The 165,029-nt window shown below is 72.2% G+C and carries 122 protein-coding genes, 1 other RNA gene, 1 pseudogene and 1 riboswitch (1 of these 125 running past the window's edge); of the genes and pseudogenes, 64 read left to right on the top strand and 60 right to left on the bottom strand.

Going from position 1 to position 165,029, the window contains the following annotated elements; all coding sequences use genetic code 11:
• The 9 genes and pseudogenes from ACEZDG_RS27990 to ACEZDG_RS27950 all read right to left on the bottom strand — a co-directional run.
• Positions 1-336: pseudogene (locus tag ACEZDG_RS27990) on the bottom strand (hypothetical protein); the annotation flags it as partial.
• 348 nt (positions 337-684) lie between these two features.
• A complete protein-coding gene (locus tag ACEZDG_RS27985) occupies positions 685-1,368 on the bottom strand; it encodes a hypothetical protein (RefSeq protein WP_380514432.1) in 684 nt (227 codons plus the stop codon).
• Positions 1,361-2,176, bottom strand: coding sequence for an alpha/beta fold hydrolase (locus ACEZDG_RS27980; RefSeq protein WP_380514430.1), 816 nt, complete (start codon positions 2,174-2,176; stop codon positions 1,361-1,363). The genes ACEZDG_RS27985 and ACEZDG_RS27980 overlap by 8 nt, the downstream gene beginning before the upstream one ends.
• Before the next feature lie 554 nt (positions 2,177-2,730).
• Entirely contained in the window at positions 2,731-3,600 is an 870-nt protein-coding gene (locus ACEZDG_RS27975) for an ECF transporter S component (protein WP_380514428.1), read from the bottom strand.
• Complete coding sequence (locus ACEZDG_RS27970; RefSeq protein WP_380514426.1) at positions 3,597-5,369, bottom strand: ABC transporter ATP-binding protein; 1,773 nt, start codon at positions 5,367-5,369, stop codon at positions 3,597-3,599. The genes ACEZDG_RS27975 and ACEZDG_RS27970 overlap by 4 nt, the downstream gene beginning before the upstream one ends.
• Positions 5,366-6,496, bottom strand: coding sequence for an energy-coupling factor transporter transmembrane component T (locus tag ACEZDG_RS27965; protein WP_380514424.1), 1,131 nt, complete (start codon positions 6,494-6,496; stop codon positions 5,366-5,368). The genes ACEZDG_RS27970 and ACEZDG_RS27965 overlap by 4 nt, the downstream gene beginning before the upstream one ends.
• A gap of 40 nt (positions 6,497-6,536) precedes the next feature.
• Positions 6,537-7,235 (bottom strand): SCO2322 family protein, encoded by a 699-nt coding sequence (locus ACEZDG_RS27960; protein WP_380514422.1) that lies wholly within the window; start codon positions 7,233-7,235, stop codon positions 6,537-6,539.
• Positions 7,236-7,237: 2 nt separating this feature from the next.
• Positions 7,238-8,533: a prenyltransferase/squalene oxidase repeat-containing protein gene (locus ACEZDG_RS27955; RefSeq protein ID WP_380514420.1), complete on the bottom strand. Its 1,296-nt coding sequence runs from the start codon at positions 8,531-8,533 to the stop codon at positions 7,238-7,240.
• A gap of 60 nt (positions 8,534-8,593) precedes the next feature.
• Positions 8,594-8,664, bottom strand: a riboswitch (adenosylcobalamin-variant (AdoCbl-variant) riboswitch).
• A 94-nt stretch (positions 8,665-8,758) separates the two neighbouring features.
• Positions 8,759-9,808, bottom strand: coding sequence for an MBL fold metallo-hydrolase (locus tag ACEZDG_RS27950; protein ID WP_380514418.1), 1,050 nt, complete (start codon positions 9,806-9,808; stop codon positions 8,759-8,761).
• Between the two features lie 163 nt (positions 9,809-9,971).
• Here ACEZDG_RS27950 and ACEZDG_RS27945 point away from each other — a divergent pair, with 163 nt between their 5' ends.
• Positions 9,972-11,444 carry an aldehyde dehydrogenase gene (locus tag ACEZDG_RS27945; RefSeq protein WP_380514416.1) on the top strand — a complete coding sequence of 491 codons (1,473 nt, stop codon included), beginning with the start codon at positions 9,972-9,974 and terminating at the stop codon, positions 11,442-11,444.
• Positions 11,444-11,674, top strand: coding sequence for a ferredoxin (locus ACEZDG_RS27940; protein WP_380514414.1), 231 nt, complete (start codon positions 11,444-11,446; stop codon positions 11,672-11,674). Before ACEZDG_RS27945 ends, ACEZDG_RS27940 begins: the two co-directional genes overlap by 1 nt.
• Positions 11,675-11,702: 28 nt before the next feature.
• Here ACEZDG_RS27940 and ACEZDG_RS27935 read toward each other — a convergent pair whose 3' ends face one another.
• Complete coding sequence (locus tag ACEZDG_RS27935; RefSeq protein WP_380514412.1) at positions 11,703-12,347, bottom strand: TetR family transcriptional regulator; 645 nt, start codon at positions 12,345-12,347, stop codon at positions 11,703-11,705.
• 191 nt (positions 12,348-12,538) lie between these two features.
• Between ACEZDG_RS27935 and ACEZDG_RS27930 the strand changes: the two genes are divergently transcribed.
• From ACEZDG_RS27930 to ACEZDG_RS27920, 3 genes are all read left to right on the top strand, one after another.
• Positions 12,539-13,876, top strand: coding sequence for a glycosyltransferase family 4 protein (locus ACEZDG_RS27930; protein WP_380514410.1), 1,338 nt, complete (start codon positions 12,539-12,541; stop codon positions 13,874-13,876).
• 75 nt (positions 13,877-13,951) lie between these two features.
• The gene (locus ACEZDG_RS27925; protein ID WP_380514408.1) at positions 13,952-14,737 is read left to right on the top strand and encodes a class I SAM-dependent methyltransferase; all 786 of its coding nucleotides are present in this window, start codon (positions 13,952-13,954) and stop codon (positions 14,735-14,737) included.
• The gene (locus ACEZDG_RS27920; RefSeq protein WP_380514406.1) at positions 14,734-15,825 is read left to right on the top strand and encodes a prenyltransferase/squalene oxidase repeat-containing protein; all 1,092 of its coding nucleotides are present in this window, start codon (positions 14,734-14,736) and stop codon (positions 15,823-15,825) included. The genes ACEZDG_RS27925 and ACEZDG_RS27920 overlap by 4 nt, the downstream gene beginning before the upstream one ends.
• A gap of 41 nt (positions 15,826-15,866) precedes the next feature.
• On the opposite strand, the gene ACEZDG_RS27915 is transcribed toward ACEZDG_RS27920, so the two are convergent.
• Positions 15,867-16,139, bottom strand: a complete 273-nt coding sequence (locus tag ACEZDG_RS27915) for a hypothetical protein (protein WP_380514404.1) — start codon at positions 16,137-16,139, stop codon at positions 15,867-15,869.
• A gap of 91 nt (positions 16,140-16,230) precedes the next feature.
• On the opposite strand from ACEZDG_RS27915, the gene ACEZDG_RS27910 reads away from it, so the two are divergent.
• Positions 16,231-17,016, top strand: coding sequence for a maleylpyruvate isomerase family mycothiol-dependent enzyme (locus tag ACEZDG_RS27910; RefSeq protein WP_380514402.1), 786 nt, complete (start codon positions 16,231-16,233; stop codon positions 17,014-17,016).
• A gap of 28 nt (positions 17,017-17,044) precedes the next feature.
• Here ACEZDG_RS27910 and ACEZDG_RS27905 read toward each other — a convergent pair whose 3' ends face one another.
• The 6 genes from ACEZDG_RS27905 to ACEZDG_RS27880 form a co-directional block, all read right to left on the bottom strand.
• Complete coding sequence (locus ACEZDG_RS27905) at positions 17,045-18,061, bottom strand: LLM class F420-dependent oxidoreductase (protein ID WP_380514400.1); 1,017 nt, start codon at positions 18,059-18,061, stop codon at positions 17,045-17,047.
• Positions 18,062-18,206: 145 nt separating this feature from the next.
• Positions 18,207-19,310 carry a hypothetical protein gene (locus tag ACEZDG_RS27900; RefSeq protein WP_380514398.1) on the bottom strand — a complete coding sequence of 368 codons (1,104 nt, stop codon included), beginning with the start codon at positions 19,308-19,310 and terminating at the stop codon, positions 18,207-18,209.
• Between the two features lie 106 nt (positions 19,311-19,416).
• Positions 19,417-20,442 (bottom strand): N-acetylmuramoyl-L-alanine amidase, encoded by a 1,026-nt coding sequence (locus ACEZDG_RS27895; protein ID WP_380514396.1) that lies wholly within the window; start codon positions 20,440-20,442, stop codon positions 19,417-19,419.
• Positions 20,432-21,901: a hypothetical protein gene (locus ACEZDG_RS27890; protein WP_380514394.1), complete on the bottom strand. Its 1,470-nt coding sequence runs from the start codon at positions 21,899-21,901 to the stop codon at positions 20,432-20,434. The genes ACEZDG_RS27895 and ACEZDG_RS27890 overlap by 11 nt, the downstream gene beginning before the upstream one ends.
• Before the next feature lie 169 nt (positions 21,902-22,070).
• Positions 22,071-22,736, bottom strand: a complete 666-nt coding sequence (locus ACEZDG_RS27885; protein ID WP_380514392.1) for a class I SAM-dependent methyltransferase — start codon at positions 22,734-22,736, stop codon at positions 22,071-22,073.
• 100 nt (positions 22,737-22,836) lie between these two features.
• Positions 22,837-24,168: a M48 family metallopeptidase gene (locus tag ACEZDG_RS27880; protein ID WP_380514390.1), complete on the bottom strand. Its 1,332-nt coding sequence runs from the start codon at positions 24,166-24,168 to the stop codon at positions 22,837-22,839.
• 118 nt (positions 24,169-24,286) lie between these two features.
• Here ACEZDG_RS27880 and ACEZDG_RS27875 point away from each other — a divergent pair, with 118 nt between their 5' ends.
• The 5 genes from ACEZDG_RS27875 (at position 24,287) to ACEZDG_RS27855 (ending at position 30,829) form a co-directional block, all read left to right on the top strand.
• Positions 24,287-26,431, top strand: a complete 2,145-nt coding sequence (locus ACEZDG_RS27875) for an acyl-CoA dehydrogenase (protein WP_380514389.1) — start codon at positions 24,287-24,289, stop codon at positions 26,429-26,431.
• 15 nt (positions 26,432-26,446) lie between these two features.
• Entirely contained in the window at positions 26,447-27,643 is a 1,197-nt protein-coding gene (locus ACEZDG_RS27870; RefSeq protein WP_380514387.1) for a lipid-transfer protein, read from the top strand.
• 204 nt (positions 27,644-27,847) lie between these two features.
• Entirely contained in the window at positions 27,848-28,711 is an 864-nt protein-coding gene (locus tag ACEZDG_RS27865) for a MaoC/PaaZ C-terminal domain-containing protein (protein WP_380514386.1), read from the top strand.
• Between the two features lie 56 nt (positions 28,712-28,767).
• Positions 28,768-29,844: a Zn-dependent alcohol dehydrogenase gene (locus ACEZDG_RS27860; protein ID WP_380514384.1), complete on the top strand. Its 1,077-nt coding sequence runs from the start codon at positions 28,768-28,770 to the stop codon at positions 29,842-29,844.
• 40 nt (positions 29,845-29,884) lie between these two features.
• Positions 29,885-30,829, top strand: a complete 945-nt coding sequence (locus tag ACEZDG_RS27855; protein ID WP_380514382.1) for a 3-oxoacyl-ACP reductase — start codon at positions 29,885-29,887, stop codon at positions 30,827-30,829.
• Between the two features lie 23 nt (positions 30,830-30,852).
• Here ACEZDG_RS27855 and ACEZDG_RS27850 read toward each other — a convergent pair whose 3' ends face one another.
• Positions 30,853-31,032: a hypothetical protein gene (locus ACEZDG_RS27850; RefSeq protein WP_380514380.1), complete on the bottom strand. Its 180-nt coding sequence runs from the start codon at positions 31,030-31,032 to the stop codon at positions 30,853-30,855.
• A 146-nt stretch (positions 31,033-31,178) separates the two neighbouring features.
• On the bottom strand, positions 31,179-33,368 hold the full coding sequence (locus ACEZDG_RS27845) for an alpha/beta hydrolase family protein (protein ID WP_380514378.1): 2,190 nt from the start codon (positions 33,366-33,368) through the stop codon (positions 31,179-31,181).
• A 231-nt stretch (positions 33,369-33,599) separates the two neighbouring features.
• Here ACEZDG_RS27845 and ACEZDG_RS27840 point away from each other — a divergent pair, with 231 nt between their 5' ends.
• Genes ACEZDG_RS27840 through ACEZDG_RS27830 form a run of 3 tightly spaced genes read left to right on the top strand, consistent with a single transcriptional unit; the run spans position 33,600 to position 36,390 of the window.
• Positions 33,600-34,427, top strand: a complete 828-nt coding sequence (locus tag ACEZDG_RS27840) for a Nif3-like dinuclear metal center hexameric protein (protein ID WP_380514376.1) — start codon at positions 33,600-33,602, stop codon at positions 34,425-34,427.
• 48 nt (positions 34,428-34,475) lie between these two features.
• The gene (locus ACEZDG_RS27835) at positions 34,476-35,216 is read left to right on the top strand and encodes a zinc ribbon domain-containing protein (RefSeq protein WP_380514446.1); all 741 of its coding nucleotides are present in this window, start codon (positions 34,476-34,478) and stop codon (positions 35,214-35,216) included.
• A 10-nt stretch (positions 35,217-35,226) separates the two neighbouring features.
• The gene (locus ACEZDG_RS27830) at positions 35,227-36,390 is read left to right on the top strand and encodes a bifunctional RNase H/acid phosphatase (protein ID WP_380514374.1); all 1,164 of its coding nucleotides are present in this window, start codon (positions 35,227-35,229) and stop codon (positions 36,388-36,390) included.
• Here ACEZDG_RS27830 and yaaA read toward each other — a convergent pair.
• Positions 36,387-37,181, bottom strand: a complete 795-nt coding sequence (gene yaaA / locus ACEZDG_RS27825) for a peroxide stress protein YaaA (protein ID WP_380514372.1) — start codon at positions 37,179-37,181, stop codon at positions 36,387-36,389. The two genes, ACEZDG_RS27830 and yaaA, sit on opposite strands and share 4 nt — an antisense overlap.
• 119 nt (positions 37,182-37,300) lie before the next feature.
• Between yaaA and ACEZDG_RS27820 the strand changes: the two genes are divergently transcribed.
• The 12 genes from ACEZDG_RS27820 (at position 37,301) to ACEZDG_RS27765 (ending at position 54,636) form a co-directional block, all read left to right on the top strand.
• A complete protein-coding gene (locus ACEZDG_RS27820; protein ID WP_380514371.1) occupies positions 37,301-38,746 on the top strand; it encodes an RNB domain-containing ribonuclease in 1,446 nt (481 codons plus the stop codon).
• Between the two features lie 74 nt (positions 38,747-38,820).
• Positions 38,821-39,221, top strand: an RNA gene (rnpB, locus tag ACEZDG_RS27815) — RNase P RNA component class A.
• A 45-nt stretch (positions 39,222-39,266) separates the two neighbouring features.
• The gene (locus ACEZDG_RS27810) at positions 39,267-39,599 is read left to right on the top strand and encodes a hypothetical protein (RefSeq protein WP_380514369.1); all 333 of its coding nucleotides are present in this window, start codon (positions 39,267-39,269) and stop codon (positions 39,597-39,599) included.
• Between the two features lie 7 nt (positions 39,600-39,606).
• Positions 39,607-40,350 carry a VOC family protein gene (locus ACEZDG_RS27805; RefSeq protein WP_380514367.1) on the top strand — a complete coding sequence of 248 codons (744 nt, stop codon included), beginning with the start codon at positions 39,607-39,609 and terminating at the stop codon, positions 40,348-40,350.
• A complete protein-coding gene (locus ACEZDG_RS27800) occupies positions 40,335-41,090 on the top strand; it encodes a type 1 glutamine amidotransferase domain-containing protein (protein ID WP_380514365.1) in 756 nt (251 codons plus the stop codon). Before ACEZDG_RS27805 ends, ACEZDG_RS27800 begins: the two co-directional genes overlap by 16 nt.
• Before the next feature lie 160 nt (positions 41,091-41,250).
• Complete coding sequence (locus ACEZDG_RS27795; protein ID WP_380514363.1) at positions 41,251-43,302, top strand: phosphocholine-specific phospholipase C; 2,052 nt, start codon at positions 41,251-41,253, stop codon at positions 43,300-43,302.
• Between the two features lie 122 nt (positions 43,303-43,424).
• Entirely contained in the window at positions 43,425-47,555 is a 4,131-nt protein-coding gene (locus ACEZDG_RS27790; RefSeq protein WP_380514361.1) for a Pls/PosA family non-ribosomal peptide synthetase, read from the top strand.
• Between the two features lie 251 nt (positions 47,556-47,806).
• Positions 47,807-49,081: an MFS transporter gene (locus ACEZDG_RS27785; RefSeq protein ID WP_380514359.1), complete on the top strand. Its 1,275-nt coding sequence runs from the start codon at positions 47,807-47,809 to the stop codon at positions 49,079-49,081.
• A gap of 80 nt (positions 49,082-49,161) precedes the next feature.
• Positions 49,162-49,497, top strand: coding sequence for a hypothetical protein (locus tag ACEZDG_RS27780; protein WP_380514357.1), 336 nt, complete (start codon positions 49,162-49,164; stop codon positions 49,495-49,497).
• A 35-nt stretch (positions 49,498-49,532) separates the two neighbouring features.
• The gene (locus ACEZDG_RS27775; RefSeq protein WP_380514355.1) at positions 49,533-50,534 is read left to right on the top strand and encodes a Gfo/Idh/MocA family protein; all 1,002 of its coding nucleotides are present in this window, start codon (positions 49,533-49,535) and stop codon (positions 50,532-50,534) included.
• Between the two features lie 379 nt (positions 50,535-50,913).
• Positions 50,914-53,499, top strand: coding sequence for a galactose-binding domain-containing protein (locus ACEZDG_RS27770; RefSeq protein ID WP_380514444.1), 2,586 nt, complete (start codon positions 50,914-50,916; stop codon positions 53,497-53,499).
• Between the two features lie 87 nt (positions 53,500-53,586).
• Positions 53,587-54,636, top strand: a complete 1,050-nt coding sequence (locus ACEZDG_RS27765) for a LacI family DNA-binding transcriptional regulator (RefSeq protein WP_380514353.1) — start codon at positions 53,587-53,589, stop codon at positions 54,634-54,636.
• Positions 54,637-54,652: 16 nt separating this feature from the next.
• Here ACEZDG_RS27765 and ACEZDG_RS27760 read toward each other — a convergent pair whose 3' ends face one another.
• The 3 genes from ACEZDG_RS27760 to ACEZDG_RS27750 all read right to left on the bottom strand — a co-directional run bounded on the left by ACEZDG_RS27760 (position 54,653) and on the right by ACEZDG_RS27750 (position 58,944).
• Complete coding sequence (locus ACEZDG_RS27760) at positions 54,653-56,266, bottom strand: peptide chain release factor 3 (RefSeq protein ID WP_380514351.1); 1,614 nt, start codon at positions 56,264-56,266, stop codon at positions 54,653-54,655.
• A gap of 98 nt (positions 56,267-56,364) precedes the next feature.
• Positions 56,365-57,444 (bottom strand): Zn-dependent alcohol dehydrogenase, encoded by a 1,080-nt coding sequence (locus tag ACEZDG_RS27755; RefSeq protein WP_380514350.1) that lies wholly within the window; start codon positions 57,442-57,444, stop codon positions 56,365-56,367.
• An 81-nt stretch (positions 57,445-57,525) separates the two neighbouring features.
• A complete protein-coding gene (locus ACEZDG_RS27750; RefSeq protein WP_380514348.1) occupies positions 57,526-58,944 on the bottom strand; it encodes an aldehyde dehydrogenase family protein in 1,419 nt (472 codons plus the stop codon).
• Positions 58,945-59,176: 232 nt separating this feature from the next.
• On the opposite strand from ACEZDG_RS27750, the gene ACEZDG_RS27745 reads away from it, so the two are divergent.
• On the top strand, positions 59,177-59,917 hold the full coding sequence (locus tag ACEZDG_RS27745; RefSeq protein ID WP_380514346.1) for a TetR/AcrR family transcriptional regulator: 741 nt from the start codon (positions 59,177-59,179) through the stop codon (positions 59,915-59,917).
• Between the two features lie 18 nt (positions 59,918-59,935).
• On the opposite strand, the gene ACEZDG_RS27740 is transcribed toward ACEZDG_RS27745, so the two are convergent.
• Positions 59,936-61,528 (bottom strand): phytoene desaturase family protein, encoded by a 1,593-nt coding sequence (locus tag ACEZDG_RS27740; protein WP_380514344.1) that lies wholly within the window; start codon positions 61,526-61,528, stop codon positions 59,936-59,938.
• 198 nt (positions 61,529-61,726) lie between these two features.
• Between ACEZDG_RS27740 and ACEZDG_RS27735 the strand changes: the two genes are divergently transcribed.
• Positions 61,727-62,296, top strand: coding sequence for a hypothetical protein (locus ACEZDG_RS27735; protein ID WP_380514342.1), 570 nt, complete (start codon positions 61,727-61,729; stop codon positions 62,294-62,296).
• A 131-nt stretch (positions 62,297-62,427) separates the two neighbouring features.
• On the top strand, positions 62,428-63,141 hold the full coding sequence (locus ACEZDG_RS27730; protein WP_380514341.1) for a bifunctional DNA primase/polymerase: 714 nt from the start codon (positions 62,428-62,430) through the stop codon (positions 63,139-63,141).
• Positions 63,142-63,162: 21 nt separating this feature from the next.
• Here the strand turns inward: ACEZDG_RS27730 and map are convergent, their stop codons facing one another.
• Positions 63,163-64,011 (bottom strand): type I methionyl aminopeptidase, encoded by an 849-nt coding sequence (gene map / locus ACEZDG_RS27725; protein ID WP_380514339.1) that lies wholly within the window; start codon positions 64,009-64,011, stop codon positions 63,163-63,165.
• A 161-nt stretch (positions 64,012-64,172) separates the two neighbouring features.
• Here map and ACEZDG_RS27720 point away from each other — a divergent pair, with 161 nt between their 5' ends.
• From ACEZDG_RS27720 to ACEZDG_RS27695, 6 genes are all read left to right on the top strand, one after another.
• Positions 64,173-64,361, top strand: coding sequence for a hypothetical protein (locus ACEZDG_RS27720; RefSeq protein WP_380514338.1), 189 nt, complete (start codon positions 64,173-64,175; stop codon positions 64,359-64,361).
• A 182-nt stretch (positions 64,362-64,543) separates the two neighbouring features.
• Positions 64,544-65,584, top strand: a complete 1,041-nt coding sequence (locus ACEZDG_RS27715; protein WP_380514336.1) for a DUF4129 domain-containing protein — start codon at positions 64,544-64,546, stop codon at positions 65,582-65,584.
• On the top strand, positions 65,581-66,120 hold the full coding sequence (locus ACEZDG_RS27710) for a hypothetical protein (RefSeq protein ID WP_380514334.1): 540 nt from the start codon (positions 65,581-65,583) through the stop codon (positions 66,118-66,120). The genes ACEZDG_RS27715 and ACEZDG_RS27710 overlap by 4 nt, the downstream gene beginning before the upstream one ends.
• Positions 66,121-66,183: 63 nt before the next feature.
• Complete coding sequence (locus ACEZDG_RS27705) at positions 66,184-67,215, top strand: AAA family ATPase (protein ID WP_380514332.1); 1,032 nt, start codon at positions 66,184-66,186, stop codon at positions 67,213-67,215.
• Positions 67,212-68,747, top strand: a complete 1,536-nt coding sequence (locus tag ACEZDG_RS27700; RefSeq protein WP_380514330.1) for a DUF58 domain-containing protein — start codon at positions 67,212-67,214, stop codon at positions 68,745-68,747. The genes ACEZDG_RS27705 and ACEZDG_RS27700 overlap by 4 nt, the downstream gene beginning before the upstream one ends.
• Positions 68,744-69,286: a hypothetical protein gene (locus ACEZDG_RS27695; RefSeq protein ID WP_380514328.1), complete on the top strand. Its 543-nt coding sequence runs from the start codon at positions 68,744-68,746 to the stop codon at positions 69,284-69,286. Before ACEZDG_RS27700 ends, ACEZDG_RS27695 begins: the two co-directional genes overlap by 4 nt.
• Before the next feature lie 159 nt (positions 69,287-69,445).
• Here ACEZDG_RS27695 and ACEZDG_RS27690 read toward each other — a convergent pair whose 3' ends face one another.
• On the bottom strand, positions 69,446-70,795 hold the full coding sequence (locus ACEZDG_RS27690; RefSeq protein ID WP_380514326.1) for an MFS transporter: 1,350 nt from the start codon (positions 70,793-70,795) through the stop codon (positions 69,446-69,448).
• Between the two features lie 76 nt (positions 70,796-70,871).
• Complete coding sequence (locus ACEZDG_RS27685) at positions 70,872-71,489, bottom strand: hypothetical protein (protein WP_380514324.1); 618 nt, start codon at positions 71,487-71,489, stop codon at positions 70,872-70,874.
• Between the two features lie 47 nt (positions 71,490-71,536).
• Here ACEZDG_RS27685 and npdG point away from each other — a divergent pair, with 47 nt between their 5' ends.
• Both npdG and ACEZDG_RS27675 read left to right on the top strand, forming a co-directional pair.
• Complete coding sequence (gene npdG, locus ACEZDG_RS27680; protein ID WP_380514322.1) at positions 71,537-72,247, top strand: NADPH-dependent F420 reductase; 711 nt, start codon at positions 71,537-71,539, stop codon at positions 72,245-72,247.
• A gap of 113 nt (positions 72,248-72,360) precedes the next feature.
• The gene (locus tag ACEZDG_RS27675; protein WP_380514320.1) at positions 72,361-72,531 is read left to right on the top strand and encodes a hypothetical protein; all 171 of its coding nucleotides are present in this window, start codon (positions 72,361-72,363) and stop codon (positions 72,529-72,531) included.
• A gap of 13 nt (positions 72,532-72,544) precedes the next feature.
• Here ACEZDG_RS27675 and ACEZDG_RS27670 read toward each other — a convergent pair whose 3' ends face one another.
• Entirely contained in the window at positions 72,545-73,345 is an 801-nt protein-coding gene (locus ACEZDG_RS27670; protein ID WP_380514319.1) for a site-2 protease family protein, read from the bottom strand.
• A gap of 122 nt (positions 73,346-73,467) precedes the next feature.
• On the opposite strand from ACEZDG_RS27670, the gene ACEZDG_RS27665 reads away from it, so the two are divergent.
• Entirely contained in the window at positions 73,468-76,857 is a 3,390-nt protein-coding gene (locus ACEZDG_RS27665; RefSeq protein ID WP_380514317.1) for an ATP-binding protein, read from the top strand.
• Positions 76,858-76,864: 7 nt separating this feature from the next.
• On the opposite strand, the gene ACEZDG_RS27660 is transcribed toward ACEZDG_RS27665, so the two are convergent.
• The 3 genes from ACEZDG_RS27660 to panB form a co-directional block, all read right to left on the bottom strand.
• The gene (locus ACEZDG_RS27660) at positions 76,865-77,686 is read right to left on the bottom strand and encodes an ABC transporter permease (protein WP_380514315.1); all 822 of its coding nucleotides are present in this window, start codon (positions 77,684-77,686) and stop codon (positions 76,865-76,867) included.
• Positions 77,683-78,687 (bottom strand): ATP-binding cassette domain-containing protein, encoded by a 1,005-nt coding sequence (locus tag ACEZDG_RS27655; RefSeq protein WP_380514313.1) that lies wholly within the window; start codon positions 78,685-78,687, stop codon positions 77,683-77,685. Before ACEZDG_RS27655 ends, ACEZDG_RS27660 begins: the two co-directional genes overlap by 4 nt.
• 89 nt (positions 78,688-78,776) lie before the next feature.
• Positions 78,777-79,670: a 3-methyl-2-oxobutanoate hydroxymethyltransferase gene (gene panB / locus ACEZDG_RS27650; protein ID WP_380514311.1), complete on the bottom strand. Its 894-nt coding sequence runs from the start codon at positions 79,668-79,670 to the stop codon at positions 78,777-78,779.
• A gap of 158 nt (positions 79,671-79,828) precedes the next feature.
• On the opposite strand from panB, the gene ACEZDG_RS27645 reads away from it, so the two are divergent.
• From ACEZDG_RS27645 to ACEZDG_RS27635, 3 genes are all read left to right on the top strand, one after another.
• Positions 79,829-81,397 carry an MFS transporter gene (locus tag ACEZDG_RS27645; protein WP_380514309.1) on the top strand — a complete coding sequence of 523 codons (1,569 nt, stop codon included), beginning with the start codon at positions 79,829-79,831 and terminating at the stop codon, positions 81,395-81,397.
• 4 nt (positions 81,398-81,401) lie between these two features.
• Positions 81,402-82,100, top strand: coding sequence for a TetR/AcrR family transcriptional regulator (locus tag ACEZDG_RS27640; RefSeq protein ID WP_380514307.1), 699 nt, complete (start codon positions 81,402-81,404; stop codon positions 82,098-82,100).
• A 100-nt stretch (positions 82,101-82,200) separates the two neighbouring features.
• Positions 82,201-83,220 (top strand): endonuclease/exonuclease/phosphatase family protein, encoded by a 1,020-nt coding sequence (locus ACEZDG_RS27635; protein ID WP_380514305.1) that lies wholly within the window; start codon positions 82,201-82,203, stop codon positions 83,218-83,220.
• Between the two features lie 15 nt (positions 83,221-83,235).
• Here ACEZDG_RS27635 and ACEZDG_RS27630 read toward each other — a convergent pair whose 3' ends face one another.
• Complete coding sequence (locus tag ACEZDG_RS27630; RefSeq protein WP_380514303.1) at positions 83,236-84,990, bottom strand: NAD+ synthase; 1,755 nt, start codon at positions 84,988-84,990, stop codon at positions 83,236-83,238.
• Positions 84,991-85,143: 153 nt separating this feature from the next.
• Between ACEZDG_RS27630 and ACEZDG_RS27625 the strand changes: the two genes are divergently transcribed.
• The 3 genes from ACEZDG_RS27625 to ACEZDG_RS27615 all read left to right on the top strand — a co-directional run bounded on the left by ACEZDG_RS27625 (position 85,144) and on the right by ACEZDG_RS27615 (position 88,911).
• Positions 85,144-86,262, top strand: coding sequence for an SPFH domain-containing protein (locus ACEZDG_RS27625; protein WP_380514301.1), 1,119 nt, complete (start codon positions 85,144-85,146; stop codon positions 86,260-86,262).
• Between the two features lie 100 nt (positions 86,263-86,362).
• A complete protein-coding gene (locus tag ACEZDG_RS27620) occupies positions 86,363-87,370 on the top strand; it encodes a C40 family peptidase (protein ID WP_380514299.1) in 1,008 nt (335 codons plus the stop codon).
• A gap of 179 nt (positions 87,371-87,549) precedes the next feature.
• Positions 87,550-88,911, top strand: a complete 1,362-nt coding sequence (locus ACEZDG_RS27615) for a glutamine synthetase family protein (protein ID WP_380514297.1) — start codon at positions 87,550-87,552, stop codon at positions 88,909-88,911.
• A gap of 319 nt (positions 88,912-89,230) precedes the next feature.
• Here ACEZDG_RS27615 and ACEZDG_RS27610 read toward each other — a convergent pair whose 3' ends face one another.
• Both ACEZDG_RS27610 and ACEZDG_RS27605 read right to left on the bottom strand, forming a co-directional pair.
• Positions 89,231-89,764 carry a hypothetical protein gene (locus ACEZDG_RS27610; RefSeq protein ID WP_380514295.1) on the bottom strand — a complete coding sequence of 178 codons (534 nt, stop codon included), beginning with the start codon at positions 89,762-89,764 and terminating at the stop codon, positions 89,231-89,233.
• Between the two features lie 24 nt (positions 89,765-89,788).
• Complete coding sequence (locus ACEZDG_RS27605) at positions 89,789-91,075, bottom strand: S8 family serine peptidase (RefSeq protein WP_380514293.1); 1,287 nt, start codon at positions 91,073-91,075, stop codon at positions 89,789-89,791.
• A 307-nt stretch (positions 91,076-91,382) separates the two neighbouring features.
• On the opposite strand from ACEZDG_RS27605, the gene ACEZDG_RS27600 reads away from it, so the two are divergent.
• Together ACEZDG_RS27600 and ACEZDG_RS27595 are read left to right on the top strand one after the other, a co-directional pair.
• Positions 91,383-103,868 (top strand): LamG-like jellyroll fold domain-containing protein, encoded by a 12,486-nt coding sequence (locus ACEZDG_RS27600; RefSeq protein WP_380514291.1) that lies wholly within the window; start codon positions 91,383-91,385, stop codon positions 103,866-103,868.
• Positions 103,869-104,085: 217 nt separating this feature from the next.
• On the top strand, positions 104,086-104,625 hold the full coding sequence (locus ACEZDG_RS27595; protein WP_380514289.1) for a hypothetical protein: 540 nt from the start codon (positions 104,086-104,088) through the stop codon (positions 104,623-104,625).
• Between the two features lie 724 nt (positions 104,626-105,349).
• Here the strand turns inward: ACEZDG_RS27595 and ACEZDG_RS27590 are convergent.
• Positions 105,350-106,648 (bottom strand): acyltransferase family protein, encoded by a 1,299-nt coding sequence (locus ACEZDG_RS27590; RefSeq protein WP_380514287.1) that lies wholly within the window; start codon positions 106,646-106,648, stop codon positions 105,350-105,352.
• 157 nt (positions 106,649-106,805) lie between these two features.
• Here ACEZDG_RS27590 and ACEZDG_RS27585 point away from each other — a divergent pair, with 157 nt between their 5' ends.
• Positions 106,806-109,895 carry a bifunctional [glutamine synthetase] adenylyltransferase/[glutamine synthetase]-adenylyl-L-tyrosine phosphorylase gene (locus ACEZDG_RS27585; RefSeq protein WP_380514442.1) on the top strand — a complete coding sequence of 1,030 codons (3,090 nt, stop codon included), beginning with the start codon at positions 106,806-106,808 and terminating at the stop codon, positions 109,893-109,895.
• Positions 109,896-110,090: 195 nt separating this feature from the next.
• On the opposite strand, the gene ACEZDG_RS27580 is transcribed toward ACEZDG_RS27585, so the two are convergent.
• On the bottom strand, positions 110,091-111,206 hold the full coding sequence (locus ACEZDG_RS27580; RefSeq protein ID WP_380514285.1) for a phosphatase PAP2 family protein: 1,116 nt from the start codon (positions 111,204-111,206) through the stop codon (positions 110,091-110,093).
• Positions 111,207-111,550: 344 nt separating this feature from the next.
• On the opposite strand from ACEZDG_RS27580, the gene pulA reads away from it, so the two are divergent.
• The gene (pulA, locus tag ACEZDG_RS27575) at positions 111,551-117,058 is read left to right on the top strand and encodes a pullulanase-type alpha-1,6-glucosidase (RefSeq protein ID WP_380514283.1); all 5,508 of its coding nucleotides are present in this window, start codon (positions 111,551-111,553) and stop codon (positions 117,056-117,058) included.
• A gap of 65 nt (positions 117,059-117,123) precedes the next feature.
• On the opposite strand, the gene ACEZDG_RS27570 is transcribed toward pulA, so the two are convergent.
• The 4 genes from ACEZDG_RS27570 to ACEZDG_RS27555 form a co-directional block, all read right to left on the bottom strand.
• On the bottom strand, positions 117,124-118,932 hold the full coding sequence (locus ACEZDG_RS27570) for an alkyl/aryl-sulfatase (RefSeq protein ID WP_380514281.1): 1,809 nt from the start codon (positions 118,930-118,932) through the stop codon (positions 117,124-117,126).
• A gap of 93 nt (positions 118,933-119,025) precedes the next feature.
• Complete coding sequence (locus ACEZDG_RS27565) at positions 119,026-120,717, bottom strand: MFS transporter (protein ID WP_380514279.1); 1,692 nt, start codon at positions 120,715-120,717, stop codon at positions 119,026-119,028.
• A 168-nt stretch (positions 120,718-120,885) separates the two neighbouring features.
• The gene (locus ACEZDG_RS27560; protein ID WP_380514277.1) at positions 120,886-121,494 is read right to left on the bottom strand and encodes an acetate uptake transporter; all 609 of its coding nucleotides are present in this window, start codon (positions 121,492-121,494) and stop codon (positions 120,886-120,888) included.
• A 100-nt stretch (positions 121,495-121,594) separates the two neighbouring features.
• On the bottom strand, positions 121,595-121,966 hold the full coding sequence (locus tag ACEZDG_RS27555) for an arsenate reductase family protein (RefSeq protein WP_380514275.1): 372 nt from the start codon (positions 121,964-121,966) through the stop codon (positions 121,595-121,597).
• A gap of 101 nt (positions 121,967-122,067) precedes the next feature.
• Here ACEZDG_RS27555 and pnuC point away from each other — a divergent pair, with 101 nt between their 5' ends.
• From pnuC to ACEZDG_RS27540, 3 genes are all read left to right on the top strand, one after another.
• On the top strand, positions 122,068-122,748 hold the full coding sequence (pnuC, locus tag ACEZDG_RS27550) for a nicotinamide riboside transporter PnuC (protein WP_380514273.1): 681 nt from the start codon (positions 122,068-122,070) through the stop codon (positions 122,746-122,748).
• Positions 122,745-123,860: an AAA family ATPase gene (locus ACEZDG_RS27545; protein WP_380514271.1), complete on the top strand. Its 1,116-nt coding sequence runs from the start codon at positions 122,745-122,747 to the stop codon at positions 123,858-123,860. Before pnuC ends, ACEZDG_RS27545 begins: the two co-directional genes overlap by 4 nt.
• Before the next feature lie 88 nt (positions 123,861-123,948).
• The gene (locus ACEZDG_RS27540) at positions 123,949-124,941 is read left to right on the top strand and encodes an NADPH:quinone reductase (protein WP_380514269.1); all 993 of its coding nucleotides are present in this window, start codon (positions 123,949-123,951) and stop codon (positions 124,939-124,941) included.
• 21 nt (positions 124,942-124,962) lie between these two features.
• On the opposite strand, the gene ACEZDG_RS27535 is transcribed toward ACEZDG_RS27540, so the two are convergent.
• Positions 124,963-125,772, bottom strand: coding sequence for an MBL fold metallo-hydrolase (locus tag ACEZDG_RS27535; RefSeq protein WP_380514267.1), 810 nt, complete (start codon positions 125,770-125,772; stop codon positions 124,963-124,965).
• 106 nt (positions 125,773-125,878) lie between these two features.
• On the opposite strand from ACEZDG_RS27535, the gene ACEZDG_RS27530 reads away from it, so the two are divergent.
• Complete coding sequence (locus ACEZDG_RS27530; RefSeq protein ID WP_380514266.1) at positions 125,879-126,994, top strand: tetratricopeptide repeat protein; 1,116 nt, start codon at positions 125,879-125,881, stop codon at positions 126,992-126,994.
• 73 nt (positions 126,995-127,067) lie between these two features.
• Here the strand turns inward: ACEZDG_RS27530 and ACEZDG_RS27525 are convergent, their stop codons facing one another.
• Positions 127,068-127,421, bottom strand: coding sequence for a hypothetical protein (locus ACEZDG_RS27525; protein ID WP_380514264.1), 354 nt, complete (start codon positions 127,419-127,421; stop codon positions 127,068-127,070).
• 162 nt (positions 127,422-127,583) lie between these two features.
• On the opposite strand from ACEZDG_RS27525, the gene ACEZDG_RS27520 reads away from it, so the two are divergent.
• From ACEZDG_RS27520 to ACEZDG_RS27510, 3 genes are all read left to right on the top strand, one after another.
• A complete protein-coding gene (locus ACEZDG_RS27520; protein ID WP_380514262.1) occupies positions 127,584-131,423 on the top strand; it encodes a glycosyl hydrolase 2 galactose-binding domain-containing protein in 3,840 nt (1,279 codons plus the stop codon).
• A gap of 77 nt (positions 131,424-131,500) precedes the next feature.
• Positions 131,501-133,099, top strand: coding sequence for a family 20 glycosylhydrolase (locus ACEZDG_RS27515; protein ID WP_380514260.1), 1,599 nt, complete (start codon positions 131,501-131,503; stop codon positions 133,097-133,099).
• A gap of 80 nt (positions 133,100-133,179) precedes the next feature.
• Positions 133,180-134,361, top strand: coding sequence for a methyltransferase (locus ACEZDG_RS27510; protein WP_380514258.1), 1,182 nt, complete (start codon positions 133,180-133,182; stop codon positions 134,359-134,361).
• Positions 134,362-134,364: 3 nt separating this feature from the next.
• On the opposite strand, the gene ACEZDG_RS27505 is transcribed toward ACEZDG_RS27510, so the two are convergent.
• Positions 134,365-135,195, bottom strand: a complete 831-nt coding sequence (locus tag ACEZDG_RS27505) for a class I SAM-dependent methyltransferase (protein WP_380514256.1) — start codon at positions 135,193-135,195, stop codon at positions 134,365-134,367.
• A gap of 231 nt (positions 135,196-135,426) precedes the next feature.
• Here ACEZDG_RS27505 and ACEZDG_RS27500 point away from each other — a divergent pair, with 231 nt between their 5' ends.
• Together ACEZDG_RS27500 and ACEZDG_RS27495 are read left to right on the top strand one after the other, a co-directional pair.
• Entirely contained in the window at positions 135,427-138,036 is a 2,610-nt protein-coding gene (locus ACEZDG_RS27500) for a discoidin domain-containing protein (RefSeq protein ID WP_380514254.1), read from the top strand.
• 141 nt (positions 138,037-138,177) lie between these two features.
• Entirely contained in the window at positions 138,178-138,633 is a 456-nt protein-coding gene (locus tag ACEZDG_RS27495) for a carboxymuconolactone decarboxylase family protein (protein ID WP_380514252.1), read from the top strand.
• 30 nt (positions 138,634-138,663) lie between these two features.
• Here the strand turns inward: ACEZDG_RS27495 and ACEZDG_RS27490 are convergent, their stop codons facing one another.
• The 3 genes from ACEZDG_RS27490 to ACEZDG_RS27480 form a co-directional block, all read right to left on the bottom strand.
• Positions 138,664-138,936: a DUF3099 domain-containing protein gene (locus ACEZDG_RS27490; RefSeq protein ID WP_380514250.1), complete on the bottom strand. Its 273-nt coding sequence runs from the start codon at positions 138,934-138,936 to the stop codon at positions 138,664-138,666.
• Positions 138,937-138,978: 42 nt separating this feature from the next.
• Positions 138,979-139,428 (bottom strand): luciferase domain-containing protein, encoded by a 450-nt coding sequence (locus ACEZDG_RS27485; protein WP_380514248.1) that lies wholly within the window; start codon positions 139,426-139,428, stop codon positions 138,979-138,981.
• Positions 139,429-139,499: 71 nt separating this feature from the next.
• Entirely contained in the window at positions 139,500-140,093 is a 594-nt protein-coding gene (locus tag ACEZDG_RS27480) for a transglycosylase SLT domain-containing protein (protein ID WP_380514246.1), read from the bottom strand.
• 422 nt (positions 140,094-140,515) lie between these two features.
• Between ACEZDG_RS27480 and ACEZDG_RS27475 the strand changes: the two genes are divergently transcribed.
• Positions 140,516-140,785: a hypothetical protein gene (locus tag ACEZDG_RS27475; RefSeq protein WP_380514244.1), complete on the top strand. Its 270-nt coding sequence runs from the start codon at positions 140,516-140,518 to the stop codon at positions 140,783-140,785.
• A 188-nt stretch (positions 140,786-140,973) separates the two neighbouring features.
• Positions 140,974-142,875 carry a carbohydrate binding domain-containing protein gene (locus ACEZDG_RS27470; RefSeq protein ID WP_380514242.1) on the top strand — a complete coding sequence of 634 codons (1,902 nt, stop codon included), beginning with the start codon at positions 140,974-140,976 and terminating at the stop codon, positions 142,873-142,875.
• Between the two features lie 13 nt (positions 142,876-142,888).
• Here ACEZDG_RS27470 and ACEZDG_RS27465 read toward each other — a convergent pair whose 3' ends face one another.
• Positions 142,889-143,563, bottom strand: a complete 675-nt coding sequence (locus tag ACEZDG_RS27465) for an alpha-ketoglutarate-dependent dioxygenase AlkB family protein (protein WP_380514440.1) — start codon at positions 143,561-143,563, stop codon at positions 142,889-142,891.
• 135 nt (positions 143,564-143,698) lie between these two features.
• Here ACEZDG_RS27465 and ACEZDG_RS27460 point away from each other — a divergent pair, with 135 nt between their 5' ends.
• On the top strand, positions 143,699-145,147 hold the full coding sequence (locus tag ACEZDG_RS27460; RefSeq protein WP_380514240.1) for a glycoside hydrolase family 76 protein: 1,449 nt from the start codon (positions 143,699-143,701) through the stop codon (positions 145,145-145,147).
• Positions 145,148-145,158: 11 nt separating this feature from the next.
• On the opposite strand, the gene fxsT is transcribed toward ACEZDG_RS27460, so the two are convergent.
• Positions 145,159-147,444: an FxSxx-COOH system tetratricopeptide repeat protein gene (gene fxsT, locus ACEZDG_RS27455; RefSeq protein ID WP_380514238.1), complete on the bottom strand. Its 2,286-nt coding sequence runs from the start codon at positions 147,442-147,444 to the stop codon at positions 145,159-145,161.
• Between the two features lie 52 nt (positions 147,445-147,496).
• On the opposite strand from fxsT, the gene ACEZDG_RS27450 reads away from it, so the two are divergent.
• Positions 147,497-147,946: a toll/interleukin-1 receptor domain-containing protein gene (locus ACEZDG_RS27450; protein WP_380514236.1), complete on the top strand. Its 450-nt coding sequence runs from the start codon at positions 147,497-147,499 to the stop codon at positions 147,944-147,946.
• A 13-nt stretch (positions 147,947-147,959) separates the two neighbouring features.
• Here ACEZDG_RS27450 and ACEZDG_RS27445 read toward each other — a convergent pair whose 3' ends face one another.
• The 6 genes from ACEZDG_RS27445 to ACEZDG_RS27420 all read right to left on the bottom strand — a co-directional run bounded on the left by ACEZDG_RS27445 (position 147,960) and on the right by ACEZDG_RS27420 (position 154,169).
• Positions 147,960-149,525 carry an oleate hydratase gene (locus tag ACEZDG_RS27445; RefSeq protein ID WP_380514234.1) on the bottom strand — a complete coding sequence of 522 codons (1,566 nt, stop codon included), beginning with the start codon at positions 149,523-149,525 and terminating at the stop codon, positions 147,960-147,962.
• A gap of 116 nt (positions 149,526-149,641) precedes the next feature.
• Entirely contained in the window at positions 149,642-150,796 is a 1,155-nt protein-coding gene (locus ACEZDG_RS27440) for an alpha/beta hydrolase (protein WP_380514232.1), read from the bottom strand.
• Positions 150,797-150,811: 15 nt separating this feature from the next.
• Complete coding sequence (locus ACEZDG_RS27435) at positions 150,812-151,915, bottom strand: alpha/beta hydrolase (protein ID WP_380514230.1); 1,104 nt, start codon at positions 151,913-151,915, stop codon at positions 150,812-150,814.
• Between the two features lie 99 nt (positions 151,916-152,014).
• Positions 152,015-152,221 (bottom strand): hypothetical protein, encoded by a 207-nt coding sequence (locus ACEZDG_RS27430; RefSeq protein ID WP_380514229.1) that lies wholly within the window; start codon positions 152,219-152,221, stop codon positions 152,015-152,017.
• A gap of 92 nt (positions 152,222-152,313) precedes the next feature.
• The gene (locus tag ACEZDG_RS27425; protein WP_380514227.1) at positions 152,314-153,465 is read right to left on the bottom strand and encodes an FAD-dependent oxidoreductase; all 1,152 of its coding nucleotides are present in this window, start codon (positions 153,463-153,465) and stop codon (positions 152,314-152,316) included.
• A complete protein-coding gene (locus ACEZDG_RS27420) occupies positions 153,462-154,169 on the bottom strand; it encodes a TetR/AcrR family transcriptional regulator (RefSeq protein WP_380514224.1) in 708 nt (235 codons plus the stop codon). The genes ACEZDG_RS27425 and ACEZDG_RS27420 overlap by 4 nt, the downstream gene beginning before the upstream one ends.
• Positions 154,170-154,237: 68 nt before the next feature.
• Between ACEZDG_RS27420 and ACEZDG_RS27415 the strand changes: the two genes are divergently transcribed.
• Positions 154,238-155,338, top strand: a complete 1,101-nt coding sequence (locus ACEZDG_RS27415; protein WP_380514222.1) for a M20/M25/M40 family metallo-hydrolase — start codon at positions 154,238-154,240, stop codon at positions 155,336-155,338.
• Positions 155,339-155,383: 45 nt separating this feature from the next.
• Here the strand turns inward: ACEZDG_RS27415 and ACEZDG_RS27410 are convergent, their stop codons facing one another.
• The 3 genes from ACEZDG_RS27410 to ACEZDG_RS27400 form a co-directional block, all read right to left on the bottom strand.
• Positions 155,384-157,204: an adenylyl cyclase gene (locus ACEZDG_RS27410; RefSeq protein WP_380514221.1), complete on the bottom strand. Its 1,821-nt coding sequence runs from the start codon at positions 157,202-157,204 to the stop codon at positions 155,384-155,386.
• A gap of 84 nt (positions 157,205-157,288) precedes the next feature.
• Entirely contained in the window at positions 157,289-158,839 is a 1,551-nt protein-coding gene (locus tag ACEZDG_RS27405; RefSeq protein ID WP_380514219.1) for a DHA2 family efflux MFS transporter permease subunit, read from the bottom strand.
• A gap of 91 nt (positions 158,840-158,930) precedes the next feature.
• Entirely contained in the window at positions 158,931-159,941 is a 1,011-nt protein-coding gene (locus ACEZDG_RS27400) for an NAD(P)/FAD-dependent oxidoreductase (RefSeq protein WP_380514217.1), read from the bottom strand.
• Between the two features lie 75 nt (positions 159,942-160,016).
• On the opposite strand from ACEZDG_RS27400, the gene ACEZDG_RS27395 reads away from it, so the two are divergent.
• Positions 160,017-160,607, top strand: a complete 591-nt coding sequence (locus tag ACEZDG_RS27395; RefSeq protein WP_380514215.1) for a helix-turn-helix domain-containing protein — start codon at positions 160,017-160,019, stop codon at positions 160,605-160,607.
• Between the two features lie 54 nt (positions 160,608-160,661).
• Complete coding sequence (locus ACEZDG_RS27390) at positions 160,662-161,735, top strand: ATP-dependent DNA ligase (RefSeq protein ID WP_380514213.1); 1,074 nt, start codon at positions 160,662-160,664, stop codon at positions 161,733-161,735.
• Here ACEZDG_RS27390 and ligD read toward each other — a convergent pair.
• The 3 genes from ligD to ACEZDG_RS27375 form a co-directional block, all read right to left on the bottom strand.
• A complete protein-coding gene (ligD, locus tag ACEZDG_RS27385; RefSeq protein WP_380514211.1) occupies positions 161,732-162,793 on the bottom strand; it encodes a non-homologous end-joining DNA ligase in 1,062 nt (353 codons plus the stop codon). The two genes, ACEZDG_RS27390 and ligD, sit on opposite strands and share 4 nt — an antisense overlap.
• 79 nt (positions 162,794-162,872) lie before the next feature.
• Positions 162,873-164,102 carry a low temperature requirement protein A gene (locus ACEZDG_RS27380; RefSeq protein ID WP_380514209.1) on the bottom strand — a complete coding sequence of 410 codons (1,230 nt, stop codon included), beginning with the start codon at positions 164,100-164,102 and terminating at the stop codon, positions 162,873-162,875.
• A 20-nt stretch (positions 164,103-164,122) separates the two neighbouring features.
• Positions 164,123-165,029: the 3' portion of an SDR family NAD(P)-dependent oxidoreductase gene (locus tag ACEZDG_RS27375; protein WP_380514207.1), read on the bottom strand. 50 nt of this gene lie beyond the right edge of the window; only the last 907 of its 957 coding nucleotides appear in the window; its start codon lies beyond the right edge, outside the window — the gene reads right to left on this strand; the stop codon is at positions 164,123-164,125.

Raw genomic sequence — 165,029 nt, 5'->3', positions numbered from 1 at the left:
GGAGCGGAGAAGTGGTACGGGCGGGGGTGCGGGCGGCTGCGCCGGTGGCGGGGCGGGAGGGCGGGGCGGGCCGCGGGGCGTGGCGTGGCGGGGCGCGGAGCTGAGGGCGCGGGGTGGTGCGGGGTGGCGCGGGCCGGGCGGGGGCGCGGTGTGTGCGCGCCCCGCGCCCGGGCCTGCACCACCGGCCGGACCGGCCCGCACCACCCCGCCCGGCCGGGGCCGCACCACCGCCGGGTCGGTCCGCACCAGCACCGGACCGGGGCGCACCACCACCCGGCGGGGGCCCGCGCCACTGCCCGGCCGGGGCCGCACCAGCACCGGACCGGGCCGCGCCATCGCCCGGCAGGGCCCGCGCCACTGCCGGGTCGGGCGCACCAGCGCTGGACCGGGCCGCGCCACCGCCCGGCAGGGCCCGCACCACCGCCCGGCAGGGCCCGCACAACTGCCCGGCCGGGGCCGCACCACCGCCGGACCGAGCCGCACCACCGCTCGGCCAGGGCCGCGCCACTGCCCGGCAGGGGCCGCACCATCGCGGGGCTGGCACCGCCGCGCGCCCTGGCCTGTACCCCACCGCGTGGCCGCAGCACCGCCCGACCCGGCGGCCCATCGTCGGGTCGGGGCCGCACCACCCACTGCCCGGCCTGGCCGGCACCACCACCCGGCGGGGGCCACGTTGCGCCTTGGTCAGGGGCGTTGGGGGCGGATGAGGACCTCGCTGCCGATGGGGACGAAGGCGGTCGCCAGGAACGCGCGCAGCGAGCGGGCATTGCCCGGGGCGACGGCGGCGAACACCGGCTCGCCCGCCGGGACCAGCGTCAGCGCGTCCGCCAGTAGCGACCGTCCCCACCCCCGGCCGTGTCCCTCCGGTGCGGCCTCGATGCTCAGCTCGCGCCGTCCGGCCACGCCGGAGGCGAGGATGACCAGCCCCCGCTTGTCCCCGTGGACCCGCACGTCGTCGCGCACCTCGCGGGCGTAACGCACCCGGTGCACGTCCGCGAGATCGCTTCGCTGGTCGAGCAGCGGCAATTGCGGTGACCCACCTGTGCCTCTGGCGACCAGGACGTTGTCGATCGAGCCCACCCAGCCGCGCGGTCCGGCGATCCAGCGGAGGAAGTCCGGCGCCATCGACCCGCCGAACCCGTCCGGGCCCTGCGCCTGGACCTCGGCATCGGGCAGGCCGGTGGCGATCACGGCATGGCCGGTGAACGCCGTGGCGACCTCCAGGCCGCGGCCCAGCGCGGGGACGACGGCCACGGTGCCGTCCACGGGCGGGAAGTGGCCGTCGGCGGCGTCGAGGAGCAGGCGGAGCAGCGGGTGCGGGGGATGCGGGTGCGCGAGATGCGGGGCGTTGCGGGGTGCGTCAGGCATCGGGGAGGGTTTCCAGGAAGGCCAGCAGGGCGGCGTTGAACTCGTCGGGGTATTCCAGGTTCGGCATGTGGCCGGCCCCGGCGACGACGGTGAGCGTGGAGTCGGAGAGCTGCCGGTGCATGTACTCAGCGTCGCTGACCGGCGTGTAGACGTCGTCCTCGCCGACCACGACCCAGGCGGGGCAGGTCAGTTGGGTCAGCAGCTTGCAGTAGTCCGGACGCTCGGCCCGACCGCGCAGGGCCGCTGCCGCGCCCTCCGGCGAGGTCGAGCGCATCATCCGCAGGACGTGTGCGGCGACCTCCGGTTTGGCGGCGATGGTCGCCGGGGCGACCATCTTGTCGATCACCTCGTCGGCGTACCCGCCCAGCCCCTCGGCGAGCAGCCGGTCGGCGACGCCGTTGCGGAAGACCTTGCCCTCGGGGGTCTCCGCGCGGGGGAAGGTGTCGGCGAGGACGATCGCGCCGACACGCTCCGGGAAGAGTCGACAGAACTCCATGACGATCTGGCCACCCATCGACAATCCGCCGATCACGACCTGAGGGATGTCCAGCCGGTCCAGCAGCGCGGCGAGGTCTTCGGCGAAGACATCCAGCGTGGTGATCCCCGGGGCCACCTCGCTGTCCCCGTACCCGCGCAGGTCGGGTGTGACGACCCGGTAGCCGGCGGCGGTCAGGGCCGTGACCTGCGGCGCCCACATCGAGCGGTCGAAGGGGTGCCCGTGGACGAGGAGCACGGTGGGGCGGCGTCGGGGAGAGCGGGCAGGGCTGCGGTCGTCGTGGGCCAGGTCTATGGGTGCCGAGGTGGTCATATGGATCAGCTTAGGTAGGTGGCGGGGGCGGCGGCGAAGTGGTTTTGATGCGGGTCAAGGCTGCGCTGCGCGAGTGGGGTCGGCCTTCGCCGTACAGGCGGTGGCCACCCCGTCTCGCGGCTCCGCCGCAAAGCAGCCAACTGCCCGAAGGGGGTGCGGGGCGCGGCGCCGTTGCCGAGTGACGGGCGCCGCCCGGGGCCTTTGTCTGGAAGGTCGATTTCGCCGGCGCCGCCGGGTAGGGACGAGCCCTGCCCGCGCCGGGCTTCCGCGCAGTTGGCTGCTTTGTGCCGGAGGCGCGAGACGGCGTGGTCACCGCTGCAACGGCGAAGGCCGACCCCACTGGCGCAGCGCACCTCGCCGAGCCGTCAGGAGCCTGCCTTAGCTGGACAGGTCTGGAAGGGTGCTCTCGCGGCGCCGCCGGGTAGGGACGAGCCTTGCCCGTGCCGGGCTTCCGCGCAGTTGGCTGCTTTGTGCCGGAGGCGCGAGACGGTGTGGTCACCGCTGCAACGGCGAAGGCCGACCCCACTGGCGCAGCGCAGCGCACCTCGCCGGGGCTAGTTGGATGCGTCCGGCGGCGGCTCGAAGGCTACGGGGGCGTCGAAGGCCGCGCGGCGGGAGGCGCGGCGGAGGGCGGCGAGGAGGGGGTGGCCGAGGGTGAGGCAGAGCACGGCGGTGAGGACGCTGCGGGGGATGTCCCAGCCCAGGGCGGTGGTGAAGTGGTACGTCAGGAACCGGGCCAGGTTGGCGCCCAGCGGGTCACCCGGGACGAAGGAGACGGTGCTGCCCATTCCGGCGATGTAGGGCCAGCCCTGGAGGTCCATCACCAGCCCGTACAGCTCCGCCGACACCGCTCCGTACGCTGCCAGCATCCACAGTTCGCGTCGGCCGCGCAGCGTGGCGGGGCCGGGGAGCAGGCCGGCGCCGAGGCAGACCCAGCCCATGGAGAGCATCTGGAACGGCAGCCAGGGGCCGACGCCCCCGGTGAGCAGCGCGGATGCGAAGAGCGAGACATTGCCGAGGACGAAGCCGAAGCCGGGCCCGAGCACCCGTCCGGACAGCACCATCAGGAAGAAGGTCGGTTCAAGACCGGCCGTGCCCGCGCCGAGCGGGCGGAGCGCAGCGCCTGCCGCGGCCAGGACGCCGAGCAGGGCGATGGACTTGGCCTCCAGGCCCGCCTGTCCGCCGGTGGACAGCCGTCCTTCGGCGATCTGGGCGACCACGACCGCGAGCAGCAGCGGAAGCAGCGCGGCGAACAGCCAGGGGGCGTCGCCGGAGTGGGCCAGGCCGGAGGCGGGGGAGGCGAGCAGCGGCCAGCCGAAGGCGACCACGCCGACAGCGGAGATGAGCAGCAGCATCGTGATCGAGCGGCGGCCGAGCGGGACGGGCCGGGCCAGTGAGGCGGTGTCAGTGGTCGGCAGGATCATGCTGTGTCCCTGATGGCTTCCGTGACTTGACGTACCGTCAGCCATGGCTCCGGGTTGAGGATCTTGGCGACCTGGGGAGCGAACGCGGGGGAGGAGACCACGATCTCCGGGGTCGGGCCGTCCGCGACCACCTCGCCCTCGGCGATGATCACCGTGCGGTGGGCCAGTTCGGCGGCGAGTTCCACGTCGTGGGTCGCCAGCAGGACGGCGTGGCCCTGGGCGGCGAGGTCGCGCAGGATGTCGACAAGTCGGGCTTTCGCGGCGTAGTCGAGACCGCGGGTGGGCTCGTCCAGCAGGATCAGCGCGGGTCGGGCGGTGAGGATGACGGCGAGGGCGAGGGTGAGCCGCTGGCCCTCGGAGAGGTCGCGCGGGTGACGGGTGTCCGGGATGCCTGGGATCAGGCGCTCCACGAGGTCACGGCAGGTGCCGGGGGCTGAGTGGGTGTCACTGTCGGCGGCGGCGCACTCGGCGCTGACGCTGTCGCAGTAGAGCAGGTCGCGGGGCTCCTGCGGGACGAGGCCGACGTGGGCGAGCAGGGTGACCAGCTTGGCCCGGTGCGGGGTGTGGCCGCCGACGTCGATCCGCCCCTTGGCGGGGGAGTGGAGGCCGACGAGGGAGCCGAGCAGCGTGGACTTCCCCGAGCCGTTGCGCCCCATCAGGGCGGTGATCTCACCGGGGCGGAGGGTCAGGTCGATCCGACGCAACGCCTCGACGCTGCCCCGGCGGACAGCGAGGCCGCTGACGGTGGCGACCGGGGCGGACGGCGCGCTGGCCGGGGCGGACGGCGTGCCGACCGGGGCGGACGTGCCGGGCGCGGTGAACGTGCTGACCGGGGTGGACACCCCGGCCCCGGGCCGGGCGGTCCCGTCGCCCCCCGCGCCGGGCGCTGCCGCAACCCCCGCGCCGGGCGTCGCCGCAGGCGGGAGGGCCGCCAGGTCCGGCAGAGCCGGGAGCGCGGCGAGGCGGGTGCGGAGGGGGCCGGCCCGGCGGCGGGCGTCGCGGACGGAGAGGGGGAGCGGGGACCAGCCCATGGCCCGGCCCAGGGCCACGACCGGCGGGTGGACCGGGGAGACGGCCATGATCTCCGCCGTGTCGCCCATCCGGGGCGGCGTCCCGTCCCCCTCCAGCAGGATGACCTGGTCGGCGTACTGGACCACTCGTTCCAGCCGGTGTTCGGCCAGCAGGACGGTTGTGCCCAGGTCGTGGACCAGCCGCTGCAGTACGGCGAGTACCTCCTCCGCCGCGCCGGGGTCCAGCGCCGAGGTGGGCTCGTCCAGGACCAGCACCTTCGGATGTACCGTCAGCACCGAGCCGATGGCGACCCGCTGCTGCTGGCCTCCGGAGAGCGTGGCCAGCGGACGGGCGCGGAGTTCGGCCAGCCCGAGCAGGTCGAGGGTCTCCTCGACCCGGCGCCGCATCACCTCCGGGGCAAGGCCCAGCGACTCCATGCCGTAGGCGAGTTCGTCCTCGACGGTGTCGGTGACGAAGTGTGCCATCGGGTCCTGGCCGACCGTTCCGACGATGTCGGCGAGGTCGCGCGGACGGTGGGTGCGGGTGTCCCGTCCGTCGACGGTGACCTTGCCCTGCAGCACGCCGCCGGTGAAGTGCGGGACCAGGCCGCTGACAGCGCCGAGCAGGGTGGACTTCCCGGACCCGGACGGCCCGACCAGCAGCACGAGTTCGCCTTCGGGGACCGTCAGATCGGCGTGTGTCAGTGCCGGGTGAGAAGCTCCGGGATAGGTGACGGAGACCTGTTCGAAGGTGATCATCGGATGTCCTTCGGACGAGCCGGACGGGGAGGACGCGCCGGACGAGCCGGACGGGGAGGGACGGGCGCGGCGAGCGCGGGCAGCAGGCCGAGCAGGATCGCGGCGGCGGGGAGCAGCGGGAGCACGGGCGCGGTGAGCGGGATGGCCGGCGGGTTCAGCGCGTCGGCGTAGCCGGGGCCGAGGCTCAGCATCATGGCGGCGACGGCGAAGCCCGAGCCTGCCACCAGCCATTCCCGGAGCGCCCACGGGTCGGGCCGGTAGCGGGTCCGCACCGCCCGTCTGCCGCCGAGCACCAGCCCGGTGACGGCGGCGAGGACGCCCAGGACGAGCACCGGCAGCGCCCAGCCGCTGCCGTCCGCGCCGAGCAGGCCGTAGGCGGCGACGCAGATGCCGAGCAGGCCGGTGAGGGTGAGTACGGCCGTCGTACGGCGGACATGGACCGGGACGTCGGCGGTGCGGCCGAAGCCCCGGGTGTCCATCGCGGCGGCCAGGCTGACGGAGCGTTCGAGCGCGCTTTCGAGGATCGGGACGCCGATGGTGAGCAGCGCCTTGGCGCCGCGTTCGGTACGTCCGCGCAGGCGGCGCGCGGCGCGCAGGCGCTGGACGTCGGTGACCAGATTGGGGGCGAAGGTCAGGGCGACGACCACGGCGACACCGGCCTCGTAGAGCGCGCCGGGGAGGGAGCGGAGCAGCCGGGCCGGATTGGCGAGGGCGTTCGCCGCGCCGACGCAGGTGAGCAGCACGGCGAGCCGCATCGCGTCGTAGAGGGCCGAGACCAGGCCCTCCAGGCTTACCGGGCCGCCGAGTTGGACCCCCTTGGCCCAGGAGGGCAGCGGGATCTCGGGGAGGGTGAAGAGGATATGCACGCCGGGGATCGCCGAACCGAGGAGCGTGACGAACAGCATCCGGATGGCCAGCACCAGCAGTCCGAGCTTGAGGAAGACGGAGTACGAGTGGGCCCAGGGCGCGTCGGTCCTGCGCACCGCGACGACATAACCGGCGACGGCGGTGATCAACAGCAGGAGCAGGGGGTTGGTGGTACGGGAGGCGGCAGTGGCGAGACCGAGCGCCCAGAGCCACCAGGCACCGGGGTGCAGGTGGCGCTGTGGTGTGGGCGGAAGCGGCATCGTTGGCCTTCGGCGAAGGGGAAATGGGGCAAGTACGGGCTCAGCGGCGGCGGCGGGTCTGCCAGAACGCGCCTCCGGCCAGGGCCAGCACCAGCACCACGCCGACCAACCACCCGACCGTCCGGCCGGGGGAGGCGGGACCGGAGGTCGGGGCGGCGGACGCGGCAGGTGTGGACGGGGCAGCTGTGGACGCGGCGGGTGTGGACGTCGCCGTGGCACCGTTCGTGCCGCTCACCACGTCGCCGCAGCCGGTGCTGGGATACCCGGAGATGGCGCAGAGGATCCCGTCGCTGTTGTAGCGCAGCGGCGGGGCGACCTGGGCCAGCAGCTGCGCCGAGGTCGCGTCCGGTGCGAGCACACCGCACTTGGTGACCAGGACGGGTGGCGTGGAACCTGACGGGGCGTCGGCCGGCGTCCCGTAGTCGATCACGACCGCGACCCGCTTCCTGCCGCTGACCGCCGGGGTTCCGGCGCAGGCGGTGGCGAAGTCGGGCACGCGGCCCGGCTTCACGCCGTCCGCGCTGTCGGCGCTGACGCCGAAGCGCCAGCCGTCGACGGAACCGTCCGCCGGACGGTAGGTGTTGGGCCCGGCGGACTGGTAGGTCCAGCCGCTGCCGGTTCCCTCCCAGAACGACCAGTACCGGTAGCTGGACGCCGAAGCAGGCGCCAGCGACATCAGCCCGGCGGCGACGGCCAGGACCGCCACCACCGCAGCGCGCCACACAGCTCTGACATGCATGGTCACGGCCGCGGGCGGGTGCGGGTCTTGCGGCTGTAGCTGATGTAGATCCCGATGCCGGCGCCTGCGGCCAGACCGACCAGGATGAGCCACCAGGCGGAGAAGCTGGCATTGCTGGACTTGTCGGACTTCTCGGAGGCGCTCGCGCTCGCGCTGGAGGACGGTGCGGGGGTCGCGGCCGGGGCCGGGCCGGTCGCCTCCAGTTGGGCGACCAGGTCGGCAGTGCCGAAGCGCTGCGGGTCGATCCCGGTCGCCCTGGCGTCCAGGATCATCAGCGCGAGGGCCGTCGCCTGCGGGGTGCCGTTGCCCTGGGCCCAGGACGCGCCGTTCTGGCGCAGCCACTCGACGGCCTGCTTGGCGTCGTCGGACCGGCCGTTGTTGGCGAGCGCGAGCGCGGCCCAGGCGGTGCCGGCGTAGTCGGGCGCGGGCTTGGCACCGGCCAGCTGGGTGGTCAGGTGCCCGCTGCCGGAGCTGAGCTGCCGCGCCAGGTACTGGGACGCGGCGCCCTTGGAGTCCGAGCAGTTGGCCGCGGGCGCCGACGACGGGGCCGACGAAGAGGCCGACGACGGGGCGGAGGCGGACGAGGAGGCGGACGAGGAGGCCGGCGCGGCCACCGGGAGGGAGCCGGAACCGGCGGCCAGCGCCGCCTGCGCGCTGGCGAAGTCATTGGCGACCAGCTTGCCCGCCTTGTCCGGCTGGTACGCGAAGGCGCCCTGGACGGCCGTGGCCGCCGTGCAGCCGAGCTGGAAGCCGTGCAGGCCGTCCAGTGCGGACTTGCCGTCCTTGGTCACCGTCGCCGGGTCGGTCTTCGCCGCGTACAGGGCGCTGACGACCAGTCCGGTCGAGTTGCCGTCGCTCGGGGTGCCGGGGTTGTAGGACCAGCCGCCGTCCTTGTTCTGCACGGTCCTGAACCAGGCCACGGCCTTGGTCACGGCGTCGTCGTGGCCGCCGAGGGCGACCAGGGCCTGCACCGCCGACGAGGTCGCGTTGCTGTCCTCGGTCGTCGCCGTGCACGCCTTGGTCGGGTCCGCGTTGTAGGACGGCCAGCCGCCGTCCGCGCACTGCTGGCCGGTCAGCCAGCTGATCGCCGAGTCGGCCGGGGTGACCCCCTGGGTGTGCAGGGCGAGCAGGCTGAGGCCCTGCCGCCACACGCCGTCGTAGGTCGGGTCGCTCTTGCCGTAGAGCCCGGCGGGAACGGGGACCGGGCTGGCGGTGGCGGCGAGCGCGGGCGCTGCCGAACCGGCCAGCACGGCGGCGGCGGTCAGCGCGACGGCGCCCAGACGGGCGGCGGTGAACATGATGTGGTGGTGCCTTTCGAAGAGCGGGGGGCGACCGTAGACCTCGACGGGGCCGCTCGCTTCCTGACGGGTGTTCCGGCTGAACGGTTGCGGGTCAGCGCCGGAATCGCACCGGCTTCCCCCGTCAGGAGGCGGATCAAGCAGATCAAGTTGTGCGGCCACTGTATCCGGCCGCCTCCGCCCCGCCCCGACGCGCCCCGGCCGCGGGCAACCCACCGGTCCCGCTCAGGTCGCGCGGTAGAGCAGCGGCTCGGCGCCCTGCAGTTCCTCGGCCAGGCCGGTCTTGACCAGGCGGCGGACGTGGGCGGCGGCCTCGGACAGGGCCAGGTGGCGGGAGACGAAGCCGAGCTCCGACCACGGCCGGTTCCAGTGCATCCCCATCGCGCACTGCCACAGCGTCAGCGGCTCCCGCTGGAGCTGGACGTGCAGCTCCGCGAGCCGCAGGGCGTGGTGCTCCAGCAGTTCGCCGACCCGGCCGGCCGCGTCCGCGAAGCGGTACTGGTGCGCGGGCAGCACCTCCTGCGGCGCCAGCAGGGCGATCCGTTCCAGTGAGTCGAGGAAGTCGCCGAGGGGGTCGGCCGGCTCGTCCCCTTGGTTCTCCGGGTAGAGGCTGACCACCGGGCTGATCGTCGGCAGCAGGTGGTCGCCGGAGAGCAGCCGGGTGGGCCGTCCCGGCTCGTCCAGGTAGAGGCAGACGTGGCCGGGGGTGTGCCCGGGGGTCCAGAGCACCCGCAGGTCGCGGCCGGGCACTCCGGCCGACTCGCCGTGCACCAGCTCACGGTCCGGGAGGGTGGTGGCCAGCGGGGCCTTGCCGCTGCCGAAGCTGCTGAGCGCGGCCAGGTGCTCATCGGGGACGCCGGAGTCGCGCATCAGCTCGGCCATCCGGCCGAGCCAGTGGGTGGGGCTGCTCTCGTGCAGGGCGCGGACCACGGCGGCCTCGGCGGCGTGCATCGCGATCCAGGCACCGGACTGCTCCTGGACGTGGGCGGAGAGCCCGTGGTGGTCCGGGTGGTGGTGGGTGACGATCACGCCGTGCACGTCGGCGAGGGCGAAGCCGGCCGCGGCGAGGCCCTCGGCGAGGGCGGTGCGGCCGGTGGGGTCGTCCCAGCCGGTGTCCACCAGGACCGGGCCGCGGTCGCTCTCCAGCAGGTAGACCAGGGTGTAGCGGAGCGGGTTGTCCGGGATCGGGACGGTGATGCTCCAGACTCCTCCGCCGATGTCCTGGGTGGCGGGTGCCGGGGCGGGGACCCTTGCGGGGGTCTCGTGGGCGGGCATGCTGCCGTCCTCTCCGAGCGCACAGAATCTAGAACATGTTACTTGTTTGGCACAACTAGTCGGGGAGCCTACTGCACGACCGTTGCCCTCAATAAGTAGAACTGATATCAGTTCTATCAACCGCCAAGTGACGGTTCGTCAGATGTCGATCCGGAGGACCGCCATGACCGAGCTAGTGGAGTACGGCGAACTGTTCATCGGCGGGGAGATGGTGGCCCCGGCCGGGCAGGACGTCATCGAGGTGGTCTCGCCGCACACCGAGGAGGTCATCGGCCGGGTCCCGCACGCCTCCCGGGCCGACGTCGACCGCGCCGTCGCCGTCGCCAGGAAGTCCTTCGACCAGGGCCCGTGGTCGCGGCTGCCGCTGGAGGAGCGGCTCGCGGTGGCGGAGCGGATCAGGGACGGGATCGCCGCCCGGGCCGACGAGATCGCCCGGGTGATCAGCGCGGAGAACGGCTCCCCCTACTCCTGGAGCATCCTGGCCCAGGCCTACGGGCCGATGATGATCTGGGACTCGGCCATCGCCACCGCCCGCGCGTTCGCCTTCGAGGAGCACCGGGCCGGCGCCCTCGGGCCGATCCTGGTCCGCCGGGAGCCGGTCGGCGTGGTGGCCGCGGTGGTGCCCTGGAACGTGCCGCAGTTCGTGGCGGCGGCCAAGCTCGCCCCGGCGCTGATCGCCGGCTGCTCGGTGATCCTCAAGCCCTCGCCGGAGACCCCGCTGGACTCCTACCTGCTGGCCGAGATCGTCGGCGCGGCCGGGCTGCCCGAGGGCGTGCTCAGCATCCTGCCCGCCGACCGCGAGGTCAGCGAGTACCTGGTCGGGCACGAGGGGGTCGACAAGGTCTCCTTCACCGGATCGGTCCCGGCCGGGAAGCGGATCATGGAGGTGGCCTCGCGCCACCTCACCCGGGTGACCCTGGAGCTGGGCGGCAAGTCGGCGGCGATCCTGCTGCCGGACGCGGACCTGGACCAGGCCGTCGCCAATCTGATGAGCTCGGCCTACATGAACAACGGCCAGGCCTGTGTGGCGCAGACCAGGATCCTGGCCCCGCGGTCCCGCTACGACGAGATCGCCGAGCGGCTGGTCGCCGCGGTGGGCGCGCTGGTCGTCGGCGACCCGCTGGCCGAGGCCACCCAGGTCGGCCCGCTGGTGACCCGCCGTCAGCAGCAGCGGAACCTGGACTACATCAGGATCGGCCAGGAGGAGGGCGCCAAGGTCCTCACCGGCGGCGGGGTCCCGGCCGCCGAGGCGCACGGCTGGTACGTGGAGCCCACGCTGCTCGGCGGGGTCGACAACCGGATGCGGGTGGCCCGTGAGGAGATCTTCGGCCCGGTGGTCTGCCTGATCCCCTACGAGGACGAGGCCGACGCGCTGCGGATCGCCAACGACTCCGACTACGGCCTCTCCGGCAGCGTCTGGTGCGGGGACGTGGAGCACGGCATCGAGGTGGCCCGGCAGGTGCGGACCGGGACGTACTCGGTGAACACCTTCAGCCTGGACTTCAAGGGCCCCTTCGGCGGCTACAAGCAGTCCGGGATCGGCCGCGAGTTCGGCCCGGAGGGGCTCGACTCGTACCTGGAGTCCAAGACCATCCACCTGCCCCAGGGCTACACCGCACCCGTTCAGGAGGGCTGATGGGCGACCGCTGGCGGGTCGAGGTGGACCGCTCCGTCTGCATCGGCTCGGGGCTGTGCGCGGCCTCGGCGCCGGACGGCTTCCGGCTGGACTCGGTGCGGCAGTCGCACCCGGTCCAGGACGAGGCCGACGCCTCGGAGGCGCTGCTGGCGGCGGCGGAGAGCTGTCCGGTGGAGGCGATCGCGCTGCACCTGGCGGGGAGCAGCGAGCCGGTGTTCCCGCCGGACTGAACCCGTCGCCTTCACCCCGTGCGCGCCGTCAGAGCAGCTTGCAGGCGGTCTCCAGGTCGATCCTGACCTGGGCGATGGAGGCCCGGCCGGAGAGCCAGGTGACCAGCGCGGAGTGCCAGGTGTGCTCGATCACCCGGACGGCGGCGAGCTGGTCCCGGGTCGGCGGGTGGTCCAGGCCCATCGCCTCGGTGATCAGCACCGCGGTGAGCCGGCTCACCTGGTCCACCTCGGCGCTGACCGAGCGGTCGGCGAAGGTCAGCGCCCTGACCATGGCCTCGGCCAGCTGCGGTTCGCGCTGCAGCCCGCGGAAGGTCCCCATCAGCGTCTCGGTCACCCGGGCCGCGGGGGTCTCCCCGGACGGCGGGTGCTTGCGCACCGCGACCTGCATCAGCTGCAGCTGGTCCTGCATGGTGGCGACCAGCAGGTGCACCTTGGAGGGGAAGTAGCGGTAGAGCGTGCCCAGCGCCACCCCCGAGCTCTCGGCGACCTCGCGCATCTGCACCGCGTCGAAGCCGCCGCGGGAGGCGAGCTGGGCGGCCGTGTGCAGGATCCGGCGGCGGCGCGCCTCCTGCCGCTCGGTCAGCGGCGGCACGGCGACGGTCCGGGGGCCCGGGTTCGGGCCGGGGCTCTGGCGCGGGCTGGGGTCCGGGCTGGGGCTGGGGCTGATCGTCATCGGGCGCTCCCCCCGTCAGGTGGTGCTGGTTGCCCCGAATGATGGCGCAGAGTCCGGTGGTGGCGCGAATCACCTGCCTCGGGCCGAGAAGAACCCTACGGACCGGTAATCTCTAGGTCTCCATGCTCCGCATCATTGGAACGTGTTCTAGATTACCCTGAGCCGGGGACGACAGAGGAGAAGAATCCAAGGTGACCAGTGCTGTGCGGGACGCTGTACCCGCTGACCGGCCGCTGCGGATCGCGCTGCTGTCCTACAAGGGCAACCCCTTCTGCGGCGGCCAGGGCGTCTACGTCCGCCATCTCTCCCGCGAGCTGGCCCGGCTCGGGCACGACGTCGAGGTGCTGGGCGGGCAGCCGTACCCGGTGCTGGACCCGGTCGAGGGCGCGGGCGTCGGCCGGCTCGGGTTCACCGAGATCGCCAGCCTGGACCTCTACCGGCAGCCCGACCCGTTCCGGAACCCCCGTCCCGGCGAGTACCGCAGCCTCGCCGACGTGGTCGAGTACGCCACCATGCGCAGCGGCGGCTTCCCCGAGCCGCTGACCTTCAGCATGCGGGCCCGGCGCCACCTGGCCCTGCACCGGGGCCGCTACGACGTGGTGCACGACAACCAGACCCTCGGCTACGGCCTGCTCGGGCTGGACCGGATCGGCTTCCCGCTGGTCACCACGATCCACCACCCGATCACCGTGGACCGCGAGCTCGACCTCGCCGCCGCCGACAGCCTGAAGCGGCGGCTCTCGGTGCGCCGCTGGTACGGCTTCACCCGGATGCAGCGGCGGGTCGCCCAGCGGCTCGACTCCGTGCTCACCGTCTCGCAGAGCTCGAGCCGGGAGATCACCGAGCACCTCGGCGTCCGTCCGGAGCGGGTGCATGTGGTGCCTATCGGTGCGGATGTGCGGATGTGGTCGCCGGACCCCTCGGTGCCGGTCGTGCCCGGACGGATCGTCACCACCTCCAGCGCGGACGTGCCGCTCAAGGGCCTGATCCACCTGGTCGAGGCGCTGGCCAAGGTCCGCACCGAGCGGGACGCGCACCTGGTCGTGGTCGGCCGGCGGCGTGACGACGGCCCGGTCGCCGAAGCGATTCGTCGACTCGGCCTGGAGCGGGTCGTCGAGTTCCGCGGCGGAATAGACGACGCGGCGTTCGTCGACCTGGTCCGCAGCGCCGAGGTGGCCTGCGTCCCCTCGCTCTACGAGGGCTTCTCGCTGCCCGCCGCCGAGGCCATGGCCACCGGCACCCCGCTGGTCGCCACCACCGGCGGCGCCATCCCCGAGGTGGCCGGGACCGACGGCGAGACCTGTCTCGCCGTCCCGCCGGGCGACCCCGGCGCGCTCGCCGCCGCCCTGGGCCGTCTGCTGGACGACCCCGCGCTGCGCCTTCGAATCGGCGCGGCCGGACGCGAACGTGTGCTCACCCGGTTCACCTGGGAGCGCGCCGCGGAACTCACCGCCGAGCGCTACCGCGCGGCCATCGCCACCGGCGCCGGGCAGCACGCCCGGGCCGGCGACGGCTGGCGCTACGTCTGACCGACTGCCACCGCGGTACCCCCCCCAACTTCCCCTCCCTGTGTGCGCGAACGACGTGAATGGAGCCCAGCGACCGTGCTGACCGTCGACTTCTCCCGATTCCCGATCGCCCCCGGCGACCGGGTGCTCGACCTCGGCTGCGGCGGCGGCCGGCACGCCTTCGAGGTCTACCGGCGCGGCGGGCGCGTCATCGCCCTGGATCGGAACGCGGAGGAGATCCGCGAGGTCAAGCGCTGGTTCACGGCGATGGCGGAGGCCGGCGAGGCCCCGGCCGGCGCCTCCGCCACCGCGATGGAGGGGGACGCGCTGGCGCTGCCCTTTCCCGACGACAGCTTCGACAAGGTCATCATCTCCGAGGTGATGGAGCACATCCCGGACGACAAGGGCGTGCTGGCCGAGATGGTCCGGGTGCTCAAGCCCGGCGGCTCGCTCGCCGTCACCGTGCCGCGCTGGCTGCCGGAGAAGATCTGCTGGGCCCTGTCCGACGCCTACCACGAGGTGGAGGGCGGCCACATCCGGATCTACCGGGGCGACGAACTGGTCGGCAAGCTGCGCGAGGCCGGGCTCAGGCCGTACGGGCAGCACCACGCCCACGCGCTGCACGCACCGTACTGGTGGATCAAGTGCGCGGTCGGCGTGGACAACGACAAGGCGCTGCCGGTCCGGGCCTACCACCAGCTGCTGGTCTGGGACATCGTCGGCAAACCGGTGGTCAGCACGCTGACCCGGGCGGCGGAGAGCGCGCTCAACCCGCTGATCGGCAAGAGCTTCGTCGCCTACGCGACCAAGCCGCGCAACGACCAGACCCTCGGCGACCAGACCCTCGATGACCGGCTCGGCGACCGGCGGGTGGACGGGTGACGGCCGGTACCGGCCCGCTCGCGGTGCCCGAGGTGCTGGTCCTGCCCGGCGTGCTCGACGCCGACCAGGCCGCCGCCACCGTGCGCAGCATCCTCGCCGACCAGCGCGAGGACGGCGGCATCCCCTGGTTCGCCGGCGGCCACCTCGACCCCTGGGACCACACCGAGGCCGCGATGGCCCTGGACGTCGCGGGCGAGCACGCCGCCGCCGAGGCCGCCTACCGCTGGCTGATGCGGCATCAGAACCCGGACGGCTCCTGGTACTCGGCCTACACCGACGGGGTGGTGACGGACCGCAACCGGGAGTCCAACTTCTGCGCCTACATCGCCGTGGGCGTCTGGCACCACCATCTGACCACCGGCGACGACACCTTCCTCGAAGAGGTCTGGCCCACCGTCAGCCGCGCCGTGGAGTTCGTGCTGGAACTGCAGCGCGCCGACGGCACCGTCGCCTGGCGCCGGGACGAGGACGGCAACGCGCCGGACGAGGCGCTGCTCACCGGCTGCTCCAGCGTCCACCATGCGCTGCGCTGCGCCCTCGCCATCGCCGACTGCCTCGAAGAGCCGCAGCCCGACTGGGAGTTGGCGGCCGGACGGCTCGGCCACGCGGTGGCCGAACACCCGGCGGCGTTCCTGGACAAGGACCGCTACTCCATGGACTGGTACTACCCGGTGCTGGGGACGGCGCTGCGCGGCACCGCCGCCAAGGAGCGGATCGAGCGCGACTGGGACCGCTTCGTGGTGCCCGGCCTCGGCGTCCGCTGCGTCGCCGACCGGCCCTGGGTGACCGGCGGGGAGAGCGCGGAACTGGCGCTGGCGCTGTGGGCGATCGGCGAGTCCGACCGCGCGGTGGAGATACTGCGCTCGATCCAGCACCTGCGGCACCAGGACGGCGGCTACTGGACCGGGTACGTCTTCGAGGACGACGCGGTCTGGCCGGAGGAGCGCACCACCTGGACCGCCGGGTCGCTGCTGCTCGCGGTGGCGGCGCTGGGCGGGGACGAGGCCACCACCACCGTGTTCGGCGGCGCGCAGCTGCCCGCCGGACTGGCCGACGAGTGCTGCGCGCCGAGGCGGGCCCAGGGCTGACCGGCCGTGTGGGGGCCGGCGGACCCTGGGCTGACGATTCGTCAGTCCCGGACGCTGGTGCGGCCGAGGGCGTTGCCGATCGCGCCGTAGACCACGGCGGGCAGGCCGTAGACCAGCAGCGCGTGCAACTTGCTGTTGTGGACGTCGCCGAAGAGCCCGCGGGACCAGCCCGACAGCCAGTTGGCCGCCTGGTGGAACCAGTTGACGACGTTGTTGCCGGTATTGGCGTCGAAGAGATACAGCACGAACCAGATCACGAGGATCAACGCGCATATGTACAGCGCGAGCCCGATCAAGCGTACGAGTCCACTCATGCCTTGGTCCCTTGCCGCGATTCGGCCACACAAACCGCCTGGCGGCGGCGGATGCTAGCGTGCGGCTTCCGGACGGGAAGGGGACGTGGCAGTGGCTGGGGCGGTAGTGGGGCGGTTCGGGCACGAGCGGTATCTGGCGGCGGTGCAGGCTGAAAGCGAGCGCTTCGCCGAGGCGGTGGCGCAGGGGGATCCCGAGGCCCGGGTGCCGAGCTGTCCGGACTGGAGCCTGGCCGAACTGTGCCGGCACCAGGGGCTGGTGCACCGCTGGGCGACCCAGGTGGTGCGGACCCGGGCCCAGCGGCGGCTGGGCTTCGACGGGCTGCCGGACCAGGTGCCTCCCGCCGACCCGGCCGGACAGGCCGAGTGGCTGCTGCGGGGCGCGGCGGACCTGGTCGGGCTGCTGCGCGAGAGCGGCACCGACACCCGGGTGTGGGGCTGGGCCGACGAGCAGCACACCGGCTGGTGGGGCCGCCGGATGGCGCACGAGACCCTGGTGCACCGGATCGACGCCGAGTTGACGTTGGATCAGATCGGGCCGGTGGAAGCCGAGTTGGCGGCTGACGGGATCGACGAACTGCTGCACAACGCGCTCGCCCCGGCCGCCCTCGCCTACCCGAACCGGGGGAAGCTGCGCGGCGAGGGCGGCACCCTGCACCTGCACTGCACCGACGTCCACGGCGAGTGGCTGCTCCGGCGCACCCCGGACGGATTCGCCTATGAGCAGGGCCACCACAAGGCGGACGCGGCGGTCCGGGGCCCGGCGGCCGAACTGATGCTGCTGCTCACCAAGCGCCTGCCGGACGGCCGCAACGACCTCCAGGTGTTCGGGGACCACAGCCTGGTCGCCTTCTGGCTGGACGGGCTGACCCTCGACTGAGCGGTGGCCCGGTGCTCCGCGGCGGAGGTCAGAGCACCAGCTCGGCCAGGGTGCGCAGGGTCAGCGGGTCACGGGCCGTCAGCAGCAGGTCGGTGACCGGGCTGGCGTGCCAGGCCGCGAGCCGGTCGGCGATCCGCTCGCGCGGTCCGACCAGCGAGATCTCGTCGGCGAAGGCGGCCGGGACGGTGGCCACCGCCTCGGCCTGACGGCCGTCCAGGAACAGTTCCTGGATCCGGCGGGCCTCGGCCTCGTAGCCCATCCGCGCCATCAGGTCGGCGTGGAAGTTGCGGCCTCGGGCGCCCATGCCGCCGATGTAGAAGCCCAGCATGGCCTGGATCGGGGCCAGGCCCTCGGCCACGTCCTCGCAGACCCGGGCCTGGACCAGCGGGGCGACGGTGAAGCCGGGGCGGGCGGCGGCCAGCGGTTCGGCGTAGAGGCCGGAGCCGTCGGCGGTGGGGGAGAAGTAGAGCGGGAGCCAGCCGTCCGCGATCCGCACGGTCTGGGCGATGTTCTTCGGGCCCTCCGCGCCGAGCAGGACCGGCAGGTCGGGCCGCAGCGGGTGCAGGATCGGCTTCAGCGGCTTGCCCAGGCCGGTGCCGTCGGCGCCGGGGTAGGGGAGCGGGTGGTACGCGCCGTCCAGGGTGACCGGCTTCTCGCGGCGGAACACCTGGCGCACCACGTCCACGTACTCGCGCACGGCGGTCAGCGGGGAGCGCGGGAAGGGGCGGCCGTACCAGCCCTCGACCACCTGGGGGCCGGAGAGGCCGAGACCGAGCAGCATCCGGCCGCCGGAGAGGTGGTCCAGGGTCATCGCGTGCATGGCGGTGGCGGTCGGGGTGCGGGCTGCCATCTGGGCGATGCCGGTGCCCAGCTTGATCCTGCTGGTGCGGGCGGCGATCCAGGTCAGCGGGGTGAAGGCGTCGGAGCCCCAGGCCTCGGCGGTCCAGACCGAGTCGTAGCCGAGGCGTTCGGCCTCGACGGCGAGGTCGAGGAAGTGCGGGGAGGGCGCGGCGCCCCAGTAGCCGAGCGCGAGTCCGAGGCGCATGGTGGAGGACCCCCAGGATCTGATGGACCGTCAGGTTCGGTAGGGGGATCGTAGGTTGCCGGAGGTCAAGCCACAACACGCAGGGCGGGCCGGGACAGTCAGCACTGCGACTGTCCCGGCCCGCCCTGCGTGTTCTGCAGTTCCGCTATCCGCGCTGGATGCCGGAGGTGTCGGCGAGCAGGCCGCGCCTGCCCTCCTGGGTCTGGGTCAGCAGCGCGTCCCCGTGCTGGGCGATCGCCAGGTACCAGGTGCCGGGCACCAGTTCGCCGACGGACGGGCCACTGGCGTCGTCCTCGGGGGCGAGCGGACGCGCGGCCGGGACGGCGAACCAGAACGGGGCGAACGCGGGTCCGGCAGCGGCCTCGGCGGCCGGTGCGGCCGGGGTCGCCTCCGGCTGCGGGGCCTCGGGCCGGCGCTTCGCGGCCGGGGTCAGCATCGCGGTGGCGTGGTCCTGGTGGTCGTCCTGGTCCTGGTACTGCGCCGGCGGAGCGTCCTGCGGAGTGGCGGCCGGAGCGGGAGTCGCGGCGGGCGCGGGGGCGGCAGCCGCCGGAGCGGGGGCCTGGGCCTGCGGCGCGCCGAACTGGCCGCCGAAGGACGGGCTCTGCTGCGGGTAGCCGTATCCGGCGCCCGGCTGCGGCGCGGCCGGTGCCTGCGGCCCGGTGAACGGCTGGCCCGGCTGGGCCTGCTGCACCGGCTCGCCGTGCTGGAACTGCTGCTGCGGGTACGGGTACTGGCCGGACTGCTGGCCGGGCTGCTGCCCGTACGCGGGGTAGCCGCCGGGGCCGACCTGCGGCCCGGTGGGAGCGTTCGGCAGCAGCGGCGCCTTGAGCGCCGGGACCAGCGGGGTGGCGATGACCGCGCCCGCCAGCACCAGGGCGAACAGGAAGGCGAGGTACGCGCCGAAGCCGTGCCCGGTGCCCGCCCCGCCGCCGAACAGCGACCAGAGCGCGCCCCAGAACGCGGCGACGGCCAGCACCGTTCCCCAGTGCTCCAGGGTGATGCCGGCCGGCTTCGGCGCCTGCGGCAGCAGCCGGCTGACCAGGATCAGCGCGGCGGCGATGACGCCGAGGAAGAACACCGAGGGCAGCAGCGGGAAGAAGGCAGAGTGCCAGGCGTTGGCGCTGAACGTTCTGGTCCCGAATCCGTACGATTCGCTGGTGCTGTAGAAGGGCAGGAACGAGGAGATCAACAGCAGGAGGGCGGCGCCCGCGACTGCTGCGTCCCCCCTGGTGACGGTTCGGAGGTTCACCGTGAACGAGCCCTCTCGTGAGTGGTGGTGCGTGCGGGACGAAAGTACGGAAGGCCCTTAGCGTACGGTGTCCGCGCCGCTATGGGCATGTCTGGATCAGTTCAACTCAACGCGCCTTCTCGGTAAAGGCGGTGAGCCCGGCGGCGATGCCCTTCGCGGCGAGCTGGCGCCAGGAGGCGCTGGTCATCCTGGCCGCGTCGGTGGCGTTGCGCATGTTGCCGCACTCGATGAAGACCTTGGGGACCTTCGACATGTTCAGACCGCCGAGGTCGCTCCGGGTGTCCAGGCCGGTGCCGCCGTTGATGTAGTTGGCGAAGGGCTCGGCGGTGGCGCCGTGGAACGCGGAGCGCACGTCCAGGCCCAGGGTCCGGGACGGTGCGACGATCGCCAGGTTGTCCGCCGCGCCCTGGTCCACACCGGCCGGGAGGATCACATGGAAGCCGTGGTCGCTCGCACCGGCGCCGTCGCCGTGGATGGAGATCGCGGCATCGGCGTGCGCGGCGTTGCCGATCGCCGCACGCTCGGTGACGCAGGGCCCCCAGGCGCGGTCGCCGTCCTGGGTGAACACCACCTTGGCGCCCTCGGCCTGGAGGATGGTCCGCACCCGGCGGGCCACGTCCAGGGTGAAGTTCGCCTCCGAGTACCCGGCGTTGGTCGAGGTGCCGGTGGTGTCGCAGTCGGTGCTGCCGTTGCCGATGTTAACCCGGGCGTTGATCTTGCTGGTGTAGTGGACGTTGCCCGGGTTGTGGCCGGGGTCGATCACGATGGTCTTCCCGGCCAGCACCTTGCCCGCGCCCGGCGTCGGGGCCAGCGGCTTCGCCTTCTGGGTCGGCGAGGGCAGCGGGGTCGGGGTGAGGCTGGTCGCACCGCCGGTCGCGGCGCCCGCCGAACCGCCCGCCGCAGCGGGTGCGCTGCTCTGGCCGCCGAGGGCCGGGGCCCCGGTCGGCGCCCCGGCCGCGTCCGCGGTGCTGTGCTTCCCGCCCCCGTCGCCCGCGACCGCCTGCCAGCCCAGCCACCCGGCGAAGCTCAACGGCACCATCGCCGCCAGCACCACGGCGACGGTCGCCGTCCGCATGCCCCTGCGGCCGGGCTGGGGGGCGTCGTACTTGTCCAGCGGGTGTTCAGATGGCACCGGCTGACCTCTCATTCAGACCGTAGGTGGTCGCAATCGGGTTCCAGGCCGCGACGAAGGAGTTCTTGTCGTTGGTGGCGCTGTTGTTCGCCGCGGTCGTCCTGTTGTAGGTCGCCGTGTGCGGGGCGTTGCCGGGGGTGCAACCGCCGCCGCTCATCTCCTGGGCCCACTGAGCGTAGTCGTTGTCCGCCTCGGCCGACTCCGACCAGGCCCGGCTGAGGGTCTTCATCGCGTCGGCGGCCCCGTCCAGCTTGGACACGTCCAGCGCCGCGGCCTTCTGGGACAGGCTCTGCCGGGTCTGCGCCGCCTTGGTCAGCTGGGTGGCGGCGTCGGCCACCGACTGCTCGCTGCTGCAGCTCTCGACCGTGGCGACGGCGCTGCCCACCTGCGAGCGGGCCTGCGCGGACTGGTCCAGCAGCTGGTCCACCGCCGTGGCCTGGGCCTGGGCGTCCCCGTCGGCCGAGGCCGAGGCGGACGCGCTGGCGCTCGCGGAGGCGCTGTCGCTGGGCGGCGCGCTGCCGGTGGGCGAGGTGCCGGCGGGTCCGGTGGCGGAGGCCGGGGGCTTGGTGCCGGGCGTCTTGGACTTGCCCAGGCCGATCCCGTACACCACGCCCACGCCCAGCAGCGCGGCGACCACGACCACCAGTACGCCCAGCAGCAGCGGGTTCATCCGCCGACCGCCGCCCGCGCCGGGGTCGCCGGTGCCGTCCGGGCCGCCGGGACCGCCGCCCTGCGGGTACTGCCGGTCGTAGGAGTACGGCGGCGGGACGGTGGGCGGCGCGCCCTGCGGCTGGTAGGGCTGTCCTTGGTACGGCTGACCCAGGTACGGCTGGTCCTGGTAGGGCTGCCGCTGGGGCGCGGGGCCGGTCGGGCCGGTCGGGGCCTGGCCGCCGGGCGGGGGGCCGTAGCCGTCGGGCCGGTACATCGGGGTGGCGGACTGCGTCGGCGGCTGCGGCGCGGCCTGCGGCGGCTGGTACGGGGCCGCGCCGTACGGGTTCTGGGCCGGGGCGGCGCCGAAGGCCCCGGCGGGGGCGGCGGGGGGCTGCTGGCCGGGCGCCTGCAGGGGGGAGATCTGGGTGGGCGGCGGGGTCACCTGCGGGAGGTCCCTGGCGGTGGGCAGGTAGGGGCGGCCCATCGGGGGGTTCAGCTGGGTGGGCGGCGGCCCGGCCGGGGTGGGCGGCAGCACCGAGGTCGGCTCGTCCCCGCTGGGGGCTTCGGGCCGGCCGGCAGCCGCGGGCCGGCCGGCGGCCTCGGTGACCGCGTCCGGGCCCGCGCTGCCGGGGGCGGCGTCGCGGTCGGCGGGGTCGTCACCGTCCTGGGCGGCGTCCGGGGCCGGCTGCTCGGGTGACCTTGCCCACATCGCCGCTGTTTTGGGGTCGCGGCGGCGGACCCACCCGCCGGCGCCGTCCCTGGCCGTGGGGTCCCACACCGCCGGTGCGCTTTCCTCCGCATCGGCCACAGCCGATCCCTCCCCACATTGCTTCGTTCGCCTGCGCTGCCACCTGCTCTGCTGCGGCCACCGTACCGAAGGCCGACCGGGAGCGAAGGCGTTGTCCGAGTTCAGGGCCCGCGCGGGCCGGGTGTCTGGCAGGGTGCGGGCGGGGCACGGTCGGCCTGCGGGCGGGGCCTCAGCTCCGGCGCAGCACCCGCAGCGAGCCGGTCGCCGAGACCTCCTGGAAGCCCTCGTCCAGCGCCCGCAGATAGATCCGGTACGGGGCCTGGCCGCCGTCCGCCGGGTCCGGGAAGACGTCGTGGACCACCAGCAGGCCGTCCGCCGCGAGATGCGGGACCCAGCCCCGGTAGTCGGCGGTGGCGTGCTCGTCGGTGTGGCCGCCGTCGATGAACACCAGCCCGACCGGGCTGCCCCATACCGCCGCCACCTGCGGAGACCGTCCGACCAGGGCGATCACATGGTCCTCCAGGCCGGCCGCGCGCAGGGTCCGGCGGAACCGGGGCAGGGTGTCCATCAGGCCGACCTCGGGGTCGACCAGCGAGGTGTCGTGGTACTCCCAGCCGGGCTGCTGCTCCTCCGAGCCCCGGTGGTGGTCCACGGTCAGCGCGACCGTCCCGGCCCGCCGGGCGGCGTCGGCCAGCAGGATGGTGGAGCGCCCGCAGTAGCTGCCGACCTCCAGCAGCGGCAGCCCGGTCCGTCCGGCGGCGTCAGCGGCGGCCGCGTACAGCGCCAGCCCCTCGTCCACCGGCATGAAGCCGGTCGCTGCCTCGAAGGCCGCCAGTGTTCCGGCCGAGGGCGCCTCCGCCGGGGCCGCGTCCGCCGCCTGTGCCGTGTCCGTCATCCGCTGTGTCTCCTGTGCTGTGCCGACGGGGCCCGTCCCGTCCGTTCGGACCCTACTGGACGCCGCGAGCGCGGGTCAGGGCCCGACCGCGGGTCGGGGCTCAGTCGAGCAGTTCGGTCATGGCGACGCGGGCCGGGGCCAGCTCCCGGTCGATCGCCGCGGACTGCTCGGGGGTGACCCGGACCGCCGCGTCGGTGACCGGCCGGCTCCGGGTGAAGGCGAGGCGCAGGTGGACCGGCGGATGCGCCTGGTCGGTCGCCCGGTCGGTCAGCTCGGCGGCGATCACCCGCCGGTCGCGCTCGGTCCGCGGGAGCGAGGCGAAGTACCCGCGGAGCTCGTCCCAGAAGTCGGCCATCGGCTCGGGCAGGGTTCCGCCCCTGGTCACGCGCTGTGCGGCGCGGTGCCGCAGCAGCGCCTGACGGTGTTCCAGATGGGCCTGGAAGGCGGACTGCAGCGGCAGCGTCTCCAGCAGTCCGGTCGCGCCCGCGGTGCCGCCGAGCCGGACCGCGAAGGCGTCCGCGAGGTACTCGGCCCGGCGCTGGGAGTGCCGGGTCAGCCATCCCAGCAGCCGGTACAGCAGCTCGACCACGCCGTTGAGCCCGGCCATCAGGAACCGGGTCGCCACCGCGGCGATGGCGACCAGGCCCTGCGGGTCGGACACCCGTTCCGGGACGGTGAGGTCGTGCACCGAGCGGAGGATCTGCAGGGCTCCGCCGACCCACAGGCCGCGGCGGACGTCACCGTTCGCCCCGTGCCCGAACTCGTGGCCGAGCAGCGCGGTGCGCTCGGCCGGGTCGAGGATCTCCCACAGCGGCAGGCCGAGGGTGAGCACCGCCCGGCGCCGCACCCCCACCCGCTGGTAGGAGGCGTTGAACCGGGGGTCGATGACGATCAGTTCGGCCCGGTGGGTGTGCAGGGCGTCCGCGGTCCGGTCGGCGAGGGCGTAGAGCTTGGGCGCCGTCGCGCGGTCCAGCGCGAAGCCCTGCTTGCGGGCCGACCGCAGGGTGCCGAGCCGCGGGCGCAGCAGGATCGCCGCCGAGACGAACACCAGCAGCCCGAACAGCTGGATCGGCCAGCCGTGCTGCAGCACCATCCAGCCGCCGGCGACCAGCAGCGCCAGGGTGGACAGGTGCACCAGGCCGGCCAGCGCGAACGCGGCGGCCCCTTTGCCGTCCAGGCCGGGGCGCTCCACCGGGCCGGTGCTGAGCTGCTGGAACAGCTGCTGCTCGGCGGCCTGGTTCAGCCGCAGCGAGAAGCCCTTCCGGGCCCGCCCCTCGGTCTCGGGGAGCGGGGCTGCGGCGCCGGGGACGACGTTCCATCGGCAGGCCGTGCACCAGCGGGTGAAGCGGGGGCTGGTGGTCAGGGCGGAGCCGCACTCGGGACAGGTCGCGGTCTCGGTGGCCGGGGCGGTGCTGATGGGAGGGGTGATCACGGACGGATGATGTCGCATCGCCGGGTTCCGGCCAAAGGATTTTCGGGGCGGGGGTTCCTGAAATGTGGAACACGTTCTAATCTGACGGTGCGTCAGCCACGGGACCGAAGGGAAACGCATGGCCATCGGGATCACAGAGGACCACCGGGTGCTGGGGGCGGCCGTCCGGAAGCAGCTGGAGCGGGAGGTCCCGGGGGCGGTGGTGCGGGCGTGGTCCGACGGGGCGCGTGTGGGGCGCGCACCGTGGTGGGACGGGCTCGCCGGGCAGGGGCTGCTGGGCCTGCACCTGTCCGGCGAGCACGGCGGCGGCGACGGCGGGCTGCTCGACCTCGCCGTGGTGCTGGAGGAGGCCGGGCGGGCGGTCCTGCCGGACGCCTATCTGCCGACCGTGCTGGCCTCGGCGCTGCTCGCCGCGACCGGGGCGGGGCCGCTGGCGAAGCGGTTGCTGCCGGCCCTCGCCGACGGCGGTCGCACCGCCGCCGTGGCGCTGGAGCCGGGCGGGCTGAGCGCCGCCGCCGAACCGGGCGGCTGGCGGCTGACCGGACGCACCGGCCCGGTGCTCGGCGGCGACCGGGCCGAACTGCTGCTGCTGGCCGCCGCGACCGAGGAGGGTCCGGCCTGGTTCGCGGTCGACCGGGAGCAGGTGACGGTCCGTCAACTGCGGGCGCTCGACCTGACCCGGGGGCTCGCCGCGATCGAGGCGGACGGGCCGGTGCTCGCCGAGGAACAGCGGCTCGTGGTCGCCCCGGAGACGGTGCGCCGGCTCGCCGGGGTGCTGTTCGCCGCCGAGGCCTGCGGCATCGCCGGCTGGGCGCTGGACACCGCCGTCGCCCACGCCCGGGTGCGGGAGCAGTTCGGCCGTCCGATCGGGCGGTTCCAGGCGGTCAAGCACCTCTGCGCACAGATGCTGGTACGGGTCGAGCGGGCCCGCGCCGCGGTCTGGCAGGCGGCCCGCGACCCGGCGCCGACGGACGGTGGGATCGCCGCCGCGACGGGGGTGGAGGCCGCGTTCGAGAACGCCAAGGACTGCGTCCAGATCCTCGGCGGCATCGGCTTCACCTGGGAGCACGACGCGCACCTGCGGCTGCGCCGGGCAGTGACGCTGCGTCAACTACTGGGTTCGGAACAGGTCTTGTATCGGGAAGTGGCGCAACTGGCCGCCGCTGCCGGGTTCCACCGGCCGGGTCTGGAACTGCCGCCCGAGGCCGAGGAGTTGCGGGCCGGACCGCGCGCCGCGGCGGAGTCGGTACGCGGGCTCGACCCGGCCGAGCAGCGGCGCAGGCTGGCCCCCGACGGCTGGGCCGCGCCGCACCTCCCGGCCCCGTACGGGCGGGGCGCGGACGCGCTGCGGCAGTTGGTGGCGGACGAGGAGTTCCGTGCGGCGGGGGTGCGGCTGCCGGATCTGACCATCGGCAACTGGGTGGTCCCCTCGCTGGTCGCCCACGGCACACCGGAGCAGCAGCGGCGGCTGCTGATGCCCACCCTGCGCGGGGAGCTGACCTGGTGCCAGCTTTTCTCCGAGCCGGAGGCGGGCTCCGATCTGGCCTCGCTGCGCACCCGCGCGGTGCGGCTGCCGGACGGCCGCTGGCGGGTGGACGGGCAGAAGGTGTGGACCTCCAGCGCCGCCACCGCCGACTACGGCATCCTGCTGGCGCGGACCGCACCGGAGAAGCCCAAGCACCAGGGGTTGACCTATTTCCTTGTCGATATGCGTACGACGGCAGGAATCGACATTCGACCGCTGCGCGAGCTGACCGGCGACGCGGTGTTCAACGAGGTCTTCCTGGACGGGGTGGAGCTGCCCGCCGACGCGGTGGTCGGCGAGGTCGACGGCGGCTGGCGGGTGGCCCGGCACACCCTGGGCAATGAGCGGGTCCACATGTCCGACTCCAGCCCGACCGCCGAGGCGGTCGTCCGCCTGCTCACCGCCGGCGGCGACCCTTACCAGGAGCGGCTGGGACGCCTGGTCGCGGACGAGCAGATCCTGGCCTGCATCGATCTGCGCAGCGCGCTGAGCAGCCTGGACGGGCTGGATCCCGGCGCGGGCGGCAGCGTGCGCAAGCTGGTCTCCGCCCCGCACTCGCAGCGGGTCGCCGAACTGGCACTGGAACTCTGCGGCCCGGCGGGCGCGGTGTACGAGGGGCTGGGGGAGCAGGTCGGCCACGCCTTTCTGATGTCGCGCTGCCTGACCATCGCCGGCGGGACCACCCAGGTGCAGTTGAACGTCGTGGCCGAGCGGATCCTCGGCCTTCCGCGGGACTGAGAAGAGGGACCGTCCATGCCTGAGAAGACCTATCTCGTCGGTGTCGGAATGACGAACTTCGAGAAGCCCGAGACCCGGGACTGGCAGTACTGGGACATGGCCCGCGAGGCCGGCACGGCCGCCCTCGCCGATGCCGGGATCGACTACGGGCTGGTCGAGCAGGCCCCGGTGGGCTTCTGCTACCAGCAGTCGACGGCCGGTCAGCGCGCCGTCTACGAGCTGGGCCTGTCCGGGATCCCGGTCTACAACGTCAACAACAACTGCGCCACCGGCTCCTCCGCGCTGATGATGGCCCGGCAGTTCGTGGCCGGCGGGATCAACGACTGCGTGCTGGCGCTGGGCTTCGAGAAGATGAGCCGGGGCGCGCTGGGGGCGGGCGCCGGCGCGGGGGACTTCGCGGCCAGCCCGCTGGCCCGGCACTACGGGGTGATGGCGGCCGGGCACGGCTTCGAGCGCACCCCGCCGACCGCGCAGATCTTCGGCAACGCCGCCCGTGAGCACATGGAGCGCCACGGCACCACCGCCGAGCAGCTCGCCCTGGTCGGAGTGAAGAACCACCGCCACTCCGCCGCCAACCCCCGGGCCCAGTTCCGCGACGTCTACACCCTGGACGAGGTGCTGGCGTCCAAGCCGATCCACGACCCGCTGACCAAGCTGCAGTGCTCGCCCACCTCCGACGGGGCCGCGGCGGCGGTCGTCGCGAGTGAGCGCTTCGTCCGGGAGCACGGGCTGCGGGACCGGGCGGTGGAGATCCTGGGCCAGGCGATGACCACCGACAGCGAGGAGAGCTTCGCCTCCGGCTCCTGCATCGACGTGGTCGGCACCCCGATGAGCCGGGCCGCGGCCCGCGCGGTGTTCGAGCAGTCCGGGCTCGGCATCGAGGACGTGGACGTGGTGGAGCTGCACGACTGCTTCTCCATCAATGAGCTGCTCACCTACGAGGCGCTGGGCATGTGCGCGGAGGGCGGGAGCGGCAAGCTGGTCGCCGAGGGCGCCACCGGCTACGGCGGGCGCTGGGTGGTGAACCCGTCCGGGGGCCTGATCTCCAAGGGGCATCCGCTGGGCGCGACCGGCCTGGCCCAGTGCGCCGAACTGGTGTGGCAGCTGCGCGGCGAGGCGGGGGAGCGGCAGGTCACCGGAGCCCGGGTGGGGCTCGCCCACAACATCGGCCTCGGCGGCGCGGCCGTGGTGACCATGCTGCGGCGCGGATAGCCGTCCGGGGCATGGGCAAGGGAGGCTTGATGCGTTATACCTGACGCATAGTCAGATATAACACGTTCTACAAATAGACTCACGGAAGCGGCCGGGCGACTGAGCCGCCGTCCGTGCAGAGCGGCCCCGGCGCGTCCGACGGTGCGGACGGTCGCGTCGGGGTCCACCAACCGTTCGCCGAACCTGCAGAGCTGGAGAGTACAGATGCCCATCGACGCTGCCACGGCCCTCGCGGCACCGCCGCGTACCAACGACATCGCCTGGGACAGCAAGGACGTCCTGCTCTACCACCTGGGCGTCGGCGCGGGCGCGCACCGTCCGGCCACCGATCCGGACGAGCTGCGGTACACCTATGAGAAGGACCTCCAGGTCCTCCCCAGCTTCGTCACCGTCGCCGGCGGCGGCCTGGCCAAGGCCGGGGTGTTCACCCTGCCCGGGCTGCGGATCGACCTGTCCCAGGTGCTGCACGGCGGCCAGCGGATCGAACTGCACCGGCCGGTCCCGGTGGCCGGCAGCGGGGTGCTGACCAGCAGGCTCGCCGCCGTGTACGACAAGGGCAAGGCCGCCGTGCTGGTGATGCGCAGCGAGGCCGCCGACGACCAGGGGCCGCTGTGGACCTGCGACACCGAGGTCTTCGTCCGCGGCGAGGGCGGCTTCGGCGGTGAGCGCGGCAGCAGCACCAGGACCCCGCCGCCCGAGCGCGTCCCCGAGTGGGAGCAGGAGGTCCCGGTCCGGCACGACCAGGCGCTGCTCTACCGGCTCTCCGGCGACTGGAACCCGCTGCACGCCGACCCCGACTTCGCCAAGCTGGCCGGCTTCGACCGCCCGATCCTGCACGGGCTCTGCTCGTACGGGACCACCCTGAAGACCGTGGTGGACACCGCCCTCGGCGGCGACGCGAGCCGCGTCCTCTCCTACAGCACCCGCTTCGCCGGGATCTTCTTCCCCGGCGAGACGCTCCGGGTCCGGATCTGGGACCTGGGCGGCGGGCGGCTGTCCGTCACCGCCACCGCGGTGGAGCGGGCCGACGCGCCCGTCCTCGCCGACACCGTCCTCACCCACCAGTAGTCCCGCCCACACGATCCACACGATCCAGACCTTCCAGACCTTCCAGGGGAGCAGCCATGCGCGCAGCAGTCCTGCACGAGACCGGCCAGGAGAAGCTCGAGGTCCATGAGGGAGTCACCCTCCCCGTCACCGGCCCGGGGAAGGTCAGGGTCCGGATGCGGGCCGCGAGCCTGTGCCACTCCGACCTGTCCGCGATGAGCGGCGTGCTGCCGCAGCCCGCCCCGTTCGTGCCCGGGCACGAGGGCTCGGGCGAGATCACCGAGGTGGGTGAGGGTGTCGAGGGCCTGGCCGTCGGCGACCACGTGGTGGTCTGCTGGATGCCGCCCTGCGGCGCCTGTCCCAGCTGCAAGCGCGGCGAGGGCAACCTCTGCCTGGCCGGGTTCGCCAATATGGGCACCCCCAACTACCACCACGACGGCACCGACATCTTCGGCTTCTCCGGCACTGGCACCTTCGCCGAGGAGAGCGTGGTCGCGGCCGGCTGCGCGGTGAAGCTCCCGGACGACGTCCCGTTCGAGATAGCCGCGCTGATCGGCTGCGGGGTCACCACCGGTGTCGGCGCGGCGATCCACACCGCGAAGGTCGAACCCGGCTCCTCGGTGGTGGTGATCGGCTGCGGCGGTGTCGGCATCGCCGCGATCCAGGGCGCACGGGTCGCCGGCGCGGCCCAGATCGTCGCCGTCGACCCGGTCGCCTCCCGCCGGGAGTGGGCGCTGCGCTTCGGCGCGACCGAGGCGGTCGCCCCGGACGGGCTGGCCGAGGCGGTGCAGCGGCTGACCGGCGGCGAGGGCTTCGACTACGCCTTCGAGGTGGTCGGCAAGTCCGCCACGGTGCGCACCGCGTACGACGCGATCCGGCGCGGTGGCGCGCTGGTCGTGGTGGGCGCGGGGGCGATGGACGACATGGCGCAGTTCAACATGTTCGAGCTGTTCTTCAACGAGAAGCGGATCCTGCCGTCCCTGTACGGCGGGTCGGACGTGCTGCGGGGCTACCAGACGGTGATCGACCTCTGGCGGGCCGGACGGCTGGACCTGGAGGGCATGATCACCCATCACGTCCAGCTGGAGGCGGTCAACGACGCCGTCCAGCAGATGCGCAGCGGCGAAGCGCTCCGCACCGTCATCAACCTCTGACCCCACCTTTCAACAGCCTTTGAACAGGAGTCAACCGGCGATGAGCACCTCCCTCTCGGGCAAGACCGCCGTGGTCACCGGCGCGGGGCGCGGCCTCGGCCGGGCCGAGGCGCTGGAGTTGGCCCGCCTCGGCGCCAGCGTCGTGGTCAACGACTTCGGCGCGCCGGGGCGCGACGGCAGCGGCGCGGCCTCGCCCGCCCCGGCGGACGAGACCGTCGCGGCGATCCTCGCCGAGGGCGGCCAGGCGGTGGCCCACTACGGCGACGTGGCCGACCTGGACGCCGCCCGGGCCCTGGTCGAGCTGGCCGTGTCGACCTATGGACAGCTCGACATCCTGGTCAACAACGCGGGCATCCTGCGCGACCGGATGGTCTTCTCGATGTCCGAGGAGGAGTGGGACTCGGTGATCAAGGTCCACCTCAAGGGCCACTTCGCCACCACCCGCTTCGCCGCCGCGCACTGGCGCGACCGCTCCAAGGCGGCGGGCGCCCCGGTCTACGGACGGATCGTCAACACCTCGTCCGAGGCCTTTGTGGCCGGCTCGGCCGGCCAGCCCAACTACGCCGCGGCCAAGGGCGGCATCGTCGGCCTGACCAGCAGCTGCGCGGCGGCGCTGGCCCGCTACGGGGTGACCTCCAACGTCATCTGCCCGCGGGCGCGGACCCGGATGACCGAGGATGTCTTCACGGGCGGGATGGGGGCACCGGACCAGGGGCTCGACCCGCTCGCACCCGAGCATGTCTCACCCCTGGTCGGCTACCTGGCCTCCCCGGCGGCGCAGCGCGTCAACGGGCAGGTCTTCGTGGTCCACGGCGGGATGGTGGCGGTGCTGGGACAGCCCCCGGTGCTGGCGAAGTTCGACACCGCCAAGGACCTGTTCACCCCGGCCGAGCTGGACGACCTGCTCACCCCGTTCTACGCGGGGCGGACGCCGGGCGACGGCTTCGCCAACCTCGCGGTGCTCGGCCTGCGGCACGGGGCCTGACCGGCGCCTCCCAGTCGTTGGCGTCAGTCGTTCGCGGCGGCGACCCGGCGGTGGCGACCGTGCCCCGCCGGCTCGCGCCGTCCCTCCCGGTCGTCCTCGGCCACCGTGCCGCGGTGCTTGCCCGCCGTGTCCTCGTTGTTGTTGTGGTGCCCCGGAGCTGCGTTCAGCCGGTTCTCACTGATGTCGGTGAAGGCATCTGCCATGAGAGTCGTCTTTTCCCGTCGGTGTCGTCTTTTGTGCGGTCGTACGAACCTGATCACCCTATGCAACCCGCCGTCGCGGTCACACGTCGGGTGCGTAACAAAACGTCCACGGTCCATACCCGTCGGTAGCTGGAGATGATGCCCCGTCAGGCCGGGCGTCCGGTACGGAGGAAGCCGGCCAGCAGCTCGTGCAGCACCGGGGCGCCGTCCTCGGCCAGCACCTCGTGGCCCGCGCCGGCCGCCTCCACGTAGCGGAAGTCGGCGCCCTCGGAGCGGCCCATCCGCAGCAGTTCCTGACGCAGCGTGCGGGACTGGCTCACCGGCACCACCGCGTCCTGGTCGCCGTGGACCACCAGCAGCGGGGCGGTCAGCCGGTGGCAGACCCGCAGCACGTCGCGCGCGCCGGGACCGTCCGGGCCCTGGTCCGCGCCGCCGTCCGGCTGGGCGCCGCCCAGACGCAGGGTCAGCGCCCGCACCGCCGGCCCGGCCTCGGCCAGCAGCCGCGGCCCGGACAGGAACGGCGCCACCACCGCGCAGCGGGCCACCTGTTCGGGTGCGGACGAGGCCGCGAGCAGCGCCAGGAACGCCCCGTAACTCACTCCGAAGAGTGACGGCTGCTCAAGCCCGAGCGCGGACCGCTGGCTGCTGACGGACTCCAGCAGGGCCAGCACGTCCTCCAGGTCCGGGCCGCCCCAGGCGTTCTGCAGGGCCTGCGCGTACTCCACGCCGTAGCCGGTGCTGCCGCGCTGGTTGACCGCGACCACGGCCAGGCCCTCGGCGGCCATCCGCTGCAGGGCCGGGTCGAACTCGAGCCGCCAGGCGTCGGCAGGTCCGCCGTGCAGGGCGACCACCAGGTGCTGGGCCGTCAGCCAGGCGTCGCCGCCGTAGACCACGGCCTCCATCGGGCCGGCCGCGCCGGGCAGTTCCACGGTCCGGGCGCCGTGCCAGCGCCCGCCGTCGCTCGGCGGCGCGCTGCCGTCGAGCCGCCAGCCGGAGGAGCCGCCGCGGCTGCCGCGCGGGGCGGAACCGTGCAGGCCCTGGGCGTTGCCCGGCGCCGGGTGTATCCGTATCACGCTGCCCATGCCGGCCGCGCCGCCCTGCAGCGGCGCCAGCCGCAGCGGCATCGTCGGCACCGGATCGGGGCTCTCCGGCGGCCCCTCGCGCAGCCGGTCCACGTCGATGGTGGCGACCCCGGCCGGGTGGTCCGGCGCCGAGTACGGCATCCGCAGCCCGGCGGCGGACCAGTGGCCGACCCCGCCGAGCCGGCCCGGCGGCACCGGCACCGGGTCGAGCTGCCCGGACGAGGGCTGCCACAGCGCCAGCGAGGAACCCGCGCCCCAGTCGCCCTGCAGCGCCACCCTCAGGTCGGCCGGGGCCGTCCCCGGCTCGCGGGCCGGCTCGATCGCCACCGGGCGCAGGAACTCCCGGGTCCGGTGCAGGCAGTCGGGGAAGCGCAGCGGCTCGGCGCCGCCGAGGACGCCCCAGCCGATCCGGTCCTCGCCCGGCGCGTCGCTGCGGACCAGGATCAGCCCGCTGCCCGGGTCGGCGGCGATCAGCCGGTCATTGCTGTGCGGAGCCAGTTCCAGGAACGGGCTGACCGTGCCGGTGGCCAGGTCGAGCACCACGGTCTTGACCATCGGGCCACTGGTCCCGAAGCCCTCGGTGCGGGCCGGCAGCAGGTGGTCGAGCGCCAGCAGCCGTCCGCCCCGGTCCAGCCACACCCCGCCGCCGGAGACCCCGGCGAACTCCGCGACCTGCTGCGGCTGCGTCGCGCCGTCCGCGCTGACCAGCCAGACCGCGCTGACCTGCCGGCCGTCCATCCCCAGCGCCACCGCGACCGGGCCGCCCGGCTCCGGCGCGGGCATCGCCATCAGTCGCAGGGTGGGCACGCGGAGCGTCCCGGCCGAGGACTCCCGCACCGACGCCGGGGTGCGGACCACCAGCTCATGGCGGTCGGCGGCGGCCTGGCGGCAGATCAGCACCCGCCCGTCCGACAGCGAGACCAGCTGCGACCGCAGGCTCTCCGGCAGCCCGCCCGCCGCCTGCGGCAGCGGCACCGGCATGGCCACGACGTCCATCCCGCCCGCCGGGACGAGCGCGCCGGCGCCGCCGAGACCGCCGACGATCAGCCCGCCGACCAGCTGTTCGCCGCCCCGGGCAGCGGCTTCGCTGCCGCCCAGGCGCCAGCTCTCCGGGTACCAGCCGCCGTCCCCCGAGGTGGCCAGGCAGGCCGCGTAGGCGCCGTTGGCGGAGAAGGTGAAGCCGAGCCGCCGCAGCGCGGGCGCCGCCCTGGTGTGCGGAAAAGCGCCGACGAGAGTGAGAGGTGACGCAGTCATGAGGAGTCCACCACCGGATTCAAGGAGGTCGGACCGGGCAGCACACAGCCACCGGTCCGCAGCCGGGGAACGCTCGGGTACAAGGAACTCGCCGACACCCCCGCCGCACCACTGACGCTACTTACGCCACTCGCACCACCCGAACGGATCGATGCCCCTTCACTCATAAGGGTGAGCAGTGGGGAGGAGCCGACGTACGGATCGGTCCGGAATCTTCTGTAATCTCGACGGGTGCCGATCCTTTCCGACGTCCTCCGTGTGTTCGACGAGCTCTACCCGCCCGGGCGGGCCGAGTCCTGGGATGCCGTCGGCCTGGTCTGCGGTGATCCGGAGGCCCCGGTGCGGCGGGTGCTGTTCGCCGTCGACCCGGTGCGGCAGGTCGTCGACGAGGCCGTGGGCTGGGGCGCGGACCTGCTGGTCACCCACCATCCGCTGTATCTGCGCGGGGTGGTCTCGGTCGCCGCGACCGGCTTCAAGGGCCGGGTGGTGCACACCCTGATCAAGCACGACATCGGCCTGCTCACCGCCCACACCAACGCCGACTCCGCCGACCCCGGCGTCTCCGACGCCCTCGCCGAGGCGGTCGGCCTGCGGGTGACCGGTCCGCTCGTCCCCGATCCGACCGACCCGGCCGGACGCCGGGGCAGCGGACGGATCGGCGTGCTGCCCGCGCCCGAGCCCCTGTCCGCCTTCGCCGCCCGCGTCGCCGCCGGACTCCCCGCCACCGCGCAGGGCGTCCGCACGGCGGGCGACCCGGAGCAGCCGGTCCACCGGGTCGCGGTCTGCGGCGGCTCCGGGGACTCCTTCCTCGACGCCGTCCGCGCCGCCGGCGTGGACGCCTATGTCACCGCGGACCTGCGCCACCACCCGGTCTCCGAGGCCCGCGAGACCAGCGGCCCGGCCCTGGTCGACGCCGCCCACTGGGCCACCGAGTGGCCCTGGCTGCGGCTCGCCGAGCGCGAGCTGCTGGCCGCCGCCGAGAAGCACGGCTGGACGCTGGAGACCCGGGTGTCGCAGCAGGTCACCGACCCGTGGACACTGCACACGCCGCAGACGTAGCCACAGACCTTTCCTGACCGACCGACGCACCACCCCGAGGAGCACCCCCTGAACGCCGCGCCCGCCGACCAGATCCGCCTGCTGGACCTCCAGGCCCTCGACTCCCGCCTGGACCTGCTCGCGCACCGCTCCAACACCCTCCCCGAGCACGACGAGATCCAGCAGCGCGGCAACGACCTCACCGAGCTGCGCTCGCTCACCGTCGCCGCCGAGACCCAGCTCAGCGACACCAAGCGCGAGCTGGTCAAGGCCGAACAGGACGTCGACCAGGTCACCACCCGGGCCGCCCGCAACCAGCAGCGGATGGACTCGGGCTCGGTCGGCGCCAAGGACCTCGCCAACCTCCAGCACGAGGTCGGCGCCCTCGCCAAGCGGCAGAGCGACCTCGAGGACGTCGTCCTGGAGATCATGGAGCGGCTGGAGTCCGCCCAGACCCGGGTCAGCGAGATGACCGCCCGCCGTGACGACGCCCAGCACAGCCTGGCCGAGGCCGAGGTCCGCCGGGACGCCGCCCAGGCCGAGATCGACGTCGAGGTCGAGAAGATCACCCGGGAGCGGGCGACCGTCGCCGCCGTCATCCCGGCCGACCTGATGAAGCTCTACACCCGGCTGCGGCAGACCCAGGGCGGGACCGGGGCGGCCCGGCTGTTCCAGCGCCGCTGCGAGGGCTGCCGGGTCGAGTTCGCCACCGCCGACCTCCGCACCATCCGGGCCGCCGCGCCGGACGAGGTCGTCCGCTGCGAGAACTGCAGCCGCATCCTGGTCCGCACCTCCGACTCCGGCCTCTAGGAACCCCGCGATGGCGTCCAGCCGACGGTTCATCATCGAGGCCGACGGCGGCTCCCGGGGCAACCCGGGGCCCGCCGGGTACGGCGCGGCCGTACGTGACGGCGACACCGGCGAGCTGCTGGCGGAGGCGGCCGAGTACATCGGCCACGCCACCAACAACGTCGCCGAGTACCGGGGACTGATCGCAGGGCTGCGGGCCGCCCACGCGATCGACCCGGAGGCGAAGGTGGACGTCCGGATGGACTCCAAGCTGGTGGTCGAGCAGATGTCGGGCCGCTGGAAGATCAAGCACCCGGACATGCGGCCGCTGGCGGCCGAGGCCGGAGCGGTCTTCCCGCGCGAGCAGGTCAGCTACCAGTGGATGCCGCGGGCCCGGAACAAGCACGCGGACCGGCTCGCCAACGAGGCCATGGACGCGGGCAAGGCGGGCAGGCAGTGGGTCGCCAAGCCGCTGCCCGCCGGCGCCGCCGGTTCGGGCACGGTCGCGGTCGAGGAACTGCCGCCGGCCGCGCCCGCCGCCCCGGCCGGCTGGGCCGCCCCCGCGGACCTCGGCACGCCCACCACCCTGGTGCTGCTGCGCCACGGCGAGACCGCGCTCACCCCGGAGAAGCGGTTCTCCGGCAGCGGCCGGGGCGTCGACCCCGAGCTGTCCGAGCGCGGCCTGGCCCAGGCCGACCGCGCCGCCGCCGCGTTCGCCGCGCGCGGCACCGTCCAAGTGATCGTCAGCTCCCCGCTGCTGCGCTGCCGTCAGACCGCGGCGGCGGTGGCGACCCGGCTCGGCCTGGAGGTGCGGATCGAGGAGGGGCTGCGGGAGGCGGACTTCGGCGTGTTCGAGGGCCTGACCTTCGCCGAGGTCAAGGAGCGCTACCCGGTCGAGCTGGACGCCTGGCTGGGCTCGGCCAGGAACGCCCCGCCGGAGGGCGAGAGCTTCGTGGCGGTCTCCCGCCGGGTCGCCGTCGCCAGGGACAAGCTGCTGGCCCGCTACCCGGGTCGGACGGTGCTGGTGGTCTCCCATGTGACCCCGGTGAAGACCCTGGTCAGGCAGGCACTGGGGGCGCCGCAGGAGTCGCTGTACCGGATGGAGCTGTCGCCCGCGGCGATCTCCTCGATCCAGTACTACGCGGACGGCAACGCCTCGCTACGGCTCTTCAACGACACCTCGCACCTGCGTTAGAGCTCGCTGACGACCACGTCCAGCGCCCACGGCTTCCCCGCCGCGGGCGCTGTCGCCTCCACCGTGTGCTTCAGGTCCCGCAGGGCCGTCACCAGCTCCGCCGGGGACTCCGGCTCGGCCCCGGCCTCCAGCAGGTTGCGGACGATCCGGCCCTTGGTCGCCTTGTTGAAGTGGCTCACCACGGTCCGCTTCACCACGCCTGCGACCTCGCGCTCGTGCAGCACCCGGACCGTCGCGGTCCGCCCGGCCACCGGGCCGGACGGACGCCACAGCGCCGCGTACGCCGATGACCGTAGGTCGAGCACCAAGCCCTCGCCCGCGACCGCCGGCAGCACCGCGGCCGTCTGGGCCCGCCAGAACGTCCCCAGCGGGCCCAGCGGCGGCAGCTTCACACCGCCCGAGCAGCGGTACGGGGGGATCCGGTCGGTGATCCGGACCGCGCCCCAGAGCCCGGAGAACACCAGCAGCGAGCGGGTGGCCCTGGCACGGGCGTCCGGTCCCAGCGTGGACAGTTCCAGCGCGTCGTAGAGCACCCCGGTGTAGAGCTCGCCGGCCGGGAGCGCCCCCGCGGTCCGCAGCGCCGTGTTGCGGGCCAGCTCGCCGCGCAGCCCGGGGCTCAGCCCCAGCACCTCGGCGGCGCGGTCCTGGTCGCCGCCGCTGAGCTGCACCAGCGCGTCCAGGACCCGGGCCCGGGCCGGGTTCAGCTCCGGCAGCGACAGGGACGCCGGATCCAGCGGCGCTCCCGCCCCCGCGGCGGCCTTCCCCTCAGACGGCGGCAACAGCACCAGCACAGCGCGACTCCTCGTTGTGAACCGTTGTGAACCGTTGTGGACGATTGCGGACGACACGCCACAGCCTATTGACTCGGCCGACCCCCATCGACCACCCCGCCCGGCTCTACGCTTCGACCATGCCTCGTCGCCACCTCAGCGTCCGAACCGCCGGGACCGCCCGGATCGACAGCGAGCTGGCCGGACTGCGGGCCCGGATGGAGCTTCCGGAGAGCTGGCTGGCCGAGGTCCTCGCCGAGGTCGAGCAGACCGCCCGGGAGCCCCGGCTCCCGTCCTACGACGCCACCGCGCTGCCGCTGTTCACCATCGACCCGCCCGACTCGATGGACCTGGACCAGGCGATGCACCTGGAACGGCGCGGCAGCGGCTACCGGGTCCACTACGCCATCGCCGACGTGGACGCCTTCGTCCGTCCCGGCGGGGCGATCGACGCCGAGGCCAGGCGGCGGGTCGAGACCCTCTACTTCCCCGACCTGCGGGTCCCGCTGCACCCGCCGCAGCTCTCCGAGGGCGCGGCCAGCCTGCTCCCCGGCCAGGACGTGCCGGCCCTGCTCTGGCAGCTCGACCTGGACGCCGACGGGGCGCTGGTCCGCACCGACCTGCGCCGGGCCCTGGTCCGCAGCCGCCGCAGGCTGGAGTACGCGGGGGTGCAGGCGGCCATCGACGAGGGCACCGCCGACGAGGCCCTCGCCCTGCTCGGCACCGTCGGACCGCTCCGGGAGGAGCGCGAGGCGGACCGGGGCGGCGTCAGCCTGCCGATCCCCGAGCAGGAGATCGAGCTGGCCGAGGGCGGATACACCCTCAGCTACCGGGCGCCCCGTCCGGCCGACGGCTGGAACGCGCAGATCTCGCTGCTGACCGGGATGGCCGCGGCCGCGATGATGCTGGACGCCGGCATCGGCCTGCTGCGGACCCTCCCCGCCGCGCCGGAGTCCGCGTACGCCCGGCTCCGCCGCACGGCCGGGGCCCTCGGCGTCGACTGGCCGGCGGAGCTCCCGTACCCGCAGTTGATCCGCTCGCTGAACCCCAACCGCCCGGCCCACGCCGCGTTCCTGAACGAGTGCACCGGGCTGCTCCGCGGCGCCGCCTACACCGCCTTCGACGGCGCCGCGCCCGCGGATCCGCGCCACTCCGCCGTGGCCGCCCCGTACGCGCACTGCACCGCGCCGCTGCGGCGGCTGGCCGACCGCTTCGCGGGGGAGGTCTGTGCCGCCGTCGCCGCAGGCGACCCGGTGCCGGACTGGGTGCGGCGGGCCCTGCCGGAGATCCCCAAGCTGATGGAGACCGGCGACCGCCGGGCCCACGAGGTGGAACGCGCCTGCGTGGACCTGGTCGAGGCCGAGCTGCTGCGCGGACGCGAGGGCGAGGTCTTCGACGGGGTGGTCGTGGACGTGGACGAGAAGAAGCCGCAGTCCGGCACGGTCCAGCTGCACGCCCCGGCGGTCCGGGCCAAGCTCAGCGACGACCGCCCCGGCGCCACCCCGCTCCCGCTGGGCACCCGGCTGCGGGTCCGCCTCACCGCCGCGGACCCGAGCAAGCCGGTGATCCGCTTCGCCCCGGCCTGAGGGGCGGCCCAGGCTCCCCGTCCGGCCCGGTCATGAGCGCCTGCCACGGTCGACTACGATGAGGGCACGGCAGACGAGCCGAGCGGACGGCCGCGTTGGGACCTTACGGTCCCGCCGAGGAACGTCCGGACTCCACAGGGCAGGGTGGTGGCTAACGCCCACCCGGGGCGACCCGCGGGACAGTGCCACAGAAAACAAACCGCCGGGGGCTCAGGCCTCCGGTAAGGGTGAAACGGTGGTGTAAGAGACCACCAGTGCCCAGGGTGACCTGGGCAGCTAGGTAAACCCCACCCGGAGCAAGGTCAAGAGGGGGCAGCGCAAGCTGCCCTGCGCTGACGTTCGAGGGCTGTCCGCCCGAGTCAGCGGGTAGACCGCTTGAGGCCGGCGGCAACGCCGGTCCTAGATAGATGGCCGTCTCCCGGCCGACCGCGAGGTCGACCGGCGACAAAATCCGGCGTACAGCTCGACTCGTCTGCCGCCCACCGGCCGGTGCGGTGATTCTCTGCAAGGGCGCACGTTGATGGACAGAAGTGACATCACGGAGGACGACTTCCAGGCCCGGCAGCGCTGGGGCGCGCTGGGACGGAAGCAGCGTCGCCGGATCGTCAGGAACGCGAAGAAGGGCATTGCCTGCGACGACCCGGTCACCGCGGCGATCGCGCTGGGCTGGGCCTGGGCGGTGCTCGGGGCGCCGGAGCGGCGGCGCCGGTTCGACTGGCTCGACTTTCTGACGCCGGGGCCCAACCCCGCCTTCGTGGACGTCTATGACGGCAGCCGGATGTTCGACACCTACCGCTACGTCCGCCGCGCGGCCAAGAACATCGACGCGGTCCACACCCCGCTGCTGCCATGATGGCCGCATGGCAGAGGCACTGAGTCGGCAGGGGGTCTCCGACGCGGTCGGCGGCCTGGGGTGGCGGTATCTGCTGGGGACGCTGCGCACCTCGGTGCTGGTCGGGTCGCTGGCCCGGGCGGCCGAGGTGGCGGCGCGGGCGGTCGCGGCGTGCGGGGCGGACGCCGACCGGCATCTGCGGGTCGACCTGCGTCCCGACCGGGTGGTGCTCACCCTGCAGTCCTTGGACCAGGCGGCGCTGACGGCCCGTGACATCGAGCTCGCCCGGCTGCTCTCCGCCGCCGTGGGCGAGGCGGGGCTGCGGACCGAGCCCGAGGTCGGTACCGGGGCGGCCCGGTCGGTGCAGTTCCTGGAGATCGGCATCGACGCGCTCGACATCGCCGCGATCCGCCCGTTCTGGAAGGCGGTGCTGGGCTACGACGACGAGCCGGGCGCCGACGGTCCCGAGGATCCGCTGGTCGACCCGGTCGGGCAGGGCCCCGCGGTCTGGTTCCAGCAGATGGACCGGCCGCGTCCGCAGCGCAACCGGATCCACTTCGACGTGTCCGTCCCGCACGACGAGGCGCCCGGTCGGATCGAGGCCGCGCTGGCGGCCGGCGGCCGGCTGCTGTCCGCGGCGCGGGCCCCTTCGTTCTGGGTGCTGGCCGACAGCGAGGGCAATGAGGCCTGCGTGACCACCTGGCAGGGCCGGGACGGCGCGCAGCCGCAGGCGTCCGCGGAGAACGGAGCCGCGCCGTGGCCCGCGTCCTGATCCCGCTGCCGGACCGGGACTTCGACGTCACCGAGGTCGCGGTGCCCTGGCGGCTGCTGAGCGACGCCGGGCACGAGGTGGTCTTCGCGACCGAGCGCGCCGGGACGGTGCCCTCGGCGGATCCGCTGCTGCTGACCGGTGTGGTCTTCGGCAAGCTGGGGGCCGAGCCTGAGCCCAAGCGGTTCTACGCGGAGCTGGTCGAGTCCCCGGCCTTTCGGCGGACGCTCGCCTGGGCGGACCTGGACCCCGGGGACTACGACGCCCTGCTGCTGCCCGGCGGCCACGCGCCGGCGATGCGCCAGTACCTGGGCTCGACGGTGCTGCAGGCGAAGACGGCGGCCTTCTGGGCCACCCGCCGCCCGGTCGCGGCGATCTGCCACGGCGTGCTGGTGCTGGCCCGCACCCAGGACCCGGCGACCGGCCGCAGCGTCCTGCACGGACGGCGGACCACCTGCCTGCCCGGCTACCTGGAGCGCTCCGCCTTCCTCGCCACGGCCTGGCGCCGGGGGCGCTACTACCGCACCTACCGCGCCTATGTGGAGCAGGAGGTACGGGCGGCGCTGGCGGCGCCCGCCGACTTCGAGCGCGGCCCGCGCACCCTGTCCCGGCGCGGGACGGCCACCGACGACTCGGCGGCCTTCACCGTCCTCGACGGCCGCTACCTGTCGGCCCGCTGGCCGGGCGACTCCTATCTGTTCGCCCGTCAGCTCATCCAACTCCTGGCCCTGCCGCTGTCCTGAGGTTTGATTACTTTGCGGTAACGAGTCCAGTCCAGTTGTGGGCTTTGCTTCATGTCCCTGCCACCTTGGGCGGGGGTCGGCGACACCTGGTTACTGCAGAGTCAGTTCCCGAATCGCGCGCGATCCAGCGATCAAGCCGTCCAGCGATCCGGAGGACTCCGTGGCGCCCGTCACCCGTCGTACTTTCCTCGGTTCTGCCGCCGCCCTCGGTGCGGCGATCGGACTGGAGGCCATTCCCGGCTCCGCTCCGAGCGCCGTCGCCGCCACGGCCCCGACCGGCACCATCACCGATGTGAAGCACGTGGTCGTGCTGATGCAGGAGAACCGCAGCTTCGACCACTACTTCGGCTCGCTCAAGGGCGTCCGGGGGTTCGCCGACCGCAGCGGCATCACCCTGCCGGGCGGGTACTCCGTCTTCAACCAGCCCAGCGGCAGCGGCCGGCAGTACCCCTGGCAGCTCAGCGCCACCGGCACCTGGTACTTCGGCGCGAGCGGCGAGACCCTCGCGCAGTGCGACGGCTCGCTGGACCACGGCTGGTCCACCCAGCACGGCGCCTGGAACAACGGCCTGATGAACAACTGGGTCTCGGCCAAGGGCTCCAGCCGGACCATGGGCTTCCTCAACCGCTCGGACATCCCGTTCCACTACGCGCTGGCGGACGCCTACACCATCTGCGACGCCTACCACTGCTCGATCCTGAGCGCGACCGGCCCCAACCGCACCTATCTGTGGGGCGGTTCGATCGACCCGGCCGGGACGGCGGGCGGGCCGGCCTACGACGGCGGCGACGAGTCCGGGCTGAGCTGGCAGACCTACGCCGAGTCGCTGCAGAACGCCGGGGTCAGCTGGAAGGTCTACCAGAACGCGAGCGACAACTACGGCGACAACGCCCTGGCCTACTTCAAGCAGTTCGCCAACGCCGCCTCCGGCAGCGCGCTCTACCAGCGCGGGATGTCCTCGGTCCCGTCCACCGGCTCCACCCCCGACGACATCGCCGCGGCGATCAAGGCGGACGCGCTGGCCGGCACCCTGCCGCAGGTCTCCTGGGTGGTCGCCAACCAGGCCTTCTCCGAACACCCGGACGCGCCGCCGAACGACGGGGCGCACTTCGTCAACCTGGTCATCCAGGCGCTGGCCGCCAACAGCAGCGTCTTCGACTCGACCGTGCTGTTCCTCAACTACGACGAGAACGACGGGTTCTTCGACCACGTCCCGCCGCCGGTCGCCCCGGCCGGCACGGCCGACGAGTCGTACAGCGGGCTGCCGATCGGGCTCGGCTTCCGGGTGCCGATGGTCGTGGTCTCGCCGTGGACCCGCGGCGGCTGGGTGGACTCCCAGGTCTTCGACCACACCTCGGTGATCCGCTTCCTGGAGACCTGGACCGCCGCCCTCGGCACCCCGGCCACCTGTTCCGCCATCAGCGCCTGGCGGCGCAAGGTCTGCGGCGATCTGACCAGCGCCTTCGACTTCGCCAACCCGGTGCACGGCCTGCCGGCGCTGCCGTCCACCAGTACCACCATCGGCCAGGCGTACTGCAATGTCATGGTGAACCCGGCGCCCGGCACCAACTCCCTTCCGGCGCAGGAGACCGGCAGCCGTCCGGCCCGCGCGCTGCCCTACCAGCCCAACGGCTTCGTGGACCACCTGGAGTTCGACTCCGGCGGCAAGACCCTGGTCTGGATCAAGATGGCCAACCAGGGGGCCCAGGCCACCGCCGCCGCCCACTTCTCCATCTACGCCAACGCCGACCGCACCGGCGGCCCCTGGCAGTACACCGTGGACCCGGGCGGCACCGTCACCGACTTCTTCAACGTCGGTAGCGGCTACGGCGACGGCAAGTACGACCTGACCTGCGTCGGCCCCAACCGCTTCCTGCGCCGCTTCGCCGGCGACACCACCGCGGCGGGCCGCACCGCCGAGGTCAGCTCCTCCTACGCGCCCGCCCCGGACACCGGCAAGCAGGCGATCTGGTTCGCCCTGGCCAACACCGGGACGGCGGCGGCGACCTTCACCATCACCTCCACCCAGTACCGCTCCGACGGCCCGTGGACGTACCAGGTCCCGGCCGGGGGCAGCACCTCGGACTACTTCAACGCCATCGCCTACACCAACGGGTGGTACGACTTCACGGTCACCGTCAGCACCGATCGGTCCTGGAGCCGCCGCTTCACCGGGCACATCGAGACCGGGGCCGCCAGCGTCAGCGGCTGAGCGCCGCCGATGGAATGACGTCTTGTCAGGGTTTTACCAACTTTATGCGCTTTTCACAGTTACCCGCGATGCCGCGCGCTCGTCAGTCACGGTGATCCCTGCACCCGACGAGAGCGCGGCACGTGGAATCCGAAAACCTTCTCGCGGCGGCGCTGCCGCTTCCGCAGGCCGACTGGCCCGCGGCCCCGGCGGCGCCGGCCCGCACCCTGGTGGACATCCTGGACGCCTCGGTCCGGCGCACCCCCGACGCCCCGGCGCTGGACGTGGACGGCGCGGTGCTCGACTACCGGGGCCTGCGCCAGGCCGCGAGCGCCCTCGCGGCGCGGCTCGGCGCCCGTGGGATCGGCCCGGGCGACCGGGTCGGCGTCCGGATCCCCTCAGGGACGGCCGAGCTCTACACCTCGATCCTCGGCGTGCTGCTGGCCGGCGCCGCGTACGTCCCGGTCGACGTGGACGACCCGGACGAGCGGGCCGAGCTGATCTGGCAGGACGCCGGGGTCCGCGCGGTGCTCGGCGCGGACGGCAGCCTGCGGCCGGGGCCCGTTGCGGGGACGGGGACGGGGACGGGGACAGGGACGGCGCCGGCGGGCGGCGCGCGGGCCCCTGAGCCTGGGGACGACGCCTGGATCATCTTCACCTCCGGCACCACCGGCCGTCCCAAGGGTGTTGCGGTGAGCCATCGTTCCGCCGCCGCCTTCGTCGACGCCGAGGCCGGACTGTTCCTGCGGCAGGCGCCGCTCGGGCCCGGTGACCGGGTGCTGGCCGGGCTCTCGGTGGCCTTCGACGCGTCCTGCGAGGAGATGTGGCTGGCCTGGCGGCACGGGGCCTGCCTGGTCCCGGCACCGCGTGCGCTGGTCAGGGCGGGCGCCGAGCTCGGCCCCTGGCTGGTGCGCCGCGGCGTCACCGCCCTCTCCACGGTGCCGACCCTGGCGGCGCTGTGGCCGGTGGAGTCGCTGGACGCGGTCCGGCTGGTCATCGTCGGCGGCGAGGCCTGCCCGGCCGAACTGGTGGCCCGACTCGACCGTCCCGGGCGGGAGTTCTGGAACACCTACGGACCGACCGAGACCACCGTGGTCGCCTGCGCCGCGCGGCTGCGGGCCGGGCAGCCGGTGCGGATCGGCACGCCCCTGGACGGCTGGCGGCTCGCGGTGGTCGACCCGGACGGCGCCCCGGTCGGCTGGGGCGGGACCGGGGAACTGCTGATCGGCGGGGTCGGCGCGGCCCGCTACCTCGACCCGCTGAAGGACGCGGAGCGCTTCGGCCCGCATCCGGCGCTGCCTGGCACCCGGGTCTACCGCAGCGGCGACCTGGTCCGCGCCGAGCCGCAGGGTCTGGTCTTCGTCGGCCGCGCCGACGAGCAGGTCAAGCTGGGTGGGCGGCGGATCGAGCTGGGCGAGGTGGACGCCGCGCTCGCCGCGCTGCCGGGGGTGCGGGCGGCCGCTGCGGCGGTCCAGGAGACCCCGCTCGGCGGGCAGGTGCTGGTCGGCTACCTGGTGGCCGAGCCGGGGGCCGGCACCGACCTGGCGGAACTGCGGCAGCGGCTGCTGCGGGTGCTTCCCGCCGCGCTGGTGCCGGTGCTGGCACTGCTGGCCGAACTGCCGACCCGTACCTCGGGCAAGGTGGACCGGGCCGCGCTGCCCTGGCCGCCGCCGAGCGGACTGCCTCCGCAGGGCGGCAGCGCCGGGCCGGGCGGCCGGAGCGAGCCGCGGGGCACCGCGGCCCGGCTCGCCGAGCAGTGGCGCGACCTGCTCGGCGTGAGCACCGACACCGACGGGGACTTCTTCGCCCTGGGCGGGACCAGCCTGGCCGCCGCCCAGCTGGTCTCCCAGCTGCGGGTACGGCACCCGGGGCTCTCGGTCGCCGACCTCTACCACCGGCCGCGGCTCGGCGACCTCGCCGCCCACCTCGACCTGATCGCCGTTCCCCACCGCACACCTGACGACCGCACAGCTGACGACCGCACAGCTGACGACCAGCACACCGCCCACCGGCTGCCGCGCCCGGCGGCCCCGGCGGACCCGCCCGGCCAGCGGAAACGTTCGATCACCCGCACGCCCCGGCGGACCGGCCTCTACCAGGCCGCGGTGCTGATGCTGCTGCACACCCTCGGCGGCGCCCGCTGGGTCCTCGGGCTCGCGGCCCTCGACAACCTGCTCCGCAACAGCCTCCTGCGCGACCTGCTGGGCGGGGGAGCGCTCGGCGCCGCCGCGGACCCACTGGCCTGGACCCGGCCCACCTCCTGGTGGATCATCGGCGCGGGCTGGCTGCTGTTCAGCAGCGCGCCGGGCCGCACCCTGCTCGGCGCGGCCGGCGCGCGGCTGCTCACCCGCCGGCTCCGGCCCGGCACGTACCCCAGGGGCGGCCGGGTCCATCTGCGGCTGTGGACCGCGGAGCGGCTGGTCGCCACCTTCAACGTGGCCGCGGTGGTGGGGACCCCGCTGGCCCGGCGCTATGCGCGGCTGCTGGGCTGCGAGGTCGGCCCCGAGGCCGATCTGCACACCATGCCCCCGGTGACCGGATTGGCCCGGTTCGGCGCCGGCTGCACGCTGGAGCCCGAGGTCGACGCGGCCGGCTGGTGGCTGGAGGGTGACCTGCTGCGGCTGGGCGCGATCACGGTGGGCCCCGGGGCCAGGATCGGCTCCAGGGCGATGCTGATGCCGGGCGCGGACGTCGGCGCGGGCGCCGAGGTCGCCCCGGGCAGTTGCGTCCTCGGCCGGGTCCCGGACCGCACCCGGGTCCACGGCTCCCCGTCCCGCCCCGCCCCGCAGAGCCCCGCCGCCGCGCCGCAGGACGCCGCGCCCTGGCCGGAGGGGCGTCCGCCGCGCTCCCCGGTGCGCGACCGGCTCTGGGACGCCGTCTACGCGCTCACCCTCCCCGCGCTGCAACTGCTCCCGCTGGCCGCGGCGGCCCCGTCCCTGCTGACGCTCTGTCTGCTGCTCGCCCACCAGCCGTCCCCCGGCGGAGCCCTCACCCGGCTGCTGCTCGCCTCGGTGCCGCTGGCCCTGCTGGGCCGGGTGCTCCACGCCCTGCTGCTGGCCGGGCTGGTGCGGCTGCTCTCACGGGCCGTCAGGCCCGGCCTGCACCCTGCCCACGGACGGACCGGCTGGTCCGTCTGGCTGGTGCACCAGCTGACCGGATCCGCCCGCTCCCAGCTCTACCCCCTCTACGCCTCGCTGGCCACCCCGCACTGGCTGCGGCTGCTCGGGGCGCGGATCGGCCGCCGGGTCGAGGCGTCGACCGTGCTGCTGCTCCCGGGGCTGACCACGGTCCAGGACTTCGCCTTCCTGGCCGACGACACCCTGCTCGCGCCGTTCGAGATCGCCAACGGCTGGCTCCGGCTCGGCCGGGTGTCGGTCGGCAGGCGCTCGTTCGTGGGCAACTCGGGGATCGTCGGCCCCGGGCGCAGCCTGCCCGAGGACTCCCTGGTCGGCGTGCTCTCGGACGCCCCGGACCGGGCCGAACCGGGGAGTTCCTGGCTCGGACGCCCCGGCTTCCCGATGCAGCGGACCGTGGAGACCGGCGACACCGCCCGTACCTATGACCCGCCCCGGCGGCTGGTCCTGGCCCGGGCCGCGGTGGAGCTGTGCCGGGTCGCCCCGACGGTCCTCTCGGTGCTGCTCGGCGCCCTGTCCGCGGCCGGACTGCAGGCGCTGCTCGACCGGTACGGGTTGACCGCGTCGCTGCTGTCGGCCGGACTGCCGCTGGTGCTCTGCGGCCTGGTCGCGTGTGCGCTCACCACCGCCGCCAAGCGGCTGCTGATGGGCAGGTTCAGGGCCGGGGTGCAGCCGCTGTGGAGCTCCTTCGTCTGGCGCAACGAGCTGTTCGACACCTTTGTCGAGGAGCTGGGGATGCCCTGGCTGGGCAGTACGCTGGTCGGCACGCCCTTCCTCAACGCCTGGCTGCGCAGCCTGGGGGCGCGGATCGGACCGGGGGTGTGGTGCGAGACCCACTGGCTGCCGGAGACCGACCTGGTGGAGCTGGGCGAGGGCTGCACCCTGAACCGGGGCGTGGTGGTGCAGACCCATCTGTTCCACGACCGGCTGATGCGGATGGACGGCATCCGGATCGGCGCGGGGGCCACCGTCGGGCCGCACTCCATCGTGCTGCTGGGCGCCGTGGTCGGGGAGGCCGCCGTGGTCGGACCGTCCTCGCTGGTGATGCGCGGCGAGGCGATTCCCGCGCGAACCCGCTGGTTGGGCAACCCGGTTGCGGACTGGAGCGGCTTGATTACGCCTTTCGTGACCCGCTCTTGAAGATCGGCCCGCCAGCCGTCGAACTAGTCCGCGCAGGAACCATGTCGGCCGTGCCGCGGGTGCTCGGGGCGAGACCTCCGGCACCGCTCTGACCTGCGAAGGAAGCGGCCGGGGCGCTGGCGGAGGTTTCGTCACCGCTTTCGCGGGGGCTGTCGCCGACAGGTGACACCACGCTCAGTTGTGAAGGTTCTTCAAGTGTGGTTGGGTCAGGCGCTCCAGCGGTGTAGGCATAGGGGGTGCCTGAACAGACCATGCCAACAATATCGGAGTCCCCTCCGCCGACCCCTTCCCTTTGGAGGCATCGGGATTTTCTGCTCCTCTGGTCCGGAGGAGCCGTCAGTGACCTGGGCTCGGCCGTCTCCACCCTGGTCCTGCCCCTCGTCGCGGTCACCGCGCTGGACGCCTCGACCTTCCAGGTGGCGCTGCTCGGGGTGATGGCCCGGCTGCCGTTCCTGGTGCTGACCCTGCCCGCCGGGGTGATCGTGGACCGGGTCGACCGGCGCACCCTGATGCTGTGGTGCGACCTGGGGCGGATGCTCGCCATCGGGTCGGTCCCGCTGGTCTCCGCGTTCGACCGGGTCACCATGTGGCAACTGGTGCTGGCGGCACTGGCACTCGGCACCTTCCGGGTCTTCTTCGACGTGGCCGACCAGAGCTATCTGCCGACCCTGCTGCCCCGGGAGCAACTGGTCGACGGCAACGGCAAGCTGCGCGCCACCGAGACCTTCGCGGACTCGCTGGGCCCCTCCCTGGGCGCCGCGCTGACCGGGCTGGTCGGCGCCGTCCGGACCCTCACCGCCGACTCCGTCTCCTACGCGGTCAGCGCGCTCTCACTGCTGCTGATCCGCACCCGGGAGCCGGCGCGGGACCCCGCGGCCGGCGCGCCCCGGGTCACCTTCCGGGCGGCGATGGGGGAGGGGCTGCGCTTTGTGCTCGGGGACGCGATCCTGCGCCGGATCGCCGCCTGCACCGCGACCGCGAACCTGGCCATCAGCCTGGTCACCTCCATCGAGGTGGTCTTCCTGCTCCGCGCGGTGCACTCCACGCCCACCCAGGTCGGCATCGTGCTGGGGCTCGGCACGCTCGGCGGGTTCGCCGGCAGCCTGATGGCCCGTCGGCTCGCCCTGGCCATCGGCACCGCGCGGGTCATGTGGGTCGCCCTGGTGGTGCCCGCGCCGCTGGCCTTCCTCATGCCGCTGGCCTGGTCCGGCTGGGGCGCGCTGGTCTACGGGGTCGGCTGGGCGGCCTTCAACGCGTCAGGGGCGGTCTACAACACCGCGCAGATCTCCTACCGCCAGTCGGTGTGCCCGCCGGAGCTGCTCGGCCGGATGAACGCGTCGATCCGCTGGCTGATCTGGGCGACGGTGCCGGTGGGCGCGCTGCTGGGCGGGCTGCTCGGCACCTGGCTCGGGCTGCGTCCGACGCTGTGGGTCGGGGCCACCATCATGGCGCTCACCGGCGCCTGGCTGGTGTTCTCGCCGATCCGGCGGATGCGCGACATCCCGCTGCCCGCCGTCGCGGCCTGATCCGGGCCCGACCCGGGATCCTCAGGAGACGTTCATGTGCCTCAGAGCCACTTGTCAGTGGCCGCTGCAAGAATATCGGCATGTCATCAGGCAGTCGCTTCCCGCGCGAGCTCGTGCGTGCCCAGCAGCAGGTCTGGGCCTGCGAGGCGGCGACGCGCGCGTTCGTACTGGACGGCCCCAGCAGCCCGGTGGTGGCCTGGCCGCTGCCCCGGCAGGCGGAGTACCAGCGGCTGCGCGGCGAGCGTGAGGCCGCGCAGCAGGTGGTGCGGGAGCACCCGGTGATGGCCGCGGCCATCGCGGACCACCACTGGACCGCGACGCTCCGGGCGCTCTGGCAGGCCGCCCGCGAGCAGGTCGAGGAGGACGGCGCCGGCCGGGCGGCGGCCCGGGGCTGGCGGCCCAGGACGGCGGCCTAGGGCTGGCGGCCCAGGACACCCCTAGGCTGGCCGGTATGACGCAGCTTCGTTTCGGTGTGCTCGGCGCCGCCAGGATCGCCCCCTCCGCCCTGGTCCGGCCGGCCGGCAAGGTGCCCGGGGCGGTGGTGGCCGCGGTGGCCGCACGGGATCCGGAGCGGGCCCGCCGGTTCGCCGCCAAGCACCGGATCCCCACCGTCCACGCGGGCTACCGGGAGCTGTTGGACGACCCGGAGATCGACGCGGTCTACAACCCGCTGCCCAACGCCCTGCACGCCGAGTGGACCCTGAAGGCGCTGGCGGCCGGAAAGCACGTCCTCTGCGAGAAGCCGTTCACCTCCAACGCCGCCGAGGCCCGCGCGGTCGCCGACGCCGCCGGGGCGTCCGGTCTCGTGGTCATGGAGGCGTTCCACTACCGCTACCACCCGATGGCGGCGCGGATGCGGGAGATCGTGGACAGCGGCGAACTGGGTACGATCCGCTCGGTGCGGACCGCGATGTGCTTCCCGCTGCCGAAGTTCGACGACATCCGCTACAGCTACCCGCTGGGCGGCGGGGCGCTGATGGACGCCGGCTGCTACGCCCTGCACCTGCTGCGGCTGCTCGGCGGTGAGGCCCAGGGCACGCCGGAGGTGGTCGGCGCCGAGGCCAGGCTGCGCGGTGCGGACGTGGACCGGGCGATGACCGCCGAACTGCGCTTCCCCGGTGGGGCGACCGGGCGGATCACCGCCTCGATGTGGTCCCGGCGGCTGCTGGACTTCACCGCTTCGGTGCGCGGCGACGCGGGGGAGCTGAGGATCGTCAACTACCTGGCCCCGCACGCCTACAACCGGCTGACGGTGCGGACGGCGGCGGGCACCCGCCGGGAGCGGGTGGCGGGCGGGCACACCTACACGTACCAGCTGCGGGCCTTCACCGAGGCGGTGCTGAACGGCGGCCCGGTGCTGACCCCGGCCGAGGACGCCGTGGTCACCATGGGCCTGATCGACGACATCTACCGCGCCGCGGGGATGCGCCCGCGCGGAGCGGACGCGCCGTGAGTGCCTGAGGTGACCCGAAGTCACCTCAGGTGACCGGCCGACAGCGGTCGGACATCCTTTGGTTCCGGCATGCTCATGGTCTTGACGTGACGGTGCGGGGGCATGAAACTCGCAGCGAGAGAGCGCTCTCCCACCCCTCAAGTGCGCCTCCTTCCCTAGTCAGGACCATGGCTGACGCTCCGTCCGGTCCGGACGGAGCGTCGATCCGCCATGCCGTTTTTCCTCCCCCACCCTCTGTCTCATCGCGCAGGAGATGCCCATGAGATCGGCTCATACCCGGGCGCAGTTCCACCCCCGGAGTCCCCTCCAAGCCCAGGCCGGGCGTCCACTTGCCCTCTGGTCGGTGCTGCTGGTGCTCGCCGCCGTGCTGGCCGTCTTCATGTCCCCGGCGAGTCCGGCGCACGCCGCCGACACCCTGCTCTCGCAGGGCAAGACCGCCACCGCCTCCTCCACCGAGAACGCGGCTGCCAACGCGGCCTCCGCGGCGGTCGACGGCGACACCGGCACCCGCTGGTCCAGCGCCTTCAGCGACCCGCAGTGGCTCGAGGTCGACCTCGGGGCCAGCGCCTCCATCGACAAGGTCGTCCTCAACTGGGAAGCCGCGTACGGCAAGGCGTACCAGATCCAGACCTCGGCCGACGGCACCAACTGGACCTCGGTCTACAGCACCACCACCGGTGCCGGCGGGGTCGAGACGCTGAACGTCAGCGGCACCGGCCGCTACGTCCGGATGTACGGGACGGCCCGGGCCACCGGCTACGGCTACTCGCTGTGGGAGTTCCAGGTCTACGGCACCGTCGGCGGCGCGACCAGCCCGCCCACCACCACGCCGCCCACCACCACGCCGCCGACCACGCCTCCGCCCACCACCTGCGGCACCGCCAATGCGGCCCAGGGCAAGACCGCCACCGCCTCCTCCACCGAGAACGGCGGCACCCCCGCCTCCGCGGCCGTGGACGGCGACACCGGCACCCGCTGGTCCAGCGCCGCCAGCGACCCGCAGTGGCTGCAGGTCGACCTCGGCTCCTCGCAGAGCATCTGCAAGGTGGTCCTCAACTGGGAGACGGCGTACGGCAAGGCGTACCAGATCCAGACCTCCGCCGACGGCGCCAACTGGACCACCATCTACTCCACCACCACCAGCCCCGGCGGCGTCGAGACGCTGAACGTCACCGGCACCGGCCGCTACGTCCGGGTCTACGGGACCGTCCGGGCCACCGGCTACGGCTACTCCCTCTGGGAGTTCGGCGTCTACACCGGCGGCAGCGGCGGCACCACCACCACGCCCCCGCCGGTCACCGGACCGCCGACCACCGACACCCCGGACTTCGGTCCCAACGTCACGGTCTTCGACCCGACCATGTCCACCACCAGCATCCAGAGCAAGCTTGACTCGGTCTTCAGCCAGCAGGAGACCAACCAGTTCGGCACCCAGCGCAACGCGCTGCTGTTCAAGCCGGGCAACTACAGCGTCAGCGCCAACGTCGGCTTCAACACCCAGGTCTCCGGCCTCGGCCTGTCGCCCGACGACGTCAACATCAACGGGTACGTCACCGTCGACGCCGGCTGGTTCAACGGCAACGCCACCCAGAACTTCTGGCGCGAGGCCAGCAACCTGTCGATCACCCCGCCCAGCGGCACCGACACCTGGGCCACCGCCCAGGGCACCTCGCTGCGCCGGGTGGACGTGCACGGCAACCTCAAGCTCGACCCGACCGGCGACTACTGGGCCAGCGGCGGCTTCCTGGCCGACTCCCGGATCAGCGGCTCGGTGAACTCCGGCTCGCAGCAGCAGTGGCTGACCCGCAACAGCACCATGGGCAGCTGGAACGGCTCGGTCTGGAACATGGTCTTCGTCGGCGACACCGGCGCGCCCGCGCAGAACTTCCCCAACCCCTCGCACACCGTGGTCAACCAGACCCCGACCTCGGCCGAGGTCCCCTACCTCTACTTCGACACCGGCAGCAACACCTACAAGGTGTTCGTGCCCGGGGACCGGACCAACTCGGCCGGTGCCAGCTGGATCAACGGCACCCCGGCCGGCACCTCGCTGGCCATGCACACCTTCTACGTCACCAAGCCCAACGACACCGCCGAGACCATGAACGCGGCGCTGGCGGCCGGTGACAACCTGCTGGTCACCCCCGGCGTCTACCACCTCGACCAGACCCTCCAGGTCAACCGCGCCGACACCGTGGTGCTCAGCCTGGGCATGGCCACCCTGGTCCCGGACAACGGCGTCACCGCGATCCAGACCGCCGACGTCAACGGCATCCGCATCGGCGGCTTCCTGATCGACGCCGGCACCACCAACTCCAACACCCTGGTCCAGGTCGGTCCGGCCGGCGCGAGCGCCGACCACTCCGCCGACCCGACGGTCCTGTCCGACATCTTCGTCCGCATCGGCGGCACCGGGGTCGTCGGCAAGGCCACCACCAGCCTGGTCATCAACAGCAGGAACACCGTCGGTGACAACTTCTGGCTCTGGCGCGCCGACCACGGCGACAACACCGGGTGGACGGTCAACACCGCCGACACCGGACTGGTCGTCAACGGCGACAACGTCACCCTCTACGGGCTGGCCGTCGAGCACTTCCAGAAGACCGAGGTGCTCTGGAACGGCAACGGCGGGCGCACCTACTTCTTCCAGAACGAGATGCCTTACGACCCGCCGAACCAGGCGGCCTGGATGAACGGCAGCTCCAACGGCTACCCCGCCTACAAGGTCGCCGACAACGTCACCAGCCACGAGGCCTGGGGCGTCGGCAGCTACTGCTACTTCAACGTCAACCCCGCGGTGGTCTCGGCCAACGCCTTCCAGGCGCCGGTCACGGCCAACGTGAAGTTCCACGACCTGCTCACGGTGTCGCTGGGCGGGACCGGGACCATCACCCATGTCATCAACAGCACCGGTGACACGGCCAACTCCACCACCAACAACGTCTACCTGCCGAGCTTCCCGTAGCGGGCGGACCCGGCTGAGTAGGCATCGGTAAACCCCCGACCCAGGACGGCGGCTCCTCCCATTCGTGACACCAGGTATAACTACGTCATGAAGAGGAAGCCGCCGTCGCTGGGATCGGTCACGCTCGAAGACGTGGCACGGGTCGCAGGCGTGTCCCGTGCCACCGTCTCCCGCGTCATCAACGGCAGTACCACGGTCGACCCGGCCATGCGCCTCCTGGTCGAGAACGCGGTCGCCGCCACCAACTACGTCCCCAACCGGGCGGCCCGCTCACTGGTCACCCGGCGCACCGACTCGATCGCGCTGGTCGTCTCCGAGGCCGAGTCCCGCCATGTCGCGGACCCCTTCCTCGGCCGGATGTTCACCGACCCGTTCTTCGGACGGGTGGTGACCGGTGTGATGGAGGTGATCCGCCCGCGCGGCGTGCAGATGGTGCTGATGCTGGTGGACGACGCGGACTCGCGCGCCCACCTGGTCAGCTACCTGCGCCAGGGCCACGTCGACGGCGTGGTGCTGATCTGCGGCCATGTCGCGGACCCGCTGCCGGGTCTGCTGGCCGAGGCCGGGGTCCCCGCGGTGCTCTCCGGCCGTCCCGGGCAGACCACCCCGATCAGCTTCGTCGAGGCCGACCAGCGGGCCGGCGCGGTGCTCGCGGTGGACCACCTGGTGAGCACCGGACGCCGCCGCATCGCGCACCTGGCCGGCCCCCAGGACATGCCCTCGGCGCAGGAGCGGCTCACCGGCTTCCGCCAGGCCGTCGCCGCGCACGGACTGCAGGAGGCGGGCGTGGGCGAGGGCGACTTCACCCAGGCCGGCGGCGCCGCCGCGATGCGCGAGCTGCTGGCGAAGGCGCCCGACCTGGACGCGGTCTTCGTCGCCTCCGACCTGATGGCGCTCGGCGCGATCCCGGTGCTGAACCGGGCCGGCCGCCGGGTCCCCGAGGACATCGCCCTGGTCGGCTTCGACGACAGCAGCGCCGCGCTGGCCTGCGACCCGCCGCTGACCACGGTGCGGCAGCCGCTGGAGGAGATGGCCGCCAGGATGGCCCAGCTGCTGCTGGCCCAGATCGTCGAGCCCTCCGAGGCGCTGCAGTCCGCGGTCTTCCACCCCACCCTGGTCCTCCGCGGCTCCGCCTGAGCGGCCGGCCGGAGCGTCAGTCCGCGGTGGCGATCAGGGTCTCCAGCTTCACGTCCGGGTTGCTCCGGACGAAGCTGTTCATCTGCCACTTGTCGCCGAACAGCGCCAGCAGCACGTCGTCGCTGCGCCGGGTGAGGGTCTCGCCGGTGACCAGGCGGGCCCGGTTGAGCACGGCGGCGCCCTCCGGGTCGGTGACCCGGGCGATGTTGTAGGGCAGGTGGTCCAGGGTGATCGGGGACGAGAACTCGTGCTCCATCCGGTGCAGCACCACGTCGAACTGCATCGGGCCGACCGCCGCCAGCACCGGGGCCTGGTCGCCGCGCCGGTCGGAGACCAGCACCTGCACCACGCCCTCCTCGTCCAGCTGCGAGATGCCCTTGCGGAACTGCTTGGAGCGGCTGATGTCCTTCGGCCGGGCCACCGCGAAGTGCTCGGGGGCGAACGCCGGCAGCGGCGGGAACTCGGCCTTCTTGCCCGCGTAGAGGGTGTCGCCGACCCGCAGCGCGGTCGCGTTGATCAGGCCGACCACGTCGCCGGGGTAGGAGGTGTCGACGACGGTGCGCTCCGCGCCGAAGACGGTGTGCGCGTACTTGGTGGCGAAGGACCGGCCGCTGGCCGCCCTGGTCACGTTCATCCCGCGCTCGAAGACGCCGGAGCAGACCCGGACGAAGGCGATCCGGTCGCGGTGCGCCGGGTCCATGTTCGCCTGGATCTTGAAGACCAGACCGGAGAAGTCGTTCTCCACCGGGCGGGTGTCGCCCTTGGCCAGCGGACGCGGTCCGGGCGCCGGGGCCAGGTCGACCACCGCGTCCAGCAGCAGGCCGACGCCGATGTTGGTCAGGGCCGCGCCGAAGAACACCGGGGAGATCTTTCCGGCCCGGAACGCCTCCTCGTCCCAGCCGGGGCCGGAGGAGAGCACCAGCTCCATCTCCTCCAGGGCGGTCTCCCAGAGCTCGCCCTCCTGCTCGGTCGCCTGCGCGGCCGTCAGCTTCTCCTCGACGGCCTTGTGGGTGCCGCCGGGGACCCGGGTGAAGCGGCGCATCTGCTCGGTGTTCGACGCCTCGACCAGCCCGCGCAGATTGCCGGCGTTGCCGACCGGCCAGACCACCGGGACCGGGGTGATGCCGAGCACGTTCTCGATGTCGTCCAGCAGTTCGAGCGCCTCGCGGCCCCGGCGGTCCCACTTGTTGATGAAGGTGATCACCGGGACGCCGCGGTGGCGGCAGACCGAGAACAGCTTGCGGGTCTGCTCCTCCAGGCCCTTGGCCGCGTCCACCAGCATGATCGCGCAGTCGACGGCGGCCAGGACCCGGTAGGTGTCCTCGGAGAAGTCGGCGTGGCCGGGGGTGTCCACCAGGTTCATCACATGGCCGCGGTGGCCGAACTGGAGCGCGGCGGAGGTGACCGAGATACCGCGCTCCTTCTCCAGCTCCATCCAGTCGGAGGTGACGCCCTTCCGCCCGCTCTTGCCGTGCACGGCACCGGCCGAGGTGATCGCCTGGGCGTGCAGCGCCAGCGCCTCGGTGAGCGTCGACTTGCCGGCGTCCGGGTGGCTGATCACCGCGAAGGTGCGACGCCGCGAGGCCTCTTCGAGGACCTGGGACGCGCTGGCGGGGTGGTCGGAACTCACGTGAAATCCTCGGTCCTCGGGCGGGCGTAACAAACCACCCTAACGTTCCGTCCGCCCGTCAGTCGAACCATCGCCACCCGCTCGGGCGGGGCCCGCGGCTAGAAGACGACCAGCGAGCGGCCTCCCTGGCCCCGGGCCATCCGCTCGAACGCGGCCGGGATCTCGTCCAGCGTGATCCGGTCGGTGATCAGCGACTCCAGGTCCAGTGCGCCCGAGCGGACGTGCCCGGCCAGCACCGGGACGTCCTTGACCGGGTCGCTGTTGCCGTAGACGCAGGCGGTGAGGGTCCTGGCGAAGTGGAACAGCTCCAGCGCGGAGAAGGTGACCGGGTCGTCCTTGCCGCCGATGCCGACCACCGTCGTCCTCCCGCCGCGCCGGGTCGCGGACCAGGCGGCGCGGATGGTGCTGCCGCGCCCCACGCACTCGAAGGCGTGGTCCGCGCCGTGCCCGCCGGTGAGCGCGCGGACGGCCTTGGCGGTGTGCTCGTCGGAGACCAGGAAGTCGGTCGCGCCGTGGCGGCGGGCCAGCTCCTCCTTCTCGGGCGTGACGTCCACCGCGACGATCGGGGACGCGCCCGCGATCCGCGCGGCCTGCAGCACGGCCAGGCCGACCCCGCCGAGGCCGTAGACGACCACGGACTCGCCGGCCCGCACCCGGGCCGCGTTGTGGACCGCGCCGTAGCCGGTGAGCACGGCGCAGCCGAGCAGCGCCGCCGAGGTCAGCGGCACGCCCTCGGGCAGCGGGATCAGCGCGTTCTCGCCGACCACCGTCTCCTCGGCGAAGGCGGCGACGCCGAGGCCGGGGTAGAGGCCGGTGCCGTCCTTCAGCGCGGCGTAGGTCTCGACCGAGGCGGCGTAGGAGTTCTCGCACAGCCACGGCTCGCCGAGCGCGCAGAGGTGGCAGTGCCCGCAGGCGGGCGCCCAGTTGAGGACCACCGGGTCGCCGGGACGGACCGAGCTGACGCCCTCGCCGACCGAGACCACCGTGCCCGCGCCCTCGTGGCCGAGCACGACCGGGGTCTTCGCCCGCAGCAGACCGGTCGACAGGGACAGGTCGGAGTGGCAGACGCCGGCCGCGGCCAGCTTCACCCGGACCCTGCCGGGGCCGGGCTCGGGCAGCTCGATCTCGGTCAGTTCGAGCGGTGCGCCCACGGCGGTGAGCAGGGCGGCGCGGACCATGGCGGCCTCTTTCGTTGGCTGGGTTCCGTTGCTGCGGGCGGACGGTGAGGGAGCGTCAGTACGGTTCAGGGCTGCGACGGTTCAGAACTGCAGCGACTTGGTCTGCAAGAACTCCTCCAGGCCGTGCCGGCCCAGCTCGCGGCCGACGCCGGAGCGCTTGTAGCCGCCGAAGGGGGCGACCGGGTTGAACCGTCCGCCGTTGATGTCGACCTGCCCGGTGTCCATGCCCCGGGCGAACGCCGCCGCGGTCTCGTTGTCGGCCGCCCAGACCCCGCCGGCCAGGCCGTAGGAGGTGCCGTTGGCGATCTCCAGGGCATGCGCCTCGTCCCGGTAGGACAGGATCGACAGCACCGGGCCGAAGATCTCCTCCTGCGCCACGGTGGCGTCCGGGGTGACGTCGGCCAGCACGGTCGGGCGGACGTAGAAGCCGGTCTCCAGGCCCTCGGGGGCCTCCGGGCCGCCCGCGACCACCCGGGCGCCCTCGGCGACCGCGGTCTCGATGTAGCCGCGGACCCGGTCCCGCTGCTTGGCGTTGACCACCGGGCCGAGCCGGGTGGCCGGGTCGGTCGGATCGCCGGGCACGTACTTGGCGGCGGCCTTGGCGGCGATGGCGACCGCCTCCTCGTACTGGTCCTGGTGCACCAGCAGCCGGGTCCAGGCGGTGCAGGTCTGGCCGGAGTTGGCGAAGACATTGCCGACGTTGACGTTCACCGCGCGGGCCAGGTCGGCGCCGGGCAGCACCACATTGGCGGACTTGCCGCCGAGCTCCAGGGCGACCCGCTTGATGCCGGCGCCGGCCGTCTCGGCGATCTTCGCGCCGACCGCGCTGGAGCCGGTGAAGGAGACCAGGTCGACCTCGGGGTGCGCGGCCAGGGCCGCGCCGGCGACCGCGCCGACGCCGGTGACCAGGTTGAACACCCCGGCCGGGAAGCCGGCCTGGTGCACCAGCCGGGCGAAGAGCCGGGCCACCAGCGGGGTGTCCTCGGCCGGCTTGAGCACCACGGTGCAGCCCGCGGCCAGCGCCGGGACCACCTTGGCGACCACCTGGTGCAGCGGGTAGTTCCACGGGGTGATCGCGGCGACCACCCCGGCCGGCTCGGCGTGGACGATCGAGTTGCCGACCTGCTCGGTGAACTCGTACCCGGCCAGGATCTCCAGGTAGGAGTTGGCCACCCCGAGCGGCAGCCCGGCCTGCACCGGGGTGGCGAAGCCGATCGGCGCGCCCAGTTCGGCGACCACGGTCTCGGCGATCTCCTGCTGGTGCGCGGCCAGGCCGTCCCGCAGCCGGGTCAGGTGGTCGAGCCGCTCCTCGCGGGTGGTCGCGCCCCAGGCCCGGGCGGCGGCGCGGGCGGCCCGCACGGCGGCGTCCACGTCCTCGCCGGTCCCGGCCGGGACGGTGGCGATGACCTGCTCGGTCGCCGGGTTCAGTACCGGGATGCTGTCCGTTCCCAGGGATGCGACCCATGCGCCGCCGATGTACTGATCTCCATGCTGCTGCACCAGATGATCCTTCCGTCGCGGCCCTGGGGCCTCGCTGCCGGCGCCGGCCGACGCATTAACTAGCGTCGCTAGTTAATGTCGCGGAGCGCACCCGGCGCAAGTGCCGCGGACGTGCCGCGCGTCACCCGGGAGGGCGCTGCAGGTGATCCGGTCAGCAGCTTGGCGCAAAGCGCACCGTTCCACGCCTGAAGACGGTTGAATCCGCGCCTTCTTCTGGCCCTAGACTCGCCCAATGCGATCGGATGCACGCCCCGCGGCCAAGAGTGCCACCGGCACCGGCCCCGCTGCGCCCAAGGCGAAGCGGGTTCCGCGCGCCCAGCGGGAGCAGCAGATGCTCGACGCGGCGGTGGGCGTCTTCTCCCGCTGCGGCTACCACGCCGCCTCCATGGACGAGATCGCCGAGGCGTCCGACGTCTCCAAGCCGATGCTGTACCTCTACCTGGGCTCCAAGGAGGAGCTGTTCGCCGCCTGCATCCGGCGCGAGGCGGACCGGCTGATCCAGGCCGTCGGCCAGGCCGCCGAACCGGGCCTTGAGACCGGGGAGCAGCTGCGCCGCGGCCTCACCGCGTTCTTCGCCTTCGTGGCCGAGCACCGGGAGAGCTGGATCGTGCTCTACCAGCAGGCCAGGGCCCAGGGCGAACCGGTGGTCGAGGAGGTCGCCGCGGCCCGGCGCCAGGTGGTGGACGCGGTGACCGCGCTGGTCCGCCGGGCGGCGCTGGACTCCGCGCCGCCGCCGCGCAAGGGCGAGCGCCCGGACCGGGGTGAGGCCGCGGCCGTCGCCCAGGCCATCGTGGGTGCGGCCGACGCGCTGGCGGGCTGGGTGCTGGACACCGGGCCCGAGCCGCCGGAGGAGACGGCCCGGCGGCTGATGTCGGTGATCTGGATCGGCCTGGAACCCCGCCTGCACGGCGCCCGCTACGCCGCCGAGCCCCAACCCCGGCCCGCGCACGACCCGGGCACCTCGCAGGGCTGACCTCCGCCGGTTCCGGGGCTACTTGCCCAGGGCGGCCATCGCCGCGTTGTGGCCGGGGATGCCGCTGACCCCGCCGCCGCGCACCGCGCCCGCCCCGCAGAGCAGCACATTGGCGTGCGCGGTGCCGACGCCCCAGCGGCCCGCGACAGTGTCCTCGGGATCGCCGTCCTCGGCGAAGGGGAAGGCCAGGTCGCGGTGGAAGATGTTGCCGCCGGGCAGCCCCAGGTCCCGTTCCAGGTCCAGCGGGGTGCGCGCCTCCACGCAGGGCCGCCCGTCGCCGTCCAGGGCCAGGCAGTCGGTCAGCGGCTCGTCCAGCACCCCGTCCAACTGCCGCAGCACGGCGGCCAGCGCGGCCTCCCTGCGTTCCTCGTTGTTGCCCTCGTCGAACAGCCGCGCGGGCAGGTGCAGGCCGAACAGGGTCAGCGTCTGGTAGCCCTGCTCGCGCAGTTCGGGGCCGAGGATCGACGGGTCGGTCAGCGAGTGGCAGTAGATCTCGGACGGCGCGACGCCCGGCACCGCCCCGCCCTCGGCCTCCCGGTAGGCGGTCTCCAGCTCGGTGTAGGACTCCGCGATGTGGAAGGTCCCGGCGAAGGCCGCCCGCGGGTCGACCGAGCGGTCGCGCAACCGGGGGAGCCGGCGCAGCAGCATGTTCACCTTCAGCTGCGACCCCTCCGGGCCCGGCCCGGAGACGTCCCCGCCGAGCAGTCGCTCCAGCTCGCGCGGCGCGGCATTGCACAGCACCTGCGGCGCGCCCACCCGGTGCTCCTCGCCGCCGCTGCGGAACACCACCTCGGCGTCGGTCCCGTCGGTCTCGACCGAGGTCACCTCGCACCCCGTCAGCAGCTCGGCCCCGGCCGCCCGCGCGGCGTCCGCCAGCGCGTCGGTCACCGCGCCCATGCCGCCGACCGGGACGTCCCAGTCGCCGGTGCCGTTGCCGATCACGTGGTAGAGGAAGCAGCGGTTCTGCCGCAGCGAGGGGTCGTGGGCGTGGGTGAAGGTCCCGATCAGGGCGTCCGTCAGCACGATCCCGCGGATCAGGTCGTCGGCGAAGGTCTGCTCCACGGCCTCCCCGAGCGGCCGTTCGACCAGCGACTGCCACAGCCGGTCGTCGCCGACCCGCTGACGCAGTTCCTCCCGCCGGGGCAGCGGGCGGGTCAGCGTCGGGAACACCGCCTCGGCGACCCGCCGGGTCCGCGCGTAGAACTCCTGCCAGGCGGCGTACTCCCGGCCGGAGCCGGTCAGCCGCTCGAACGCCTCGGCCGTGCCGACCGCGTCCTCATTGTCGACAAGCAGACCTGTCGCCTGCCCGCCATACGACACCGGCGTGTACGAGGACACCCTGCGCCGTCGCAGTTCCACCGCGAGCCCCAGGTCCGCCATGATCTGCCGCGGCAGCAGGCTCACCAGGTACGAGTACCGCGACAGCCGTGCGTCGACCCCGGCGAAGGCCCGGGTCGACACCGCCGCGCCCCCGGTGTGCCCCAGCCGCTCCAGCACCAGCACCCGCCGCCCGGCCCGCCCCAGATAGGCCGCGGCCACCAGCCCGTTGTGGCCGCCCCCGACCACCACCACGTCGTACCGCGAACGCCCGGGACCCACCGCTTCACTCATGCCCCCCGTCCTACCAGTCGCAGTCGACTCCGGCCAAGTAACCGCCCGCCGCCGACCAGGCGCGGTCTGGCGGCGGTGCCGCGCCTGCTCACCCGTTCGGCCCGTAGGGGGTCGCCGCCGGGTGGAGGGCGTGTGAGCGTGAGTCGCAGAGCCCGCGCAGAACCGCGTCGCGGCGCACAGACTCCCCGGAGGACCGTCGTGTCGACAGCCCGTTTCCGCACCGCCCTCGCCGCAGGCACCATGGCCGCGTCCCTGCTGGTGCTGCCCGCCTGCAGCAGCAGTGGCAAGAGCAGCAGCTCGGCCACCCCGCTGGCGGGGAGCGTCGCCTCGCCGACGACCAGCGCCGAGCGGGTCAAGCTCGCCAAGACCAAGTTCGTGGCGAACGCCAGCCTCGCCGCGGGGGCCGCGTACCAGTGGCTGTACAAGCCGTACAAGGCCGGGACCTTCAAGAAGGGCGCCAAGGGCAGGACCTTCGCGGTGGTGAAGGCGGGCCTGGCGGGTGCCTTCACCTACAACCGGCTGAAGGCGGCCCTCAACGACGCCAAGGGCGACCCGACCCTGTCCAAGGCCACGACCGCGTTGCAGTCCGGTATCGACAAGATCAAGGACCTGCCCTCCAAGATCAAGGGCGGCACCGCGACCGACGCCGACTTCAACCAGGTCCAGGGTGTCATCGACGGGGTGAAGAGCGCCGGTAGCCAGAGCGGCCTCAATGTCACCGACCAGATCCCCTCGGCGAGCCAGCTGACCCAGATGGTCAACAGCTGACCCTCCCGCCCGAGCAGCTACATCCGGCCACACTTCCCGCCGGTGGCGCTCAGCACCTCACCCGCACCCGTATCCTGCTCTGTACACATTCCGGCAACCCTGGAGATGTGTACGGAGGCGAGAGGGGCTCGATGGAATCCGCGAGCAGGCGAAGCAGTTGGTGGCGCAGGCGGCCGGGTTCCGGCGCCCGGACGGTCGCCCCGCTCGGCGCGACCGAGAGCGCTTCCCGACTGGAACAGCTGCTGCGCGCGGTCCGCGCGGGCTTCCCGGTCGCCCCCGCCGCGCACGCGGTCGACTACCGGTGCTCCTGCGACCGGGTCGGCTGTCCGGCCCCGGCGCAGCACCCGCTCTCCTTCGCCTGGCAGTCGCAGGCGTCCGCGGACGTGGAACAGATCACCCGCTGGCTGGCGCGCGACCCCGAGGCCAACGCGGTCACCGCGACCGGCCGCGACCACGACGTCCTGGACGTCCCGGCCGAGGCCGGCCGGCTCGCGCTGGAGCGGATGGACGAGCTCGGCGTCGCGGTCGGCCCGGTCGCCGCCGTGGGCGACGACCGCTACCTCTTCTTCACCACCAGCCGCGCCGCCCTGGACGAGGACGAGTGGTGGACCTCGGAGCTGGACACCAGCCCGGAGAACGTCACCGAGCACCCCGGCCTGCGCTGGCACACCCGCGGCAGCTACGTCCTGCTGCCCCCGTCCCGGCTGGTGGACGGCTCCACGGTCAGCTGGGTGCGCGAGCCTGACCGGCAACTCCCGGACCCGCTGCGGGTGCTGGACGTGCTCACCGACGCCTGCACCGCGGTCGGCGCGGTCGCGGTCGGCGAGCACTGGCTGATCGGCTAGGCGCAGACCACTGCACCGCCACTACGGCAGGGTCAGCACCTCGGCGCCGTCCTCGGTGACCACCATGGTGTGCTCGAACTGAGCGGTGCGCTTCCGGTCCTTGGTGACCACGGTCCAGCCGTCGGCCCACATGTCGTGCTGGTAGGTGCCCAGCGTCAGCATCGGCTCGATGGTGAAGGTCATCCCCGGCTGCATCACCGTGGTCGCGTACGGGCTGTCGTAGTGCGGCACGATCAGGCCGGAGTGGAACGACGTGTTGATCCCGTGCCCGGTGAAGTCGCGCACCACGCCGTAGTCGAAGCGCTTGGCGTAGGACTCGATCACCCGGCCGATGACGTTGATCTGCCGCCCCGGCTTCACCGCCGCGATCCCGCGCCTGGTGGCCTCCCTGGTCCGCTCGACCAGCAGCTTCGACTCCTCGTCCACGTCGCCGACCAGGTAGGTGGCATTGAGGTCGCCGTGCACCCCGTGGATGAACACGGTGACGTCCAGGTTCACGATGTCGCCGTCCTGGAGCACGGTCGAGTCCGGGATGCCGTGGCAGATCACCTCGTTGACCGAGGTGCAGATCGACTTGGGGAAGCCCCGGTAGCCGAGGTCGGACGGGTAGGCGTCGTGGTCGCACATGTACGCGTGCGCGATCCGGTCGAGCTCGTCGGTGGTCACCCCGGGCGCGATCGCGGCGGCTGCGGCGTCCATGGCCCGGGCGGCGATCCGGCCGGCGATCCGCATCTTCTCGATCGTCTCCGCCGACTGCACCTCGGGCCCCTCGTACGGCGCCGGGCCCTTGCGGCCGACGTACTCGGGACGGGGGATGTGCGCCGGGACGCTGCGGGTCGGCGAGAGGGTGCCGGGAACGAGGGGAGACATGCGGGCAATCCTAACGATCTGCGACGGGCGCCGGACCGGGGCGTGCGGGGCCCGTTCCGGGGCAGCATGCTGGTGCCGGGACGCCACAGAACATGTGACGCCAGTGACAGCGAAGACGCCAGTGACAGCGAAGACAGTGACAGTGAAGGAGACGACGGGTCATGGCCGATGGAGTCGACAAGGCCGAGGGCTGGTTCTACTGCCTCAAGCACAAGACCGTCGAAGAGGGGATGGTCTGTCCGGCCCGCAACCGGCTCGGCCCGTACGCGACCGAGGCGGAGGCGGCCAGGGCGATCGAGCGCACCAAGGAGCGCAACGAGGAGTGGGACAACGACCCCCGCTGGAAGTAGCCCCACCTGGCCGGACGTGACCGGCCCGCCCGCGCCGGGGGACGAGCCGGACATCACGGACATCCCTTGGCGCAGGGCCGCCCGGCATGCCAGGGTGGCCGTCGAGACTGGCTCGCGTACGCACATGGTGGTGCTCCGCACGGGCCGGTGACGTACGGCAAGGGCGCGGGGGCATCAGGGGCGTGGCGGACGACACGGGTGCGGCGCGGCGGTCCGGGATCCGGAACGGGCCGGGCCGGCCCGGCGGCCCCCGGGCGCTGCTGCTGCTCGCCATGGTCGTCGGCCTCGCCGTCACCGCGCTGTCCCTGAACGCCGCGGACAACAGCAGCGGCGGCGACGGTAGCGGAGTGCTGGACGGCGTCGGGCCGCTGCACGGCGAGTGGCTGCTGGTCCTGCTGGCGGTGGCCGCGGGCGGCTGGTACCTGGTCGCCAAGTACTACGCCCGGCAGAACGAGCGCCCGATGGGCACCGCCAGGGAGGGCCGCCTGGTCACCCTGACCGTCACCGCCGTGGTGCTGACCGTGCTCGGCACCGCCGTCGCCCTGGTGCTGGTCGGCATGGCGAAGACCGACCCGGCGCCGCCGCCCCCGGCGGCCCCACCGGCGCCGATGCCCACCATGAAGGCCCGGCCGGTCACCGAGACCGGCTCGGGCAACGGTTCGAACTTCCACATGCCGCACCCGATCTCGCTGCCGTACCTGCTGCTCGGGCTGCTGGTGCTGGCGTCGGCGGCGCTGCTGGTGCTCGTGGTGGTGCTGGCCCGCCGCTACCTCGGCCGGGGCCCGGGGGTCCCGTCCGAACTGGTCGGCACGCTCGAACCCGCTCCCGAGGAGCAGGCGCTCTCGGCCGCGGTCAGCGCAGGCCGGCTCGCGCTGCAGGGGGAGGACGTCCGGGCCGCGGTGATCGCCTGCTACGCCGCGATGGAGGACTCGCTGGCCGAGAGCGGCCTCGGCCGCCGGGCCTCGGACAGCCCCGCCGACCTGCTGCGGCGGGCCGCCGAGGCGGGCCTGCTGGTCGGCCCGGCGCCGCAGCAGCTGGCCGACCTGTTCCGGGTGGCCCGCTACTCCAGCCATCCGATGAGCCGGGCCGAGCTGGACCGGGCCAGAAGCGCGCTCGACGCCATCGGGACGCTGCTGGCCGGGCGCAGGGCGGCGCTGGCCGCCGAACGCGAGGCCGCCGCAGCCGCCGAGGGTTCCGAAGCCAGTGAGGTGTCGGCCCGATGAGCTCACGTCCCGCCCCGCGGATCGCGGTCCTGCCCGAGGCCCTGGCCGTGCTCGGCATCGCCGCGGTCGGCTGCGAGACCGCCCTCGCCCTGGTCGGCGGCCTGGCTGTGGCCGGTGTCGGCGCGGCCGTGCTGGTCGCCGCCGCGCTGCTGGCGGCCCGCTATGTGCACGGCGCCGAGGCCATGGACAGCGACTACCGCCGCAAGGTGCGCCTGGTCAGCAGCCGCGAGCCGACCCTGCGCTACTGGGACGCCGCCATCGACGACGCCCGCGAGTCGCTGGCCGGGTACGAGCTGCATCTGCGCCCGCTGCTGCAGCGGCTCTACGCGGTCCGGCTGGCCGAGCGGCACGGCGTCTCCCTGTACACCGAGCCGGGCCGGGCCGCGGCGCTGCTCGGCCCCGAACTCTGGCCCTGGATCGACCCGGCCAAGCCCCGGCTGAGCAAGGACGCCCCGAAGGTCGACCCCAGACTCGCCCCCGGGCCGATCCCCGACCGGACCCTGGCCGCGCTGGTCGAGCGCCTGGAAACGCTATGACGCACCCTCAGCAGTTCCTCAGCAGTCCTTCCGCATGCACCACACGCACGACATAGGAGCACCGTGTCCAACCTGAGCCCGCAGGATGCCGTCCCCGTCCTGACGCCCCAGCAGGCGGGCGAGCGCGCCCATGCCGTCCTCGCCGAGGTCGAGCGCGCCGTCGTCGGCAAGCGGGCCGCGCTGGAGCTGGTGATGCTCGGCGTGCTCGCCGGAGGGCACGTGCTGATCGAGGACCTGCCGGGCCTCGGCAAGACCCTGCTCGCCCGCTCCTTCGCCTCGGTCCTCGGCCTGGACTTCAGCCGGATCCAGTTCACCCCCGACCTGCTGCCCTCGGACGTGTCCGGCGCCCCGTTCTACGACCAGCGCACCGGCGAGATGGTGTTCCGGCCCGGCCCGGTGTTCACCCACCTGCTGCTCGCCGACGAGATCAACCGGACGCCCCCGAAGACCCAGGCCGCGCTGCTCGAGGCCATGGCCGAGGCCCAGGTCTCGGTGGACGGGGTGACCCGTCCGCTGCCCGCGCCGTTCGTGGTCATCGCCACCGACAACCCCATTGAGTACGAGGGCACGTACACGCTGCCCGAGGCCCAGCTCGACCGCTTCCTGCTCCGGGTCAGGATGGGCTACCTGCCGGTCGCCGACGAGGCCGCGATGCTGAGGGCGCGGCTGGACCGCGCCGCCCCCGAGGCCGTGCTGAAGCCGCTGTCGGACCCGGCCGAGGTGCTGGCGATGCGGGACAGCCTTGAGCGGGTCGAGATCGACGACGACCTGGTCGACTACATCGTGGCGCTGATCGACGCGACCCGTCGGCACGCCCAGATCCAGGTCGGCGCGTCGCCGCGCGGCGGCCTCGCCCTGGTCCAACTCGCCAGGGCCCGGGCGGTGATGTCCGGACGGGACTTCGTCACCCCGGAGGACGTCAAGTCCATCGCGGTGCCCGCGCTGGCCCACCGGATCAGCCTGCGACCGGAGTTGTGGGTGCGCCGGATCAGCGCCGACGACGTCATCGCCGGGCTGGTCGAGTCCGTCCCGACGCCGCGCACCACCCCGCGGACGGCCGCGCCGGCGGTTCCGGCGCAGCCGCAGCAGACATGACGACCCGTCAGCCGGTGCCGCCCTCGCCCGAGCCCCGGCCGAAGCCGGAGCGCCGGTCCGCGCGCCGGGCCGCGGAGCGGCGGGCGACCTTCGAGCCGGTCCCGGCCGCCCCGCGGAGCCCAACTCCGACCGTCCCGACCCCGACCGTCCAGGCGCCGGCAGGTCAGGCGTCGGCCCAGGCACCCGCCGTGCCGCCGCCGGGCGCACCGGTGTCCGCGGCGGTCCGCCGCGCGCTCGGGCGGGACGGGGAGGCCAGGGCCGACTCCGAGCCGCCCTCGGTCCGGCCCGAGGGCTGGCGCCCGGCCGAGCGGGCGCTGCGGCTCATCACCGTCGCGGTGGTCGCGGTCGCGGCGGCGGTGCTCACCGGCCAACCCTGGCTGCTGGCCCTGGCGGCCGGCCCGGCCGCCCTGCTGCTGCTCTCAGGCTCGGCCGGCAGCCGTCCGTCCAGGTCCGAGGTCGAGGCCGACGTGCCCAGCCGCCGCTGCTTCGAGGGCGAGCCGCTCACCGCGGTGGTCACCGTCGCCTTCGACGGCCTGGTCGGCTGGATCGACCCGGGAGTCTCCCCAGGACCCGGCGCCGAGCTGGTGTCGGTGCAGGTCAGCGGCCCGGTGGTGACCCTCGGCTTCGCCGCCCGGCGCTGGGGGCGCTGGTCCCTCGGCGTGGTCGACCTCGACCTGTACGACGCCGGCGGCCTCGCCCGGAGCACGGTCAGGGTCGACCTGGGCGAGGTCGAGGTCTTCCCGCTGCCGGCCGACGGCAGTTTCACGCCGATCCCGGTCCGGCTGCCGGACCGGCTCGGCGAGCACACCGCCCGGCAGACCGGCGAGGGCATCGAGGTGATCGGGGTCCGCCCGCACGTCTGGGGCGAGCGGCAGCGGCGGATCCACTGGCCGTCCACCACCCGGCGCGGCAGCATCCAGATCAACCAGTTCGCCGCCGAACGCGCCGCCGACGCGGTGATCCTGCTGGACGCCTTCGCCGACGTCGCGGACCCGGTCACCGGACGCTCCAGCCTGGACGAGTCGCTGCGGGTCGCCGCGGGTCTGGTCCGCACCTATCTGCGCAGCCACGACCGGGTCGGCATCGTCTCGGTCGGCGGCAAGCTGTACTGGCTGCAGCCGGGCATGGGCGACGCCTACTTCTACCGGATCGTGCAGACCGTCCTGGACGTCCGCCGCGACCTGGCCTTCAACACCCCCGACCTGAACCGGCTGCCCCCGCCCGCGCTGCCGCACGGCGCGCTGGTGTACGCGGTCACACCGCTGGCCGACAACCGGATCATGGAGGTGCTCGGCGGTCTGGCCGAGCGTGGCAACCCGATCGTGGTGGTGGAGGTCCCGATCGGCGACCCCCGGGTCTCCGCCAGCGACGCGGTGGAGCAACTCGCGCTGCGGCTCTGGCGGTTGGACCGCGAGGCGGTCCGCTACAGCCTGGTCGAGAAGGGCATCCCGGTGGTCCCCTGGCTCGGCGAGACCCTGGACCTGTCGCTGGCCCCGCTGCTGCGCAGCCGCCTCCAAGGGAGAGTCAGTTGACCACCACTACCGCCCCTTCGGGGGTGGACCAACTCGCGCGCTACCTCGGCTGCCTGGTCGCCCTGCTGGTCACCGACCCGACCGCGTGGGCCGGGCGTCCGACGGTCGACCTGGTGCTGCCGCTGGCCGCGGGGCTCGCCGCGTGGTTCGCGGCCACGCCGCTGACGGCCCGTCCGGTCGCGCTCGGCTTCCGCTGGCGCAACCGGCTGTCCCGGCACCGCAATACCGCTTTCGCGGTGATGTGCGTGGTCCTCGCGGCCTTCAACCCGCCGCCGGGGTGGCTGGCCGCCTGCGACACGGCGCTGCTGCTGACCTATCTGCTCTGCGTGGACGCGCTGGCGGCGGGCCCGCCCGCGGCCCGGCTGCTGCGCCGCCCGCTGGTCCTGCTCTGCGCCTACGGCGCGAGCGCGGTGGCCCTGACCGCGGCGCTGCTCCCGGTAGCCCCCACCGGCCCCTGGGCCCGGCTCCTCGCCGCCCTCGCCCTGGCAGGCGCGGCAGCAGCCGTCATCGCCGCCCTCACTCCTCGCCGCCGACCGTAGACACATGTCGGCTCCGCCGCATGGGGGTGCTTCGCACGCTGAGGCACGGCAAGGCGCGCGGCTCCGCCGCGTTGGCGCCGGCCGCGCCCCGGCCTCGGGCCGGCGGAACCCACACGGCGGGGCCGCACCCTCGCCTTCGCGAAGCCCGGCCGGGCAGGCCTAGCCGAGTGCCGGGGCGGCCACCTCCGTTGCTTCCGCCGAGAATTCGGCCTCGCGGTGGGCGCGGAGCGCGAGGGCGTGGGGGTTGGTGCGGGCGTCGTAGCGGAGCAGCGCGGGGAGGGAGACGGCCAGCGCGCCGACGGCGACCACGCAGGCCGCGCCGCCGACCCAGATCGAGGCGCGGACGCCGACCACCGCGGCCATCCCGCCCGCGCGGACCTGTCCCAGCTGCGGCCCCACCGAGTAGCTCAGCAGTTCGACCCCGGCCAGCCGTCCGCGGTACTCGTCCGGGATGGTTCCGTTCCACATGGTGGAGCGGAACAGTCCGCTGACCATGTCCGCGCCGCCCGCCGCGACCAGGCAGAGCAGCACCAGCCACACCTCGCCGCTGAGGCCCGCGCCGGCGATCGCCGCGCCCCAGGCCATCGCGGCCCAGACCACCATCCGTCCGTGCCGGTGCACCTGGCCGGCCCAGCGGCTGGTCAGCGTGACCAGCAGCGAGCCGACCGCGAAGGACGCGTACATCAACCCCAGGGACCAGCTGGCGTGCAGCCGGTCCGCGAGGAAGGGGAAGACCGCGGTCGGCATCGCGAACAGCATCGCCGCCAGGTCGACCGCGTAGGTGCCGAGCAGTTCGGGCCGGCTGCGGGCGTAGCGGAGGCCGTCCACGATCGCGCCGACGGACGGCTTCTCCGCCGAGGGCGACGGCGGGACCGGGCGCAGCCGGTACATCAGCAGCACCGAGACCGCGAACGTGCCCAGGTCGATCGCGTACGCCACCGGGACGCCGGCCGTGGTGGCGACGACGCCGGCCAGCGCGGGCCCGGCGATCGCGCCGACGTTCCAGCGCAGCGAGGTGAGCGAGGCCGCGGCGGTGAGCTGGTCGTGGGCGACGATCTGCGGGGTGAGCGCGTCCAGCGAGGGCCGCTGGAGCGAGCCGAAGGCCGAGGCAAGCCCGGCCACCACGTACAGCGGCCAGACCGCGGGGTGCGGGAGCAGCGCGTTCAGCAGCAGCGCCGCCGCGCAGACCCCCTGCGCCAACTCGCTGCGGACGACCAGCTTCCGCCGGTCCATGGCGTCCGCGAGGACCCCGCCCCACAGCCCGCAGAGCACCAGCGGGACCAGTTCCACCGCGCCGATCAGCCCGACCGCGAGCGAGGACCCGGTCAGCTGCTTGAGCTGCAGCGGCACCGCGACCAGGGTCAGGAAGCTGCCGAAGACGGTGATCGCGCCCGCGCTCCACAGCAGCCGGAAGTCCCGTGAGCTGTGCCAGGGGGCGAGGTCCACGCTGAACTGGGAGAGCAGGCGGCGCAGCCGCCGTCCTTCGGGAGGGGCGTCGTTCGAGGTCACAAGGGGTGATCCTGACCCGGACGGCGGTATCGGGGCAAATGGTTATTGACGGCTCACCAGGACATCACCCCGCGCATCACCAGCGCATCGGCGGTGCGGGCGCGGTGAGCCGGGCGATGATCCCGGCCAGCGCCCGCCGGGTGCGCCGCCGTCCCGCGCCGGGGTCGGTCCCGGCGGCGCTGCTGACCAGGTGCTGCACCGCGTCGAAACCCACCGCGCTCAGCGTGTCCTCCTCGGCCGGGACGGTCAGCGCCTCGTGGGCGAGTCCGCGCAGCTCCCGGTCGCCGTTCTCCAGCGCCAGCACCGTGGCCCCGGCCCGCCGCGCGTCGTGCACCCGTTCCAGCAGGCCGCCGTCCGCGCTCTCCGGGGCGACCACGAACACCGTCTCACCGCGCCGGGCCTGTTCCAGCCGCTGCATCGGTACCGAAAGGTGCGGCGGCGCGCCCGGCGGGACCAGCCGCCGGACCAGGGTGGGGGAGAGCTGGGGCAGCCCGGACCAGGCGGCCTCGTCGTCCAGGTGCGCGGCGAGGTGCCACGGTTCCGCGCCGCGGGTGCCGACCAGCAGCAGCCCGTCCGGCGCGGCCGAGGCGCGGGAGACCGAGCCGCGCAGCGCTCCCGCGAAGTCGTACGTCCGCTCCAGCCACGCCGTCCCGGCGAGGAGTTCCCGCAGCACTGTGACCCTGGCCGCATCCATGGTCCCCATGCTGCCGCAGTCGGCCGCGGTGATGGGAGGATTCGGGAATGAGTACACCTGAAGCCCCAGCTCCCGCCCCCGCTCCCGCCCGCAGCCCGCACGACCTGCCGGACGTCTCCGGTCTCGTGGTCGGAGTCCTCGGCGGCACCGGGCCGCAGGGCCGCGGCCTGGCCTACCGGCTGGCCAGGGCGGGCCAGCAGGTGGTGATCGGCTCGCGCAGCGCCGAGCGCGCCCAGGAGAAGGCCGACGAGCTGGGCCACGGCGTGCGCGGCGCGGACAACGCGACCACCGCCGCGACCAGCGACATCGTCATCGTCGCCGTGCCCTGGGAGGGCCACGCCGAGCTGCTGGCCGCGCTGCGGTCGGAGCTGGCCGGGAAGATCGTGGTGGACTGCGTCAACCCGCTCGGCTTCGACAAGCAGGGCGCCTACGCGCTGAAGCCGGAGGAGGGGAGCGCGGCCCAGCAGGCCGCCGCGCTGCTGCCCGACTCCCGGGTGACGGCGGCGTTCCACCACCTCTCGGCAGTGCTGCTGCTGGACCCGTCGGTGGACCGGGTCGAGATCGACGTGCTGGTGCTCGGCGAGGAGCGGGCGGCCACGGACGCGGTGCAGGCCCTGGCCGAGCGGATGCCCGGGATGCGCGGAGTGTTCGCCGGACGGCTGCGCAACGCGCACCAGGTGGAGTCGCTGGTGGCCAACCTGATCTCGGTGAACCGCCGCTACAAGGCCCACGCGGGCCTGCGGATCACCGACGTCTGACCCCGCCGGGGGCGACCCCGCTGCACGGCGCGACCCTCCTGCACGGGGGGCGGGCCGGGCGGGGGACAATGGTCCCTGCCCGGCCCGCCCTTACCCCTCCGCGGAGTTCCCAGATGTCCCGTTTGGCCCTGCTCGCCTTCGTCCTCGCCGCGCTGTGCCTGATCGCCGCCGTCGTCTCGGTGCTCGCCGGCTTCTGGCTCGGGCTGGTCTCGGTGCTGCTGGCCGGGATCGCCAGCAACATCGGCTGGGTGCAGTGGCGCCGCGACCGGGTGCAGCAGCCGTAGCCGCTGGGCGCCGTCAGTTGCCGAAGATGCCGCCGAGGTGGAAGTTCAGGATCTGGAACGAGCCCATCCCGTAGTAGGCGAAGGTCGAGCTGTCGCCGAAGTGGCCCAGGATGCCGAAGATCACGGTGTTGAAGAACCAGTTGTTGATCGTCGGGTTCCACAGCAGCAGGAAGAGGATCATCATCCCGTACGGGGCGATGTTCGCGAAGGCGCGGCGGTTGGCGTAGGACAGCCAGGGCTCGATGATGCCGTAGCCGTCCATGCCGGGCATCGGCACCAGGTTCAGGATCCCGGCCATCACCTGCAGCAGGGCCAGGTAGCCGAGGCCCTCGAAGAAGGCCACGTGGGTGGTGTCCAGGCCCACCTGACCGAGCAGCAGCAGCAGGACCAGCGCGAAGGCCAGGTTCACCGCCGGGCCCGCCGCCGAGACCGCGCTGTGCTTCCACTTCCCCTGGATCCGCCCGCGCTCGATGTAGACCGCGCCGCCGGGCATCGCGATGCCGCCCAGGATCAGGAACACCACCGGCAGGACGAAGCTGTAGATCGGGTGGGTGTACTTCAGCGGGTTGAGGGTCAGGTATCCCTTGCTCCCCACCGAGATGTCGCCGCCGTGCAGCGCGGTCCGCGCGTGGGCGTACTCGTGCAGGCACAGCGAGACCAGCCAGCCGGCGATGACGAAGAGGAAGATGCCGAACCTGGCATTGCCCCAGCCGGTCCACAGCGCCCAGCCGGAGGTGGCCAGAACGGCGAGCAGCACCCAGAAGATCACGCTGATCTTCCGGTCGGACCGGGGGCGGACGTCGGTGAAGGTCATACGGATTCTCAGGCTCCGATAACTGGGAAGGGAGTGCCGATCATTCCGGCTTACCGACTCCGGGACAAGCGACAACCTGCTGAACGTCGACAATCGGCGCTCCGTTCCGTCGGAGCCGCCGGATGAACGAGAATGATCGGATGCGGTACGGGATCCTCGGCACGACGCAGGCGCTCCGTGACGACGGCACCCCGGTGCCGCTCGGGGGGCCGCGGCTGCGCGCGCTGCTCGCCGCGCTGGTGCTGCGCGGGGGACGGGCGGTCCCGTCCTGGGCGCTGATCGAGGAGATCTGGGCGGACGGGCCCCCGGCCGATCCGCAGGACGCGCTGCAGACCCTGGTCGCCCGACTGCGCCGGGCCCTCGGCCCGGGCCGGATCAGCTCCACCGCGGACGGCTACCGGCTCGCCGTCGACGGCTCCGACCTGCAGCGGTTCGAGGCCCTGGCCGGCTCCGCCGAGGTGGAGCAGCTGCGCGCGGCGCTGGCGCTGTGGCGCGGCCCCGCGCTGGCCGACCTGCCCAGCCGGGCGGACGCGGCGGCCCGCTACGAGGCGCAGCGGGACGCGGTGCTGCGCCGGCTGCTCGCCGCCGAACTTGCGCTGGGCCGGACCGAGCCGGTGCTGGAGCAGGTGGCCGGCCTGATCGAGCGCCGGCCCCTGGACGAGTCGCTGCGGGTGCTGCGGATCCGCGCCCTGCGCGACAGCGGTCGCACCCCGGAGGCCCTGCTCGCGTACGAGGACTTCCGCCGCACCCTGGCGGCTGAGCTGGGCACCGACCCGGGCGCCGAGCTGCGGGCCCTGCACGGTCAGCTGCTGAACCCGCGCCCCGCACCCGCCGCCGCGCCGTCCGGGACCGCCGCCCCGGCCGCCGCCGCGCCGGTCCGTGCTTCGGCCGCCGCGGGCAATCTGCGACCGCGGCTGACCAGCTTCGTCGGCCGGGACGCCGACCTCGCCGCGCTCCGGGCCGAGCTCCCGGCCCGGCGGCTGCTGACGCTGACCGGCCCCGGCGGCAGCGGCAAGACCCGGCTGGCCCAGCAGGCCGGTGAGGCGCTTGCGGCCGAGTACCCGGACGGCGTGTGGATGGTGGAGCTGGCGCCGCTGAGCGACCCGCAGGCCGTCCCCGGCGCGGTACTGAGCGCGCTCGGGCTGCGCGGGACCCAGCTGCACATGGGCGGCAAGGCCGAGGCGCTGGCCGCCGAGGCGCTGGCCTCGGCGGAGACGGAGACCCCGCTGCGGCAGCTGATCGACCACTGCGCCCCGCGCCGGCTGCTGCTGGTGCTGGACAACTGCGAGCACCTGGTCCAGGCCGCCGCCGAGCTGGCCGAGCCGCTCACCGCGGGCTGCCCCGGGGTGACCGTGCTCGCCACCAGCCGCGAACCTCTGGGCGTCCCCGGCGAGGTGGTGCGTCCGGTCGACCCGCTGCCGGACCCGGCCGCGCTGCGGCTGCTCGCCGAGCGCGGCGCCGCCGCCCGTCCCGGCTTCGACCCGGCCGACCCGGCCCAGGACCCGGACGCCTGCGCCGAGATCTGCCGCCGCCTGGACGGACTGCCGCTGGCCATCGAGCTGGCCGCGGCCCGGCTCCGGGCGCTGACGCCACGTCAGCTCGCCGACCGCCTGGACGGCAGGTTCCAGCTGCTCAGCGCGGGCAGCAGGACCGGGCTGCCGCGCCAGCAGACCCTGCGCGCGGTGGTCGACTGGAGCTGGGACCTGCTGGACAAGCCCGAACGCGCGCTGCTGGCCCGGCTGTCGGTCTTCGCCGGCGGCTGCACCCTGGAGGCGGTCGAGGAGATCTGCGCCGACCCGGTGGAACCGGGGGACCCCGGCGGCCACGGGGACCACGACGGGCTCGGCCGGGGCAGGATCGCCTCGCTGCTGGCCTCACTGGTCGACAAGTCGCTGGTCCAGGCGTCCCTGCACGGCCTCGGCAGCGCGGGCGGCCCGCGCTACCGGATGCTGGAGACCATCCACGAGTACGCGCGCGAGCGCCTCGCCGAGCGTCCCGACGCCGAGGCGGTGACGCTCCGTCACAGCGTCCATTTCCGTGAGCTGGCCCGGACCACCGACCCGCTGCTGCGCGAGGCGCGGCAGATCGAAGCGCTGGCCCTGCTGGAGGCCGAGCACGACAACCTCCGCGCCGCCCTGCGCCGCGCCGTCGCCGCCCGGGACCAGCAGGAGGCGCTGAGCCTGGTGCTCTCCCTGGCCTGGTTCTGGAACCTGCGCGACTTCACCGACGAGTCCCGGGCCTGGGTGGCCGCCGTCGCCGAGTTCTGCCCGACCGAGTTCCCGCCGGGTCCGCCGGTCCCGCTGCCGCTGGGGCCGATGGACCTGGCGCCGCCCTGGGCGCCCGAGGTGCTGGACGAGGCCGTGCGCGGCCTGCTGATCTTCCGCTGCGCCACCTCGGTCGGCGACTTCACCCGCACGCCCAGCGAGGAGTTCACCCGGCTCGCGGTCGACGCCCTCGAGGCCTACCCGCCGGAACTGCCGCAGTCCGCCCGGATCCCGGGCATCCACCGTGCCTTCGTGACCATGGTCGCGGCCCGGGTGGAGCACATGCATTCCACCGTGGACGGGATGATCGAGGGCTGCCGCCGCTTCGACCGCCCCTGGGAGCTGGCCTTCGCGCTCCAACTGAGCTGCAAGATGCACAACGACCAGGCCGGCAAGTACGAACTGTCGCTGGACGAGGCGGCCGAGAGCCTGGAGCTGTTCAGCCGGCTCGGCGACCGGTGGGGGATGGCGGAGGCGCTGGCCGGGCAGTCGGAGGCGGCCTCCTTCTCCGGCGACTACGCGACCGCGGCCGACTGCGCCCGCCGGGCCATCGTCCTCGCCGAGAGCATCGGCGCGGACCAGGGCGTCGCCATCCTCCAGGTCCGGCTGGGCGACGCGCTGCTCGGCTCCGGCGACCTGGAGGGCGGCGAGCGGCACCTGCTGCTCGGTGTCGACAACTCCCGGGTCCACACCAGCTTCGGCCAGGGCGCCGGCTTCTTCGGCACGGTGCTGCTGGCGGCCCTGCGCTCACGCCAGGAGCGCTTCGCCGAGGCCAGGGCCCTGCTGGAACCGATGCTCGGGGAGTTCCGGGCAGGCAGCATGGCCTCCATGCTGAGCGGGATGCTGGAGGGGATGCTGGGCTGGCTCGACGCCAGGGAGGGCCGTCCGGTCGAGGGGATGCGGCGGCTCAGGGCCGGGGTGGGCAGCATCGCGGACCACCCCATGGTCAGCTTCGTCAACGATGTGCTCGGGCTGATGCTGATCCCCTCCGCCGCGGACATCCTGCTGCGCTGCGCCCGGGACGGCGTGCCGATGGGCGGCGAGCCGGAACAGCTCGCCGCCCGGCTCCTCGGCGCCTACCAGCACCTGCAGCTGCGCGACCGGGGTCACCACCTGGAACGCCAGCTGATGGAGGAGACCGTCGCGGGGCTGCGGGAACTGATGGGCGATCAGGCCTACCAGCAGGCCTGGGCCGAGGGCGCCGCCCTGAGTTCGGCCGAGGCGATCGCGCTGCTGCGCGGGGAGTGAGGCATCGTCAGGTGCGCTTCTTGAACTTCATCACGGCCAGCGGTCCGAACACCGCGGTCAGCCCGACCGACCAGCCCAGCACCTCCAGCGCCGGATGCAGCACCGCACCGCCGTTGATCAGCGCCCGGCTGGAGTCGGCCAGCGCGGACAGCGGGTTGACCTTGGTGAACGCCTGCAGCCAGCCCGGCATGGTCTTGGTCGGCGCGAAGGTCGAACTGCCGAACTGCAGCGGCATCACGATCAGCAGGCCCACTCCCTGCACCGCCTGAGGGTTCTTCAGCGCCATCCCGAGCAGCATCGACACCCAGACCATGCCCGCCCCGAAGGCCATCGCCAGCGCCAGCGCGGCCAGCAGCTGCAGCGGGCCGGTATGGATCCGCAGGCCCAGGATCATCGCGAAGGCCATCAGGATCACCAGCGAGACCAGCGAACGCAGGCTCTCCGCAAGGAGTTTGGCGATCAGCACCGACGCCCGCCCGATCGGCATGGTGCGGAACCGGTCCATCACCCCGGTGCTGAAGTCGGAGTTCAGCCCGGTGCCGACGGCCATCGCCAGCGAGATCCCGATCTGCCCGAGCATCCCGGGCACCATGTACTGGATGTAGTTGGTCTGGTTGCCGGACACCGCGCCGCCGAAGACGTAGACGAACAGCGTGGTGAACAGGATCGGCATCAGCAGGACGTCGAGCATCGACTCCGGGTCGGCCTTGATCCGCATCAGATTGCGGCGGGTCAGCGCGCCGATGTGGTGCAGCGAGGCCCGCACGCTGATCCGCTGGTCCTCCAGCGGCGGCAGCGTCCGGACCGGGGCGACTGCGGCGGTGGTCATCGGGCACTCTCCATCTGCTTCTGCGGCTGGGGTTGATTCGGTGACTGGGCCGGCAGGTCCTTGGCGGCCCCGGTGCCGGTGATGCTCAGGAACACCTCTTCCAGGCTGGGCAGCCGGGTCTCGATCCCGGCGATGCCGAAGCCGCCCCGGGCCAGTTCCGCGATCACCGCGGTCAGCTGCTCCTCGCCGCCGACCGGCAGTTCGAGCCGGTCCTCGGCGTCGCTCGCGCCAAACGCGGCCAGGCAGCGCACCATCTGCTCCAGCTGCCCCGGGTCGGCCGGACGGACCGTCAGGGTCTGCCCGCCGACCTCGCGCTTCAGCGCCTCGACGCTGCCCTCGGCGATCACCCGGCCCTTGTCGATCACGGTCAGGTCGTGCGCGAGCTGCTCCGCCTCCTCCATGTACTGCGTGGTCAGCAGCACGGTGGAGCCCTCGCCCACCATCCGCTGGACCTCCTGCCAGACCTCGTTGCGGGTCCGCGGGTCCAGGCCGGTGGTGGGCTCGTCCAGGAAGAGCACCCGGGGCTGCCCGATCATCGAGGCCGCCAGGTCCAGCCGCCGCCGCATCCCGCCGGAGTAGGTCTTGGCAGGCCGCTTGGCCGCGTCGGTGAGCGAGAACCGCTCCAGCAGCTCGGTGGCCCTGGCCCTGGCGCCCTTGGCGGACAGGTCCAGCAGCCGCCCGATCAGATAGAGGTTCTCGAAGCCGGACAGCAGCTCGTCCACCGAGGCGTACTGCCCGGTCAGGCCGATCGCCCGGCGCAGCTGCCGGGGCTGCCGCAGCACGTCGTAGCCGGCCACCACGGCGCTGCCGGCGTCCGGCTTCACCAGCGTGGACAGGATCCGCACCAGCGTGGTCTTGCCGGCCCCGTTCGGGCCCAGCACCCCCCGTACCGTGCCCTCCTGGACGTCGAGGTCGACACCGTCCAGCGCCTTGGTCTCTCCGTAGTACTTCGCCATCCCCCGTACCGCGACGGCCGGGGCCTTCCCTGGGCTCCATGTCATAGCCAGGACTCTGGCAGCGGGCACCGTCAGCACGCCGTCGGGCCTCCGTCAGCCCGGCTGACGGAGGCCCGACGGGGACGGACCGGCGGTCAGTGGAAGGTGTGCTCCTCGGCCGGGAAGGTCGCGGCGATGACGTCGGCGGAGAAGGCCCGGGCGGCGTCGCCGAGGGTGGCCCGCAGGTCGGCGTACTGCTTGACGAACTTGGGCACCCGGCCGCCGGTGAGGCCGACCATGTCGGTCCAGACCAGGACCTGGGCGTCGCAGCCGACGCCCGCCCCGATGCCCACGGTGGGGATGTGCAGCGAGGCGGTGACCTCGGCGGCCAGCTCGGCCGGGACGGCCTCCAGGACCAGGGCGAAGGCGCCGACGCTCTCGGCGGTCTTGGCGTCCCGCAGCAGCTGGTGCGCCGCCTCGTCGCCGCGCCCCTGGACCGGGTAGCCGCCGAGGGCGTGCACCGACTGCGGGGTGAGGCCGAGGTGCGCCATCACCGGCACGCCCGCCTGGACCAGCAGCTCGGTCGCGGCGGCGGAGCGCTCGCCGCCCTCCAGCTTGACCGCGCCGACCCCGGCCTCCTTCATCAGCCGGACCGCGTTGTGCAGGGCCTGCGCCGGGGACTCCTGGTAGGAGCCGAAGGGGAGGTCGGCGACGACCAGCGCGCGCTTGGTGCCGCGCACCACCGAGGCCGACATCATCACCATCTGGTCCATGGTCACCGGCACGGTGTTCTCGTAGCCGAGGTGGACGTTGCCGGCGGAGTCGCCGACGAGCAGGACCGGGATCCCGGCCTCGTCGAAGATCCCGGCGGTGGGGGCGTCGTAGGCGGTGAGCATGGGCCACCGCTCCCCGCGCTGCTTGGCGGCGGCGAGGTCGCGCACCGTCACCCGGCGGGAGGTGACACCGCCGTAGAGGGACTGCTGGGCCTTCGGCGCGGGCGCGTTCGCGGAGGAAGGCGCGGGGGCAGGCGGAAGCGAACCGTGCTGCATGGCTGGTCTCCTGTTGGGTCGTCTCGTGGCGCCGCGGTGGGCGTCCCCGGATTCCCCTCCATGCTGGCACGTGTCGGGCCGTGCGCAAAGGGGCGCGCAGCGCGGGTATTTTCGATACGAGACGGTACCGTATCGAAAATAGGGGTAGCGTGTCCTCCATGACCACCACATCCCCCGCCGCCACTGCCGCGCGCCGGGTCCCCGAGGCGGTGCACCGCCGCCGCTGGGGGATCCTCACCGTCCTGATCTTCAGCCTGCTCGTCGTCGTGCTCGACAGCTCGATCCTCAATGTGGCGATGAAGACCATCGCCAGCCCCGAGCCCACCGGCCTCGGCGCGACCCAGAGCCAGCTCGAATGGGCCATCAACTCCTACACCCTGGTCTTCGCCGGGCTGCTGTTCACCGCCGGGCTGCTCGGTGACCGGCTCGGACGCAAGAAGACCCTGCTCTTCGGCATGGTGGTGTTCGGCCTCGGCTCGCTGCTCTGCTCGATGGCGACCTCGCCGGCCGAGCTGATCGGCTACCGGGCCGCGATGGGCGTCGGCGGCGCGTTCGTGCTGCCGGCCACGCTGGCCATCATCATGAACGTCTTCGAGCGGGAGGAGCAGCCCCGGGCCATCGGCATCTGGTCCGGCGCGGTCGGCCTCGCCATCGCCATCGGCCCGATCGCGGGCGGCCTGCTGCTGGCCCACTTCTGGTGGGGCTCGGTGTTCCTGGTGAACGTGCCGATCGTGGTGCTGGCCCTGATCGGCATGGTCTGGCTGGTCCCGGACTCGCGCGACCCCAAACCGGGGAAGCTCGACCCGCTGGGCGTGCTGCTCTCCGTGGTCGGCCTGGTCTCGCTGATCTACGGCATCATCAAGGGCGGCCAGGTCGCCGACTTCACCGTCACCGAGTCCTGGCTGCCGATCCTGGTCGGACTGCTGGTGCTGGCCGGCTTCGTGCTCTACCAGCTGCGCACCCGGCACCCGGTGCTGGACATGGGCTGGTTCCGCAACAAGCACTTCTCCGCGTCCGTGGTCGCGGTCGGGCTGACCTTCTTCGCGCTGATGGGGGTGACCTTCTTCTCGGTCTTCTACCTGCAGAGCGTCCGCGGCTACTCGGCGCTGCAGGCCGGACTGCTGCTGCTGCCGCTGGCCGTGGCCCAGCTGCTGGTCTCGCCCCGGGCCCGGCTGGTGGTGGACCGGTTCGGGGTCAAGGCGACCTGCGCCTCGGGGCTGCTGATGATCGCCGCCACCTTCGCCGGCTTCCTGCTGCTCGGACGGGACACCGGGATCTGGGTGCTGGAGGTGCTGGCCTTCTTCCAGGGCGCCGGGATGGCCCTGGTGATGCCGCCGGCCACGGTCACCATCATGTCCACGCTGCCCCGGGAGAAGGCGGGTTCCGGCTCCGCGGTGAACAACACCTTCCGGCAGGTCGGCGGCTCGCTCGGGGTGGCCATCCTGGGCGCGCTGCTGTCCACCACCTACCGCAGCGGCATCCAGGACAAGCTCGGCGTGCTGCCGGTGCCGCTGCGCGCCCCGGCGGGGGAGTCCATCGAGGGCACCCTCGGCATCGTGCAGAAGATCGGGCCGAGGGCCGCGGGGCTGGTGGACCCGGCGAAGGACGCCTTCGTCCATGCCATGCACATCACCGCGCTGGCCTCCTCCGGGGTCGCGCTGATCGGGGCGGTGGTCGCGCTGGCCTTCCTGCCCGGCCGGGTGAAGCCGGAGGAGCAGGCAGGATAGACGGGTGACCAGGACGGGCGAAGAAGCAGTGGCGGGCGTGGCGGCAGGCGTCCCGGCGGGTGTGCCCGCGGGTGTGCCGGACGCGGCGGCGGCCGCGCCGCGCCGGGGGCGGCCCCGGAGCGAGGCGGCCGAGCAGGCGATCGTCGGGGCGGTGCTGCGGCTGCTGGAACAGGGCTATCCGCTGGCGCTGCTCTCCATCGAGGGCATCGCCGGGGAGGCCGGGGTCGGCAAGGCCACCATCTACCGGCGCTGGCCCAACAAGGAGGAGCTGCTGCTCGACGTCCTGCAGCGGCTGGACGAGCCGGAGCCGGACCCGGCCCTGCTGTCCGCCAGCGTGCGGGACGCGCTGGTCGCGGCGCTGGAGTTCCTGCGCCGCGCCGCGCTGGCCCGGCGTTCGCACTCCTCGCTCGCGCTGATCTCCAACGAGCTGCGCTCCATGCCCGAGCTCTACCGGCGCTACCACGAGAAGGTCATCGAACCCCGGCGGGAGCGGATGCGGCAGCTGCTCGCCCGGGGCGTCGCACAGGGCGAGATCCGGGGCGACATCGACCTCGACCTGCTCGGTGAGCTGGTCATCGGCCCGATGCTGTCGCGGACGCTGCTGCGCCCCGGAGCCCCGCTGGAGGACCCGACCCTGTCCGCGACCATCGTGGACACCCTGCTCCAGGGCCTGGCCCCGCAACCGTCGGCGGATCCTGTGTAGATCGGACTTTCCTGCGCAAGTCGGAACCTGTTCGAGCGGGTCGCACGTCCTCCTCCCCATAGGGTGAGATCAGGGACGAAACGGCACGTTGGGTAGGCAGATGGTTTACGCACAGACACATCCGGACACGGACGGAGGGGCGCCGCGCTCGCGGATCCCCGGGCTGGGCGGCTGGGGACGGGACGCCAGAGGGCGTTCCACCTGGCGGCGCGGCCGGATCCTGGCCGGGCTGGCTGTGCTGCTCACCCTGCTGCTGCTGTTCCACGCCGAGGTGCCCAACCGGGTCGGCAACCTGGGCAGCCTGCTGGAGACCTTCCTGCCCTGGCTCGGGCTTGCGATCCCGGTGCTGCTGGTACTGGGCCTGATCCGCAGGTCGGCGACGGCGCTGGTGGTCCTGCTGGTGCCGGTGCTGGCCTGGGTCAACCTTTTCGGAGCACTGCTCACAGACAAGAGCGGTGGTTCCTACGACTTCACCGTGGTCCAGCACAACGTCAACGCCGGCAACAGCGACATCCCCGGCACGGTCGCGGTCCTGGAGGCCGCCAAACCGGACGTCATCGCGCTGGAGGAGCTGTCGGCGGGCGCCGAGCTGGACGCCTTCCGGCAGGACCTGGCCGCCGAGTACCCGTACCACGTGGTCGAGGGCACGGTCGGGCTGTGGTCCAAGTACAAGCTGTCGGACAGCGGTCCCGTGGACATCAGGATCGGCTGGACCAGGGCGCTGCGCACCACCGTCGCCACCCCGCACGGCGACGTCGCGGTCTATGTGGCGCACATGCCGTCGGTGCGGGTGAACCTGGACGCCGGGTTCACCGCCAACCAGCGCGACAACAGCGCCCAGGCGCTGGGGCAGGCGCTGGCCGCCGAGAAGCTGTCCAGGGTGGTGCTGCTCGGGGACCTCAACGGCACCATGAACGACCGCAGCCTGGCCCCGGTCACCTCGCAGATGCGCTCGGCCCAGGGCTCCGCCGGATCGGGCTTCGGCTTCAGCTGGCCGGCCGCGCTGCCGATGGCCAGGATCGACCAGATCATGACCAGGGGAGTGACCCCGACCGACGCCTGGACCCTGCCCAGGACCGGCAGCGACCACCTGCCGGTCGGCGCCCACATCGAGCTGTGAGCCCCGCTGTGCGTGCTATGCCTCCCGCCAGCGGTTGGTGATCGGCTGGCGGCGGTCGCGTCCGAAGTTCTTGGACGAGATCTTGGTGCCCGGCGGGTACTGCCGCCGCTTGTACTCGGCCGTGTCCACCAGCCGCACCACCCGGTCCACCACGGCCGGGTCGTAGCCCTCGGCGAGGATCCCGGTCCGGCCGAGGTCCCGTTCGACGTAGGCGGTGAGCACCGCGTCCAGCAGGTCGTAGTCCGGCAGCGAGTCGGTGTCCACCTGCCCCGGGCGCAGCTCCGCGCTCGGCGGCTTGGTGAGGGTGTTCTCCGGGATCGGCGGGGTCTCGCCGCGCTCGGCCGCCGCCTGGTTGCGCCACCGCGCCAGCCGGAAGACCAGGGTCTTGTAGACGTCCTTGATCGGCCCGTACGCGCCCACCGAGTCGCCGTAGAGGGTGGAGTAGCCGACGGCCAGCTCGCTCTTGTTGCCGGGGGCCAGCACCAGGTGGTTCTCCTGGTTGGAGATCGCCATCAGGGTGGTGCCGCGCAGCCGGGACTGCAGGTTCTCCTCGGCCAGGCCGGTCAGCCCCAGCGCGCCCATGTAGGCGTCGAACATCGGCGCGATCGACACCGTGCGGAAGTGCAGCCCGGTGCGCCGGGCCAGCTCGGCGGCGTCGTCCCTGGAGTGCTGCGAGGAGTAGGCGCTCGGCATCGACACGCAGTGCACGTTCTCGGCGCCGATGGCGTCCACCGCCAGCACCGCCACCAGCGCGGAGTCGATGCCGCCGGACAGGCCGACCAGCGCCGACTTGAAGCCGTTCTTCTGGATGTAGGCGCGCAGCCCGGTGACCAGGGCGCCGTAGATCTCCTCCTCCTCGCCGAGGCGCGGCGCCTGACCCGGCGTCACCCGTTCGGCGGGCTGGGGCAGGGATTCCTCGGAGAGCACCGTGCGGACGATCTCCAGGCCGTCCGCGACGAAGCGGCTGCCCTCGGCCGGCTCGGTGGCCCGCGGCAGGTCCAGGTCGACCAGGACGCAGCCCTCCTCGAACTGCGGCGCCCGGGCCAGCACCTCGCCGGAGGCGGTGACCACGGCCGAGTCGCCGTCGAAGACCAGCTCGTCCTGGCCGCCGACCTGGTTGACGTAGGCCAGGGTGCAGCCGGCCTCGGCGGCCCGGCGCCGGATCAGCTCCAGCCTGGTGTCGTCCTTGTCCGCCTCGTAGGGGGAGGCGTTGACCACCAGCAGCAGCCCGGCCCCGGCCTGCTGCGCGGCCTGCACCCGGCCGCCGTCCTGCCAGATGTCCTCGCAGATGGCGAGGGCCACGTCCACGCCGTGCAGCCGGACCACCGGCAGCGTGTCGCCCGGGACGAAGTAGCGGAACTCGTCGAACACCCCGTAGTTGGGCAGGTGGTGCTTGGCCATCCGGGTCACCACCCGGCCGCCGTGCAGCAGCGCCGCACAGTTCTGCGGCGAGCCGACCGGCAGGCCCAGCTTCGGCGACGAGGTGGTGGACCGGCCCAGGTAGCCGACCACCACGGCGGTGGAGCCGAGGCCCTCGGCGTCCAGCCGCTCGGCCAGCGCGAGCAGCGCGGCGCGGGAGGCGTCCACGAAGGAGGGCCGCAGCGCCAGGTCCTCGACCGGGTAGCCGGTCAGCGCCATTTCGGGGAAGGCGACCAGGTGGGCGCCCCTGTCGGCGGCGTGCCTGGTCCAGCGGACGACGAGCTCGGCGTTGCCGGCGATGTCGCCGACGGTGGTGTCGATCTGGTTCAGCGCGAGGCGTAGGTAGGACACGGCTCCAGCCTAATCGTCTAATCGACGCTATGGGGGTTCGGGGCGGGGCGAAGGAGGGGACACCCCTAATAGACGGCAATCTCCTGCTTTTGACTATTTGTCGGATATAAAGATACGTTCAGTCAGGAACGCGCCCCAGAGGGAGACATCCACGTGGATCAGCGCAGCAAGCCCGCCGGAGCCAGCCCCGTCCCCCGCCGTCCCGCCGTCGGCTCAGCCGGGGGTGCCGCCGACAGTGCCTTTGCCGGCGTGGCGCACGGCACCGCCGTCCGCCGTCCGCCGCGTGCCGACGCCGAACTGAGGGAGCGTCCGGCCCGCCTCGTCCTCCCCGGCTGGACCGGGCTGCTCACCCTCGCCGCCGCCGTCGCCGGGGCCGTGCTGGTGCAGCTCCGGCGCGGGACGCTGCCGCACGCCTGGCCGCTGCTGGGCGGCTGCGCGGTGGTCGGGATCGCCGCGCTGCTCGGCCTGATGGCCAACCCGGTCGGCACCGCGCGGGTGCTCAGCCGCTGGGGCGGATACCGCGGCACGGTCCGGCGGACCGGCCTGGTGTGGGTGAACCCGCTGCTCAAGCGGCACGCGGTGGACGTCCGGGTACGCCACTGGCGCAGCGAGCCGATCCGCGCCACCGACCGCGAGGGCTCCCCGATCCAGGCCGAGGTACTGCTGGTCTGGGCGGTCCGGGACACCGCCAGGGCCCGCTTCGCGGTGCAGGACCACCGCGGCTACCTCGCCGCGGCGACCGAGGCCGCGCTGCGCCGGGTCACCTCGACCCTGCCCTGCGACAGCTTCGCCAGCCCGGGCCCCTGCCTGCGCGACGGACAGTGGCTGGACGGGGAGCTCACCCGGCTGCTGATCGCCGAGACCGCGCCGGTCGGCATCGCCGTCTACTCCGCGCAGGCCGTCGCCCTCGACTACACCGGCGAGTTCGGCCGGGCGCTGCGCCGCCGCCGACTGGCCGAGCTGGACGCGGGCACCCGCGAGGTCATCGTCGGCGACGCGCTGGAGACCGCGGCCCAGGCCGTGTCCCGGCTGGAACGCACCCACGGCGCGGCCTTCGACGGCGAGGCCCGGGCCGGCCTGGTCCGCGACCTGGTCACCGCGTTCCTCACCCTCCCCGCCGTCACCACCCCCGCCGAGGTCCCACCCCCGCAGGGCGTGCCGCAGCCGCAGAGCGGATCGCAACCGCAGGGCGGATCGCACCCGCAGACCCAGACCGTCCCCGCCGCCAAGACCCCCGCCACCGCAACGCTGAACGGAGCCCGAGAGGTATGACCACCTTCATGCTGCGACTCTCCGGGGGCGACCCCCGGACCCCGCGTGACCCCCGGGTGGCCGCCGTCGCCCGGAATCGCCCCGCATCGGGAGGGCTCTCATGACCGCCTTCATAGAACTCGACGCCGTTGCGGTCGGCACGGCATCCTGCGGATGCATCCACTGCGCCGCAGCCGCCGCGTCCCGCGCCACCGCCTCCGCCGCGGCCACCGCGGCCCAGCGGCACGCGCACCCGCACGGACGACGCCCGCTGGTCCGCGCCGCCGCGACCTCCGCGCTGGTCGTGGTCGGCGGCACGGTCGGCGGGACGGGCATGAGCCTGGCCGCCGCCTCCACCGCCAGCGCCCTCCCGGCCCCCACCCACCCCGGTTGGGACGGCCACCGCTACTGGTTCCGCTCCCACGGCGAATGGCGCTGGACCAGCCACTACGCCATCTACCAGCAGCATCTGACGCCGACCGGCTCGACCACCGCCCCGGCCCCGCCCAAGACGCCCCCGGCCACGACCCCTCCGCTCAAGGCCCCGCTGCGACAGGGCTGGGACGGCCAGCGCTACTGGTTCCAGCGGGCCAGTGACCACGCCTGGCGCTGGACCAGCCACTACGACGTCTACCTGCGCTACACCAAGGGCACCGCCCAACCCCCCACCCCGACACCCCCCGACCCTCCCGCGCCCGTCCCCACGCCGGTGCCCAAGCCTGTGCCCGCGCCCACGAGCCCGCCGAAGGCCACGCCCCCCGGCGCCGTCGAGTCCGCGCTCGCCTACGCCTCGGCCCAGTTGGGCAAGCCCTACGTCTGGGGCGGCAACGGTCCGAACGGCTACGACTGCTCGGGCCTGGTCCAGCAGTCGTTCCTGCGGGCGGGGATACAGCTGCCCCGGGTGGCCGCCGACCAGTTCACCGCCACCCGTCCGATCACCGCGAGTGACCTGCGCCGGGGCGACCTGCTGTTCTGGTCCACCAGCAGCCGGGCGTCCGGGATCCACCATGTCGCGATCTACCTCGGCGACAACCGCTACATCGAGGCCCCGCGCCCCGGCATCGACGTCCGGATCTCGGTCCTGTCCACCGGCTACTGGCCCACCCACTTCGGCCGTGTCCTGAGCTGACACGGGTTGACACGGGCTGACAGCCGGGTGCGGACCCGCACACGGGTCCGTATGCGGACTTTCCCTACGCGCCGAATCTGCGATGATGCGACCAGCGGACAAGTCAGCGCCCGGAGTACTGCCCCTGGTGGCCGCTTTCACGTAACGTAATCGTAAAGAGCAGAGGTGAGACTGTCGCCATGGGCAAGCAGCAGGAGTTTGTTCTCCGCACACTCGAAGAGCGTGACATCCGGTTCGTCCGACTGTGGTTCACGGACGTCCTCGGGTTTCTGAAGTCGGTCGCCGTGGCCCCCGCCGAGCTCGACCAGGCCTTCGAGGAGGGCATCGGCTTCGACGGCTCCGCGATCGAGGGCTTCGCCCGGGTCTACGAGTCGGACATGCTGGCGAAGCCGGACCCGGCGACGTTCCAGATACTCCCCTGGCGCTCCGAGTCGCCGGGCACGGCGCGGATGTTCTGCGACATCCTGATGCCGGACGGCTCCCCGTCCTACGCGGACCCGCGCTACGTCCTGAAGCGGACGCTGGAGAAGTGCGCCGCGCTGGGCTTCACCTTCTACACCCACCCCGAGATCGAGTTCTTCCTGCTGAAGGACCTCCCGGGCGATGGCACCGTGCCGACCCCGGCGGACCAGTCCGGCTACTTCGACCACACCCCGCGCGGTGTCGGCCACGACTTCCGCCGCCAGGCGATCACCATGCTGGAGTCGATGGGCATCTCGGTGGAGTTCAGCCACCACGAGGGCGCCCCGGGCCAGCAGGAGATCGACCTCCGCTACGCGGACGCGCTGTCCACCGCCGACAACATCATGACCTTCCGCTCGGTCATGAAGGAGGTCGCGCTGGAGCAGGGCGTGCACGCCAGCTTCATGCCCAAGCCGTTCTCGCAGTACCCGGGCTCGGGCATGCACACCCACCTCTCCCTCTTCGAGGGCGACCGCAACGCCTTCCACGAGGCGGGCGCCGAGTTCCAACTGTCCAAGGTCGGCCGCTCCTTCATCGCCGGACTGCTCGCGCACTCCGCCGAGATCGCCGCGATCACCAACCAGTGGGTGAACTCCTACAAGCGGATCTGGGGCGGCTCGCAGCGCTCGGCCGGCGCCGGCGGCGAGGCCCCCTCGTACATCTGCTGGGGCCACAACAACCGCTCCGCGCTGGTCCGGGTGCCGATGTACAAGCCCAGCAAGCAGGGTTCGACCCGGGTCGAGATCCGCTCGCTGGACACCGGCTGCAACCCCTACCTGGCCTACGCCGTCATCCTGGCGGCCGGCCTCAAGGGCATCGCCGACAACCTCGAACTCCCCCCGGGCGCCGACGACGACGTCTGGGCGCTCAGCAGCATGGAGCGCCGCGCCATGGGCATCGAGCCGCTCCCGCAGAACCTGGGCGAGGCCATCGACCTGATGCAGAACAGCGACCTGGTCCGCGAAACCCTCGGCGAACACGTCTTCGACTTCTTCCTGCGCAACAAGCGCCAGGAGTGGGAGGAGTACCGCTCCGAGGTAACCCCCTTCGAACTCCGCAAGAGCCTGCCGGTGCTGTAGCCACGTTTGTGTGCGGTTCGGGAGAGCCGAGCGGACGGCCGCAACCGTGGTCGTCCGCTCGGGCCCGAGCGTTCCGTTCCGGGGGTTGGTCAGGCTGCCAGGGTGGCGACAGAGGATCCCTGGGGTCGGCCCGCGGGTGTGCCCTGGTCGAGTCAGGTCAGCAGACTATCCAGGCCGCAGGATGGCCACGCTGTCGGGTCCGCGGTCGGTGACCGTGAAGACTCAGGTGGCGTGCGTGTTGTCGTGGTGGAATTCCGCCGCCGGGACAGCGGTGCCGTCGTGTGGCCCAGCACATGGCGGATGCCTTTGCCGGGTGTGGTCAGCTGTGCTGGGTGGCCAGTGCGGCGACGGCTGCCTGCACGGTGGCGGCTGCTGAGGGTCCGTCGATCGTCGTGAGTGCGCTGGCTGCGGGGAGTGTTCCGGCGTCGATGGCGAGGAACCGGGTGGTGGGGGCCAGGTGGGCGGACGTGGGGATGGCGTGGCCGAAGGGGGAGCCGATGGTGACGACGAGGTCGCAGTGCTGGGCGAGGAGCCCGGCGAGGTAGGGCTTGGCCTGGGTACTGGTGGCGGGCAGGACGAGCTGCTGGATGTTGATCTTCCGGTTCTGGGCGCCGTGCTGCATCGCTGCCCATGTCAGCTTGGTGTCCGGGTTCTTGCTCGCGGTGGCCTGGTCGGCGGCCATACAGGCGGTCGGGCGTCCCGAAAGGTCGGCGGCGACGACCGGGGGCGGTGCGCTGCTGCCACCGGTGAGGCCCCATACGAGTGCCCCGGCGGCTAGCACCAGGAGGCCGGTCAGCAGTGCCGTCGTCCAACGGCGTCCGGGGGCGAGCAGGGTGCGCAACAGGGGCTGCATGGCGATTCCGGTTCGGTCGGTTGGTCAGCGGCGGCGGGCAGAGGACGTGGAGCGGGCGCGCGGGGCGGTCGCCGACGCGTTTGACGTCGGGCGGCCTTTCTTCTTCGCGCCGTTCCTTGGCCGTTCGCCCGCTGCCGGTCTGGGAGCGGCTGCGCCGGGAGTCGGTCGGCGGGGCCGAGTGCGTCGCCACCACAGCCAGACCCCGCCTGCGGCGAGCAGGACGACAGCACTCACGCCGAGCCCTGCCCACAGAGTCGGCGATGCGGTGGGGGCGGTGGGACGCGGCGCCAGCAGCGGGTTCGTGGTCGAAGCGGCGGGCGGGGCGGTCAGGGCGGCGAGGGGGTCGATTTCGCCGTAGCCGAGTTGGTCGTCGGGCACCGCGTGGTGGTCGCGGGTGGTGGAGATGAGGGCGGCGATGGCCTGACCGGCGGTCAGGTGGGGGTTGTGGGAGCGGATCAGGGCCAGGGCGGCGGAGACGTAGCCTGCGGCGTAGCTGGTGCCGTCCGCTTGGACGTACTGGCCGTTGTCGCCGGCTGATGCGATCTGGGCCGCTGGGGCGGCGACGGTGATGTCGGGGCCGGACGCGCTGGTGGGCCAGAAGGCGTGGTTCTGGTCGGTGCCGGAGACGGCGACGACGCCGGGGAAGCCGGCGGGGTACTGCATTTCGTTGCCGGTCTGGCCGTTGTTGCCGGCGGAGGCGACTACGACCGCGTCCTTGCGGCCGGCGTAGGCGACGGCCTGCTTGAGCAGGGGGTCCGGTGTGGGGCTGCCGATGGAGACGTTGATGATCTGGGCGCCGTGGTCGGCGGCCCAGATGATGCCCTGGGCGAGCAGTGGCGCCGTGACCTGGCTGCCGCTGGTGACCCGGACGGGCAGGATCTTGGCGTCGGGTGCCAGGCCGATGATGCCTTTGCCGTGGGCGGAGGCGCCGGTGCCGGCGATGAGGGCGGCGATCGCGGTGCCGTGGGATTCGCTGGAGGTGTCGGTGCGTCCGTCGTCACCGTCGCCGAGCAGGCTGGTACCGGGCAGGACCTGGCCGGTCAGGTCGGGGTGGTTCGCGGCGACCCCCGAGTCGACGACTGCGACGGTGATGCCCTGGCCGCGGGTGAGTGCCCAGATCTTCTGAGCGTCGAAGTGTGCGCTTTGCAGCGGCCACTCGCCCGTGATGTCGCCCTCAGGCGACTGGGAAGGGCCGGGGGACGGGCTTGCTGCTGGGCTGACGCCGGTGGCACCGAGCAGGACGGCGGGGACGAGTGCGAGCGCCGCGAGCACCCGCCGTGGCGACGGCAGGCGCTTGATTGGGTCGTGCACGGCTGCTCCGGAGTGCTCGGCGGGGGTCGGGGCAGTGATGCTACGCGGCCTACGAGCCGTCACGAACACTGGGCTGACCAGCAGTTACGCAAAATCTGACGAATGCGGACAGGTCAGCGCGAACGGACTCCCCCCGGTGGGTAAGAGTCGCACAAGAGATCACGGAACGCATGGGCCACTATGCGATCAAAACGGCCGATCATCACCTTAGCGATCAGTCGACATTGCCTGTGGGGCTGCTGTACGAATGCCGACAGAATGATCGTGCGGGGCCTCCGCATGCCCGCACCACCGTGGAGGTTCCGGCGTGAGCCGCTCCTTGTCGTCCCAGGTCAGCACCGGTCTTCGGCGCGCGCTTCGCGGCGCGAGCGAGGTCGGCGCGTTCACCCGGGCACCGCTGGACGCGAAGGTGATGCGGCCTCGCCGCTGGGCCTCGCTCATGGCGGCGGTCGCTGTGGTGGTGACGCTGGGGACGCAGCCGGCCCAGGCGTTCACTGCCGCCCACGCCGGCAGCGCGGGAAGCCCGGTGACGCCGCAGCAGCTGAGCAGGGCGCTGTCGAACCTCAAGCACCAGGTGGGTGCCTCGGCCACCGAGACAGGTGGTGCGGGCACCGGCAAGAAGCACCAGCCAGGCAAGGGCGAACTGCCCGCAGCTCCGGGACCGGCAGGACATGGACCCTCACGCGAGTCGGGTCCGGGACTGGCGGCGCAGACCGGCGCGCACACGCAGCCGCCGGGGGACCTGCGGGACCGGCAACTCGCCGCCGCTGCCAAGCCCCAGGGCGCGAGTGCGAAGGCCGCCCCCGACGCCACCGGGAGCGCGGGCATACCCGGCGCGGCGCCCGCGGGGTCGGAGCTCCCCTCGCTGCGCACCGCGACGACGTCGGTGTTCCAGAATGCGGACGGCACGCGGACCATGCGCGTGTACTCACGCCCGGTCCACTTCCGCAAGAGCGACGGCAGTTGGGGGAACATCGACACCCGCCTGGTCCAGGACGCGGCGGGCCGCTGGACGGCCCGTGCGGACGACCAGGGCAGCAGCTTCGCCAATACGGCCGCCGACCCGGCCGTGGTGTCCTGGTCCCTGGACGCCGGCCACCAGGTCTCCTACTCGCTGCAGGGGGCTTCGGCGGTCGCGCCGAAGGTCAGTGGCAACACCGTCACTTACCTCGGCGCGCGGCAGTCCGCCGATGTGGTCTACGACGCATTGGCCACCTCCATCAAGGAGACCCTGGTCCTGCACGACGCCACCGCGCCCACCGTGTGGACGTTCCCGCTGCAGACTGTCGGCCTCACGGCCGCGCCCGACAAGGGCGGGGACGTGGTGTTCACCGACTCCGCAGGGAAGGTGGATCTGGTCATCCCACGCGGCTTCATGCGCGACGCCGGCCACCACGGCGACGGCGCGGTCTCCGGTGGCGTCACCTACCGGCTCACGACCACCGCTGGTGGGCAGCAGGCGCTGCAGGTGAGCCTGGACGCGTCCTGGCTGCACGACCCCAAGCGTGTCTTCCCGGTCCGGGTGGATCCCACGACCACGGGAACCACACAGGGGCAGACCACGACGTCCACCTATGTGGAGACCCCGTACAACCAGAACTTCTCCAGCGACGTCAGCATCAAGGTCGGCACCTACGACTCCGGGACCCACCAGGCCACCGGCTACCTCAAGTTCCCCTCGATCGGCTCGTCCTCGCTGCAGAACCAGTACATCGAGAAGGTCACCCTCAACGTCGACGCTGTCGACGGCTCGCAGTGCTCCACCGCGACCGAAGTGAACGTCCGGGAGATCACCGAGTCCTGGAACCCGTCCACGGTCACGCTGGCCTCCCAGGTGGCGCTCGGGGCCAACCTCGGCAACGACACGTTCAAGGAGAGCAACCAGAACGGCTGCACCAGCGGCGCGGTGTGGATCCCGTTCGACCTGGGCGACAACGCCTCCGCGGCCGGCACCAAGCTGGTCGAGAACTGGGTGCACGGCGGCTCGAACTACGGTGTCGCCCTGACCGCGAGCCTGTCCGACACCAACGCCTGGAAGGTCTTCAACAGCGCTTCCTCGTCCTACCCGCCCTATCTGTCGGTGACCTACAGCGCCTACGGGGCGGACTACTCCACCCCGACCAGCTACATCCCGCCCACCTCCAGCAGCACCGGGTCGCAGAGCGTCACGCTGACCAACCGCGGGACGTCGTCGTGGACCAGCACGAACATGAAACTGAAGGCCCGGCTGTACGACGCGAGCTGGAACGAGATCTCCACCTCGGCCCCGCTGACCGCGGTCCCCAGCACCGTGGCACCCAACGGCTCGGTCACCATGACCGGCACCATCCCGGCGATCGCACCCGGTAAGTCGTACCAGCTGTGCTGGGACCTGTACGTGAACGGCACCACCTCGCTGCAGACCAGTTACGGGGTGCCGTTCCAGAACTGCACCTGGGTGGCGTCGGCGAACATTCCGCCGCAGATCGACGCCATGCAGCCGCTGTCGAACACCACCGTCGGCTCGCTGATGCCCGAACTCCACGCGGATGCCCATGACCCGGACAACTACCCGGGCACCGGCCTGACCTACGACTTCCAGCTGCTCGGCCCGACCGGCTCGGTGACGGCCTCCTCCGGCTGGGTCTCAACCACCTCCTGGGTGGTGCCGCGCGGGACACTGGCCTGGAACGCCACCTACAGCTGGGACGTGGCGGTCTCCGACAGCAAGAACGCGAGCGCCTGGTCGAACCCGGCCTCGCTCACCACCCAGGTGCAGCAGCCGCTCCTCACCTCGCAGCTGGCGCAGGGCTCAGGGTCCGGGCGTCCCTTCGATCCGCAGGTGGGCAACTACACCACGGCGGCAACCGACGCGAACGTCAAGGTCACCGGCCCCAGCCTCGCGGTGACACGCTCCTACAACTCGCTCGACCCGCGCACCACGGGCCTGTTCGGCGCTGGCTGGTCCTCCTCGTACGACATGCAGTTGCAACTGGACGGCGACAGCTCGGGCGGCGTGCAGGTCACCGGCCAGGACGGCCGGGTGCAGCGGTTCGGCCGCAACGACTACGCGCTCGCGAACGTCGCCGGCGTCGGAGACCTGTCGGGCGGCACCTCGGACGACATCGTGGCCGTCGACGACGCGGCCGGGGACCTGTACGCCTACAGCGGCCCTTCGTTCTCCGCGGCAACCCGGGTGGGCCTGTCCCACGGCTGGAGCGGCGGACCCAACGGCAACTGGGCGAGTCTGACCTGGCTCACCGGTTTCAAGTTCCCCACCAATCCGACCGGGAATCTCATCGGCTCCGAGATGGGCGACCTGGTCGGCGTGGACCCGAGCACGGGCAAGCTGTGGGAGTGGGGCAACACCTGCCCTCAAGTTGTCCGCTCGACCTACGGTGTGGGCACCAGTTTCGGGGCGGGCCTGCCGTTCCAGTGCGATCCGACGGATGTCACCGACGGTACCGACTGGCGTACCATGTCGCAGCTGACGATCACGCCGCCGCTGTCCGGTGACGGCAAGCTGGACTTGGTCGCCGTGCAGACCTCCACCGGTTACCTGTTCGCGTATCCGATCAACACCGACGGCACGCTGGGCACCCGGGTGCAGATCGGCAGCGGTTGGACCGGCGGATACACGCAGCTGACCGGCGGCAACTTCACCGGCAGCACCGCCGGCACCGGATCACTGATCGCGATCAGCCCGAGCGGCGGCCTCTACCTCTATCCCGGCACCGGCACCGGCTCGCTCGGCACCAGCGTCCTCGGTGCCAACCGGCTGCTGTCCACCGGCTGGAGCCAGGCGTACGGACTCTCCCGTGTCAACGGCATCCCCGGCGACAGCTCCAGTGACTTCATCGCCACCGACGGTGCCACCGGCGCGCAGTACCTCTACCACTCGGCCACCAGCTACACCGTCGCGAGCCGCACGGTGACGGGCATGAACCTGTACACCTCGCCGTCGGGGGAGTCGGAGCAGCTGTTCCGTCAGAGCGACGGCAGCTGGGTCCTGCGCGAGCGCGGCGGGACGGTGTACACATTCGCGCAGCAGGCCTCCGGATCCTCCACCTGGCAGCTGTCGAAGATCACGGACAAGCACGGGCGCACGCAGACGCTGGCCTACAACATCGACGGCACCCTGGCCACGGTCACCGACACCGCCAGCAGCCGCGCCCTGCACTTCGCCTGGAACAGCACCAAGACCCATGTGACGCAGGTGACCACCGACCCGGTCACGGCCGGGAACACCAGCACCGCCCTGACGTGGACCTACACCTACAACACGAGTGCCCCGGACGAGCTGGACACGGTGTGCGCTCCGCCCACCGGCACCAACACCCAGAACGCGTGCACGACCTACAACTACACCTCCGGCAGCTCGTCCGGTTCGCACTTCACCAGCACGGTCCAGGATTCCGCGCCGGTGCAGTACTGGAGCCTGAACGATGTGGTCTCGGACAAGCTTGTTGACGAGTCCATGCTGCACAGCGGTATGGACTGGGCCGGGGTCCGCGGCGTCACGGGGGAGACCCCATCACCGTCGCTGCTGCCGGGCTCGCCCACGAAGGTGGCCGGCTTCTCCGGCGTCAGCTCCGAGATAACCCTGCCTGACCAGGTTGCCAAGAACAGCTACGTGTCCGTCGCGATGTGGTTCAAGACGTCCACCCCGGACGGGGTGCTGTTCTCGTACCAGGCTGACGACACTGTCACTGCCGGCACCACCAGCCACCCCTACACCCCTGCTCTCTACGTCGGTCACGACGGTAAGCTGCAGGGGCTGTTCTCCGGTACGGCCTCGACGGCGCCGATGCCCATGAGCTCCAGCGCCGCCGTGACGGACAACAAGTGGCACTACGTCGTGCTCACCGCGGCCGGCAACGCGCAGCAGCTGTGGCTGGACGGCTCCCTGGCCGGATCAACGACGTGGCAGGTCCAGCCGATCGCGGAGCCGCACACCGACATCGGTGCGGGCTTCATCGGGGGTGTGTGGCCCGACGAGGTGGACCAGGGCAAGAGCGGCAACACCGGCTACGTCATGAGGTTCACCGGTGACATCGCCCAGGTGTCCCTCTACCAGCGTGCGTTGGGTGCTGCCGCGATCGCACAGCAGTGGCAGGCGAGCCAGCACGCGGCGACCGAGTTGACCTCGATCGTGCTGCCGTCCGGGAAGACAAAGTTCTCCGCGACCTACGACGCGGTCCACGACCGGGCCTCACAGATCACCGACGCCAACGGCGGTACCTGGAAGCTCAATCCCACCAGCATCTCCGGTTCCACCGACAACTACCGGGGCGCGGTCCTGGGTTCGAACCCCTCCGGCTACTGGCGCCTGTCCGACAGCAGCGGCATCCAGGCCGACAACCAGATCTACGCCAACCGCACGACCCCCGACAACGGCACCTACTCCAACGTCTCCCTCGCCGCGCCCGGCCCCTTCAACTACGTCGACGGGCAGGGCACCACGCGTTCCGCGCCGGCCGCCGGCTTCGACGGCGCGACATCGTGGACGGAGCTGCCCGCCGCGAACGTGCCCACCCAGGGACCCGGCACGATCGGGCTGTGGTTCAAGACCACCAGCGCCGGTGTCCTCTACTCCTACCAGTCCTTCGCCGTGGGGCAGGCGCACACCGCCGGTACCGACCACTGGAACCCCGCCCTCTACGTGGGCACCGACGGCAAGCTCCACGGGATGCTCTACATCCCCGGACAGGCCACCACTCTGACCTCCACGGCCACGGTGACCGACGGCAACTGGCACTACGCCGCCCTGGCCGCCACCTCGACCAACTCCCAGACCCTCTACCTGGACGGAACATCCCAGGGCACGCTGGCGGGCACCATCACGCCCAACGGCACGGCACACGTCTACGTCGGCGCCGGCACCGCGGACGGTTGGCAGGCGGCCCCCAGCGACCCCGACGGTCACTTCAACGGCACCATCGCCGACGTCGCGGTCTACCCGCAGGGTCTGACCGCCAGCCAGATCACCACCCTCGCAGCCAAGCCGACCAACACCTCCACCCCGCAGAACCTCTACGACACCGCGGTCCTCAACTACCACCCGCAGGCCTACTGGCGGCTCAACGACACCAGCGGCAACACCGCCGGCGAACTGGTCTCCTCCACCCTGGCCCAGCAGAACCACGGCACCTACACCAACACCACCTGCTGCGCCACCGGGCCATGGGCCTCCGGCACCAGCACCGCCACCGGCTTCAACGGCACCAGCTCCTCCGTCCAACTGCCCGGAACCGTTCAGCCCACCGCAGCGCCCTACAGCGTCGAGCTGTGGTTCAAGACCAGCAGTCCTGGAGTGATCTACTCCTACCAGTCCTTCCCCCTCGGTGCCGCGCACACCTCCGGCACCAACCAGTGGGACCCCGCGCTGTACGTCGGCTCCGACAACAAGCTCCACGGCGAGTTCTTCAACGGTGCACTTGCCCCCGCGGTCTCGGCCACGACGGTCACTGACGGTGCGTGGCACCAGGCCGCGCTCGTCGCCTCCGGGACCAGCCAGCAGCTCTACCTCGACGGCCGGCCCAGCGGCAGCCCCATCACCGGCACCGTCCAGTACAACGGCCAGGGCGACGTCTACCTCGGCGCCGGCACCGTTGACGGCAGCTGGCCCAACCCGCCGACGGACACCAGTGGCCACCTGAACGGGTCCATCGCCGACTTCGCCAGCTACAGCTACGCCGTTGACGCGTCCACCATCGCGGCTGACTACCAGAGCGCTACCACGGCCACCGGCGGCACCGGAATGACCGCCGACGAGGCCTACCGCACCCGCATCGTCCAGGACGGCGCGACCGACTACTGGCGTCTCAACGATCCGTCCGGCTCCTCGTACGCGCAGGACGAGCTCGGCACCTCCCTGCCCGACCCCTATGCGGGTACCTACAGCAACACCACCCTCAACACCGCAGGCCCCTCCGGCAACCCCGACGAAGCCGCTGCCACGTTCAACGGCACCAGCTCCAGCCTGCAACTTCCCTCCACCGCGGCACCCACGACCGGCCCCGCCAGCATCGAGCTGTGGTTCAAAACCAGCACGGCCGGCGTCCTGTACTCCTACCAGTCCAACCCGCTCGGCAGCGCCACGACCAACTGGAACCCGGCGCTCTACGTCGGCACCGACGGCAAGCTCCACGGCCTGTTCGGCGACGGCAATGGCTCCGCCGACCAGCTCACCTCCAGCAGCACCGTCACCGACGGCAAGTGGCACCAGGCCGTCCTGGCCGCCACCACCAGCAGCCAGACCCTCTACCTCGACGGCGCCCAGGCCGCGACCGAGTCCAAGGGGACTCTCCAGTACAACGGCTACCCCTACGTCTACCTGGGCGCCGGCACCAGTAACCCCAGCTTCTGGCCAGCCGCCCCCACCGCGGACGGGACCTCCACCAACTACTTCAACGGCTCCATCGCCGAAGCCGCCTACTATCCCGCCACCCTCAGCGCGACCACCGTCCAGGCCCACTACACGGCCATGGGCAACTCCGCCAACCCCACCCCGGTCACCACCGCCACCGTCACCGACCCCGGCGGCAACACCCTCACCTACCGCTACGACTCCAACAACGGCGGCCGCGCCCTCTCCACCACCAATGCCTACGGCGACACCACCAGCTACGGCTACGACACCAACGGCAACCTGTACACCGTCACCGACGCGGACGGCCACACCACCACCTACGGCCACGACGCGGACGGCAACACCGTCTCCACCACCACCTGCCGCACCGCCGGCAACTGCCAGACCAGCTATGCCACGTACTTCATCAACAGCGTCAACGCCCTCGACCCGCGCAACGACCAGATCGTCAGCTCCTCCGACGCCCGCTCCGCCGACGCGACCGACTCCACCTACGAGACCAGCTACCGGTACGACACGATCGGCGACCTGGTCAACACCAATCTCCCCAGCATGACCGGCTCCTTCAACACCACCAACACCTACACCGCAGGCACCGAAACAGCGGTCGGCGGCGGAACCGAGCCCCCCGGCCTGCCCGCCACCACCAGCGACTACGACAACAACAAGACCTCGTACGCCTACAAGAGCAACGGGGACCTGGACCACACGGTCAGCCCCTCGGGCTTGACCACCAGCTACACCTACGACAACCTCGGCCGCATCGCCAGCCAGACCGTCACCTGCACCGACTGCTCGACCGGCGCGCAGACCACGACCACGTCCTACACCCTCGACGGCCACGGCAACCTGCTCACCGAGACCGACCCCACCACCACGGACGCCGTCAACGGCGCCATCACCCACACCCGGGTGACCACCAACACCTACGACAACGACGGCAACCACACCGGACAGACCGTCAGCGACGCCACCGGCGACGACAAGGCCCGCACCACCACCTGGGTCTACGCCAACCCCACCAACGACCTGGTCACCTCCACCACCGACCCGGCCGGCCACACCACCAGCTACGGCTACGACGGCTACGGCAACCGCACCAGCATGACCGACCCGGCGGGCACCAACTACAGCTACAGCTACTCCCCGATGGGCCAGCTCCAGCAGACCGCCATCACGAACTACACGGGCAACCCCGACAGTCCGGTCTCCGCACGCCTGCAGATCATCGACTCCCGCGCCTACGACCCCGCCGGGCGTCTGGCCACCGACACCGACGCGATGGGCCGCACGACCCATACGTACTACTTCAACGACAACAAGGTCTCCGAAGTCGACCTCGACGCGTTCCACGACTTCAGCCCGCAGACCAAGACCTTCACCGGCACCACGCGCACCGTCGTCGAGGAGTCCGACACCTACGATGCGGCCGGCAACCAGATCCAGCAGACCACCGGCGGCGGCAAAACCACCGTCACCAGCACTTACGACGATGGCTCCCGCCTCACCAGCAGCACTCTCGACCCCGCCGGTCTGGACCGCACCACCAGCTACACCTACGACAACGACAACCACGTCCTGTCCACCAAGACCACCGGCGGTGGCCAGACCCGCGAGACCGACAACACCTACGACGCGCTCGGCGACACCCTCAAGACCACCGTCGTCAACACCCCCGCCAACTCCGTCACCACCTCCAGCTACGACCAGGCCGGCCAGGTGGTCAGCAGTGTCAGCCCCAACGGCAACGCAAGCGGCGCCACCCCCGCCGACTTCACCACCAGCTACACCTACGACGCCGCAGGGCGGCCCACTCAGGTCATCGCCCCACCGGTGAGCACCACCACCTTCAACACCAGCACCGGGCAGCCCACCACGGCCAGCACGAGCGCCATCACCGCCACCGGCTACGACACCTTCGGCGAGACCGCCGAAACCAAGGACGCCGACGGCAACATCACCACCTACACCCACACCATCGACAGCACAGGGATGCACCTGTCCGTCGCCGCCAACAGCTACACCGCACCCGGCGCCAGCACCGCGGTCACCCCCGTCGTCCAGACCGACTACGACGCCCTTGGCCACCCGCTGCGCACGACCCTGGACCCCACCGGACTGGACCGCGTCAGCACATCCACGTACGACCAGCTCGGCAACAACGTCGAGACCGACGAGCCCGCCGTCAACGGCACCGCACCGGTCACACGCAACACCTACGACCTGGACGGAGAGATCCTCTCCACCACCGACCCGACCGGCGCCGTCGCCCAGTCCACCTACGACGACCTCGGCCGCCGGATCACCGCCACCCAGCTGATCCGCCAGACCAGCCACACCTCGACCGGCGGTGCCGCCAGCGTCCACACCTCGGCGTACGGCTACGACGACGCGGGCGACCGCACCACCACAGTCGCCCCCAACGGGGAGACCGGGACCACGACCTTCGACGCCGCCCAGGAGGTCGTCAGCGCCACCGACCCGCTGCAGCGCACCAGCACCTTCGGGTACGACCTGGTCGGCGACCAGGTCAAGGCGACCGAGCCCGGCACGGACAGCAGCCACACAGGCTCCTCCACCGTCACGACGTTCGACCAGGCGGGCAATACCGCCACCGCCGCCGTCACCGACCCCACCGGGAAGACCGTCTCCAGCGTCGCCACGGGCTACGACGCCGACGGCAACCCGACCTCGGTCGCCACCACCGCGGACGACGGAACCACCAGCGCCACCACAGCCAGCTACAACGCGGCTGACCAGATCGTCCAACAGGTCCAGCCGACGACTGCCAGCCACAGCATCACCACGCGCTACACCTACGACCCCGACGGCAACGCCACCGCCTACACCGACGGAAACCTCAACACGACCTACACCACCTACAACACCCTGGGTCTGCCGGAGTCCGTCATCGACCCCGCCACCACCGCCTACCCGAGCCTCGCCGACCGCACCTACACCACCGCCTACGACACCGCCGGCGAGACGACCGCCATCGACGAGCCGGGTGGCGTGACCCAGACCGCGACCTACGACGCCGACGGCAACCTCCTCACACAGGCAGGCACAGGAGCAGAATCCGCGACCGCGGCCCGCAGCTACGGCTACGACCAGGACGGCCGCGTCACCAACCTGTCCACCCCCACCGGCAACGAGACCTACGCCTACGACGACAGCGGCCAACTGTGGGCCTCCAGCGGCCCCGCCGGCAACGCCACCTACCTCTACGACACCAACGGCCAAGTCAGCTCACGCACCGACAAGACCGGCACCACCAACTTCACCTACGACAACGCCGGCCAACTTGCCACCCTCGCCGACCCCGTAACCGGTACCACCCTCACGTACGGCTACTACGGCAACGGCGACCTGAAAAGCACCACCTACGGCACCGGCGGCCCCACCCAGAACTACACCTACAACGCCCTGCACCAGGTCACCCAGAACACCCTCGCCACCGGCAGCGGCACCACCATCGCCTCCCAGGCCTACGGCTACTACCCCTCCGGCCGGGTCAAGTCCCAGACCACCACCGGACTTGCCGGACCAAGCAGCAACACCTACACCTACGACCAGGGCGGACGCCTCAACAGCTGGAACAACGGCACCACCACCGCCAACTACGCCTACGACGACAACGGCAACCTGACCCAGCGCGGCAGCACCACCGCCACCTACAACCAGCGCAACCAACTCCAGAGTGCCGGCAGCACCAGCTACAACTACACAGCCCGCGGCACACTGGCCAGCACCACGGTCGGCGGCACCGCCACCATGACCTCCAGCTACAACGCCTTCGACCAACTCACCAACCAGGGCGCACAGAACTACACCTACGACGCGGCAGGCCGCCTGCTCACCGCCGGCACCGACAGCCTGACCTACGACGACACCAGCGACGCGGTCAGCTCCGACGGCACTGAGGACTACACCCGCAGCAGCACCGACCAACTCACCTCGATCGGCAACGGCACCAGCGCGGCCTTCGCCTACAACGACCCGCACGGCGACCTCCTCGGCACCTTCACCGGTACTGGCACCGCCCTGGCGGGCTCCGCCAGCTACGACCCCTGGGGACAGCCCACCGCCACCGCCGGCACCGGTCACGACCTCGGCTACCAGGGCGGCTGGACCGACCCCAGCACCGGCCAGGTCAACACCGCCAGCCGCTGGTACAACCCCGCCACAGCCGACTTCACCAGCCGCGACGCCGCACCCCTCAACCCCACCACCAGCGCCAACGGCAACCTCTACGCCTACGCCGACGACAACCCCGTCAGCAACGCCGACCCCAGCGGCAACAGCCCCTGCGCAAACGGATCATCCCCTGGCTACGGCCCCGGAGGCAGCGGATCACCGTCCGGAGCAATGCACTACCCGTCCTACGACTACGACCACAACTACGCCTGGAACGGAAACGATTCCTCGACCAGTTGGATGTACAACACCGATTACAACTACAACTCATGGATGTACAGCGGATACCAGTATGGTTCATCGTCGTACGGGTTTGATTTTGGCTTCGACTTTTACGGCGACTTCACTGAGGGTCTCGAAGGGTTTGGCGACTTTTTCGGGGAGGCAGCAGTAGGGGCACTGCAAAGTGATTTCGGGTTGACTGCTTCTGCGAGCAGCTGCAGGACGAGGACGATTCTTCCGCCACCGCCAATCGACTGGCACAAGCAGAAGCCGCGGGTATGTGCTTCATCCGCTGACCATTGTGTGACGACCCTCCAGAACGGTGACGGGAACGGCCCCGAGGCGAGCCGTACGCACAACGCCCAGGCGGGTGTAAATGGGTCGACTCAGCAGGATCCATTTGCAGTTTCTGCCATTGACCCAACAACGGGATTGCCTACAGGGATCAGTGACCCAGAGTCTTCGTGCCTCACCGGCTCGCCGACCGGTCCAAATATTATTGACTATTGGGCAACCGATCCTCAAAGGGGGAATCGAGCGACCGGGGCAGATGCTTGCCTTACGCGCATAGCATCAGGAACAACTGCGCAGACAAGTATCCCTGGCTATCAATGGGCTAAAAATTATGTGACCAATGACCTGGGTGTTAACTCGTCGAAGAATATTAATGCCTGCCACTTGATTCCACAGCAAGTGGGAGGACGAGGCGTCAAGGCAAATCTGGCCACGTGTGGCCGTGCGACGAACGCGGCGCAGGCAATCGCAACGTGGAGCCCGATGACTGTTGCGGAGGAAAAACTCGTTGCCGCGTTGGGTATATCAGGCGGCCAGGTGGTCTACTATCAAGCCATTCCTCTCTATCGAGGATCTCGAACGGTACCCACGGGTTTCATGCTATATGGGTTTGGATCAGTGAGTGGAGTCATCGTGGATGAGACGGTTGGCAATTCCGTCTATGACAGCGCAGGTTACCCACACAATATTGGCGCGTCTACTGCAAGTAATGGCTCTATACCGCAATAGTCATTGATCCCCGTGAGGCGAGTGTAAATCCAAGTTTGCCTGAATAATCGCTCTGGAGAAATAGACTTAGGGCGGACCCGTCGTGAGGCTCTCTGTGCGCACTTTCAATTGCTAGCGCACGCCTACTTCCTCGGTGCTTGCCAGGGAGAAGCTTGGTGATATAGTCCTCTATGGAACGTGTTCAAGTGTACTGGAATTCCAGGGGTGGAGAGCTGAAATGCATGAAAGCGTGCTGCGTCTGATCGATATCCTTCCGCCGGATGAGGCAGTTCGAGATGAAATCAACTGGAGTGCCGTTGCGCGGCGGTTCGGCCATGGCTTCCCGGATGACTACATGGATTTCATGGGCGCCTATGGGCCAGGGGCTATCAATGATTCATTTTCCATCGGCTCCCCCGTGTTGATTGAAGATTCTTCTTGGCCTCCCAGGTTCATTGGCGATATTACGTCAGACGGTCTTCATCTTCTGGATGGTGTGGGGCCCGGCGTCGCGTGGGGAGAAGACTGTGCGGCGGCATATGTTTTTTGGAACGCAGAAGGGAGAGATCCAAACGAGTGGACAGTTTCTGTGGTAGGAAGAACTGGAAGCCGTACGGATTTCAGCTTTGGCATGGCTGACTTCCTTCTATATTTGCTGCGAAGTCGTACGGAAGATATTCCAGTGGCGCTTTTCTCGCCGGAGTCACCCAGGTTCATGCACTGGAGAGAGGAGGGGCGCCTAAGAAGCGAGTGGCTCAATCCCTGGCCTGAGCTCTGAATGCGTTCTGTGACTGCTGAGGTTGAAAGGGTGATGGCCGGTTCGGGGGGGCTGACGTTCCTTGATCCCTGCGGTACGCCGGTTGCATGGGATATGCGCAGGGTGGTGGCCTGTCGCGGAAGGGGTAGGTGCAGCGGGAATGGGTGCGGCTGGAGGCGGCTGGGCGCTTCGTGGCCGGGGAGTCGACGGCGGTGGTCGCGGCCGGGCTGCGGGTGGGTGGGCGGCAGGTGCGCAAAATGCCCACTCTCGCGCTACCAATCCCGGCCCGTCGACCCCCGCCCCGAGACCAGCCAGAAGATCACCGCTGTCACGATCACCGTGCACGAGTCGAACGACATACCGCCCCTGATCGCCACCCAGCCAACCCACTCATGGGGCGCCCAAGCCCGCCGGTTCCAGCCTGACCCCGAGACGCCACCCGGACTCCGCCGCCCGCACCAGCACCCGAGAACGCGTACTCACGCTCCTGCGAACAGACCCCCAGCGAGACTGGCGCACCCGCGACAGCGCCCAGACAGTCGAGATCGGGGCGACAGGGTTCGACGCCTTCCGGAAACAGATGCTCCGCTGGAGCAAACAGGCCATGCTACGCAAAACCGGCCCGGGGGCCTACAAGCTCGCCGAACCAACCAGCAGCCCTTGACACCGCCACAAACCGCTTAACTTCGCGGCCTTGCTACGAAAATGGTCGGGGTCTAACCGAGGCTGGTGGCGGGCGGGGGGACTACAACCGTGGGCGGGGGCCTGGGGCTGTGCTGAGGGCGCTGGGGGCGCCCGCGTGGTCGGGGGCGCCCGCGTGGTCCGGGGCCGTCCGGGCGCCGGGGAGCAGGGGGTGCGACCGCGGGTGCGGTAGCGGCGGGGCTGTCGCCGCCTGCGGGGTGTGGGCGCCTGGGCCGCGGGTGCGGAGGTGGGCCTCGACGGGGTGTTCCACCCAGGTGTGGAGGGCTGCGGCGAGGACCAGGCTCAGGGCGAGGACCAGGAGCCAGCCGCCCAGGGTCTGCCAGGGGCCGTGCGGGGGGCCGAAGGCGGCGAGGGCCAGGCGCAGGCAGGTCTGGTGCACCAGGTACCAGGCGAAGGACCAGTGGCCGAGGCGGCGCATCCAGGGGCTGCCGAGGCGTCCGGTCCTGCCGTCGGCGTCCCGGCCGGCCGCGGTCGCGATCAGCAGCGCGAACAGCGGGGCGACCAGCAACTGCGAGGCGCTGTACGGGCCGTACCAGCGGCCGTCGGGGACCGCGTGGTGCCAGCGGACCAGCGCCAGGTGCCACAGCAGCAGCCCCGCCACGGCCGCGCCCACCGGCACCCGCGCCGGGCGGCCGTGCACTCGCGCCGGCATCCACGCCCGAGCCGGGACCGGCACCCGCACCCGTGCCCCCCTCCGTACCGCCAGGCCGGTGACGGCGCCGAGGAGGAACTGCGGGGTGCGGGAGAGCGGGAAGTAGTCGAGCAGCCAGCCGCGCAGCGCGGGGGGCGCGACCGGGCCGAGGCCCAGCCAGAGCAGCAGGCCGCAGCCGGAGGCGACGAGGCCGAGGGCGGCCAGGGTGCGGGTGCGGCGCCGCAGCAGGAACGGCAGCAGCAGCGGGAGCAGCAGGTAGAACCAGGCCTCGGCGCTGAGCGACCAGGCGGCCGGGTTGCCCGCCGTCGAGGTGCCGCGGGTCCAGGCCTGCAGCAGCGGCAGCGACAGCAGCACGCCGCGCGGCGCCACCGCCGCGCCCAGCGCCAGCGACACGGCCACGGCGAAGCCGGTCGCCAGCAGGTGCAGCGGGCCGATCCGGACCAGCCGGCGCCAGTAGAACACCGTCGCCGGGACGCCCCGGCCCGCGTAGGACCAGGCCAGTACGAAGCCGGAGAGGACGAAGAAGAAGGTCACCCCGTCCCTGCCGTACCAGACCAGCGGGCTGATCCAGGGCAGCGGCCGGTACTCGCGGCTGAGGTGGTAGAGCACCACCAGCAGGGCCGCCCAGAACCGCAGCCCGGTGAGCGAGGGCAGCCGGTCGCGTTGCGGGGCGGTGCGGGGGGTGTCCACGCCGTGGACAACGTCGGAGCCGCCGGAGGAGTCACGGGGGTTCAGAGGGGAAGAACGGTCCCGTGGCACGTAGTCTCGGATCTTGTTCGAGCATCCGAACCGGCGTCTGAGGGGAACCGCCTTGTCCAGTGCGGACGGCAACAGCAGCGCGACCGATCTGACGGCCCGGCACGCCCGGCGCAGCAACCCGGCCGCACGGCTGGTCCGCCGCGGGTTCACCGACCCGGACGCCGCCGTGCGCCGCCTGGCCGAGCCCGCGCTCGCGCCGCATGCCTCCGACACGGTGCTGCTGGACGCCCTCGCCGCGACCGCCGACCCCGATCTGGCGCTGCTGGGCCTGGCCCGGCTGGCCGAGGCCTGCGCCCCGGCCGACCGGCGCACGCTGCTGGACACCGTCACTACCGCCAAGCCGCTGCGGGACCGGCTGCTCGGCGTGCTCGGCGCGAGCGCCGCCCTCGGCGACCACCTGGCCCGGCACCCGCACGACTGGCACGCCCTGGTCACCTTCGAGCTCAGCGACATCCACCCGGGCCCGGAGGAGTTCCTGCGCACCCTCTACGCCCACATCTGGGAGCAGCACGCGGACGAGCCCCGCGCCGACGCCCTGCGCACCGGCTACCGTCGCTGCCTGCTCGGCATCGCCGCCCGCGACCTCACCGGCACCACCCAGATCGGCCAGACCGCGGCGGAACTCGCCGACCTCGCCGGGGCCACCCTGCAGGCCGCCCTGGACATCGCCGCCGAGGAGGACCCGGCCTCGGCCGCGGCCTGCCGGCTCGCCGTGGTCGCGATGGGGAAGTGCGGCGGCCATGAGCTCAACTACGTCTCCGACGTGGACGTGGTCTTCGTCGCCGAGCCCCGCCCGCAGGAGCCCCGCCCGCAGCAGGAGGGGCAGGGGGCGGACGGGCCGGCCGGCGGCGAGCCGGACCGGGCCGGTGACGCCCTCGCCGTCCAGGCCGCGACCAGGCTCGCGGCCAGGCTGATGCGGCTCTGCTCGGACACCACCCGGGAGGGCGTGATCTGGCCGGTCGACGCCAACCTCCGCCCCGAGGGCAAGAACGGACCCCTGGTCAGGACCCTGGGCAGCCACCTCGCCTACTACCAGCGCTGGGCCAAGACCTGGGAGTTCCAGGCCCTGCTGAAGGCCCGCCCGGTGGCCGGGGACGCCGAGCTCGGCCGCGCCTACGTGGACGCGGTCAGCCCCATGGTCTGGCATGCCGCCGACCGCGAGAACTTCGTCCCCGACGTGCAGCAGATGCGCCGCCGGGTGATCGACGCCATCCCCGCCGCCGAGGTCAAGCGCGAGCTCAAGCTCGGCCCCGGCGGACTGCGCGACGTCGAGTTCTCGGTGCAGCTGCTGCAGTTGGTGCACGGCCGCGCGGACGAGACACTGCGCAGCTCCACCACCCTGGACGCGCTAGCGGCGCTCTCGGCGGGGGGATATGTGGGTCGCTCCGACGCCGCCGCGCTGGACTCCGCGTACCGGTTCCTGCGGGCCATGGAGCACCGGATCCAGCTCTACCAGCTGCGCCGGACCCATCTGGTGCCGACCGGTGAGGACGACCTGCGCCGGCTGGGCCGCTCGCTGGGGCTGCGCGCCGACCCGGTCGAGGAACTGCGGCAGGAGTGGCGCCGGCACGCCCGCGAGGTGCGCCGGCTGCACGAGAAGCTGTTCTACCGGCCGCTGTTGGACGCGGTGGCCCGGCTCGGCGCCGAGGAGGCCGGGCTGACCAGCGGGATCGAACTCAACGGACTCTCCGCCGCCGCGGCCAGGACCAGGCTCGCCGCCCTCGGCTACCGCGCCCCCGCCGACGCCCTGCGCCATCTGCGCTCGCTGGCCACCGGGGTCAGCCGCCGTGCGGCGCTGCAGCGCACCCTGCTGCCGGTGATGCTCGGCTGGTTCGCCGACTCGGCCGACCCGGACGCGGGCCTGCTCAATTTCCGCAAGGTCTCCGACAGCCTCGGTTCCACCCCCTGGTACCTGCGGCTGCTCCGGGACGAGGGCGCCACCGCGCAGAACCTGGCCCGGATCCTCTCCTCCGGACGGCTCGCCCCCGAGCTGCTGCTGCGCGCCCCCGAGGCGGTCGCCCTGCTCGGCGACCGGGACGGGCTGCAGCCGCGCACCCGGCAGGCGCTGGAGCGGGAGATCGAGTCGGCGGTGGGCCGCGCCGCGGACGCGCCGTCCGCGGTGGCCGCGGCCCGCTCGGTCCGCCGCCGGGAACTGTTCCGGACGACCGCGGCCGACGTACTGGGCCGTTTGGGTGACACCCCGGCCGCGGCGACCGAGGCGTCCGGCACCGCGCTGACCGACCTGACCACCGCCACCCTGGGCGGCGCGCTCGGCGCCTGCATCGCGGCCTGGGAGGCCGGGGCGGGGGAGCCGATCCCCACCAGGATCGCGATCATCGGCATGGGCCGGTACGGCGGCGGGGAGCTGGGCTACGGCAGCGACGCGGACGTGATGGTGGTGCACGACCCGGTCCCCGGCGCGGACGAGACCAAGGCGGGGAACGCCGCCCGCGCGGTGTTCGAGGAGGTCCGCAGGCTGCTCCAGCTGCCCTCGACCGAGCCCCCGCTGCTGATCGACGCCGACCTCCGGCCCGAGGGCCGGCAGGGTCCGCTGGTGCGCACCCTGGCCTCGTACGCGGCGTACTACCGGCGCTGGTCCCGGACCTGGGAGAGCCAGGCGCTGCTGCGGGCCGCGCCGGTGGCCGGGGACGCCGCCCTGGGGGCGGCCTTCGTCGAACTGATAGACCCGCTGCGCTACCCCGCGCAGGGGGTGAGCGACGCCGAGCTGCTGGAGATCCGGCGGATCAAGGCCAGGGTGGAGCGGGAGCGGCTGCCGCGCGGGGCCGACCCCACCACCCACACCAAGCTCGGCCCGGGCGGGCTGGCCGACGTGGAGTGGACCGTGCAGCTGCTGCAGCTGCAGCACGGGCACCGGGTGCCGGGGCTGCGGACGACCAGGACCGGGGCCGCGCTGACGGCGGCGGTCGAGGCGGGGCTGCTGGAACCGGAGCAGGCCGAGGTGCTGCGGGCGGCCTGGGTACGGGCCTCGCTGGTGCGCAACGCGGTGATGCTGGTCCGCGGCCGGGCCGGGGACAGCTTCCCTGGCGACCCGCAGGAGCTGGCCGGGGTCGCCCGCTACCTCGGCTACCCGGCCGGGCACGCGGGCGAGATGGTCGACGACTACCGCCGCGGGGCGCGCGACGCGCGCACCGTGGTGGAAGCCTTGTTCTACGGGTGACATCCGCCTTGTCAGGGCGGCGCTCTACGGCTGAGAGCGGTGCTCCTGGTGAAGAGCACCGCTCTCAGCCGTTCGCGAGCACCGCCCTCAACGGAGAGCGCCGCTCTCGGTTGAGGGCGAGCACCGCTCTCGCTGCCGAGCACTGCTCCGAACCCCGAACCCCGAGCACCGCTCCCAGCGGCGAGCGCCCAGCGCCTAGCGGCCTGCGGCGACCGGCTCGCGGGTCGGGGTGGTGTCGTCGTCCGCGCTGCTGGGACGGGACGAGGGCGCAGCATCACGCGGGAAGGCGAACACCCAGCGGCCGTAGACCAGCCGGGAGGCCAGCAGGCCCACGCCGGTGCAGCAGGCGCCCAGCACCGCGTCCATGAAGAAGTGGTTGGCGCTGGCCACGATCACCACCAGCGTGGCCAGCGGGTACATCAGCCCCAGCACCCGGACCCAGCGCCGTCGTGCCAGGAAGGCGATGGTCAGGCCGCACCACAGCGACCAGCCGATGTGCATGGACGGCATCGCGGCGAACTGGTTGGACACGCTCGCCATGTCGCCGGAGGCCATCGAGCCCCAGGTGTGGTGCTTGGCGACGGTGTCGATGAAGTCGCCGCCGTCCATCAGCCGGGGTGGGGCCAGCGGGTAGAAGTAGTAGCCGAACAGGGCGATCGCCGTGGTGACGAAGAGCGAGAGCCGCGCCGCCGCGTACCGTCCGGGCTGGCGTCGGAACAGCCAGACCAGGACGCCGATGGTCATGATGAAGTGCAGCGTCGCGTAGTAGTAGTTCATCCCGGTGATCAGCCAGGTGACCGAGTCGACCGAGTGGTTGATCGACCGCTCCCAGGCGAAGCCGAGGGTCTGCTCGAAATGCCAGACGTTGTGGGCGTTCCGCTCGGCCTCGTTCTGCATCTCCGGGACGGCGTTGCGGACCAGGGAGTAGAGCCAGTAGCTGACGGCGATCAGCAGCAGCTCGAACCACAGCCGGGGACGCCCGGGGGAGCGGAAGTGTCCGCGCAGCGAGTTCCAGCTGCGCTGCCACCAAGGACTCCGCCATTCGGGTGACGCCTGCGCGGGGTCGGGCACGGGGGTGATCGCCGGGCCGGAGGCTGCGCCGGCCACTGTCCCGGCCGCTGCACCGGCCGCGGAGCCGACAACCGAGCCGACGCCCGAACCGCCCGTCCGGCCGCCCGTCGAGCCGCCCACCGGGCCGCCCTCCGGACCGGTGCCGGTACCTGCCGTGGTCCCGTCGGGGGCGATGTCGTCGGACGGACGCACCGCGGCTGCGGTGGTGACGCCCTTGTGGTCCCGCTTCGGTTCCCCCATGGGGCAGTAGTCTGCCATGCGGCCTCCCGGGAGCTGATCACCCTGTGGTTGGGGATTTCGCTGCTCGATATCCCTCTGAAGTCCTACGGCACCGCGGCTGGGCCCGCGCTCGGAGCGGCCTCTTGCCGCGCATATGGCGTGCAGGCAGGAAGGAGCCGTTGCCCGGTGCGGGCAGCGGCTCCGAACGTGTTGGCGATCCTACTGCCAGCGGCGCGACCGGGCAGCGCCGGGTTCATTTGTTGAAAACACTTCCATACTCTTGCTGAAACATCTTGCGGACACTACGTTCCTCGGCGAGCCACCCCTGTTCCGCACCGCTGACGCCGCCTCAAGGGAGAGCCCGCGTGGCCCCACGATCCAGACTCGGCAGCTTCATCGCCACGGCCGCCCTACTCGCGCCCGCGTTCGCCGCAGCCGCGCCCGCCGCCGCAGCCGCCACCACCGTCACGACCACCGCCGCCACCGCCAAGACAACCGCCGCCCCCGCCAAGCCGCTCCCCGCCGCGCCCTCGGACCGGGCCCTCGCGGCCACCCCGGACCGGCACGACCTCACCCGGGAGCAGTACTACTTCGTCCTGCCGGACCGCTTCGCCAACGGCGACACCGCCAATGACACCGGGGGCATCACCGGCAGCCGGATGGACAACGGCCTCGACCCCACCGACAAGGGCTTCTACCACGGGGGCGACCTCAAGGGCCTGATCGGCAAGCTGGACTACATCAAGAAGCTGGGCACCACCGCGATCTGGATGGCGCCGATCTTCAAGAACAAGCCGGTGCAGGGGACCGGGGCGGACGCCTCGGCCGGCTACCACGGCTACTGGATCACCGACTTCACCCAGGTGGATCCGCACTTCGGCACCAACGCCCAGCTCAAGCAGCTGATCGACAAGGCCCATGCGATGGGCATGAAGGTCTTCTTCGACGTCATCACCAACCACACCGCCGATGTCATCGACTACACCCAGCAGACCTACGACTACCGCTCCACCGGGGCCTATCCGACCCTGGACGAGAACGGCCGCCCGGTCGACCTCACCGCGATAGCCGACGCCAACGCGCTGCACGGCACGTCCAGCTATCCCACGCTGACCACCGGCTCGTTCCCGTACACACCGGTGTACAACGCGGCGGCGGACAGGACCGCGCGGACGCCGTCCTGGCTCAACGATCCGACGCTGTACCACAACCGGGGGAACTCGACCTTCACCGGCGAGTCCGGGACCGAGGGCGACTTCTCCGGTCTGGACGATCTCGACACCCAGGACCCGCGGGTGGTCAAGGGGTTCGAGAAGGTCTACGAGGACTGGGTGAAGCAGACCGGGGTCGACGGCTTCCGGATCGACACCGTGAAGAACGTCAATATGGCGTTCTGGCAGCAGTGGGCCCCGGCCCTGAAGTCGTACGCCGCCGCCCAGGGCAACAAGAAGTTCTTCATGTTCGGCGAGGTCTACGACAGCGACACCTCCACCACGTCCTCCTACGTCACCCAGGGCAAGCTGCAGGCGACGCTGGACTTCCCGTTCCAGGCGGCGGCGCAGAGCTACGCGGCCTCGGGCGGTTCGGCCAAGGCGCTGTCCTCGCTCTACGCCAACGACTACAAGTACACGACCGCCGACACCAACGCCTATGAGCTGCCGACCTTCCTGGGCAACCACGACATGGGCCGGATCGGCTACTTCCTGCAGTCGGCCAACCCCGGCGACAGCAATGCCCAGCTGCTGAAGAAGGACCAACTTGCCCAGCAGCTGCAGTTCCTGACCCGTGGTCAGCCCGTGGTCTACTACGGCGACGAGCAGGGGTTCACCGGTCTCGGCGGCGACAAGTCGGCGCGGCAGGACATGTTCGCCTCCAAGACCGACGAGTACAACACCGACACCGTCATCGGCGGCAGCAGCGGCTCCGCCGACCGCTACGGCACCAGCACCCCGCTGTATGCGACCATCTCCACGCTGGCCGCGCTGCGCAAGGCCAACCCGGCGCTGGAGGACGGCGCCCAGGTCGAGCGCTACGCCGCCGACGGGCCGGGGGTCTACGCCTTCTCCCGGATCGACGCCACCCAGCAGGTCGAGTACCTGGTCGCGGTGAACAACGCGACCACCGCGCAGAGTGTCAGCGTGCCGACCTACTCCGCCGGGATGGGCTTCACCCCGATCTACGGCGGTGCCCTCGACGCGGCGCGGACCGGGGCCGACAGCAAGCTGGCGATCACCGTGCCGGCCCAGTCCGCGGTCGTCTACCGGGCCGACGCCAAGCTGGCCAAGCCCGCTGACGGTCCGTCAGTGAGCCTGACCGCCCCCGCCGCGGGCGCCACCGGGACGGCGACGGTCGCCGCGACCGTGCCCGGCGGCGGGTTCGACCGGGTCACCTTCGCCGCCGCCGTCGGCAGCGGGAAGTGGCAGACCCTCGGCACCGCGGACCACCCGCCGTACCAGGTCACCCAGAACCTGGCGAACATCACTCCCGGCACCGCCGTCCGCTACAAGGCCGTGGTGCAGGACAGCGCCGGACGGCTGGCCGACGCCACCGCCGCGACCACGGTCGGCACCCCCGCGCCGGTCAGCAAGCCCACCGCCGCCTCCCGCAGCTACGCGGTGGTGCACTACCACCGGGCGGACGGCGACTACAGCGGCTGGAACCTCTACGCCTGGGGCGACATCGCCGACGGCGAGGGGACGACCTGGCCGGCCGGCCACCCGTTCATCGGCCGCGACGCCTACGGGGCCTTCGCCTACGTCAAGTTGAAGCCGGGCGCGTCCAGCGTGGGCTTCATCGTCGAGAACAACGGCACCAAGGACGGCGACGCGGACCGCTCCATCGACCTGTCGCAGACCGGTGAGGTCTGGGTCGAGTCCGGCAGCGCCACCACCGCCACCAGCAACCCGGGGACGCCGGTGCAGCCGCCGGCGAACACCGTCGTGATCCACTACCACCGCACCGACGGCGACTACACCGGCTGGGGGCTGCACGACTGGACCGGCGCGGCCACGCCCACCGACTGGGGCAGCCCGCTCAAGCCCTCGGGCACCGACGCCTTCGGCGACGTCTTCACCGTGCCGCTCGCGGACGGGGCCACCGTGCTCGACTACATCATCCACAACGGCGACACCAAGGACCTGCCGGACAACCAGGAGCTGAACTTCGCGGTCGACGGACGCGAGGTCTGGATCACCGACGGCACCCCCGGCTACATCCTGCCGCAGTCCAATGCCTCGGCCGCCGACCTCGACCTGAGCCAGTCCAAGGCACAGTGGATCGACCGGACCACCGTCGCGGTCCCGGCGAGCTGGGGCTTCGGCCAGAACCTGGCGGCCGGCTCCTCGGCCGAGCTGGTCTACTCGCCGACCGGTGCGCTGGCGGTCAAGGACGGGGACCTCACCGACCCCGGCTACTGGCTCCGGCTGCTGCCGGTGGCCACCGGTCTGACCGCCGCCCAACTCGCGGCCCACCCGGAGCTCAAGGGCTACGCGGCCTTCACCGTCGACCCACGCGACACCGGGCGGATCACCACCGCGCTGCGCGGCCAGGTGATCATGACGGAGCGTGAGGCCAACGGCGCGCTGCTGGCCGCCAGCGGTGTGCAGACACCCGGCGTGCTGGACGCGGTGTACGGGGCGAAGGCGGCCAGGGCACAGCTCGGCCCGGTCGTCTCCGGCCACACGGTCAAGCTCGCGGTCTGGGCCCCGACCGCCTCCACGGTCGGCCTGGAGCTCTACGACAGCGCCACCGCGACCACCCCGCACCTGGTCGCCATGCACCGGGACGCCGGCACCGGAGTGTGGTCGGTCAGCGGGCCCGCCTCCTGGAAGGGGAAGTACTACCTCTACGCCGTCACGGTGTGGGCGCCGACCGTGCAGAAGGTGGTGGTCAACCAGGTCACCGACCCCTACTCGCTGGCCCTGTCCGCCGATTCCGAGCGCAGCGAGATCGTCGACCTGGACGACCCCTCCACCCAGCCGGCCAGGTGGCTTGACGACTCCTCACCCAAGCCGCTCGGCTCCGGGCAGCAGGAGATCCAGGAACTGCACGTCAGCGACTTCTCCTCGGCCGACAGCACCGTTCCGGCCGCCGACCGGGGCACCTACCTGGCCTTCAACGACCTGAACTCGGACGGGATGAAGCACCTCGCCGCCCTGGCCGAGGCCGGCGTCACCACGGTCCACCTGCTGCCGACCTTCGACTTCTCCTCGGTGCCGGAGACCAAGGCCGAGCAGACCGCCCCGGCCTGCGACCTCGCGGCCTCCGCCCCCGACTCCGCCGACCAGCAGGCCTGCATCGCCAGGACCCAGGCCACCGACGACTACAACTGGGGCTACGACCCCTACCACTTCACCGTCCCCGAGGGCTCCTACTCCACCGACCCCACCGGCACCGCGCGGACCGTGCAGTTCCGGCAGATGGTGGCCGCGCTGCACCGGATCGGGCTGCGGGTGGTGATGGACGTGGTCTACAACCACACCTCGGCCTCCGGCGAGGCGGCCACCTCGGTCCTGGACCGGATCGTCCCCGGCTACTACCAGCGGCTCGACGCCAACGGCAAGGTGACCACCGACAGCTGCTGCGCCGACACCGCGCCCGAGCACACCATGATGGACAAGCTGGTGGTGGACTCCACCAGGACCTGGGCCACCGAGTACCACGTGGACGGGTTCCGCTTCGACCTGATGGGTCTCGACCCCAAGCAGACCATGCTCGACGTGCAGTCCTCGCTGAAGCGGACCGGCCGCAGCGAGTTCCTCTACGGCGAGGGCTGGAACTTCGGCGTCGTCGCCAATGACGCCCGCTTCGTCCAGGCCACCCAGGCCAATATGGCCGGAACCGGCATCGCCACCTTCAACGACCGGCAGCGGGACGCGGTCAGGGGCGGGGGACCGTTCGACACCGATCCGCGGATCCAGGGCTTCGGCTCCGGCCTCTCCACCGACCCCAACGGGGCCGCGGCGAACGGGACCGCGGACCAGCAGAAGGCGGCGCTGCTCCATGCGACGGACCAGGTCGAGGTCGGGCTGACCGGCAACCTGGCCGGCTTCAGCTTCACCGACAGCGCCGGAAAGACCGTCAAGGGCTCGGAGGTGGACTACAACGGCGCCCCGACCGGCTACACCGCCGCCCCCGGGGAGGCGATCACCTATGTGGACGCCCATGACAACCTGGACCTCTACGACGCCCTGGCCTACAAGCTGCCGACCGGCACCTCGGCCGCCGACCGGGCCAGGATGCAGGCGCTGTCGCTGGCCACCACCGCCCTGTCGCAGGGGCCGGGCTTCGCCGTCGCGGGCAGCGACCTGCTGCGCAGCAAGTCGCTGGACGCCAACTCCTTCGACAGCGGCGACTGGTTCAACGCGATCCAGTGGAACTGCGCGGCCGGCAACGGCTTCGGGAAGGGGCTGCCGCTCGCGGCGTCCAACCAGGCGTCCTGGGTGTTCGCCCAGCCGCTGCTGGCTGATCCGGCGCTGGTCCCCGGCTGTGCGGCGGAGACCTCGACCTCGGCCCAGTACCAGGAGTTCCTGCGGGTCAAGCGGTCCACGCCGCTCTTCTCGCTGCCCACGGCGGCGGCGGTGCAGCAGCGCCTGAGCTTCCCGCTCTCCGGCACCGCCGGTGCCACCCCGGGTGTCATCACCCTGCACCTGGACGGTGCGGGACTGCACACCTACCGCTCCGTCACCGTGGTCTTCAACGCCACCCCGACCGCGCAGCAGCAGACCCTCCCGGGGCTGGCCGGGACGGCCGAACAGCTGCACCCGGCCCAGTCGGGCGGCGCCGACCCGGTCGTCAAGCAGTCCGCCTTCGACCCGGCCACCGGCAGCTTCACCGTGCCGGCCCGGACCGTGGCGGTCTTCGTCCAGCGCTAGAAACCGGTGCAAGCACTGTGCGCCGTCCGGGGAACCGGGCGGCGCACAGCCGTGTGCAGGGCGGGTCAGGGGGTGACGATGGCGAAGTTCGGCTCGGGGGAGTCGAGGAAGCCCACCAGCTTGGCCAGCACCGAGGCGTCGCCCTCCACGGTGACCCCGTCCAGGCCCTGGCCGGCCAGCAGGGCCAGCAGTTGGGGCTTGGTGAGGGTGAGTGAGAGGTCGGCGGGCTCGGCGGCGGGCGCGGCGCGGTAGGTGAGGGCGCCGTTGGAGAGGGTGATCCGGCGGCTCTGCTTCTCGTCGCTGAGGTTCCAGTCCATGGTCAGCGTGGTGTCCCAGGCGCGCGGGCCGTCCACCCTGATGGCCAGTGAGTCGATCAGCTGGTCCACGCTCAGGGCCATCGCCATCTCGGGGTTGGTGGTGTCCAGCTCGGTCTTGGAGATGCCGTTGCGCAGCTCCTGGGCGCCCGTCAGGTAGAAGTTGCGCCAGGTGCCGTTCTCGGAGCCGTAGCCGAGCGTGTCGTACACCGCCGCCAGGGCGTTCTTCGCGCCCTTGTGGTCGGGGGCAGCGAAGACGGCGTGGTTGAGTAGGGTGGCGGCGAACCGCAGGTCGCCGGAGGCGGCGTACTCGTTGCCCCGGACCACGGTGGCGTCCACCCCGCCCAGGCAGTCGACGTAGCGCTTGGCGGTCTCCACCGGCGGGTGCTCCCAGAGGTGGGCCGGGTTGCCGTCGAACCAGCCCAGGTAGCGCTGGTAGATCGCCTTGACGTTGTGGCTGAGCGAGCCGTAGTAGCCGCGGGCGTTCCAGGAGCCTTCCAGTCCCGGCGGCAGCACCAGCTGCTCGGCGATTTCGGGGCCGGTGAAGCCCCGGTTGAGCAGCCGCAGGGTCTGGTCGTGCATATAGGCGTAGAGGTCGCGCTGCTCGGTCAGGAAGGCGACGATCTCGTCCCGGCCCCAGGTGGGCCAGTGGTGCGAGGCGAAGGCCACGTCGGCCTGGTCCGCGAACAGGGTGGCGGCCTCGTCCAGGTAGTGCGACCAGATCCGGGAGTCGCGGACCACCGCGCCGCGCAGGGTCAGGATGTTGTGCATGTTGTGGGTGGCGTTCTCGGCCAGGCACAGCGCCCGGCGGTCCGGGAAGAGGAAGTTCATCTCGGCGGGGGCCTCGGTGCCCGGCGTCAGCTGGAACACGATGCGGACGCCGTCCACCGTCTCCTCCTGCCCGGTGCGGGTGATGTCCACCGTCGGCGCGATCAGGGTGATCGTGCCGAGCGAGGTGGTCATGCCCAGGCCGCAGCCGAGCTGCCCGGCCGCGGACTTCGGCAGGGTCGCCCCGTACATGTAGGCGGCGCGGCGGGTCATCGCCGTTCCGGCGTAGACGTTCTCGCTGACCGCGTGCTCCATGAAGCCCTCGGGGGCGATCACCGGGACCGGCGCGTGGCCGTGCGGGACCACGCCGCGGGCGCCGCCGAAGTGGTCGCCGTGCGAGTGGGTGTAGACCAGGCCGGTGACCGGGCGTTCGCCGCGGTGCTCGCGGTAGAGGGCGAGGGCGGCGGCGGCGGTCTCGGCGGAGATCAGCGGGTCGATCACAATGACCCCGGTGTCACCCTCCACCAGGGTCATGTTCGACAGGTCCAGGCCCCTGACCTGGTAGATCCCCTCGGTGACCTGGTACAGCCCCTGCCTGGCGCAGAGCTGGCCCTGGCGCCAGAGGCTGGGGTTCACGGTGCTGGGGCAGTCGCCCTCGAGGAACTCGTAGGCGTCGTTGTCCCAGACCGTCCGACCCTTCGCGTCGTGGACGACGGCGGGCTTCAGGGCCGCGACGAAACCGCGGTCGGCGTTGGCGAAGTCGGTGGTGTCCGCGAAGGAGGGTGCAGTCATATTGTCCACAATTGCACCCTCGCGCCCGTTTGTCCGGCTGGTAGGGGCGGGTGTCACCCGTTCCCACCAGCCGGACGGACGGTCAGGCCGCGGTCAGGCCGGGTCTGCGGCCATCGCCGCCATCTCCAGGTCCACCAGCCTGGCGTGCTCGTCCGCGTCCTCACGGGCCTTCTTCGGGCTCCAGCGCCCGGCCATGATGAACAGGAACGGCAGGAACAGCACCTGACCGGCCAGGCAGACGAACCACCAGGTGCGCCAGTTGCCGGGGTTGTCCTTGGCCGCCTGCTGCACCTGGGTGCCGTACTTCTGCAGGATCGCCAGCTGCGGCTGCGCCTTCTGCACGGTCGTCAGATCGGCGATGCCGACCTCCTGCACCGCCTGGCCCTGCAGCGCCGCCGGGATCGCCGTCGGCGGGTACTTCGCCAGCTCGGCGAACAGCTGCGGGTGCGCGTTGACGATGGCCAGCGCCGGGCCCGCCTGCGTCTGCGCCGCCTGCACCTGGGCGCCGTGCTCCACCAGCGGCGTCGCCGAGGTGACCACCACCGGGACGAAGGCGGCCGAGACCGCCACCACGATCCGGATGATCCAGCCCCAGACGGCCAGGCCGGTCGCGGTCGCGGCCGGGTTGTGCTTCTCCACGGTCTCGGTGAAGCTCGCCATCCACGGCGCGTAGGTGAGGCCGCTGAAGACGCCGATACCGATGAACAGCCAGGCGAAGGTGTAGTAGCCGGTCTTGGCGTGGGTCGCGCTGAGCGCGAACAGCAGCGTCACCACGATCGTGCCGACGGCTCCGGCCAGCATGAACGGCTTGCGCACCTTCAGCCGGTCGGAGATCAGCCCGGCCACCACCAGGGCCACCGCGTTGGCCGCCCAGTACCAGTTGGCCAGGGCGTTCACCCGCTGCTCGGAGTAGCCGAAGACGGTGGAGAAGTAGACCACGAAGTTGCCGACGGCGGCGAAGTAGAGCAGCAGGAAGATGCTGATGGCGAAGGCCGAGCCGACCACGTCCAGCCGCATCATCTGCTTCCAGTGGCTGCCCGCCTGGACCGCCTCCACGTCCATGCCCTTGGCCCGGGCCTCGACCAGGGCCCGGTCGCGCAGGCTGACCATGATCTGGTCGCGCAGCCGCGGCGACAGCTCGCGCAGCGCCGCCAGGGCGATCACAAAGACGATCAGCGCCGAGATGCCCGCGTAGCGCAGTTCGTCCTGCCAGGTGGAGGAGTCCAGGGTGCTGCTGGTGACCGTGGTGACCACCAGGCTGCCGAGCACCGGGCCCATGGTCCAGTAGCCCATGGCCGTGGCCCGGCCCAACTGCGGGGAGAAGTCCCTGATCAGGGCGGGTGTGGCGACCAGGACGATGCCCTCGACGAAGCCCACCACGCCGAACAGGATCAGATAGGAGAGCTCTCCTGAGGCGTTCGGCAGGCCGAACAGCACCAGCAGGCCGGTCACCGCCAGCCCGTAGACCACCATGTTGGCGCGGCCCCAGCGGTCGGCCAGGCCGGCTATCAGCGAGGCGAAGGCGCCGACCGCGTTGCCGATCACCGAGACCCAGATGAAGTACCGGTAGGTCATGTGGAAGTGCTGGATGATCGAGGTCGCGACGGCGTACTGGATGTACAGGGCGTAGTACAGAACGATCGTGGTCAGCACCACGATCGCCAGGTAGGCGTAGCGACGGCCGGTGTCCGGGTAGTGGTCCAGGTCGCGCTGCCACAGCCGGCCGAGCGGGTTGGGCGCCGATCTGGAGACGGGCGCGTCAGCGGTGGAGGGGGTGGTCGTCATCCTGCTGCTCCTCGGGGCACCTGTTGTAGGGAGTCCCCGGAGGGTAGTACCGACCAGTCGGTATGCACTAGACATCTGCAGCGGATACTTCCAGGTGAATCCACTGCACAGCGCGGCGGCGGCCCCGGATGCTCTCCGGGGCCGCCGCCACGGGCCCTGCCGAGGGTCCTACCGGACCGGGCCGCCGGGCATCGTCGGCACCACGTCGCGGCCGAAGGTCGAGCTGACGACCCCGGCGAACGAGGCGTACCAGGCGAACGCCGCGGTCAGCAGCCCCAGCCAGCCGCCGATCTTGGTGGCGGTGTCGCTGGTGGCGAACTCGCCGATGGACAGCAGCACGAAGGTCAGCGTCAGCGCCGTGAAGACGGCGAGCACCGCGCCGCTGACCCGGACCGAGGCCACCGTCATATAGGCCGTGAAGATCGCCCAGACCAGCAGGAACAGCCCGACCGCCTTGTGTGCGTCGGCCGCGGTGGCCAGGGTCGGGGCGACGTCCTTGGCCAGCAGGTAGTAGGCCAGCCAGAAGGCGCCGAAGGAGCTGAACGCGGTGGCGCCGAAGGTGTTGCGCCGGCGGAACTCCCACATCCCGGCCAGCAGTTGGGTGAGCCCCCCGTAGAACAGGGCGAGCGGGAGCACGACGGCCTCGGTGGCCGGGCCGAGGAACCCGGTGTTGTAGCAGCTGAGGACGACGGTGGTCATGGCGAACGCGGCCAGCCCCAGGGGGGCCGGGTCGGCGACGCTCTGGAAGGTGGACGACTGCGGCTCGACTTGCGACACGGTGGATACATCCCTTCGGGTAAGGAACTACACCGACTAGTGGACTGCATCCAGTATCTGACGGGTCATCGACACGAGCGCCGGTCGCGGTCGGAATTTGTCAGCGCACCGGCAAAATAGCCTGGAGCGCCTCCGGGGTGCGGGCGATCACCGCGCGCCCGTCGTCGGTGCTGACGATGGGGCGCTGGATCAGGATCGGGTGCTCGGCGAGGGCCGCGATCCAGCGGTCCCGGCTCGCGGCGTCCCGCGGCCAGGCCTGCGGGTCCCGCAGCCCCAGCTCCCCGGCGACCGGCTCGTCGGTCCTGGTGATCTCCCAGGGCTCCAGTCCGAGCCGGGCCAGCACCGCGAGCAACTCCTCCGGGCTGGGCGGCTGTTCCAGATAGCGGCGGACGGTGTAGCTCGCGCCGGCCTCCCGCAGGGCGTTGACGGCGGCCCTGGACTTGCCGCAGCGGGGATTGATCCACAGTTCCATGGGGCCAGACTACGCAGGTAAACCCCCTTGTCCCCGCACCCCCGGGCAGTTATCGTCAGTCTGACGCAAATTGATTCGGGGACCCGGAGGGGGATACCGCCGTGGATGTCAGCCATGCCCTGGGCGAGCTGGTCGCTCCGCTCAACACCGTCCTGTTCCACTTCGGCCAGGACGCCGTCAGCTGGGCCGAGCTGCTGGGCTTCGCCACCGGCGCGGCCGGCGTCTGGCTCACCGTCAGGGCGAAGGTGTGGAACTTCCCGGTCGGGATCGCCAACAACCTGTTCTGGCTGGTGCTGTTCTGGAGCGCCAGGCTCTACGCCGACGCCCTGCTGCAGGTGGTCTACCTCGGGCTGGCCGTCCTCGGCTGGTGGGTCTGGCTGCGCGGCGGCGAGCACCGCACCCACCGGCTGATGGGCCGGGCCGACCGCCGGACGCTGCTGGTGCTGCTCGTCCTGCTGGCCCCGGCGACCTGGGGGCTGACCGTGGTGCTGACCCGGGCCCACGACATCGCGCCGTTCTGGGACGCGCTCACCACCGCGCTGTCGCTGGCCGCGCAGTGGCTGCTCAACGCCAAGCAGGTGGAGAACTGGTACTTCTGGATCGTCGCCGACCTGGTCTACGTCCCGCTCTACTTCGCCAAGGCGCTGAACCTCACCGGCATCGTCTACGTCCTCTTCCTCAGCATGTGCCTGCTCGGCCTGCGGGCCTGGCGCCGTGAACTGGCCGCGCCCGCCGACGCCACGGCCACCGCCGTCCTCCCGGACCCGGCGGTGACGGTATGAGCGCCCGGTTCGCGCACGGCCTGGTGATCGGGAAGTTCTACCCGCCGCACCCGGGCCACCACTTCCTGATCCGCACCGCCGCCGCCCACTGCGAGCGGCTGACCGTGGTGGCGATGGCCGCCGACGTGGAGTCGATCCCGCTGGCGGCCCGGGTCGGCTGGCTCCGCGAGGCGTTCGCCGGCCACCCCGGCCTGGCGGTGACCGGGGTGGTCGACAACCTGCCGGTGGACCTGGAGAGCGACGACATCTGGGCCGGACATGTCGCGCTGATGCGCGAGGGCGTCGCGCTGGGCCCGCACGCCGGCCGTCCGGTGGACGCGGTGTTCAGCTCCGAGTCCTACGGGACCGAGCTGGCCCGCCGCTTCGGTGCGGTGCCGGTGCTGCTGGACCCGCCGAGGGAGACCTTCGCGGTCTCCGCCACCAAGGTCAGGGCCGATCCGGTCGGCCACTGGCACGAGCTGGAGCCGCCGGTCCGGGCCTGGTTCGCCCGCCGCGTGGTGGTCCTCGGCGCCGAGTCCACCGGCACCACCACGCTCTCCCGCGACCTCGCCGCCGCGCTGCGGGCCAGGGGCGGCCCGCACGCCAGGACCGGCTGGGTGCCGGAGTACGGACGCGAGCTGACGGTGGTGAAGCTGGCGCTGGCCCGCGCCCTCGCCGACCCGGCCGGGCCGCCGCCCAGCGTCTTCGACCTGGAGTGGGACGACGCGGACTTCGAGACCGTGGTCCGCCGGCAGACCGCCGACGAGGAGCGGGCCGCCCGGGACGGCGGCCCGGTCCTGGTCTGCGACACCGACGCGCTGGCCACCACGGTCTGGCAGGAGCGCTACCGGGGCCGCGGCACCGACCGGGTCCGCGCGCTGGCCGCCGCGATCCCGCCCCGCGCGCTCTACCTGCTCACGGCGGACCAGGGGGTGCCGTTCCACGACGACGGCCTGCGGGACGGCGAGCAGCTGCGGCCCTGGATGACCCGGCGCTTCCGCGAGGTGCTGACGGCGCAGCAGGTGCCCTGGGTCGAGCTGCACGGCGACCGGGAGGCCCGGCTGGCCGCGGCGCTGCGCCAGGTGGACCTGCTGCTCGCGCGGGGCTGGGACCTCGCCGACCCGCTGGGCTGACCGGAGCGGCTGGGCGAAGCGGAGCGACCAGAGCGCCTGCGGAACATTCGGCGCCGCGGTGGTCTTCTCTATCCCTATGAAGGCAATCGTGTACACAACGAGCGGTGCGTCCGACGTCCTCACCCTCACCGAGCGCCCCGTCCCCGAGCCGGGGCCGGGCGAGGTCCGGGTCGCGGTGCGGGTCTCCGGGGTCAACCCGACCGACTGGAAGGCCAGGGCCGGGACCTCCCCGGCCCGGGAGCAGGTGCCCAACCAGGACGGTTCCGGCGTGGTCGACGCGGTCGGGGCGGGCGTCCCGGCGGCGCGGGTCGGCGAGCGGGTGTGGCTCTGGGAGGCCGCCTGGCAGCGGTCCGAGGGCACCGCGCAGGAGTACCTGGTGCTGCCCGAGCAGCAGGCGGTGCCGCTGCCCGACCGCGCCTCCTTCGAGCTGGGCGCGAGCATCGGCATCCCGGCGATGACCGCCCACCGCGCGCTGACGCTGGGCGCGGACGGCCCGAAGCGGCTGGCGCCGGGCGCGCTGGCGGGCCGTACCGTGCTGGTGGCCGGCGGCGCGGGCGCGGTCGGCAACGCGGCGATCCAGCTGGCCCGCTGGGCCGGGGCCACGGTGCTCACCACCGTCAGCGGCCCGGCCAAGGCCGCGCTGGCGACGGCCGCGGGCGCGCAGCACACGGTGGACTACCGCGCCGGGGACGCTGCCAAGGCGATCCGCGAGCTCGCCCCGGACGGGGTGGACCTGGTGGTCGAGGTCGCCCCCGGCAGCAACGCCGCACTGGACCTGGCGGTGCTGCGGACCGGCGGCGCCGTCGCCTTCTACGCCGATGGCAGCGGCCCTGAGGTCACCCTTCCGGTGCGGGAGCTGATGGTGCGGAACCTGCGCTGGCACGGCATCCTCGTCTACACCATGCCGGCCGAGGCCAAGCTCGCCGCCGTGACCGCGATCAGCGCCGCGCTGGCCGACGGCGCCCTGCGCGCGGGCGAGGAGGCGGGCGTCCCCTGGCACGTCTACCCGCTGGAGCGCACCGCCGAGGCGCATGACGCGGTGCAGGGCGGTGTGGTCGGCAAGGTGCTGATCACGCTCTGACCCGCTCTGGCTGACGCTGCGTCAGCGCAGCGTGCCGTCGAGCTGGGCGTAGGCCCGCAGCGCGGCGTCGCGCAGGCCCTCGGCGGGGTAGGGCCACTGGCCCGCCGCCGGGGCCGAGGCGGCCGGGACCCCGCTCGCGTGCAGCTCGGTGAGCCGCGCGGCGACCGCCGCCACCGTGTCGCGCTGGGCGCGGACGAACCCGGGGTCCACGGGGGTCCCGTGGCCGGGGACGACCACGGTGCCCGGACCGGTCAGGGCCAGCAGCGCGTCCAGGGTCGGCGACCAGTCGAGCGGGTAGGAGTCGCTGCCGTAGGCGGGCGGCCCGGACTGCTCCACCAGGTCGCCGGCCAGCAGGGCGTCCGCGTCCGGGAGGTGCAGCACCAGGTCGCCGCCGGTGTGGCCGCGGCCGAGGTACCGCAGCTGGACCGCGCGGTCGCCCAGGTCCAGGGTGTGGGCGCGGTCCACCAGCCGGTCCGGGACCGCGGTGCCGGTCAGCTCGCCCGTCTCCGTCATCCCGGTCATCTCCGCCGCCGCGGCGCGGTGCCCCCACAGCTCGGCGCCCGGGACCTGACGCGGCGGCAGGAACTCGGTGTTGCCGCCCACGTGGTCGAAGTGCGCATGGGTGTTGACCACCCAGCGCACCGGGGCCGGGGACAGCTGCCGCAGGTGCTCCCGCAGCTCCCGCGCCTCGGCCGGGCTGCACCGGGTGTCGACCACGGCGAGGCCGTCCGCGCCGACCACCGCGACCACGGTCACGTCCCAGGGGTCGTAGCGGCGCTGGAACACCCGGTCCGCGACTTCCCGCCAGTCGCGGGTCCGATCGGTCGACATGGCGCGATCCTTTCATACGATCGTTGCCGCAGGTCGGGGCCGGTGCGCGCACAGCGGGCCCGGGCGACGATACTTGTGTTCGTCTGATCCGAGGAAGGAAACCACCATGCCCGAGCAGGTTCTTGTGCAGCGCGCCGACGAGGAGGCGGCCGAGGGCCGCCACGCGGAAGCCCTGGAGTTGTACGCGCGGGCGTGGGAGAGCAGGCACGACGAGGTCGCCGAGAAGCTGCTCGACCTGGTCGAGGCCTGGGGCGACGTCGACGCCGCGCTGGAGGTGCTGCAGCGGACGGCGGACCAGGGCGTCTCCGGCGCGTACGAGGCACTGGCCGCGCTGCTGGTCGAGATCGAGGAGCCGGAGGAGGCGATCAAGAACCTCCAGGAGGCGCACGAACGCGGCCGTGAGGTCACCCTGTGGACGGCGGCGGTGCTCTCCGACGAGCTGGACGACCGCGAGCAGGCCGAGGTCTGGTACCGGCGGGCCATCGACGCGGGCGCGGCCGGGGCGCTCAACGACTTCGGCGTCTTCCTCAGCGACGACCCGGAGCGGCTGGTCGAGGCCGAGGAGGTGCTGACCCTGGCGGTCGAGCGGGGCGACCCGATGGCGCTGGGCAACCTCGGCCGGATGCACCTGGAGGCGGAGCAGCCCGAGGAGGCGCTGCGCTGGCTGCGGCGCGGTCTTGACGCGGGCGTGCGCTCGGTGCTGGTGCCGATGGCCGAGGCCGAGCAGCAGCTCGGCGACTTCAGCCAGGCCAGGGCGCACCTCACCGAGGCGCTGGACGACGAGATCGAGGGCGCGCAGCTGGCCTGGGCCAACTTCTGTGCCGAGCACGGCACTCCGGACGAGCAGTCGGCCGCGGAGGGCGAGTTCCTGACCGCGATCGAGGCCGAGGAGGTCGGCGCGCACTTCGACTACGCCGTGTTCCTGGCCGACCGCGAGCGCTTCGACGAGGCGATCCAGCACTACACCGCCGCCGCGGAGGAGGGCGAGGCCAACGCCTGGCTGAACCTGGCCCTGATCTACGAGGACCAGAAGGACCGCCGCACCGCCGAGGACTGCTACCGCAGCGGCATCGAGGCGGGCGACCTGCACGCGCTGCTCGCCTACGCCGAGTTCCTGCGGCAGTGGGGCCGCCCCAAGGACATCCCCGCGCTCTTTCCGCAGGCCGAAGCGCTCGGCGCCGACGCCGCGGAGCTGGCCCAACTCCGTTCCATGGCCGGGTAGCAGCCCCCGCCGTTCAGCACAGCGGTCCCGGCGCGGTGGTACCCGCGCCGGGACCGCTGTGCGTGCCGCACCCTCAGACCTGGGCGTCGGCGACCGGCGCCGCCTGCTGGGCCTGGGCCTGCTGTGCCTGGTACCGCGCCTGGGCGGCAGCCGCATTGCGGCGGCCGGTGTAGGACTTGACGGTGTTGACGAGCAGCGCCACCGGCGCGATGAACGCCTTGAAGAAGATGATGTAGCTGGTGCCCTCGAAGATGAAGCCGAGGTAGATGCCGTAGCAGAGGAAGCCTGTGCCCACCAGCGCGTTGAAGACCCGCATGCCGGTGCTGCCCATCGGGGCGATGCCGATGCCGATGAGCAGCAGGCCGCTCAGCAGGAGCAGGACGACGTACCACGAGAAGAGAGCGTCGTTGCTGAAGTCGATGTTCACGGGACCCCCGAGTTAAAGATCAGATAAGAAGCTCGGTGAATGTAGCGGATCACCGCTTCTTCCGTCATCCCGGTTTGCCTTGTTGACCGCGCGTCAAGGCGGGCGTACCTTCCACATTGTCAAGTTAGTTAACTTAACTAGATCGTGTTGCGAGGAGGGCCCGTGAACGTCAGAACGGCGCAGAATCGGTTGGTCCTACTGCTCTTGCTGGTACTCGCACTGATCGGCGCCGCCGTGTTCGCCGGCCGGGGCTACGGTGCGACCGCGCCCCTCGGGAACGCCGGCACCGCCGTCAACGCCGGCAGCGTCGTCAACACCGCTGCCACGGCGACGACCGCGCCCGCGGTCACCCTCGGCAGCGCCGGATGGAAGGTGCTGACCAGCGCCACCGCCACGCAGACCGGCGCGCAGATCTCCACCCCCGGCTTCTCCACCGCGAGTTGGCTCCCGGTCGCGGCGGACGACGGCGGCGGCCCCGGCACCGAGATCGAGGCGCTGCTGCAGAACGGCGCCTGTCCCAACGTCTTCTACTCGACCAACATGAAGACCTGCTTCGGTTCGATGACCAAGGTCGGCGCCGAGTCCGTGGCCCAGTTCAAGGTGCCGTGGTGGTACCGCACCGACTTCAACGCCACGCTGCAGTCCGGCCAGTACGCCAGCCTGATCGTCAACGGGATCGTCGGCCAGGCCGACGTGTGGGTGAACGGACATGAGGTCGCCACCCAGTCCACCGTCCAGGGCGCGTACACCCGCTACACCTTCGACGTCACCGGGATCCTCGCCTCGGGCTCCAACTCCCTTGCGCTGGAGGTCTATCCGAACGACCCGAGCAAGATGCTCACGCTGGACGACGTCGACTGGAACCAGATCCCGCCGGACAACAACACCGGTATCCAGTTCCCGGTGCAGCTCCAGGTCACCAATGCGCTGAGCATCGCCAACGCGCATGTGGTGGAGAGCAACAACGCCGGTCTGACCAGCTCCGCGCTGACCGTCAAGGCCAGTGTCAGCAACCACAGTTCGGCCTCGCAGACCGGCACCGTCGCGGCGGTGGTCACCGCGCCCGCCGGCGGTGCCGCGCCGATCACCGTGCAGCAGAACGTCACCGTCCCGGCCAACAGCACCCAGACGGTGACCTTCGCGCCGTCCGGCTACCCGGGTCTGACGATCAGTCAGCCGCAGGTGTGGTGGCCGTACCAGATGGGCGCGCAGCCGCTGTACACGCTGAGTGCCTCGGTCGCGCAGGGGGGCACCGTCTCCAACTCGACCAGCGGCACCTTCGGGATCCGCAGCACCAGCTCCGCGATCATCGGCAAGTCCACCCTCGCCCCGGACGGGGCACGGCAGTTCTCCGTCAACGGGGTGCCCTTCGTGGCCCGCGGCGGCGGCTTCGCCGAGGACCTGTTCCTGCACTACGACGCGGCTGACATCGCCAAGCAGGTGGCGATCCTGAAGAACCTGGGCGTCAACATGCTGCGGCTCGAGGGCCACTTCATGCCGGATGACTTCTACCAGCAGATGGACGCCGCCGGGATCATGATCTACTCCGGCTACCAGTGCTGCGACGCCTGGGAGGGTTCGATCAGCGGCCAGACGCTGACCGTCGCCACCAACTCGGCGCTCACCGTGGCCCAGAACGAGGTGGACCACCCCAGTGTGGTCGCCTTCAGCTGGAGCGACAACGCCCCCGGCTCGGCCGACGAGAGCGCCACCCTGGCGCAGTTCAAGGCGGCCGACTTCAACGTCCCGGTGGTCTCCTCCGCCGAGGAGAACCCAGGGCCGACCCTGGGCGCGTCCGGGCAGAAGGAGGGCCCGTACGACTACGTCCCGCCGAACTACTGGTACGACACCACCCACGGCGACGCGGGCGACAGCCAGACCAACGCGGGCGGCTCCTGGGGCTTCGACACCGAGGAGAGCGCCGGCGACACCATCCCGACCCAGGACTCGATGAACCGCTTCCTCTCCCCGGCGGACCAGAACGCGCTGTGGCAGAGCCCGGGCACCAACCAGTACCACGCCAACTACGAGACCGGCACCGGCGACTACAAGTTCGGCACGGTCACCCTCTTCGACAAGGCGCTCAGCGCCCGCTACGGCGCGCCGACCAGCCTGGCCAACTACGTCGAGGAGGCCCAGGTCCAGAACTACGAGAACACCAGGGCCCAGTTCGAGGCGTTCATGGCGCACTCGACCAACACCCCGACCCCGTCCACCGGCACCATCTACTGGCAGCTCAACAAGGGCTGGCCGAGCGTGCTCTGGGACCTCTACAACGAGGACGGCGACCAGGCCGGCAGCTTCTACGGCGCCAAGAAGGCGAATGAGCCGCTGCACGCCCTCTACACCCAGGACAACGGCACCGTGGTCCTGGACAACATCGGCTCCGCGACCCAGAGCGGGGTGTCGGTGGAGGCCAAGGTCTACAGCCTGGCCGGGGCGGTGCTGGACGACCAGACCGCGAGCGGGATCAGCCTGGCCGGCCAGCAGGTGCGCACCGCGGTGCTCACCCCCAAGGTCCCGAACGGCTCCACGGCGCAGACCTACTTCGTCGAACTGACGCTGCGCCAGGGATCGACCGTGGTCGACCGCAACGTGTACTGGCAGTCGACCCAGAAGGACGCGGTCAACTGGTCCTCCACCATCGACCACCCGGCCGCCGTGCTGACCACCTACGCCAATCTGCAGGGCCTCAACTCCCTTGCGGCGAGCACGATCAGGGCCACCGCCGTCTCCCAGGCCCAGGCCGGCCCGAACGGCGCCGACACGGTCACCAACGTGACCCTGACCAACACCTCGACCACCCCCACCGTCGGCTTCTTCCTGCGGACCGACGTCCGCCGGGGCACCGCGTCCGGGGCCGAGGCGTCCGGCGACAATCAGCTGCCCTCGGCGCTGTGGAGCGACAACGACATCACCCTGTGGCCGGGCGAGTCGCAGACCGTGAGCGTCAGCTACAAGTCCTCCGACCTGGCCGGGGCCACCCCGGTGATCAGCGTCTCCGGCTGGAACGCGGCCAAGCAGGACGTCGCCGCGCCCCTCGGCGGCGGTGGCGGCGGCGACACCCAGGCCCCGTCCGTGCCGGCGAACCTGCGGACCACCTCGGTGGCCTCCGGGAGCGTGGCGCTGGCCTGGGACGCCAGCACCGACAACACCGGGGTGACCGGGTACGACGTCTACCGGGACGGTGCGCTGCTGACCACGGTCACCGGCACCACCGCGACCGACAGCACCGTCGCGGCCTCGACCGGCTACAGCTACACCGTCAAGGCCCATGACGCCGCAGGCAACGCCTCTGCGGCGAGCACCGCCCTGGCGGTGACCACCCCGGCCGGCGGAGGTGGGGGCGACACCCAGCCGCCCACCGTGCCGGCGAACCTGCGGACCACCTCGGTGGCCTCCGGGAGCGTGGCGCTGGCCTGGGACGCCAGCACCGACAACACCGGGGTGACCGGGTACGACGTCTACCGGGACGGTGCGCTGCTGACCACGGTCACCGGCACCACCGCGACCGACAGCACCGTCGCTCCGTCCACCTCGTACCTGTACGCGGTGCGGGCGCACGACGCGGCCGGCAACTCCTCGGCCTCCGGGACCGCGCTGTCGGTCACCACACCGGCGGCCCCGGGCGGCAACAAGTCGTACGAGGCCGAGGCGGCGACGCTGGCCGGCGGCACCACCATCACCAGCTGCGCCCACTGCAGCGGCGGCAAGAAGCTCAGCTACCTGGGCAACGGCGGCACCGCCACCTTCACCGGCATCACCGAACCCGCCGCGGGCAGTTACACCATGACGGTCTACTTCATGAGCGTCGGCCAGGCCCGGTCGGCGGTGGTCACCGTCAACGGCACCTCACAGACCGTCAACTTCCCGGAGACGCCCGACTACAACACCGTCGTCATCAAGACCGTCACCGTCCAGCTCAAGGCCGGCAGCGGCAACACCATCGAGTTCTCCAACCCCTCGGCGGGCGCGCCCAACCTGGACCGCATCGTCGTCTGACCGCACGGGGGGCCGGGGACGCGCCCGTGCGTGTCCCCGGCCCCGGCCCGGCCGACCCACTCCCTTCGGAGGCCCCCATGGCCCACGCATTACGCCCCCGCCGACTCACGGCCGCGCTCGCGGCCGTCACCGCCACCGTGCTGCTCACCCTCGGCGCCACCGCCCCGACCGCCACGACGAGCACCGCCGCGAAGCCCGCAACCGCGGTGGCGAGCTTCGCCGACATCGTCCCGGCCCCGGTCAGCGCGGTTCCGGCGACCGGGGTCAGCTACGCCCTCCCCTCCTCCGCCAGCGTCTCCAGCGACGTCGCCGCTGTCGGCGGCTACCTCGCGGCGATCCTGCGGAAGTCCACGGGTTATGCCGTCCCGGTCAGCACCGCCCCCGGCACGATCCAGCTGCTGCTGTCCGGGGCGCCCGCCGCGGTCGGCGCCCAGGGCTACCAACTGGACGTCACCGCAAGCGGGGTGACGGTCCGGGCGCAGGCCGCGGCCGGGCTGTTCGCCGGGGTGCAGACGCTGCTGGAGATCCTCCCGCCCGGCGTGGAGAGCAGCACGGTCCAGCCCGGACCGTGGACGCTGCCGGGCGGACGGGTGGTCGACTACCCGCGCTACGCCTACCGCGGCGCGATGCTGGACGTGGCCCGGCACTTCTTCACCGTGGCGCAGGTCGAGCGCTACATCGACCAGATCGCCCGCTACAAGATCGACTACCTGCATCTGCACCTGTCCGACGACCAGGGCTGGCGGATCGCCATCAACGGCTGGCCGCAGCTCACCGCGCACGGCGGCAGCACCGAGGTCGGCGGCGGCCCCGGCGGCTACTACACCCAGGCGGACTACGCGGCGATCACGGCCTACGCGCAGCAGCACTACATCACCGTCGTCCCCGAGATCGACATGCCGGGCCACAGCAACGCGGCCCAGTCCTCCTACGCCCAGCTGAACTGCGACGGGGTCGCACCCCCGCTCTACACCGGCACCGACGTCGGCTTCAGCTCGTTCTGCGTCGGCAGTCCGACCACCTACACCTTCCTGGACGATGTGATCGGGCAGCTGGCCGCGCTCACCCCCGGCCCCTACCTGCACATCGGCGGGGACGAGGCGCAGTCCACCAGCGCCGCCGACTACGCGACCTTCGTGAACAAGGTCCAGGCGATCACCGCGGCCCACGGCAAGACCGCGATCGGCTGGCACGACATCGCCAACGCCACCCTGCTGCCGTCCACCATCGCCCAGTTCTGGGACACCAGCACCAGCAACAAGGCGCTGACGGCGGCGGCCAAGAAGGGGACAAAGATCATCATGTCCCCGGCGAACCACGCCTACCTCGACATGAAGTACACCTCGAGCACCCCGCTCGGGCAGGACTGGGCCGGGCTCACCGACGTCAAGAAGGCCTACGACTGGGATCCGGGCGCCTACCTCTCCGGCGTCCCGGCCTCGGCGGTGGTCGGCGTCGAGGCGCCGCTGTGGACCGAGACCATCGTCACCAGCGCGGACATCGAGTACATGGCCTTCCCCCGGCTCGCCGCCCTGGCCGAGCTGGGCTGGTCCCCGGAGAGCACCCACACCTGGACCGCCTTCCGCACCCGCCTCGCCGCCCAGGGCCCGCGCTGGAAGGCGGCCGGCATCACCTACTACCACTCCACCCAGATCGCCTGGCCCACCGGATCCTGACCCCGCGGCGGGGCGGCCCGGCGCCGAGCGGTGCGGCCGGGCCGTCCCGCTGCGGATACATTGGTCGGACAATGAACCAGTTGACGACTGCACACGCTGAGTACTCCCTCGCCCGCTTCCCCGAGGACCCCCGCGACACCCTCCGCGCCTGGGACGCCTCCGACGAGTACCTGCTGCGGCAGCTCGACGGCACCGCCGCGCTGGACGGCACGACCGCCCCGCCGGTGGAGCTGTCCGGCACGGTCGTCGTCCTCGGCGACCGCTGGGGAGCGCTGTCCACCGCGGTGGCGGCCTCCCCGGCTCCGCACACCACGGTGCAGATCACCGACTCCTACCTGACCCAGCAGGCCACCCTGGCCAATCTGGAGCGCAACGGCCTGGCCGCGGACGCGGTGACGCTGCTCTCCAGCCAGGACGCGCCCCCGGTCCGGGTGGACGTGCTGCTGGTCCGGGTGCCGAAGAGCCTCGCCCTGCTGGAGGACCAGCTGCTGCGCCTCGCGCCGGCCGTCCACGAGGGCACCGTGGTGATCGGGACCGGCATGGTCACCGAGATCCACACCTCGACCCTGAAGCTGTTCGAGCGGATCCTCGGCCCGACCCGCACCTCGCTCGCGGTGAAGAAGGCCCGGCTGATCCTCTGCACCCCGGATCCCGCGCTCTCCCCGCCGCCGAGCGCCTGGCCGGTCGGCTACACCCTGCCGGCCGAGGACGCCACCCTCGGCGCGGCGGCCGGACTGACCGTCACCAACCACGCCGGCATCTTCTCCGCCGAGCGCCTGGACATCGGCACCCGCTTCCTGCTCCAGCACCTGCCCACCCGCCAGGGGCCTGAACAGGTGGTGGACCTGGGCAGCGGCAACGGCATCGTCGGCACCGCCGCCGCCCGCGGCAACCCGGAGGCGGAGGTCGTCTTCGTGGACGAGTCGCACCAGGCGCTGGCGTCCTCCCGGGCCACCTTCCAGGCGGCCGGGCTGCCCAACAAGGCCCGGTTCCTGCTCGGCGACGGCCTCACCGACCTGCCGCCCGGCTCGGTGGACCTGGTGCTCAACAACCCCCCGTTCCATTCGCACCAGGCCACCACCGACGCCGCCGCCCGGCGGATGTTCGCCGACTCGCGCACCGCGCTGCGCCCCGGCGGACAGCTGTGGGTCGTCGGCAACCGGCACCTCAACTACCACGTGACGCTGCGTCGGCTGTTCGGCAACTGCGTGACGATCGGGTCGAGCCCCAAGTTCGTGGTGCTGCGGGCCACCAAGCGCTGAGGTCTACGTCGTCCGGGTGGTGGCGATGCTGATGCGCATGCCGCAGGCGAGGCGTCCCTCGGGGGAGAGCAGCGGGCGCGCCTCGGCCAGGAACGCCGCGCGGAGCTCCGCGAGCTGGTCCCGGTCCAGCTCATCGGCGTCGTAGAAGGTCCAGACGGTGGACTTCCAGACGTCCTCGGGCGTGCCGCCCATGTCGATGGTGACGGAGTCCCAGCTGACCGGCGCGAACCCGGCCGGGGCCAGGATCTCGTCCAGCCCCTCCCGGGTCCGGGTGCGGCGGTCGCCGAGGCGCGGGGTGCGGCGCTCGGCCGGGGTGGCCCTGAAGTAGGGCCGGGCCAGGGTGAGGAACAGGTCCAGGCCCTCCCCCTCGACCGGACCGCCGCCGACGGCCACCGCCAGCGTCCCGCCCGGCTCCAGCACCCGGGCCGCCTCGGCGGCGACCTGCTCCACCTCGGCCATCAGCATCAGTGCCATGTGGGACACCACGGCGTCGAACGAGCGGTCGGGGAACGGCAGTTGCTGCGCCCGGCCCTGGCGCAGCTCGGCGTCGGCGAGGGCCGGGCGGCTGCGGGCCAGCGCGAGCTCGGCCTCGGAGAGGTCGACCCCGGCCAGCACCCGGGCGCCCTGGTCGGCGAGCAGCGCCAGCAGCGCCCCGTCCGCGCAGCCCAGGTCCAGGACGCGGCCGGCCCCCGCGACCCGCGCGGCCAGGACCTGGTAGCTGGTGCGCCCGTCGGGCGTCAGCGCGGCCTCGGCGCCGACCGACTGCTGTCCGGGGGTGCGGTCGTGGAAGGTGCGGATGAACTCTTCGGCGCGGCGGGCGGTGTCTGTGGTCATCCGGGGACCCTACCCCTGTCGACCTGTTCACTTCTTGCTGCACTGCTGTCGGCAGATGTGCGGATTCGTGTGCGTACGAGTTCCGGCATTCCTGGGTCAAGTTCATCTTTTGCTTTGCTGTGCGCCAAAGCCGTCATTTGATGTTGTGTTATTGCTTATTTCGATCGAAATATTGTGGGAGCAGTGATGCGTCTGTACGTTGAGCGCCACCCGATTCCAAGGAGTCACCGCGTGTTCCTCCCATCCCTCCGCACCGCGCTGGCGGCGGCGCTGCTGCTGGCAGCCCCCGCCCTGGCGGCGGTGCCGACGACCGCCGCCGCTGCCGGCCCGGCCCCCGCGCGGGTCGGCGCCGCCGTTCCGTTCACCGAGTACAACGCCGCCACCAGCCCCGGCACCCGTACCAACGGCACCGTCCTCGGTCCTGACTTCCACTACGGGAGCCTCGCCGCGGAGGCGACGGGGCGTCAGGCCGTCCAGCTGACCGGGCCCGGGCAGTACGTCAGCTTCCGGCTGACCAGGGCCGCCAACGCCGTGGACTTCCACTATGCGATACCCGACTCGCTGCACGGCGGCGGCATCACCGCGCCGCTGCACCTCTACGTCAACGGCACGGCGCGCACCGCACTGTCGCTGACCTCGGAGTTCAGCTGGCTGTACGGGACCTACCCGTTCAGCAACAACCCCAGCGTCGGCAAGCCGGACGGGCAGGTGCCGCACGACTTCTACAACGACGTCAGGTACCGCTTCGGCAGCACGCTGCCGGCCGGGACCGTGGTGAAGCTGCAGGTGGACCCGGGGGACAACGCGCCCTGGTACGTGGTCAACACCGCGGACTTCGAGCAGGTCGCCGCGCCGCTGCAGCAGCCGGCCGGCTCGGTCGACGTGACCCGGGCCCCGTACGGCGTGGACAGCACCGGCGCGAGCGATGTCACCACCGCGCTGCAGACGGCGATCAACGACGCCTCGGCGGCCGGAAGGGCGGTGTACCTGCCGGCCGGGACCTACACCGTCAGCCGGCCGCTGGACGTGGACCATGTCGCCATCAGCGGCGCCGGCGAGTGGTACACCGTGCTGACCGGCAAGAACGTGGAGTTCAACGGCAAGCAGAACCCGCCCAGCAGCCAGGTGGACATCTCCGACCTGGCACTCTTCGGCAACGTCGGCGTCCGCGACGACAGCAACACCCAGGACACCGGTTTCAACGGCGGGTTCAGCGATTCCGTGATCTCCAGGATCTGGGTGCAGAACGAGAAGGTCGGCGCCTGGGTGGTCGGCCCGAGCAGCCATCTGACCTTTGACAGCCTGCGGATCCAGGACACCACCGCGGACGGCGTCAACCTCAACGCGGCCAACGGCCCGGTCACCCACGCGGTGATCAGGAACAGCTTCCTGCGCAACACCCAGGACGACGGCCTGGCGCTGTGGTCCGAGAACTACGGCGACACCGACGACACGATCACCCACAACACCGTGGACTCACCCGGGCTGGCGAACAACATCGGCGTCTACGGCTCCGGCGCGGGCGATGTGATCAGCCACAACCTGCTGCAGGACACGGTCACCCGGGGCGGCGGCATCCATGTCGGGCAGCGCTTCGACTCGGTGCCGATGTCAGGGCCGCTCAGCATCAGCGACAACACCCTGGTCCGCACCGGGCAGTGGGATCCCGGTTGGGACTACGGGGTCGGCGCGATCTGGTTCGACCCGCAGCAGGGGGACATGACGGCCCCGGTCGACATCACCGGCAACACCATCCTCGACAGCCCCTACTCGGCGTTCATGTTCCAGAACTCCCACGCCTACACCGGCGCGGCCGTCAGCACCCCGCCCGGCGCGGGCTTCGCGGTGAGCGGGGTGCGCATCAGCGACACCCTGGTGCGCAACGTCGGCACCTTCGTCTTCCAGGACCAGGCACCCGGTTCGATCGCGGTGTCCCGGACGGTCGCCACCGGCGTCCGCGGGGCCGGGGTGTTCAGCTGCGGCGCGGGCTTCAGCATCGCCCGCGGTCCGGGCGACTTCGGCTGGTCGTCCAGCAGTTGCGCGATGCCGGCGAGGAGCGGGCTGTGGACCTACCCCGGTGTCACCACCTTCGAGAACGCGGGGGTCGGTGCGGCCACCCCGGTCCAGAAGGTCGTCATCATGAACACCGCGACCAGTGCGGCCACCCTGGACCCGGTCACCGCCAGCGCCGGCTTCACCGTCTCGGCGGATCCGTTGCACCCGTGCGGCAGCGGACTTGACGCCACGTCACCGACGGATGCCGCCGCCTGGTGCGTGGTCGACGTCAGCGCCACCGTCCCGGCGGCCGGGATCACCCGGGGGACGCTGACCGTGCCGAGCAGCCTCGGCCGGGGCCATCGCGCCGCCACCGTGCAGCTCGTCGCCAGCACCGACAGCATCGGCGGCAACGGGGGAGTGGCCCCGCCCAGCAACCTGGCGCTGGACGCGACCATGACCGCGAGCAGCGCGCTGACCTACTTCCCCGGCAGCAACGCCAACGACGGCAACGACGGCTCGTACTGGGAGAGCCAGGACGGCGACGCCTACCCGCAGACCCTGACCGCGGACCTGGGCTCGGACCAGCCGCTGAGCAAGGTCGTACTCACCCTGCCGGCCGGCTGGGGCACCCGTACCGAGACCCTCTCGGTGCTGGGCTCGGCCGACGGCAGCACCTTCAGCACGCTGGTGCCCTCCGCCGACTACACCTTCGACCCGGCGACGGACAACACCGTCACCATCACCCTGCCGGCCGGGACCGGCGCCCAGGCGCTGCGGCTCTCGGTGACCGGCAACACCGGGTGGGTCGCGGCCCAGCTCTCGGAGTTCGAGATCTTCGGCTGAGGCCGGGAACGTCGGGGGACTTCCGAGAACTTTCGGGAACCGGTCACATTCACCGGTCCCGCCGGGTCATAGCAGTGACAGGCCGGACGCTCCGCCCGGAGCGTCCGGCGACACTGCCTCGACCCCTTGAGGAGAACCATCATGCAGGCACGTATGGGCAACCCCGCCCTGATCGTTCCCGGTGCCATGGAGGCCCTGCAGGCGCTGAGCGCCACGGCGGGCAGGGCCGGCATCCCGGCGGCGCTGCTCGAGCTGATCAACCTGCGGGTGAGCCAGATCAACGGCTGCGCGGTCTGCGCGCACATGCACGCCCGCGACCTGCGGAAGGCAGGCGAGAGCAACGAGCGGATCGACACCGTGGCGGCCTTCCGCGACACCCCCTGGTTCAGCGACGCCGAGCGCTCCGCGCTCGCCCTGGCCGAGGCCGCGACCCGGGTCAGCGACCGCCCGGACGCGGTGCCGGACCAGGTGTGGGACGAGGCCGCCAAGCACTGGAACGAGCAGCAGCTGGGCGCGCTGATGATCTCCATCGCCTCGATCAACGTCTGGAACCGCCTCAACCTCGCCACCCGCCAAGAGGCCGGCGCCGCGTGGTGAGCGCGGGGTAGCGCTCCGGGCGGACAGACCCTAACGGTGCTCGTCGTGGTCGGGACGGTCCCGGTCGTGGCCGGGCTGGTCCCAGTCCGGGTTCTCCCAGCGGGGGTCGTCCCACCAGTCGTCGTCACGGTCCCTGGCGTTGGCGAAGATGGCCGCGATCGGGGGGATGACCATCGCGACGACGCAGAGGGCGACCGCCGCGAGCACCGAGTAGAAGCGCACCACTCCCCACGCCAGGACGAACATCCCTACGCAGACGCTCATCATGACGAAATACCTGGCATGGCGCCGGTGTGCCTGCACCTTTCCAGGCTACGGCAGCTGCGGCCCGGACGGCCGGTCCGGCTAGACGGTTCGGGGGCCGTGCAGCCTTCGGCCGAGCCGGGGGAGGTGGGCCCGCCGGGGCGCCGGTTCGGACGGCCCCGCGCTCGGCAGGATGGTGATGTGTCCGCGGTTGCACGGACTGTCCGAGGACTCCGGCCGCGGCCGGGCATGCGCCTGGAGGGCGACGCTGACCAGGGACACCATCAGTTCGGCGTCCCGGTCGCAGTCCAGGTGCAGGGTGATCCAGTCGGTGCCGGGGTGCAGCCGCACCGCGGTGGACTGCTCCAGTTCGGCCTGCAGCCGCTCGATGGCCTCATGGGTCAGGTGCAGGTCGGCGTCATGGTCGTTGTGGAGGTGGACGATCTCACTGGCCCCGGTGACCAGCGCCCGGCCCTGGCCGCAGCTGGCCGGGGCGTTGGTGAGGTCGGACCAGGATTCCAGTTGTTCCCAGGCACGACATGCAGCCTTCATGGGCTCATCATGACGTGGTCCCCAGGGGTACGGCTACCCCGCGACCGACCCGGCTTTCACAGGGCGAGGGGTCAGTAACCCTGCTTGGTGTAGGCGACGTTCTCGAAGGATCCGTAGCGGTCGTTGGCGTAGCGGACGCCGGCGATGATGGAGTCGACCGGGTCGACGATGTCCTTGTGCCCGGGCAGGCTCCACTCGGCGAAGGTGGGCTTGATCGTCTGGAGCAGGCCGTAGGTGCCGCCGTAGAGCGACTCGTTCTCGTCCCAGTGGTTCTCGGCGTGCGGGTTGCCGGAGGACTCGGTCATGGCCCGTGCCTTGATCGCGGAGGCGCTGGGGACCTTGTCGCCGTGCTGCGCCAGGATGTGGCGGGCCTCGGCGATCCAGCCGTCCAGGTTGTTCGGGTAGCTGACCGCCGCGGCCTTCTTGGCGGCCTTCTTGGCGGGCTGCTTCGCGGCGGCCTTGGCGGGCGCCTTGGCCGCCGCCTTCACGACGGCGGGGGCCTTGGCGGGCGCCTTGGCGGGGGTGTGCGCGGCGACGGTGGCGGTGTGGGCGGGGGCGGCATCGGGCTGGCTGCTGCCGGCCGCGAAGGCCGTACCGGTCGCCAGGGTGGACGCGAGCACGATGTACGCGGCGAAACCTGCGGACGTGCGGGCGTTGACGTGCATGACACTCCAAGGTGCAAGGGCCGGCAGGCGGCATGGGATCGCGGTCTCGCGGCCGGACGGCCGGGGACTCGGGGATCCGCGATGCAGCGACGGCGTGGGCGTGGGCCGCTCGGCGGTGATTCGACGACAGGTCGCATCGAGCGGGGGAGGCGGGCAGCGGCGTGGGACGGACCCGGACAGGGGGTCGGTCGTTTCGCTGCGCTGTGCGCTCAACAGGTTGTTGATCCGCCTGTTCCTCAACCGTCACACGCGGCACCGCCGTGCGCCAAGGAACCTTGGCCAAAAGTGCGGGACGCCACAGTGGGGCTGTGGAGAGCCCAGTAATCACAAGGCGTGAGCGAGGACACAGACGTGTGCTAGGTCACTAGAATGGTGATGAATCGCCCAAAGCGACCGTGCGGGGGGATGAAGGGAGGACCAGGATGACCAGGCAACCGTCCCGAAAGCATTGGTATGAGGCCGAGGACTTCCTGCACAACAGGGGGCTGACGCTTTCGTCCGTCTCCGCGTCGCCGATCGTGACCCAGGGTGACGCTCCGTCCCCCGGCCCGGCCTCGGGTCCGGCCGGGCCCGGGTTCGCGCACCGGGCGAGGGGGTGGGCCGCCGGGCCGGCCTCCGTCCCGTCCGCCGCGCTGCACAGCGAGCAGCCGGGACACCGGCACCGCGGCGCCGAGCGGCACTCCGCGCACTGAGGTCTACCGGCCCCCGTCCACCGCAGGTGGGCGGGGGCCTTTGCTGCGCCGACTTTTGACTGAGCATCAAGGGAGTCCTAGTGGCTCCTCATGTTGTGGTCTAGACCCTTGACGCCCTGGCGGGCGCTGCGCCACTGTTCGGGAAAGCCCCTTTTTGTCAGGTACATCCCCCGCCAGGAGGCAGCACTGTGCACCGACGCAAGAGAAACCGAGCGGTCGCCGCTCTGACCGCCGCCGGCCTGGTCCTGCTCGGCATCACCGTGCTGGACCGGACCGCCAGCGCGGCGAGTACCAATCTGCTCGCCAATCCTGGCTTCGAGACCGGCACCCTGTCCGGTTGGACCTGCGACGCCGGTACCGGGTCGGTGGTGACCACCCCGGTCCACGCCGGCACGCACGCGCTCTCCGGCGTACCGACCGCGTCCTCCGACGCACAGTGCACGCAGACCGTCGCGGTGCTGCCCAATGCGACCTACACGTTGTCGGCGTATGTCGAGGGCCCCTATGTCTATCTGGGCGCCGACACCGGCAACTCCACCTGGACCCCGTCCGCGACCAGCTGGCAGCAGCTCACCACCTCGTTCACCACCGGCGCCTCGACCACGTCGATCACCGTCTACCTGCACGGCTGGTACGGACAGGGGCCCTACAAGGCCGACGACGTGGTGCTGACCGGCCCCGGCGGCACGACGACCCCGCCGCCCAGCCAGACCCCCACGCCGACGCCCACCCCTACTCCTACGCCGACCCCCACGCCCACTCCGACGCCGACCCCCACGCCGACCGGCACCGGGGGCACCGGCGGGGCGGCCTGGCACCCCAGCTACTTCTCGATCGGCTCCGTCTACACCCCGGGCAGCACCGTCGACGCGTTCTTCACCACGCTCAAGTCGCACGGCAAGCTGCCGGACTACGGCTACGAGTACCTGATCGGCGGCGACTTCGCGAACTGGGCCACCACCACGACCACCATGGTCACCCACTCCGAGCAGTTCGGGATGACACCGGTGCTGGTCGACTACGGCATGAACGGCAATGTCGACGGGACCAGCGTCGACTACACCAACATGCAGAGCGCCAGTTGGCTGACCACCTACTTCCAGGCCCTCAAGTCCGCCGCCCAGGCCGCGCAGACGGCGGCGCCGGGCAAGCCGGTCGGCTGGGTGATCGAGCCGGACATGCTCGGCTACCTGGAGCAGAACTACGCGGCCCAGTACGGCAATGACGCGAGCAGGTTCCCGGCCGCCACCAGCGCGGCGTACTCCTCGGGCGTGCTGTCGAGCGGGAGCGACCCGGCCTTCGGCAACAACCTGAAGGGCCTGGTGCAGGCGATCGACTACGCCGTCAAGAAGTACGACCCGACGGCCTTCGTCGGCTGGCAGGTCAACACCTGGGGAGTCCGCGACGCGCTGAAGGACACCGACACCATGGGCTGGACGGCGGGCCAGCAGTCGGTGGCCAACGTGGCCACCCAGGTTGCGAACTTCGCCAAGACGGCCGGCATCGGCTACGACGCCGACTTCGTCGCCTTCGACCAGTGGGGGCAGGACTTCGGCGTCCTGAACGACCCGAACCCGGCCGGGGACATCCGCTACCTCAATGACGCGCACTGGAGCAACTACCTGCTCTATGTGAAGACCATCCGCCAGTCCATCGGGCTGCCGGCCGTCCTCTGGCAGCTGCCGACCGGGCACCTCAACTCCACCCTCACCCCCAGCCCGACCTACTGGAACGCCTCCGGGAAGTTCCCCGCCCTGAACGACGTCTCGGCCAATCAGGACGAGGACTCGGCGGCCACCTTCTTCTACGGCGACTCGTTCACCAGCAGCGGCAACAACCTGGCCTTCTACAGCAGCAACCCGGGCGCCGACCCCAAGGTGACCGTCAGCGGAAGCACCGTCAGCTGGGGCTCGCACATCCCGGAGGCGGCGGCGGACGGCGTGGTGGCGATCCTGTTCGGCGCCGGCACGGGCTCCGGGACCTACGGGGTGCCGGAGATGGTGGGCAGCTACCAGAGCACGCCCAGCGACTCGGACTACTGGGTCACCCGCACCCAGTCCTACCTGGCCAAGCCGACGCCGCTGCCCTGACGGCACACTCGGGTCAGTCCGCCAGGCCGGTGCGGCGCAGGGTGATGTTGATCCGGCCGGCCTGGTGGCCCGAATCGTCGGGCGCGGTGCCCGGGATCGTCTTCGGCACGCCGTGGTAGCAGAAGCGGGAGGGGCCTCCGAAGACGAAGACGTCCCCGGAGGCCAGCTCCACGTCGGTGTAGGGCCTGTTCCGGGTGTCCGGGTTGCCGAAGCGGAACAGGCAGGAGTCGCCGATGCTGAAGGAGACCACCGGCTGGTCGCTGCGCTCGTCCTTGTCCTGGTGCATGCCCATCCGGGCGCTGCCCTGGTAGAAGTTGATCAGCGCGGTGTCGGGCCGGTAGTCGCGGGCCGCCGCGTGGTCCTGCCAGGCGTCGGCGAGGGCGGCGCGGCCCAGGTCGGCCAGCCAGTCCGGCAGTTCGGCGACCCGGCCGCCGCCGGCGTCGTCCGCGGTGCGGCTGTAGCGGTAGGGCTGCCAGTGCCATCCCAGGCACACGGTGCGCACCGACATCCGGGCCCCGCCGGGCAGCACCGCGGCCCGTGCCGGGACCGGGCCCAGGGCCCAGTCCCGGCAGGCGGCGGCCAGCTGCCGCTGCCGCGGCGGGTCGAGCCACCCGGGCACGTGGACCGCGCCGGGGGCGAGCTGCCGGCGAGGCGGGGCGGGCAGCGGGAACAGTCCGTCGGCGGCCATGGTCTTCTCCTCGGGCGGGGGCGGGACCAGGGTAGCGGTGGCCCGGGACTGGGCCCTGGCGCGCTCGCGCATCCGCTGCACCGGGGTGCGCCCAGGTCATTGACGTGTTCGCGGCAGATGGCTAGTTTGCCCCCCATGAAGGCTTCGAGGTCGGTCCTGGCCGTAGTGCTGGCTCTCTTGATAACGTTGTCGTTCGCGGTCGCTGAGGGAACGTCGGCCGCGGCGGCGTCGATCTGCAACAAGTACTGCGACGGGCGGGATCCGGCCCTGAGCCCGGGGGACCGGGTGCCGGTCAGCACCGTGCTGTTCTCCCGCTCGATCACCCTGCACCTGGACGACGCCGACGCGATGGGCTGGGGATCCATCACCAACGGCAGCCCCGGTGACGAGGTCTGGCTCGACCGGTCCTTCGACGGCGGTCGCAGCTGGGCCTCCGGCAGCAAGCTCGGCGACACCGTGATCCCGGCGGGCAGCGCGGGCTGGCGTACCGGCATGTACAACGTCGACGACTGGAACAACAACGGCGTCGGCGCGCTGCGGGCCTGCGGGAAGGCCGGCGACCGTCCCGACATCGCCTGCACGGCCTGGGCCCGCTCCACCTGGAACGCGGGCGACCGGCGCACCGCGGCGGCCACCGCCGAGATGGAGTTCTACGACTACGGCACCGGCCTGTTCGACACGACCGGTTGGTGGAACTCCGCGAACGCGCTCCACGCGGTCATCGACAACATCCAGGTGACCGGGATGGGCAGCTACAGCTACGCCATCGCGCGCACCTACGACCTCAACGTCAACGCCGGCGCCGGGCAGTTCCGCAACAACTACGTGGACGACACCGGGTGGTGGGGCCTGACCTGGGTGGCCGCGTACGACCGGACCGGCGACTCGCGCTACCTGAACACCGCCCGCGCCGACGCCGACTACATGGCCACGCTGTGGGACGGCACCTGCGGGGGCGGGGTGTGGTGGAGCACGGCGAAGACCACGAAGAACGCCATCCCCAACTCGCTCTACATCGAGCTCAACGCGGCCCTGCACAACCGGATCCCGGGCGACACCGCGTACCTGCAGCGCGCGCAGGCGGACTGGAGCTGGTTCCAGGCGGTCGGGCTGGTCAACAGCTCGCACCTGGTCAACGACGGGACCAGCCTGTCGACCTGCCGCAACGACGGCAGCACGGTGTGGTCCTACAACCAGGGCGCGCTGCTCGGCGGCCTCACCGAGCTCTACCGCGCCACGAACAACGCCGCGCTGCTGACGACGGCCCGTCAGATCGCCGACGCCTCCACCACCTCCGCCCTGCTCAACACCAGCGACGGCATCCTCCGCGACCCCTGCGAGAGCGGCGACTGCGGGGCCGACGGGCCGTCCTTCAAGGGCGCGGACGTACGCGGACTCGGCAAGCTCAACACGGTGCTGGCCGACCACCCGTACAGCGCCTACCTGGACCGCCAGGCGGCTCGCGCCTACGCCGCCGACCGCAACGCCCTGGACCAGTACGGCCTGCACTGGTCCGGCCCGTTGGACGCCACGGACGCGGCCCGGCAGCAGAGCGCGCTCGACCTGATGAACGCGGCCCCCTGAGGGGGGTCGCCCTACGGGCCAGGTGTGTGGCTCGTCAGGGTGGCGAGGACGCGGGCGGTGGAGAGGGTGCTGGGGTGGTCGTCGCCCAGGACGCGGCGGCGGCGTTCCAAGGTGTCCTCGGCCAGGTCGCGGGCGGCCTCGGTCTCTCCCAGCGCGGCCAGGGCGATGGCGAGGTTGTGGGCGCTGAAGAGGGTGGCGGGGTGGTCGTCGCCCAGGACGCGGCGGCCACGTTGCAGGGTGTCCTGGGCCAGGTCGCGGGCGGCCTCGGTCTCTCCCAGCGTGATCAGGTCGCCGGCGAGGTTGCTGGCGCTGGAGAGGGTGTCGGGGATGTCCTCGCCCAGGATTCGGCGGCGGCGCTCCAAGGTGTCCTGCCCCAGGTCGCGGGCAGCCTCGACCTCTCCGAGCGAGGCCAGCCGGATGGCGAGGTTGTGGGCACTGGCCAAGGTGTCAGGATGGTCGTCGCCGAACTCATGACGACGGCGCCTGAGGATGTCCTGGTCCAGGTCGCGAGCCCCGGCGTGATCGCCGGTGTCGTCATAGGCGCGGGCCAGGTAGGTGGCGGTCCACAAGGTCGCCTCGTGGTCGGGGCCGTACTGCTGCGCCCACACGTGGTACAGGTGCTCGAGGCGGGGCAGAGCGGTGGCGGTGTTGGCCCGGTCCAGCAGGTACCAGCATGCATCGCGTGCTGCGCCCTGTCCTGACTCGGTGGTCAGTGCGGCCGGGTCGACGGCCAACAGGTGGGGGATCAGGGCAGCCCAGGCGGGCCAGGTTGCCGGATCATCGGTGCCGGTGGGGGCGGCAGCGTCCAGGAGGGTTTCGGCAGCGTGCTGGGCGCGGGTGCGCTGCTCGTCGGTGAGCTGGTCGCGGAGTACGGCCTGGGTGAGGCGGTGCAGTTGCACGGTCCCGTCCTGGGCCCGGGCCAGGCCCAGGCGGGCGAGTACGCGGAGCGCTTTGCGGGCGGCCAGGGGGTGGCCCAGCAGGTCGGCGAGTTCGGGGGGCGGGTCGGCCACCGGTTGGGTGCAGCTGTGCAGCGGGAAGGGTTCGGGGGCCAGCAGCGCGCAGGCCTGCAACAGCAGCCAGGCCCCGGGGTGGCTGGTGGCCAGGCGGTTGCTGCTGAGGCGGATCTGGGCGGCCAGGGAGACCGGGTAGTCCTCGGGCTGCCCCTCGTCCATGATCTGAGCGGTGTGGCTGGTGAACAGGTCGCGGTACTGGGCCAGGGTCATGCCGTCGGCCAGGACGGCTGCGGCCTGGGCCAGGGCGAGGGGGAGATCGTCCAACTCCTGGGCGAGTCGGTCCGCGTCGGGTCGGTTCAGGGTGGGGACGCGGGTGTGGAGCAGGGCAGTGGATTCGTCGCGGGCGAAGACGTCCACGTCGAGGGGCTTGGCGTAGGTGAGCCAGCGCGGGTTGCGGGAGGTGATCAGAACATGGCCCGGCCCGCCGGGCAGGTGCGGGGCCAGGGCGGCGGGCTCCTCGGCGTTGTCGAAGACCAGCAGCCATCTGGCCCGGGTGCGCAGTTCCTCCGTCAGCGCTTGGCAGGCTTCGGTGGGTGGGGTGTCGGGCTGGGCCGCGCCGGTTTTGACGGCGAGGGCGGCGAGTTGGTCGGGGACCAGGGCGGGGTCCTCGGCGTTGATCCACCAGGCGAGTTCGTACTCGCCGGAGAAGCGGTGCGCGTACTCGATCGCCAGTTGCGTCTTGCCGAGACCGCCGCGCCCGTTCAGGGCGTGCACCGTCACCGGACGCCCGCCGGCTGCGGTGAGGGCCTCGCGCAGGCGGACCAGCATGCCGTCGCGGCCCATGAACCCGGGGTTGCGCAGCGGGATGTTCCACACCGGGGGGAGACTGCCCGGCAACCGCGGCCCCGACGTGCGCAACCGGCCGGCGTTGGTGGGGAACGGCGGTCTGCTGCCGGGGCGGCCGGGCGCGCCCGCCACCGCACGCAGCAACACCGTCCGGGCCTCGGCCTCGGGCAGGCCGTACAGGGCGGGCGCCAGCAGGGCGCGGAACAGGGGGAGGGGCGCGGTGGCGTCGATCCGCAGCGGGACCAGCTGCTCCTTCGCCGCCAGTACCGCCGTCCACTCCTCGGTGGTGAAGCGGCTGGGCTCGAAATAGGCCTCCGACAGCAGCGCCACCATCCGGGCACCGCCGGCCAGGGCATCGTTCATCTTCGCGATGAAGTTGTCGCCCGCCGCCCAGTGCCAAGCGTCGAGTTCGACGGTGTGGCCCGCGTCGGTCAGTTCCCAGGCCACCCACTCCGCCCAGGCCCGGTCCGCCCCCGCATGACTGACAAACAGTTCCACCGAACCCCCAAAGCCAGACGGAGTATATTGCGTCGAATACCTAGGGGGCGGAATGTCGGGGAGTTCGGATCGGATCTTCGTCAGTTATGCGGGCCCAGACCGGAAGTGGGCCGAGTGGGTCGGCTGGAATCTGCAACAGGCAGGTTTTGAGGTGGAGTTGGCCGCCTGGCACTGGGGTCCGGGGGACGACTTCATCGAGCGGATGAGCCAGGCGCTGGCGAACTCGTCCGCGGTCATCGCCCTGTTCTCGCCCGCGTACTTCGCCGCGGGGCGGTTCACCAAGGAGGAGTGGACGGCTGTGCTGGCCCTCAGGGGCCGTCTCGTCCCCGTGCTGATCGAGCCCCTGAAGGCCGGCGACCTGCCGCCGATCCTGGCGCCGCGGATCTGGCGGGAGCTGTACGGACTGGAGGAGTCCGAGGCCGCCGCCACGCTGGTGGAGGCCGTCCGCGGCCCCAGGCCCCCCACCAGCGCTCCCGCCTTCCCCGGCGGCCCGAAGAGCTAGAAGGCCGGGCGGATCAGCGTCGGTGCAGGGTCTGCAGGGCCTCGACCAGGATCTTGGGGTCGTGGCCGCCCTTGTAGAGCGGCGGGGGCTGCCGGTCGAGCTCGAGGAGGGTGGCCACGGCGGTCCAGGCGGTGCGGACGGAGTACTCGACGGTGAAGACGACGTCGTCGGGAACCTCGGCGTACTGGCCGATGAAGGCCAGGTTCGTGGAGCCCTTCGGCACCACCTGGGGGCGGTCGCCCGCCTTGCGGACCAGGAACTGGCTGGTGATGTAGGGCATCAGCGCGGGCAGCACGATCGAGCCCTCGAGGATCTGCTCGCGCTCGGCGAAGCGCAGGTGCCGCAGCACCTCGTCGAGGATCTCGCGGCCGGTGCACCGCGCCATCGGCTTCTTGACGAAGTCGCCCTCCTTGTCCGGGAAGAGGGCGTAGCCCCACCACACGAAGGTGTCCTCGGGCTGCTCGCGGAAGTGCGGCTGGTGGTTGAGCACGATCGTCAGCAGCCAGTTGGAGTCCTTGAAGGTGATCAGCCCGCCCTTGCCGGCCTCGCTGCCGCTGAACTGCTCCATCAGCTTGAAGAAGACCGGGTCCTTGGTGGTGACCGTGAAGGACTCCCAGGTGGAGTCCTTCACCGAGGAGTTGAAGACGCTCGGGTCGCCCAGGCCGGGGCGCTTGGCGGCCAAGGTCTCCCACAGCGCCCAGGCGCCGCTGGACGAGGAGGTGTCCAGCGCCGGGACGGTGTCGGTGGAGCCCAGGGTGGAATTGGCGGTCATCGACCCGTTGGTCACCAGCACCAGGTCGTCCGCCGCCAGCTCCACCTCCTCGCTCTCCCCGCCGCGTTCCCAGGTGATCGCCCGCACCGTCAGCGCGTCGCCGGGAGCCAGGCGCAGGTCGGTGACGCGGGTGCCGAGCTGCAGGGTGACGCCCTGCTCGGTGAGCCAGGCCAGCAGCGGCCGGACGATGGAGTCGAACTGGTTGAACTTGGTGCGGTAGATCCCGGACATGGTGTCGAAGGTCTTGAACAGGTGCACGAAGCGGTTGAGGTAGCGGCGGAACTCGATCGCGCTGTGCCAGGGCTCGAAGGCGAAGGTGGTGCACCACATCGCCCAGAAGTTGGTGTTGAAGAACTCGGGGTGGAACAGGTCGGCGATGCGCTTGCCGTTCAGCAGCTTCTCCGGGGTGGCCACGCAGGTGACCAGCTCCAGCCGGTCGCGCTCGGTGAAGGTCATCGAGTGCGCGTCGATGACCTTGCCGGCGGCGTCCACCAGGCGGGCGTGGTCGTCCCAGGCGAAGTCGTCGTGGAAGGCGAAGGTGTCCTCGGTGACCGACTTCGACGGGTCGTCCAGGGAGGGGATCGAGGAGAGCAGGTCGTAGGTGCAGTCGAAGTGCACCTCGAACATCCGCCCGCCGCGCATGGTGTACCCGGTCTCCGGGGAGCCGGCCGCGTCCAGGCTGCCGCCCTCGCGGTCCTGCTCCTCCAGGATGACGATGTCGCGTCCCTCGAACCGGCCTTCGCGGATCAGGAACGCCGCCGCCGAGAGCGACGCGATCCCACTGCCCACCAGATATGCCTTCGCCACGGTCATGCTCCATTCGCAGGTGGTGTTTGTTGTCCCCGGTCCGGCCGAACCCGGCCGGGCAGGTCATGCGGGCAGGTCATGGGTGAGGGAAAACGGGCAAGCCGCTTGACCGTTCCTCAGTCGGGGGCCAGCAGTCTGCCGACCAGCCAGGGCAGGGCGGTGGGGGTCTCCCGGTTCCAGGTGTCGAAGTTGTGGCCGCCGCTGGGCAGGATGAGCGAGGCCACCTCCATCGGCGGTCGCACCGCCGCGACGAACGCCAGGGTGGCCTTGTAGTCGGCCTCGCCCTCGCGGCTGCTGGCGACGAGTACCGACACATCCGGTGCGGGCAGGTTCTTCAGACGCCACATCAGATCGCTCTCGTCGCGCCGCCGGCCGTTGCCGCCGAACAGGTCGCCGGTGGTGCTGTCCACCGCGGCCCTGTAGTAGCCGGACAGCGAGGCCGCCGCGGTGAACGCCGAGGGGTTGCGCATGGCCAGCTTCAGCGAGCAGTAGCCGCCGGTGGAGTCGCCCAGTACTCCCCAGCCGCGACCGCCGGTGCCGACCCGGTAGTGCGCGGCCATGGCCTGGTGCAGGTCCACGGTGAAGAAGGTCTCCGCCTGCGGGCCGTCGGGCACGTCCTCGCACTCGGTGTCCCTGGGCACCGCCACCGAGGGGCGCATCAGCACCAGCACCGTCGGCTGCATGGTGCCCTGGTGGATGGCCTGGGCCGCGATCGTCGGGTACTTCATCCGGGTGATCAGGTTCTCCGGGGTGCCCGGGTAGCCGGTGAACACCACCACGACCGGGAACCTCCGCCTGGCGTAAGGCGCTTGGAAGTACTGCGGCGGCAGGTAGACGTAACCACGCTCGGACAGCCCGGTCCCGTTGCCGTGGAAGGCCACCTGCTGCACCACCCCGCCCGAGGCGTGCGCCCCGGCGCCGCTCAGCATCAGCGGGACCGGTCTGCTGTCCAGCACCTGGACCGCCCCGCCGGCGCCGTCCGAGGCCTGCCCGGCGCCCGCCTCGTTGGCCCGGGCGGTGAACACCGCGCCGCCGCCCTGGTCGGTGCCGAGCAGATCGCCCCAGGAGCTGTAGAAGCCACCCCAGTTGTTGGCCGCGAGGCCGATCGCGGCCAGCGTCAGCAGCTGGCCGGCGATCAGCGTGGCCATCCGGCCCAGCGGGGCCCGCCAGTTGCGTCCGCTCAGCCGGGGCCAGAACCAGACCGTGGCTGCGAAGCAGGCGAGCGCGAGCAGTGCGACGAGCAGCTCCAACTTGCGACTGGTGAGTCCCATCGTCCACTTCCGTTCTCAGCCCGAGGCGGTGGGGCCCTCAAGGTGCTTGCTGATCCACTGGATCGGGCCGTCGCCCATGGCGGGGACGTAGGTGTAGGCGTTGTGCTCGCCGCCCTGGATCACATGGAGGTCGGTGTGGATCGGCCCCTTGCCGTAGGTCGCGACGAACTTCTTCACCTCGGCGATGGTCTCGGGGTTCTCACGGGTGCCGACCTGGAAGCCGAGGTAGACGTCCGGGCCCTTGTGGGCGATCAGCTGCTGGGCGAGCAACTCCGGGTTGTTCTGCGCCTCCTGCTTCTCATGGCCCTTCCACAGCGGCGAGTCGGGGACGATGTCGGGGCCGGAGGCAAGCACCGCCTTGAACCGGCCCGGATCCTTCAGCACCGCCTTCAGCCCGGCGAAGCCGCCGCTGGAGGAGCCCAGGAAACCCCATCCGCCACGGGACTTGAGCGTGCGGAAGTTCGCCCGCATCAGGTCGGGGACGTCCTGGGTCAGCCAGGTGCCCATCCTGGGCTGGCCGGGGATGTCGCTTCCGTCCCAGTAGAGCCCGTTGGTGTCCGGGGCCGGGTTGAGCACGGGCATGGCCAGCAGGAACGGCTTGCTCCGGCCCGACCGGTACCACGAGCTGATGCTCTCCTCCAGCTTCAGACCGGGGTCCGTCCAGTAGTTGTCCGGGAAGCCGGGGCCGCCGGGCAGCGCCTCCAGCACCGGGAAGCCGCTGTTGGCGTACTTGGGGTCGTCGTACGCCTTGGGCGCCCAGACCCAGACCTTGCCGGTGAAGCCGGACTTCTTCCCGTGCAGGGTCACCACGCCGATGTGGGTGCCGTCGTCCAGGGTGTGCGCGACCTTGAACGCCGCCCTCGGCCCGGTCGGCAGCACCGTGCCCGCGTCCGAGGAGACCTTGCCGTCCCCGCTGCGCCCGGTGCCGCCCGTCGCCGCGGCGAGCGGGCGGCCGTAGGTGATGGGGTCGCCCTTCTGGCTGAACGGCGGGATCTCGTAGTGCCGCATCACCGGCACCGCGACCGTCACCAGCGCGGCCGTGCACACGGCCGCGGAGGTCCACACCACCGCCCGGCGTCCCATGCGGAAGGGCCGGGACGGGATGGGCTCGTCGGGCATGGTGCTCCTCCAGCTGGTGGATCGAGGCGCGGGACCCGGGGTCGCGGGGTCCCGCATCTGATCGTCACTCAGACTTCAAACCCCTGCCAGCCGGAGGGGTCAGGACGAGCGACCGACCTCCACGGCCTGCCCGAAGGCCGCCATGCAGGGGGCGCAGTACTGCTCGGTGGCCTCCTTGTCGCCCCCGCCGGGAACCCCGGCCGGTGCGGCCCGCCCGCACAGCGTGGCGGACGAGTCCTTGCTGACGACGTGCCATACGACGGCGGCTTCGGCCGCCCGGGTCTCTTCGGCGCGCATCTCATACATGGCGTTCCCTCCCTGGGTCTCCTCCCACGGTAGGAACCGCTCTCCGGCTGTGCGACGGGAGCACGGCGAACGGGTGACGGGCCGTCCGCCGGTCAGCGCGCCTCGCGGAGCCTCGCGAAGCCGGCGAACTGGTCCACCAGGCTCTGCGGCGCCTCCTGGTCGAAGCAGAGCACCAGGTTCGCGGCGGATTCGGCCGCGGCGGCCTCACTGCGCGGGAACAGCGCCGCCTCGTAGGCGGCGAGCGCGGCCTCGGGGTCACCGGGGTGGGCGGCCAGCGCGAGACCGAGTTCGGCGCCGTCGAGCATGGCCAGGTTGGCGCCCTCGCCGGCGAACGGGGACATCAGGTGCGCGGCGTCGCCGAGCAGGGTGACACCGGGCACGCGTTCCCAGCGGTGGCCGACGGGCAGCGCGTGGATCAGCCGGGGGGTCAGCGGGGTGTCGGCCTCGGCGACCAGGGCGCGCAGGCTCGGGTCCCAGCCGTCGAAGTGCGCCAGCACCGCCGCCTTGGCCGCGCTGTCGTCGCCGAAGTCGATCCCGGACGCCCAGCTCTCGGGCGCCTCCACCGCGACGTAGACGTGCAGGCTGTCGTCGGGCTCGCGGTGGGCCAGGAAGCCCTTGCCCGCGCCCAGGGCGAACAGCATCCCGCTGCCGACGACGGAGGCCGCCCCGGGGTGGCGGGTGTCGGCGTCCAGCAGGTCGAAGTCGACGAAGGACAGGCCCGAGTAGACCGGAACGGCGTCGGAGACCAGCGGCCGGATCCGGGACCAGGCGCCGTCCGCGCCGATCAGCAGGTCGGTGCCGACCCGGGTGCCGTCGGCGAGGGTCAGCTCATGGCCGCCCCCGTCCAGTGGGCGGGCCGCGGTGACCTTGGAGCCCCAGCGCACCGCGCCCTCGGGCAGCGAGCCGAGCAGCAGGTCGCGCAGCTCGCCGCGCTCCACCTCGGGGCGCCCGCCGTCGCCCTCGTCCTCCTCCGCCATCCGGACGACGGCGTGCTGGTCCAGGATCCGCATGGCCTCGCCGCCGGGCAGCACCAGCTTGCGGAACTCTTCGTAGAGGTCGGCGGCGCGCAGCGCGGTCTGGCCCGAGTCCTCGTGGATGTCCAGCATCCCGCCCTGGGCGCGGGCGGTCGGCGAGGCGTCGAGGTCGTAGAGCACGGCCTCGATGCCGTGGACGTGCAGGACGCGGGCGAGGACGAGCCCGCCGAGGCCCGCGCCGACGATGGTGAGGGGGTGGTGCTGGTTCATGGCGTACTCCCAGAGGTATCGGGGGCGGGTGCGGCCAGAACGCCGCTGATCAGCGCCTGGAATCCCCAGGCCAGGCGGGCTTCGCCGGTCCCGGAGAGCAGCAGGCCGCCGAGGGCGGCGATATGCGGGTGCCGGGCCGGCGCGGCCTCCCGAAGGGCCGCGGTCAGGGCGTCCCACTCGTCCTGGGCGTCGGCGGCCTGGCGCCGGGTGGACTGCTCGGCCGCGGTCGAGGTGGTGAACAGCAGCAGCAGGTCCACCGCCCATGCTGCCCCGGCGGGCGCCAGGCCGCCTTCGCCCAGCAGCGCCAGGACGGCCTCGACCAGGTCCAGGTAGTGCTCGCCGGAGGGGCGGGCGACCAGGGCCGACCGGGCCAGCGCCGGGTGCTCGAAGAGCACCGCGAGGTAGGAGCCGAGCAGGCGGGTGAGCCGGTCCCGCCAGTCGCCGTCGGCCTGAGCGGGGGTCAGGTCGACCGCGCCGAGCAGCTGGTCCAGGATCGCCGCGTGCAGCTCGGCGGTGTTGCGGACGTAGACGTAGAGCGAGGCCGGGCCGGTGTCGAGCTCCTGCGCCAGACGGCGCATGGTCACCCGCTCCAGGCCCTCGGCCCGCATCAGCTCGACTGCGGTGCCGATGATCCCGGCCCGGGTCAGGGCCGGCTTCGCGGGCCGCTCCCGACGGCTGCGGGGCTCTCTGGCGTGTGCTGTCATGCCTCCACGGTAACGAACATGTTCGTCAGGAACAAGTTCGTTGAAGGGTCGACCGCTATCCTTCCGGTATGACGATGCACAAGAGCGTCCATGTGAGTGTTGACGCGATGATCGAGGACCTCAGGACACTCGTCGAAATCGAGTCTCCGTCGCGCGACCTCGACGCCTTGAAGGCTTCGGCGAAAGCCGTCGCCGCCGTTGTCGAAAGCCGTCTCGGCGGGCACGCCGCCCTGGTCGAGAGCGAGGCCGGGCCGCACGTCCACTGGTCCGGCGGCGGGGAGCCCAAGGTCCTGATCCTCGGTCACCATGACACGGTGTTCCCGCTCGGCACCCTCGAACGCCGCCCGTTCAAGATCGAGGACGGCCGGGCGACCGGCCCGGGGGTCTTCGACATGCTCGGCGGTCTGGTCCAGGCCGTCCATGGTGTGGCCACGCTGGACGACTGGTCCGGCGTCGAGATCCTGGTGACCGCCGACGAGGAGGTCGGCTCCCGCTCCTCCCGCGCGCTCATCGAGGAACGGGCCCTCGCCTGCGGCGCCGTGCTCGTGCCGGAGGCGTCCGCCGACGGCGGAGCCCTGAAGACCGGCCGCAAGGGCTGCGGCACCTTCTGGGTCACCGTGGCCGGCCGGGCGTCGCACGCGGGCCTGGAGCCCGAGGCCGGCGTCAACGCCCTGATCGAGGCCGCGCACCTGGTGCTGGAGATCGCCGCCCTCGGCCGGCCCGAGATCGGCACGACGGTCACCCCGACCGTCGCGACCGCCGGGACCCTGGAGAACGTCGTCCCCGCGGAGGCGGTCGTCACCGTCGACGTCCGGGTCGAGACGGCCGGCGAGAAGGAGCGGATCGAGGCCGCCTTCGCCGCACTGGCTCCGCACGTCGCGGGCGCGGAGATCTCGGTGGAGGGAGCGGTCGGCCGCCCCCCGATGCCCGAATCCGCGTCGGTCGAGCTCTTCGCGCTGGCCCAGCGGCTGCTCCCGGGCCTCGTGGGCACGGCAGTCGGCGGCGGAAGCGACGGCAACTTCACGGCCGCCCTGGGCGTGCCCACCCTCGACGGCCTCGGCGCCGTCGGCGGCGGCGCCCACGCCGACCACGAGTACCTGGTGGTCGACGCCATGGCCGAGCGCGCCAACCTCATCGCCGGTTTGGTGCACGCGATTCAGAACCCGTAGCGCGGTGGAGGGGCCGGCCCGGTCGGGCCGGCCCCTCGCTGTGTCCTAGCCGGCGACTCCGTTGGAGTAGCTGGTCATGTCGAAGGTGCCGAAGCCGTTCTGCACCGGGTTTCCGCTGTTGTTGATGCAGTGCAGGATGCCGCCGCCGCCGGGGCCGTTGAGGCAGACGGTCATCAGGTCGGTGAAGACCACGCCGCGGGTGTCGGGGACCTCGTAGGCGCGGTCGGTGTAGACGTCGGCGTTCAGGTCGAAGAAGCAGTAGCTGCCCAGCCCCCAGGCCTGGTGGTCGGAGACCGAGTCGGCGACCTTGTAGGCGGCGTAGCCGTTGGTGCTGCCGTGCCGCCAGGCGGACTGCGTGGGGACGTCGTAGGGGTGCTCGTTCTGGAAGAAGTAGGTGCGGCCGTGGTTCCCCTTCCACAGCACCTCGTACTTCTGGTAGTGCTCGACGGCCAGGCCGTAGGCGATCACGCGGTCGCCGTTCACCAGGAAGCCGGTGTCGGCCGGGTTGACGGTCCAGCCGACGGTGTTGTCCAGCCCGTGGTCGGCGCGCCAGAGCCAGAGGTTGTCGCAGATCACGTCGTTGCTGTCGAGCTGGACACTGACCGCGGCGCCTCCGGCGACCGCGCCGCCGATCCGGGCGTAGACGTCGAACAGCACGGTGGGGTTCGCGGCGTGGGACGTACGGCTGCGGCCGTGGCCGACCCGGAGCAGCACCGGCGAGGCGGCGGAGCCGGCCTCGAGCAGCACCCCGGCGATGGAGACCCCGCCGATGTCCGCGACCTCGATCAGGGCGTTGTCGTGCGTGGCCTGGAGCGTGGCCAGGCCAAGGCCGAGCACGACGGTGCCGGGCCGGTTCACCTGGATCGGGCCGGAGAGGGCGTAGACGCCGGGGGTGAGGAGCAGGTGACTGCCGCGCGCCAGCGCCTCGTTGATGGTCCTGGCCGAGTCGCCGGGCTTGGCGACGTGGAAGCGGGACAGCGGGACGCTCTCCCCGGCCGCCCGCCCGGAGGTCCAGGACGGCCCGGCGCTGTTGTGCCGCAGGGCGGGCACGAAGACGTGGTACGAACCGTCGTGGGCGATGGTCAGGAACGGCTTCTCGCGGACCGACGGGGTCCGGTCGACGGTGGTCATCGGCGGGGTGGGGAAGCTCTGCGCCGGGGCGCCCTCGGTGCCGACGAAGACCATGTTCCAGTTGGAGCCGGTCCAGCTGCCGAAGCTGTCGTTCCGGGACAGCCACTGCTGCTGCGAGCCCGACTGCACCTGGCCGTCCACCACGCTGTCGGCCAGGTACCCGCCGCTGGACCACTGGTTGCCGGGCGGGCTGGGCCACAGCGACATGTCGCCCTTGATGTGGGCCCGCCGCATCCCGCCGGCCTGGGCGACCGCCCAGCGCTCCAGGCCGTCCGGCGGGACGATGGACAGGTTCTCGGCGGCACGCCAGAAGTTCTGGGTGCCGTTGCCCTGCAACCACTGGGCGTCGACGGTGACATGACCATTGATCACCACGTCGTCCGGGGAGGACCCGAGGCCGAGGACATGGGTGTAGAAGCCCACGTTGACGTCGACGTGGTAGGTGCCGGGCCGGAAGGCCAGGGCGTACCGCTCGGTGCCGAACTGGTTGGACTGCTGGGTGGCGAACACGGCGTCCAGCTGCGCCTGGATCGAGGCGTCGCTCATCGACGGGTCGAAGACCAGGACGTTGGCGCCGAGCCCGCCGTCGTGGCCGCCGTGGCCGTGGCCCGAGGCGGGCGACGGGGACGGCGACGAGGCGAACGCCTCGCCGGTGGCGAGTGGGCCGACCAGTGGCAGTGCGGCGGCGACAGCGGCCGTACGCAGCACGGTACGGCGGCTTGGGACGTTCGGCATGGCGCGCTCCCTGTGGTGGGTGGGGGAGAGGGTGGTGCGGCTGATCGGGGAGCGCTAGAGAGCGCTCTCTGCCAGAGCAGTGAATCACCGTGATTGTGCAGCGTCAATGGCTTCGCGCGCGGGTGTGGGCGTGGGCGGGGCGGTGGGGTGCTGGGGGCCTCGGGCCAGGATGTAGACGAACAGGGCGGCCATGACGGCGACTCCGGCCCACATGGCCTGCTGCCAGCCGTCGACGAAGGACTGCCGGGCGGCGGCCCGGATCAGGGCCTGGGCCTGCGGGCCGGCCTGGTCGGCGACGGCCAGGGCGTTGGCGATGCCCTCGCGGGCGGTGGCGGCGGTGTCCCTGGGGACGGTACCGAGCCGGGGGTCGACCGCGCTGCGGTAGCCGGCCGACAGCAGGGCGCCGAGCAGGGCGACGCCGAGCGCGGTGCCGAACTCCCGGGTGACGTCGTTGAGCGCGGACGCCACGCCCTGGCGTTCGCGCGGCAGGGCGCCGGTGATGGCCTCGGTGGAGGGGGTCATCGTCAGGCCCATGCCGAGGCCCATGGCGAGCATGCCGGGGAGCACCGACAGGTAGCCGCCGTCGACCGAGACCAGGGTGGCAATCAGGGCCAGTCCCGCGCCGCCCAGCAGGATTCCGGCGGCCATGGTCGCGCGGCTTCCGACGCGCTCGGCCACCCGGGGGGCGAGCCCGGAGGCCGCCATCATCAGCACGGCCATCGGCATCAGCGCCAGGGTGGACCGCAGGCCGGACCAGCCGAGCACGGCCTGGAAGTAGGGGAAGAGCACCACGAAGATCCCCGCCTGGACGCCGAAGACCACCAGCAGCGCCACCGAGCCGGAGGCCGGTCCGCGCTCACGGAAGAGCCGGACGTCGAGCAGGGGAGCCGGCCGGCGCAGTTCCCAGAGGACGAAGGCGGTGGCGGCGACCGCGCCGACGAGCAGGCTCAGCAGGGTCACCGGCGCGGTCCAGCCGCGCTCCGGCCCCTCCTGGAGCACCAGGATCAGCCCGACCACCGCGATGGACGAGGCCGCCGCGCCGACGCCGTCGAAGGTGTGCTCCGACCGCTCGCGCGAATTCGGGACGGAGCGCAGCGTGGTGACGATCGCCACCGCGACCAGGGCGACGGGCAGCACGAAGAGCCAGCGCCAACTCGCCAGGTCCACCAGGGCGGCCGACAGGAACATGCCCAGCACGCCACCGCCGCCGGCCACCCCGGTCCACACGCCGATCGCCCGGCCGCGCTCCTCCGCCGGGAAGGTCGAGGTGATGACGGCGAGGGTGACCGGCATGATCATCGCCGCGCCGACGCCGCTGAGCAGCCGGGCGGCGAGCAGTGCCTCGGCCGAGGTGGCCAGGCCCGCCGCCACGTTGGCCAGGCCGAAGACGGTCAGACCGGTGAGCAGGACCGGTTTGCGGCCCCACCGGTCGCCGACCGCGCCGAGCGGCAGCAGCAGTGCCGCCAGGCTGACGGTGTAGATGTTGATGATCCACAGCACGGTGCTCTGCGAGGCGCCGAACGCGGTGGCCAGGTCCGGCTGGGCGACATTGAGCCCGGACACCGAGGCGATGACGGCCATCAGGGCGATGCAGACGGCGATCAGGATCGAGCGGCGCTGACGCGTCGTACTCATGGGAGCGGGCCTTTCGGTGGAGCGATGCGGATACGGATGACGCCGGCCTTCACACGCCGGCCTTCACACGCCGGCCGTCACGCGCCGGCTGTCACGCGCCGGCTGTGCCGCGTCGCGCGGCGGCCACGGCCGCGTCGGTGTCGGCGGCGGCCAGGTCGGCGTTGATGTGGGCGCCGGCCAGGGCGCCGCCCGCGGCGGAGGCGCCGACCTGGGCCATCGGGTCGGTGGCGTTGCCCGCGATCCACACGCCCGGGACCTCGGTGGTGCCGGCCATACCGGTGGCGAAGTGGTCGCCCATCCCGCCGGGCAGGTCCTGCAGCGGGAGCTTCAGCCCGTCCAGCCCCTCGGTGCGGGCCCGCAGGGTGGTCGCCACCGCGAGGACGCTGCGGGCCACGATCCGCCCGTCGTCCAGCCGCACGCCCGCGATGCCGCCCGCCCCGGTGGACTCGACCGCGGTGACCTGGGCCTCCACGACCCCGATGCCGCGGGCGGCGAAACGCTCCCTGGTGTCCTGGTCCAGGTCGGTGCCGCGGCTGAAGTAGACCAGGTCGTCGGTCAACTGCCGGAACAGCAGCGCATGGTGGACCGAGGCCGGGCCCACCGCCAGAACGCCGATGGCCTGGTCCCGCACCTCCCAGCCGTGGCAGTAGGGGCAGTGCACCACGCTGTGCCCCCAGTGCGGCGCCAGCCCGTCGATGTCGGGCAGGACGTCCCGCAGCCCGGTGGCGACCAGCAGGCGGCGGGCCCGCAGGGTGCCGCCGTCGGCCAGGGTGACGGTGAAGCGCGGATCCCCGTCCGCGGACGGGTCGGCCGCGGCGGCGGTCACCTCGCCGGACACCACCGTGCCGCCGTAGCGGCGCACCTCCGCGCGGCCGAGGCGCAGCAGCTCGGCCGGCGGTGTGCCGTCGTGGCCGAGCAGGCCGTGCACGCCCTCGGCGGGGGCGTTGCGCGGGGTGCCGCTGTCGATCACCACGACCGAGCGGCGGGAGCGGGCCAGCATCAGCGCCCCGTTCAGCCCGGCGGCGCCACCGCCGATCACCACGGCGTCGACGGTGGCGCTGGTCGCGCCGATCTCTCCGGACTCGGTAGTCGTCACAGGCATGGTCGTACCTCTCCTCGCAGGTGCTTTCCCGTTCACACTAAGCAGACCTTGCGCGTCAGGCATACAATGTTGCCTATGACGCAAGACAATGGTGAGCTGGACAGCCTCGTACGCAAGCGGGTCCGCGCGCTGCGGGTGGCACAGGGCTGGTCCCTCGACGAGCTGGCCACCAGGGCCCGGCTCAGCCCGTCCACCCTCAGCCGGATCGAGAACGGTCAGCGCAGGCTCGCGCTGGACCAACTGGTCACCCTCGCCCGCGCGTTGGACACCACACTGGACCAGTTGGTGGAGACCGCCACCGACGACGTGATCTCCAGCCCGACCATCGACGCGGCCCACGGGCTGATGCGGTGGTCCATCCGCGCGGACCCGGGGATGAGCGTGCTGCGGCAGCGGATGACCAGCCCGCCCGACAAGCCCTCGAGCATGCGCGCCCACCCCGGGCGGGAGTGGCTGGTGGTCCTCTCCGGCACCGCCGTCCTGCTGCTGGGCAACCGGCGCTTCCGGGTGGAGACCAACCAGGCCGCCGAGTTCCCGACCATGCTCCCGCACGCCATCGGCGCCGAGGGCGGCCCGTGCGAGATCCTGGGCATCTTCGACCGCGACGCCCGCCGCAGCCACCAGCGCAACGACGTCGTCACCGGTTCGGACTCCAGCGGATGCTGACGCGCCGCCACCCGTGCTGTGCTGGTCGTCGGGGACGACGAGCGAGGATGTGCGATGGTGCTGCCGGTGCTGCCACCGATCGAGCCGATGCTGGCCAAGGCCGCGGCGGCCGTGCCGACCGGCGGATTCCTGTACGAACCCAAGTGGGACGGCTTCCGCTGCCTGGTGTTCCGCGACGGTGCCGACATCGAGCTGGGCAGCCGCGGCGGCAAGTCGCTCACCCGCTACTTCCCGGAACTGGTCGCCTCGCTGGCCGAGGCGCTGCCGCCGCGGTGCGTGCTGGACGGGGAGATCGTGGTGGTGCAGGGCAGCCGGCTCGACTTCGACCGGCTCAGCGACCGCATCCATCCGGCCGAGTCGCGGATCCGGCTGCTGGCCGAGCAGACACCGGCGACATTCGTGGCCTTCGACCTGCTCGCGCTCGCCGACCAGGATCTGATGGGCCGTCCGCTGGCCGAGCGGCGCGAGGTGCTGACCCGGCTGTTCGCGCCGCACCCGCGGGTGCGGGTGTCCCGCGCCACCCAGGACGCCGACCTCGCCAGGACCTGGTTCGAGACCTTCGAGGGGGCCGGGCTCGACGGCGTGGTCGCCAAGCCGCTGGACGGCGTGTACCGACCCGGTGAGCGCGCCATGGTGAAGGTCAAGCACGAGCGCACCGCCGATGTCGTGGTGGCCGGCTACCGGCTGCACAAGAGCGGCCCGGTGGTCGGCTCGCTGATGCTGGGCCTGTACCTCGAGGACGAGCCGGGAGTCCTCAACTACGTCGGCGGCGCCAGCGCGTTCACCATGGCCCGCCGCGCCGAACTGGTCGACGAACTCGCGCCGCTGGTGCTGGGCGAGGGGGAGGACCATCCCTGGACCGGCGAGGACGACGGCGGACACCGCCGCCCGGGCGCGCTCAACCGGTGGAACGCGGGCAAGGACCGGTCCTTCGTGGCGCTGCGCCCGGAGCGGGTCTGCGAGGTGCGCTACGACCAGCTGCAGGCGGACCGGTTCCGGCACAGCGCGCGGTTCCTGCGCTGGCGGCCGGACCGTCAGCCCGAGTCCTGCGGCTACGGCCAGCTGGACGTCCCGGCCGCCTACGACCTCGCCGACGTACTCGGCCCAGCCGCCGGCCCGGCCGACTAGCCCGCGTCGGGCGCCTCGGGCCCATCCGGCGCGTCGGCGGCGGGCGCGTCGTGGCGGGCCTTGGACGGCTGGACCCGCTTGGGCTCGCCGGGCATCTTCGGGAACTCCGGCGGATAGGGCAGGTCGCCGAGCCCGCGGTCCCGCACGTCGCGGTCGGCCAGCTCCAGCAGGGCGTCCAGCGTGGCGGGGGCCTCGTCGATGCCCTCGTGCGCGTCCCCGCGCTCCGCGAACAGCGCGGGGACCGTGCGCACGGTGAAGTCCTCCGGGACGACGTCGGGGAGGTCCGGCCAGCGCACCGGCATCGAGACCGTGGCGTCCGCCGTGGCGCGAGTGGAGTAGGCGGCGGCGAGCATCCGGTCGCGGGCCATCTGGTTGAAGTCGGCGAAGATCCGCTCGCCGCGCTCCTCCTTCCACCAGGAGGTGGTGAACAGCTCGGGGCGGCGGCGTTCGAGTTCGCGCGCGAGGGCGATGACCGCGCGCCGGGTGTCGATGAACGACCAGCGCGGTTCGATCCGCACCAGGACGTGCAGGCCGCGCCCGCCGGAGGTCTTCACCCACGGCACCATGCCGAGCTCGGTGAGCAGCGCGCGGGCCTCCGTCGCGGCCTCGACTGCCTCGGCGAAGCCGGTGCCGGGCTGCGGGTCGAGGTCGAGCCGCAGCTCGTCGGGGTGGTCGGTGTCCTCGCGGCGCACCGGCCAGGGATGCAGCTCCAGGGCGTTCATCTGCACCGCCCACAGCACCGTGGCCGGCTCGGTCACGCACACCTCGTGGCCGGTGCGCCCGCTCGGAAAGGTCACCTCGGCGGTCTGCACCCAGTCGGGCAGGCCCTTGGGCGCGTGCTTGGTGTAGAACGAGCTGCCGCCGTCCACACCGTCCCGGAAGCGGTGCAGCGCCATCGGCCGTCCGGCGAGCGAACGCATCAGCCCTTCGGCGACGGCGACGCAGTACTCGGCGAGTTCCAGCTTGGTGACCCCGACGGCCGGATAGACGACCTTCTCCGGCGAGGAGATGCGCACCCGGCGCCCGGCGACCTTCACGAACGCCTCGCTGCTGCTCATGACCGTAGGCTAAGCGCCCGCCCCGGCAGCCGCATGCGGACGGCGTCCGGGCCGGGCGCCGGACCGGACGGCGGGCGCCTCATTCGGACAGCGCGTCCTTGCCGGCGGGTTCCGGCTGCTGGGACAGCCGGTGGGTCACGGCGAGCCCCCAGGGAATCGCGAAGAGGAGGACGAGGGCGAGGCCGAGCACGAGGGGAGCCGGGTGCGCGGCGCCGACCGCCGCGCAGAGCACGCCCGCGGCGACGCAGGTCCGGGCCAGCGGCCGGTAGAGCCCGGGGTCCAGGCGCCGGACGCGCAGGGAGGCCGCGAGCAGCGTCGTCGCGCAGAGCACCACGGCCGCGCCGCCGCCGAGCGCCCAGGCGGTGGCGGCGGGGGTCCGGCTGTCGTGGGCGTGCTCGACCAGGTCGACCATCGCGGCGCCCATGACCGCCACCGCGGCGGTGAGCGGCAGGTGAACCAGCATCCACTGCGCGGTGCTCGCGCGGGTGGGCCGCGGCTGCCGGTGCCCGGCGAAGTCGAAGTAGGTCCACCAGGCACCGAAGCCGACGATCACGGCGACGAGTCCGACGGCGAGGGTGAGCGCGCTGGTCGGCTCGTGGGACAGCCCGTCGACCACCCCGGTCACGGTCTCGCCGAGCACGATGATGATGAACAGCCCGAAGCGTTCGGTGAGCGCGTCGGTGACGCTGAGCGCGACGGCCTGCATCGGTGTGGCCGTACCGATCATGACCGCGAACCCCAGCAGGTAGGCGACGGCCAGAAGGCCCCAGGCCAGCACCCGGAGTCCTGCGGGCAGGGCGGCGCTTGCGGCCAGGATGACCGCGCAGACGGCCGTCCCGGTCACGAACAGCCTGCTGGAGCGCCGGAATTCGGGGCTGTCACCGCGTGCGGCGAGCAGCCACAGCACGGCCAGCACCGCGAACAGCACCCCGGCGTCCACGGCGAACGCCGCCCCGTGCGCGCCGCCCGCCTCGGGGATGAAGCCGCCCAGCGGCACGAGCACCAGGATCTGCAGCAGGAACATGCTCCGGCCGCGGGCGTCCTCGCGCCCGTGCAGCTCGTGGTGGAGGCTCCCGTTCAGCCAGGCGATCCACACCAGCGCGAACACCGCGGCGAACTCGCCCAGGCCACGCCAGCTGAGCTGCCCGGCGAAGTGGTGGGCCGCCTGGGCCACCAGCACCACCACGACCAGGTCGTAGAACAGTTCGAGCGGGCCGACCACCCGCTCGCGCGGCTGCTCGCCATGGGCGCGCGGTGGCTGCCACAGCTGACGGCGCAGCCGGGCCCACCGCTCCTGTCGTGAGGTCATCTCCGGAGGCTAGTGAAACGTCAGCGGACGAGGGCCTCGGACACGGCCCACAGGCGTGCCGCGTTCTCCCGGTCGACGGCGTACGGCGCGACGCCGGCGACGGCGCCCGCCCGTTCGGCGACCGGCTCGGCCGGCGCGCAGTCCTCGAAGTAGCGGCCGGTGACGCCCGCCACCGTCGGCGAGGCGGCCAGCAGGACCGAGGTCGCCGCACCCTGTTCCACCGTCTTCTGCGGCGGCAGCGCGAGTGCGCCCGAGGCGATGAAGTCGGCGATCTGCTCCAGGTCCAGGTGCCGGGCCAGCGAGGTGTCCGCGATATTGCCGGGCATCAGCGCGTTGGCGGTGATGCCGTCGTCGGCCCATCGTTCGGCGGCCCCGACGGCGAACAGGGCGTTGGCGGTCTTGGACTGCCCGTAGGAGGTCCACGGGTCGTAGGGGCGGAAGCGGTAGTCCAGGTCGTCGAAGACGACCGGCGAGAAGAGGTGGCCGATGGAGCTCACCGAGACGATCCGTGCGCCGTCCGCCGCCGCGAGGGCCGGACGGAGGCCGACGGCGAGGGCGAAGTGGCCCAGGTGGTTGACGGCGAACTGGGTTTCCCGGCCGTCCGGCGTGCGGACCAGTTCCGGCGGGGCCATCACCCCGGCATTGCCGACCAGGATGTGCAGCGGGCCCTGCCAGTCGGCCACGAAGGCCGCGACCGTGGACCGGTCCGCCAGGTCAAGTTGACGTACCGTCAACTGGCCTGATCCAGGCGGAAGTTCTTTCTCCAGGCGGGCCGCGACGAGGGCGCCCGCATCGGTGTTCCGCACGGCCAGGGTGACGTCGGCGCCCGCGGCGGCGAGCGCCCGGGCCGTCTCCACCCCGATGCCGGAACTCGCGCCGGTCACCACGGCCCGGCGGCCGTGCAGGTCGACGCCGTCGACTGCCTCG

The organism is Streptacidiphilus alkalitolerans, assembly GCF_042511045.1.
GTDB classification, from domain to species: Bacteria; Actinomycetota; Actinomycetes; order Streptomycetales; family Streptomycetaceae; genus Streptacidiphilus; species Streptacidiphilus alkalitolerans.
The sequence above is the reverse complement of the archived record's forward strand: the minus strand, read 5'-3'. Positions and strand labels throughout refer to the sequence as shown.

Coding starts and splice junctions, on each gene's coding strand:
- ACEZDG_RS27985 (WP_380514432.1), bottom strand. CDS start 1,368: ATGCCTGACGCACCCCGCAACGCCCCGCATCTCGCGCACCCGCATCCC.
- ACEZDG_RS27980 (WP_380514430.1), bottom strand. CDS start 2,176: ATGACCACCTCGGCACCCATAGACCTGGCCCACGACGACCGCAGCCCT.
- ACEZDG_RS27975 (WP_380514428.1), bottom strand. CDS start 3,600: ATGATCCTGCCGACCACTGACACCGCCTCACTGGCCCGGCCCGTCCCG.
- ACEZDG_RS27970 (WP_380514426.1), bottom strand. CDS start 5,369: ATGATCACCTTCGAACAGGTCTCCGTCACCTATCCCGGAGCTTCTCAC.
- ACEZDG_RS27965 (WP_380514424.1), bottom strand. CDS start 6,496: ATGCCGCTTCCGCCCACACCACAGCGCCACCTGCACCCCGGTGCCTGG.
- ACEZDG_RS27960 (WP_380514422.1), bottom strand. CDS start 7,235: ATGCATGTCAGAGCTGTGTGGCGCGCTGCGGTGGTGGCGGTCCTGGCC.
- ACEZDG_RS27955 (WP_380514420.1), bottom strand. CDS start 8,533: ATGTTCACCGCCGCCCGTCTGGGCGCCGTCGCGCTGACCGCCGCCGCC.
- ACEZDG_RS27950 (WP_380514418.1), bottom strand. CDS start 9,808: ATGCCCGCCCACGAGACCCCCGCAAGGGTCCCCGCCCCGGCACCCGCC.
- ACEZDG_RS27945 (WP_380514416.1), top strand. CDS start 9,972: ATGACCGAGCTAGTGGAGTACGGCGAACTGTTCATCGGCGGGGAGATG.
- ACEZDG_RS27940 (WP_380514414.1), top strand. CDS start 11,444: ATGGGCGACCGCTGGCGGGTCGAGGTGGACCGCTCCGTCTGCATCGGC.
- ACEZDG_RS27935 (WP_380514412.1), bottom strand. CDS start 12,347: ATGACGATCAGCCCCAGCCCCAGCCCGGACCCCAGCCCGCGCCAGAGC.
- ACEZDG_RS27915 (WP_380514404.1), bottom strand. CDS start 16,139: ATGAGTGGACTCGTACGCTTGATCGGGCTCGCGCTGTACATATGCGCG.
- ACEZDG_RS27905 (WP_380514400.1), bottom strand. CDS start 18,061: ATGCGCCTCGGACTCGCGCTCGGCTACTGGGGCGCCGCGCCCTCCCCG.
- ACEZDG_RS27885 (WP_380514392.1), bottom strand. CDS start 22,736: ATGACGGACACGGCACAGGCGGCGGACGCGGCCCCGGCGGAGGCGCCC.
- ACEZDG_RS27875 (WP_380514389.1), top strand. CDS start 24,287: ATGGCCATCGGGATCACAGAGGACCACCGGGTGCTGGGGGCGGCCGTC.
- ACEZDG_RS27870 (WP_380514387.1), top strand. CDS start 26,447: ATGCCTGAGAAGACCTATCTCGTCGGTGTCGGAATGACGAACTTCGAG.
- ACEZDG_RS27865 (WP_380514386.1), top strand. CDS start 27,848: ATGCCCATCGACGCTGCCACGGCCCTCGCGGCACCGCCGCGTACCAAC.
- ACEZDG_RS27860 (WP_380514384.1), top strand. CDS start 28,768: ATGCGCGCAGCAGTCCTGCACGAGACCGGCCAGGAGAAGCTCGAGGTC.
- ACEZDG_RS27855 (WP_380514382.1), top strand. CDS start 29,885: ATGAGCACCTCCCTCTCGGGCAAGACCGCCGTGGTCACCGGCGCGGGG.
- ACEZDG_RS27850 (WP_380514380.1), bottom strand. CDS start 31,032: ATGGCAGATGCCTTCACCGACATCAGTGAGAACCGGCTGAACGCAGCT.
- ACEZDG_RS27845 (WP_380514378.1), bottom strand. CDS start 33,368: ATGACTGCGTCACCTCTCACTCTCGTCGGCGCTTTTCCGCACACCAGG.
- ACEZDG_RS27830 (WP_380514374.1), top strand. CDS start 35,227: ATGGCGTCCAGCCGACGGTTCATCATCGAGGCCGACGGCGGCTCCCGG.
- ACEZDG_RS27820 (WP_380514371.1), top strand. CDS start 37,301: ATGCCTCGTCGCCACCTCAGCGTCCGAACCGCCGGGACCGCCCGGATC.
- ACEZDG_RS27810 (WP_380514369.1), top strand. CDS start 39,267: ATGGACAGAAGTGACATCACGGAGGACGACTTCCAGGCCCGGCAGCGC.
- ACEZDG_RS27805 (WP_380514367.1), top strand. CDS start 39,607: ATGGCAGAGGCACTGAGTCGGCAGGGGGTCTCCGACGCGGTCGGCGGC.
- ACEZDG_RS27785 (WP_380514359.1), top strand. CDS start 47,807: ATGCCAACAATATCGGAGTCCCCTCCGCCGACCCCTTCCCTTTGGAGG.
- ACEZDG_RS27780 (WP_380514357.1), top strand. CDS start 49,162: ATGTCATCAGGCAGTCGCTTCCCGCGCGAGCTCGTGCGTGCCCAGCAG.
- ACEZDG_RS27775 (WP_380514355.1), top strand. CDS start 49,533: ATGACGCAGCTTCGTTTCGGTGTGCTCGGCGCCGCCAGGATCGCCCCC.
- ACEZDG_RS27770 (WP_380514444.1), top strand. CDS start 50,914: ATGTCCCCGGCGAGTCCGGCGCACGCCGCCGACACCCTGCTCTCGCAG.
- ACEZDG_RS27765 (WP_380514353.1), top strand. CDS start 53,587: ATGAAGAGGAAGCCGCCGTCGCTGGGATCGGTCACGCTCGAAGACGTG.
- ACEZDG_RS27755 (WP_380514350.1), bottom strand. CDS start 57,444: ATGGTCCGCGCCGCCCTGCTCACCGCCGTGGGCGCACCGCTCGAACTG.
- ACEZDG_RS27745 (WP_380514346.1), top strand. CDS start 59,177: ATGCGATCGGATGCACGCCCCGCGGCCAAGAGTGCCACCGGCACCGGC.
- ACEZDG_RS27740 (WP_380514344.1), bottom strand. CDS start 61,528: ATGAGTGAAGCGGTGGGTCCCGGGCGTTCGCGGTACGACGTGGTGGTG.
- ACEZDG_RS27730 (WP_380514341.1), top strand. CDS start 62,428: ATGGAATCCGCGAGCAGGCGAAGCAGTTGGTGGCGCAGGCGGCCGGGT.
- map (WP_380514339.1), bottom strand. CDS start 64,011: ATGTCTCCCCTCGTTCCCGGCACCCTCTCGCCGACCCGCAGCGTCCCG.
- ACEZDG_RS27720 (WP_380514338.1), top strand. CDS start 64,173: ATGGCCGATGGAGTCGACAAGGCCGAGGGCTGGTTCTACTGCCTCAAG.
- ACEZDG_RS27710 (WP_380514334.1), top strand. CDS start 65,581: ATGAGCTCACGTCCCGCCCCGCGGATCGCGGTCCTGCCCGAGGCCCTG.
- ACEZDG_RS27700 (WP_380514330.1), top strand. CDS start 67,212: ATGACGACCCGTCAGCCGGTGCCGCCCTCGCCCGAGCCCCGGCCGAAG.
- ACEZDG_RS27685 (WP_380514324.1), bottom strand. CDS start 71,489: ATGGATGCGGCCAGGGTCACAGTGCTGCGGGAACTCCTCGCCGGGACG.
- npdG (WP_380514322.1), top strand. CDS start 71,537: ATGAGTACACCTGAAGCCCCAGCTCCCGCCCCCGCTCCCGCCCGCAGC.
- ACEZDG_RS27675 (WP_380514320.1), top strand. CDS start 72,361: ATGTCCCGTTTGGCCCTGCTCGCCTTCGTCCTCGCCGCGCTGTGCCTG.
- ACEZDG_RS27670 (WP_380514319.1), bottom strand. CDS start 73,345: ATGACCTTCACCGACGTCCGCCCCCGGTCCGACCGGAAGATCAGCGTG.
- ACEZDG_RS27665 (WP_380514317.1), top strand. CDS start 73,468: ATGAACGAGAATGATCGGATGCGGTACGGGATCCTCGGCACGACGCAG.
- ACEZDG_RS27660 (WP_380514315.1), bottom strand. CDS start 77,686: ATGACCACCGCCGCAGTCGCCCCGGTCCGGACGCTGCCGCCGCTGGAG.
- ACEZDG_RS27655 (WP_380514313.1), bottom strand. CDS start 78,687: ATGACATGGAGCCCAGGGAAGGCCCCGGCCGTCGCGGTACGGGGGATG.
- panB (WP_380514311.1), bottom strand. CDS start 79,670: ATGCAGCACGGTTCGCTTCCGCCTGCCCCCGCGCCTTCCTCCGCGAAC.
- ACEZDG_RS27645 (WP_380514309.1), top strand. CDS start 79,829: ATGACCACCACATCCCCCGCCGCCACTGCCGCGCGCCGGGTCCCCGAG.
- ACEZDG_RS27635 (WP_380514305.1), top strand. CDS start 82,201: ATGGTTTACGCACAGACACATCCGGACACGGACGGAGGGGCGCCGCGC.
- ACEZDG_RS27620 (WP_380514299.1), top strand. CDS start 86,363: ATGACCGCCTTCATAGAACTCGACGCCGTTGCGGTCGGCACGGCATCC.
- ACEZDG_RS27615 (WP_380514297.1), top strand. CDS start 87,550: ATGGGCAAGCAGCAGGAGTTTGTTCTCCGCACACTCGAAGAGCGTGAC.
- ACEZDG_RS27610 (WP_380514295.1), bottom strand. CDS start 89,764: ATGCAGCCCCTGTTGCGCACCCTGCTCGCCCCCGGACGCCGTTGGACG.
- ACEZDG_RS27595 (WP_380514289.1), top strand. CDS start 104,086: ATGCATGAAAGCGTGCTGCGTCTGATCGATATCCTTCCGCCGGATGAG.
- ACEZDG_RS27580 (WP_380514285.1), bottom strand. CDS start 111,206: ATGGGGGAACCGAAGCGGGACCACAAGGGCGTCACCACCGCAGCCGCG.
- ACEZDG_RS27570 (WP_380514281.1), bottom strand. CDS start 118,932: ATGACTGCACCCTCCTTCGCGGACACCACCGACTTCGCCAACGCCGAC.
- ACEZDG_RS27565 (WP_380514279.1), bottom strand. CDS start 120,717: ATGACGACCACCCCCTCCACCGCTGACGCGCCCGTCTCCAGATCGGCG.
- ACEZDG_RS27555 (WP_380514275.1), bottom strand. CDS start 121,966: ATGGAACTGTGGATCAATCCCCGCTGCGGCAAGTCCAGGGCCGCCGTC.
- ACEZDG_RS27545 (WP_380514271.1), top strand. CDS start 122,745: ATGAGCGCCCGGTTCGCGCACGGCCTGGTGATCGGGAAGTTCTACCCG.
- ACEZDG_RS27535 (WP_380514267.1), bottom strand. CDS start 125,772: ATGTCGACCGATCGGACCCGCGACTGGCGGGAAGTCGCGGACCGGGTG.
- ACEZDG_RS27530 (WP_380514266.1), top strand. CDS start 125,879: ATGCCCGAGCAGGTTCTTGTGCAGCGCGCCGACGAGGAGGCGGCCGAG.
- ACEZDG_RS27515 (WP_380514260.1), top strand. CDS start 131,501: ATGGCCCACGCATTACGCCCCCGCCGACTCACGGCCGCGCTCGCGGCC.
- ACEZDG_RS27505 (WP_380514256.1), bottom strand. CDS start 135,195: ATGACCACAGACACCGCCCGCCGCGCCGAAGAGTTCATCCGCACCTTC.
- ACEZDG_RS27495 (WP_380514252.1), top strand. CDS start 138,178: ATGCAGGCACGTATGGGCAACCCCGCCCTGATCGTTCCCGGTGCCATG.
- ACEZDG_RS27485 (WP_380514248.1), bottom strand. CDS start 139,428: ATGAAGGCTGCATGTCGTGCCTGGGAACAACTGGAATCCTGGTCCGAC.
- ACEZDG_RS27480 (WP_380514246.1), bottom strand. CDS start 140,093: ATGCACGTCAACGCCCGCACGTCCGCAGGTTTCGCCGCGTACATCGTG.
- ACEZDG_RS27475 (WP_380514244.1), top strand. CDS start 140,516: ATGACCAGGCAACCGTCCCGAAAGCATTGGTATGAGGCCGAGGACTTC.
- ACEZDG_RS27465 (WP_380514440.1), bottom strand. CDS start 143,563: ATGGCCGCCGACGGACTGTTCCCGCTGCCCGCCCCGCCTCGCCGGCAG.
- ACEZDG_RS27460 (WP_380514240.1), top strand. CDS start 143,699: ATGAAGGCTTCGAGGTCGGTCCTGGCCGTAGTGCTGGCTCTCTTGATA.
- ACEZDG_RS27450 (WP_380514236.1), top strand. CDS start 147,497: ATGTCGGGGAGTTCGGATCGGATCTTCGTCAGTTATGCGGGCCCAGAC.
- ACEZDG_RS27440 (WP_380514232.1), bottom strand. CDS start 150,796: ATGGGACTCACCAGTCGCAAGTTGGAGCTGCTCGTCGCACTGCTCGCG.
- ACEZDG_RS27435 (WP_380514230.1), bottom strand. CDS start 151,915: ATGCCCGACGAGCCCATCCCGTCCCGGCCCTTCCGCATGGGACGCCGG.
- ACEZDG_RS27430 (WP_380514229.1), bottom strand. CDS start 152,221: ATGTATGAGATGCGCGCCGAAGAGACCCGGGCGGCCGAAGCCGCCGTC.
- ACEZDG_RS27425 (WP_380514227.1), bottom strand. CDS start 153,465: ATGAACCAGCACCACCCCCTCACCATCGTCGGCGCGGGCCTCGGCGGG.
- ACEZDG_RS27420 (WP_380514224.1), bottom strand. CDS start 154,169: ATGACAGCACACGCCAGAGAGCCCCGCAGCCGTCGGGAGCGGCCCGCG.
- ACEZDG_RS27415 (WP_380514222.1), top strand. CDS start 154,238: ATGACGATGCACAAGAGCGTCCATGTGAGTGTTGACGCGATGATCGAG.
- ACEZDG_RS27410 (WP_380514221.1), bottom strand. CDS start 157,204: ATGCCGAACGTCCCAAGCCGCCGTACCGTGCTGCGTACGGCCGCTGTC.
- ACEZDG_RS27405 (WP_380514219.1), bottom strand. CDS start 158,839: ATGAGTACGACGCGTCAGCGCCGCTCGATCCTGATCGCCGTCTGCATC.
- ACEZDG_RS27400 (WP_380514217.1), bottom strand. CDS start 159,941: ATGCCTGTGACGACTACCGAGTCCGGAGAGATCGGCGCGACCAGCGCC.
- ACEZDG_RS27395 (WP_380514215.1), top strand. CDS start 160,017: ATGACGCAAGACAATGGTGAGCTGGACAGCCTCGTACGCAAGCGGGTC.
- ACEZDG_RS27390 (WP_380514213.1), top strand. CDS start 160,662: ATGGTGCTGCCGGTGCTGCCACCGATCGAGCCGATGCTGGCCAAGGCC.
- ligD (WP_380514211.1), bottom strand. CDS start 162,793: ATGAGCAGCAGCGAGGCGTTCGTGAAGGTCGCCGGGCGCCGGGTGCGC.
- ACEZDG_RS27380 (WP_380514209.1), bottom strand. CDS start 164,102: ATGACCTCACGACAGGAGCGGTGGGCCCGGCTGCGCCGTCAGCTGTGG.